Below are 224,534 nucleotides of genomic sequence, written 5' to 3'. Positions count from 1 at the left end.
GGCATCGGCGACGATCGGCGCGAACCAGTCGCGCGACGCCCCGCCCTCGCTGACCTCGATCTGGTCGGCGCGGCGCAGTGTGGTGTTGATCTTCCTGGCCAGTTCCGGCGCGGAGTTGGCCGGGTAGAGCGACTGGTCGGGATACATCGACCCGGCCGTGTTGGCGTCGGCCGCCACCTGCCAGCCGGACAGGTAGATAGCCTTCAGGCCCGCCCGGACCATCTGCATGGCCTGGTTTCCCGAAAGCGCGCCCAGCGCATTGATGTAGGGCTCGGTCTTGAGGAGCGACCAGAGCTTGTCCGCCCCGTGCCGCGCCAGCGTGTGTTCGATCTGCAGCGAGCCGCGCAGCGCCACGACTTCGTCGGCGGTGTAATTGCGCTCGATGCCATCAAACCGGCCCTCGGCCGCGGGAATCAGGGAAGTGAATGTGTGACCGGTCATGACCGCCCTCCGTGTTGGAACCATCCGTTGCCCTGACCTAGACCCTTTAAAACAAAGGCGTCCATGGCCTCTGGCAAGGAAAGAGGCGTCGGTGTATACTTCCTACAATTGTCATGATGTCGTGTTGTAAATAATTGACATGCTGGAACCGACGACACCGCAGGAGAAGATTTTCGCCGGGGCACGCCTGCGCCGATTGCGGCGCGAACAGGGGCTGACCCAGGCCGAAGCCGCCGAGGCGCTGGGCGTCTCGCCGAGCTATCTCAACCTCCTGGAACGCAACCAGCGGCCGATCACGGCCCGCGTCCTGCTCGCGCTCGCCGACACCTTCGATATCGATGTGCGCGGCTTTGCCGAGGGCTCGGACCGCCAGCTGGTTGCCGACCTCGAGGAGGCCGCGGCCGAACCGGTCCTGTCGGCCCTCGCGCTGGACCGGATCGAGCTGACGGAGCTGGCCGAATCCCAGCCGCGTGCGGCCGAAGCCCTGACCCGCCTGCATCAGGCCTACCGGGAATCGACCGGTGCAGCGGCGGAAATGATGTCGCGCATTTCCGGCGGTGCGCATGTCGGTGCCGGTGGCGCGCCCGAAGCGGTGCGCGATGCCATCGACGCCCAGCGCAATCATTTCCCCGAACTCGAAACCGCTGCCGAGGACCTGGCGCGCAAGTTGAAGCTCGTGACCCGGCACCGGGATCGCACGCTGGAAGATCATCTCCAGGACGCCCATGGCGTCGTGGTGCGGGTGTTCGAGGACGCGGTCATGGGCGGCACGAGACGGCGGCTCGACTTCCACGCCCGGCGGCTCATGCTGGCTGAATCCCTGCCGCTGGAAGCCCGCCCCTTCCAGATGGCGACGGCCATTGCCCTCCTCGAGCAAGGTGAGTTGATCGACGAACTTGCCGACCGGCCCGGCTTCGCGGCGAAGGAGGCCCGCACGCTCTACCGGATCAGCCTCGCCAACTATTTCGCGGCGGCGTTGCTGATGCCCTACTCGGCTTTCCTGAAGGCGGCTGAAGCCAGCCGCTACGATATTGAGCTTCTCTGCCGCCGCTTTGAAGCCAGTTTCGAGACGGTCTGCCATCGCCTGACGACGCTGCAGCGCCAGGGCGAACGCGGCGTGCCCTTTTTCATGGTGCGGGTCGATCTCGCCGGGAATGTTTCCAAACGCCATGGAGGCGGCGTCCTGCCTTTTGCCCGGTCAGGCGGCGGCTGTCCGAAATGGGCGCTTTACGAGGCGTTCCGCACGCCCGAACGCCTCCTGCGCCAGCGCTTCGAACTGCCCGATGGCAGCGCCTATGTCTCGGTGGTCAGGGCCATTCACAAGCCTGGTGCGCCGGGTGAACCGCCGGTCCGATATGCGGTCGCCGTTGGCTGTGAGTGGGAGAACGCCGAGCGCATACTCTATGCCGATGGACTGGCGGAAACCGACGCGGCGAAAATCGGCCTCGCCTGCCGGATCTGCGAACGCCCGGCCTGTGCCCATCGCGCCTTCCCGCCGATGAACCGCCCGCTTCAGCCCGACCCGTGGCGGCGGAGTTTGAGCCCCTACGCTTTCGACGAAGGTTGATCGCAGAGCACTCGCGCGACCGCTTCTGACCAACCCGCCCGGCTGGCCTGCCGTGCCTCGTCTACCAGCTCCGGCGAGAAGGAGCGGTCGGCTTTCCACATAGACGCGCCTTCTTCGAGCGATGCAATCATCCCCGCCCCCAGCCCGGCGAGGAAGGCTGCGCCCCAGGCGGTCGACTCGGTGTTGACCGGGCGGGTCACGGCGACGCCGGTGAGGTCCGCAAGGCGTTGCAGGAAGCGGTCATTCCCCGCCATCCCGCCATCGACCTTGAGCCGGCTCGCCGGAACACCGTCGCGGGCCATCGCGTCGAGGAGGTCGCCGGTCTGGTGCGCGGTGGAATCGAGCGCCGCAAGCGCGATCTCGGCACGGCCTGCTCCTCGCGTCAGCCCGACCAGCGCGCCGCGCGCCTCGGCATCCCACCAGGGCGCACCGAGCCCGGTGAAGGCCGGAACGAGATAGACACCGCTGTCCGGATCGGCACTGGCCGCCAGCGCCTCGATTTCCGAGGCCTTGCCGATGAGGCCAAGCCCGTCGCGCAGCCATTGCACCGTCGCTCCGGCCGAGAGAACCGAGCCTTCCAGCGCGAATGTCGTTTCCCCGTTCAGCCGGTAGGCGACGGTCGACAACAGACGGTTCTCGGACACCGCCATATTCCGTCCCGTATTGAGCAGCAGGAAAGCCCCGGTGCCATAGGTGCATTTCGCTTCGCCCGGCGCGAAACAGGCCTGACCGATGGCGGCGGCCTGCTGGTCGCCCGCAACGCCGAGAATGGGTACACCACCGGGCAGGATGTCCTCGCTGATCGTGCCGAAGTCTCCGGCGCAGTCGCGCACGTCTGGCAGGCCGGACGCCGGCACGCCGAAGAGATCGAGTAATTCGTTGTCCCAGCGCGAGGCTTTCAGATCGAAGAGCGAGGTCCGGCTGGCATTGGTCGCGTCAGTCGCATGAACCGCGCCGCCGGTGAGCCGCCAGATCAGGAAGCTGTCAACCGTGCCAAAGGCGAGCTCGCCTCTCGCCGCCCAGTCCCGCGCCGCGTCCACGGCATCGAGAATCCAGGCGAACTTCGTGGCCGAGAAATAGGGATCGAGAACGAGGCCGGTCTTCTCCGCGACAAGCGTTTCATGTCCCGCTTCGCGCATGTTGCGACAGCGGTCGGCGGTACGCCGGTCCTGCCAGACGATGGCATTATGGATCGGTCGCCCGGTTTTCCGGTCCCAGATGATGGACGTTTCGCGCTGGTTGGTCAGGCCCGCCGCGCGAATGGTCCAACCGGCCTTGGCCGCTTTCGCCGCCGCCTGCCGGATCGTCGTCGTCACCGTTGCCCAGATCACGTCCGCGTCGTGCTCAACCCAGCCCGGCTGGGGGTAGATCTGGGCGAATTCCTGCTGCGCGGCGGCGATCACCGTGCCATCGGGCGCAAACACGATGGCGCGCGAGCTTGTCGTTCCCTGATCGATGGCCAGCAGCGCGTCCTTGCCCATCCCTTGTTCCTCCCGGTTCGGCCTTTCGCCCGCGACTATAGCCTCGCCTTGCCGGGAGGAAACGCGCTAGCGTGTGTGCCGACGCGAGGGAGGGAGTGACATGGCTCAATCAGGTTTCGAGCGCCGGACGCTGGACAGCCCCAGCGGAGCGAGCCTCAACGTCTATGACCGGCCCGCGCAGGGCAATCTGCGCGCCCTCCTCCACGTCAATCACGGCCTTGCCGAACACGCCGCTCGCTATGGGAAGTTTGCGCAGATACTGAGCGGGCGGGGCATTCATGTCTGTGCCCATGACCATCGCGGGCACGGCTTCACCACCGCGCCCGATGGCTCACCGCGCCGCTTTGCGGACACTGGCGGCTGGGACAAGGTGATGACAGATGTCAGTGCCGTCGAAGCCGATCTGCGCGCGCGCCATCCCGGCGTTCCGCTCTTCGTGCTGGGTCATTCCATGGGCGGAACCATCGCCTTCAACCAGGTGCTCCGTGAGAGCGAACATCTCGCCGGTGCCGCGATCTGGAATGCCAATCTTTCCGGGCCAGTCGGCCTCCTCAAATTCGTGCTGGGCCTGGAATCGCTCGTCGGCGGGGACCGCAAACCGGCCACCCTGATCGACGGCATGACCTTCAAGACCTGGGACAAGAATTTCTCTGCCGAACGTTCGGCCTTTGGCTGGCTGTCACGCGACCTTGGTGCCGTTGATGCCTATGTCGCCGACCCGCTGTGCGGCTGGCCGGCGCAGATCTCGCTGTGGAAGGATTTCGCGCACGGCATGGGACTGGCGCAGGACAACGCCGCGCTGAAGCCGATCCGCAAGGACTTCCCGCTTCACCTCATCGGCGGGGAAGACGACCCCGCGACCGATGGCGGCAAGGCGGTCACCGCGCTCGCTGAACGCCTGCGCAGGCAGGGCCTCAAAGACGTCACCGTCAATATTCTCAGCCATTTCCGCCACGAGACCGTCAACGAGATCGGAGCCGAGGCGGAGATCAACAAATTTGCCGACTGGATCGAACAGCGGCTTTAGGGACGCGAGTGCCCCCTCCCTCCAGGGAGAGGGCCCATGTGAGGGGTCTTAAATCAATGGAAATCCCTCATCCTGAGGTGCTGCGAAGCAGCCTTGAAGGATGGGAAACGGTGCACAGCGTACTTTTAAGACTTTCCTGACCCCCGCTTTCGCGAGGGCAGGCGGAAAGCACCTCAGTATGAAGACTGCTGTCGAATGCTCCCTCGGGTTCCCAGCGAAAGCTGGGATCCAGAGCTAGCTTTCTGGATTCCTGCTTCCGCAGGAACCCCGGTTTCCGATGATGGAAGCGGCGAACAGCCCTTGGGTATTGCAATTGCAATCGGCCCGCAAAGCCCCCTCTCCCTGGAGGGAGAGGGTAAACTTTCCCTATAAAACCTCGAACAATCCGGCCGCGCCCATGCCGCCGCCGACGCACATCGTGCAGACCACGTATTTCACGCCGCGGCGTTTGCCCTCGATGAGGGCGTGGCCGACCATGCGCGCGCCGGACATGCCATAGGGGTGGCCGATGGAGATCGCGCCGCCATTGACGTTGAGGTTCTCGTTCGGGATGCCGAGCTTGTCCCGGCAGTAGAGGACCTGCACGGCGAAGGCTTCGTTGAGCTCCCACAGGCCGATATCGTCCATCTTCAGCCCGTGGGCTTTCAGGAGTTTCGGCACGGCATAGACCGGGCCGATGCCCATCTCGTCCGGGTCGAGACCGGCCACCGCGATACCGCGATACGCCCCGAGCGGCGTCAGGCCGCGCTTCTCGGCTTCCTTCGCTTCCATCAGCACCGAGGCCGAGGCCCCGTCGGACAGCTGGGACGCATTGCCGGCGGTGATGTATTTGCCTTCCTTCACCTTCTGGCCGTTAGCGTGGACGGTGCGCAGCCCGGAAAGGCCTTCCAGCGTCGTGTCGGCGCGATTGCCCTCGTCCTGCTTCAACAGTGTATCGACGATAGAGATTTCCTTCGTCTCCTTGTCCATCACGCCCATTTTCGAAGCCAGCGGCACGATCTCGTCATCGAACTTTCCGGCAGCCTGTGCCGCGGCTGTGCGCTGCTGGGATTGCAGCGAATATTCGTCCTGCGCCTCGCGGGAAATGCCATAGCGGTCGGCGACAATTTCGGCGGTTTCCAGCATCGACATGTAGAGCGCGGGGACGTGTTCATTGATCCACGGATCAAAAGCGCGGTGGAGATTCATGTGCTCGTTCTGGACGAGCGAGATGGATTCCAGCCCGCCGCCGACCGTCACCGCCATGCCATCGGTGATGATCTGCTTGGCCGCGACCGAGATCGCCATCATGCCCGAGGCGCACTGCCGGTCGACCGTCATGCCCGCGACACTCGTCGGCAACCCGCCCCGGATGAGGCATTGCCGCGCCGTGTTCTGAAAGGTCGAGCCCTGCTGCATCGCCGCGCCCATGATCACGTCATCGACCTCGGCCCCATCGATCCCGGCGCGTTTGACCGCATTGGCGATGACATGCCCGCCCAGCTCCTGGGCCTGGGTGTTGTTGAACGCGCCGCGATAGGCCTTGCCGATCGGCGTGCGGGCGGTGGAGACGATGACGGCTTCGCGCATGGGTATTCCTCGTGAGTCTGGTCCGGTTCCTGGCCTCCACTATCACGGAAATATCGCGCCCTGTCGCCTGTGCGTTGAAATTGAATCCGGGTTAAGGTCTCCTCCTTCAATCTGCGGGCGATTGACGGGAGGTGAGCGCTTGAACGGATCGGAAGCAGACGAGGCGGTCCGCGCCATTGCGGCGGCCCATGCCAACCGCCCCGACGCGCTCATCGAAATGCTGCACGACGTGCAGCACCGGTTCGGCTGTGTCGATGACGCGGCGTTGCGTACGCTGGCCCATGCCATCAACCGCTCCCGCGCCGAAGTCCATGGCGTACGCAGCTTCTATACCGACTTCACCGAGGAGCCGCAGGGGCGCTGTGTGGTGAAACTCTGCCGGGCCGAGTCCTGTCAGGCCGCCGGTGGAGACGCGCTCGCCGCCGACCTCGAACGCGATTTGGGCTGTTCCACCGGGGCGACCTCGCCTGACGGCGGTGTGACGCTCGAAGCGGTTTATTGCCTGGGCAATTGCGCCCTCTCGCCCGCCGCCATGGTCGATGGAGACCTGATCGGACGGGCCGACCGCGACACCATTCTTGCCCGCGTGAAGGGGGGTGGCCGGTGAACGCAATCCGCGTCTTCGTCCCATCAGACAGCGCGGCGCGTTCGGTCGGCGCTGACGCCGTCGCCGAGGCCATTTCCCGCGAGGCGGATACACGCGGCGCGAATGTCGCCATAACCCGGACCGGATCTCGCGGGCTCTACTGGCTGGAACCACTGGTCGAGGTCGAGATTGCTGGTGAACGCGTCGGCTATGGCCCGGTCGCGCCGGGCGATGTTGCTGACCTGTTCAAGGTGGGTTTCCTGACCGGCGGCGAGCACGCGCTCTGCACCGGACCGGTCGCGAATATTCCTTTCCTCGAAAAGCAGACCCGCATCACCTTCGCGCGCTGCGGCGTCACCGATCCGCTCGATCTGGCCGACTACGAGGCCCACGGTGGCCTCACCGGGCTCAAGGCCGCGGCCGAGTTGGCACCGGAATCCATCGTCGAGGCGGTGACGGCTTCCGGCTTGCGCGGACGGGGCGGGGCCGGTTTCCCGACCGGCATCAAGTGGAAGACCGTGCTGGGCGCGAAAGCCGAGCAGAAATACATCTGCTGCAATGCCGATGAGGGCGACAGCGGCACCTATGCCGATCGCATGATCCTGGAAAGCGATCCGTTCGGCCTCATCGAAGGCATGATCATCGCCGGCATGGCGGTCGGCGCGACAGAAGGCTTCGTCTATATCCGCTCCGAATATCCGCAAGCCATCTCCACCATGCGCGCGGCGATCCACGCCATGGAAGGCAAGGGCCTGCTCGGCGCGAACATCCTCGAGTCGGGGCGGGACTTCCATCTGACCGTAAGGCGCGGCGCGGGGAGTTATATCTGCGGCGAGGAGTCGGCCATGCTCGACAGCCTTGAGGGCAAGCGCGGCATGGTCCGCGCCAAGCCGCCCATCCCCGCCATTGCCGGCCTCTTCGGCCAGCCCACCGTCGTCAACAACGTGCTCTCGCTTGCCGCCGTGCCGGACATTCTCGGACAAGGACCGGACGCCTATGCCGCGCTTGGCACGGGAAGATCGCGCGGGACGCAGGCCTTTCAACTGGCTGGCGACATCAAGCGGGGCGGCCTCGTCGAAACCGCCTTCGGCGTTACGCTACGCGAGTTGATCGAGGAGTATGGCGGCGGCACACGGTCGGGGCGGAAAGTGCGTGCAGTCCAGGTGGGCGGCCCGCTCGGAGCCTACATCCCGGCTTCCGGTCTTGATGTGGAAATGGACTATGAGGCGCTTGCCAGCGCCGGAGCCATGCTCGGCCATGGGGGAATCGTCGTCTTCAACGACACGGTCGACATGGCCCGCCAGGCCGAGTTCGCGATGGAATTCTGCGCCGAGGAATCCTGCGGCAAGTGCACGCCCTGCCGGGTCGGCGCGGTGCGCGGAGCCGAGACGGTCGCGAAAATCCGCGCCGGAGACAATGTCGAGAAGAACCTGAAACTCCTCGATGATCTTTGCGAGGTGATGGTCGACGGCTCGCTCTGCGCGATGGGCGGGCTGACCCCCATGCCGGTGCGCAGCGCGATGCAGCATTTCCCGGAAGATTTCCGCCGCGCTGAAACCGGGGCCAAGCCATGATAGGATACCGGCCATGAGCGTGATGAAGGATCGTGATTACGGGACGCCCGGCGTGGAAACGGGCCGGACCGTGACGGTCGAGATCGACGGCCGTCGCCACGACGTGCCCGAGGGCGTGTCGGTGATGCGCGCTGCTGCGCTGGCCGGAACCGACATCCCGAAACTCTGCGCGACCGACAGCCTCAACGCGTTCGGCTCTTGCCGCCTCTGCCTCGTCGAGATCGAGGGCCGGAAAGGGACGCCCGCCTCCTGCACGACGCCGGTCGAGGCGGGGATGAAGATCGCCACTCAGACCGAGCGTCTGGAACGCATCCGCCGCGGCGTGATGGAGCTCTACATCTCCGATCACCCGCTGGACTGCCTGACCTGTGGCGCAAATGGCGATTGCGAATTGCAGGACCGCGCCGGTGAAGTGGGTTTGCGCGAAGTGCGCTACGGCTATGAGGGCGAAGGTCATCTCGATGCCGAGAAGGACACGTCCAACCCCTATTTCACTTTCGACCCGGCGAAATGCATCGTCTGTTCGCGCTGTGTACGCGCCTGCGAAGAGGTGCAAGGCACGTTCGCCCTGACCATCGAGGACCGGGGCTTTGACTCCAAAGTCTCCGCCAGCGCGGGCGAGGCCTTCATCGACTCCGAATGCGTCTCCTGCGGGGCCTGTGTGCAGGCTTGCCCGACCGCGACGCTCACCGAAAACACCATTCTTGGTCACGGCCAGCCCAATCGCTCGGTGATCACCACCTGCGCCTATTGCGGTGTCGGGTGTTCCTTCCGCGCTGAACTGCAGGGCGACGAGGTCGTGCGCATGACGCCGCACAAGGATGGCGGCGCAAATGAAGGCCATTCCTGCGTGAAGGGGCGCTTTGCCTGGGGCTATGCCACCCATGCCGACCGAATCCTTTCACCGATGATCCGCGAGACGACAAATGCCCCCTGGCGTGAAGTCAGCTGGGACGAAGCCATCAGTTATGCGGCCGAGCGTCTCAAAGCGATCCAGACCGAACACGGCACCGGCGCGATTGGTGGGATCACCTCCTCACGCTGCACCAATGAGGAAGTCTATGCGGTCCAGAAAATGGTCCGCGCCGCGTTCCACAACAACAATGTCGACACCTGCGCACGGGTCTGCCATTCACCGACCGGCTACGGGCTGAAGAACACGTTTGGCACCTCGGCCGGGACACAGGATTTCAAATCCGTCGCCAAAGCCGATGTGATCCTCGTCGTCGGGGCCAATCCCACCGACGCCCACCCGGTTTTTGCGAGCCGCATGAAGCGCCGCCTGCGTCAGGGCGCAAAGCTGATCGTCATCGATCCGCGCCGCATCGACCTGGTGCGCTCGCCTCATGTCGAGGCGGCCCACCACCTGCCCTTGCGCCCCGGCACGAATGTCGCGGTGATCAACGCCATCGCCCACACCATTGTCACCGAGGGTCTCGTTGACGAGGCCTTTGTCGCGGAACGCTGTGAAACGCCCTCCTTTGACCGCTGGAAGGAATTCATCGCGCTGGCGGAGAATTCTCCTGAAGCGCTTGAGGATGTCACCGGCGTGCCGGCAGAGGACATTCGCGCGGCGGCACGGCTCTATGCCACCGGCGGCAATGGCGCGATCTATTACGGGCTCGGCGTAACCGAGCATTCGCAAGGCTCGTCCATGGTGATGGGCCTTGCCAATCTGGCCATGGCGACCGGGAATATCGGGCGCGAGGGTGTGGGCGTGAACCCGCTGCGCGGTCAGAACAACGTCCAGGGATCGTGCGACATGGGCTCCTTCCCGCACGAACTTCCCGGCTACCGGCACATTTCCGACGCGGCGGTACGCGGCGAGTTCGAGGCACACTGGCAGGCCTCGCTCGACCCCGAACCGGGACTGCGCATCCCGAACATGTTCGCCGCCGCGCTTGATGGCTCGTTCAGAGGTCTTTTCGTGCAGGGCGAGGACATCGCCCAGTCCGACCCCAACACGCTGCACGTCTCCGCCGCGCTGCAGGCGATGGAGTGCGTCATCGTCCAGGACCTCTTCCTGAACGAGACCGCCGCCTTCGCCCATGTCTTTTTCCCCGGCACGTCCTTCCTGGAAAAGGACGGGACGTTTACCAATGCCGAGCGGCGCATCAATCGCGTCCGCCCGATCAAGCCGCCCCTGCAGGGCATGCACGAGTGGGAGACAGTCGCCCGCCTTGCCCGCGCCATGGGCTACGAGATGGGCTGGCCGGACGGCGCGGCAATCATGGACGAGATCGCGGCTCTGACCCCGACCTTCGCGGGCGTGAGTTTTGAAAAGCTCGATAGCGGCAAGTCGATCCAGTGGCCCTGCAATGACGCAACACCGGACGGCACGCCCGTCATGCACGCCAGCGGCTTCGTGCGCGGCAAGGGCCAGTTCATGCTGACCCGCTATGTGCCGACCGAGGAGAAGACCAACCGGCGCTATCCGCTGATCCTGACGACGGGCCGTATCCTGTCGCAATACAATGTCGGGGCGCAGACACGGCGCACGAAAAACTCGATGTGGCATGGCGAGGATGTGCTGGAAATCCATTCACACGATGCCGATATCCGCGGTATTTCCGACGGCGATCTGGTTTCGCTCGGCAGCCGGATCGGCGCGACCACGATCCGCGCCGTCATCTCCGACCGCATGCCGCAGGGCGTGGTCTACACGACTTTCCACCACCCTGAATCCGGGGCCAATGTCGTCACGACCGAGCTGTCGGACTGGGCGACCAACTGCCCCGAATACAAGGTGACGGCGGTTCAGGTGACGCTCGCCAACATGCCGTCGGACTGGCAGATGGAGCGGCGCGAGCGTCGCGCCGAGATCGAACCGGCCGAGTAGGCGCTTGGCCGCTTTCCCCGACACGAAGCGCGACATCGCCCTGCCCGGCGGCGGCTCCTGGGGGATTGCCGAGGAAGTCCCGGTCGAGATCGGTTTCAACGGTACGGCCTGGACCGTGATGATGGCGACACCGGCCGATCTCGAAGACCTCGCAATCGGCCTCGCCTTGACCGAACAGATCATCACCGATGCCGGCGCGGTCGAAGGGTTGGCCCTGAAAACCTACCCCGAGGGGATCACGGCCGACATCCGCATTGCGCGCGAAGCGCTGACCGGTAAAGCGCTCCGCCGCCGCACGCTCGACGGTCAGTCGGGTTGCGGGCTGTGCGGGTTGGAGACTTTGGCGGAAGCCATACGGCGGCCAGCTCCCAGGTCTTGTAACCGAACCCTACCCGGCAAACCAGCCATCCTGAAAGCCTTCTACGGCCTCGCCGCCGCCCAACCTCTCAATGCCGCAACGCGCAGCGTCCACGCCGCGGCCTGGTGCGCACCGCACGGGGCGGTCAGCCTCGTGCGCGAGGATGTCGGCCGCCACAATGCGCTCGACAAGCTCGTCGGGGCACTCGCCCATTCGGGACAGCTGGAAGACAACGGCTTCATCGTCATGTCGAGCCGATGCAGTTTCGAACTCGTCTGCAAGGCAGCGATCACCAACGCCTCCCTTCTGGCCACCGTGTCGGCCCCCACCGGCCTGGCCCTCGACCTCTCGCGCGAACTGGGGCTTCCCCTCGCCTGCCGCTCGGGCGAGGATGCCATTCTCTTCAATTCCGGGACGGAATGATGCGGGACGAAGACCTCATTCGCATGGCGCGCCAGATCGCCGATTTCTTCGAGCCCTACGGCCATGAGGAAACCGTCGCCGGCATCGCCACACACATGCGCAATTTCTGGGACCCGCGCATGCGCACCCAGATCATCGCCCTGGCCAATCAGAAACCGGACAGCCTGCCCGAACCGGTACGCGAGGCCGTGAACCGGCTGGCCTCACCCGCCTGATACCCCCGACACAAGAAGGATCGACGGACATGAAATCCGATATCGAGATTGCGCGCGCCGCATCCATGAAACCGGTCACCGAGATCGCCGCCAAGCTCGACATTCCCGGCGAGGCCCTGCAGCAATACGGTCCCTACAAGGCCAAGGTCGCGGCACCTTTCATCGGCTCGCTAAAAGACCGCAAAGATGGTGGACTGGTCCTCGTCACGGCCGTCAATCCGACACCGGCAGGGGAAGGCAAGACCACGACGACGGTGGGCCTGGGTGATGCGCTGAACCGGATTGGCAAGAAGGCCGCCATCTGCATTCGCGAACCGTCGCTCGGTCCGTGCTTCGGCATGAAGGGCGGCGCGGCCGGTGGCGGCATGGCCCAGGTCGTGCCGATGGAAGACATCAACCTTCACTTCACCGGTGATTTCCACGCCATCACCAGCGCGCACAATCTGCTCGCGGCGATGATCGACAACCACATCTACTGGGGCAATGCGCTCGAAATCGATCAGCGGCGCGTGGTCTGGCGGCGCGTGCTCGACATGAATGACCGGGCGTTGCGCTCAATCGTCTCCTCGCTCGGCGGGGTCGCCAACGGTTTCCCGTCCGAGGCCGGGTTCGACATCACGGTGGCGTCCGAAGTCATGGCGATCCTCTGCCTCGCCACGGATCTGGCCGATTTGCAGAAACGCCTCGGTGACATCATTGTCGCCTACCGGCGCGACAAGTCCGCCGTGACCTGCCGCGACATCAAGGCCGACGGCGCGATGACTGTCCTTTTAAAGGAAGCCATGCAGCCCAACCTCGTCCAGACGCTGGAGAACAACCCGGCCTTCATCCATGGCGGCCCGTTCGCCAATATCGCCCATGGCTGCAATTCGGTGATCGCGACCAAAACCGCGCTCAAACTCGCGGACTATGTCGTCACCGAGGCCGGATTCGGGGCCGATCTGGGCGCGGAGAAATTCTTCGACATCAAGTGCCGCAAGGCCGGTCTGAAGCCGAAAGCCGTCGTTATCGTCGCGACCATCCGGGCACTGAAATACAATGGCGGGGTCAAGAAGGACGCGCTGACCGAAGAGAATGTCGCCGCGCTGAAAAAGGGCTGCGTCAATCTCGGCCGCCATATCAAGAATGTCCGCCAGTTCGGTGTCACGGCCGTGGTCGCGATCAACCATTTCACCTCCGACACCGACGCCGAGGTCGCGACCGTTCAGGCCTATGCCGAGGAACTCGGGGCCGAAGCCATCGTCTGCCGGCACTGGGCGGACGGGTCAGCAGGCACTGAAGACCTCGCCCGCCGCGTCGTCGAGATCGTTGATTCCGGGACCGCGCAGTTCGCCCCGCTCTACAAGGACCACCTGTCGCTGTTCGAGAAGATCGAGACGGTCGCCAAACGCATCTACCGCGCCGACGAGGTGATGGCCGACCAGAGCGTGCGCGACCAGTTGAAAGCCTGGGAAGCGGCAGGCTTCGGCGATTTGCCGGTTTGCATGGCCAAGACCCAGTACAGCTTCTCGACCGACCCGACACTGCTCGGCGCACCGGAACACCATTCGGTCGCCGTGCGGGAGGTTCGCCTCTCGGCGGGCGCGGGGTTCGTCGTGGCGATCTGCGGATCGATCATGACCATGCCCGGCCTGCCACGCGTTCCGGCTGCCGAAGGCATTGGTTTGGGCCCCGACGGCGAAATCGAGGGCCTGTTCTAGGCGTCTGGGCAGTCGAGGCGTTCGGCGACCGACGCGCCGTCGCCGAAAAAGCGGTCGCCCATCGCCCGGGCGATACGGCAGCGCTCGGCATTGTCCACACGCGCATCGCTGGCCAGCGCATCGGCGAGGTCGGCCACCACGGTCCGGCCTGTGACCAGTTCCGGACCGTCATCGGCGGGCGTGTCGAACCGCATGCGCGCACCGCCGTCCCGCCAGCGTTCCCAGCCACCTCCGGGATCGCCATCACGGGCGAAGTCGGCCCAGTGCCGGCCCATCTGACGGGCCAGCGCCACCCGGCCTTCGGCATTCCGGTCGTTGAACAGGAAGGGGTCGAGCCGGCCAAAGAGCTCAAACCGGTTGAAGACGAAGGGGATTTCCATGGCGTGCGCCGCTCCCAGCATGAAGCGGGTATCGACCAGCAGATTGGCCGCGCCCTCGTCCCAGTCGAAGCGGTAAGCCCAGACATCGTCATGACCACCAGCCGTCATCACGCTGGCGAGATCATCCACCGCTCCGACCGTCCACATCGCGCTCTGATAGTCGGAAAGCGCTGCGTAGTAGTCGCGATCGCGCGGCCGGATGAAGAGGCCCAGCGTACGACTGGCCAAGTCCGGGTTGAGCGCGTTGAACAGCCGCATCTCGTCGCGGTTCGTGCCGGTAATGACCGGTACCGCATTGAATGTGCCGGGCGAGGCAAGCGCAGCCCTTATCCCGCCCTCGGGAACCGTCACCCCGTCCTCGATCATGCGCGGCATGTCGTAGTGGGACCCGCCAGAGAGGTCGAGCCCGGCAAAGACGTCTTCCAGGCTGACTGCGCGGAGCGCCTCGGCCGTCACCGGCCCCTCCACGACACGGCCGAGCACCTCGCCCGATGCGTTCGCGAGGTCGCCCGACCGGCCTTCGGCCTCTGCGCGGGTCACGGTCGCGGCCGATCCGCTCTGGATGATGGCCCGGTGAAACAGGCCCTCGGCCAGCGGCGAGGTCAGCAGGGCGGCGACATTGTGCCCGCCGGCACTCTCGCCGAAAATCGTCACCCGGCCCGCATCCCCGCCAAAGTCCTCGGCATGGGCCTGCACCCAGCGCAGTGACTCGATCAGGTCGAGAATGGCGAAATTCGCCGCGCGATCTTCCGGACGTTCGGCGTCGGCGCGCAACTCCGGCGCGGACATGAATCCCAGCGGACCGAGCCGGTATTGCACCGCGACGATGATGACATTCTGGTCAATCGCCAGCTGGGAGCCATCATATTCCGACGACCGGCCCCAGACATTACTGCCCCCGTGTATCCAGACCATGACTGGCAATTCGTCCGCACCCGGCGGCGCATAGATATCCAGATAGAGGCAGTCTTCCTCACCCGCCAGCAGTCCGGGTTCAAGTCCCTCGGGCTCGTCAAGAACGTTGGTAATCTGCGGACAGCGTGAGGCGTGACGGGTCGCATCGCGCTCGCCATCCCACCCCGAGGCCGGCCGCGTCGCGCGCCAGCGCAGATCGCCCACAGGCGGTGCGGCATAGGGCAGGCCGAGCCAGACATGCGCGCCGGTATCGGCGACATAGCCGGTGGTCGCGCCCTGACCGTCCAGCACGATCCGGGTCGCCGGTTCGGCTGTGGGTCCGTCCACATCCTGCGCGCAGGCAGCCAGAACGAGCCCGGCCAGCAATCCCGTCACACCGCGCATGGCGCGCCTCCAATTCCGAAAGGTCCCAACCCCAGACCGCGATCATAGATTGGCGCGGCGGATCGTCGAGTCCCTGTTCAGGGGAGGCGGCGCGTCCTAGTCCGAGCCGCTTCCCCGGCACCACCGGACGGTTCATCGTCGGTGTCCGCCTCGTCATCTGTTTCGCCGGACTCCGCCGACGCGATCGTCACCCGCAACAGATTGTCGTTGGAATCCCGGTCGATCAACTTGTTGTAGGGGTCGACACCAGCAAAGAGCGGCCGCTCGTCCGTGACCAGTGTGATGCTCACCTCGGTCTCGTTGATGCGGTGCTTCTGCATGTAGAGGATGTGGTCGGTACCCTCGAAAGCCCCATCGAGGCCGCGTGTGAACAGGCCGATATCGATGTCATAATCGATCGCTTCCTCGACCTCTTCGCCCTGTCCGTCGGCCTCGAATTTCTGGGCCGCGACAACAATCGTCGTTTCCCAGCGTCCGTCCTCCAGTTCGCGGGTTTCCGCGCTGGAAACCTCGAGGTCGAACAGGACGATGCGCTCGAAGAAGTCGGTGATCAGGCTGTCCCACTCCGGCCCCGCTTCCTCGCGCAGGATGCGCAGGAAATCGAGCGTCGTGGGATAGGGGTCGGACCGGTACTGGAACTCGGCGACCAGCCGCGACAGCGCCGCGTTGACCGTGTCCTCACCGACATAGTCCTGCAGGGCGTACATGATCACCGCGCCCTTGCGGTAATGGATGTAGGGCTGGTTTTCCACCCGGTAGAGCGGCAGTTCCTCGCGGGACTCGCTCCCCCGGCTCTGCAGATAGGTGTCGAGTTCGTACTTGAGGAAACGGCGCATGTGGTCCGCACCATATTCCTGCTCCATCACCATCAGGGCCGAATACTGGGCGAGGGTCTCGACCAGCAGGCTGCCGCCCTGGACGTTCGGGCCCATGATCTGGTGGGCCCACCACTGGTGGGCTGCCTCGTGTGCGGTGACGTAATAGACGTAGTCGATATCGTCCGGGTCACTGAGGTCCGCCGTGAAGCCAATCGATTCCGAATAGGCGATCGTGTTCGGGAAAGACTGGGCAAAGCTGGCATAGGCCGGGAATTCCAGCATCCGGTACTGGCGATACTGGTACGGGCTGATGTGCTCGGACATATAGGCCAGCGAGTCCTGCGCGCCCTGCATCATGCGCGTGACATTCCAGTCGTGTTCCGGGTGGTAGAAGACCTGGTAGTTGATGCCGTCAACGTCCTCTTCGACCAGGGTGTATTCGGCCGACATCCAGTTGAAGAAATTGAGGCTAAGGTCCTCCATCACGTATTCGAAGTAATGGCGGCCGTCCTCGATCCAGTCGCGCTGGAGATAGCCGGGCGCGACGACCGTCTGGCCCTCGACCGTCGAGACCAGTGTGCGGAAGGACACATAATCGGAATCCTGCCGGATGTAGTTGTCGTCCCAGTGTTCTTCGTCCTCGAGCGCGTAGGCGCGGTCGATGGGCGGCAGATCCTGACGCCGGCGTTCACCCGGATCCTGGATCAGGGCATTCCGGTTGAAGCCAATGAACGGCGCGAACTCGCCATTGTTGAAGAAGGTCCCGTTATACATCACCGACGAGACATTGCCGCCATTGCGGAAGCCCGGATTGGTGACCTCGACATTGAAACTCAGCGTGCGGCTTTCACCCGGCTGAAGCGGCGGGTCGAGCTCGAAAGCATGGAGATTGCCGTACTCGCTGCGTTCCTCGCCCTCAACGCCATCAAGCGAATGCCGGATCACGTCGGCCGACCCATAGGAGACCCAGACCACCGGAATGGCCTCGTCCGTCCGGTTCTCCAGCACATTGGTGCCGGTCGCGGTGTAACGGCGCTCATAGGGGAAGATATCGATCGTGTAGTCGACGCTGGTGATCGTGGGCTGCGCTAGGCCTTCCAGCTGATCACGCCATTCGCGTTCATAGTCGGCAGCCATGCGGCGCTGGTCGCGTCCGGAGACGAAGTCATTGAGCACGACGGTATTGTGATAGATCCACACACCCGCGCCGACGGCCACGGCCAGAGAGACGGCGGCGGCAAGTCCGGTGCCCGGACCGAATGAACCCGGCAGGGCCCGAATCCGGTGCCAGATCGGCAGCAGCGCCCCGCGATTCCACATGACGAAGGCAAGCGTGAACAGGAAGGTGCTGATCGCCCCCCAGTAGAGATACCACCACAGCTGAATGCCGATCAGGTGACCAAAACCGTTCATGTCCGTGTAGGGCACGATGCTGACAAACGGGAAGCGGTAGAGATTGTGGGTAAAGCCCATCGGGGCCAGCACGAAACTGGTGACGATGAACACCAGGCCGATGGCGACAATGCCGATCCATTTGTTGTTGGTCAGCACCTGCAGGAAGATCGCCAGCATCGACAGCATGGTCAGCGGAATGACGAGGTCGATGACGGTTCGGACCAGGTATTGTCCGAAGTCGATATCGAAATAGCCGCGGACGAGCTGCGAGAAAATGGCGATCATGACGGCCACGGCAATCATGCCGCAGATCACGGTCATCATCCCGATCAGCTTGGCGAAAATGAAGGCCCAGTTCGGAGCCGGTGTGGCGTCGACGATATCGGAGAACCGCACATTGCGTTCCCGCCACATCAGTTCCGACGAGTAGTAGATCACCACGATAATCGGAACGAGCAGGAAGCCGCCGATCATCGAGGTCATGACGGTGGCCGTCGTCGGGTAGTTCGGCGTGCCATAGGGCGGCACGTTGAGGAAGACCGCGATGCCGACCAGCAGGACGACGAAGAAGATCGCGATCCAGAATCCGATGTTGAAAACGACGCCTTTGACCTCGAAGGCGATCCGCGACAGGAATTGCTGGAACACAGCCTTCTTGGGCGTCGGCTGGGCCTTGGGCAGCTGGATTTCCGTCGGCACGAAGGGCGCTTCCTGACGCCGGAACTTGTTCTTCTTCAATCCGCGCGCATTGCCCTGCCGGAACGAGAAGATCATCACGTTGAAGACAAACAGGACGAGCGCGACACCCAGCCAGATCAGCCGGTTCTGAAGCAGGATGCCTTCCAGCGGCGCGACCTGGGTATTCTGTTCCGCCGTCGTCCAGTACTGCGTCACAAGCGCCAGCGCGTTGGTTCCGAACGGATCGCTGAGTGCGGCGAGATCGCGCCAGGACGGTTCCTGCATCAGGAAGCCGCCCGCCGTGTTGAACACCAGCATGCCGATGAAGACTGACCAGGTCACCAGCAGCGACCGGCTGAGATTGGCCGCCGTAAACAGGACCAGGCCGATGATCAGCATGTTGGCCATGCCGAACACGATGAAGGGGTGGAAATAGAACCAGAAGCTGAATGGCCCGAGCGTCTCCGGGTCGACCCAGGGCATGCTCGCCCCAATGAAGTGGCCGATCGGGATACTGGTGAAGGCCAGCATTGTCACCACGAAACCGCCGATGAAGCGACCGATCAGGTAGTCGTGCTCCCTGACCGGCGAGGCGAAGAACAATTCCTGGGTATTGAAACTGCGGTCACGCAGCACACCACTGGCCAGGAAGACGGTCGGTATGACCATCGCGAACAGCGAAAACGCCGAAATCATCAGGGCGATTTCCTGCGGCGAGTTGATATTGATCGCATCGCTGCCCGTCAGCGTCACATTGGGTGACGCCGGAATGGCAAATCCCAGCAGTCCGAAAACGAGGAAGATCGAAATCAGTGCCGGTGAAAACAGGTGATAGCGGAATTCGAAACTGGCGATCTTGCCGAGCATGGCGCGTCTCCTTCCTGTCCCGATATCAGGCCGCGTCCGCTTCAGCCGGATCGGCCGAAATGGTCGCGAAATAGACGTCCTCAAGGTCAGGATTGACGGACTCGAACCCGTCACCCGGATGGGCATCGGCCAGGACATGGATCAGGACTTCACCCTGCGTCAGGCGCGTGGAAATGACCCGGTGCCGGCTTCTGTGGGCCGGCAGGTCGGCTTTGGCGATACGCTTGCTCCAGACCTTCCCGTCGAGCGAGGAGATCAGCGCCGCCGGCGATCCTTCCGCGACGATCTGTCCGCGATTCATGATCGCCATCAGCGGGCAGAGGTCCGCGACGTCCTCCACGATGTGGGTCGACAGGATGACAACGACATTCTCGCCGATCTCGGACAGGAGATTGTGGAAACGGTTGCGTTCCTCGGGGTCGAGACCGGCCGTGGGTTCATCGACAATGATCAGTTGGGGGTCGCCGATCAGCGCCTGGGCAATACCAAAGCGCTGCCGCATGCCGCCCGAATAGGAGGCGACGGCCTTCTTCGCGACCTTGGCCAGATTGGTTTGCTCGAGCAGCCCTTCGACCACGCGCTTGCGGTCCTTCGCGTTGGAAATGCCCTTGAGCAGCGCCAGATGGTCCAGCATGGCGCGCGCCGACATGCGGGGATAGACGCCAAAGTCCTGCGGCAGATAACCCAGCTGGCGGCGTAACTCGCGCGGCTCCTTCAGGACATCGATGTCATTGAAGGTGATGGAACCCTTGTCAGCGTTTTGCAGGGTCGAGATCGTCCGCATCAAGGTGGACTTGCCCGCGCCATTGGGGCCAAGCAGGCCGAACATGCCCTTGGGAATGGACAGCGAGACATTGTCGAGCGCACGCACGCCATTGCCATAGGTTTTCGACAGGTTCGAAATCTCGAGCATGATTTTTTCGCGGCCGTTGCGAACGCCGCGCCCCAATTCATTGTCCCAGACCGTCGGGCTTACGCCCTTCCGCCACACTGGCGCAAATGAATGACAGGAAATGTCAGCGCAACAAGCGGGACGCTCTGCAGGCTCGTCCCCCACTGTGCTGAAGATTAATTCAAGGCAATGTCCGGCAGCCCGGATTTGACGCTGGGCATGGGATCGCTAGGTTCTGCGCCAGCAAAAACCCGAGGGAGAAACCCTGCAATGAAACGCCTTCTTATTGGCACGACCAGCCTCGCGGCGCTTTTTGCCGCGGCGTGCAGCCAACCCGACACCGACGCGGACATGGACACCGGCACCGACACCATGACCGATGAAACCATGGCGGACGAGACCGCGACCGACGAAACCATGACTGAAGACGAAGGCGGTTTCGACCGCATGGAGCAGGCCATGGTCGACGAGCAGATGGCCAGCAACCACCTGCTGGCCGAATGGGACGGCCCCTATGGCGGCACACCGGACTTCGATGCGGCGAGCCTCGATGATCTCGAGCCTGCGCTGGAAGCCGGCATGGCCGCCAACCTCGCCGAGATTGATGCCATAGTCGCCAATCCGGACGCGCCGACCTTCGAGAACACGATCGTTGAACTGGAACGCGCCGGCGAGCCGCTGGGCCGGGTCTTTTCCTACTGGGGTATCTGGTCGAGCAACAATTCCTCGCCGGAATTCCGGGCGATCCAGCAGCGCATGGCACCGCGCCTTTCGGCCTTCAGCTCGGAGATCACCCAGAACGCCGAGCTCTTCGCGCGCGTCCGCGCCGTCTATGAAGGCGACGAAATGGAGACGCTGCGCCCGGATCAGCAGCGGGTGGTTCAGCTGACCTATGACAGCTTTGCCCGCAATGGTGCGACTCTGGAAGGCGACGCCGCCGAACGCTATGCAGCGATCAATGCCGAGCTGGCCGAGCTGCACACCCAGTTCGCCAACAATGTCCTCCATGACGAAGAGGAATACGTTCTCTTCATCGACGAGGAGAGCCTCAGCGGCCTGCCCGAGAACTTCGTGCGCGCCTCCGCTGCCGCCGCCACCGAACGCGGACGTGAGGGCGAGTACGCCATCACCAACACCCGTTCCTCGATGGATCCGTTCCTGACCTTCTCGGACGAACGCGATCTGCGCGAACAGGTCTGGCGGACCTATTACAATCGCGGCGACAATGCCGACGAGTGGGACAACAACGCCATCATCATGGACATTCTCCGCCTGCGCGACGAACGGGTGGAATTGCTGGGCTATGACAATTACGCCCAGTGGCGCCTGGAAAACCGCATGGCAGGCACCCCGGAACGCGCCATGGCGCTGATGGAAGGTGTCTGGGAAGCCGCCGTCGCCCGCATCCACGAGGAAGTCGCCGACATGCAGGCGGTGGCCGACGCGGAAGGCGCGGACATCACGATCGAGCCCTGGGATTACCGCTATTACGCGGAAAAAGTCCGGGCCGACCGCTATGATCTCGATAGCCAGGAGGTCAGCCAGTATCTCCAGCTCGACAATCTGCGGGAAGGGATGTTCTTCGTCGCGGGCGAGCTTTTCGGCTTCGCCTTTGAAGAACTGCCGGAAGGCACGGTCTCGGTCTGGCACCCGACCGTGCGTGTCTGGGAAGTCACCAACCGCGAGACCGGTGAGCATATCGGCCTGTGGTATCTCGACCCCTACGCCCGAACCGGCAAGCGGTCAGGCGCATGGGCAAACAGCTTCCGCAGCCACACCACGTTCGATGGCCCGCGCAATGTCCTGGCGACCAACAATTCCAACTTCGTCCAGCCTGCACCGGGCCAGCCGGTTCTGGTCTCATTTGACGATGCCACGACCTTCTTCCACGAATTCGGCCACGCCCTGCACTATCTCTCCTCGAACGTCGCCTACCCGACGCTCAATGGCGGGGTACGGGACTATACTGAATTCCAGTCCCAGCTGCTCGAGCGCTGGCTTCTGACCGACCCGGTGGTGAACAACTATCTCGTCCATGTCGAAACCGGCGAGCCGATGCCACAGGACTTGATCGACCGGATCCGGGCAGCCGCCAATTTCAACCAGGGCTTCTCGACCGGCGAGTATCTCGCCTCGGCGCTGATGGACATGTACTACCACACGACCGATCCCGACGAGGTCGGCGATCCGGACACGTTCGAGCGTGAAACCATGGAACGCCTCGGCATGCCGAACGAGATCGTACTGCGTCACCGCAGCCCGCATTTCGGTCACGTCTTCTCGGGCGAAGGTTATTCGGCAGGCTACTACGGATACATGTGGGCCGACGTTCTCACGGCCGACGCCGCGGAAGCCTTTGAGGAAGCCGGCAGCTACTACGATCCGGTCCTCGCCCAGTCGCTGGTCGACAATCTGTTTGCGCCGCGCAACGCGGTCGACCCGGCCGAGGCCTACCGCGCCTTCCGCGGACGGGACGCCGATGTCTCGGCGCTGATGCGCGACCGGGGCTTCCCGGTTCCGGGTGAAGACGACAGCGAAGAGTAAGCGCCGTCACATAAATCGGGATAAGGGCCGGGGCACACGCTCCGGCCCTTTTCCTTTCCGCTATCCTGATCGATTCCGAAAAACGCCGCGCGAAACCGGAAGATTCCACGCGGGTTTCAAATCCGGCGCGCCATTCTGGCCGCCGGCCTCCAGCGTCCTGTCAGCGCCGCCCGTTTCCTGAGGCGGCGGACAACGGAGGTCATCCCATGTTGAACGTGCTTCTCCCCGCCCTGCTTCTTGCCACCAACCCGATCGAAGGTGTTGCCCCCCAGGCCGACTTCACCTTTGACCGTGCCGAACTCGCCACCATTGACGGCGCAGCCGCTGTCCATGCGCGGCTCGTCAATGTCGCCACATCGGTCTGCGAGATCGAAAACGCCAATGGCGCGATGGCTCAGCGCGGTATCCGCACCTGCGTGGCCGACACGGTCGCGCGTGCCGTTGCCGAGATCGACGCCCCGGCGCTCTCCGAAATCCATGCGGGCAGGCTTGTCTCCCCTGACGAACGGCCCGCCATGGTGCAAGTCGCCGCGCGCGACTAGCTTTACCTTGCCCGCCAGTGTTTCCGGTCCTGCGACCGGCGGCACTGGCGGGATTTTCCGGCCGGAGGCATACTCGCCCGCATGAGTGGTCTTGATCTCTTTGATATCGTGGTCCGTTCTTCGGCCGCGATGATGTGCTTTCTGACCTGCGCGGTGCTGATGCTGACCGCGCACCGGACCTTGTCGGGACGCATGGGGGCGCTGTTTGCGCTCGGCGCTGCGGGCTATATCGTCTGCACCTCCCCGGCACTCGTCGCGGTGATCGGCCTGTGGCATGTGCCCTTCGTGGCGCTGTCCTGGTTTGACGGCATCTTCTTCTGGTGGTTTGCGCTTGCGCTCTTCTGCGACGAGTTCCGCTGGCGCATGCGCTTTCTCTATCCGGTCATCCCGATGGCGCTATTGGTCGCGGTTCCGGCGGTGACCAGCGACCCGGCCTGGGTAGATGCGGCCTATATCCTCAAACAGGCCCTGAGCGTGACCCTGATCCTGCACGGCGTGACAGTCGCCCTGCGCCGCCGCCGGGATGACCTGGTCGATGCGCGCCGGCGTTTCCGGGTCATCGTCGCCGTTTCGGTGGGGGTCTCGGCGATCCTGCTCATGGTGGTGGAGCACATTCCCTTGCCGGCAGACCTGCAACTGTTGGTGCCGCCCGCCTCGTCGCTATTGCTATTGCTCCTGACCTTCGGTTTCGCCGTCTGGGCGCTGCAGGTGCGCGAGGACATGTTCGTTGAAGTCCCGCCCGAACCGCACCGGCATGATCCGGAAACGGCGGCGGACGGGCTGGACCCCGCCGACCGGCCCCTGCTCGCCCGGCTGGAGCGCGCGATGGATGACGGGGCCTATCTGGAAACCGGCCTGACGGTCGGCGGTCTCGCCGACCGGCTCGGCACACCCGAACACCGGTTACGGAAGCTGATCAACCAGGGGCTGGGCTACCGGAATTTCTCCAGCTTCATCAACACAAGACGGGTCGAGGACGCCAAGGCGATCCTGGCCGATCCCGAACAGGCCCGCCGCCAGATCCTGCAAGTTGCACTCGACCTGGGCTATGGCTCCATCGCGCCGTTCAACCGTGCGTTCCGCGAGGCGACGGGTGAAGCCCCGACCGCCTTCCGCCGCCGCACGCTGGCAGGCTGAAGCGCGTCAGCCTTCCCAGTCTTTCGCGATGGATCGCGCGGCGATCAGGAACAGCGTCCCGGCAATCAGATACATCATCGAGCCGATGATGATGGAGTATTTCAGCGACGCATCCCCGAAGGTCGGGGCCAGCAAGGTCGAAAGTTCGCCCAGAACATAAATCCCGCCGGCGATGCCGATGAGATTGTTGATCAGGAGGAAGATCGACGAGGCGGTCGTGCGCATCGAGGCCGGCACCAGGTTTTGGAAGGCCGACAGTGTCGGGCCGAGCCAGGCCAGTCCCAGCGCGGTGGGCACCAGGAAGAGGATGACCGAAAGCGCCGGGCTCGGGGCCAATACCCCGGCAATGTAGAGCGGCGTGGTCAACAGGAATGCGATGCCCGGAACCCGCGCATAGGCGGTGACTGTGCGTTTGCCGAAGAGATCACTCATCACACCGCCCAGCACGATGCCAGCCGTTCCCCCGATGAAGAGGATCGACCCGAAGAGCCAGCCCGTCTGGATGATGTCGAGATCGAAACTGCGCGCGAAGAAGGACGGCAGCCAGAAGAAGACGCCATAGCCCATCATCGACGAACAGGCCGCCCCGAAGGTCAGGAACCAGAAGGTCGGCTTCTTCGCCAGCACGCCCAGGACCTGGCCGAAACTCGGCTTGGCAACCGTGTCGTCAAGTTTGACCGTGTCGAGCTGTCCCCGCGCCGGCTCGCGCACGACGAGTTTGAAGATGGGCACCAGGACCAGGCCGGCAATCCCGACAATGATGAAGGCGGCACGCCAGTCGAGGCTGTCGGAGATGGCCCCGCCGGCGATCTGCGATCCGGCGATGACCCCGAAGGCGGAGCCAATCGGTATCCCCAGCGAATAGAAGGCCAGCGCCCTCGCCCGGCTCTTCGGCGGGAAATAGTCGGCGATCAGGGAATAGGAGGGCGCAACGCCGCCCGCCTCGCCAATGCCGACGCCAACCCGCGCCAGGAATAACTGCGTGAAATTCTGGGTATAGCCGCACAGGACCGTGAACCCGCTCCAGATCGCCAGCGCACCGGTGATGATCCAGGTCCGGTTGGTCCGGTCGGCCAGCCAGGCGATGGGCACGCCCAGCGTGGAATAGAGGAAGGCGAAGGCCAGACCGCCGAGCAGACCCAGTTGCCGGTCGCTCAAATCCAGTTCGGCCTGGATCGGAATGGCGAGGATGGAAATGATCTGCCGGTCGAGGAAATTGAACGCATAGACCAGGAACAGCAGCAGCATCACCAGGATGCGATAGCCCTTCGACGGGGCAGCGGCAGGCGCGGGCGCGGATGTGTCGGTCAAGGCGTCACCTCGGACAGGAAATTGCGGACATCACCGAGCGTGCGCTGCGGATCCTCTTGGTGGGGGACATGCCCCAGATCGTCATGGGTCACAAGCCGTGCATTCGGAATCGCCGCGCTCATCTGGCGCGAGTGATCGAGCGGGATCATCCGGTCGGCTCCGCCATGCAGGATCAGTGTCGGTGCTGTGATCCGCGCGAGATCCGCGCCCGGTTCGGGCAGGGTGAAGACTTCGAGGCGCGCGACCATGGCCGCGCCATTGCCGTCACGGGCCATCATCGCCGCGATGCGTTCGGACACGGCCGGGTCCAGACGCGAGGGGTCACCATAGAGCTGCGCCGTCGCCGCCGCGACGAAGGGCGCGGGCGCGTTCAGGAGATAGGCCGCCACGGGGGCAGGAACGGCGACCGGCTCCTCGGTGACGCCATTGATGGAATACCCACCCGGCGCGACCAGGACCAGGGCCGTGACCCGGTCCGGATGGTCCGCCGCAAAGCGCCAGGCCGCCAGCCCGCCGAGCGAATTGCCACCGATTATCGCGGTATCGATGCCGAGCGTATCCATCAGGCCGCCAACGAAATCCGCCGTCTGAGGAACACTGTAGCGGCTTTCCGGGTCCGGCCCCGTCAGGCCATGGCCCGGCAGGTCGGGACGGATGACGCGGTAGTCGGTGGCGAGGTCTGCCGCCCATGCGTCGAAGCTCTCCAGCGAGACGGAAAACCCGTGAATGAGGATGAGCGCCGGTGCGTCGTCGGCACCTTCGATCCGGACCCGCGTGCGCAGGCCCGCGACATCGACCCAGCGGTCGGCATCAGTCCAGTAAGGCGAGTCCGGAATGTCCGCGGCGGCCACCGCCGGAACATTCTGTGCGGGCTCCTGCCGGCTCTCGGTCAACGAGACCCGGTAGGCGGACGAGACGATCGCGCCAAACAGCATGGCAATGAGAAGGATGGCGACGCCCACACCGGCAAGGATCACGATCAGCGGCTTTGCAGGCATCGTCGGTCTCCCCGTCCGTCAAACATTCCGTCAGTCAAACAGTCTGAAATGCCAATCCGGCCGGCAGGCTCGGAGTCCCGCCGGCCGGATGAGCGCCCCCCGGTCCCTTAGTAACGGAAGGCTACCGTTGCCGTTACCGTGCGCGGATCGCCGTAGAAGGCCGTCAGCGTACCTTCCAGACCCAGTTCCGGTGCCAGCGTCGTGTTGTTGACGAAGTCATAGCCGGCCACCCGGTAGCGTTCGTCCGTCAGGTTGCGGCCATGCAGGCCCAGCTGCCAGCGGCCATTGTCAGAATCCCAGACCGCGCTGGCGTTGAACAGGGTGAAGGCTTCCTGGTCGAGCAGCGGGAAGGGGAATTCGAACTGGCTGGAATCGCCCCGGTAGGACGCCATCGCCATCAGGTTGAGCATGCCCTGCGCGGCCGGCGTCATGTAGGAAACCGTGGCGCTGGCGGTCCAGTCCGGCGTGTTCTGGATCTGGGCCTGATTGGAGACATCGACACCGAAGGCGTTGATGAACTGGTCATACTCGCCGTCGATATAGCCGACTGTCCAGGCGAAGTTGAGCGCGTCTCCCGGACGGGCCATGTCTTCGGCCAGCGTGGCTGCACCTTCGAACTCGATCCCGGCGAGCGTCGCCGCACCGGCATTGGTCGTCACCCCGGTAAAGGTGTCGGCGATACCGTCATTATTGGTGTCGACGCCGACCGAGCCCGGGATCTGGACATTGGTGTAGTCCGAATAGAAAACCGCCAGCGAGTGCCGGTAGTTCGGACGCTCGACTTTCCAGCCGGCTTCGAACGTGTCGACTTCTTCCGGTTCGAACATCATGAACTGGAAGATCTCGGCCTGGGACACCGTCCCGTCCTGGTTGAAGTCAGGCGTCGCCGTGGTCTGGCCGCGCGGGTCGAAACCGCCACCTTTGAAGCCCTGGCTGTAGGACAGGTAGAGATTGTTGAAGTCGTCGGCCTGGAAACTGACCGAGGCGCGCGGGCTGAAATCGGTCCACTCTTCCTCGCCGTTGAAATTCGAGGTCGTCGCGATCAGCGTCGGGTTGCCGCCGAAAAATTCCGAGAAGCCGCCGATATAGGTCCGGCGCAGCACGGTCGAGGCCCGTTCGTCGACCGTGTAGCGACCGCCCAGCGAAACGCTGACCCGGTCGGTCACGTCATAACTGAAATCCCCGAAGATCGACCAGGTGTTGGTCGATACATCACCGAAGGTCTGGGCATTCAGCCCCGGCAGTCCGACGGCCGGAAGCGCTCCGGTCGTGGCCAGCAGCACGTCAAACACCGTGCTGGCTTCGGCTTCGAGATAGTAGAAGCCCAGCACACCGGCCAGGCGGTCGCCTTCATAGAGCAGCTGGAATTCCTCTGAGAACTGTTCGTTCTCGTAGATGGCCGGAACGTCGAGATCGGCTTCCGGCAAGCTGTCGAAATCGATCGGGCTCGTCGAGGAATCCTCGCGATAGGCCATGATGTTGCGGATCTGCCAGTTGTCGTTCACACGGAACTCGCCAAGGAAGGAAATGCCCGAACCGGTCACTTCCTGCTGCACCACATTCAGTCCGGCCCGGGTGTCATAGACATTGTTCAGCACCGGATAGGTGAAGGGCGGGAACTGGTCGGCGATCAGGCGATGGCCCTGGCGGGCGTTGGAATCGTCCTGGATATTGTCATAGGCGAGCCGGAGGAAAACCTGGTCATTGGGCTCGAATTCTGCCGACAGGCGGAAGGCGAATGAGTCCTTGTTGTAGTTCTCGTCGCCGGTAATCAGATTGGTTCCGAAGCCGTCACGCGTGAAGCGGGCCACGGCTCCACCGATACGGAATGTGTCGGACAGCGGCACGGAGCCCGATGCGATCACGTCGAACTGGCTGTAGCTGCCGACATTGACGCGGACATTGGCTTCCGGCTCGGTCGAGAGGCGGCGGGTCACGTATTTGATCGCGCCGCCGATGGTGTTGCGGCCATAGAGCGTACCCTGCGGCCCGCGCAGAACTTCGATCCGCTCGACGTCATAGATGTCCAGGATCGCCGCTTGCGGCCGGTTCAGATAGACGTCGTCGACATAGAGGCCGACACCGGATTCAAAGCCGGCGACCGGATCCTGCTGGCCTACACCGCGGATGAAGGCGGACAGCGTCGTGTTGGTACCGCGGGAGACTTCCAGCGTCACATTCGGCGTCGACTGGCCGACAAAAGTGATGTCCTGCGCGCCCATCTGTTCCAGCTGGGCACCGGAATAGGCGGTCACGGCGATCGGCACGTCCTGCAGCGATTCCTCGCGCCGCCGGGCCGTGACCGTGATCGTGTCCCGGTTGCCGGTATCAGCGGTGGTTTCGGTCTGAATGGCCATGGCCGGCGAACCGAGCAGGGCGATGGAAGCCACACTGCCAAGCAGCAGGGCGGTATTTGTAATGCGGTGTGCGTTAGTCATGGCGTACTCCCCTCGTAAATTCGGGTTGGGCCGGCGCGGTCTGGACCTCGCGGGCAAAGTCGGTGATGGCGCGTGCGAACGCGTCGGGTTCTTCGAGATGCGGGGCATGGCCGGAACGGGCGAACCCTTTCAGGCGCGCGTCCGGCATGGCGGCGGCGAGATGGCGGCTGGTTTCCGGGCTGTAGGCCTGGCTGAGCGCGCCATAGGTGACGAGCGCCGGAATGCGGATTCCGGCGAGCGTGTCGCGGCAGTCGGTATCGGCCATCGCGCCCCAGAGCTCGGCCATCGCGTCTGCATCATTGCCGGCCATCTGGTCGACTGCCCAGGGCAGGATGTCCGGCAATTGTCCGTTTTCCGGACGGGCGAACATGCGGGGCGCAAAAGCCGCCGCATAGGCCGGCCAACCGGTCCGCATTGCTGTTTCGATCTGGGCGCTGGCGGCCCGGTCGAGCCCGGTCTGCATCCCCAGCGTCCAGTCGGCGTCGTTGAGAATGCGCGGGCTCATGTCGATGGTGACAAGACCGGCGAGCCGGTCCGCCCCATGGCGGCCGATCATCGACCACAACACCATCGCACCCATCGACCATCCGACCGCAACGGCATTGCGCAGATCGAGCACACGCAGTAACGCGTGAAGGTCGTCGGCGAGCCGGGCCATGGTCAGCGGCCCTTCACCCCGGCCTGTCGCGCCATGGCCACGCAGATCAGGAACGATGATGGAAAATGAGTCCGACAGCGCGTCCGCGAGGCCTTCGAAGAAGCCCCCATGGGCCGCCCAGCCATGGACCAGCAGCAGGGGATCACCCGAGCCCGACACCCGCACGGCCATCGCCGCGCCGTCGTCCAGCGTCACGGTTTCTACGCCGGATTGCCCGGCGCGCACCCCAAGGGTACCCGCTTCATTCAAGACTGCTCTCCCCGCACCGGGGCGTCTGCCGCGCCCCTATTCGTGCCGTATTGCGTCCATTTCAATTTTGTGAAAACTGAATCAGATGTCAACTTTGAAATCCAAGACCCCGGACAAGAGCCCCAAGACCGCACGCGGTGAACGTACGCGCAGAAAGCTGCTGGAGGCCGCCGAACGCGAGTTCGGAGCCAATGGCTTTCATGCGACATCCATTGGGGAAATTACGCGCCGGGCGAAGGTCGCGCTGGGGACGTTCTACGTCTATTTCGAGTCCAAGGACGAGGTATTCCGCGCCCTCGTCGCACACATGGGCCACGTCACCCGGTCCTGGATTGCCGAACGGGTTTCCGACGCGCCCAACCGGCTCGAAGCCGAACGGCGCGGGGTCAAGGCCTTCATCGAGTTCGCCCGCGAACACCGTGATCTATACCACATCGTCATGGAAGCGCAGTTCGTCGCGCCGGACGCCTACCGGGCCTATTACGACAACTTCGCTGACGGCTATCGCCGCAATCTGGAAGACGCGGCCGGGCGCGGCGAAATTCGCGCCGGCGACGCGGAGGCCCGGGCCTGGGCCCTGATCGGGGTCAGTGTCTTCCTCGGACTGCGCTTTGGCGTCTGGGATGAGACCCGCAAGGCGGACGATCTCGCCGATGCCGTCTACGACCTGCTGAAAAACGGCCTCGACGCATGACGGACGGGGCCGGCCTCGTTCTGCGCAGATCGGTGGGCCCGGCAACCGGCCTCGTCCTCAGCCGTCCTGATCGCGGCAACGCCCTGACCCCTGCCCTGCTCGATGACCTGCTCACAGCGATCGGCTCGGCGGATCGGAACCGCCCGCTTGTGGTGTCCGGTGCCGGCAAGGCCTTTTCCTCCGGCGGCGACATTCTGGGCTTTCTGGCCCATGCCGGCGATCCTGAAGCCCTCGCCGCACACGGACGCACGCTTGTCGACGGGCTCAATGACGTCATCCTGGCGCTTCAGGCCTTTCCCGCCCCTGTCCTGGCCGCCGTCAATGGACCACTCACTGGCGGGTCGCTCGGACTCGCGCTCGCCGCCGACCGGATCATCATGGCCGACACCGCCTTCGTCCAGCCCTGGTACGCCGCAATGGGGTTCGCGCCCGATGGCGGCTGGACAGCGCTGCTTCCGGCCCGGATCGGATCGGCCCGCACCCATGCATGGATTGCCGGAAACGACCGGCTTGACGCGGCCACCTGTCTGGCGATGGGCGTGTGTGACCGGGTCTGTTCGGCGAGTGATTTTGCCTCGGCCATGGAGACCGAAGCGCGCACGCTCGCCAGCGCCGACACGGCAACGTTACAGGCTAGCCGCCGCTTGCTGCGCCCGGCCGAAGCCGACTTGAGAGCCGAGCTGGAAGCCGAACGGACCGCTTTTCTCGACTGCCTGTTGCGCCCGGAAACCATCGCCAGGATGCGCGCCTTCGCCGCGTCCGGCCGGACAGCCAAAGAGGCAGGCTGATGGACTTCCTCACCGACATCGCCGCACGCCGCGCCGCGCTGACCCCGGACCGAACGGCTTTCACCGATGTGAAGACGGGCCGGTCGATGACCTATCGTGCCTTCAACAACCGCGCTGCCCGGGCCGCCCAGGTCCTCGTCGAGTCCGGCGTCACAGCAGGCAGCCGCGTCGTGATCCTTTGCCGCAACCGGGTCGAATTCTTCGAAATCCTGATGGCATGCGGAAAGATCGGAGCCATTCTCGTCCCGCTCAACTGGCGCATGCCCGCCGCCGAGCTGACACCGCTCATCGCCGATTGCGGCCCGGCGCTGATCATCCACGGCCAGGAAGATCGCGAGACGGCCTTGGCCCTGGCCGGCGAGGCCGGCATCGCAGCGCTCGACCTCGACCAGCCAGGCGGCTACCCGGACCGGGTTGCGGCGGCAGAACCGCTGGCCGGTCGCGAGCGCTGGCCCTCGGGTGAGACCTGGTATCTGATCTACACGTCCGGCACGACCGGCCAGCCCAAGGGCGTCATACAGACCTACGGCATGGCGCTGGTGAACTATCTCAACATTTCCCAGGCAATCGGGCTGCGCGATGGCGATGCGACCCTGAATTTCCTGCCGCTCTTCCATACCGCCGGGATCAATCTGCACACTTTGCCCGTCCTCATTGCGGGCGGGCACGTCCAGGTCCTTCCCGGTTTCGAGGCCGGAGCGATGCTCGACCTCATTGAGACCGGCGGGATCGACGTCTTCATCGGTGTCCCGGCCATTTACCGCGAGCTCAGCCTTCATCCCCGCTTTGAGTCGGTCGATCTGTCGAAAGTCCGCCACTGGGCCTGCGGCGGCGCGCCCCTGCCCGACACGCTGGTAGAGCGTTTCGCGGCGCGTGGCCCGCGCGTCTGCAACGGGTTCGGGATGACCGAGACCGGTCCGACCGCCTTCCTTTCGGACCCGGAGGCCGCGACCGCGAAAATCGGCTCGGTCGGGAAGCCCCAGCTCTTCATCGATGCGCGTATCGCGAAACCGGACGGCGCGCTTGCGGGCGACGAAGAGACCGGCGAAATCCAGTTCTCCGGCCCCGGCATGACGCCGGGCTACTGGAACCGGCCCGAAGAGACCAAAGCGCTCTTCACCGATGATGGCTGGCTCAAAAGCGGCGATCTCGGGCGGCGCGACGCGGACGGCTATGTCTATGTCGTGGGCCGGATCAAGGAGATGTATATCTCCGGCGGCGAGAATGTTTATCCGGCTGAAGTCGAGAATGTCCTGGCGTCCCACCCGGCGGTCTTTGAAGCTGCGGTCGTGGGCGAACCGAGCGAGAAATGGGGCGAGACCGGCTGCGCCCATGTCGAGCTGAAACCGGGCCAGGCCGCCACCGCAGACGAATTGAAAACCTGGTGCCGCACGCGCCTCGCGGCCTTCAAGGTCCCGGCCCGTTTTGTCTTTTCAGACACCTTGCCGCGGACCGCTGCGGGCAAGGTGCAGAAACATCTCCTGCCTCGTGAGGGCCAGGCATGACCGGGCGGGTCACGCTGCAGAAAGACATGCGCCAGGCCGATTTCGACGCGTTCGCCGCACTGTCCGGCGACGCCAATCCGATCCATGTCGACCCCGGATTTGCGTCCCGGACCCGGTTCGGCAAGACGGTCGCGCACGGAGCCTATCTCTGCGCCATCGCGCGCGGCCTGGTCGAACAACTCGCACCCGGAGCCGTCCAGTTGGAGCAAGCGGTGATGTTCCCCAATCCGGCCCCGGCGGGCGAGACACTGGACTTCACCGCCGAATGGACGGACGGCGACCGGATCGCGTTCTCCGCCCGGCGCGCCAGCGATGGCGAACTCTGTCTGACCGGCCACACGCAGGTGCAGCGATGAAGCCGGGCGATCTTGCCGAACGGACCCGCCGCTTCACTGCAAAGGATGTCGAGGCGCTCTCCCGCCTGACCGGAGCGCCGCTGCGCACCGGCCTTGTCGCCGAGCCCTTCATTCACGCGATGTTTTCCGATCTCCTCGGCATGGACTTGCCGGGTCAGGGTGCCAATTACCTCAAACAGGAGATCCGCTTCCTCGCACCCGCACCTCTCGGTGAACCACTGACCGCGCGGGTCGAGATCACGCGCCTTCGCCCGGACAAGCACCTCGTCGACCTGGCCACGACCTGCCGGACCGAAGACGGCAGCCTCATCGCCGATGGCCGGGCGCTGATCTATGCGAAGGATGTCTCCGGGGCGTTTGACTGAACGCCGCCAATTCACGCTGACAGCCGGGCCGGACTTCCGCTAGCCTGACAACTTCACCAACGCCGACCTTGCGAAAGCCCGCCTGCCCATGACCTCCGCGCCTGTCTTCTACCGCGAACGCCGCCTGCCCCCTTACGTCTTCGCCGAGGTGAACCGCCTCAAGCTCGCCCAGCGCAAGGCGGGCCGTGACGTCATCGACTTCGGCATGGGCAATCCCGATCTGCCGCCCGCCCCGCATATCATCGACAAGCTGAAGGAAGTTGCCGCTGATCCGCGCGCGCACCGCTATTCGGCGAGTGCGGGCATTCCGGCCTTGCGGAAAGCCCTCACGCGCTATTACGAGCGCCGCTTCAATGTCGGGCTCGATGCCGACCGCGAAGTCTGCGTCACGCTCGGTTCCAAGGAGGGCCTCGCCAATCTCGCCCAGGCGATCACCGCGCCAGGCGACGTGATCCTCGCGCCCGACCCGTCCTACCCGATCCACATGTTCGGCTTCATCATCGCCGGAGCCGCAGTTCGCCCGATCACCTGGGAGGGACCAGAGCAGTTCCTCAGTGACGTGGCCCATGCCTGCCGCCGGTCGATCCCGGCCCCTTCGGCGCTGGTGCTGAACTTCCCGTCCAACCCGACCGCGCAAGTCGTCGATCTCGACTTCTACCGCGACGCGGTAGCGCTGGCGAAAGCCCACGACCTCGTCCTCATTTCCGATCTCGCCTATTCGGAAATCTGGTTTGACGGGCCGCCACCGCCCTCCATCCTCGAGGTCGAAGGCGCGCAGGATGTGGCGGTGGAATTCACCTCGGTGTCGAAGACCTATTCCATGCCGGGCTGGCGTATCGGCTTCGCCGCCGGGTCACAGCGCCTGATCGACGCGCTGAAACGGGTCAAATCCTATCTCGATTACGGGGCGTTCACCCCGGTCCAGGTCGCGGCTATCGCTGCGCTGGATGGCCCGCAGGACAATGTCGAGGCGCTGCGCGGCATCTACAAGGCGCGCCGGGACGTCCTGGTCGAGAGCTTCGGCCGCGCCGGTTTCCATGTGCCCGCCCCGGCAGCGACCATGTTCGCCTGGACCCCGATTCCGGAGACATGGGCGCATCTCGGCTCGGTGGAGTTCTCCAAACGCCTGCTCGAAGAGACCGGCGTTGCTGTTGCACCCGGCCTGGGCTTTGGCGAACACGGCGACGGGCATGTCCGGCTGGCCCTCGTCGAGAATGAACAGCGCATCCGCCAGGCCGCCCGCGCCCTGAAGCCCTGGTTCCAGAACGCCTGATCCGGAATCCGTCTGCGTCCGTAAGGCAACCAAACAGACCGCCCGGCGTTCTACCGGCTTGTATCCACCCCTGAAGGATTGCCCCTGATGGCGCGCGCCCTCCACCTCCTCGTCAACCGGCATGCCGGTGCCTTTACGCGTGGCATGACCGTCGAGTCTGTTGTTGACGGGTTGGAGGCCGCAGGCTGGTCGCCCATCACGGTGACCGATATCAGCGATGACATCGAGGCCGGCATCGCCGAGGCCTGCGAGATTCCAGGTGACGCCTTCGCCATTGCCGCCGGTGACGGCACCGTCGCCGCTTTCGCCACGGCGCTGTCGGAACTGGACTCGCCGCCACCCCTACTCGTCCTGCCGGCCGGCACGGCCAACCTCTTGGCCAAGCGCCTCTACGGTGATGGGGACATGGACTCCGTGATCGCCACCTCGGCGGGATATGAACCCCGCAAAATTCCGTGTGGCCGAGTTGACGGGCGCATCTTCCTCATCGCGGCAGCGGTCGGGATCACGCCGGCCTTCGCCAAGGCGCGCGAACTGTTGCGCGAGCCGCCACATGACGGGCGGTTGCGCGCGATCTGGCGCTATATACGGGCCGGGGTCCGCAGTCTAACCACGCGCTATATCGGCTTCACCATCGATGGCGAGACCCATTTCCGCCGCGCCCGCGCCGCTTATGTATCCGTGGGGCGGATGGGTGACGCCCACGCCCAGGGTGGCGAATCCCGCTTTGAACCCATTCTCGAAGTCTATGCCGGACGGCCCTTCGGCGTCGTGGATCTGTCGATCATGCTGGCGCGCGCCGCCTTCGCCGATTTCAAGCACCAGAAGCGCGCTTGGCGCGCGACGGGCCACCATATCGAGGCGCATTCCAAGCGCCGCTTGCCACTGATCGTCGACGGCGAGCCGGGCTATGCCAATTCGCCGGTGGTTTTCGAATTGATCGAGGACGCGCTGTGTGTCATGGCCCCGAAGGCATGACGCGTCTGTTACATATCGCGGACCTGCATTTCGGGGATGAAAGCCCGGCCCTGGTCGAGTCGCTGACGGCCTACTGTCTCCACAATCCGCCCGACGCTATCATCGCGGCCGGTGATTTTACGCAAGGCGGACGCCGGCGCGAGTTCGAGCGTGCGCGGGACTTCTTCGCCTCGGTGCAGGCCCCGGTCGTGGGCGCGCCGGGCAATCACGACGTCCCGAGTTATGCGCTTGATCACCGTTTTCTCACGCCTTGGCAGCGGTTTTTCCGTCTGGTCGGCGACGTGGTTTCTCCACGCCTGCACACCGATGCCGTCCAGGTCGAGACCCTGCACACCGCGCGCCGCAGCCAGTGGCGTCTGGACTGGTCGCTGGGACGGGTCTCGCGGCGCGATCTTGGCGAGCTGATCGGCCGTTTTGACACCGACCATGACCGGGTCCGCATCGCGGCCTGTCACCACCCGCTGATCGCGCCGGAGGGCGCAACGGGGCGCGCCAAGACACGCCGGGGGCCGGAGGCAGCCGAAGCCCTCGCCCCGTACTGCCATCTGGTCCTGACGGGCCATCTGCATCGGACATTTGCAATTCCGGTCGATGCCGGCTCGCATACCTGTTGGTTCTTGGGGGCCTCGACGGCGTTCTCCGGCCGAACACGGATCGAGCCGGCGGGCTTCAACGAGATGGTTCTGGAAGAGGAATACACCCGCCTCATCCACCATGAAGCCGATGATGACGGCCGGTTTCACCCGGTCCGCGAAACCGAGTTGCCACGCAAGCTCTAGTGATTGCGCAGCGCGTCGATCAGTTCCGGCTTGGTCATGTCCGACCGGCCCTCAATGCCGATTTCCTGCGCCCGATCGTAGAGCGCGTCCTTCGACCAGTCTTCATAGGGTGCTGACTTGCCACCCTTTTCAGACGGCTTGTCACCGGCGGCTTTCGCGTTGGCGATGCGGGCGGCTTTTTCCTTGCTCATCCCGTCGTCGCGCAGCGCCTCATAGGTGTCTTCATCCTTGATGCTGGGTGTGTTTTTGCGGGGCATGACAGGTCTCCTTCTCGGACTTACGGGGCGGATGCCGGAGTTACCGGAGCCGCGCGATCAGCACGCCGGTCGAGATGACGGCGCAGCATGGCGACATTCATCCGGTTGGCCTTGAAGCCGAAGTCGAATAGGTCGCCGATCAGCGGGATGGCCCCGATCAGGAAATCGATGCCGATATTGGCGATCATCCACAGCTGGAGATGCGCCGGCGCGCCCATCTGCCGGGCTTTCGCAAGGATATAGAGCGCGGGCAGAAGCGTCGCGGCATCACCCACGCCGGGGATCAGCCCCACAAGCGAATCAAGGCCAAACCGCAAGCCGGTCCCGGGGATCCGGAACCGGCTGTCCATGAGATCGGCCAGGGCGTCCAGCCGGTCGATATCGCGGTCGTGGACCATTTAGCGGCGAGCGATGATCCACACGGCGTGAACGATACCCGGGATATAGCCCAGTAACGTCAGGATGATGTTGATCCAGAACTGCGCTCCGATGCCGACCTGGAGGAAAACCCCGAGCGGCGGCAGGAGGATGGCGATAAGAATACGCAGCAGGTCCATGGAACAATTTCCCTTTTTGTGAGCCGCGCATCCGGCGCGGTGTCCGCACTCCTAACGCGCGGGACCTGTCACGGTTCCACCGGATGCCCGGCGGCACCATTTACAACGCAGGTGCAGCAGTCCACGATGCTGCAGCGCAACATCAGGGGGGAAGGATGTCTGCACCGCTTACCGATCCGCAAACGGCCCTGGAGTCCGCTGCGGCGGCCTCGGCCTTTGTCGACAACAGTTTCCTGCTGCTCTTTTCCGGCATGGTCGTGGTCTTCATGGCCGCCGGCTTCTGCATGCTGGAAAGCGGGCTGGTCCGCGCCAAGAACGCTGCGACCATCGCGCTGAAGAATATCAGCCTCTTTGCCATTGCCGGGATCGCCTTCTATCTCGTCGGCTACCGGCTGATGTATGACGGGGTCGATGGCGGCTGGATCGGCACATTCGGTGTGTGGTCGCCCGATGCGCTCGACGAGCCCTCCGGCAGTGTTGCCTCGGCGGCGGACTGGTTCTTCCAGATGGCGTTTGTCGCGACGGCAGCGAGCATCGTTTCCGGTACGCTGGCCGAGCGGATCACGCTGCGTCCCTTCCTCATCTTCGTCGTCCTCCTGACCGCTTTCATCTATCCCATCGCCGGGGCCTGGAAATGGGGCGAAGGCTGGCTGCACGTGCTGGGTTTCCAGGATTTCGCCGGGTCGACCCTTGTGCACTCCGTCGGCGGCTGGGCGGCGCTGACCGGCGCGATCATTCTCGGTCCGCGCGTGGGCAAATACGGACCGGACGGCCGGATCATCAAGCCGCTTCCCGGCTCCAACCTGCCGCTTGCCGCGCTGGGCACTTTCATCCTCTGGTTCGGCTGGTTCGGCTTTAATGGCGGCTCCCAGCTCGCCGCCGGTACGATCGAGGATATTTCGGCGGTCGGGCGGATCATGGCCAACACCAATATCGCCGCGGCAGGTGGTGTGGTCGCCGCGCTGATCGCCTCCGAAATCGTCTTCCGCAAGGCGGACCTGACCTTCGTCCTCAACGGCGCGATTGGCGGCCTGGTGGCCATCACCGCCGGGCCGCTGGCCCCGGAGATGTGGCAGGCGCTGCTGATCGGCGGCGCGGCGGGCGTGATCGTCGTGATCACCGTGCCGCTGCTTGATCGGCTGCGCATCGACGACGTGGTCGGAGCCATTCCCTCCCACCTTCTGTGCGGGATATTCGGCACGCTGATCGTCCCCTTGACCATGACCGCAGACGGGTTGAGCAGATTTGAGCAGGCCGGTGTCCAGCTCCTGGGTGTCGCCGCCATTGGCCTCTTCGTCGCCGGGACCAGCACGGTGATCTGGCTGGGTCTGAATGCCGTGCTCGGCCTGCGCCCGCCGGTCGAGGAAGAGATGCGCGGTCTCGACCGTTCCGAGCTCGGGATGCAAGCCTATCCGGACTTCTACGCCCGGCAATAGCCGCGTCCCGGCCTCTGGTCCGTACACCTAACGCATCGGACCTGTTGCGGTTCTGGGATAATGACCGGTGTCCTCCCTCTCGGCTTTGCGGCCAGCCCTCGCTGTTATCCGAAAAGACCCGCCCGTTGCGTATTGGATGGGAATTGCACGCGAAGCCTATGGTCCATGTCAGAGTCCTGACTTTGGTCTCAGGGTTTCAGGGCGTCGTCTTCATCAGGCTGGCCGCACTCCCCGACCGTCTGCCAATCAATCCGTTTGGAGTCCAAGCAGGGTATTCAGGGTCGCGCACCTGAAATGATGAAGCAGAAGGCGGACATGCCAACCAGGACGGCCGCCGGTATCAGGCATATCTGGATACAGGCGCTGCGACCGCTGACGAGACCTGATGCCGTGGCGAACGGTGCCACCAGGAAGTCCATCCAGGATTGCCGACCATCGAAACCAAACCCTCTGATCCGCAACAAGGTGATCGGAGCCCCCAGATACATGCAGAGGAAAAACAGGGCGATCACAACAGCGAACAACACGTCGGTGTCGCCCCAGAAGGTGGCGAACAAAACTGTGAACAGCGCGGCATGCAGGCTCAGGAATAGCCACGCAACGCCCTTGTGAATGCTTGTGCTGATACCGGAGTTGACGCTGTCGTTGACCGGAGAGTTATCCACCGCGATCTGGGGTCCCGGGTCGCCGTCGAAAGCGCCATCCGCTGCCATCTCATTTCTCTTTTGCGATACGAGGGTCATTGGCCGAATCCATTTATTGCGCATCAAGTAGTCGTATTTTATGATGGAAGTCATAAAATGCAACTTTGTTATTCGTATTTGGAGGCTGGCATGCGCCTGAACATTCAAACCGACTACGCTTTGCGGCTGATGATGCATCTCGCGGTAAAGCGTGACGGGCTCGTGTCGGCTGCCGAGACGGCCAATCTGTTTGGGGTTTCCAAATCGCATCTGATGAAGGTTGCCAGCGCGCTGGTCCGGGCAGGCTATGTTGAGTCCGTTCGCGGCAGATCAGGCGGGCTGCGCCTCTCGCCTGAAGGATTCGCGGTTTCGGTGGGTGATGTTGTCAGGCTGATGGAAGGGGATCTGGACGTTGTGGAATGCTTCCAGAAAGGCGGCGGCGAATGCCTGATTTCACCCGCCTGCAAGCTGCGGGGCGCACTTCATAGGGCGCTTGAGGCGTTCCTGACTGTGCTTGACCAGTACACGGTTGATGATCTGACCGCGAACAATGCGAAACTTTTCTCACTCCTTGACGGAGAGGCGGCATGACACGCGCAGGTTCAAGTGTTGCGCATGACCGGCGTCGTGAAATCCAGCGGCGCGCGGCCGGAATGGGAATAGATGACGCCTATATCGACCGGCTGGTTGAAACCTTCTACGCCCGGGTGCGCGCACATCCCCTGTTGGGACCGATCTTCCAGGATGCCATCGGTGATGAATGGGGTCCGCATCTGGCACGCATGAAGACATTCTGGAGTTCGGTCGCGCTCAATTCCGGGACCTACTCGGGCAAACCCGTGCCGGCCCACAAGAAACTGACCCAGGTGCAGCCCTGGCATTTCAACATCTGGCTCGGCCTGTTTCGGGAAACGCTGCACGACACGGCAGCCTGTCCGGAAGCGGTCGAATATTTCATGGAGCGGGCCGAACGCATTGCCCAGAGCTTGCAATTGGCAATGTTCGGACTGCCGGGGCTTCCGGAAGCCCCGGTGGAGTGAGCGAAACACCTCCTGGCATCCCGACTTTTGGCTGGGCCTGAAAGCCGTGCTCGGCCTGCGGCCGCCGGTCGAGGAAGAGATGCGCGGCCTCGACCGTTCCGAGCTCGGGATGCAGGCCTATCCGGACTTCTACGCCCGGCAGTAGCCGCGCCTCGGCCTGCGTTCCGCACCTCTTCTGCACACCGGCTTCACCGGGGCCGATTGACTCTGCTCACGCGCGGAACAAAAATAGAACATATGATCGACAGAAGAGGTCTTCCAAGCCTCGTGCAGCCGTTTTCCGGGTTGCGCGGCGATGCCGCATCCCCGGCCTTTCCCTTTGGACTGGCGGCCGAGGGCGTGCACGAGATCGCCGAACGCGCCTATGGCGATGCCGGTGCGGCGGCTGGCTTTGCCCTGTCGGCCCTGGCGCGCTCGCGGCCCGGCGTCTGGCTGTGGATCCGCCAGCGTGACCTGGTGCTCGATCTCGGCCGGGTGACAGGGCTGGGCGCGTCCGCCTTCGGCCTTGATCCGGCCCGCTTCCTCTTTGTCGAGACCGGCACGCCGGTCGATACTCTGATCGCCGCCGAGGAGGGCATTCGCTCCGGCGCGGTCTCGACCGTCATCGCCGAAGTAGGCGAGGCGAGTTTCACCGCCACGCGCCGCCTCATCCTGGCGAGCGAGACGGGCGGCACGCCGGCGCTTCTGCTTCTGCCCCACACCCGTGAAGGCGCGACCGCCGCCCAGGCCCGCTGGCGTGTCTCGCCGGCCCCCTCTTCCCCCAACCTGTTCGACGCCCGCGCGCCCGGATCGCCGCGCTGGCGGGCCCGCCTGGAACGCTGCCGGGCCGCACCGGGCGAGGCGGGCCGCGATTTCGACCTGGAGTTTGACGATGAGACGCTATGCCTGCGTCTGGTTTCCGGACTGGCCGATGGACCGGCTGCGCCGCGCCCGGCGCGACCCGCCGCCCTCCTGCCATTCCGCCGGGCCGGATGAGACGGCTTTTGTCCTGACCGAACAGGGCGTCACGGGACTGCGCGTGGCGGCGGCCAATGGTGTGGCGAAATGGCTGGGGGTCACCCCCGGCCTGCGCTTTGCCGATGCCCGCTCCCGTGCGCCGGATGTACAGGCCGAACCGGTCGACCGCGCCGCCGATGCCAGGGCGCTCGAAGCACTTGCCCTGTGGGCGACGCGCTGGACCCCGCTCGCGATGGTGGACGGGATGGACGCCCTGCGCCTCGACATCACCGGCTGCGCCCGCCTGTTCGGCGGGGAAGGCCATCTCCTGTCCGACATCGGTGAACGGCTGTCCGCGGGCGGGATCACGGCCCGCATCGGGGCCGGGCCGACACCGGGCGCGGCCTGGGCGCTCGCCCGTCATGGCGCGGGCCGGGTCACGGTCTGCCGGGCCGGGCAGGAAGTTAGCGAAGCGCTGACAGACCTGCCGGTTTCCGGCCTCCGTCTCGACGAGGCCGCCGAGCGCCTGCTGCGCCGCTTCGGCCTCACCCGCATCGGCCAGCTCTATGACATCGATCGCACCGCGCTCGCCCGCCGCTTTTCCTCGAAAGAGGCCGTCAGCGCCGTGCGCTTTCGCCTCGACCAGGCGCTCGGCCTCTATCCCGAACCCCTGAACCCCATACGGACCCCGCCCGACTACGCGCCCCGGCAATCCTTCGTCGAACCCCTGATTTCCGGGGACGGTCTCACCGCCGCCCTCGACACGCTGACCGAACAGCTATGCGAACTGCTGGAGCGTGACGGACGCGGCGCGCGCGACTTCACCCTTACTGCCTTTCGCGCCGACGGCTCGGCGGCCAGTGTCAGCCTGTCGACCGCCCGTCCGGTACGGGACCGGGCGCATATCCTGCGCCTCTTCCGCGACCGGATCGAGCAGATCGACCCCGGTTTCGGCATCGACCTTGTCGAACTCTCGGCCGGGCGCACCGGCCCGCTGGAGACGGACGCCAGGCCGTTGTCGCGCGACCTTGCCGCCGACCCGGTCGATCCGGTGGCCCTGTCCGCGCTGGCTGACCGGCTGACCGCCCGGCTGGGCGCGGGAACAGTCCGCATCGCCCGGCCTGAAGCCAGCCACGACCCGTCCCGCGCCGAGGCCCTCGCCGTCTATGACGGGGCGCTGGAAGACTGGACGGACACCCGTTCGGTACCGCGTAGCGACCGCCCGGCCCGCATGCTCGACCAGCCCGAAGCCGTCGAGGTGCTGGCCGAGGTTCCCGACGGTCCGCCGCTGCGCTTTGTCTGGCGGCGCGTCCCGCGCCGGGTGAAGCGGGCGGACGGGCCCGAACGCATCGCGCCGGAATGGTGGCGCACCTTCGACAGCGAGGCCCGGGCGCGGGACTATTACCGGATCGAGGACGAGGAAGGCCGCCGCTACTGGGTGTTCCGCGAAGGGCTTTACCAGGACGGCCGCGGTGGCCTGCCGCGCTGGTATGTGCACGCGCTCTTCTCATGACCGCCTATGCCGAGCTCCAGGTCACGACCAATTTCTCCTTCCTGCGCGGGGCCTCCCACGCCGAGGAACTGGTCCTGCAGGCGCGCGCCTCGGGCCTTTCCGCCATCGGCATTTGCGACCGCAATACGCTGGCCGGCGTGGTGCGCGCCCATCTCGCCGCGAAGGAGCATGGCCTCAAACTGCTGATCGGCTGCCGCCTCGACCTCGTCTGCGGGCTCAGCCTCCTGTGCTACCCCACCGACCGCGCCGCCTATGGCCGCCTCTCCACCCTGTTGTCGAAGGGCAAGATGGGCGACGCCGAAAAGGGCGAATGCCGGATCACGCTCGATGATGTCGCGGCCCACGCCGACGGTCAGGTCTTCATCGCCGTCCCGCCGGCAAAGCCCGATGACGCCTTTGAGGCCCGGCTCGGCGAGATCGCCGCGCTCTGGCCCGGACGGTGTTATCTCGCGGTCAGCTTCCGCCATGGCGGGCGCAACCGCGAGCATATCGCCCGTCTGATGGCACTCGGGGACCGGACCGGTGCGCCGGGCGTGGCGACCAATGACGTGCTCTATCACATCCCCCACCGGCGGCCCCTGCAGGACGTGCTGACCTGTATCCGCGAGGGCGTCACCATCGACCAGGCAGGCTTCCGCCTCGAAGCCAATGCGGAACGCTATATCAAGCACCCGGGCGAGATGGCGCGGCTCTTCGCCGGACACGAGGCCGCCCTTTCCCGCACGATGGAGATCGCCGGGCGGTGCAATTTCTCGCTCGACGAGCTCGCCTATCATTATCCCGACGAGCCGGTCCCGCCCGGCACCACGCCCCAGCGCCACCTCGCCCACCTGGCGCGGGAAGGTGCGAAGGACCGCTATCCCGGCGGCGTGCCGGCCCGTGTCGAAGCCGCCATCGCCCGCGAACTCGCCCTCATCGAGGAGCTCGGCTATGCGGCCTATTTCCTGACCGTGAACGACATCGTCGCCTGGGCGCGCGATCAGGGGATTCTCTGCCAGGGGCGGGGCTCGGCCGCGAATTCGGCGGTCTGCTACTGCCTGGGGATCACCAGCGTCGACCCGGACAAGTCGAGCCTGCTCTTTGAACGCTTCATGTCGAAGGAGCGCCGCGAACCGCCCGACATCGACGTCGACTTCGAGCACGAGCGCCGTGAGGAGGTGATCCAGTATGTCTATCGCCGCTATGGCCGCCACCGCGCCGCGCTGACCGCGACCGTCATCTCCTACCGCCCCCGTTCCGCCGTGCGGGAAGTGACCAAGGCGCTGGGCCTGTCCGAAACCGTCGGGGCCGCCATGGCCGGAACGGTCTGGGGCAGCTGGGGCCGCGAGGTCAATGACAAGCGCATCGCCGAGGCCGGGCTCGACCCGTCCAATCCGGTGATCCGCCGGGCGATCCGGCTGACCACCGAACTGATCGGCTTCCCCCGCCACCTCTCCCAGCATGTCGGCGGTTTCGTCCTGACCAGGGGTCCGCTGATCGAGACCGTGCCCATCGGTAATGCGGCGATGGAGGACCGCACCTTCATCGAGTGGGACAAGGACGATATCGACGCGCTCGGCATCATGAAGGTGGATGTGCTCGCGCTGGGCATGCTGACCTGCATCCGCAAGGCGTTTGACCTGATCGCCCTGCACGGCGGACCGCGCTACGATCTCGCCAACCTGCCCAATGAGGACCCCGAGACCTACGACATGCTCTGCCGCGCCGACTCGGTGGGCGTCTTCCAGGTCGAAAGCCGGGCGCAGATGAACATGCTGCCGCGCCTGAAGCCGCGCAGTTTCTATGACCTCGTCATCGAGGTGGCGATTGTCCGGCCCGGCCCGATCCAGGGCGACATGGTCCATCCCTATCTGCGCCGCCGCAACGGGCTGGAACCGGTCGTCTTCCCGTCGCCGGCACCTGAACACGGCCCCGCCGACGAGCTGGAGCAGATCCTCGGCCGTACCAAGGGCGTGCCGCTCTTCCAGGAACAGGCGATGCAGATCGCCATCGATGCCGCGAAATTCACCCCCGACGAAGCCAACGGCCTGCGCCGCGCCATGGCGACCTTCCGCAAGGTCGGCACCATCCAGCATTACGAGGAGAAGATGGTGAACGGCATGGTCACGCGCGGCTATGACGCCGAATTCGCGCGGCGCTGTTTCGATCAGGTCAAGGGCTTTGGCGAGTACGGCTTTCCCGAAAGCCATGCGGCGAGTTTCGCCCGGCTGGTCTATGTCTCGTCCTGGCTGAAATGCCACCGGCCCGACGCCTTTGCGGCAGCGATTCTCAACGCCCAGCCCATGGGGTTCTACGCCCCGGCCCAGCTGGTCCGCGACGCCCGCGAGCATGACGTCGAGGTCCGCGAAGTGGACGTCAATCACTCCGACTGGGATTGCACGCTCGAACCGGCAAGCGGCGGACCCTGGCCCTGCGCGCTGCGGCTGGGCATGCGCCTCATCGACGGGCTGCGCCAGGACGATGCCGAGCGCCTGATGCAGGCGCGGGGCGAAGGCTATGACGACCCGGCCGCCATCCGCCGCCGGGCGGGCCTGCGCCGCGCGCCGCTCGAAGCGCTCGCCGCCGCTGATGCCTTCCGTTCGGCCGGGCTCGACCGCCGCCAGGCGTTGTGGGCGGTCCGGGGCGAAAGCCGGGACACGGCCCTGCCGCTCTTTGCCGCAGCCGACACCCGCGAACAGGGAGCGGATGCACCCGTGACCCTGCCCGCCATGCCGGCGTCCGAACACGTGCTGCAGGATTACCAGACCATCCGCCTGTCGCTGAAAGACCACCCGATGCGCTTCCTGAGGGGCGGCTATGCCCGGATGGGCATCAAGACCACGCACGCGGTCAACGCCCTGCCGAACGGTCACCGCGCCATGCTGGCCGGCGTGGTCCTGGTGCGTCAGCGGCCCGGCTCGGCCAAGGGCGTGTGTTTCATCACCGTCGAGGACGAAACCGGGGTCTCCAACCTCGTCGTCTGGCCGCGCGTGATGGAGACCTACCGCCCCGTGGTCATGGGCGCGCGCCTGTTGCTGGTGAAAGGCCGGGTACAGTCCGCCGAGGGCGTCGTTCACCTTGTCGCTGACCAGTTGATTGATCGCACCGGTGATCTCTCGCTGCTGTCAGAGGATGCCAGCCGGGCCCTCGACAATGCGCTCGCCCATGCCGACGAGGTGCGCCGCCCGATCGACGATCACCGCGTGCCCGCGGCCCGGCATCCACGCCAGACCCGCATCATCCCGAAAAGCCGGGACTTTCACTAGGGCTCCGCGACCAGCGCGCGCCATCATTGCCCACCCTTTTCGCGGACCGTAGAGATAGGGGCAGGGCACAGGCCTGAAACAGCCCATCGTCCCAAGGAGCGCCTGAATGACCCTGAACATTGCCCATGCTCCCTGTGCAGGGCCGAACAGGGGGACAGCCGCATGACGGAGACGCACCGGTGATCGCGGGCCTTGCCGCCTTTTTCTTCCTGACCGCGCTGGCCTATGCCACGGTCGGGTTTGGCGGTGGGTCGACCTATACCGCCCTGCTGGTCCTGGCGGACACCGACTACCGGATCCTTCCCGCCATCTCGCTGGCCTGCAACATCACCGTGGTGGCCGGCTCGGTCATCCAGTACGCCTCGGCCGGGCTGGTCCGGTGGAAACGGCTTCTGCCGCTCACCGTCCTGTCGGTGCCCATGGCAGCGTTCGGCGGCATGCTGGACATTCCCGAGCGCACCTTCATCACCGTCCTTGGCCTGGCCCTGCTGGCATCAGCCGCCGCCCTCGCATGGCGCAAGCCTGCACCGGCGAGCCCGGAATCGGCCTGGCCGGTCTGGGCCGGCCCCGTCATGGGTGGCGGGATCGGCTTTCTCGCGGGCCTGGTCGGGATTGGAGGTGGCATCTTTCTCGCCCCCCTCCTCCACCTCCTGAACTGGGGGAAAGCGAAGGAAATTGCAGCCGCGGCCTCGGTCTTCATTCTGGTGAATTCGGCCGCGGGACTGGCCGGGCAGACCGGCCGCCTGACCGCGTCAGGCGATCTCGCTGCCATTCTGGATTATTGGCCGCTCCTGCCTGCGGTCCTGATTGGCGGTCAGATCGGAGCCTGGATGGGACGCACACGCGCCTCCGATACCTGGCTGATCCGTCTGACCGCCATTCTCGTCCTGTTTGTCGCCATCCGCCTGTTGTGGCGGGCCGCGACCGCCCTATAGCGGCGGAATTGTCCTGCCCGGCGTCCAGGGGGCTCCCGCAGCGGCCAGATCGGCCTCGAAAGCGGGGATGTCCTCCTCGATCAATTCTGCCAGACGGTCCCGAAGACCGGCGAATTCATCCTCGGCCATACCCAGCTGCGCTTGGTGTGCACCTGACGGTCCGTAGGCCGAACTCCCCGTTCCCAATTCCGCGAAGGACAGGCGGGACGACACGGTCGAGGGCTGGGACCCGTATTGCCCCTGCCGCGACTGGTTGCCGCCCAGCGCTTCCTCGATTGCCAGCAATTCCTGACGGAGCGCTTCATAGCGGTCATCAAGATCGCCCGGAGCTGTGCGGGAACGGTAGAGTGCCGACTGCAGGCGCGCCAGCCGGGCATGGGCCTGCCCGATCGACGCATTCGCAGCCGAAACCTGCCCCTGAAGCGTCCCGAGGCGCTCCCAGAACGCCACCACGTCATCGTCCGGTGACCCCGGCAGGGCCCCTTCGGTCAGGCGTTCGACCTCGATCGTCTGGGCCTCACCGATCGTCTCGGTCTCGCCGTTGTGTTGACGCACGAGTTCGACCGAGTAGGTGCCGGGCGCGACGAGGAAACCCGACGTTTCGGAATCGGGCGTGTCCGGTTCGGTGACCGCGTCCCTACTCGGATAGGTGAGATCCCACGCAACCCGGTGGAAGCCCTCTGTCACCGGTCCGGGCAGGCGGCGAACCACCTCGCCCGCACTGTCCCGGATGACCAGCCAGATACGCGGCGGGGCTTCACGGCGCTCGGCCTCGACCACGTCAAATCCGGGGAAGGGCGTGTCCTCACCGGCTTCGTTGGCCTCGCTCTCGGCGTCCTGCCGGACTTCGGCCGACGTCTGCAGGCCTTCATGGAGATAATAGGTGATCAGGGCCCCGAAAGGCGGGTTCTCGGCCTGGAAGTAGCCATGCCCCTGGCTGCCCCGCGCATTGAACCCCAGCTCATGCTGCTCGAAATACCACCAGGCGCGCCGCACCGGGAACAGCCGGGTTTCCGTCTCGAGCATGTCCTCGGAGATCTGCCGGAAGGGCGACATGTCGTCGAGAATGTAGATGGACCGGCCAAAGGTGCCGACCACCAGGTCGTCCTCACGCTCATGAATGTGGAGATCACGCGCCGGAATGGGCGGAATGCCGGCATTGAGCTGCGTCCAGCGGTCACCGCCATCGATCGTGAAGAACACCCCGAAATCGGTTCCGACAAAGAGCAGGTCCGGGTTTTCATGGTCCTGCGCGATCCGCCAGACCGGGCCGTTTTCCGGCAGACCGTTGGTGATCATGCGCCAGCTGCGGCCATGATTGTCCGACCGCATCAGGTAGGGCGCAAAGTCCCCTTCCTTGTGATTGTCCATCGCCATGAAGACCGTACCGGCCTCGAAGCGCGACGGCTCGAAATCATTGATGAAGGCGCGATCAGGCACTCCGCGCAGGCTTCCTGCCTCGGTCCGGGCCCAGGTGTCGCCGCCATCGGTTGTCACATGAATCAGACCGTCATCAGTCCCCGCATAGATCACGTCCGCATCGACGGGCGACTCGGCCAGGGCGCTGATCGTGTTGTAGTTCGACATCGCATAGACGTCCCAGCCGGCTTCCCAGGACCATTGCCGGCCCATGATGGGAAGCAGCATGCGGTCTTCATTCCGCGTCAAATCGCCGGAAATCGGTGTCCAGTTGTCCCCACGGTCATCGGAACGCCAGACCCGCTGCGAGGCGTGATAGACGCGCGCCGGTTCATGCGATGACACGACCAGCGGCGCATCCCAGTTGAAACGCTCGGCCGGTTCGCCCGGTTGCGGTTGGGCACGGACATAGACGAGTTCGCCCGTCGTCCGGTCAAATCGGACCACATTGCCCTGTTGCCAGCTGGAATAGGCAATGTCGGGATTGCCCGGTTCGATATCGGGTTCATGCCCGTCGCCAAACAGGGTCACCACCCAGTCGGAATTCCGGATGCCGTGCCGGCTGTCGGTCCGCGACGGTCCCATCTGGGAATTGTTGTCCTGGGTGCCGCCATAGATGTTGTAGAAGGGCTCGGCGTCATCGAGCGCAATGTCGTAGAACTGCGTGATCGGCAGGTTGGAGATGAAGCGCCAGGTCGCGTCACCATCGAGCGATTCATAAAGACCGCCATCAGACCCGACGAGCAGGAAATCCGGGTCGGTCGGGTGGAAGGCGATCGCGTGGTCGTCGACATGCTTGTTTTCGTTGTTGATGTCCCGGAAGGTCGCGCCGCCATCGCTGGAAATCTGGGTCGTGTTCGACACCAGGATGATCCGGTCGAAATGATGCGGATGGGCGTAGAGCTCCTGGTAATAGTGCGGGCCGGTCCCGCCCGAGACGGTATCGGACATCCGCGTCCAGCTCTCGCCGCGATTGGTGGAGCGGTAAATGCCGCCAGACCGCCGGTCCTGCTCGATCGCCGCGTAAAGCACGTCCGGATTCTGGGGCGAGATCGCAAGTCCGATCTTGCCCATATTCCCGTCCGGAAGGCCGCTGGTGACTTCCCGCCAGGTTTCACCGCCATCGTCGGACACATGCAGGCCGCTTTCCGGCCCGGCACCCATATAGGCGGCAACCGTGCGGTGGCGCTGCCAGGTCGCCGCGACAAGCCGGTCAGGATTGCGCGGATCCATGACGATATCGGTTACGCCGGTCCATTCCCCGGCAGACAGGACGAGATCCCATGTCTCGCCGCCATCGGTGGACTTGAACAGGCCGCGGTCACCGCCGGACGACCAGAGCGGCCCCTGTGAGGCCACCCAGATCGTGTTGGAGTCCTCGGGGTGGACGAGGATTTCGGAGATGTGCTCGGATTCCTCCAGCCCGAGATGATCCCAGCTTTGCCCGCCATCACGCGACCGGTAGACACCATTGCCATAACCCACGTGCCGGCCGCCGTGGTTTTCCCCCGTGCCGACCCAGATGATGTGCGGGTTTTGCGGATCGACGGTGACCGTGCCGATCGAATAGACGCCCTGGTCATCGAAAATCGGGGTCCAGGTTGTCCCGGCATTGTCGGTCCGCCAGACACCGCCTGATCCGACGCCGACAATCCAGGTCGACGGATCGTCCTGCATGACTTCGATGTCGCTGATCCGCCCGGACATGAAGGCCGGACCAATGCTTCGGAACGCCAGGCCGGAAAAGGTCCCGGATGTCAGAACGCCCTCTTCGGCCTCCGTCTCCGTCTCACCTTGCGCGCAGGCGGCTTGTGGCAACGCGCAGAGCAAAACGGCGCAAATCATTCCTCGCATGACAATCTCCCCGTGTGTCCTTGTTACACTGTATCAGCGCCTTCCGGCTCGGAAAACATTAAAAAATATTCAATCTGGTAGCCGGATGGCTGGGTGTTTCCGGCCTTGACCGGTGCCCGGTCATGGCAAGGATGCGCCCCATGAAAATCAGCAAGCTTCTCCGCGATATTCACCACTGGGCCTCACCGTTCGTGATGCTGCCGCTGGGCATCATGATCATTGCCGGCATCTTCCTGATGCTGAAAAAGGATATCGACTGGATACAGCCGCCGTCCCAACGCAGCGCCCATGTAACAACCGACGCACCGGACACCTCGCTCGCCGCACTCTATGCGGCAGCTTCAGCCATTCCCGAGCTGGAAATCGAGGCCTGGGACCAGTTTGATCGCATCGATATTCAGTCGGATCGCGGCATCGCAAAATTCATCGCGCCTAATCGCTGGGAGGCCCAGATCGATCTGGTGTCCCTGGAGGTGCTGTCGCTCGAATACCGCCGGTCAGACCTGTTCGAGCAAATCCATGACGGCTCGTTCTTTGCCGACTGGGTCAAGACCTTCGTCTTCCTGCCCGTCGGCGTGATCCTGCTCGTGCTGTGGGGAACGGGAATCTGGCTGTTCTTCGACCCGCACATCAAACGCTGGCTCAGAAAACGCCGGCGCGCGACCCGGGCCGGCAACTGAACCCTGACAGATCAGCCCATAACCAGACGATGATTCTTAGGGAAAGTGGCGGTGCTTTTTGACCAACGAGAAGCGGTCTCCATTGGGGGTGCCGTGGCCCCGATCAGGCGGCAAGTTGCCGCCACTCGGCCAGTGCGGCTGACCGATTCTCCTTGGACCGTCGCGGGGGTTGAGGTGGCGTTCGAGGTTGAAGTGATTGTGGGCGGAGGAATGGACGGCTGCGAATTTCTGGAGACTTCGCATTCACCTGAAACGGAGCATAGCCCGCTCGCGTCTTCGTAAGGGCTGATGTGAGTTCTCGGCCCTGTTGTTGAACCACCTCCCAACGCCTTGCTTCTCGTCGTTGCCAATTACCTTCATGGCGGCTTTGTAAGACCGCAACCGATCGGTGACGACGACCTCCGAATTCCCATACCGCTTCATCGCTTTGCGCAGGAATTTCAACAGCACCTGGCGTTCCGGCGTTTGGTGACGAGGGCTGCGAGTACATCACCTTCGTGATGCACCGAAGAGAGACACTCGGCGAAACTAGCTGAAATACCGGAAGATCTTACCGTCTACAGGTCTAGTGCGGGCCGCTAACCTGCGGAAACGCGGCGCTATTTGGCGCGCCTTCGCGAACATACGAATGAGACAGGAATGGGTGGCGGAGAGAGAGGGATTCGAACCCTCGGAACGCTTGCGCGCTCAACGGTTTTCGAGACCGCCCCATTCGACCACTCTGGCACCTCTCCGAACCGGGACAGGGGTTAAGCCAGACTGCCCGGACAAAATCAAGGCGCTCGCGCCGCCCAATGCCACAAACGGCGGCGGGCACCCGAGCGGGGCGGATGGCCAGCCTCTTCACGAGAACGTGGTTTGAACGTGTTCAAGCGGCAATGCTTCGTTGCGCCGCGCGGATGACGCACCGCCTTAATTTTTCTGAATCGAGTCTGACGAGGGGATCTGACTTCATGAAATACGCACTCCTGGCAATTGCTTTACTGGCTCCGGCCTGCGCTGTTCAGGCCGACCCGTCCAATGCCCGCACACGCGCGGCCAATGAAGGCACGGTTTCCGGGGTGAACGAGAACGGCGAGCGTATCCGTTGCGAATATATCCGCCAGACCGGGACGCGCTTCCGTACCCGGGTCTGCCGGACCGAAGAGGAATGGTCGCGGATCGAAGAAAATACCCGCCAGGTGGTGGATGGCGCGCAGGACCGCGCCACGCCCGATCCCTTCGACCCCAACACCGGACAGGTCGCCATCAATCCGCGCGATCGCTGATCGAACCCGAATGACTTCACCAGATTGTGATGCCTGAATCACGGCATCGCGTGATTGACAGCCCCCGACCCTCACGCAAGTGTGAGAACGGTTCGCGGAAATATATCCGCCCGCCCGATTCACGTGTGAACCGGCGGGGGCTGGCCATTCACACACTGGGGAGTAATTTGCCATGAAGTACTGGATTGTCGCGTCTGCTCTTGTTCTGGGAGCCTGCGCCACGACCGACGACGCCGCCACCGCCCGCGCTCGCGCCGCCGAGCAAGGCACGGTTTCCGGTGTCAATGAAAGCGGTGAACGTGTTCGTTGCGAGTATATCCGCGAAACCGGTACCCGTTTCCGCACACGCGTCTGCCGCACTGAAGAGGAGTGGTCGCGCATCGAGGAGAACACCGATCAGGTTGTGGAAGGCGCGCAAGGGCGGACGGCTCCGGACACCGGTCCGCGCCCGGCAGGCTTCGGCGGCTGATCAATCCGGTTCATGGCGGTGCGCGGCATCCCGCCCTGCACCGCATGGCCGGAATTGACTCTCTCGTCATAGCGCGTATATCAGCGCGCTCGCGACCCGCGCCTCACCCAAGGGCGCGGGCGCGTCTTTTGTTGAAACAACGCGGCCAGGCAAGAACGCCGCGAAGAAAAAGAACAGGCACGACCAAGCCTGTTGAGAAAGGACAATCAAGATGTTCGCAGTCATCAAGACGGGCGGCAAGCAGTACAAGGTCGCCGCGGGCGACGAAATCCTCGTTGAAAAGCTGGGCGCGGAAGCCGGTGACGATGTCGTCTTCGGCGAAGTCCTGATGCTCGGTGGCGACAAGCCCGTCATGGGTTCGCCGCTTGTCGAGGGTGCGTCGGTTACGGGCGAGCTGATCGACAATGGCCGCGCCCGGAAGATCGTCGTCTTCAAGAAGCGCCGCCGCCAGAATTACCGCCGCAAGGCCGGCCACCGCCAGCATTTCAGCCGCGTGCGCATCGCGGAAATCCTGGCCCCGGGCTCCAAGCCCAAGGCCAAGGCCGCTGCGAAGACCGAAGCCAAGTCCGAGGACAAGGCTCCGGCCGCGAAGAAAGCCGCTGCACCGAAAAAGGCCGCTGCCGCGAAGAAGCCGGCTGCGAAGAAAGCCACCACTGCCAAGAAGGCCGCGCCGAAAAAGGCTGCCGCCAAGAAGGAGGACTAGTCCATGGCTCACAAGAAAGCTGGCGGTTCATCCCGCAACGGCCGCGACTCCGAAGGCCGGCGCCTGGGCGTCAAGAAATTCGGCGGGGAACACGTTATCCCCGGCAACATCATCGTGCGTCAGCGCGGCACCAAGTTTAACCCCGGTGCCAATGTCGGCATGGGCAAGGACCACACCCTGTTCGCGCTTGTCGAGGGCCAGGTCTCGTTTGCCAAGAAATCCGGCGGCAAGAACTATGTCGCCGTGCTTCCGGCGGACGACGCAAAATAGGACGAGATCTCACCGCCGGTCGTCCGTGATGAAACGGGGCGATCCGGCCGGTTGATGGAAACGACCAGGGGAGGCGGGATCACCGCCTCCCCTTTTTTATTCCCCGCTTGGTGCCGAGAGGTTGAAACGAAGACCATGCACAGCGGATTTGAGACCGGGCGCCTGACCGTCCGGCCTTTTGAGGTAAGCGATGCGCCCGACGTGGCGCGCATGGCGGGCGACCCCGGTGTCGCGCGCATGATCGGCAGCGCGATGAGCCCCTACCCGGTCATCGCCGCCGAGCTGTGGATCCTCACCGTGCGTGCGGGCTGGGACCGCAAGCGCCCACCCAACTACGCCTTTGCCGTGACCGAGAAGACCGGCGCGCTTGCCGGGTCCTGCGGCATGTTCAAGCGGCGCGGCGGTGCCGACTGGGAAATCGGCTACTGGATCGGACGTCCCTTCTGGGGCAAGGGCTATGCAACCGAGGCCGGGACCGGCCTGATGGAATGGGCGCGAGAAAGTCTCGGCGCGGAGCGCTTCGTCGCCCGGCATTTCGAGGACAATCCGGCTTCGGGCAAGGTGCTGGAAAAGCTCGGCTTTGCCTATACGGGCGACGCCGAACCGGTCTTCTCGCTCGGTCGCATGGGACATGCCGGCAGTCTCGACATGGTGTGTGAGACCTAGGACCGGCCCGCTCGGTCAGAAGCCAAGGGCGAGATACTCCTCAAAGCTGACCTGCGCATCGCCATCAGAGTCGGCAAAACGGATCATCGCCGCGGCCTGTTCGGGCGAGGACACCTGGACGGCCGCGTTTACGGGTACCGGTGTACGATGCGGCATGTCCTGTTCGCAGACCTGCAAATGGACCGGCGTGTCCTGAACCGGCGGCGCACCCGAGTAGGGCGGGGCGGGCAGCGTGTAGTCCAGTTCGGTCAGCACACCGTCACCATTGCGGTCGAACCCGGCAAAGGCGGCACGGAGACGCCGGACATCCGCGTCGCTGAATTCGCGCGCCGTGACGACGCCGTCAGAGTCAGAGTCCCAATTCTGGAAACGGGACCGGAAGTCATCGACCCACGCCGCTTCAAGCGCCGTCCAGCAGGCCGGGCTGACCGCATCGGGATCCGCGTGCAGAATTTCGGTCTCCATCGCGTTGGCAGAGGGGTATCGGGCAAACAGCACGCCCAGCACAGAGCCGGCATCGCCGGGCCGTTCATCGCGCTGCGCCAGGATCGTTCGAACCGTGTCGACCGTCCCGAGCAATTCGGTGAGCGTCAGCCGGCGGTCATGATCCTGGTCGTAAGCGCGGAAGCGTTCGGCTCCATAAAGGCGCGCGCCCGCGCCATCGGCGTCAGACGGATTGAGTGTCATCACGGATCCCGCCGTTACGGCGATGGTCAGCATTCCCAACATGGTCATTCTCCAGTGTGCGCGCCTGGTCGTCCCCCATTGGGCATAGCGGCGCATGGCTTCACGGATGACATGACTGGCCGGCCGCCCCCGGGCATCACAGGCCGCCATGAAATCGGCTTTCTGCTCGGCCGAGACCCGGACTTCGAGAGCCTCGGTCTTTTTCGGCTCGGGAGGTGTTGGCTTTCGTGTCATCGCGGACAGACCTGGGCAGTTGGGACCAGCCGGAGCAATCAATTTCATGCCCCGGCAGGCCCAGTTTTTCGCCCGGGCATGGCTGTGACAAGAAAAACCGTGTCCGGACACGCCCGTCCCAGACGGTCTGGCTCCGCCCCCACTTATGCTCACGGCTGTATTAATTCCCGGTCTGGCCTATAGAAGGCCCTGTAGAAGGCCGTGAACGCCAGCCAAGAGCCAGAACCCGCCGCAATGAAATTCCTCGACCAGGCCAAAGTCTATGTCCGCTCCGGTGACGGGGGAGGCGGTTCCGTCTCCTTCCGGCGGGAGAAATATGTCGAATATGGCGGCCCGAATGGCGGCGATGGCGGGCGCGGCGGCGACGTCTGGGCGGAATCGGTCGAAGGGCTGAACACCCTGATCGACTACCGCTACAAGCAGCACTTCAAGGCCAAGACCGGCGGCCATGGCGAGGGCTCGAACCGGTCCGGCAAGGATGGCGAAGACGTGGTCCTGCGCGTCCCCGTCGGCACGCAGATCCTCGACGAGACCAATACTGACGTTCTGGCCGATCTCGACAAGCCGGGCATGCGCATCCTGATCATGGAGGGCGGGCGCGGCGGCAAGGGCAATGCCCATTTCAAGTCCTCGACCCAGCAGGCCCCGCGCTATGCCCAGCCCGGCGAGCCGGGCCAGGAACGCTGGATCTGGCTGCGTTTGAAACTCATCGCCGATGCCGGCCTCGTCGGCCTGCCCAATGCCGGCAAGTCCACCTTCCTCGCCGCCGTCAGCCGCGCCAATCCCAAGATCGCCGCCTATCCCTTCACCACGCTGCACCCCAATCTGGGGGTCGTGGACCTCGCCGCAGATGCGCGCTTCGTCATAGCCGATATTCCCGGCCTCATCGAGGGCGCGCACGAGGGCGCGGGCATTGGCGACCGCTTCCTCGGCCATGTCGAACGCTGCGCGACGCTGCTGCATCTCGTTGACGGGACTCAGGACGATCCGGCGGACGCCTGGCGCACCGTGCGCGGCGAGATGGAGGCCTATGGCGGCGGCCTGGAAACCAAGCCCGAAATCGTCGCCCTGTCGAAGATTGACGCGCTGACGCCGGACGTCGTGGATGAGCGCGCCGCCGAACTGGAGGCCGCTTGCGGCAAGCCGGTCCTGCGTCTGTCCGGGGCGAGCGGCGACGGCGTACGCGAAGCGCTTTTCGCCCTCTGGGAACAGATCAAGGCGGCCCGCAAAGCGGAAGCAACATCGACGGATTCAGACGAAATCGAGGAAGGCTGGGAGCCGTGAGACGCCGGTCCGCGCCGGTCCGCTTCGGTGCGCTGACGCGGCGCGGGCGTTCCGCCCGGCCCCTGAAATCCGAAGCGCTCGCGCCGGGCATGACAGTCGGCCTTTTTGGCGGCAGTTTCGATCCACCCCATGGCGGTCACCTGCATGTCGCGCGCACCGCGATGCGCCGCCTGCAACTTGACCGGGTCTGGTGGATCGTCTCGCCGCACAATCCGCTGAAAGCGCGCAAGCCCGGCGAATATTCGGACCGGCTGGCCCGCGTCGCCGAACTCGCTTCTGCGCCGCGCATGACGGTCAGCGACGTTGAAAACCGGATGAAGGCCCGCCTGACTGCCCGCGTCGTAGCTGCGCTGGTCCAGCGCTATCCGCGCGTGAACTTTGTCTGGCTGATGGGGGCGGACAATCTCAAAGAATTCCACCGCTGGGCACGCTGGCAAGAGATCATGGCCTCCCTGCCCGTCGCCGTGATCGCGCGGCCCCAGGATCCGATCCGGGCCAGGCTGGCCCCGGCCGCGCGGACCTTCGCCAACCGGCGCGTCACGGAAACATCACTGTCGGGCTTTGCCCGCCGGTCCCCGCCGGTCTGGACCTATCTGTGCGAACCCCTACATAAGGAGTCCTCGTCGCGCCTGCGGCGGAACCGGGGTTGACCCTGCCTCGTTGATCAGCAGCCACACCGACAGGAGCGCTTATGACCGAGGCCAGGACCGCAGAGGGCGTGTCCACAGATCAACTCGCCTTCTTTTCCGATTTGCATCCGCCATCGTCGGATTTCCGGCGCGATGTGCTGGAGGGGTTGGCGGCCACCCCGAAGACCATTCCGCCGAAATACTTCTATGACCGGCGCGGCTCGGCCCTGTTCGACGACATAACCGATACGCCCGAATATTATGTCATGCGGACCGAGCTCGCCTTGCTCGACCGGATATCCGACGAGATTGCAAAGCGCGCCGGACCGGGTGCCGTGGTGATCGAACCGGGTTCGGGGTCGAGTACCAAGATCGACAAACTTCTGGGATCGCTGGACGATCCGGCGGCCTATGTCGGTCTCGACATCTCTAAGGACCATTTGCTCGCGGCGTGCGAGGACCTGTCCCGGCGCTGGCCGTCGCTGAAGATCGGCGCAATCTGCGCCGACTTCACCCGCCATGTCGATCTGCACGACATGCCCATCCCGGAAGGCCGGCGTCTGGTCTTTTTTCCCGGCTCCACCATTGGCAATTTCGAACCGGACGAGGCCCGCGAACTCCTCAAGGGCATTCGTGACTGGCTGCGCCCTGAAGACGGCTTCCTGATCGGGGTCGACCGGGTCAAGCCGCGCGGCGTCCTTGAGGCTGCCTATGACGATGCTGGCGGCGTAACGGCGGACTTCAACCTCAACCTCCTCACGCGGATCAATCGCGAGCTGGACGGCACTATCGACACGGCGGCGTTCGAACACCGCTCGATCTGGAACGACGCGAAGTCACGCATCGAGATGCACCTCGTCGCGACGCGGGACATGGACTTCACCGTGTCGGAGCAGGCCTTCACCATGACAAAGGGCGAGACCATCCACACGGAGAACTCGCACAAATTCACCGTGGCGAGTTTCCAGGCGCTGGCCCGGTCAGCCGGACTGGAACCGGTGGCGGACTGGAGTGACGACGACAGCTACTTTACGCTTCACTGGCTCGAATGCGGCGCGGAAGCGTGGTAGTCTGACCGCTCGGACATCGGCCCACAGCGACAGGAGACAGACCGCTGACCATCGAACAGAATCGCCGGAAGGACGGGGAAACCACTGCCCCGGTTCGCGTTTCCGGCCCTGAGGACGACAGCGAAGCACTGGAATCGCTGATCCTTGAAACCCTGGATGACGACAAGGCCGAAGACGTCATCGCCGTCGATCTGCGTGGGAAATCGTCCGTCACCGATGTCATGGTCATCGCCTCAGGGCGGTCGCAGCGCCATGTCGGCGCGCTGGCCGACCACCTGCTGCGTGCGCTGAAGGAAGCCGGTCACGGCAAGGCCCGTGTCGAGGGCCTGTCGAGTTGCGACTGGGTGCTGATTGATGCCGGCGATGCCGTCATCCACATCTTCCGCCCGGAAGTCCGCAGCTTCTACAATCTGGAAAAGATGTGGTCCGTCGAGCCGGCCAAACCGGCCCAATAGGGCTAACGGAAGACCGGTGCGCCTGACCATCGCCGCCATTGGCCGTATCAAGACGGGCGCGGAGCGCGACCTCCTGAACGATTATCTCGACCGCGCGAGCGCGGCGGGCCGACCGCTCGGCCTCGGCCCGGCTGGCGAAACCGAGATCGACAATCGCGCCCTCACCGGAAAGAGCGCCGAATCCGCCGCCCTTGCCGCTGCCGTTCCGGACGGCGCGCGCCTCTGCCTGATGGATGAACGCGGCAAGACGCTGTCCTCGCGCGATCTGGCCCAAACGCTGGGCCGCTGGCGCGATGACGGCGCACGCGAAGCCGTCTTCGTCATCGGCGGCGCGGACGGGCTCGACCATGCCGCCTTTGCCCGGCCCGACCTGGTGTTGTCTTTCGGCCCCATGGTCTGGCCGCACAAGCTCGCCCGGGTCATGCTCGCCGAACAGCTGTACCGGGCCGTCTCCATTCTGGGCGGTTCGCCCTACCATCGTGACTGAGCCTTAACTTCCGTCACGCCATGCTGGACGCCCGATGCTGACCCTGCTTGCCGTCCTTGTTCTTATCCAGACCCCGCCGGAGGAAACCCCGCCGCCGGACACCGCCGAGATCGAGCGGCTGGAGCAGGCGCGCCAGGAGGCCGAGGCACAGGCCCGTGCGGCAGAAGAAGAGGCCAACGCACTGGCTGCCGAGATCGCGGACCTGCAGGCCCGTCTTGTCGCCGCGGCGCGCCGCGCGGAATCGAGCGAGCGCGCGGCGCTTGATGCCGAGGACCGGATCGAAACGCTGACCGCCGAAGAAGCGGAAATCCTCGCCCGCCTGACCGCCGACCGCGATGCGCTGATCGACGTGCTGGCCGCGCTGCAACGTATTGAACGGGGCACGCCGCCGGCCATGGCGGTCGCGCCCGGTGATGCCGTCGAGGCCGCACGTGCCGCCAGCCTCCTGTCCGATATCGCCCCGGCCCTGCGCGAGCGTGCCGACGCGCTCGCTGACGAACTCGACCGTTTGCGCACGGTGCGCGGCGCGACCCTGACCCAGCGCGGCGTCCTGACCGAGGCCGAGGCAGCGCTGGACCTGCAGCGCGCCGAGATCGAGGCGCTGATTGCGCAACGGCAGGACCTGGAAAACCGCCGCCGGGGCGAGGCGGTCCGCTATGCCGAAGCCGCGCGGGACGCCGGGCGCGAGGCGCAATCCCTGCGCGGCCTGATGGCACGTCTGGACGCGATGTCCTCGGTCGCGCCGCGACTTAATCCGCGCCGCGTCGAACCGCAAGCCGAAACGGATATTCCTACGCCCGAACTGCGGCCCGAAACCACCCTTGTCGCGGCGCTCGCGCCCACCGAACCGCTGGAAACCCGGCGTTTCGCCGACTTCCGCGGCCGTCTGCGCCCGCCGGTCGCCGGCCGGGTCGTGCGCCGCTTTGGAGCCGAGGACGACAATGGCGAGCCGTCCGAGGGTGTTCTCGTCTCGGCGCGTCCGCGCGCCCAGGTCGTTTCACCCTTTGATGCCCAGGTGGAGTTCGCCGGACCGTTCGGGGCCTATCACGGTCTCTTGATCCTCAATGTCGGCGATGACTACTATATGGTGATAGCGGGTCTGGCGGCGGTTTATGCCGAAGCCGGGCGCTCTGTACTGGCCGGTGAACCGCTAGGGGCAATGCCCGACCGCGACGACCCGGCATCGGATTTGTATCTGGAGATCCAGCGCGGCGGCGAGGCGATCGATCCCGAGCCGTGGCTGAGACCGGATGCAAGAGCACGCTGAGGGGGTGCGTTGGACGTGAAAGGACACGTGATTTCATGCGCTTGAACTATATCGCAGCCGCTCTGGCATTTGCGCTCGGTGCGGGAGCCCTCGCGGTGTCCGCCGAAGGATTCGACACATCCCGGGAAGAGACATTCCGCCAGCTCGAACTGTTCGGCGACGTGCTGTCCCGGATCGAGAACGACTATGTCACCGAGGTCGACGACGCGGCTCTGATCGAAGCGGCCATCGAGGGCATGCTGGAATCGCTCGATCCGCACTCAAGCTACATGAATCCGGACTCCTTCCGTGACATGCAGGTCACAACCCGCGGGGAATATGGCGGCCTGGGCATGGAGGTCACCATCCGTGACGAGATGGTCACGGTGATCTCACCCTTCGAAGACACGCCGGCTGAACGCGCCGGCATGGAACCGGGCGACCAGATTATCGCGGTCGATGGCGAATCCATCATCGGTTTTGCGCTCGACGAAGCGGTCGACCTGATGCGCGGTGCCGTTGGCGAGCCGGTGACCATCACCATCCTGCGCGGTGAGGAAGACCCGTTCGACCTCAACCTGGTGCGCGATACCATTCCGCTGCGTTCAGTGGCCTGGCGCGAGGAAGAGGGCTTTGCCTATCTGCGTGTCGCCGGCTTCAATGAACACACGACCGAGATGCTGCTCGACGCCATCCGCGAGATCAACGAGACCTATGACGGCGACGTGCCGGGTGTGATCCTCGACATGCGCTTCAACCCCGGCGGTCTGCTCGATCAGGCCATCGGTGTCTCCGAAGCCTTCCTCGATGGCGGCGAAGTCGTCTCGACACGCTACCGCAATCCGGGTGAGAACCAGCGCTACAATGCCCGTCCGGGCGACATGCTCGACGGTGCGCCTATCGTTGTCCTGATCAATGAGGGATCGGCCAGCGCGGCTGAGATCGTCGCCGGTGCGCTGCAGGACCGTGAACGCGCGGTGCTGGTCGGCATGACCAGCTTCGGCAAGGGCTCGGTCCAGTCCATCATTCCGCTGCGCGGCGGACGTGACGGCGCGCTGCGCCTGACCACCGGGCGCTATTACACGCCGTCGGGCCGCTCAATCCAGGGCACGGGTATCGAGCCGGACTGGTTCGTCTCGGCGCGCCGGATCGACCCGGAAGACGAGGACAACCGGATCAGCGAATCCGAACTGCCTAACGCGCTGGAGAACGAAGCCGGTGCCGAACGGGCGGAAACGGATATCGGTGTTGTCGAACAACCGCCGGAAGACTGGTCAGAGACCGAGGACTTCCAGCTGCACCGGGCGCTCGAAATCCTTGCCTCGTCTGCGGAACGCGAGCAGGCAGCACTGACGCGTTAACCCTTTCTTACCGGGCATCGCGGCAGCGTCGCGGTTAGAGCCTCGCGGGCGCGATTCGTCCGCGATCGCGACGCCGTGGAAACGCCAGACCGGGATGCTCGGGTCCGATGACGACCGCCAGCTATCGACGCCAGACCAGTGAGGCCTCGCCCTTCCGCGGGCCCTTGCTCGCCGGTGGCGGAACAGCCGTCCTGTTCGCGCTCGGTATTGCCGCCATTGCCCTGTTTGGCGACCCCGACGGCCGCCCGCCCATCGGCCGGGCCGGCCTCGGCCCTGCGCCCGAACCGCCCCTGCGCGCCGAGGTGACCGAGGTCGAATCGGCCCGACGGCCACAACCGGTCCAGTTCGAGGGCGACGATCCGGATATCGAACCGAGCCTGCCCGGCATCGAAGACGTTTTTGATCCCGGCCCGCTGGCCGGAAGCGATCCCGGCCAGGCCGAGATCGACCATGCCCGCGCTGCCAATGCCCTGCCCGCTGCGCCACTGGCAGGCCTCACCGAGCCCGGCCCGTCCGGCCCGCTGCCCATTATCGGTGTCGATGGCAGCCGCGCCAGCCAGGCCTATGCCCGGCCCTGGCACGGCGATCCGAACACGCCCGCCATTGCCATCGTGGTGGGCGGTATGGGCCTTAACCGCGCCGTAACCGAAGCCGCTATCGAGAATTTGCCGCCGGAAGTCGCGCTCAGCTTTGCGCCCTATGCCAACGATCTGCAGGGCTGGGTCGACCGCGCGCGTGCCGCCGGTCACGAAGTGCTCATCGAAATCCCGATGGAGCCCTACGACTACCCCAATAACGATCCTGGCCCGCACACACTGCTGGTCGATGCAGGCGCGACCGAGAATGCGCGCCGCCTGACCTGGCTGATGAGCCAGACAACCGGCTATTTCGCCGTCACCAACTATCTCGGAGCGCGCTTCACCTCGACAGAGAACCCGCTCGCCGACACGATGCGGCGGCTGGAGCGCCGCGGTGTCGCCTTCCTGCATGACGGGTCGGGACGGCGCGCGACGGTCGAAGCCGCCGGCCGCGCTGCCGGTGCCCATTGGGGCATTGCCGACCGCGTCCTGGACGAAGACCCCTCACCGCGCTCCATCGACGAACGCCTTCTGATGCTCGAAGCGCTCGCCATCCAGAATGGCAGTGCCATCGGGGCCGGCTTCGCCTATCCGGCGACGGTCGATCAGGTGGAGAGCTGGGCGGCCGGACTTGAAGCGCGCGGCTATGTGCTCGCCCCGCCCTCGGCAATCATGAACCGCCGCGCGGCCCAGCGCGCGGCCGACGAGCCCAGCTACCGCATCCCGCCCGCCCGCAGCGAAGAGGATAGCGGAGACGGGCATTGACCGGCACCGATCCGCTCGCCGCCTACCGGCCCAATGCGGGCTGCGTCCTCTTCAACGCCAAGGGCAAGGTCTGGATCGGCCACCGGGCTGACGCCGCCCAGCCCCATGGCTGGCAATTCCCGCAAGGCGGTATCGACGACGGCGAAGAACCACACGAAGCGGCCTGGCGTGAGCTCTCGGAAGAAACCGGCACGCCGCATCATCTGGCCGAATATCTGGGGTCAATCGAGGACTGGCTGACCTATGACTTCCCGCCCGAGGTCGCCATGCTCCCCAAACACGCCAAGCGCGGCTGGAAGGGCCAGAAACAGCGCTGGTTCGCCTTCCGGCACCTCGGATCCGACACCGATTTTGACCTCGAACAGCATGGCGAGGTCGAGTTCGACGACTGGCGGTGGGAAGACCTCCACACCGTCCCGCAACTGATCATCCCCTGGAAGCGGTCCATCTATGACCGTATCGCCCACGATTTCGCACGGTTCGCGACTTAACCCTTTCCCGGGGCAGGAGCCCTACGCACCGCCCTCCTCTCCCTTGATGGGAGAGGTGTCCGCGCAGCGGACGGAGAGGGTGGGAAACGAAGACGTCAGGAGCGCCCCACCCCTTCCGGCCCTTCGGGCCACCTTCCCCTCGAAGGGGAGGGAGAAGAGGCGCTCTCCCGTCAAGGGCGAGGGCCACCCCCTAATTCTCGAAACGCTCGCCGTCCCAGGCCGGGCATTGCTCCACGGCCCGAGGGGTTTCCATGTCCGGTTCGGACTGGACCCAGCACTGGTCGAAGACCGAGCAATAGCAATAGTCGATGCGCACGCGCTCACTCCACAGATTACGCATCGGCTGGCCGATCTCGCCATTGTGCAGCGTGAGCAGATTCAGGATCTGCCCGGCCGGCATCACCTGGTTGGTCAGGGTGATGTAGGTGAAGGGTTCCCGGACGTGGCCGAGAGCGGCCATGGCATCCGCCCAACTCGACTGCGGCTCGCCATCGACCGTGACACGCGCCGCGCGGATGCGGGCCGGGCCGATACCCGTATTCTCCACGAAAACGACGCCCAGCGCGTCTCCACTCTCGCGCGAGATGGTGTAGCCGATATCGACATAGGGCCAGACGGCGGCCTCGGTCTGGCGGCGCGAGGATTCAGCCTGCACGAAGGCGGCATAGAGCGCGGCCAAAGAGATGATCACCGCTGCGGCGGTCATCACCGTCTGCAGGATCGTCATGCGCAGGAAGAGGCGTTCGGTACGGCTTTCGGGTGGCAGTGTCGGTTCGTCCATACGCCCATCATGGCGCGCCGGGCCGGAATTTCAATTCGAACGGCTGGCCGCCCGCGCCCGCAGCGCCCGCCAGATCCCGTAAAAGCTGATGATCAGCCAGACGAACTCGATCGTGATGGAGGCCGGGTTGGGCCGGAAGGCGAGCGAGTAGAGGAGCAGCGCCGCCCCGACGCCATTGACCGCCGGATGCCGCCAGTCATCGCGGGCAATGCCTTGGGATTGCTGCCAGGCATAGGCGGCCACGATCATGGCAACGCCGATGAAGCCGAGAATGTCGGGGATGGTTACGGTCATGGGGGGGATCCAATACAAAACGGCGCGGCCATGATGACCGCGCCGCTTTCAAATTCCAAACAGGGAGAACGCCCTAGTTGACGAGGGCGGCCTGCAGCGCTTCGAGCCGGTCGAGTTTGGCCTGCGCGGCGGCGCGGGTGGCATCGTCTTTCGCGTCGGCGACATCCTCGCGGGCATTGGCGACATCGGTCGCAACCGCTTCGGCATCGAGAGTCGCGAGATCAATGGCTTCGGCGGCGAGAACAGTGAGGCCCGCCGGGGTCACTTCGGCAAAGCCGCCGAGGATGAAGGTGCGGGTCGTCTCCCCCTCATTGTGAACGGTGATCGCGCCGGGACGGATCGCGCTCATGACCGGGGCGTGGTCGGGCAGGACGCCGAAATCGCCTTCCTCGCCGGGAACCACGACCATGTCCACTTCGCCCGCGAACAGGCGCTTTTCGGGAGAAACGAGATCGAAATGAAGTTTGTCAGCCATGTGCCAAGCCTTTCGTTGGCGCGCTCTCTAGCAGGTTCATCCGCGAATGTGAAACCCCGATCTGCAAGTCATTCCGACGCCGAATCGATGCAGGCTCGTACCGGCCCGGTGAGCTGCGCGAGAAGCTGGCTCATTGACCCTGCGCCATTGCTTTCGATCGTTACGGTGACGTCCATATCGGGAAAATAACCCACGGGGATGGTCAGTGTCTGCATGTCCCCGGACGGCGGCGCGGGCGGCGGAGGCGGGGGCGTACCAGCCGGGGGTCCCTCAGCCGAGAGGGGCAGTGAAATCTCGGCAATCGCCGCCACCCCTTCGGCCACGCCGGGGCAGGCATCCTCGCGGACTTCGCGGGTCACGATCATGGCGTCGAGACGGGCATGAACGGTGTCGGCGAGGCCGAAATCGCTGCGGTAGTCGCGGGTCAGCGTGTCCGGCGTGATGCCCTGGCCGGCGAGGCGGGCCGCGAACGCCGCCCCGTCGAACGTGTCATAGGCGATGGCGTGAATGTCCTGGGCCTGGGCGGCGAAATGCGCTGAGCGGTAGCGCCACAGACAGCCTTGCGGGTTGGTATATCCCGCACTGACCGGGCAGACCTGTTCAAAGGCGAAGAGCGTGCCGTGCGGGATCCACCAGCTGATCGCGGCATAGCCGGGACCGTCGAGCTCGGTGCGCCAGGCGGTCTGGTCCTGGCTGTAGCCCGGCAGGCGCAGTGCCTCGAAGGCTGATTCGCGCCGCGCCACCGTCTCCCCGCGCACCCAGTTGAGATAGGCATACCAGAGCGTCTCGGTCGAATAGCCGTCATAGCTCTCCGGCAAACCGTCAGGCGGAGGTGGCGGAGGCGGCGGCACGCTCCCGTCCGCGATTCCAGCCGCCAGCAAGGCGGCCCCGGCCGCCAGTCCCGTTATGATGTGTTTCATGATTGCTCTCCCGATCCGGTGAGCATTTGAGCGGAGACCGGACACCGATCAAGCAAAAACGAAAAAGGCCGGCCCCTCAACGGGACCGGCCTTGATTTTCGAAGCGGGGAAGACGCTTAGGCGGCTTCGGCAGCCAGCGCCTCGGCTTTCTTCACCGCGTCCTCGATCGTGCCAACCATGTAGAAGGCCGGTTCGGGCAGGTGGTCGTACTCGCCGTCGCAAATGGCCTTGAAGCCCTTCACGGTGTCGGCGATCGGAACCTGGATGCCCGGCGAGCCGGTGAAGACTTCGGCCACGTCGAAGGGCTGGGACAGGAAGCGTTCGATCTTACGCGCGCGGGCCACGACCAGCTTGTCTTCTTCGGACAGTTCGTCCATCCCCAGGATCGCGATGATGTCCTGCAGGCTCTTGTATTTCTGCAGGATTTCCTGAACGCGGCGGGCGGTCTGATAGTGCTCGTCGCCGACGATGCGCGGGTCGAGGATCCGCGAGGTGGAGTCGAGCGGGTCAACCGCCGGATAGATACCCTTTTCCGAAATTGCGCGGGACAGAACGGTCGTCGCGTCGAGGTGGGAGAAGGTCGTCGCCGGGGCCGGGTCGGTCAGGTCGTCGGCCGGCACGTAAACGGCCTGCACCGAGGTGATCGAACCCTTCGAGGTCGAGGTAATACGTTCCTGCAGCGCACCCATGTCGGTGGCCAGCGTCGGCTGGTAGCCCACCGCCGACGGGATACGGCCGAGAAGCGCGGACACTTCGGCACCGGCCTGGGTGAAGCGGAAGATGTTGTCCACGAAGAAGAGGACGTCTTTGCCTTCCTCGTCGCGGAAATATTCGGCTTGCGCCAGCCCGGACAGGGCGACGCGGGCACGCGCACCCGGCGGCTCGTTCATCTGGCCGAAGACCAGAGCGCAGCGCGAACCTTCCGTCGAGCCGTCGTTCTCGGCCGGGTTCTTGTTCACACCGGACTCGATCATTTCCCAGTAGAGGTCGTTGCCCTCACGGGTCCGCTCGCCGACGCCGGCGAAGACCGAGTAGCCGCCGAACAGCTTGGCGATGTTGTTGATCAGTTCCTGGATGAGCACGGTCTTGCCGACGCCCGCACCACCGAAGAGGCCGATCTTGCCGCCCTTGGCGTAGGGGCAGAGCAGGTCGACGACCTTGATGCCGGTCGGCAGGATTTCGGCCGCCGTGGCCTGCTCGTCAAAGCTCGGGGCCGGACGGTGGATCGGCGCGCGCATTTCGTGCGGCACCGGACCGGCTTCGTCGACCGGGTCACCGGTCACGTTCATGATGCGCCCCAGCGCGCCCGGGCCAACCGGCACGGTGATCGGCGAACCGGTGTCGGTCACCGGCGTGCCGCGCTGCAGGCCTTCGGTCGCGTCCATGGCGATGGTCCGCACCGTGTTCTCGCCGAGGTGCTGGGCGACTTCGAGCACCAGCTTCTGGCCGTCGTTTTCGGTTTCGAGCGCGTTGAGGATTTCGGGCAGCGCGCCGTCGAATTCCACGTCGACCACGGCACCGGTGATCTGGACAACGCGGCCTTTGGATTGTTTCGCCATAACGGTCTTCCTCTAGGGGGCAGTCTTACAGCGCTTCCGCGCCGGAGATGATTTCGGTCAGTTCCGTGGTGATCTGGGCCTGACGGGTTCGGTTGTAGACGAGGTTCAGCTTGTCGATCAGCTCGCCGGCATTGCGCGTGGCATTGTCCATCGCGGCCATGCGCGCGCCCATTTCGCCGGCGGAGTTTTCCAGCAGGGCGGCAAGGATGATCGTGTCGACATAGCGCGGCAGCAGAACCTTGAGGATGTCTTCCTCGTCCGGCTCATACTCATAGGCCGCGCCTTGCAGGTCGGGACGCTCGGCGCTTTCGTCGATCGCCTCGGCCGCCGGGATCAGCGTCTGGGCCCGCGGCTTTTGCGAGATGACCGAGACAAACTCGGACGAGATCGCCTGGCAGACGTCAAACTCACCGGCTTCGAACAGCTCGCGCACATAGGCCCCAACGGTCGCCGCCAGCGCGGCCGGCGTCGTGGTCTTGTCCGGGTTCAGTTCGAACCGCTTGACGATCTTATCCGCGTAGAGGCGCTTCAGGGCGTCATAGCCCTTCTTGCCCACGCAGACGATCTTGACCGTCTTGCCCTCGCTGACGAGGCGGGTGATCCGCTCCCGTGCGAGACGCGAGATATTGGTGTTGAAACCGCCGCACAGGCCCCGGTCGGACGTCATCACCAGAAGCAGGTGGACATCGTCCTTGCCGGTCCCGATCAGCAGTTTCGGCGCACCCGGGGAACCGACCATCGAAGTCGACAGATTGGCCATGACCGAGGCCATGCGCTCCGAATAGGGGCGCGCGGCTTCGGCGGCATCCTGCGCACGGCGCAGTTTGGCCGCTGCCACCATCTGCATCGCCTTCGTGATCTTCTGCGTGGACTTCACGCTCGAGATCCGGGTGCGTAGGTCTTTAAGGCTCGCCATTCGGCTCTCCCGACCGTCCGTTCAACAGGACTTAAGCGAACTTCGCGGTGAAGGCTTCCACCACGGAGCGCAGCTTGCCCTCGGTTTCGTCGCTCAGCTTCTTCTCGTCACGGATGGTGGCGAGAAGACCGGCATGATCGGCGTGGATATGGCGCAGCAGTTCGTCCTCATAACGGCGCACGTCGGCGACGCCCAGATTGTCGAGATAGCCCCGCGTACCGGCGAAGATCACGCAGACTTGCTCTTCCATCGTCAGCGGCGAGAATTGCGGCTGCTTCAGAAGCTCGGTCAGCTTCGCACCCCGGTTCAGGAGGCGCTGCGTCGCGGCGTCGAGGTCGGAACCGAACTGCGCGAAGGCCGCCATCTCGCGGTACTGCGCGAGCTCGCCCTTCATTTTGCCGGCAACGGACTTCATCGCCTTGGTCTGGGCCGCAGAGCCCACGCGCGACACCGAGAGACCGACGTTCACGGCCGGGCGGATACCCGAGTTGAACAGGTCGGTTTCCAGGAAGATCTGGCCGTCGGTGATCGAGATCACGTTGGTCGGGATGTAGGCCGACACGTCGTTCGCCTGGGTTTCGATGATCGGCAGCGCCGTCAGCGAGCCCGCGCCATTCTCGTCATTGAGCTTAGCGGAGCGCTCCAGCAGGCGGGAGTGCAGGTAGAAGACGTCACCCGGATAGGCTTCGCGGCCCGGCGGACGGCGCAGCAGGAGGGACATCTGACGGTAGGACACAGCCTGTTTCGACAGGTCATCGTAAACGATGAGGGCATGCATGCCGTTGTCGCGGAACCATTCGCCCATCGCGGTCGCGGTGAACGGTGCCAGGAACTGCATCGGGGCCGGATCGGACGCGGTCGCGGCGACGACGATGGTGTAATCCAGCGCGCCGTTTTCCTCGAGCGTCTTGACGATCTGCGCCACGGTCGAGCGCTTCTGACCGACGGCGACATAGATACAATAGAGCTTTTCGCTCTCATTGGCCGATTCGTTGACCGACTTCTGATTCAGGATGGTGTCGATGCAAACGGCCGTCTTGCCGGTCTGACGGTCGCCAATGACCAGCTCGCGCTGGCCGCGGCCCACCGGGATCATGGCGTCGATCGCCTTGATGCCCGTCGCCATCGGCTCGTGCACGGATTTCCGCGGGATGATGCCCGGGGCCTTCACGTCGACGCGGCGGCGCTCGGCAACATCCTTCAGCGGACCCTTGCCGTCGATCGGCTCACCGAGACCGTCCATGACACGGCCCAGCAGGCCCTTGCCGACGGAGGTGTCCACGATCGCGCCCAGGCGCTTGACGGTGTCGCCTTCCTTGATGCCCCGGTCGTCGCCGAAGATCACGCAGCCGACATTGTCGCGCTCCAGGTTCAGGGCCATACCCTTCACCCCGCCGGGGAATTCCACCAGCTCACCGGCCTTGACCTCGTCGAGGCCATAGACCCGGGCGATACCGTCACCGACCGACAGGACGCGGCCGACGTCGGAGACCTTCGCCTCGGCGCCGTAGTTTTTGATCTGCTCTTTCAGGATCGCGGAGATTTCCGCGGCGCGAATGTCCATGGCGCTGCTCAAGCCTCTTTCATCGCATTGCGAAGCCCCTCCAGCTTTGTGCGGAGGGATGAATCGAACATACGCGAACCGACCTGAACGATCAGTCCGCCCAACAATTCCGGATCGACTTCGGTCCGGATCTCAACGTCACGCCCGAGGGCGCGTTTTAGTGAAGCCGACAGGGCTTCAATGTCCTTGGCCGACAGCTTGTCGGCGCTTCTCACATCAGCCTGACTGACACCGCGTTCGGCATCGGCCATGGCGGCGAAGGCGTCGGCCAGCTCGCCCAGCTCACCGGCCCGGCCATTGCGGGCCGCGACGGCAAAGGCGTTCCGCGTCAGCTTGTGGAAGTCCGCCTTGTCGGCGATGGCGTTCAGAACGCCGGTCTTCTGTTCGGCATCATGGGTCGGGCTCGACAGCGCCGTCGACAGCGCGTCATTGCCCTCGAGAATCGCCGCGAAAGCCTTCAGATCGGCTTCCACCGCATCGGTGGCCTTGGCCTCGCGCGCCAGCTCGAAAAGAGCATTGGCATAGCGCCCGGCTGCACCTGTGGATTTCGCGTTACCGCCGCTCATCGATTATCCGGTCACTCTCGCCTGTTCGGCACCCGGCTCCGGCCCCGAGGGGCGGTGGCGCAAGCACCTGAAACTACAGTGATTTTTCTGACGAACCCGACGCCGGAGAAGCGCCTCTTTCATCAATCCGGCGCCGCTCTAGCACAGGGGAGTGAGGGCGGCAACCTTGCGCGCACGGCACTGTCAGCAGGGTGTTGCGATGCGGCCAACCCTCCGTGCGCGGAGCTAGCGCCAGCGCCCGGCGGGAGCCGCATAGCTGTCGATGCGCCGTTCGGGCTTTTCGTGCCAGCCGATATTCACCGCCCAGAGCTGCGGATAGAAATAAAGCTGCGAATAGGGTAGGTGATCGTCGATCCATTGCGCCAGCGTCTGCCAGCCCCCCTCTTCGGGGTGCGCATCGGCATAGTCGGGAATGACGATACAGGCCATCGCCCCCTTGTGACCGTCCGCATCGAGCATGTCCCAGATATGCCGCCCGGCATTGGAGTCGTTTGAGGCACACCGATAGCCCGGCTTTCCGGCCGCCTGCATCTCATTGCCCAGCTGATTGACTTCGCGGCTGCGATAGGCGCTGCGCACCGTGATCCGCCCCCAGCGCTCCTGCAGCGGTTCGAGAAGCTCTTCGCATAATCGCGTGCCGGTCTCGATGGCGAGATCGGGATCGTCGGGGACATTCATCAGCCCGTGAAACTGCGCGATCTCCGAATACAGCATGTCGCGCATGAAGAAGGAGCGGCTCAAGCGTACCCGTCCCAGCCTGTCGAGTGCGTCCACACTGGTCGGCTTGCGCATGGTCTTGCTCCCCTGAGGCTCTGGCCGGAGAGTATCGCCTGCGGCAGGGAAAGGGGAATGCGCATTTGTACGACGTGATCGTCATCGGCCTGGGTGTCATGGGTTCAGCGACGGCCTGGCAACTGGCCCGGCGCGGCCTTTCTGTCCTGGGCCTCGATCAGTTCGAAGCCGGGCACGAACGCGGCTCCAGCCATGGCCGCGCACGCGTCATCCGCCGGGTCTATGGCGAAGGCGAGATCTACATGCCCCTGCTCGAACGCGCCGATGCGCTCTGGGACGGCATGGAAGCCGAATCGGGCCGGACCTTCCTTCATCGCACCGGCGGGCTGGATATAGGGCCAGCCTCCTCCGCCCTCGTCAGCAATGCCGCCGCGACGGCTCAGTCCCATGGTGTCACTCACGAGCGGCTGAGCGCGGCCGGGATCATGGCGCGCTTTCCGGCCCTGAACCTGCCCGACCACTATGAGGGTATATACGCGCCCGATTCGGGCATGCTCCTGTCCGACGCCATCAATACCTGGCTGCGTGAGACTGCGGTCGCCGATGGAGCCGACCTGCGATGGCAGACACCGGTCCTGGGCTGGCGGCGCGACGGACAGGCCTATCGGGCCGAGACCGCGGCTGGCGAATTCGCCGCACACAGGCTGGTCATCGCCGCCGGGGCCTGGGCAGGCTGCCTCCTGCCCGAGCTTGATCATGTACTGGCCATCGAGCGTCAGGTCGTCGCCTGGTATGATCCAGCCGCCGAATTGGGCGATCTGCCAGTCTTTCAGGTCGAGCCCGAAGACGGTATCCGCCCCTACATCATGCCGCCCCTTTCCGGTGACGGATTGAAAATCGGTGTCTATGGCCATCTCGGTCAGCGCGGCGCGGAGATGCGCGACGGCTTCCCGCCTGGCGCAGACGATGATGCCCACTTGCGCAGCAGTCTTGATCGCTGGTTGCCCGGCATGGCGGGGGCGACGCAGCTGATGAAGGAATGCCGCTTCACGCGAACATACGACGACCGCTTCATTATCGGCACCCTGCCGCGTGATCCGGGGGTCGTCTTGCTCTCGCCATGCTCAGGCCACGGCTACAAGTTCGCGCCAGCCATTGGCGAAGCCGCGGCTGATCTTGTGACGGGTGAAGAGCTCCGGATCGATCTAACGCCCTTCTCGGTTGAGCGCGTGCTTCAGTGACCCCGCTTCGCGGCGGCCTTGGCCCGCTGCCGGCGGTAGAGCACATTCAATACTTCAACCAGCAGCGAGAAGCTGATCGCGAAGTAGAGATAGCCGCGCGGGATATGGAAGCCGAGCCCGTCGGCGACCAGCGCCACACCCACCAGCAGAATGAAGCTGAGCGCCAGCATCTTCGCGGTAGCGTGTTTCTCCAGGAAACCGGCCACGCTCTTGGCCGAAGCGACCATGATCACGGTCGACACCACGATCGCCGTGACCATCACAGCCAGGCGAATGCCTTCGCCTCCGGCTCCGCCAAGGTCGCGGGTCATGCCGACCGCCGTCAGGACCGAGTCGAGCGAGAACACCGAATTGATGAAGGTCATCTGGATGACGACCGATGTCAGCGAGGCGGTTTTCTTCTTGCCTTCAAGAATGTCGTGGCCCTCGATCGTGTCGTGGATTTCCTGGGTCCCTTTCCACAACAGGAACAAGCCTCCGCCGAAGAGAATCGCATCTTCCAGAGTCACGTCCATGAGGACCTCGGGATGGTCCGGGTCGGCCAGCGGCAGAACGAAGTCGGGAAGCGTGAACAGCGTCGCATGGGTCAGGCCGGTCAACCAGACGAGACCAAAGAGCAGCACGACCCGCATCGCGGCACCCGACCAGATACCGATATTGCGGCCCTTGGCCCGCTCATGCTCGGCGAGGCGCTGTGACGCCACCGAGACGAAAACCACATTGTCGACGCCGAGCACGACCTCGAGAAAGGTCAGGGTCAGCAGCGACATCCACACGGCCGGCGACATCAGGAATTCGAGCATGGCGGTCAGGCGACTCCGATTGGCAATCAGACGAAACTATACGGGTCCACGTCCATCACAACCCGGACCGAGGCGGGAATTTTCACCCGTGCCTTCCAGCTGGCGAGATAGGCCGAGATGTCGACACTCTTGTCGGCACGAACCAGAAGCCGCCGCCGCCAGCGTCCGCGTAACACGCCATAGCGCGGCTCGGCCGGTCCCCAGATCTCCACCCCGTCCGCGCGTGGAGCCGTTCGCGCCAGCTCGGCGGCAGCGGCAATGACCTTGTCCTCGCTTTCCGCACTGACGACGATCGAGGCAAGACGGCCATAAGGCGGCAGGCCCAGCATCTCGCGGGCCTGGCTTTCAACATCGAGAAACCGGTCCCGGTCACCGGCGACGAGTGCGGCAATCGCGTCATGATCCGGGTCATGGGTCTGCAGGATCGCCCGGCCCTTGCGGTCGGCCCGGCCCGCCCGGCCTGCGACCTGCACCAGTGTCTGGTAAGTGCGTTCCCCGGCGCGCGGATCGCCCCCGGCAAGGCCCAGATCAGCATCGACCACGCCGACAAGCGTCAGGTTCGGGAAGTTGTGGCCCTTCGCTGCGATCTGGGTTCCCACAAGAATGTCGATCTCGGATCGTTCCATGCGGGCGATCAGGTCCCGCAGCGCCTCTCCGCCGCCGGAAATGTCGGAGGAGAAAATCTCCACGACAGCCTGCGGGAAGAGGGCTTTCGCCTCCTCGGCGACACGCTCCACACCGGGACCAACGCTGGTCAGGGAGTCCTTTGCCCCGCAATCCGGACAGGTGTCCGGCTTGGGCATGGAAAAGCCCGTCAGGTGACAGACCAGGCGGCCGGTATAACGGTGCTCGACCAGCGGGGTGTCCGTGTCGGGCGACTGGAAGCGGTGTCCGCAGGCCCGGCAGAGGACCAGCGGCGCATAGCCCCGCCGGTTGAGATAGAGGAGCGTCTGCTCGCCGCGTTCGAAGGTTTCGGCCATGGCTTCGACCATGGGCGGGGACAGCCAGCGTCCCGCCTCGGCGGGCGTTTCGCGCAGATCGATGGTGGAGATGTCCGGCAGAACCGCCGCGCCGATCCGGGCCGGGAGCCGGATATGGACATAGCGCCCGGCGCGGGCATTCGCGAGGCTTTCCAGTGACGGCGTCGCTGACGCCAGGATGACGGTGGCACCATCGATCTTGGCACGGGCCACGGCGAGATCGCGCGCCTGATAGGTCAGCCCCTCGCCCTGCTTGTAGGTCGGGTCGTGCTCTTCATCGACAACGACGAGCGAGAGTTTCCGGAACGGCAGGAACAGGGCCGAGCGAGCACCAACGACGATGCGGGCGCGGCCTTCATTGATTTCGCGCCAGACGCGGCGGCGTTGTTTCGGGTTGAGGCCGGAATGCCACTCGGCCGGCTCGGCCCCGAATCGCTCCTTGAACCGCGCCATGATCGCCTGCGTCAGCGCAATCTCGGGCAACAGCACCAGAATCTGGCCGTCAGAGTGGGTCCGCAAGGCCTCGGCAATGGCCTCGAAATAGACCTCGGTCTTGCCCGAGCCGGTTACCCCGTCGAGCAGCGCCGACTGGAATCCGCCCGCGCGGACGAGACGCCTCAGTGTCGCGGCGGCGTCGGCCTGGAGTTCGGTCAGCGCCAACCCTTCGCCTTCCGGGTCCGGATCGGCGAAGGGGGGGTCTGCGGGACGTTCCTCGGCGACGAGCCCCCCTGCCTTGACCAAGCCGGACACGACGCCGCTGCTGACGCCGGCCTCGCGGGCCAGATCCGCCGCGCTGGCTTCACCAAGCAGATCGGCCGCATCCAGTACACGCTGCCGCGCCTCGGTCAGGCGCGTCGGCTCCTCGCCACTTGGGCGGTACACCGTCTCGACGGGCGAAGGACGCAGCGCGTCCTCGCCGCGCAGCATGGCGCGCAGGACATTGCCGGGAAGCTGGACGAGATATTTCGACGCCCAGTCGATGAAGGCGAGATTGCCTTCGGCAAGTGGCGCGCCGCCGATCAGACCGTCCAGCGGTTTCAGATTGCGGCTGCCATCGTCATGGGCGACCGACCAGACAACGCCCCGGGCCGAACGCGGCCCCAGCGGAGCATGGACATGATCCCCCGGACGGACCTCCATGCCATCCGGCACGGCATAGTCGAACGCTTCCGGCAAGGGCATCGGAAACTGGACGGCAGCGCGGATTTTCAAGGCATCGGTCAAGGCGTTATCTCGCGGACATGATCCCGGAGGGGGGGAATCATGTCCGCGAGACTACGCGAGCCTCGCCCTGTCATGCGAGGTCCGGGAGATGGCTTTCTTCAGGATACCACCCCGGGCAGCATACTCGACCAGTTCACTTGAGGACTCTTGGCATACGAACACCAGCCCCGCGCGCCACACTTGAATATTACACGGGCTGTTTCTGCCGAATCACGAACTTTCAGACAGAATGTTCACGAAAACGAGAGCAGCGCCGTTAAGGGAAATCCAACCGCTCGGCGCTAGGTTCACCGCACAATCAATCGGATCAACCGATGGTGGGGACAAGGATGCTGGATACGGGCGACGGAGCGCAGGCACCGGGCGATTTCGACATGGGAAGAATGCGCGAGGCGCTGATGGCGGATCCGGACTGGGTCCGCCGCGACGGAGAACTGATGGCGTGCCTGGCCGGGGATTCCGGCAGCGGCGATGTCATCGACTTCGGGGCCGCCGCCCGAGCCCGGTTGCTCGACGAAAACCGCCGCCTGAAGGCCGCTCGCGCCGAGCTGGCGCAGAATGCGCGCGCCAATCTCGCCATCCTGTCGCAAACCCATGTCGCCACGCTCAGCCTCATGGAATGCACCAGCCTAGAAGATCTCGACGCCCGGCTTGAGGGCGATCTGGCCGCGATACTCTCGGTTGATTCCATCCGTATCTTTGTCGAAGGCGGTATGCCGCTGCGCAACGCCCGGACCATTCGCCCGGCGGCCCCCGGTCTGGCTGATCAGCTTCTGGGTGCCGAGAATGATTTCACCGGTCCGGTGTCTCCGGCGACAGCGCACGCCCTCTATGGAACAGCCCTCGGCTCGCACGCCCTCGCCCGGCTGGACCTGCCCGAGGGCTTTGGTGTCCTCGCCCTGGCATCGCGGGACGATGGCGCATTCACCGAAGGCCAGGGCACGGAATTCCTGAACTTCCTTGCCCGTGCCGTGGAACGGCGGATGTCACCGTGGCTGCAGACGCCCTGACCCGGCCCGCCAGCGAGGCGCTGGCGATCTGGCTCGACCATCTGGCCGGTGAACGCCGCGCCAGCCCCAAGACAGGCGAGGCCTATGGCCGCGATGTCGCGGGCTTCCTCGGGTTTCTGTCAGCCCATCTCGGCGAAGCGGTGACACTGGCGCGGCTTGATGGCCTCAAGGCGGCGGATTTCCGGGCCTGGCTTGCTGGCCGCCGCCGGGACGGTGCCGGCCCGGCCACGCTGGCCCGGGCCCTGAGCGCCGTGCGTGCCTTTTACCGCTATATCGACCGGCGCTGGTCGGTCACCGCGCCGGCGCTCGCGCTCGTTGAAGGGCCGCGACGTCCGCGCCCCAAACCCAAGCCCGTCTCCGAGGAGGCCGCCCGCCGCCTGATTGAAGACGCCGAAGCGCGCGGCGGTGAGCCCTGGGTCGAGGCACGCGACGCTGCCATTCTGGCCCTGCTCTATGGCTGCGGCCTGCGGATTGCCGAAGCCCTGTCGCTGACCGGATCCGACCTGCCTCTGGGGGCGACGCTGCGTGTCACCGGGAAGGGCGGTAAGACCCGCATCGTTCCGGTGCTTCCGGCCGTCCGCGAAGCCGTGGACGCCTATGTGAAAACATCACCCTATGCACCGGCTCGCGGCGAAGCCCTGTTCCGGGGTGTACGCGGCGGTCCGCTGGGGCCGCGCGCGGTTCAGAAAGCCATGACCGAATTGCGCGCCCGCCTGGGCCTCGCCGCCAGTGCAACACCGCACGCCTTGCGGCATTCGTTCGCCACACACCTGCTGGCCCATGGCGGCGATCTGCGCGCAATCCAGGAATTGCTCGGTCATGCCTCGCTGTCGACGACGCAGATCTACGCCGATATCGAACCGGGTCGGCTTCTGGCCGCCCATGCAGCGGCGCACCCCCGGGCGCGCAAGGCCTGACAGCGGCTTCCCATTGCCTCAAGCCGGGGCCTGCCCGTAGTCTCGCGGGATAAAAGACCGGTCCAGTTTCGGGAGTATTGCTCATGTTTGTCGCCGCACTCGCTGCAACCCTGCTTGCCGCACAGGACGCCGGTCCGGACGTCAACGAAGGCCCCCGGCCCTGGGCCGAGGCGCTGGTGACGTCCGCCGTCGGATTGAGCCAGGCTCCCGAAGCGGCCGGCCTGATCCGGATCGAGGACCCGGACGGCCTTGTCGGACGGCTGACTGAGGCCATGCAGGGCATGTGGGACGTCTCGCAGGAGAGCGATGGCGAGAACGGTGACATGGCGATCGACCTGACGCTGCGCAGCTATCCCGATGACTTTGCCGGCCAGCGGACCAGTGATCAGGCATGCGGGGCAGACTCGCCTGACCTGAAATTCACCGGCACGCGGGAAACGGCCGCGCCCGGCACGATTACCCGTATTTGTCAGACCTATGGCGATGACGGCACGACGCAGGCCTTTTCTCAAACCATTGTCCTGGTCCGGGGCCAGGAAGAGGCTGTCGCGCTGTTCGCCCTGCGCACGATCGACCGGGACAACAGCCTGACCCTGGCCAATTCCGCCGTCGCCGTGATCGAACAGGTCGCAGAATCCGTCCGCTTTGAACCGGTTGAGTAACCGGCCACACCGTTACACCGGCAACACGGAAATCCACTTGCCACGACGCGGGCAAACAGTTACTTTGTTTTTCAAAGTAGTCACGTGGAGCCCGAGATGAGCCCGTCCGATCTGGAATCCGATATCGCCTATATGCGCGGCCTGGCCGAGTCCGGTGAGCGCGCGCCGCTGATCGGCGGACGGTATCTGCTGATCTGGGGCGGGCTTGCGGCACTGGCCTGCCTCGCGCACTGGTCGATCCTGACCGGGCTGGCCGGCCTGCCCGATATCGCCTTGCCCGTACTCTGGGCCGGCTATGGCATGACCGGCGGCATCCTCGTCGCGGTGTTCGGACGGGGCCTCGGCCGCAAGCCCGGAGCCCGGTCCATCGGCAATCGCGTCAACCGGGCCGCCTGGGTCTCGGTTGGCCTCGGCATTGTCCTCTACGTTGTGGGCGTCGCGGTCTCGATCACCGCCCTTGATGCACCGATCTTCCTTTATGACACCATCCTGACCGTTGCGCTCTTCGGCTACTCCATCGCCTTCTCGGTCACGGCGTCCCTGTCCGGCCAGAAATGGCTGTTTGGCCCGGCCTGGATGTCAATAGCCGGTGCGGCCCTGTCGCCCGCCTTCCTCGGCAAGCCGGAATTGTATCTACTGGCCGCCGGCATCATCTTCTTTGCGGCCGTGATCCCGGCCTTCCGGATGATCCGCAACGAACCGAAAGCCATTGTGTGATGAGTGCCGACGATTTCGACGCCGCATCGCTGGACGAGATCATTCACGGCAAGTTGCGTCTCGGGATCATGGCCTATCTGTCCTCAGTCGAAGGCGCGACCTTCGGCGAGCTGCGCGAGCGCACCGGCGCGACCGATGGCAATCTTTCGGTCCACCTCAGGAAGCTGGAAGACGCCGGCTATATCGGCATCGACAAGCGCTTCGTCGCCCGTCGTCCGCAGACTACCGCCAGCCTGACCGCGACGGGCCGCAAGGCGTGGATCGCCTATCTCGACCAGATGAAGGCGCTCTTGGGCTAGGCCGCTTCGGCGTGATCCACGGGCCGTTCATAGACAACGATCACGATGCCGTCCTCGGACCGTTCGCCGGTCTCGGTAAAGCCGGTCTTCTCGAGGACACGGCGTGAGGCCGTCAGGTGCGGCAGTGTCTCGGCCCGGATCCGTTTCACGCGGCTGTCGCGGCGCGCCCAGCCGATGAGGCCTTCCACGGCCTCGGTCGCGAGGCCCTGCTCGCGGAAGGACAGAAGCATCGAATAGCCGATCTCGACCGTGCCGCTTGCATCCGGCCCGCCCTTGAAGCCGCCACCGCCCACAAGCCGGTCGGGCTGTCCGCCGGCACCCGGCCAGATGAAAACCCAGAAGAGCCAGCCTGCCGCGTCCGGATCAGCCTCGATCTCCGACCTGAGCCAGGCCATCGCATCAGCATCCATCAATTCGGGCGGCCAGGACGCTTCGGGTGTCACGTCGAGCGCCTCGAAAAAGGCGTCACGGTCCTCGACCTGCAGGCGCGCCAGATTGGCCGTCATGGCAACCAGCCTGAGGCGCTGAGTCCGGATATCGAGATCGGCGTTGGGCATTGTGTCTGTCCAGGGTCGCGTTATGGAAGCTGCCGGCATTCAATCCGGCCTTCGCTGCGATGCTTTAGGCTAGCACGATGACGGATTTATGGACTTAAAATTTTCGTCACCCGCGCGGATTTCTCGCGTGTCATGACTGCATCGTCCAGCCTTCGACTCCCATTGCCGCCTGGCGGATCGCCTCGGTCATGGTCGGGTGGGGGTGGGACGTCCGGGCCACGTCTTCCGACGACGCCCCGAACTCAAGCGCCAGGCAAAGTTCGGCGATCATCTCGCCGACGCCGGTGCCGATCATGTGACCGCCGAGGAGCTCGTCGGTTTCGGCGTCGGCGAGCAGTTTCACGAACCCGTCCGTCTCGTGATTGGCCCGGGCCCGCGAATTGGCCATGAAGGAGAATTTCCCGGTCTTGTAGGCCCGGCCAGACTCCTTCAATTCGTCCTCGGTCAGCCCCACCGTGGCGATCTCCGGCGCAGTGTAGACCACGCCGGGAATAGCAGCGTAGTTCACATGGCCCGGCTTGCCCGCGATCAGCTCGGCGCAGGCAACGCCTTCATCCTCGGCCTTGTGGGCCAGCATCGGCCCGCTGGTGCAGTCGCCGATCACCCAGATACCGTCGACACCGGTGCGGAAATGATCGTTGGCGATCACGCCGCGCCGGTCCGGTTCGATCCCGACTGTGTCGAGTCCCAGACCTTCGGTGTAGGGCCGCCGCCCGATACAAACGAGCATGACATCCCCGGTCAGGGTTTCGGGCGATCCGCCATCGGCCGCTTCGGTCTCGACCGCGAGTGTCTTGCCGCTGGTGTCCGCGCCCGTGACCTTGCGGCCGAGCTTGAACGCGAACCCCTGCTTCTTGAAAATCCGCTGCGCCTGTTTGGCGATCTCCGAATCCATGCCCGGCAGGATGCGGTCGAGATATTCGACGACGGTCACCTTCGCGCCAAGCCGCCGCCAGACCGAGCCCAGCTCCAGCCCGATCACGCCCGCGCCCACCAGGATAAGGTGCTCGGGCACGCGCTCCAGCGCCAGCGCGCCGGTCGAGGAGACGATGCGTTTTTCATCGATCTCGATGCCCGGCAAAGGTGTCGGTTCCGAACCCGTCGCGATGACGATATTGCGGGTCTCCAGCGTCGTGGTCTTGCCGTCGACGGTTTCGACCTCGACCTTGCCCTGACCCGCGATCCGGCCCTTGCCGGCGATGTGGTCGACCTTGTTCTTCTTGAACAGGCCGGCGATCCCCTTGGTCAGCCCGTCCACGACGTCGCGCTTGCCGGCCATGATGGTGTCGAGGTCAAAGGACAGGCCCTCGGCCTTGATGCCCAGCCCGGCAAACCGGGTCTGCGCGGCCTCATAGAGTTCGGTCGTGTGCAGCAGCGCCTTTGACGGGATGCAGCCGACATTCAGGCAGGTCCCGCCCAGCGTCTCGCGCATCTCGATACAGGCCGTCTTCAGTCCCAGCTGGCCGGCGCGAATGGCGCAGTTATAGCCGCCGGGGCCACCACCAATGATGACGACGTCATAGGGTTCGGACATGGGGGATCGGGGCTCCTGATCTCAACGGTTCGAATCGGGAGCCCCAACATAGGCATTCAGACTGGCAAGGTCAGGTCAGAATTCCGCGCGCCTTGGCCCAGCGGGCGAGGAAAAGCAGGCCGAGCAGGACAAGGCCGATCAGCGCGGCCATGACGATCCCGGCAGTACCCATGACCGCGGCCCCGTTGGACAGGGCGAAATTGTGAATGAGGGAAATCACATAGCAGATCACTGACGCCAGGAAGGCGGGCACGGCCAAGCCCATACGCAACAGAAGGAGCACACTGCCGATAAAGGCTCCAAACACCGCGATGGCCCAGATGATGGTAAACCACATCGGGAAGCTGGTGAAAAAGTCGAGCTGTTCCGGTGTGAAATTGGCGAGATAGGCATTGTTGCGCATGTTCGTCATCACGAAATCGAACACGCCCATGGCATTCCAGAGCGTGGCCAGAACGGCGACAACCCAGAACCAGATCGGTGTTTTCGCGCGTGCGGTGTCGGTCATGGTTGAAGACCCTCCCCTGTCTTTCAAATCAGGTGGGAGCCTAGCGCGCCCAAAAGCCGCCGTCAGCCTTGATCAGGAAAAATCAGGCCCGTTCCGCAAGCATGTCCCGCAGCGTCTTCGCGATCAGGCGCGCCTCCTCGGCCCGGGCCGAGCCGCGCCGCCAGGCGATGCCGATCTCCCGGCCGATGACGGGCGGGTCGAAGGGAATGAGCGCAAGGTCGAGCCCGTCCGCGACACCGCCCTCAATGGCCAGCCGGGGCAGGAGCGTCGCGCCGACGCCGCCCTTCACCATCTGGACAAGCGTATGCAGGCTGGTCGCCGCGAAATCTGACCGCGCGGCACTCGACGCGCAGGCGCTGACGGCGTGGTCGCGCAGGCAATGCCCATCTTCGAGCAGCAGAAGCGGGTCCGCGGTGACGTCTTCCAGGCTGACCGTCTTGCGCTCCGCCAGGGGATGGCCGGGCGCGCAGGCAAACAGGAATTCATCCGGCCCGGCGGACTCGGTCTTGATCGCCGGATCATCATAAGGCAAGGCAATCAGTGCCGCATCAATGCGCCGGTCCTTCAGCGCCTCGTAGAGCCGCCCGGTCAGGTCTTCCCGCAACAGCAGTTTGAGGTCCGGAAAAGCCTGTCGCAGCACCGGCACCGCGCGTGGCAGCAGGAAGGGCGCAATCGTCGGAATTACGCCGAGGCGGAAAGGCCCGCACAGGGGTTCACCGGCCGCGCGGGTTGCCTGAACCAGGTCTTCGGCTTCGGTGAGTGTCCGGCGTGCGCGCTCCACCGCGATCTCGCCGGCTGGTGTCAGCACGGCCTGACGGGCTCCCCGCTCCACCAGCGTGACCCCGAGTATCGTTTCGAGCTCCTTGATCCCGGCCGACAGGGTCGGCTGCGTGACGAAGCAGTGCTCGGCTGCACGGGAGAAGGATTCGTGATCGGCGAGGGCAGTCAGGAAACTCAACTGCCGCAGGGTCGGAAGAAGGGCGCTCATGGAAATAGAAATAATCTATGGGGAACAAAAATACAATTCATTGGTTTAATTTTTGAGGTCTGCCATATAGCGCCTCGAACGCACGGAACGGGCCGGTTCGGACAACGAATACCGGTGCGGGTCGTACGGCCATCCAACTGAATTAACACCCAAGGAGACGTCCATGCTCGGCGTTGGCGAAAAGCTTCCCGAATTTGAAATCACCGGTGTGAAGCCCGGCTTCATGCAGCACGAGGAAAACGGTGAATCGGCATTCGAGCCGGTGACCGAGAAGAGCTTTGAGGGCAAGTGGAAGGTGATCTTCTTCTACCCGAAGGACTTCACCTTCGTCTGCCCGACCGAAATCAAGGCCTTTGCCGATCTGAACGGCGAATTCGATGACCGCGATGCTGTCGTTTTGGGCGGCTCGGCTGACAACGAGTTCTGCAAGCTGGCCTGGCGCCGCGATCACCCCGATCTCGAAAAACTCGCCATCTGGCAGTTTGCCGACACGACCGGTTCGCTGATCGACGCGCTCGGCGTGCGGTCCGAAGAAGGTGTGCCGCTGCGCGCGACCTTCGTCGTCGATCCGCACAATGTCGTCCAGCACGTCTATGTGACGAACCTCAATGTCGGCCGTAACCCGGAAGACACGCTGCGCGTCCTCGACGCCCTGCAAACCGACGAGCTGTGCCCGTGCAACCGCGCGGTCGGCGGCGACGTCCTGAAACCGGCCGCTTAAACCCCTTCGAGCAGCCAAGTCTTCCGCGCCGGCGCGGGCAGACCACAATCCTCCCCCGATGGTGTGGTCGGCCTGCCCGGCGCGGTTGCCTCCCCGATAGCCCCCGAACAAGAGGAACGAGCCATGAGTCTCGACGCGCTCAAGGACCGCCTGCCCGACTACGCCAAGGATCTGAAGCTGAACCTCTCCAGCCTCGCGCGGGAAACCGTGCTCGACGAGCAGAAGAAGTGGGGCGCATTCCTGGCGGCCGCCCATGCCGTGGGCGAACCGGCCACCTATGCCGCGCTGGCTGCGGAGGCCGGAGAGCATCTTTCGCCCGAAGCCGTGACCGCTGCGAAAGCGGCGTCGGCCATCATGGGCATGAACAATGTTTACTACCGCTTCACCCATATGGTCTCGGCCAAGGATTACCGCACCATGCCAGCGCGCCTGCGCATGAATGCGCTGGCCAATCCGGGGGTCGACAAGGCCGATTTCGAGCTCTGGGCGATGACCGTCTCGGCGGTCAATGGCTGCGGCATGTGCATGGACAGCCACGAGGCCGAATTGCGCAAGCACGGCGTCAGCGCCGAACAGGTCCAGGCCTCCGTGCGCATCGGCGCGGTCGTCAATGCGGTGGCAGCGGTGCTGCGAGCCGAAGCCGCCTGACGGCAAAAACCACAAGTTAATGGACCAGGAGGCGGCCACGGCACAAGATGTCGTGGCCGTTTTCTGTTTAGACCATAGGCGCTTCCACCCCTGCGGATTGTTTTTGACAGTTTTGTGAAAACTCCGTATGGTGACAATTATGAGAACGCTGCAGAATGCCCATAACGCCTCCGAACTGCCCAATCGCCACGGTCATGACACCGGGGCAGCCGCGGCGTCGGCGCGTTTCTTCTCGCAGTCGACCGCGCGCCTGGCCTCGCACTATTTCGATGTCAGCTGGACGCGGGTCATTCTCAACATTCTCGGCGCACTTGGCCTGATCGCGGTGTCCCGTGTTCCGGGCCTGGGCGGTTTCGCGCCCTTCCTTCTGATCACCGGCCTTGTCTGGGCCGCCGTGTCGGGCCGCGTCGCCATGGTCAAGGCCACGGGCCGTCTGGGCCGCCGGGGCTGATCAGCGTTAGCGCGCCTGCGCGTTGACCCCTCCGCAAACCAGCCTAGTGTGACCCCCGCAAGACATTGCGTCTGTCGGGGAGGACAGCATCCATGAAATGGTGGTTCGGCGTCACGCTGTGGAAGCGCGTCCTGGGGGCGCTCATTCTCGGCATCGTTTTCGGATTGGTGATCCAGTACACGCTCGGCGACCGGGCGGTTGATTGGCTGGGGACCTATGTCCAGCCGTATGGCGATATCTTCATTGCGCTGATCCGGATGATGATCGTGCCGCTGATCTTCACCACGCTTGTCGCGGGTGTCGTGGCAATGCGCGAGCCGGCCAGGCTGGGCTCCCTGGGCCTGAAGACGATTGGCCTTTATCTGGTCACCACCTTCTTCGCCAATGTCATCGGCCTTGTTTACGGGACGGTCTTCCGGCCCGGTGCGAACGCCGCCGAGGCGCTGGCCGGGGCCACGCCGGAAGCGATCTCCCAGGAAGCCCCGTCAGTCTGGGACCGTATTCTGGAAATCATCCAGAATCCGGCCGCCGCGATGGCCGAGGCGAACATTCTCGCTATCATCTTCTTTGCCCTTCTGTTCGGCGTCGGCATCCTGATGGCCGGTGAAAAGGGGCAGGCCGCCGGCAGCTTCTTCGAAAGCGCGTCCGAAGCCGTCCTGAAAGTGACCGCCATCGTCATGGAGTTTGCGCCTTTCGGCGTCTTCGCCCTCATCGCCTATGCGACGGCGGCCTATGGCATCGAGGCCTTCCAGTCGATTTTCTGGCTGATCCTGACGGTCTATCTGGGCCTCTTTACCCACGTGATCCTTGTCTATGGCGGGCTGATCAAGGTGATCCTTCGCCTGCCGGCCATCCGCTTCTTCCGGGGCATTTTCGATGCCCAGGCCGTGGCCTTCTCGACAGCCTCCAGCTCGGCCACCCTTCCGGTCACGATTACCAATGCGACCCGGAATCTCGGCGTGAAGCGCTCGGTGTCCGGTTCGGTCCTGCCGCTCGGGGCCACCATCAACATGGACGGTACCGCGCTCTATCTGGGCATTCTCGCCCTCTTCACCGCCCAGGCCTTTGGTATCGAGCTCAGCTTTGCGAACTATGTGATGATCGCGGTGACCGCTGCCGTGGTCTCGATTGGCGCGGCGGGCATTCCGTCTGCTTCGCTTTTTTTGCTGGCAACCGTCCTCTCGACCTTCGGCGCGACGCCGGAGCAGATCGCGCTTGTGGTCGGCTTCATTCTACCGGTGGACCGGATCATGGATATGGCCCGCACTGTGGTGAACGTGACCGGCGACGCCGCCGTGGCGGTAACGGTTGCGAAATCGGAAGACCAGCTCGACGAGGAGGTCTTCCGCTCGCCTTCGACCATCTAGGGCGCGACCATGCGACCGAGCCGGACCCGCCTCATCGAGCTGATCGTCGCGGTCAGCGTGGTGGTGATCTCGGTGGCCTCGCTCTTTATCGCCTGGTTCCAGGGCCGGGTGATGCAACAGACGCTCGAGGCCAGCGTCCTGCCAGTCATCCAGTACGGGTCAGGCAATTACGATCTCGACCGCGAGGAATGGCGCATGACGCTGGTCTTCCGCAACACCGGTATCGGTCCGGCCGAACTGCGTTCGCTCAGGATGACCTGGGATGGCGAGACCATTTCCGATACCTCGCAATTCCTCGCCCGCTGCTGCGTCCCGGCCGAGGTGCCGCCTGCCGAACGCCACAACTATGTTCGCCAGGCTTTCGTTTCGGGCGAACTGGCCTTCCTGTTCGACGACGTTGAAGGCCGCTTCTTCGCGCCGCAGGAGGAGGTGGAATTCATCACCTCGGCGCGCCCCGATGCCGAGACCCAGCCACGCGGCCATGCCCTGTGGACCGCACTCGACGAGGTCCGCCACGAGATCGACGTCGAGATCTGCTACTGCTCGGTCTTTGACGATTGCTGGCTAGCGCGCTTCCCCGGTCAGAGCCGGGAGCGGGTTGACCGCTGCCCGGACCCGACCTTCTCGCGGAACTGACCGCCCCGCGTCTAGAAATTCCGCCCGATATAGAGAAAGACCGACTTGTTGCCCCGGTCGCCGACTGACAGGCCGAGATAGGCCGGTCCAAGCACGGTATTCATCGCGCCATATCCGGTCACCGAGAAGACCGGATCGGGCATCCAGACCAGCCCGCCAAGATCGAACGTGAACTCGGCATACTCGACGAGACCGCCGACATAGATCGGCAAGGCCCCGACCGCGTCCGACGCCGTCATGCGGCGGTAGAGCTCGACCGAGGCATAGCGGTAGTCATTGTTCGGCAAGGCGCGCTCGGAATAGGCCGAGAGATTGCGGAACCCGCCCAGGAAGAAGAGCGACTGCAGGACATTGCCGGTATCGGTACTGGCCCCGCGTTCGGCCCGCACCACGCCGCCCCACTGGCCCAGGCCAAACGCCTGCGCCGCCGTCAGCTGGTAGCGCGTGGTATTGGCTTCGACATCCGGATCGGCATCAAAGTCCTGAACATAGAGATACTCCGCGGATACGGCCGTGCCGGCGGTCGGGAAATCGGGGTGATTGAGCGTGTCGAGGTCGAAGCGCGCTCCGTAGCGGGCAATGTCGAGACCGACATCGCCAAATTCCTCGGGATCGCCAAACGTGTCGGAATGATACTCGCCATAGCGGTATTCACCGACCAGGGAGACCTGCCCCCAGCGCCCGAAATCACGCCCGATCTGGCTTTCGGCATAAACCGCCTCCAGCCAGTAATCGTCAAAGCGGGCGCTGTCGAAATTGAGTCCCAGCGGATAGCCTTCAACACCGATGGCGACATCGGTGAAATATCGGCTCTCGCGTCCGAAGGGCTGCATCCATTCCGCCGCGAGCAGGTATTCCGAACCCAGCGCCAGGGAGAGGGCAAACTCCCCGCCTCCGCCATTCAGGGGCCGCCGCGAATAGCGGCCGCGCAGCACATAGCGGGAATCCCGGTCAAACGTGTTCGACACGGTCAAACCTGCCTGGAAGAGATTGTTCCCCAGCGGCCGTTCCTGTGTACGCAGGGTCAGCGTTCCGTCTTCCTGGAAACCGGCGTCGATCGTGCCGAACGCCCCGAGGCCCGCGACCTCGGTGATGCCGTTCTCGATATCGGCGCGGGTCGCCGCCTCGCCGGCCTCGATACCGAATCGGCGGGCGATCAAATCGTCGGAGACGGCCGTGTTGTTGACGATCTCGACGCGGGTGACGCGACGGGCTTCGCCGGTGCCACGCGCCGCGACAGCACCCGGACGAGACAGGGGCGGCGAGGCCTGCGCGGCGATTTCGCGCATGCGGGCGCGGTAGGGTGCCGACGCGTTGATACCGGACTCAAAGCCGTCGCCCGCGCGCTCGAAACTCCCGGTGGTCAACATGGAAAGGTCGGGCCGGATCAGGATATCGCCCGGCTGCAGCAATTCGGCCTGCTGGGTCCGGTTGGTCCAGACCTGCACCTGCACGATCTGCTGGGCGACCTGCACAACCGAGGGGTTGGCCGGCGGGTCGGAGGGTTCGATCGTGGTGTCGACGACGATGACGACATCGGCCCCCATCGCGTAGGCGACATCGACGGGCAGCTGTTTCGACAGCCCGCCATCGACATAGAGCCGGCCATTGATCTCGCGCGGATCGAAAAGCCCCGGCACCGACATGGAGGCGAGCATCGCCTCGACCATGTCGCCTTCACTCAGGATCGCGGCCTGACCGGTCCCCAGGTCGGTCGCCACGGCGCGGTAGGGAATGGGCAGATTGTCAAAATGAAACTCCGGCGGCGCGCGCTCCAGCATGCGCCGGTAGAAGCCTTGCAGACCGCGCAGCGTCGTCACCGAGGAGGGCAGGATCAGGCCCTCATCACCCCAGCCGGCGACATAGTCGGAGAAATACTCGTCCTGGTCGGTCTTTTCGCGGAAGGGCAACTCGTCACGGTCGAGTGAATTCTGGATCAGACGCGGCCAGTCGGCGGCCTCGAATTCGGCGCGCATGTCGTCCGGCGACCAGCCTGCGGCATAGAGCCCGCCCACGACCGAGCCCATCGATGTGCCGACGATGCAGTGGACCGGAACGCCTTCCTCCTCCAGCACGGCGAGCACGCCAATATGGGTCGAGGCCAGCGCCCCGCCGCCCGACAGCACCAGGCCGACATCGAGCCGACCGTCCTCGTCGTCGAAATCGCAGCCGTCGGCAAAGGCCGGAGACACGCTCAGGGCAACAGCCGCCAGCGCGGCCAGGACACGGTTTTTCATGGACACTCTCCCCTTGAGGGAAAGTCTAGCCAAAGCCGGGGACGCGGGAAACCGATAAGGGGAATTCCCGTGTGAAATTCACGCGTTCGCGTCTAGACTGCAGCCATGGGACGGATATTCGCCTTCCTCGTGAGACTGGTTTTCACGCTGGTCCTCTGGGCCCTCGCCGCGCTCGGCGCAGCCGGGCTGCTCGCGGCCGGGTTTGTGGCGATGGTCATCCCGTACATGGAACCCGGACGAAATGCAGACTACTCGCGAGGCTGGCAGCAGCTCTATGCGTCCTTCGACCTTGACGACGCAACGTCAGGCGACTGCGACGCCATCATCCGCGACGTGAACATCGCCGCCGACGCAAATATCTCGGAGGCCATCTTCGTTCAGCTCGTCCTCGACGCGCAGGGCCGGTGCGGCGACTGGCCGGAGATCGATCCAGGGGGCCTGATCTGGTACCGCCACGATGACCCGCAGTATCGGCGCGACTGGGACTCACGGTTCAGCGACGCCTTCACCCGGTTCATCCGCGAGGAACTCGGTCTATGGGGCGACCGGGACTACTGGCGACGGCGATACAACCTTGCACGCCGCTGCGAGGTCAAAACGGGTTGGGTCAATCGGGATCTGATCCGTTATCGCGACGCCCATCCGAACATGACCGCCGAGGACTCCCGGCAATTCTTCTACACTTACTGGTTTGAATGCCGGCGCGACCTGGTCGAGCTGGCACGATACGGGCTGGCATCAGATGACATACCGGTTCGGGAAAATGCAAACGGGCTAATGAACGCAGCCGCGCGCCTGTATGATCCTGACGCGCTCTACTGGGATCAAGTTGAGTTTTGGCAACTTGATCCGGATTTCTTCAGTGAATTCTATTTTGGTGAATCAGAGGAAGTGGAGCCCCCTTTTCCTCCCTATTGCACCGAGGACCTTGAACGCCGCGAACTCTATCGCGCACTGACCGGATTGGGTCATGACGCGTCGACCCGGCACTGGCTCGGCCAGGGCGGGCCGGGTCCAGACGTCGGGCTCCCCGCCTGTCAGGACCCGGTGTCGGCTTATTTCACACAGGACAATGTCGAGGACATCACCAACTGGCGCGGCGGTTACGATACGCCCTTCTGGTACGCGGTTCACGCCATCCGCACCGGCGACGAAGCCGCCACGGCCCACCTGCCCGCCATCGAGGCGGAGATCGGGGCCGAATGCATCGCCATGGCGCGGATCATCGCCGGCCATGTCGCCAGCGTTCTGCCCGGCCCGCCTCAGGACATCCCCGTCGCCCGCCAGATGATCGCCCAGAGCCTCGCCTGCCAGCCCGACGACATGCGCGACGCCGCCGCCTATCCCGATGGCGTTTACGCGCCGGTTGAGACGCTGCTCTTCCCCTCCTTCGAGCCGCGCTTCGTGCCGGTCCGGGCAGAGGACTGATCCAGACACCCGTCCTGTGCGTAAGACCTTCTGTTCCCTTCATGGACCGGGAGACACACAGCCATGGCCATTCTCAGATCCCTCCTTGGCCTGGCTGCGCTCGCATTCGCCGCCCTCATTGCCTGGGCGGTGAATGCGGGCAATTTCGGTGAGGCTGGCGGGTGGCTGACCAGCGATCCGTGGGGCATCGTCACCCTCACCGACCTCTATATCGGCTTTGCCCTGATCGCCGTCGTCATCGCCCTGTTCGAGCGGTCGGCCTGGCGCTCGGCGGTCTGGATCGTGCCCTTGCCGTTTCTGGGCAATCTCTGGGCGCTGGTCTGGCTGGCGTTCGTCCTGCCCAAACTCACGCAGCGGCTGCGCGCCTCAGCCTGAGCGCTTTTCCATGATGTAGCCGAGGCAGTCGTCCCGGATCGCCTGCTCGTTTGTCGTCAGCATGGCGGGCGAGAGGTCTCGGGTGAGGACCAGCCGGTCACCCTCACGCCGGAAGACCGCGTCGGTGACATTCGCACCGGTCTCGGTCACGACCTTGAGCGGCGAGCGTCCGTTCGGCAGGCGGGCAAAGGTCGAGCCTTCCGGACGCTCGAAGAAATTCCATTTCTCCAGCGCGGCGGGCAATTCGATATCGGCGGCCTCGCCATGCGCGAAGCTGATCGTGGCAGCGGGGTCGAGTTCCATCCGCCCAATCGTCTCGAAGACATCCAGTGGCCGGTCCGGCGCACCGCGCCAGTGATCGAGATGGAGCACGTCCAGCACGAATTCGAAGGCGCGGGTCTCGTTCGCCTCCACGCCCGCATGACCGCACTCCGCCGTGACAGACGGGCACAGCGACGACACGGCGAGGCTCAGCATGCCCGGCGGGGTCAGGGTGAGCATGGCCGTGCGCGTGAACAGGCTGGCGAGCTGGCGGTCTGCGGCGCGCTCATTGTGAATGAGGCTGTAAAGCGGGTTGGCCCCGGTATTGTTGTGTAAATCGATGGCGGCAAAGGGTTTTGCCGCGCGCACCTCGGCGAGGACCGACTGCGCCAACTCGAATTCGGGACCCGTCCCGCCCTGCCACAGCCGGTTATAGTCCGGCTTGCCCGGACTCATCCGCAAGCCGGCCTCGGCGGCCGCGACATTGCCGACAAAGATCAGAAGCGAGCGCGGCAGGAGATGACGGCCCATCCAGGCGTGAAGCCGTTTGAGGACTTCGAACCCGACCGTCTCGTTGCCATGAAGGAGGATGGAGACGAAGAGCGGGTCGGGCCGCCGCCCTTTCAGGGAAATCAGCGCCGGTTCGGGAAACAGCGACCGCACATCGCGCACGTCCGTCCGTGCAAGAGCGAGCGGCAGCGCGTCTAGCCGGTCAAGGCGCGGGGACGGTGGGGACATGGGCGGAGAGGTTTCGTAAGAGCGGGCAAACAGGTCGGATAAGGCCAGACTAGCCGCATCCTGCGCCCCGCGCCACTTTCCTCCGCGCCGCCCCGCCTTGACGCAGCGCAGCCGCAGGCGTATGTCCGCGGCCTTCAGATGCAAGCAGGGATGCTTGCCTTGAGCCGCGCGACGACGCGGACAAGGTCCCCCGGTCGGCGAAGTGTTCGCTCACCGGGGTGGTATTTCCCGTGCGTGCAAGCGATTGGAGTGACGGCGAACAGATGTTCGACACGCTGACAGAACGGCTTTCCGGTGTCTTCGACAAGCTGACCGGGCGCGGCGTCCTTTCCGAAAAGGACGTTGACGCGGCGCTGCGCGAGATCCGGGTCGCCCTTCTCGAAGCCGATGTCGCGCTGCCGGTCGTCAAGGACTTCGTCGCCAAGGTGAAGGAGCGCGCCGTCGGCGACGACGTGATCCGCGCCGTGTCGCCGGGCCAGCAGGTCATCAAGCTCGTCCATGACGGTCTCGTCGACCTCCTCGGCGGCGAGGGCGAACCCGAAGGCCTCGCGCTCGACGGTGAACCGCCCATCGCTATCCTGATGGCCGGTCTGCAAGGCTCGGGTAAGACCACGACCGCCGCCAAGCTCGCCCGCCGCATCCAGACGCGCGAGAAGAAGAAAGTTCTCCTCGCCTCGCTCGACACGCGCCGCCCGGCCGCGATGGAACAGCTCCAGCAGATGGCCCAGCAGGCCGAAGCCGGCTTCCTGCCCATCGTTGCCGGCCAGACCGCGACCGAGATCGCCAAGCGCGCGATGAAGGCTGGCCAACTCCAGGGCTATGACGTCGTCATCCTCGATACCGCCGGCCGGACCTCGATCGACGAAGAGCTGATGGCCGAAGCCAAGGCCATCGCCGACATCGCCAAACCGCACGAAACCCTGCTGGTCGCCGACGCGCTGACCGGTCAGGACGCGGTGGAAACCGCGCGCCGCTTCCACGAGCGCCTGCCGCTGACCGGTCTCGTCCTGACGCGGATGGATGGCGACGGGCGCGGCGGCGCGGCGCTGTCCATGCGCCATGTCACCGGCCTGCCGATCAAATTCCTCGGCGTGTCGGAAAAGGTCGATGGGCTCGATGCCTTCGATGCCAAGCGGGTTGCTGGCCGTATCCTCGGGCGCGGTGACATTGTCGCCCTCGTCGAAAAGGCGAGCGAGGAGTACGACAAGGACAAGGCCGAACGCCTCGCCAAGAAGATGGCGAAGGGCAAGTTCGATCTGAACGACCTCTCCGACCAGCTCTCGCAAATGTCGAAAATGGGCGGTCTCGGCGGCATTCTCGGCCTGTTGCCGGGCATGAACAAAAAGGTCCAGGGCCAGATCGCGGCGGCCGGGTTCGACGATTCCATGATGAAGCGCCAGCAGGCGATCATCTCGTCGATGACGCGCCAGGAACGCGCCAAGCCCGAACTCCTGAAAGCCTCGCGCAAGAAACGTATCGCCGCCGGGTCCGGCGTCGAGGTCTCCGAGGTCAACAAGCTTCTGAAAATGCACCGCCAGATGGCCGACATGATGAAGAAGGTCGGCAAGAAAGGCCCGAAAGGCCTGATGTCCGGCTTCACCGCGCCCGGCGGCGGACCCAATCCGGAGCTGCTCGAGCGCATGAAGGGCGGCAAGTCCGCCGACCTGCCCGGTCTCGGCGGCGGTAATGCGGGCGGTGGCACCCTGCCCGGCCTGCCCGGCTCCGGCGCACCCCAGCTTGGCCCCGACGGCCTGCCGATCGGCCTTGGAAAGAAATAGCCCACCTTTTTGAACCCATACGAACCAACTCCACGAAGGAAACACACCAAATGGCCCTGAAAATCCGTATGTCCCGTGGCGGCGCGAAGAAGCGTCCCTACTACCGTATCGTCATCGCCGACTCCCGCTATCCGCGTGACGGCCGCTTCATCGAACGGATCGGCTCCTACGATCCGATGCTCCCCAAGGACGGCGAGCGCGTGAAAATCGACATCGAAAAAGCCAAGGAATGGTACGCCAAGGGAGCCCGCCCGACCGACCGCGTCGCCCGCTTCCTGAGCGAAGTCGATCCGGAGAATTTCTCCTGGACCGCCTCGAACAACCCCAACAAGGGCAAGCCGGGCCAGAAAGCCCAGGAGCGCATCGCCGAGCGTGAAGAGCGCGAAGCCGAGAAGAAGGCCGCGGCCGAAGAAGCGGCGGCTGCCGAAAAGGAAGCCGCTGAAGCCCCGGCCGAAGAAGAGGCTCCGGCCGCCGACGCCGCTGCCGAAGAGGCCCCGGCTGAAGAGTCCAAGGCCGAAGACGCTCCGGCCGAAGACGCTGGCGACGACGAGAAGAAAGACGCCTGATCTGAGACGTCTTCCCCCCTCCACCGCTTCGCGGTCCCCCTCCCCCGTAAACGGGGGAGGAAAGAGGGTGCTGGCATTTCCTCCCCCGTTTACGGGGGAGGTGGCCCAACGGGCCGGAGGGGGGAGTATTGCCCGCTGATCTCGTCTGCATTGCTGCCATCAAGGGCGCGCATGGCGTGAAGGGCGAGGCGCGGGTGAAATCCTTTACCGCAAAGCCTGAAGACTGCTGCGCTTACGGCCCCTGGCGGGACGAGGCCGGCAATGTGCTGCTGACGCCCCTGCGCTGCCGCAAGGCGGGCGATGACCTGGTCGTGGCCTTCCGCGAAACCCTGCAACGCGAGGCCGTCGCCGATATGCGCGGCACGAAAGTCTATGTCCGCCGGACCGACCTGCCTGAACCCGACGCCGACGAATTCTACATGACCGACCTCATTGGACTTTCCGCCGGGGACGAGGCGGGCACGGACGTCGGCCGCGTCGTCGCGGTGCAGAATTTCGGTGCCGGTGACCTCCTCGAGATCGAGAACACGGACGGCCGCTTCTACCTCGCCTTTACCCGCGACACAGTCCCGGTTGTCGATATCACTGCCGGGCGCGTTGTGATCCGCCTGCCCGAAGAGGACGACGACGAGGCAGACAAGCCGTCTGCGGGATAGACCGCATTATTCCTTTGAGCGGCCCGTGTCGTTAGTCTGGCTCTCCTGTTCGCGAAGGAGGCAGGCCCCATGCTCACCGCCGGAATGGCCCTTATCGCTGCTCTGGCCCTGCAAACCGCCGGGCAGCCTGTCGAGACAGCCGAGTGCCGGATCATTGCCGACGGCATCATCCCCGGACGGATGCACATTCCCACACGCCTGCGCGTTGACTGCGCGCGGGATGCGACGGACGCGGACAGGCTCCAGGCCGCGGCGTCTGCCGTGATCGCGCGCGTTCCGCTCGACCTGCCGCGTTCGGCGAGCCCGGTGATCGTCCCGTCCGCCCGCTTCGAGCGCGCCGCGAACGGCAACTGGCAGCCCGCACCGGGTCAACGCGTCTTCCAGGTCTTCCCGCCCCTGCCCCGGCGCATGGCCGAGCGGGGCTATACCGATTACGCCTGCCGCTATGCCGTCTGGCCGGACGCGGCCGGGCGTCCCGGCGATGTCGAGATTGAATGCGGCCTGCCGCGCCGCGCCCGCCATGTCGCCGTGCGCGAGGTCCGCGAGGCGGTCGCGACCGTGCGTTTCCTGCCCGTTGAGGACGCCTATTGTTTCGAGCGCGTCCTGCACGTCACGCCAGAGGGTACGACAGAAACCAATCCCGAAGACCGGTTGCTTTGCCCGCCGGGATCGCCCTAGCGACCCGATAAAGGATTGCGCCGGAAGCACAATCCACCTGATGCGGCGCGGTGCAGACGGGCAATGGCTACTGGTCGGGGTGCTCGGCGACTGGATCACCTGACGCCCCCCGACTCCCCAATCCGGCGCGGGTCTGCTAGACCCCGCGCGCCATGTTCACCGCCAGCGTGCTCACCCTCTTCCCGGACGCCTTTCCGGGGCCCTTAAGCGTCTCCCTCATCGGGAGCGCGCAGGCGCGTGGATTATGGGCGCTTGAAACGGTGGACATCCGCAAATTTTCCCGTCATAAGCACGCCTCCGTTGACGACACGCCCGCCGGGGGCGGGGCCGGAATGGTCCTGAAACCGGATGTGGCGGCAGCGGCGATAGACGCGGTCAGCCCGTCCCGCAAGGACAATCGGCCGCTCATTTACCTGACCCCGCGGGGGCGTCCCTTCACCCAGGCCAGAGCCCGGGAGCTGGCGGCGGGTCCGGGGGTTGTCGTGTTTTGCGGGCGGTTCGAGGGTCTCGACGAACGGGTCATCGAAGCGCGCGAGATGGAGGAGATCAGCGTCGGTGACGCGGTTCTCGCCGGGGGTGAAGCGGCTGCCCTGTGCCTCATCGAGGCCTGTGTGCGCCTGATCCCCGGAGTGCTGGGCGACCCGGCCTCCACGATGGAAGAGAGTTTCGAGGGCGATCTCCTCGAATACCCTCAATACACGCGGCCGCGCGTGTGGGAGGGCAGGGAGATCCCCGAAGTGCTGCTGTCGGGCGACCACGCGAAGATCGCATCGTGGCGCCGGGAGCAGGCGGAGAAGACAACGAAGGAACGCCGCCCGGACCTTTGGGCGAAACATGTCCGGCGCGAAGGAGAGTAGACATGAACATCATCCAGCAACTGGAAAATGACGAAGCCGCGCGCGTGCTCGGCGACAAGAAACACCCGGAATTCGACGCCGGCGACACCGTGCGCGTTCACGTGCGCATCAAGGAAGGCGAGCGCGAGCGGATCCAGGTCTATGAAGGCGTGGTGCTGGCCAAGAATGGCGGCGGGCTGCAGGAAAGCTTCACCGTGCGCAAGATCTCCTTCGGCGAAGGCGTGGAACGGGTTTTCCCGGTCTACTCCCCGAACGTGGAAAAGATTGAAGTCGCGCGCCGGGGCAAGGTGCGCCGCGCCAAGCTGTATTACCTGCGCGACCGCCGCGGCAAGTCGGCCCGGATCTCCGAGCGCACGACCGGCCGGACGCTGGAAGGCGAGACCGTCCAGGGCAAGACCAAGAAGGGCAAGAAGTAGGACTTACTTCTCCCGGCTGACTTTTCCGTCCCGCTTCACGGCCCGGGCCGCCCACGAGGGTGCAGACTATGGGTGGCCTCTCGCGGGGAGCGGGATGGCATAGCCCAAAGATAACAACCGCCCGCCGGACATTCCGGCGGGCGTTTTTCTTTGCCCCTCCGCATAAAGCCCCTTAAAGCCATGCCGCCATGACCGCCTCCCTGTCACAGCTTGTCGCCCAGGCCACCCAGGCCTTTGCCAATGGCGATCCCGGCACCGCCAGCGAATTGAGCCAGCAAGCGCTCAAGATTGAGCGCGCCAATCCCCATGCGCTCTATATTCATGCCCTCGCCCGGCGCGGTCTGGGCGATCCGGCCGGCGCGCTGAAATCACTCAAGATCGTCCTCAAGACGGTGAAGACGTCCGCCGAGGTGATGAATGTGGTCGGCCTGTGCGAGCAGGATCTCGGCCACGAGACGGCGGCACGAAAAGCCTTCGAGGCGGCTGAGCGTTTTGATCCGAACTTCGTGCATGCACCCTTCAACCTTGCCCGCCTGTTGTTTGATCTCGGTGAGCGTGAACTCGCCGTCGCGGCCTATGAGCGGACTCTGGCCCTGCAGCCGGACTACGCGCCGGCGCTGAGCGGGCTGGCGCATACGCATCAGAATTTGCGCAATTATGCCGAGGCGGAACGCTATGCCGATCTGACGCTCGCCCTGCGGCCGAACGATGCGATCGCTGTCGGCGTCAAAGGCGCGGCCCTGCTTCGAGAGGGCACGGCGGACGAGGCGGTCTCCTTTATCCGGTCCCGGCTCAATCCCAATGATGGCGGCCCGATGAATGTCGCCATGGCGCTGGGGACGCTCGGTGAGGCTTATGAGACTCTGGGCGAGTACCGGCGCGCCTTCGAGGCCTGGCATTTCGCCAATGAACGTATCCGGGCCCAGTACGAAACCTATTACGAGGCCCATGAAGGCCCGTACTCGCTCGCCGTCCCCCAGCGCATGCGGGACTATTTCGCCGGACTGGAAAACCAGGTGTTCGAGACGACCGACACCAGTCCTTCGCCGGTCTTCCTGGTCGGTTTCCCCAGGTCCGGGACGACGCTGCTGGAGAACGTGCTGGCCGCACACCCGGCCATCGAGACCAGCGGGGAACAGCCTCATGCCGAAGGGATTGTCGAGGCGACGGGATCGACGGACGCCAGTATCGCGCGCCTGATGGGCAGTGCAGACAAGCGCCTGCGCTCGCTTCGCAATGACTACTGGCGGCGCGCCAAGCCGGACGGCGCTCCACAGGACGGGTCGCTCTATATCGACAAGCTGCCGCTCAACCTGATCTGGTTGGGCGTGCTGGCGCGCGTGTTTCCGAATGCGAAATTCATCCTCGCCCTGCGCGATCCGCGCGACTGTGTCCTGTCGGCCTTTCAGCAGCGCTTTGTCATGAACCCGGCCATGTACCGGATGCTACGCATGGATGACGCGGCCCGGTATTACGACGCGGCCTTCTCCGCCGCCGAGGCTGCGCGGCGCGCCATTCCCGGCCTGAATGTCCTTGAAGTACGTTACGAGGATGTCGTCGCCGATCTGGAAGGTGAAGCGCGCCGGACGATTGCCTTCCTGGGGCTCGACTGGGACGCGCGCGTGATGTCCTATCGCGATCAGGCGCGCACCCGCGCGATCAGTACGCCCTCGGCCCCCCAGGTCATTCAACCGGTCTATTCAAAATCCCTGGAACGGTGGCGCAACTATGAATTCGCCTTCGAGGGCGGGGTTGGCGAAACGCTGGCCCCCTGGATCGAACGCTGGGGCTATTCCTCGCCATCCTGAAGCGCGTGCATGTCGTCATCAGATAAGCCGAAATGATGGCCGATCTCGTGAACGAGGACATGCTCAATCAGCTCTTCCAGCGTGACGTTACCGCGCTCTTTCCACTCGGCGAGGATGGGCTTTCGGTAGAGAAACACCTGGTCGGGCATCCCGGCCGGCTCCATTACCGATTTCTGCGTCAGGTCGACGCCGTGATAAAGGCCGGAGAGTTGATACGGGCTTTCCATCCCGAAATGTTCGAGCGTTTCGGCATCGGCGAAATCATCCACCCGGATGACGACATTGCCGCACAAGGCACGAAAGCCTTCGGGCATGGCCTCCCACGCCTGTTCGGCCAGCGCGGCGAATTCATCCAGTGTCGGCAGGGATCGGACCGTCATGGGTCCTAGATAGGATGGCAGCCCACCCCTTGGCTATTGTGTCTTTTGCAAACCCGGTGACTCAGCGTAGCAATTCCATCGAGTGAACGATGGAGGCTGCAATGGCAGATGGAACGACAATCAAGAACGAACACAATTCCCAAGAAGAGGTTGCCTATAAGCTATTCAATCACGTGGCAGAGGCCGAGGGCCGCTCCTTTTATCCGCATGGGGACAAACCAGCGGACAGGGAATACATTCTCCAAACTTTTGCGGAGTGCCTTTACGCAGTGAAGAATCCGCATGCTCGCAAGTGACAAACCGAAAAATTTCCCCTCACGAGTAACGGGGTCCGCAGCATGCGCGGCGAGCTCTAGGCAGCGCAGGCGCAGAGATAGGTCGTCCATGTCACAAATAAGCGATCCTATTTGAGGGACCTCCCAGTCTTGGTCTTGTCATTGCTATGCGGCAGGGCCTTGGCTTTCGGTCAATCGCTTTCTTGTCCATGTCGCATTCCAGTTCGCGAGCAAGGGCTTTGAATTTTGCCGCCTGTGCTTTATCTGCGGCTGGTGTCGATTCGCTAACCATCTAACCTGTTCACTTCCGTGCCAAATAAATATGTTTTCGCCGATGAATCCGGATGCCTAGCCTTTAAACGAGAAGGCAATGCGTCAAAATATTTTATTTGTGCAACTGCAACAATGGATTCATGCGACATTGCAAAGGCCTTGCTCGACCTTCGGCGGGGCTTGGCGTGGGATGGTGCAGAACTCGGCGACTTCTTTCACGCAAGCACTGACCGGCAACTGGTCCGGGATGCTGTGTTTAGCGAGCTGCTAAGGCACGACTTTACGATCCAAGCGACAATAATGGAAAAGAGCAAGGCGCAGCCGCAAGTGCGCGCATCAGACGCTCGGTTTTATCAATACGGCTGGCTCTACCACTTCCGGCATGGCGTAACCCCTCAACTCACTCACGCGTCAGAGCCGCTAATCACCACGGCGTCGATTGGAACCAAGAAGCAGCGCGCCGCATTCGAGTCCGCCGTGAACGATGTGCTTCGTCAGACCGTCAAGTGCGCCCGGTGGGATACAGACTTCTGCCCTGCGCACGCCGATCCTTGTTTACAAGTCGCCGACTATGCCGCGTGGGCCATTCAGCGAAAGTATGAACGCGACGACACGCGGTCATACGATCTGATTAGAGACCGCATTACTTACGAATATGACTTATGGCACCGAGGAAGCGTTCATTACTATTGAAAATGTGTGGCCCGCGAAATCCGCAATCTTGGCTATCCGCTAAGAAGCGCCCCATGGGCTCTTTTCACCAAGCAAGGGCCACAACTCACATATAGCGCAAAAATCGTTGAGCGCGAGTAAAATTCGCTGCGTCACTCTGACTCAGGAGATATTCGGCCCCGACACCCGCGAGGGCGGCATCCGTAAGTTCTTTGTCATTAACGCTGTTGGCTTTCTGCTCGCTGTAACGGAAATCAAATTTCGCCTTGTAGCTATTAAGGTGCTTCTTGGCGTTGTGCAGATACACGCCTTTCATGTCGCGTTTGAAGATCGAAAAACAACCCTCAATCGTGTTGGTATGAACGGTGCGCCACCCCTTGCATCGGGAACGTAAAGCGAACAAAATCATCGCCATGACCGACGCGCTTGCCTCTGCCCTCAACCCGGCCATCGATGATGCCCGTCTTCTGTGCCGGGGCGCGTCCCGCCTGCTCTATGATCTGGGCTATAACGCCATTCCTGAATTCTCGCTCGCCAGCAACCGGCGCGCGGACCTGTTCGCGATTTCGAAGAAGGGCGAGATCGCCATTGTCGAGGTGAAATCCGGCATTGCCGACTTCCGCGCCGACAACAAATGGCCGGAATACCGCGACTATTGCGACCGGCTGTATTTTGCCGTTTCCAACCGTTTTCCCCATGATCTGATCCCGGACGAGGCCGGCCTGATCATCGCCGACGGTTTCGGCGCGGCGGTGGTGCGCGAAAGCCCGCATGAACCCCTCGCCGCGGCCCGGCGCAAGGCGGTGACATTACGCTTTGCCCGCTGCGCGGCGGAGCGATTGATGCGGATCGACCTGTCACAGGGCTGAAGCCGCGCCAACACCCCCGTTCAGGGGGGAGACAAGACCTTGCCGCTCTGCTGTAAATCATCCCCATGGGGATGATGCCCGCCATAGAGTCAGGCCTTTCCGCCCGCCGCCGGTGGATGACCGCGCCGATGCTGCGCTTTGCCCTCGTCGCGGCCTTCGGAGCGGGTGCTCTTATTGCTGTCTATGCCGTCATTCGTACCCATGGTGGCAGTATCGGCGGACTGACATTCATCAGCTACTGGCAACTGGTTGTCGGCCTGGGTGCCCTGGTCATTGCCGGCGGGGTCTGGGCGCTCAGGCCCGGCGATCTCGCAACCCGGCTGTTTTTCATCAGCGGACTGGCCACGCTGACCTTCACCTTCGCGCCCGTTCCGTTCTCGGTACGGGACTTCGACGGCAATGCCGAGATCCTCCGCATCCTCAACACGATCAACGGAACCGGCGCGACCGCGTTCGGCATCGCCATGGTCGCGCTCTTCCTGATCTACCCCAACCGGCTTCCGGGCTGGCGATGGATCGGGACTGCGGTGCTGGTCGTTTTCGGCGGCTGGAGCGCCCTCATTCTGACGGGCCACGTACCGGGAACGTTGGGGCTGCATTTCGTGACGCTGATCGAGATGTTCGGCATCTTCGCGGCCCTGATCGCCCAGTATTTCGCAGCCAGCGGCGACCCAAAGGCCCGGGCAATCCTCATCTGGCTGGGTGGATCGGTCACGCTGGGTGCCGGGGCTTTCATAGCCCTTGTCGCATTTCCCAGCGCGTTCGCCATGACCGCACTCGTCGATGCCCGGCTCGCCTTCGGCTTCTTCCTGATCATCTATATCGGCTGCGCGGCGGGCCTGGGCCGATATCGCCTGTTCGAGCTGGGCGACTGGGCTTTCCGGGCGGTCTTCTATTTCATCGCCGCCATTCTGCTGGTCGCGCTTGATGCGGTACTGATCTTCTTCCTGCCGCTGGAGCCGGGACCGGCACTGGGCCTCTCCGTGCTCATCATCGCCCTGCTCTACCTGCCCTTTCGCGACTCACTTTCACGTCTTGTCCTGCGCCGCGCCTCGCTGGCCGACAAGGACGTGTTCCGAGCCGTCATGGACACGGCGTTCGAGGTCTCGGCCGAGGCCCGGGCCCGGCAGTGGCGCGACATCCTCGGCCGCCTGTTCGAGCCGCTGGAGATCGAAACCGCCGCGACGACAGACGGCCAACAGGTCCAGATCCGGGATGACGGGCTGGAATTGCGCTTGCCGGCCATCGCCGACAGCCCGGCCCTGCGCCTGCGCTATCCGTGGCGCGGGCAAGGCCTGTTCGGCCCGCGCCATCTGCGGACGGCGGAAGAGCTTTGCACGCTGATGCGCCAGGCCGACGCCAGCCGGGCCGCCTATGACCGCGGTGTCGCAGAGGAACGCAGCCGTATCGCCCGGGACATGCATGACAATATCGGGGCGCAGCTCCTGGGGGCCTTGCACAGCCGGGAGGCTGATCGCAAGGATACGATGATCCGCGAGACGCTGACCGATCTGCGTGACATCATCAACAATGCCTCCTCCGCCGGTATGGCGCTGGTGAATTTGGTCGCCGACCTCCGCGCGGAAACTGCCGAGCGTCTCGCTGCGGCGGACATTGCGCTCGACTGGACGGTCGACATCGCCCCAGGGACGGATCTTTCACCGGTGGCCCTGCACGCGCTGCGCTCGGTCCTGCGCGAATGTGTCAGCAACGCCATCCGCCATGCGGGGGCCGGACAGGTCGGTGTCCGGCTTGAGGGTGACGGAACCATCCTGACGCTAACGGTAAACGATGACGGGACCGGTTTTGACCCGGACACAGTCCGGCGCGGGAACGGGCTGGGCAATCTGGAAAGCCGGATGGCCGGAGTGAAGGGCGGGCTCGAACTTACCAGCGGTGAGGCCGGCACCACCATAACGGCCCGGTTCCCGGCCGGAATCGGGGGGGAAGTGTCATGAAAACAGCCTTGATCGTCGAGGATGTGGGCGAAACCCGGCGCTGGCTGTCCGGAATTCTCCAGTCAGCCTATCCGGGATGTGAGGTCGAGGAGGCCGCGACCATGCGTGCCGGTCTGGCCGCCGTAGCGGCGCGCGATTTCGATATCGCGCTCATCGATCTGGGCCTCCCCGACGGGTCGGGTCTGGAAGTGCTGCGCAGCCTGCGCCTGTTACGCCCCGAAACCATCTCCATCGTGACCACGGTGATGGGCGAGGACGCCTATATCGTTTCCGCCCTGTCAGCGGGTGCCAGCGGCTATCTCCTGAAGGAGACCCCGGAAGACCTGCTGACCCGCCAGCTGGTTCAGCTGGCCGAGGGCATTCCGGCAATCTCGCCCTCCATCGCAAGGCGGATCATGGACCATTTCCGCCTGACCGGTCCGGCCGCCGAGCTGGACAACGCCCTGACCGCCCGCGAAAGCGAAGTTCTGGGCCTGATCGCGCGGGGCCTGCGGAATGCCGACGTCGCCCAGGCGCTGTCCCTTGCCGAGAGCACGGTCGCCAGTCACATCAAGGCGATCTACCGCAAACTGGGGATCAGCTCCCGCGCCGAAGCGTCCTGGCATGCCACCCGCCTCGGGCTGGCGGTGCCGAAACCGGATTCAGCTGTCTGACGGGGAGAAACCGGCGTCGCGCAGTGCCTCCCGGAAGGCCGCAAGGCGCGGCGCATAGCGCGCATCAACCCCTGACCTGACCGTCTCCGGCACACGGTCCGGTGTGCCGCTGTCGAAGGGCGGCGCCGGGTCATATTCCAGTGACAGCTGGATGGCCCAGGCGACGTCCTCGCCCGCGATTTCCGCCGCGATGGTCAGGGCAAAATCGATCCCGGCGGTAACACCGCCTCCGGTGAACACCGCACCATCGCGCACCACGCGGGCCTTTACCGGCACCGCGCCGACCGTCGCGAAGTCGCCGTGATAGGCCCAGTGCGTCGTCGCCCGCTTTCCGGCGAGGAGTCCCGCAGCGCCGAGCACGAACGCCCCGGTGCAGACCGAGGCGACATAGCGCGCCGCTTCGGCCTGGGCCTTCAGAAAACCGGTGACCGCGGCGTCGCGCATCGCATCATCGACCCCGAACCCGCCCGGGACGCAGATCAGGTCAAGTTGGGGACAGGCGTCGAACGTCGTGTTGGGAACGAGATCCAGACCGCAATCGCTCGGCAACGGGTCGAGCGTCTTCGACGCAAGATGCACGCGCGCGCCCGGCAGACGGTGCAGGACTTGGAGCGGGCCGGTGAAGTCAAGCTGGGTGATGCCGGGAAACAGGACGAAACCGATGTGAAACGGTGCGTCCGTCATGGCGTCAGCGCGGAGCCCGCTTAGCGAGAATCCGCTGCAGGGTACGTCGATGCATGTTCAGCCGCCGCGCTGTCTCCGAGACATTGTGGTCGCAGAGCTCGAACACGCGCTGGATATGTTCCCAGCGGACCCGGTCGGCCGACATCGGGTTTTCCGGCGGAGCCGGACGGTCGCCCGAGGACAAGAGCGCCTTGACCACATCGTCCGCGTCGGCGGGTTTGGAGAGGTAATCCACCGCCCCGAGCTTCACCGCCGACACCGCCGTGGCGATATTGCCGTATCCGGTCAGTATGACGACCCGGCAGTCCGGGCGGTGCGTATGCAGCGAGCGAACCACGTCCAGCCCGTCCCCGTCTTCCAGCCGCAAGTCAAGCACGGCAAAGGCGGGGGGGTTGCCCCGCGCGATCTCGCGCGCCTCGGCCACCGTTCCGACCGCCGAGACGATGAAGCCGCGTTGCGTCATGGCGCGGCCCAGGCGGGTGCGGAAGGGCGCATCGTCATCGAGAATCAGCAGCGACTTATCGTCGGGAAGATCAAGGGGCTCGGCAGCGTCAGTCATGCGCGATCAATTCCTTTCCGGTCGTCCAGACCTGTCCTAGCCCGCTTCGGAAGCGACCTCCAGACGGGATCGTGGCCAGCGGAGCGTGATCACGGCTCCACCCAATGTGCCACCATTGGCGAAATAGGCCGTCCCGCCGATTCTTTCCAGCAGGGTGATGGCAATGAACAGGCCAAGGCCCAGCCCGCCGCCCGGTTCGTCCCGGCGGCGCGAGGAGATGTAAGGCTCGCCGATCTTGGAAAACATGTCCGCCGGAAAGCCGGGGCCGTCATCGGCAATGACAATCTCGATCGTCTCGTCCGTCCAGCTGGCCGCTACCGACACTTCGCTGTCGGCGAATTCGACGGCATTTTCGATGAAATTGGTCAGCCCGTAGAGCAACTCCGGACGCCGTGCCAGCACTGGTTCGCGGGCTGCTTCGTCTTTGCCGTTGATGGCAATCCGGATTGACGTACCCAGCCCGCGCAAGGGCGCGCTGACTTCCTCGAGCGCCTGTTCGATCGACAGGCGATCATGAACCCGGTCGCTGGTTTCACCCTGGCGTGACAGGCGGCCGAGAATGTCTCGGCAGCGTTCGGCCTGCGACACCAGCAGTTCCGCGTCCTCCTTCAGCGTCGCGTCAGAGGCCTCGCGCGCCATCTCCTTGGCGGTCAGCTGGATCGTGGCGAGCGGCGTGCCAAGCTCGTGGGCGGCGGCCGCCGCCATCGCTCCCAGCGCCGAGAGCTTTTGTTCCCGCGCCAGAATGGCCTGGGTCGCGGCCAGGGCGGTCCCCATGCGCAGCGCCTCCCGGCCGATTCGCCAGGCATAGGCGGCGGTAAAGGCGACGGTGATGACGAAGGCCACGGCCAAACCGGCGACATAGGTCGGCGGAATGTCGGGCGGCCCGTCCGGTCCCCAGGGCAGAGGCGCGCTGACGAAGGCCATGACCGCGACGGCCAGCAGCGCCACACCGCCCAGCGGTATCGAATAGCGCCGCGGCAGGGCCGCCACGCCCACCGTGACCGGCGCGACCATCATGATGATAAACGGATTGCTCAAGCCCCCCGTCAGCATCAGCAGCAGGCTTAACTGGGCGATGTCATAGGCGAGCTGCAGAAAGGTTTCTCGCGGCGTCACGAGGCGCTGGAGCGGTTGCGCGGCGAGAAGCGCGATATTCAGCCCGACGCTGGCGAGGATGGCGAGACCGCATGCGATCAGCGGCAGGTCAAACCCCAGCCCGTACTGCACGAAGAGAATCGCCGCCGTCTGCCCGCTGATCGCCAGCCAGCGCAGCACGATCAGGGTCCGCAGCCGGACCCGTCCGAAGAGCGGGGCCTCCCCGTCATCGGGGGCCTGGATGTCGAGTTCGGCTTCAGTCATGGCGTCTGGCATCTCTTATACGGCCTCTTTCGATGGACGCCGCCCCGTTTTTGCGAATAGGTTCCGCGCCCGGACCCGGCAGGAGAGTCATGGCGGCGGCGCTCGAAACTCACAACCTCACCAAGCATTTCGGCGATTCGGTTGCCGTGGACCGGGTCTCCTTCGCCATAGAGCGGGGCGTGACGACAGCCCTGCTCGGTGGCAATGGGGCGGGCAAGACCACGACAATCGCCATGCTGCTCGGTCTGGTCGCCCCGACATCGGGCGAGATCCGCATCCTCGGCATGGACCCGGCCCGCCAGGGCAGCGCAGCGCGCGCCCGGATGAATTTCCAGAGTCCCTATGTCGACATGCCCAAGCGCCTGACGGTGCGCCGCAACCTCTCCATCTACGCCAAGCTCTATGGCGTGCCTCATGCGCGTGAGAAGGTCGAGGCGGTGGCCGAGGCGCTGCAGCTGACCCCGCTCCTGAAACGCCGCACCGGGTCGCTGTCCGCCGGACAGGCAACCCGGGTCGGGATTGCCAAGGCATTGGTCAACGATCCGGACGTGCTGCTGCTCGATGAGCCCACCGCCTCGCTCGACCCCGATACGGCGGACTGGGTGCGCGGCGAACTGGAAGCCTATCAGACCCGATCCGGAGCCGCGATCCTCCTCGCCTCGCACAACATGGCCGAGGTCGAGCGCCTCGCGGGCCGCGTCCTGATGATGAAACAGGGCCGTCTCGTCGATGACGCGGCACCGGCTGACCTGGTGAAGAAATACGGCCGGGCCAATCTGGAAGAAGTCTTCCTGCAGATCGCCCGGCGCGAGGAGGCGGCGCAATGATCGCCTCCCTGCAACGCATTTCCGCCCTCGTCGAACGGCAATGGGTGCTGATCGCCGGCTCGTGGACGCGAATCGTCTCGCTGATGTACTGGCCGCTCGTCCAGATCGTCATCTGGGGGTTCATCCAAACCCATGTCTTCGCCGAGATCGGCCCGACGACGACACTGGTCGCCATCTCGGCTGTTGTCGGCGCGGTCCTGCTCTGGGATTTCTGCTGGCGCAGCCAGCTCGGTTTCGCCCTCGCCTTCCAGGAGGAAATCTGGTCGCGCAATCTCGGTCAGTTGTTCGCTTCGCCGCTGCGGCCCGGAGAATTCGTGCTCGCGCTGATGGCGATGAGCCTGACCAAGACCGTCATCGCCATTGCACCCGCCGTGATCGTCGCGGCGGTCGCGTTCGGCTTCAACCTGTTCTCGGTCGGCCCGGTGGTTTTTGCTTTCATCCTCAACCTGGTCGTCTTCGGCTGGGCGATCAGCCTCTTTGCCTCGGGCATGATCGCGCGCTACGGCCAGGGCGCGCAGGACATGCCCTGGGCGCTGATGTTCGGCATCACACCCTTTGCCGCCATCTATTACCCGGTCTCAGCCCTGCCTGAGGCATTGCGCCCCATTGCCCACGCCCTGCCACCGTCACACATCTTCGAGGGCCTGCGCGCCGCCATCGGCGAGAACCGGTTCGACGCGGGCGAACTCGCCTGGGCGACGGGCCTCAACCTGGTCTGGCTCGCAGCAGGCCTGATCGCCTTTTTCCTGCTCTTGCGTGCAGCCCGGCGCGTCGGAGCCATTCTGCAGATCGGAGAATAACCGACATGTCCAACCGCCCGCTCTGGTTCTGGCCCGTCATCGCGGGAAGCCTGACACTGGTCGCCGTATTTGCTGTCCTGCTGGTCGTGCGCCCCGGAGCACCAGACGGTCCGCGCCTCGGCGAAGTCCGTTCCTCGGGAACGGCACAGATCGGCGGGCCCTTCACCCTGGTCGACCATACCGGCCGCACCGTGACCGAGGCCGATTTCGAGGGCCGGGCCATGCTGATCTATTTCGGCTTTACCTATTGCCCCGACATCTGCCCCTTCTCGCTGCAGATCATGGACCTGGCGCTTGACCAGCTGGAGCCTGAAGACCGCGCCCGTATCCAGCCCGTCCTGATCACGATTGACCCCGAGCGGGACACCGCCGAGCAGATGGCCCTTTACGTGTCGAGCGATGCCTTTCCGGAAGGGCTGATCGGCCTGACCGGCACGCCCGAACAGGTTGCCGAAGCCGCCGCGGCGTGGCGGGTTGTCTACCGGCGGGTTGAAGACCCGTCCGGCGACCCCGACGCCTATGTCATGGACCACTCGTCCATCATCTACCTGATGGACGCCAATGGCGACTTCGCCCGCGTCTTCGCCCACGGCACGCCGCCCGCCGAAATGGCCGCCTCACTGCAAGACTTCCTTGATGAAGGCGGTGCATAGTCGTGAACATGGTAACCCGCTTCACCTGACCGAAGCCAAAGCCAGCAGGGAGAGCACATGCTCTACAGCATGTATGAACTGGGCCGTTTCGCACTGACGCCCTGGCGGGCGGCGGCCAACGCCACAAGAGCGACGCTTCGCGCGCCCTGGAACGCCTATGGCGACACGCTGGCAGGACGCACGACCGCAGCCGCGGCCGACCTGTTCGAATCGATGACCCGCCGCTACGGCAAGCCGGACTGGGACCTCGAACCGGTCGAGATCGACGGCAAGGTCCGCGCGGTCGACATCGAGACGGTCTGGGAAAAGCCCTGGTGTTCGCTGCTGCATTTCAAGCGCGAGGGCGCGCCCGAAGGCCAGCCCAAAGTCCTCTTCGTCGCGCCGATGTCCGGCCACTACGCGACCCTGCTACGCGGGACGGTGCAGGCTTTCCTGTCGGACCATGAAGTCTACATCACCGACTGGTCGGATGCCCGCATGGTTCCGGTCGCCGACGGCCGCTTCGATCTGGATGACTATGTCGAGTATGTCCGCGAGATGATCGCTGCGGCCGGCGAGGGCACCAATGTCGTCGCCGTCTGCCAGCCGGGCCCGCCGACACTGGCCGCCATCGCCCTGATGGCCGAGGACAAGGACAAGGCACGTCCGGCGACGATGACCTTCATGGGATCCCCCATCGACGCGCGCAAATCGCCGACCGTGCCCAACAAGCTGGCCGAGGAGCGCGACCTGAACTGGTTCGAGACCAATCTCGTCCAGACCGTGCCCTTCCCCTATCCGGGCGCGATGCGCCGCGTCTATCCCGGCTTCCTGCAGCTCACCGGCTTCATGAACATGAACTGGGAGAACCATGTCGACGCGCACTGGCGCTTCTTCAATCACCTGGTCGAAGGCGATGGCGACAGCACCGACAAGCACCGGGCCTTCTATGACGAATATCTCTCGGTCATGGACTTGAGCGAGGAATTCTACCTTCAGACCATCAAGGACGTGTTCCAGGATCACCGCCTGGCCACCGGCACGATGGCGGTGAAGGGACGGAGGGTGAAACCCGAAACCATCACCGATATCGCCCTGATGACGGTCGAGGGTGAGAATGACGACATATCCGGCATTGGGCAGACCCAGGCCGCACACACGCTGTGCACCGCCCTGCCCGAGGCCATGCGTGAGGACTGGGTGCAGCCGAAAGTCGGCCATTACGGCGTGTTTTCCGGCAGCCGCTTCCGCGCGGAAATCGCCCCGCGCATGAAAGCCTTCATGGCCGCGCACGCGCGCTGAGCCTTCCTTGGTCGCCAAAGAACAAGGCCCGGAGCGGAAATCGCTCCGGGCCTTTTCACGTCGGTCGCTGAAAACCTCTAGTCTTCAGCCGGTGTATTGGTGATCGTCAGCCCCATGGCATCGAAATCGAGCGCTTCGCTTTCGGCCTGTTCCATCAGCGTGCCGACAGAGACCGGCTGGTCCGGTTCCATGGCGATGGTGATCGTCCCGCCTTCATTGATGAATCCGACCAGTGCCTGTGACAGCTCGGTCAGCAGCGGGCGGGGGATTTCCGCCGGTGCGCCGAGCATGCCCAGCGTAACCATCGCCGCGGCCTGCTGACGCAGTTCAGCCTTGCTCATGCCCTGGGCGGCGGAACCGGCCGTCAGTGCCCGGTCCAGCAGGGACATGTCCTCGATGCGCAGCACGAAGCGATTGATCATCAGGGGATCGAACATCCCGTCCATGTCAAACTCGTCCTGGCCCTGCATCGACAGGCGCATGGCCGCCTGCGCGTATTCCAGATAGCCCGACAAATCCATTTCGGACTCGATCCGGAAGCCGTCCGTCATCTCGAAATAATTCTCGCCGCGGGTATAGATGCGGTCATCACCCCGGTCATAGACGGACTCGCCCGCAGCCGTGAATTCAAGCTGCTGATAGCCCAGCATACCAAGGCCCAGCGACATCTGCGCACCCAGGGGGTATTCGGTGTCGGGCCGGATCACGAGCGGTGTCATCTCGGTCGTTCCGACAATCGTGTTGCCGCTGTCGTCGATTTCACCGGTCATCCGGTCGAGCGTCACGAGGATGCCGCCGACATTCACGTCGAGCCCGCTCATCAGGAATGCGCCATAGGCATCCATCGGATCGTAGTCCGGCATGTCGGAGGCGGTCGCGTCCTCGCCGGCCGCGTCGGCCATGGCCTGGCGCATGCCTTCGGTGAAGGGCGCAAAGAAGGCCTGGCCGATCTCGTCCATCGACAGCTCGGCCAGCCGGATGCGGATGGGACCGGTCTCGGGCGAGGCCCCATCAATCTCCAGACCCATCAGCTCGAAACGCTGCAGCGTGTCACCGTCATAGCCGTCGAGCGCGAACCGGTTCATCGCGAAGCGGTAGTCTTCGCCGGACTCATCGTCCGTCCCTTCGGCGGTCAGTTCATTGAGGGCAATCAGGCCGAAGCGATACGCCGAGGTGTCGGTATCCTCGTCATCGCTGTTTTCGCCGGAAAACCCGCGCGCGATGTCCGCGACCAGTTCCGCATTCGGAGATTCCACGATGAAGCTGGCAAATCCACCGCCGCCGGTCTCGCTCTCGTCGGAGGAGACGAACCGGCCGTCCTCGATCGACAGGCGGTCGAAGATGACATCGCCATTGTCGTCAAAGCGTGGCCCCGCCACCGTCATGCGCGCGGCGTGGACTTCGTCGAAATCGATGTCGGAGTCGCCGTCTTCGGCCTCTTCGGCTTCGTCGGCGTCTTCATCGCTTTCGGTGTCGGTAAACACAACGCCGGTGAATGTGTAGACACCATCATCGAAGCTTCGGTCATCCCAGGTGACGATGCCGTCGCCGGAATTGCCGAGATACAGCGCGGCCAGCGCACTGTCGCCGGTGGCCTGGTCAACGCGCGTGACGGACACACCGTCGCCGCCGTCGGAATTGTTGCAGGCCACGAGCAGGACGCTGGCAGCCGTCAGGGCAAGGTATTTCATCGCTTCGGGGTCCCTTTGACTTCGGTCGGTTCACGCGAATGACGCATCAAGGTCACTGTAACCTTGCGGTCATTGATTGTCTGTCCCCGGTTTGGGGAATGTGCGCCGGTCAGTCCCGCCCGCCCAGGCGCGCGAGGAAGGAGGAAATCGGGTCCCGCCGCTCTTCGTCCTCGGCGTCCGGCTCCGGCTCGTAGACCGGTTCATTCCAGACCGGCTGGGCGACGGACGGCTCACGCGGCGCATGCGCGACAAAGCTGCCGAAAATCGACGCCGGCGGACCGCCGCCGACCGCATTGCCCGCGGGCGAGGAATCGTCATTGCCGACCCAGATCGCCGCCGTGATCCCGTCCGAATAACCCGCGAACCAGGCATCCCGGAAATCGTTCGTCGTGCCGGTCTTGCCGCCAATCGTCCGGCCCGGCACCGAGGCCGCACGGCCCGTCCCGTCGCGGACGACATCTTCCATCATCGAGCGCATGCGGGTCAGTGTGCGCGCGTCCAGGACAATCAGGCCCCGCGTGTCCTCTCGCTCATAGAGAACGGTGCCGTCCGGTGTCTCGATACGGGTAATGGCATGAGAATACGCCCGCTGCCCGCCATTGTTGAAGGCGGTATAGGCTGTGGCCAGTTCCAGCGGCGTCACCTCGAACGACCCCAGCGCCATGGACCGGTCAAGGCGGATCTCGCTCTCAATTCCAAGCCGTTCAGCCAGCCGCGCGACATAGCCGCGTCCGGTTTCCTCCGCGACGCGAATCGCGACGACATTCGAGGAGTGTACGAAGGCGTCGCGCAGGCTGATTGGTCCGCGATACTGGTCGCCATAATTCTGTGGCGACCAGTCGCCAAAGGCGATCGGCAAGTCATCGCGGATATCGCTGGGGCGCAAACCGCCCTCGAACGCCGCCGCATAGACAAAAGCCTTGAAGGCCGAGCCCGGCTGGCGGCGGGCCAGTACGGCACGGTTGAATTGGGATTGGGCGTAGTCACGGCCGCCGACCATCGCCCGGACCCCGCCATCGGGGGCCAGTGCGACCAGCGCGCCTTGGGTCGCACCGCGTGACAGCTCGTCATTGTCGAGCACGCTCGTCAGCGCCTGTTCGGCAGCGCGCTGGGCGTCGATGTCGAGCGTGGTATGAATGACCAGGTCCGCCCGCGGCTCGCCGGCCAGCTCCCGGGCTTCCTCCGCAATCCAGTCAACGAAATACTGGGCACCGGGGCTGGAGGCTTCCCGCGCCACACGGACCGGCGTATTGGCCGCCTCGATCCGTTCTTCCTCGGAAATGCGCCCGGTCTCGTACATCAGGTCGAGCACCACTGTGGCGCGCGCCGCGGCACGGGCGGTATCGCTCGCCGGGCTGTAGCGCGACGGGGCTTTCAGGAGACCGGCGAGCAGAGCGGCCTCGCCGAGCGTCAGGTCGCGCGCATCCCGGCCGAAATAGCGCTGTGCGGCGGCTTCCACGCCCCACGCTCCGGCCCCGAAATAGACCCGGTCGAGGTAGAGCGAGAGGATTTCATCCTTGGAGAATCGCGCTTCCAGCGCGAAGGCGAGCATCATCTCCTGCACCTTGCGCGTCAGCGTGCGTTCCGGCGTCAGGAACAAATTTTTGGCGAGTTGCTGGGTGATGGTCGAACCGCCCTGGACGACCCGTCCGGCGCGCAGATTGGCGATCAGGGCGCGTGTCGTGCCGCGCAGATCAATGCCCATGTGATCATAGAAGCGCCGGTCTTCGACCGCGAGTACCGCATCGATGAGATAATCCGGGAGATCGTCCACGCGGGCCTCGCGGCCATGCCCCGCCCCGCGTCTCGCGATGGTGCGGCCTTCATGGTCGAGAAAGACCAGCCCGCCCATGCGCGGCGGATCAAGGTCCAGCGTGTCGATCGAGGGCAGGTCGCGGGCGATCATGACCAGCCAGCCCGCGCCGATGAGGCCGATCACTACGAAGAGCGACAGCACCGGGCGGACCCAGCCGAAACGCTTTCTCGCGGAAGACCGTGCCGCAGGCTTGCGTCCGGGCGAACGCCGCTCGGGCGTGTCACGCCGCCAGGGGGGCGGCGGAGGATTGCGCCGGTCGTTTGCCATCGAGTGTCTGTTCCCGCCCGTCAGGTCCTGGTGTCGTCCAGGTCCCACACTGCACCGTGAAGGTGATGGCGAAAGGGCGTTAAGGCGGCGTGAATAGGGCACGCCCCTTGCCGTCGCCCCCAAGCCGGTCAATCATGGGGACGTCGCCCCGCCCTGCCGGGGCCGGACGAAGTGGGGACAGTCATGACATTGCGCGTTCGCCGTTTATGCGCCCTGGGCGCGGTTATCGCTTTAAGCGTGGCGCTGTCGGGGTGCCTGACGCCCTATGAAGGCAGCGATTCGGTCTGTCCCGGACAGGGTCCGAATTCGCCGAACTGGCCCTATTGCCATCCGTCCGAGCCGGGCGGCTCGCAACCAGCCGACTTTCCCGAACGCCTCTAGCTGGGGGCGTCCGCGTCCTTCGCGGGCGGTCCAAAACTCAACAGGACCGATCCGGGGCCGCCTTGCGGCTTGCGCGCCGGGCCTAAAAGGGCAATCCGCCCGTCAGACCGCAATTCAAGCACCGGCTCGGCACCCTCGGACAGTGACGCCAGGGCGTCTGTCACCGTGTATTCCTCGGTGATCTTGGTGGCCCGGAAACGCCAGCCACGCCACCAGTCCGCCGACACCGCTTCGTAATTCCGGCCCCGCGCCAGGAGTGTGCGTCCACGTGCGGTGAAGGCGATCGCCTTGGGGTCATCCTCGCCCTGACCCTCGGCCGCCGGGTCCTGTGCCGAGAGCTGGTAAACATGGCTGCGCCCCAGCTCGGGCGCATGATCAACGCAAACGAGCGCGTTGTAGGCCTCGTTCGCCGTTGCCGCGAGCAGGGTGGCGAACTGGCCCGGCTCCAGCCGGTATTCGGCGGTCTCTGACAGGACTTCGCCATGATAGGTGTCGTGCCCGGCCAGGCGCGCCTTGCGCAACCGCCGCCAATTAGTGTCGGCAATGGTGAAGGGCACCTCCATGGCCTTGAGGGCGTCAGCAAGACCCAGCGTCCAGGGATTGGCCCCGACGATCAGGAGCCGATCGCGCGTGTGCTTGATCAGGCCCAGGAATTTCGCCAGCGGGCCCAGCAGGAAGCCATAGCCGAACACGGTCGCGAACACGGTGGCAAAGATCAGCGGCGTAACGACCGCGGCATCCTCCCGCCCGCTTTCGACCAGCAGGCCGGCCAGGTGACCCGCCGTCGCCGCGGCCACGACACCGCGCGGTGCGACGGCGCTGACAAAGGCAATGCCCGGCCATTTCAGGGTCGATCCGGCAAGCGTCGCCGGCACGATGAGCGGACGGACCACGAGCATCAGGACCAGGATGAACAGCGCCGCGCGCCAGTCGAGCAGAAGCAGGCTTTCCGGCGTCAGGCTGGCCGCGAGCGCGACGAAGACCGACGCGACCAGCAGAGCGGCAAAGCCTTCCTTGAACCGCCGCATCTCCTCGATGGAAGCGAGCCGCGCATTGGCGAAGACAACACCGAAGACCGTGACGGCGACCAGGCCGCTCTCGGGCAGCACCATGTCCGAGGCGGCGTAACAGCCGACGACGGCCGCCAGTGTCAGCGGAGCCTTCATGTTTTCCGGAACCAGGCCGCGCTTGAACGCCAGCGACAACCCGTATCCGGCGACGAGGCCAATCACGGCACCGATAGCGGCACCCATCACGATGGCGAGCCCGGCATCAAGCCAGCTGGCCCCCATATCGGCCCGGCGCAGCGCCTCGTAGACAAAGACCGCCGCGAGCGCGCCCATCGGGTCGACGACAATACCTTCCCATTTCAGGACCGAGGAGACGCTCGACGGCAGTTTAGCCTGGCGCAGCAGGGGCAAGACCACGGTCGGCCCGGTGACGGTCAGGATCGCCCCGGTCAGGGCGGACAGGTCCCAGTCGAGACCCAGAATGTAGTGCGCGGCGACCGTGATCGCCGCCCAGGTTAGCGGAAAGCCGAGCGCGATCATCCGCCAGACCGGCCCGCCCGATTCCCGCAGGTCGCGGAAGTTCAGCGTCAGCCCGCCCTCGAAGAGGATGACCGCCACGGCGAGAGCGACCATGGGCCGGAGGTATTCGCCGAAGAGGGCCTGCGGATCGAGGAAGGGTTCACCGGTGGCCAGCCCCCACAGGGGGCCAAGGATCAATCCGGCTCCCATCATCAGCACGATGGACGGCCAGCGCAGACGCCAGGCCAGCCACTGGGCGAGGATTCCTGAACCGGCGATGATCGCGATCTTCAGGAGGATATCAGGCGGAGCGTGCATGGTGGGTCCTGTCTAGCGCGGTCCGGGCATCGGGTCGCGTGAAATCGGGGAGAAGGACGATGGACATTCCGGCAGAACTCCAGATCGCGCTTGTTTCGGCGGCCATCGCGCTGCCGGTGGGCGGGGCGGTTGTGCTGTTCGGCGCGGGACCGGTGCTGACTACGCTGGCGCGGGCCGCCCGGTTCACCTTGCGGCGGCGCCGGCTGGCAACCCTGGCCCTGGGGGCCGCCGCCTCCGGCGGACTGGCGGCGGCCAATGCTGTCGGTCTCGAACCTGTGGTCACGGGCGACGCCGTGGCCTGGTTCCAGTCCCAGATCGATGGCTGGATCGCATCCCAGGGCTGATCAGGCGTCTTTCGTCCGTTCGTCGTGCGTGAATTCGAACCCGATGGACCGCCCGCCATAGGCTCCGTTTTCGAAATGGTCGGCCTGGTCGTTGAACCAGTCGGTCAGCCGCGCATACAGCACGGCGAAGAAGGCCTGCAGCTGCTCGTCATCAAAGGGCAGGCGGAAGGCAAAGTCCTGACCGCCCTCGACCGAGACGTCGAGATCAGGGCCTTGCTTGGCGGCCGTGATGACGAGGCGGATCCAGTCGCCCGTGTGCGAAACCCGGACAGCGAGGCCGAAACTGATCGGTGAAAGCGGCAGGAAGCCCTTGCCCGAGACCGAGAACGCCCCAGACCCAAAGGATTGCGCCGCCCAGGCCCCGGTCGGCGGAACCAGATAAACGCACTTCTTCTTGTCGCCCAGATAGCGGCAGAACCCGGATGCGATAGCTTCGGCCAGCGACCGGATCAGCGCATAATTGTCCAGGCTCGCATCGCCATAGCGGCCGGCCGCTTCGGCCAGTTCGTCAAACCGTGTCGGTTTTTTCTCGTCCAATGTGCCGGCTCCATTCTGTCACGCAAATCAGGCTAGACTGTCCGCCACGGATTGAGGAGGGGCGATCATGCGCAAACTTGCGTTCACGGTTCTGGGAAGCCTGGTTCTGGCGGCCTGTTCACAGGGCGAGCCGGAAACACAGTCAATTCAATGGCCCACGCTGAGGGGCGAGGCCCCGCTTGTCATCGCGCATCGGGGTGCCAGCGGGGAGCGGCCCGAACACACGCTCGCCGCGTACGAACTGGCGATCGAGCAGGGCGCGGACGTCATCGAACCCGATCTGGTCGTGACCGCGGATGGCGTGCTCGTCGCCCGGCATGATGCCTATCTCTCAACGACGACCGACGTGTCCGCTCGCCCGGAATTCGCGGACCGGCAGCGCGAGCTGTTCGGGCGCAATGACTGGTGGGTGTTCGACTTCACGCTCGCCGAGCTGCGCACGCTGCGCGCGGTCCAGCCCATGGACAACCGGCCGGATGACCATGACGGAATATACGACATCCCCACCTTCGAGGAGATTCTGGAACTGGTCGAAACCCGCCAGGAGGCTTGCGCCTGCGTCATCGCGCTCGAACCCGAGGTCAAGCACCCCGCAGAGTTTGCCGCCATCGGCCTTGATCCCCTGCCGCTACTCAACGCCATCCTCCTGGAGCACGACCTCTATGCCGAGGATGCACCCATCGTGATCCAGTCCTTTGACCCGGGTTTCCTGATCCGGATGAATGCCGTCGCGCCGATACGCCTCGCCATGCTCTATTCCGGTCCCGACGAGCCCGGATATGACATGGACGGCTATCCGCTCGACGCGGTCGCGCAATTTGCCAGTGCGCTCGGGGCCAACAAGGCGCTGCTCTTCGACGAGGACGGCAATGACAGCGGCCTCGTCGGCGAGGCTCACGCGCTCGGCCTCGACGTTCATGTCTGGACGGTTCGGGACGACCGAGAGCCCGTCGTGGGCGAGAGCGTCGAGGATGAATTGCGCGCGCTCTATGCGCTCGGCGTCGATGGCGTATTCGCCGACTTTCCGGCTACGGCACTCGCGGTCCGGGCGGACATGGCCCAAGGCATGACCGGCGAGTGACCGCGCAAAGAAAACGGCCGCCGGATGGCTCCGGCGGCCGCTTCCATGTGCGTGTCTGTCAGTGACGCTTAGTCGGCGTACTGCAGATTGACCGCTTTCGGGCCTTTGCCGCGCTTGTCCGGCTCGGTCTCGAAGGAGACGCGCTGACCGTCGTCGAGGCCGGGCAGACCGGAGTCGTTGACCGCAGTGATGTGAACAAAGACGTCCGCACCGCCGTCATCGGGGGTGATGAAGCCGAAGCCCTTGCTCTTGTTGAAGAATTTGACCGTACCTGAGGCCATGATGGGGATACCTTCCCGTAACTGACGGCGCGTCCGACGTCCTATTCAAGTCTGCCGCCAGCGTCCTGGCGGGTCTTACGGACGTCGAAGTGTCGGGGAAGGCTGAAGTCTCAATTACCGGCCGTTTGAGGGCCGGGGCAGGCGATCAGTATTCCGCCGGGCCTTGCGAGGCCGCCCGTGCGCGAAGAGATATGGATGCAGACGTCCCGTTACGCAAGTAAAACATGCGTGTCCCGTCCGGGCGCGCTAGACTGGCGGCATGGACAAGATGACCGGACAATGACCCGCCGCCGCCCTTTCCTCGACCGGACCTACCGGTCCCGCGAACGCGCCGCACGGCAGCGCAAGGCGGATTTCAATCCCGCGACGATGATCCGCTGGGCGGGCCTGGGCGCAGCCATCATGATCGGTCTGGCGGTTTTCGTCGGCTTTACCAGTGGCGGCCAGGATATTGCCGGCCGTCTGGGTTTCCTTGCAGGCTTGTCCCAGCCCGTCCTCTTCGGCGCGTCATGGCTGGATATCGGCGTGATCGGGATCGTGGCCGTCGCGGTCGCCGCCATCCTGCTTCGGTCTCGCCGGACGCGCTCGGATGAAGACGACGCGTCCTGACGGTCAGGGATCGCGGGGCGGACCCCGTCGGCCCCGGGCCCTCGCCGCCGAGACGAGAATGGCGACCAGGATCAACAGGAAGAAAATCCCGATCGCGCCCAGCAGTCCCATCATGCTCATGGCGGTCTCCCAAAGTGCGAAAGTCAGGCTATAACCCGCGCGAAGCAACGGCAAACGGAGCAGTCGTCATGGGCGTCAGGGTCGCGGTCTTGGGAGCAACGGGCGCGGTCGGCAAGGAAATGCTGACCATTCTGGAGGAGCGGAACTTCCCCGCCGATGCCATCCACGCGCTCGCCTCGCGCCGTTCGATCGGCCGTCAGGTCTCCTATGGCGACCGCACCCTGAAATGTGTGGACGCGGCCGGGTTCGATTTCTCGCAGGTCGATCTGGTCCTGGCCTCGGCAGGCGGCGACATCTCCCGGGAGTATGGCCCGAAGATTACCGCTTCGGGCGCAATCCTGGTCGACAATTCCTCGGCTTTCCGGATGGAGCCGGACATCCCGCTGGTTGTCCCGGAAGTGAATCCGGATGCGGTCGATGGCGTCTCGAAGGCGCGGATCATCGCCAATCCGAACTGTTCCACCATCCAGACCGTGGTCGCGCTGAAACCGCTCCACGACCTCGCGGGCATCACCCGGGTGTCGGTCTCGACCTATCAGTCCGTCTCCGGCGCGGGCACGGGCGCTATGGACGAGTTGTGGCGTCAGACCAAGGGCCGTTTCGTCAACGACCCGGTGGAAAAGAACGAATTCTCCAAGCAGATCGCCTTCAACGTCATCCCGCGAATCGGCGACCTGATGCCCGGCGGCACGACGAATGAAGAGTGGAAGATGGCCGTCGAGACGAAGAAGATTCTCGATCCCGATATCCGCCTGATCGCGACCTGCGTCCGCGTGCCGGTCTTCGTCGGCCATGGCGTGGCGGCCCATGTCGAGTTTGCCAAGGAGATAAGCCCCAAGCTCGCCCGCGACACGCTGCGCGACGCGCCGGGTGTCATGCTGGTCGACAACCGCGAGGATGACGGCTTCGTCACTCCGGTGGAGTGCGTCGGCGAGTTTGCCGTCTTCGTCAGCCGCGTGCGCGTGGACCCGACCGTCGAGCATGGCCTGGCGATGTGGATTGTCTCGGACAACCTCCGCAAGGGCGCGGCGCTCAACGCGGTCCAGATTGCCGAACTCCTGCTCGAACGGAACCATCTGGGCTGACGGGCCCCGTCATTTCTGCATGGCCGTCCACCGCAGGAATCGGCTCGCACTGTCCAGGACACGTGCTTAAGTCGTGGCCTCAAGCCAAGCGGGAGTGATGCCATGACAGAGGTTCAGGACAGGGACATCCGTCGTGCGTTGCTCGCCGGACTGACCGGCTATCTCATCTGGGGGGTCTCGCCGCTCTATTTCCAGCTTGTCGGATTTGCGAGCGCGCTGGAAATCGTCGCCCACCGCGTGGTCTGGTCCCTGCCCATGCTGTTTGCGGTGCTTCTGATCGCCGGAAAGCTTCGGCCGGCCTTCCGTGCCATTGCCGACCCCAAAGTCCTGCTGACCATGCTGGCGACCGCCGCGCTGATCTCGGTGAACTGGCTGATTTTTGTTCAAGCGGTCAATGGTGGCCAGGTGCTACAGGCGTCGCTGGGCTATTACATTAACCCGCTGATGAGTGTAGCCGTCGGCGTTGTCATCCTGCGCGAGCCGCTGGGCCCCTGGCGGATCGCCGCCATCGTGCTGGCCTCGCTGGGCGTGCTCAACCAGATCATCGCCGTCGGCGAAGTGCCCTGGATCTCCCTTTCCCTGGCCGTCACCTTCACCGCCTATGGCTACTTAAGAAAGATTGCCTCGGTGGACGGGCGTGTGGGCCTGTTCTGGGAAACCGCTTTCATCCTGCCCTTCGCGCTCGCGGCACTGGTCTGGATGGGGCTTGAGGGACAAAGCCAATTCCTCGACAGCCCGGCCAAGGCCGCGCTTCTGATCGTCGCCGGTCTCGTCACCATTGTCCCGCTTCTTCTTTACATCATCGGCGCGCGGGGCTTGCGCCTGTCGACAATGGGCCTCCTGCAGTTCACCGCACCGAGCCTTCAGTTCGCCATCGGGGTGATGTCGGGCGAGCCCTTCACCCCGGCCCACATGGTCACCTTCGGGCTGATCTGGGCCGGGGTCGCGACCTTCACCTGGAGCCAGCTGCGCCGGGAACGCAAAGCGGTGGCGGCGGCCTCCTGAACCGGTCTAGGCTGGTGGCCAGGACCGAATCCGGAGAGCTGCCATGTCTGATTTTCCTGCCGCGAGGCGAATTGCCACCAACGGGATAGAGCTCTCGGTCCATATCGACGGGCCGGAGACCGGTACGCCGCTTCTCCTCGTCCATGGCTGGCCGGAGCTCGCCTATAGCTGGAAGCCAGTCTGGAATGATCTCATTACCGCCGGTTACCGGGTCATCGCCCCGGACCTGCGTGGCTTCGGCGCGTCCGACCGGCCCGAGGGCACCGAGAACTACGGTATCGATGCCCTGGTCGCTGACCTGACGGGCCTGCTCGACGCGCTCGATATCAAAAAAGCCGTCTTCTGTGGCCATGACTGGGGCGGAATCATCGTCTGGCATGCCGCCATGCTGGCCGCCGACCGCGTGGCCGGGGTCATCGGGGTCAACACGCCCCACCTGCCACGGCCCGCCACCCCGCCGACCGAGGCTTTCCGGGAGTTGGGCGGAGAGGATCACTACATTCTCCGCTTCCAGGAACCGGGCTATGCGGAAAGCCGGTTCACGGGACGGGAAGACGATTTCTTCGCCTACATTTTCGCCAAGCCGCCACCGGCGTCGGTGCTCGACGCCCTCTTCCCCGACATCACCCATATCGTGAAGAATTTTGAAGGCTTCGAGGGACGTCCCGAACGCCGCATCGTGGTGCCGAAGGCCGACCGCGACGTGTATGCGGAAATCTACAAGCGGACCGGATTTGAGGCCGGGCTCAACCTGTACCGGAATTTCGATGCCAACTGGCAGCGCATGGGCGGTATTGATCACCGGCTCGCCATGCCCTGCCTGATGATCACGGCGGAGTGCGATTACATGCTGCCGCCCAAGCTGGCCCGCTGGATGCCGGCGCTCTGTTCCGATCTCGAGATGCACACGCTTGAGGGGTGCGGCCACTGGACGATGTGGGAACGCCCAAAGGAATTGGCAGAGCTGATGACGGCCTGGCTGGGGACGCGCGGCGCGCCTTAGCTTTCAGTCACTTACTTATTGAAAGTAAGGACACGGACATTCAACCGGTGTTCCGCGCGCACGCCGGCCAGTCAATAGATTTGTTCAATGTCATATGCACTAATTATTGATTAGACCAATGCGCCTTACAGGTGCGATTATCTCCGTGAAGAAAGACCGGGCCAGCAACGGGCCGGCGATCAGCAAGGGAGAGAGACATGGACGACGCCGCAGCAGGGAAATGCCCGGTCATGCATGGTGGCATGACGTCATCGAAATCCTCGGTGACATCGTGGTGGCCGAATGCGCTGAACCTCGACATCCTTCACCAGCACGACACCAAGACCAATCCGATGGGCGCGGACTTTGACTACCGCGAAGCCGTCAAATCGCTCGACTTCGAAGCGGTCAAGGCCGACGTCAAGGCGCTGATGACCGACAGCCAGGACTGGTGGCCGGCGGACTGGGGCCATTATGGCGGCCTGATGGTCCGCATGGCCTGGCACTCGGCCGGCTCCTACCGCCTGTCGGATGGACGCGGCGGTGGCGGCACCGGCAATCAGCGCTTTGCCCCGCTCAATTCCTGGCCTGACAATGTCAGCCTCGACAAGGCCCGCCGCCTGCTCTGGCCCGTCAAGAAGAAGTACGGCAACAAGCTCAGCTGGGCCGACCTCATGATCCTCGCCGGCAACATGGCCTATGAGTCGATGGGCCTGAAGACCTACGGATTCGCCTTCGGTCGCGAAGATATCTGGGGGCCTGAAAAGGACATTTACTGGGGCGGAGAAACCGAGTGGCTGGGCCGCGACCGCTATGAAAGCGAACTCGAGGAAACGCTCGAAAATCCGTTGGCTGCCGTGCAGATGGGCCTCATCTACGTCAACCCCGAGGGGGTGAAAGGCCAGCCCGACCCGGCGAAGACGGCTTTGGCGGTCCGAGAGACCTTCAAGCGCATGGCCATGGATGACGAGGAGACCGCAGCGCTCACCGCTGGCGGCCACACGGTCGGCAAGGCGCACGGCAATGGCGACGCGTCAACGCTTGGGCCGGACCCGGAAGCGGTCGGCGTCGAAGCGCAGGGCTTCGGCTGGGCGAATTCAACCGGCAAGGGCTTTGGCCGCGACACCGTGACCAGCGGTATCGAGGGGGCCTGGACATCCAACCCGACGACATTCGACATGGGCTATTTCGACATGCTGCTCGACCACGATTGGGAGCTGACGAAGAGCCCGGCCGGTGCAAACCAGTGGAAGCCGGTCGATATCGACGACATCGACATGCCGCCCGACGTCGAGGACCCGTCGATCAAGACCATGCCAATGATGACCGATGCCGACATGGCGATGAAGGTCGATCCCATCTACCGGGACATCATGGAGAGATTCCGGGCCGACCCGGAGTATTTCAAGGACACGTTCGCGCGCGCCTGGTTCAAGCTGACCCACCGAGACATGGGCCCGAAGACCCGCTATATCGGCCCGGACGTGCCTGCTGAAGACCTGATCTGGCAGGATCCGGTTCCGGCCGGCCCCACCGGCTATGATGTCGACGGGCTGAAGACCGCAATTGCCGACAGCGGCCTGTCCGTCGCCGAACTGGTCTCGACCGCCTGGGACAGCGCCCGCACCTATCGCGGATCAGACATGCGCGGCGGAGCCAATGGAGCCCGCATCCGCCTCGCGCCGCAAAAGGACTGGGTAGCCAACGAACCGTCCCGGCTGCAAAAAGTCCTCTCCGCGCTCGAGCCGCTGGCCAACAAGGCCGGTGCCAGCCTCGCCGATACCATCGTGCTGGCCGGCGGCGTCGGCATCGAGAAGGCGGCCAAGGCGGCAGGTGTTGACGTGTCCGTGCCCTTCACGCCGGGCCGGGGCGATGCCACCGACGAGATGACCGATGCCGAGAGCTTCGACGCGCTCGAGCCGCTCGCCGACGGTTACCGCAACTACCATGTGAAGAAGTATGAAGCGGCCGCCATGGAAATGATGGTCGACCGCACCCAGCTACTCGGCCTGACCGCACCGGAAATGACGGTTCTGGTCGGCGGCATGCGGGCGCTTGGGACCAATCACGGCGGCACCCGACACGGTGTCTTCACCGACCGAGCGGGCGCGCTGACCAACGACTTCTTCGTCAATCTGGTGGACATGTCCAACCGCTGGGAAAAGCGCGATGACGGCCTCTACAATGTCATCGACCGCAAGTCCGGCAACACCAGGTGGACCGCCTCCCTCGTCGATCTGACGTTCGGGTCCAACTCGATCCTCCGGGCCTATTCCGAAGTCTACGCCCAGGACGACAACGAGGCGAAGTTCGTCAAGGATTTCGTCGCGGCCTGGACCAAGGTGATGAATGCCGACCGCTTCGACGTGAACTGACCATCACCGCTTGCAGTGAATGACCGCAACTCGCGGGAGCAGGCCATGGCCTGCTCCCGTTTTGTTTTGGGCTTCTCCGGCTCTCAAGCCTACCCATCCGGTTCTTCCACTTGATCCAAAGACCCGAAGCATGATCGGCCAGATTTTATGTCATCCCGGTCAAGCCGCATCAGCGGCGCAGAACCGGGACCTCGAACGTCAGGCATCCCGCTTCAGGTCCCGGCTCTTGCGCTGCTCGGCCGGGATGACAGCGATTGGAGCACAGCTAATCGAGGCCCTTGGATCAAGTCCAAGGGCCGAACCGTTAGGGTCATTGTTCAGGCTCGTAGGACCTCGTCACAGGCAGGCGTATACCGCCTCGATCAGGCGCACAGCGCGAGGATCGCCGGCGAGCGTTGGCAACTGCCGGTTCATCACATAGCTACCCGACAGGCCGCGAACCGGATCGGCAAAGCCGCACGAGCCGCCAAAGCCGTAATGCCCCACAGTTTTCGGCTCGGGTCCGTAGAAGCCGCTGGCAGCATTGATCATCACCCCGGCCCCGATGGATAAATCGAAAGGCAGCACCCGGTCCGGACCCGAGACACGGGGCCGCATCGCGGTTTCGATCACGCGATCAGACACAATACTTTTATTTTGCAAGTAACCCTTGTTCGCGAACGTGCCCATGAGGGTCGCAATCGCTCGCGCCGTCCCGTGACCATTGGCAGCAGGGAATTCCGCCTCGCGCCAGGCTTCCGCGCCCTTCCGGCCCGGCGTGGACCAGGGTTTGAGGAAGGCGGCGGTGTTATATTCGTTGATGGTCCCGAGATCCGGCGCGCGCGGCGGCAGCATGTGGGCCGAGACACGCTCGTGCAGCGCCTTGGGCGTACCGATATGGAAGTCGATCCCGCGCGGACCGGCGATCTCCTCGCGCAGCAGACCGCCAATCGTCCGCCCGTCCGTGCGCCGTGCAATGGCGTCGGCAAGAAAGCCGAAGATCAGGGGCTGATAACCCGACCCGCCTTTGGATAGGTCCCACATCGGCGCTTGCGCGGCGAGACGGGCCTCGATGGCCTCGCGATCAAACCAGTCGGACGCATCCATCTCGTCGGGGAAACCCGGCAGGCCGGTCTGGTGCGAGAGCGCATCCCCGACCGTGATCCCCGCCTTCCCGTTCGCGGCAAACTCCGGCCAGTAATCCGCGATCGGCGCGTCGTAGTCGACAAGGCCTCGCTCGACGAGCCAGGCCATGACCAAAGCCGTGACCGCCTTGCCGGTGGAGAAGACGGCGACCAGCGTGTCGTCCTGCCATTCGGCGGATTTCTTGCGGTCAGTCCAGCCGCCGCGCAGATCGACGAGGGTCTCGCCGCCGCGCATCACGGTGAAGGCCGCGCCGACCTCGTCGAAATCCTGCCAGTTGCGTTCAAAGGCCTCGCGGACCGGCTCGAAGCCGGGCGCGACCGTGCCGGAAATGGGGGGTGTCTCGCTCATGAGGGCGGGTTAGCCCTCCAGCGCTCGGGCTTCAAGCCCGGCAGCCTGTGGCATCATGGGTTTGAGGCGTGCGGTCACGTCCGGCAGTTCGAAGGCCGACCAGTCCCGCGCCTTCAACAGCGTGTCCCAGACCCGGCGCACGGCAACCTCCAGCGCCGTCTTCGGATCGGCCCCGAGCAGGCGGCTGGCGAGGAATTCCGCTGTCAGCAGATCGCCCGTCCCCTTCGGCACGTCCTCCAGCACCGGGTGCGACACGAAACAGGCCGAATGCGCGTCGGCATGAAGGATGCCGATCTCATCGCCTTTGGGGACTGACGAGACCAGGACCGGGCGTTTAAGACTGCGCGCGGCGGCCAGGGCCAATTGCGCGTCCGTGACCGGCTTCCCGGTCAGCCAGCCCAGCTCCCAGGCATTGGGCGTGACCAGATCGGCACGCGGGATCAGCTGGTGACGGATCGCAGACGCCACCGGATCCGGGACATAGAGTTTTCCGTGATCGCCCATGATCGGATCGACGACGATAACAGGTTCTGGCGCGTATGCGCAGACATTGTGGGCCTTTCGGGTTGTCGCCGCGCGAACCGCATCGATGGCCGCTGCGGCCCGGTCCACCTGCGCCGCGCTGGCGAAATAACCGGTCAGGACCGCATCGGTGAGGGCGAACATGCCGTTCGCAGCAACGCCGTCGAGCGCGCTGGAGAACATGGCGTCATCAACCGCCCCACCACCCGGAGCGCCCCAACCCGGATGACGGCCGAGAATGACGGTGGGCACCAGCGCGGTGTCGATGCCGTGTGACTGCAGCGCCGATTCTGCGACGCCGCCGCCGACGCGGCTCGCGGCGACATGCGAGGTCAGGAGGAGGACAAATGCCATGCGGGCTGTATAAGCGAGCCATGACCGCGACAGAAGCCATTCCCGTTCCGCCCCGCTCCGCCCTCTTCGTTCCGGCCACGCGCGCCCGCGCCATTGAGAAGGCTGCGGGTCTGGGCGCGGACATGCTGATCCTCGACCTGGAAGATGCGACCGGACCGGACGACAAGGCCGAGGCGCGCGCGAGCGTGACCGCCGCACTGGACATGTGGGCCGGGTGTGGCGCGACCCTGAGCGTACGCATCAATGCGCCGGACACCGATCACTGGCACGAGGACCTCGCCGCGGCGCAATCCGCCGACGCCATCGTCGTGCCCAAGATCATGGATGCGGGGGACCTGATGACGGTTCGCACCGCCTTGCCGGACGGCCCGCCGCTCTGGGCGATGATCGAGACGCCGGCCGCGCTGCTCGCGCTCCGCGATATCGCCGAAGCGGCAAGCGGTACGGGCATGACCGGCCTCATCGCCGGCACCAATGACCTGACAAAATCGCTGATGATCACAAGCGGTGGAGACCGTTTCGGCCTGATCCCCCACCTCGCGAACATCGTCGCCGCCGGACGGGCCGCCGGGATCGCCATTCTCGACGGCGTTTTCAACGCCTATACCGATGCGGACGGGTTCGACCGCGAGGCCAGCGAAGGCCGCGCGCTCGGCTTTGACGGCAAGTCCCTCATCCACCCGTCACAGGTCGGCCCGGCCAACGCCGCCTTCGCGCCGGGCGAAGCCGAGATCGACTGGGCCAAACGGGTCGTCGCCGCCTTTGACGGCGTGAATGCCGACAAGGGTGTCATCGCCATGGACGGCGAGATGATCGAACGGCTTCACCTTGCCCGCGCCCGCGCTATTCTTTCCCGTCAAATTTCAGGAGAGAGCTCATGACCGTCACACTCTGGCACAATCCGCGCTGCTCGAAATCCCGCCAGACGCTGGCGCTGCTGGAGCAGCACGGAATCACGCCCGAGGTCCGGCTCTATCTCGACGACGCGCCGAGCGCGGCGGAAATCCGCGAGGTGCTGAACAAGCTCCGTTTCGACTCCGCGCGCCAGCTGATGCGCACGGGCGAAGACGCCTACAAGGAACAGGGGCTGAAGGACGTCGATGACGAGGACGCCTTGATCGCGGCGATGGCGAAAACGCCAAAGCTGATCGAACGTCCCGTGGCCATTCACGGCGAACGGGCCGCGCTCGGCCGTCCGCCCGAAGACGTCCTGGTCATCCTCTAGGCTGCTCCGGACCGCCTTCCTCTTTCCCCTGCCCTGTCACATTCTGGCCCCTTACGCGGCGTTCCATCGCCGGCGAGGGAAGGGAGAGGATCGATGAAATCATTCTGGATGACGGCCGTCCTTGGTGCGGCCCTGTTGTTGGCCGCCTGTGATGGCGGACCTGCGGACCGGACCGAGCAGGCCCCGGCACCCGCCCTTGGCGGATACATGGCGGATATGCCCGAGGAGGACGGCAGCATTGTCGTCACCGGTTCCCGCGCCCAACGCGCCGCAGAACCTGGCGGTGATGCCATGGCAGGCGCCCCCGCATTGCAGCAATTCATCGCCTACACCTATGACTTTCAGATGCAGTATGGCTCCACCGCCGTCGAACCGGCGATGGATGCCCATCGCGAGGCCTGCATGACCGCCGGGCCGGATGTCTGTCAGGTGGTGAGTTCGTCGAGTTTCTCGCGCAATGAAACCCACGCTCAGGCGCGCCTGCAGATCCGCGCCGCGCCGGACTGGCTTGAAGCTTTCCTTGGCAATCTCGAACGCGATGTCGAAGAGAGTGGCGGTGAGATCGTCTCGTCAAACATGTCATCGACCGATCTGTCACGGCCCATTCTCGACGCCGAGGCCCGCCTGAATGCCCAGCGCGCCCTGCGCGACCGGCTGACGGCGCTCCTGGAACGTGACGATGCCGACCTCGCCGATCTCGTGGCGCTCGAACGCGAGCTCGCCCGCGTGCAGGGCGGGATCGAGTCCATCGAATCCAATCTGCGTAATCTGAGGGCCCGCGTGACGATGTCGACGGTCGATCTCGCCTATTCCAGCCGCGTCACTGTGACCGGCGACGGGGCGGTCAACCCGGTGACGGCGGCGCTGCGCGATGTCGTGCGCAATTTCTCACGCGCCCTCGGCTCGGTGATCACCTTCGTCGCCATGGCGGCACCCTGGCTGATCCTGATCATCCCGGCGCTGTGGCTGCTCGGCCGCTGGCGGCGGCGCGTCAATGCCCGCAAGCGCGCGGAAAAAGCGGCGGGGTAGAACTTGCTGTTCTCGCTTTTCTGGAGCCCTCCTTCGAGGCCCGCTATCGCGGGCACCTCAGGATGAGGTTGTTGAATTTCACCAACCTACCTCATGCTGAGGTGCTTGCCGCAGGCAAGCCTCGAAGCACGCATGAAAACTGAGCCACCATAACGGAAATGCGGTCCCGGATCGGTTTCGCCGTCCGGGATTTCAAGAATAGTTATTCCCCCGCGTGAATGGCGACCTGCTCGGCGATCCAGGCGTCCATCTTGTCTTCGAGGTAGCCCAGCGGCACACCGCCATCAGAAAGAAGCGCGTCATGGAAGGCACGGATGTCGAAATCGGCCCCGAGCTGGTCTTCGGCACGCGCGCGCAGGTCGCGCATCAGGAGCTCGCCGGACTTGTAGGCGAGCGCCTGACCCGGCCACGAGATATAGCGGGCTACTTCGGTGCGCACATTGTGCGGAGCGAGGGCGGAGTTTTCCAGAAGGCAAGCTTCGGCCTCCTCCCGCGTCCAGCCGAAATAGTGCATCCCGGTATCAATGACGAGGCGGCAGGCGCGCCACATCTCATAGGTCAGCCGGCCGAAATGTTCGTAGGGCGTCGTATAGATCCCCATGTCGACGGCGAGGTTCTCGGTATAGAGGCCCCAGCCTTCGCCAAAGGCGGTGATATAGGTGTCACGGCGGAATTCCGGGACGTCTTCCATCTCCTGGGCGAGGCTGATCTGGTGGTGGTGACCGGGAACGGCCTCGTGCACGGTCAGGGCCGGCAGATTGTAGAGCGGGCGCTGTGACAGGTCATAGGTGTTGACCATGTAGCCTCCCGCAACACCGGTCTCGGAATTGCCCGGCCAGTAACGCCCCGTCGTATAGCTCGGGGCCATCGCCGCCGGGACAGGCCGCACGCCATAGGGCAGGCGCGGCAGGCGGCCAAAGAAGCGCGGCATGGCATCGTCGGCGCGCTTGGCGATCCACGCGGCATGCATCAGGAGTTCGTCTTCCGACTGGGCGTAGAATTGCGGATCAGTCCTGAGGAAGTTGATGAATTGCGCGAAATCGCCCTCGAACCCGGTCTCGGCGATGACCTCATCCATTTCTGCACGGATACGTGCGACTTCTGCCAAACCGCGCTGGTGAACCTCTTCCGGACTGGTATCCATCGTGGTGTGGAAGCGGGTCAGCACCTGGTAGAGTTCGCGACCCTGCGGCACTTCGGAAATGCCGATACTCTCGCGGGCGGCGGGCTGATAGACCGTTTCGAAGAATTCTAGCAGCTCGGCATAGGCCGGCAGGACTTCGTCTTCAATGGCGGTCAGGGCTTCGGCGCGCAGCCGGTCACGCTCGGCCTGGGGCAGGCCCGGCGGCAGTGCCTCGATAGGCGCAAGGAAACCGCTCTCTTCAGGGGTCGACTCGGCAATGGACCGGATCTGGGCGATCACACCGGGAATGATGTAGGCGGGCTGGACGAAACCGTCCTCAACGCCCTGCTCCATCCATGCGGCATGGGCCTCGAAGAACTCCCACACGCCGTTCAGGCGCGAGATCCAGGCTTCGGCTTCCGCCACGTTCCGCGGCCGGACCGACGCGGCGACATAGGTCGGCGTGGTGAAGAAGCCGGAATCATTGGTGAAGGGAATGCGCTCCATGTCGAAGGGCGCAAGCTCGACGCGGTAGCGGAGCACATAGTCGAGCACCGCATAGCTGACCTGGTCGTTTTCCGGCAGGGCCGAGGCGTCGATGGCTTCGAGCCGTTCCAGGAATTCCGCTTCCGCCGCCTCGTTGGCGAGCGCGGTTTCCGCGCTGGGATCGGGCCATTGCGCGGCGGCGGCGAGGTCGCCTTCGCGTCCGGCCTGGATCGGATTGCCCGCCAGTTCATGGGCCTCGAAATCGGCAACGAGATCGGCAAAATCGTCCGCTTCGTCGGCAAGGGCGGGTGAGGCGGCAAGCAGGGACAGGGTCAGGGCGGCGCGGATCATGGGACGGTCTCCGGTCAGATCAGATTCGCGCCACCTTAGACCAGGGGGAAGGCCCGCGTCAGTCCCGATCCTCGGGGCGCAGGCCGATCCGTTTGACGGTCAGCTTGTCGACCAGGCGTTCCGGAAGGAGACGCGGGATGGTCCAGTTTTCCATCCGGTCGGGGACTTCGGCATAGCGCAGCTTCGGCTTGTCAGCCGTGATGGCGTGATGAACCCGTTTCGCGATGTGCTCGGGCGGCAGGCCCTCCGGACCGCGCTTCCGCATCCAGCCCAGGACATTCTGCATCGGCTTGACGTAGTCAGTGTCCTTGTACTGCTCGACATCGATCTCCTCGGCCTTGTCCCAGATCGGCGTCGCCACGGCTCCCGGCCCGATGATGACACACTCGATGCCATACAGCGCGAGCTCCTTGCGGAGCGATTTGGTCAGGCCCTCAAGCGCATGTTTCGAGGCCGAATAGGGGCCCATGAAGGGCGCGCCCATCTTGCCCGCGACCGAGGACATCATCACGATCCGGCCCGGCGGTCCTGCAAGCTTGTGATCTGCGCCTAACAACGGGCCGAAGGCCTGCACGGTGCGGATGACGCCGAGCACATTGACATCAAGCTGCGTCTCGACTTCGTCGACATTGATATGGAGGAGAGGCCCGGCGACCGCGATCCCGGCATTGCAGACCAGCCCGGCGAGCGTCTGGCCGGCAAGGGTTTCGGAAACGGTTTTCGCCGCCGCCTGAAGCGTCGCCGCGTCGGTGACGTCCATGATCAACGGTATGACGCCCTCGCCGATCTCGGCCTTCAGGCGTTCAGCGTCGGCATCCTTCCGGACCCCGGCGAAGACGCGGAAACCCTTTTTGACGAGGTAATCGGTGCAGGCCTGACCGATGCCGGTGGAGGCTCCGGTGACGACGGCGTATTGCGGCATGGGATAATTCCTCGCTCTGGCTTGCTCTCAAACTAGACCCGGCTGTGACGGGGGCAAGGAAAGTCTTTTGACCTTCCCCCTGAACCCGCCCTATCGTCCTGATTCACACACGGGATTTGGGGACACGACATGATCATCCGGACACTGGCCATTCTGGCCACTTTGGTACTGACAGCGGGCGCGCAGGCGCAAGACCGCTACGCGCTCGTTGGCGGCACGCTGATCGACGGCAATGGCGGCCAGCCCATCCGCAATTCGGTCATTCTCGTCGAAGGCGAGCGCATCGTGCGCGTCGGCAATACCGACACGGTTGAGGTCCCCGACGGCTATGAAGTCATTTCGACTGAGGCCATGACCGTGCTGCCCGGCCTGTGGGAAATGCACGCCCACCTGATGCTGAACGGTCATGCCGACTACGATCACTGGCACCCGACCTACATGGACCGGATGGAAGACGAGATCATGCCGGCCTCGGCGGTTCAGCTTTTGCTCGCCGGGGTGACGACGGCGCGCGATCTCGGCGCGCCGCTGGAAATGAGCCTCTCGATCCGCGACCGCATCAATGACGGCGTCCTGCCTGGACCCCGCCTCTTCGTTTCCGGCCCCTTCCTGCAGCACCGCACGCGGCCCGGCGCGGAGAACTACCGCTGGGGGATCAATGGCGAGCGCGAGGCCCGCGCCCGCGTCAACGAGCTCGCCGATGCCGGCGTCGATGTCATCAAGCTGATCGACCAGGACGAGATGACGCTCGCCGAGGCCACCGCCCTCGTCGATCAGGCGCATCAGCGCGGCCTGCGCGTTGTCGCACACTCGCACCGCCCGAATGAAATCCTGCGTGGGCTGGAAATCGGCGTCGATAATTTCGAGCACACCGGGCTGACGACCGCGCCGGAATATCCCGATCACGTCATGGACGCGCTCGTCGACCGTACTGCGCGCGGGCGGATCAGCGGCGGCCCGCTCTTCTGGACGCCGACCATCGAAGGCCTGTGGAATTATTCGCGCACCCGCGACAATCCCGAACGGCTCGACACCGATTGCTGGCACCGGGGCCTGCAGCCCGACACGATCGCCGACATCGCCGCCTCCATCGAGCATCCCGACCAGCTGACATACATGCAGCTGACCCCGCTGCGCGCCCCGACGCTGCGCCGCAAGTTCGAGCAACTGCGCGAGGCTGGCGTCGTCCTGATGGTCGGCACCGACAGCGGCATCCCGATGAAATTCCACTGCCAGTCGACCTGGAACGAGATCGACGTCTGGACGCGTGAACTCGACGTGCCGGTGATGGACGCGATCCGCGCCGCGACCTACTGGCCGTCTGTCTTCATGGGCGTGGAGGATCAGTGGGGCCGCGTGCAGGAAGGCCTCTATGCCGACATCATCGCGGTCGATGGCGATCTTCTGACCTATCCGAACCTCCTCCAGGACGTCGATTTCGTCATGAAGGGCGGCGTCGTCTACGTCGAGGATGGACAGGTCAACGAAGAAATCCTGCCGGAATCGCTGCGGATGGAGTGACCCGGCGCGCCCCGGCGCGTTGACCGACGCCCTGCGAAGCCTATTGTCTGGCGCGAACGGGTTCTGTCTGACTTCGCAAGAGAATCGCCCTCATGGCCAATGCGCACTCCCGCCCCATCGCCCCGCACCTGTCGGTCTGGCGCTGGCATGCGACCATGCTGTCCTCCATCCTCCACCGCGCCACCGGGATCGGGAATTATCTCGGGGCCGTCGCTCTGGTGATCTGGCTGGTCCTTCTGGCGACAAACAGCGAGCCGCTCGTCGGCTTCCTCTTCGAAGGCCCGATGGAATGGGTGACGCGGATCGGCCTCATCGCTCTGACCTGGTCGGCGAGCTACCACTGGTTCAACGGGCTTCGCCACCTCGCCTGGGACGCCGGGACGGGCTTCGATCCGCAAGGCTCCAATCTGCGCTCGCTCATCATCATCGTTCTGTCGGTGATCGCCACGGCGGCGATCTGGTTTGCCGCCCTGACCGGAGGTGCGTCATGAGCCAGAGCTTCCGCACACCGGCGAAACGCATCAACCCGCATGGCGCGGCCCATGCCGGCACCGGCCACTTCATCGCCCAGCGCGTCAGCGCCATCGCGCTCGCCATCGTCCTGCCGGTCTTCGTCGTAACGCTCGCCCTCTCCGGCGCGCCGGACAGTTTCGCCGCGCGCAGCTATTTTGCCTCGCCCTTCGGCGCGATTGTCTCCCTCCTGACGCTGACTGCGGCGCTTTATCACATGCGCCTCGGACTCCAGGTCGTGGTCGAGGACTATATCCACACCGTCGCGACCAGGACCGCGCTTCTCGTACTCAACTCGCTGCTCGCCGCCGGGCTGTGGCTCGCCGCCGCCTACGCGCTTCTGACGCTCGCCCTCTAGGACCGTTTCGCCAATGCCGACTTACGAATGGATCGATCACACCTATGACGTCGTGGTTGTCGGGGCCGGGGGGTCCGGCCTGCGCGCCGCGCTTGGCGCGGCACAGGCGGGGCTGAAAACCGCCTGCGTCTCCAAAGTCTTCCCGACGCGCTCACACACCGTGGCGGCGCAGGGCGGCATCTCGGCCTCCCTCGGCAATATGGGCGAGGACGACTGGCGCTGGCACATGTACGACACCGTGAAAGGATCGGACTGGCTGGGTGACCAGGACGCCATCGAATATCTCTGCCGTCATGCGCCCGAAGCCGTTTACGAGCTGGAGCACTGGGGCGTACCCTTCTCGCGCACCGGCGAGGGCAAGATCTATCAGCGCGCCTTTGGCGGCATGACCCGCAATTTCGGCGAAGGCCCGGTCCAGCGCACCTGCGCGGCGGCCGACCGCACCGGCCACGCCATCCTGCACACGCTCTACGGCCAGGCGGTCAAGCATCAGACCGAATTCTTCATCGAGTATTTCGCCCTCGACCTGATCATGGATGATGACGGGGCCTGCCGCGGCATCACCGCCTGGAAGCTCGACGACGGCACGCTGCACCGTTTCCGCGCCCAGACCGTGATCCTCGCCACTGGCGGCTATGGCCGCGCCTATTTCTCCTGCACCTCGGCGCACACCTGCACCGGGGACGGCAATGCGATGGTTCTGCGCGCCGGCCTGCCGCTGCAGGACATGGAATTCGTGCAGTTCCACCCGACCGGTATCTATGGCGCGGGCGTGCTCATCACCGAAGGGGTGCGCGGCGAAGGCGGCTATCTGACCAATTCGGAAGGCGAGCGCTTCATGGAGCGCTACGCCCCGAGCGCCAAGGACCTCGCCAGCCGCGATGTGGTTTCGCGTTCGATGACGATCGAGATCCGCGAAGGCCGGGGCGTCGGTCCCAACAAGGACCATATCTACCTTCACCTCGACCATCTCGACCCCGAAATCGTGCACCAGCGCCTTCCCGGGATTTCCGAAAGCGCGCGCGTCTTCTCCGGCGTTGATGTGACCAAGGCCCCGATCCCGGTCCTGCCGACCGTCCACTACAATATGGGCGGCATCCCGGCGAACTATCACGGCGAGGTCGTCACCAAGCGCGATGGCAATGCCGACACGGTCGTGCCGGGCCTGATGGCCGTGGGCGAAGCGGCCTGCGTCTCGGTGCATGGCGCGAACCGGCTGGGTTCGAACAGCCTCACCGACCTTGTCGTCTTCGGCCGCGCGGCTGGCTTGCGGGCCGCTGAAAACCTCACACCCGGTGCGCGACAGCCCGACCTGCCCGCCAATGCCGGACAGAACTCGCTCGATCGTCTCGACCGGCTGCGCAACGCGTCCGGCGGCACGCCGACCGCAAAACTGCGCGACCAGATGCAGCGCGCCATGCAGGACAATTGCGCCGTCTTCCGCACCGGCGATGTCCTGAAAGAAGGCGTCGAGAAAATCGCCGGCGTCTACACGGCTGCGAAGGACATTTCGGTCGCCGACCGCACGCTGATCTGGAACACCGACCTGATGGAGACGCTGGAGTTCGACAACCTCCTCGGACAAGCCGCCGTCACCGTGAACAGCGCCGAAAACCGCAAGGAGAGCCGGGGTGCCCACGCCCGCGAGGACTTCTCCGAACGCGATGACGAGACCTGGATGAAGCACACGCTCGCCTGGGTCGATGAGACCGGCAAGGTCACGATCGACTACCGCCCGGTGCACGATTACACGCTCAGCGAAGACATCGAGTACATCGAGCCGAAGGCGCGGGTGTATTGATGCGCGGAATTGGCGACACGATAGGGTCACTGGTCTTTATTGGTTACGAACTGGGCGCATTTGGTACATTCGTATACCTGACTTTCTTTGATGGATATCAGTACAATTGGTGGAACTGGATCGTCGCGATACCTGTGAATGTATTTTTGGGTCACATATGGCCAATTTTTTGGTTGGTGATTCGTCCGCTTTTTGGGAGCTAGTATGCGAGCCATCCTGCTCATGACTACTTTGGCTGTGTTCGCCGCACCGGCACTCGCACAGAACAATGGTCTGCCGACCCAGCGTCAGGGCCTGATCCTCGTCGAGGTCATTACCCAGCGCGGGCTGGAGTGTGACCTGCTGCGGCCCTGGCAGGCCGGAGCGCTGCGCATGCAGACGCGGATGGAGCTGGGCCAGTATGACAGCGAGGCTCGCGCTGAAATTTCCGGCGAGATCGCCGAGCGTACCGCCGCGATGACGTGTGAGGATCCGCTGCTCATTGGCTGGATCGAGGGCGCGAGCCCCGGCTTTGAACGCGAAATGCTGCCCTTCTTCCTTGTCGCCTATGACGCGATGGCCGGACTCGATCCCGTGCCCGCTCTCTTCGCTGAAGAAACCGGGCGCAGCGACTATGGCCTGCCGTTGTCGATCATAGGGGCCGAGATCGAACGGCTGCAGGATGCCGGAATCCGCCCCGAAGGCGGCGTGGAATGGGACGCCTACGAGACCCGTATCAACACAGCGGCGGCCGAAATCGGCGGTGTGCTGGGCGGTGCGGACAGCGAGCGCTTTTCACACGCCGAGGCCGAAGCCTATGCCACCGACATCGCCCGTATAACCGAGCTCTGGCTCGCCGACGCCATGACCGAATCCGATAACTCCGATACCAACGGGACCGAATAAGATGGTCGAACTCGCGCTTCCGAAAAATTCGCAAATCCGCAAGGGCAAGGTCTGGCCCAAACCCGAAGGCGCGACCAATACGCGCGACTTCCGCATCTACCGCTATGATCCGGAGTCCGGCGAGAATCCGCGCTGGGACACCTATACGGTCGACATGGACCAGTGTGGGCCGATGGTTCTCGACGCCCTCATCTGGATCAAGAACAATATCGACCCGACGCTCGCCTTCCGCCGTTCCTGCCGGGAAGGCGTGTGTGGCTCCTGCTCGATGAATATCGGCGGGCGCAACACCATCGCCTGCACCAAGGGGTCGGACGAGTTTTCCGGCGTCATCGCCATCTCGCCCCTGCCGCATCAGCCGGTGGTCAAGGATCTCATTCCCGATCTGACGGATTTCTACGCCCAGCATGCCTATGTCGAGCCCTACCTCCAGACCAAGACGCCCGAGCCGCAGCGCGAATGGCGGCAGACCGAGGAAGACCGGTCCAAGCTCGACGGGCTTTATGAGTGCATCCTGTGTGCCTGCTGTTCAACGGCCTGCCCGTCCTACTGGTGGAATGGCGAGAAATATCTGGGGCCGGCGGCCCTCCTCCAGGCCTATCGCTGGATCGCCGACAGCCGCGACGAGATGACGGGCGAGCGGCTCGACGATCTCGATGACCCGTTCAAGCTCTACCGCTGCCACACGATCATGAATTGCGCGCAGGTCTGCCCGAAGGGCCTCAACCCCGCCGAGGCCATCGCCAAGATCAAGCAGAACATGGTCGAGCGAGAGGCTTAGGTTTCCCTCTCCCTTCAGGGAGAGGGTCAGGGTGAGGGGTCTTTTTCCTTGCGTGCTTCGAGGCTTGCCTAAAGGCAAGCACCTCAGCATGAGGAAAGTTGCCCCCAGCATACCCTCATCCTGAGGTGTCCGCGAAGCGTCAGCCACCCTCGATCCAGTCGAGGCGAGGCCTTCTCCATCAAGGAGAAGGCGGAGACTCCCAATAGCGTCATGCCCCGATTTATTCGGGGCACTCGTAAGCAAGATCCCCCGGACAAGCCGGGGGATGACGCTTAATCCGTTCGCCCGGCGAAAGCCGGGATCCAGAAATCGCGCAAGCTAGGCCCCGACTTGCGTCGGGGTAACAGATTCAATTTCGGTTTTGATTCCCTCTAGCCCTCATGAAAGCGGGAGATTTCTCCCCCAGATCGCGTTTCTCACCCACATGGGGGATGGCAGAGCCGGCTTTTCCGGGCAGGGTTTCGGGCAATGACAACCAGCAGGGGACGACACCCATGAAGCTTGGAGCCTTTTCCATCAGCCTCGCGGTAAAAGACATCGCCGCCTCGCGCGCCTTCTATGAAAAGCTGGGCTTTGCCACGCTCGGTGGCGATCTGGACCAGGGCTGGCTGATCCTGAAGAACGGCGAGACCGTACTCGGCCTCTTCCAGGGTATGTTCGAGAAGAACATGCTGACCTTCAATCCGGGCTGGGACCAGTCGGCGCAGAATCTCGACGACTTCACCGATGTCCGCGAGATCCAGGCCGCCCTGAAGGCCGCTGGTCTCGACACCGGCGAGGATATCGAGGCTGGCACCAATGGCCCGGCCCATTTCACCCTCACCGACCCGGACGGCAATCCGATCCTGATCGACCAGCATCGCTGATCAGTCCCAGGCCAGTTTCTCACACGCCAAGCGGACCGTCTCCGTGGCTTCGGCTTCGGAGGCGGGCAGGGTTTTGGGGTCAATCGCCTCACCGAACGAGAGCCGGTAGCGCGCGCGCTTCTTGCCCATGAAGCCGTGAAACACCGTCATGTCCTTCAGCTCCTCGCTCATTTGCGCGAGGGCGTAATAGAGGAACGGCATGCGCTGGGTGACGCCCATCGGGATGACGGGAAAGCCGAACCGCCGGGCGAAACTGATCGCGGTCACCTGCCAGGGCTTTTCGGTCAGCCGCCAGCGCCGCCAGTTCCATTCCGCCATGCGTCCGGCCGGGAAAATCACCACGCAGCGTTCCTGCTGAAAGGCGGTCAGGGCGGCCCGCACCGTCTCGCGGGAGCGCTCGCGCGAGCGTGTGTCCTTGCGCCAGTCGACCGGCAGGACGACGTCTTCGAGACCCGGACAGACCCGCAGCGCGTCCCGGTTGGCGAAATAGCAGAGATCGGGGCGGCGCGCCCGAAGCGCGTCCCAGACCGCCACACCGTCCGCGATCCCGCCGGGATGATTGGCCATGACCACGCAGCCCCCGCGCTCGGGAATGGCCTCGAGCCCGCTGGTCCGGACATCGAGATCAAGAAAGCCGCGCACCCAGTCGAGCGCCTCTTCCCCGCCCATGGGCGCAATCGTGTCGGCAAGCCCGACGGCCTTGCGATACCCGAGCAGCGGATAGGCGACGGCCCGGGTTGCGCTCCACAGGCGCGGGCGCGTCATCAGGCGCGGGGCGCGTTCCTCGATCAGCGTGTCAACGACGTGCTGGCCAGTCTCGGTCATGGGTGCAGTGTGAAGCGTTCGGGCGTTACAGGCGAGAGGAAAGCGCGGAAAATCAGCCAGCACCTTGCCAAGCCGGGCGCATCCGGGAAAGCTGCCCTGAGCTTTCCCAACGGAGCTGCACCCCGTGTCCCTTCGCCTCTGCCTGACCGCCTCAATCACCGCCGTGGTCCTGACTGCGGGACCTGCATCGGCGTCACCCTTCGGCTTTCACCCTTATCTTCTCTTCGGCAACGAGACGGACCTGACGGCCTCGGTTGCGCTCGGGGATGTCGATGGCGACAGCGATCTCGACGGCATTGTTGTCAATGGCCGTCACTGGACCGGTCAGGATCAGGTCTTCTTCAACAACGGGACGGGATTCTTCACCGCTTCGCGCAATCTCGGGGACATCGCCGCAACCGGCTACGAGGCGGCACTCGGCGACTATGACGGCGATGGCGATCTCGACGTCGCGGTAGCGCACGATCGCCTGCCTTTGAGCGTCCTCTACAATGACGGCACCGGCGCATTTTCGAACCGGACCGAGTTCGGCGGCCTGGTCCAGTCCCGGGCCATCGTTTCTGCCGACATTGACGGCGATGGCGATATTGACCTCGTCCTCTCCCAGCGCGGATCGGCCAATCTCGTCTACCGCAATGACGGATCCGGGCGGTTCACCGACATCACGCCCCTACTTGGTGACGATCAGACGGTGGGCGTCGTGGCGGCCGATCTCGACGGCGACGGTGATATCGATCTCGCCTTTGCCAATCGCGACCCCAACGGACAGCCTGTCTATGTCAATGAAGGCGGTCGTTTCGGCGAGCCGGTCTATCTGCCGGGTATCGGTACGGGCCGGGCGTTAGCTTCAGGCGACATCAATGGCGACGGCCATACCGATCTCGCCTATGGGGGCATCGACGGCCCCAGTGCGGTCGTGTTCGGCGATGGGGCAGGCGGGTTCTCCGATCCCGTCTTCTTCGGCGATGGCTCCGAAGCGACTTACGGAATCGCGGTGGCCGATCTCAATGGTGACGGGCGGGCCGACATTGTCACCACGCGCATCCGCGCCACAAACGAAGTTTTCCTGTCCTTGGAGACGGGGTTCATCCGCCATGAGGTCGGTGAGGATGCCGATATCACCTATGGCGTCACGACCGGTGACCTCAATGGTGACGGCACGCCGGACCTCGTTTTCGCCAACAACTCGGCAATGAACCAGATCGTCCTGATCAACCCGGACGGCTTCTAGCCGCCAACAGTCCGCCCCTCACGTTAACACTTTGTTTGCAATTGGCCCGCGCCTTGCGACGGGGTCTTCCGACGTTAACGAGCTGTTCACGATCGGGACGACCATGGCCATTCTTGATGCACCGACCACGCCTTCCCTGTTTGACCGCCTGACGCGCCCGCTGCGCAATCTGCAGCACCGCGTGCGCCGCCGGCACGGCCGTATCGACATCGCGCTGGCCGATTTCATGGAAGAGGCGGTCCGTCCCGGCGACAAGGTGCTCCAGCTTGGTGCGGATGAAACCGCGTCACTGACCATTCTCGAACGCGGCGCTTTCCTGAGCCTCGTAGCCTCAGCGGGTGCGGCCGATATCGTGGAAACCGCCTGCCAGACCCGTGGGACCGATGCGGGCCGGTTGCGGGTCTTCAACAGCGTCCGGGCGTCTGAAAGCGCCGGAACCGCCGACGCGGTCTATCTCGCTCCCGCGACCGGGTTTGCGGCCCAGGCCGCGCATCTTCGACACGCCACGACCCGGTTGAAGACCAATGGTCTTCTCCTGATCGACGGTGTCGATACGGTCGCGGGCGGCCGCATCTATGACGCGTTGCAGGCCGATCTCGGCTGGCGGATCGACGAGGTGATTTCCGGCCGCGTCGCCGTCTTCCGCAAGACCGCCGCCTTCCTGGCGGCATAGAATCGGACACAGACACTTTGCAGCAAACGGGGCTTTCATAATTCGATATTTCACGTAATGTCGAATCATGGACGATCACGACGCGCTTGATGCCTTCTCCGCGCTGGGTCACGCGACCCGGCTCGCCATCTTCCGCACCCTGTCGCGCGAAGCGCCGAAAGCCTTGCCAGCCGGAGCCCTGGCCGAGGCCACCGGAACGCCACCATCGACCCTGACCAGCCATCTTCAACACCTGGAACGGGCTGGATTGATCCGTTCGACCCGGCGCTCCCGGCAAATTCTCTATTCACTCGATATTGCGGGCGCGCGCGATCTCGTCGACTTCCTGACCCGCGACTGCTGTGGCGGACGCCCGGACATTTGCGGGACAGTTCCGCGTCAGGCGACCGCATGACCCGGCCCTATGCCGTCCTGTTCCTCTGCACCGGCAATTCGGCGCGCTCCATCCTCGCCGAATCCCTCCTCAACCGCATGGCGGTCGACCGGTTTCATGCGCTTTCGGCCGGGTCCCAACCGGCCGGACAGGTCAATCCGTTCGCGCTTGCCCTGCTGAAACGCGAGGGACACGACACCACCGGGCTGCGCTCGAAAAGCTGGGACGAGATCGCGGCCGCTGGCGCGCCGCTCGATTTCGTCTTCACGGTTTGCGATTCCGCCGCGGCCGAGACCTGTCCCGTCTGGCCCGGTCAGCCCGTGAGCGCACACTGGGGCCTGCCCGACCCGGCTGCGGTCACCGGCAGCGACGCGCAAAAGGCCGCGGCTTTCGCCGACACGTACCGCCAGCTGCGCCAGCGGCTGGACGCCTTTACCAATCTGCCAATGGCCTCGCTCGACCGGCTGTCCCTGAAGTCCCGGCTCGATGCGATCGGCGAAGGCTGAGACCCGCCGCAATACGGCCCGCAAGAAGGAAACACCATGCCGGCAACGCCACCAGAAAGCCCCGCACCGGGCGGGATCGGCCTGTTCGAAAAATGGCTCACGATCTGGGTCGGGCTCGCCATTCTGGCCGGTATCGGTCTTGGCGCTCTGTTCCCTGCCGTCTTCGCCAGCCTTAGCCGTATCGAATACGCCTCAGTCAATCTGGTCGTCGCCATCCTGATCTGGGCGATGATCTTCCCGGTGATGGTCCAGGTGGACCTGTCCGGTCTGTCGCGGATCGGGCGGCAACCCAAGGGGTTGATCATCACGCTGGTTGTCAACTGGCTGATCAAGCCCTTCTCGATGGCCCTGTTGGCGGTCCTGTTCTTTGAAACCGTGTTTGCCCGCTTCATCGCACCTGATGACGCCGCCCAGTATATCGCCGGCCTCATTCTCCTGGGGGCCGCGCCCTGCACCGCCATGGTCTTCGTCTGGTCGCAGCTGACCCGGGGCGACCCGAACTACACGCTGGTCCAGGTCGCGGCCAATGACGTGATCATGATCGTCGCCTTCGCACCGCTGGTCGCCGTGCTCCTGGGCGTCACCAATATCGTGGTCCCGTGGGACACCCTGCTCATCTCGGCCCTGTTGTATGTCGTCGCCCCGCTGGCTGCAGGGACGCTGGTGCGCCGCATGTTGCTGCAAGGCGGGACGGTATCCGGTCACTCCCGGCTCGACCGCTTCAACGCGCGCATCAAACCGGTCGGAATGGCCGGCCTCCTCATCACCGTTGTCCTGCTCTTCGGTTTTCAGGGCAATGTCCTGCTGGAGCGTCCGCTCGTCATTGCCATGATCGCGGCCCCGCTCCTGATCCAGACCTATGGCATGTTCGTGCTGGCCTATGGCGCAGCCTGGCTGTGGCGGGTGCCGTTCAGCATCGCCGCGCCCTGTGCCCTGATCGGCACATCGAACTTCTTCGAACTCGCCGTGGCGGTCGCGATCAGCCTGTTTGGCATCAATTCAGGGGCGGCCTTGGCGACCGTCGTCGGCGTCCTCGTCGAGGTGCCGGTCATGTTGTCACTGGTCGCGCTCGCCAACCGGACCCGGAGCCTGTTTGACCGCAAAGAGACCTGATCCGTCTGGCCTCGCTAGTTGTCGCCGCGCGGGCGGCTGGTTCCCACGCTGGGCTGCAAGCCGAGATCTAACTCACGACGCTCGCGGACCGGCCGCATCAGGTCGGTACAGTCCGGGCCCGGCTCACCGCGCGGCAGGCTGCGCGGGAAGAAGTCGGCCGCCCGTTCCAGCGCCGCCGGATAGTCGGCCCGGGCGCGAATGTCCTGGAAGGTGGCTTCCGGCAGCCGGGACAAGCCGATGACGTCTTCGCGGGCATTCGCGCGGTAGACAGCTGCCCAATAGGCCGCGTCCGCAGTATTTCCCGCAGAATGATGCCGGATCGCCAGCTCGGCCTGGCTGGCCCCCCATCCGGTTCGCGCCGCCATTTCCAGCGCCTCGAACCCCTCAGCTGCGTAGTCCGCGTGCTGTTCGGCCGGAACCAGTGGATCGGTCGCAAGATTGAACGCCATCACGCCGGCCTGATGCCAGGCGACTTCAAACCCCGGCCCGACCTGCCCCGCACACTGAAAGGCCCGCAGGGCATCCATCCAGTTGCCATCATCGGCCAGACGCCGGCCCTGGGCATACAGCATCTCGCCGGGGGAGCCCGCACGGACACCCGGCCCGCGGCGATTGTCCCGGTCACCTGACGCGCACCCTGCTGCCAGCAGGCAGGCCATCACGAGAGACAGGGCGGTTGAGCGTGCAGGCATGACTTTCCTCCGGTCAGTTCAGGTCGATCAGGCCCCGGTCAATATCCGTAGCCCGGCTGTCCGGGTTGCTGGCGGCCGGCATCGGTATTGTCCTGCGGCGGGCGGCGGCGCGTACGGTTCGGATCGCCTTGCGAGAACCACGGCGCACAGCTCGGACTGGCCGAGCGCGAGACCAGTGGCGTCATGCGGAATTCCAGGGCGTCCTGGCGGGCTGCCTCCATGATCTCCTCGCCGATGATTTCCGAATATCGTTGACGCTCAGCGTCATTGAGACGGCGGATCCCCAGCGCGGTTTCGCGGTTGTTCGCGATGTAGTTCCACAACCAGAACCCCGCCATGTTCAACGAGTCGGGATCGCCCTTGGCCGCATAGTACTGGACCAGTTCGGCCTGGGAGGCCGGCCAGCCGGCCCGAGCGGCCAGCGTCAATTCCTCCACGGCGCGCGCTTCCAGGGAGGCCGCGTCCTCGGCCGGCAGTCCGGGCGATTGCGCCAACCCCATCGACGCGAGACCGGCATTGTGCTGGGCGACCTCATAGCCCGACCCCCGCGTGGCGATGCAGCTGAAGCCGACATGGGCGGTCGCGTAGTCTCCGGTATGAAGCGCATGCCCGGCCAGCTCATAACCGCTCATCCCGGCAATGGTACTGTCTCGGGTCGAGGCGCACGCCGACAAGGCGGTGGCCGCAAGCAGACAGGTGGCAATCGTGAAACGCGTCATGGGCTCCCCCCGGGGCACTGGATTTGTCCTGAGAGTGACACTAATGCGCGACGCGCACGAAATCATCACCCCGACTGTGCTGTCCTTCAGGGGTTGCAGCAGGCGCGCGGATTTGATTCATGGTCGCGCTGGAACCGCGCCCGGGCATCCACCGGCCAACGAGTGTTACCGATCATGTTCAAATGGAGTGCCCCGCTGTCATTCACGCCGCAAGCGGCCAGCCAGGTCCCAACCGGTGGCGGCGTGTTCTATCTGCTGGCGGACGAGAGCGAGAGCTCGGCGGTCTATATCGGCGCGGCGAAGAATCTGCGTGAGGAATTCGCCTACGAGCTGGAACAGCAGCGCACGGTTCAGCGTCCCAAGGCGCGCTTCTTCCGCTATGCCGAAACGCTCGCACCGCACGAACAGGCCACCCGCCTGATTGGGGCCCACAAGCGCAAATTCGGCCAACGTCCGGTTCTCAATAGCGGTTTTTGACGTTTTACACGGCCCTTACAGAAACGTCACACACCGCCCTATTTGCGCCGCGCTTGCCCTCCTGTATGAGGTCCACCCCGAATTCGCCCAGCACGGGATTCCGATCATGCGCCTGCAAAAGCCTTTCGACCGCCCGCTCGACATTGATCCCGCACCGGCCACCGCCCGTGCGAACCTGCTCCGGCACAGCGGCCTCGCCCTGATCGCCTCCGTCCTCGTGCTCGCGCCGCTGGTGCCTTACGCCTATGGCCAGACCGATCCCGGCTTTGACCGCCCGGGCCTGCTTGATGCCGCGCCGGAAGACAGCCGCGCCGCGCTGGAAGGCGCGGACCGCCATATCCTCGTCGTGCGCCATGCCCGCAAGGCCGACGAATCCTGCAACGCCATCGACTGTCCGCTGGGAGAGCCCGGCGAAGCCATGGTCTCCGGCTTGTCCGCGCTGATCGGTGAGCCGCCGGTCGACGCCGCGCTGGCCAGTGCGGCCTGCCGCACGGTCGAGACCGCTGAAGCCGGCGGAGCCTGGGTCACCATGCACCGGGCGGCCGACACCTATGCGCTGGCATGTGGTGGCGGCACGGTTGACCGCACCCGGACCGAAGCGATGACCGAAGCCCGCGACGGTCTGGCGCGCTGGACGCTGGTCGGAGAGCACTCCAACACGACCTGCCTGTGGGTCGCCGCCTTTGCCGGTGATGACGCCGCAGAAGGTGCGGGCTGTGTCGAGGGCGCACTGGGTCACGAAGACTATGGCGACGTGTTCTGGCTGCACCGGACGGCTGGCGAGTGGCAGGTTGTTGTCCTGCCCGGCGTGTTCGACGTCGAGACCGTCGAAGCCCAGTAATTTCCTATCCCAGCGGGTATTCCGCCTCGATCCTGTAGAGATTGGGTTCGTGACTGCGCGGCAGTGACGAATAGAGGTGAAACCGGTCGACCGTGAAGGCCGGCGTCTTGAACAGGGCGCAGCGGCGTTCAAACGCTTTCACCCGGTCAAGTTCGGTCTTGTTAAGATAGGCCATCGTCACATGCGGCATGTAGCGTCGGGATTCGGCCTTTAGCCCGGCTCGCCTCGCGGCGCGTTCACAGGCCTTGGCCAGCATGATGAGCGAGGGATGGGCTTCCACCCCCATCCACAGGGCGTGCGGAGATGCGCCGCCGAAACTGCCCGCGCCTTTCAGGGAAATCTCGAACGGCTTCGCCCGGACGCAGGCCAGTTCCCCGTCGAGGTCCTCGGCAACGTCCTCGCTGACCTCGCCGAAGAAGCGCAGCGTCAGGTGCAAATTCTCTCGCGGACGCCAGCGTGCGCCGGGCACGCCTTTCTGCAGGCCGATCAGCCGTTCGGCAATCACGTCCGGGATCGGCAGGGCGGCAAACAGGCGAAGCGACACGGTCTTGGATGTCCGGTTGTCTGATCGAAAAACAAGCAGGTGATAACCGGCGCGATCCAAGACCGGGGATGCGACCATTTCAAGGCCGCTGGCGAAAACAATGCGTGACCTCTCACAGAGAGGGATTCGCCGACTTCCCGTCTCCCCTTGCAAGCGGGCCCCAACGCGCCGATATTTGCCGCGACGAGCGGTGCGGGCGGCCATGGGGCCGAACCCGCCGTCTCGCATACCGAGTTGGAAAGAGAGACTTCGACACCATGAACGACTTCACTCACACCCAGGCCCGCGCCGGTTCGATGGACATGTCCGTCGATGCCGGACTGCGCGCCTTCATGCTGGGCGTCTACAACAAGCTGGCCCTCGGCCTGGTCGTTTCGGGGCTGCTCGCCATTGCCACGTCCCAGGTCGCACCGATCCGGGATCTGCTGTTCACCGTCCAGGCAACACCGCAAGGGATGATGGTCGGACTGACAATGCTGGGCATGATCGTCCAATTCTCGCCGATCGTGCTGCTCTTCGGTTCGATGTTCTTCATGCGCAATCCCAGTGCGTCGGGCGCGAGCCTGCTCTACTGGGCGGTTGTCGCAGCCATTGGCGCGTCGCTGGGTCTGGTCTTCCTGATCTACACCTCGACCAGCGTTGCCACGACCTTCTTCGTGACGGCGGCGGCTTTTGGCGGCCTGTCGCTCTTTGGCTACACCACGAAGCGCGACCTGTCGGCCATCGGCAGCTTCCTGGTCATGGGCGTGATCGGCCTGATCATCGCCATGGTCGTGAACATGTTCCTGCAAAGCAGCGCGCTGATGTACGCCATTTCGGCGGCCGGTGTGCTGATCTTCTCGGGCCTCATTGCCTGGGACACGCAGCGCCTGAAAGCGACCTATTACGCGCTCGGCGGAAACGAGGCGGGGATGGCTGTTGCCACCTCTTTTGGCGCGCTGTCGCTCTACATCAACTTTATCAACCTGTTCCAGTTCCTGCTGATGTTCCTCGGTCAGCGCGAATAGCGGAAGCAGGCTGACACCTGACACGAGAACGCCCCGGCACACCGCCGGGGCGTTTTTCGTTGAAAGGGGACCCTGTCAGCCGATGACAGAGAAGCGCTTGCGGTCGAAAAAGCGCAGCAGGGCGGACAGGTCATGGCCCCGTTTCAGGATGGCCCCGCCGGGCGCGAGGATGGACCATGCCCCTTGCCGGCGGGCATTGGCGGGCAATTTTTCGATCCGGTAGAGCGGGTATTCGCTGGTCCGGCGGTAGACCGAGAACACGGCCCGGTCGGACAATCCGTCAATCGCATAGTCCCGCCAGTCACCGCGCGCGACCATTCGTCCGTAGACGCGCAGGATGGCATCGAGTTCGCGGCGGTCGAACATGACGGGATGGGCCTGGCGCGACGCGCCCGCATTTCCCGTCACAGGCGAATTTCCATCTACATGGTCTCCCACGGCAAATCACGGTTCGGACCTATCTTACAAATATTTCACAGCGCGCCGCAAAGCCGCCTCATTTCCGTCCTTTCAGCGCCCCATCCCGCCGCGACCTTTCACGCGTCGGCCGGCGCGAAATTGCCGCAGGATCCAGGTTTCAGACAGCCCCCCCAGCCCCCCGGATTCTGCAGCACGCCCGGCCGGCACACTTCCTTCACCGTTGACGCGCCACCATGCTGGTCAAGTCCGGCGGACCACGCTAACGCTAGGGTACGCCGCGTCATTCCGCAGCTATGGAACGGGCATTCTCGATGTTGACCGTTGAAAAACTCGTCAAACGGTTCGGGCCGCGGGTCGCGGCCGACACGGTGAGTTTTTCCCTGCAGCCGGGCGAAGTGCTGGGCTTTCTCGGCCCCAACGGTGCCGGCAAATCGACCACGATGCGCATGATTGCCGGCCGGCTTGAACCGGATTCGGGACGCGTCCTCGTTGGCAAACATGATGTCGCCACCGAGCGCCGTGCCGCCCAGCGCCTGATCGGCTACCTGCCCGAGGGCGCGCCAGCCTACCCGTCCATGACACCGCGCAGCTTTGTTGAATTCTGCCTGCGCGCGCGGGGCTGGTCCGGTCGCGAGATGGCGCTGGCCTCTGCCGAAGCCCTGGACCGGGCGCGGCTGGGTGACGCCGCGGGTCAACGCATCGCCACCCTGTCGAAAGGCTACAAGCGCCGCGCGGCACTGGCCGCGGCCATCGCCCACGACCCGCTCCTGCTCATCCTTGATGAACCGACCGACGGGCTGGATCCCAACCAGAAGGATCAGGTCCGCGCCCTCATTCGTGACATGGCCGCCGACAAGGCAATTATCGTCTCCACCCACATCCTCGAAGAAGTCCCGGCGGTGTGCTCACGCACCATCGTCATCGACAAGGGCCGCATTCTCGCCGACGAAAGCCCCGAGGAAATGGCCGCCCGGACGCGCACTGGTCGTCTCGACGATGCCTTCCGCGCCCTGACCCAGACCGTGCCAGCCGAAGCGGATGCGGCATGACCGCGGGATCGTCCATCGCCGGTCTTCATGCCGTGTTCCGCCGTGAGCTCGGATCCTATTTCACGACGCCGCTGGCCTTCGTCTTCCTGGCCGCCTTCGCCTTCGCTGCTCCGGCCTTCGCTTTCAATGTCGGGCGCTTCTTCGATACCAACCGCGCAGACCTCGCCCCGCTCTTCGCCTATCTGCCCTGGCTGTTGATGATCCTGATGCCCGCGCTCGCCATGCGCGCCTGGGCCGAGGAGCGCGACCGGGGCACGATCGAGACCCTCCTCTCCCTGCCCGTCCCGGTCTGGGCCGCATCGCTCGGAAAATTCCTCGCCGCGTGGGTGGTCGCTGGTCTCGCGCTGGCCCTGACCTTCCCGATGTGGATCGCGGTCAATTATCTCGGTGCACCGGACAACATGGCCATCGCAGCGGGTTATCTCGGGGCCTTCCTGCTCGCCGGAGCCTATCTCGCCATCGGGCAGGCCCTGTCGGCGACAACCGGAAACCAGGTCGTCGCTTTCGTCCTCGGCGTACTCGCCGCCTTCCTCCTGACGATGGCAGGATCGCCCTTCGTGACGGGCGCGCTCTCCTCGGCGGTACCGGCCTGGCTGGTTGAAGCCATCGCGCATTTAAGCGCCCTTGAGCGCTTCTCGGCCTTCCAGAGCGGCGTGATCGGTGTGAAGGACCTCGTCTATTTCCTCAGCTTCATCGCAGGCGGCACGGCAGCCGCCGGCCTGTTGATCGGCGCAAGCCGGGCAGGCGGGCGATGAAGCGCGGCCCGCATCTCCTGGCCATGCTGGTGGCGGTTTTCGTGCTCGTCGCGGCGGGCAATCTCATCGCCGCGCGCGGATTTGGCGGAGCCCGGCTCGACCTGACCGAGCGTAGCCTTTACGAGCTGTCACCGGGCACGGTCCAGACCCTCCGCCGCCTCGACGAACCGGTGCGCTGGACATTCTACTATTCGCGCCGCCTGGCTGCTGACTATCCGGCGATCCGGGCCTATGGCGCGCGCGTGCGGGAAATGCTGCGCGGCTATGAGGCGGTATCGGGCGGGCGGATTATCTTCGAGGAAATTGACCCCGAGGCCTTTTCCGAACGCGAGGACGAAGCACTGGAGCTGGGACTGCAGCCCGCCCCGGTGGGCGAGGCCGACCGGCTCTTCTTCGGGCTTGTTGCCCGAGACATGATCGACGAGACCCATGTCATTCCCTATTTCGCACCCGAACGCGAAAGCCTGCTGGAATACGAGCTGACGCGCATCCTCGCCGATCTTGCCCGTGCCGACGAGCCGCGACTGGCGATCCTGACCAGCCTGCCCATCGAGACCGGACGCCCCGGCTCCCGCCCCAGCGCCGCCGTCGTCGAGCTGGAGAGCAATTACGCGGTCGACTGGGTGCAGCGCGCTTTCGTCGAGCTTCCCGAGGCCGACGCGCTTCTCATCGTCCATCCGCCGGACCTGTCCGACGACCAGCTTTATGCCATCGACCAGTTCGTCATGGGCGGCGGCCGCGTCATCGCCGCCATCGACCCGATGGCCCATCTGGCCCTGCGTGCCGGCCCGGACGGCCTGCCTCCGCCCAATGCCCGACGCAGTTCAGGGCTTGCCCCGCTACTGGCCATCTGGGGCGCGGCCTTCGACCCCGAACAGGTGGCGATGGATATCGACCTCGCCCTTCCCGTTCAGGTTACCGAGGACGGCCGCACCCGCGTGCGCGGCTATCCGCTGTGGTTCTCCACCGGTCCGCAGGAAATGTCGGACAATGATCTTGCCACGTCCGGCCTGACCCGCGGTGTCAATTTCGGCTCCCCGGGCTTTCTGGAGGCCGTGCCGGGGCGGAGTTCGCGCTTTGAGCCGCTGATCACAACGACGGCAAACGGCGCGCGATTGCCGACCGAGACCGCCGCCCGCAATCCGTCGCCGGACGAGATCACGGCCGACTATCCTGAACCGGGCGAAAGACTGACCCTGGCCGCGCGCCTGAGCGGGGCGCTGGCCACCGCCTATCCGGACGGGCCACCGGCCGGTAGTGAGATCGTTCACGATCCGGAGGCCCAGCTGACAGAGACCACCGCAGGGGATGTCGTCATCATTGCCGATGCTGACTGGCTCGATGATTCCTTCTTCCTGCGCAGCGACGCCGCGTTCGGCACATCGGTCGTGGCCGACAATCTCTCGCTGCTGGTCAACCTGATCGACATTGCGCTGGGGGATCCGGCGCTGGTCGGCTTGCGCTCCCGCGCCCCATCGGCGCGGCCCATGCTGCGCGTCGAACAGCTTCGGGCGGACGCGGAACGCCGCTTCGTCGAGGAACAGGCCAGTCTCCAGGACCAGATCGACACGGCCCAGGCCCGGATCGCCGAGCTTCAGAACCCGTCGATCACCGATGAGGCCTCCCTGACCATGGAACCGGTCGAGATCCGCGCCGAGATGCGGGCCCTGCGCAGTGACGTGCTGACCGCGCGCAACCGGCTGCGGGATGTCGAACGCGATTTCCGGTCCGACATCGACGATCTGGAGGCCAGCCTGCGTTTCTGGGCGCTCTGGTTCCCGCCGCTGGCCGTGCTCCTGACTGGCTTTGTCCTGGCCCTCTTGCGGCGGCGGGGGCGCGCATGAGCGGGGGAGCGGATCGTCAGCGCCTGATCGAGGCGGTTATTCTGGGCGGAGTAGCGGTGCTGGCCATGCTGATCGCCCTGACGCTCGTCCTGACGGCCTCATCGTCCGCACCCGGACTGGACCGGCGCGGCCCGGTCTTGCCTGATCTCGCCGGCACGACGTCTGAGGTCCGTACACTCGCGGTCGAGACACGGGCGGCGCGTTTTGAACTCGAACGCGATGGCGAGGGCTGGGCCCTGGCCGGTCGGGCCGGTTTTCCGGCCAATGCCGACCTGGCAGAGCGTATCCTGACCAGCCTCGCCGAGCTGGAATATGCCGGAGCCCGCACCGCCAGCCGGAACCAGCATGCCGCCCTCGGACTGGTGGCCCCGGACCAGGGTGGCGACGGCATTCGCATTACCGCTCATGACTATGATGGCCGCCTCGTGGCCGACCTGATCCTGGGGGCCGCACGTGGTGAAAGTGGCAGCTATCTGCGCCGTCCGGACGAGGACCAGACCTGGGCCGTTATTGGTCTGCCGCCGGTAGCGACGGAGGCCGACCGCTGGATGGAGCTCGATTTCCTGGCACTCGGCACGGACACGATTGCCCGTGTGCAGGTTCAGCCGGAATCCGGCCCCACCTACCGGCTTGAACGGCCAGGCCTCAGCGTGCGGAATTTCGCCCTGCGCTCTCCGCCGGGCTGGCGGCCCGTCACTGACGGAGCCGGCAACGGCACCGGCAGCGTCCTGTCGCGCGTCCGCTTCCGCGATGTCCGCCGCGCTGACTTCACCGATCCGCCCGTCGCCCGCCATACCGCCGAGACCTTCGGCGGGCTGCGGGTCGAGATCGCCGTCTATGCCGATGGCCAGTCGCGCTGGGCGACACTGCGCGCAGTGGCACTGTCAGACGACGCGCAGGCCGAAGCCCTTGCCCTGAACAACACGGCCGACAACTGGGCCTTTCTCCTGAGCGATCTCACGATAAGCCGGCTGATCCGGCCGCTTGACGACTTTGCCATCAGGCCCGCGCCTCCTGCGCCTCAGCCGGACGCGGAACCGCGATGAGACTCAACCAGCTCACCCTGACCGTCAGCGACATCGCCCGCTCGAAGGCATTCTACGAGCGCCTGGGCTTTCACCTGCTGGTCAATTCACCGCATTATTGCCGCTTCCTCGCACCTGATGGCGGGACAACCTTCTCGATCCATGCGGGTGAGGTGACCGATACGGGCGGTGCGGTCCTCTATCTGGAAACCGATAATGTCGACGCGGAAGCTGCGCGGCTCGCGGCACTGGGCATCGCCTTCGAGACTGAACCCACCGACCAGAGCTGGCTGTGGCGCGAGGCGGATTTCCGCGACCCGGACGGTCATCGCTGGAAACTCTACCATGCCGGGAAAAACCGGGTGGATCCGCCCTGGCGGGTGAAACCCTAATTACCCTGTGCGACCTCGATCGGGTCCGGCGAGAACTGCGCCGCCCCGAGAACCGGTCCGCCATCGGGAGCCTGGACGATCACCGCGGCACTGGTACCGCGCGGCAGCGACGCGCCAAAATAGGCGACACCGGATTCCCATTCGCCCAGATGGAGCAGGGCCTGGACCGGGTTATAGAGCCGCATCGTCAGGCCTTCATTCTGGCCGCCCTCGACATCGACCTCGTGCCAGCCAGGCCGAAAGACGGCGAGCCAGACATCCGCCCGGCCGTCGTCGGGCACAGCCCCCAGCACGCGGATGCGGTGATTGCCGTCGCCGAGGGCTTCACTCGTGACATCGACATGGGTCGACATAGCCATGCGCCGGCGTTCCAGCGCGGACCGGATCGCATCGGTCTGCGCCCCCGAGGCTTCTGCCGCACCGTCGATGACAAATTGCGGCGTGTAGATGCGCGGCACGTCCAGCGCGGCCTTGTAGACACGCTGGCGGTCTGTGAATTCTGGCCGGGCGAACGTGTCCTCCCAGCCGTAGATATCCCAGTAGGTGACTCCAAAACCGAGCGCGATGACATCCTCGCGCTGGTCCAGTTCACCGAGATACTGGTTGGCTGCCGGACAGAGCGGGCAGCCCTGGCTGGTGAACAATTCCACCACGACAGGCCGCGGGGGCGGGGCATCCGGCTCGATCGCCGGACCGGCAGCGGCCGCACCCCACATGATCAGCGATGTCAGCCAGCTCAGCATGACGGTTAGATAGGCACTCCCCCCGCGCGCGGCCAATCACTTGGCTGTGACGCGCGCGGCGGGCAGTGTGGCCGCGCGATCAGGCCGCGGCAAGATTGCGCAGGACGTAGTGCAGGATTCCGCCATTGCGGAAATACTCCAGCTCGTTCTCGGTATCGATCCGCGCCATCGCCTTCACCGTCTCGCTATGCCCGTCCGCGAAGGTGATCGTGACGTCCAGCATGTCACGCGGGGACAGAGAGGAAATCCCCGCCACCGAGACATGTTCGTCACCGGTCAGGCCCAGCGTCTCGCGTGTCACGCCATCCTCGAACTGCAACGGCAGAACGCCCATGCCGATGAGGTTGGAGCGGTGAATACGCTCGAAGCTTTCAGCGATCACGGCCTGCACGCCCAACAGACGCGTTCCCTTGGCCGCCCAGTCGCGTGACGAGCCGGTGCCGTATTCCTTGCCACCGATAACGACGAGCTGTGTGCCTTCTGCCTGATAGGCCATCGCCGCGTCATAGATCGGCTTGACGTCGGCAGAGGGGAATTTCTTGGTGAAACCGCCCTCAACGCCGTCGAGCATCTGGTTCTTGATGCGGATATTGGCGAACGTGCCGCGCATCATCACCTCGTGATTGCCCCGGCGCGAGCCGTAGGAGTTGAATTCGCGCGGCGGCACCTGGTGGCCCTGCAGATAGCTGCCCGCCGGGCTGTCGGCCTTGATCGCACCGGCCGGCGAGATGTGGTCGGTGGTGATGGAATCGCCAAAGAGGCCGAGAATGCGCGCGCCCTCGATATCGCGCGGCGCGTCCGGTGTCATCGACATGCCCTCGAAATAGGGCGGGTTCTGCACATAGGTCGAGGTCGAATCCCACGTATAGGTCAGCCCGCCTTCGACATTGATCGACGCCCAGATGTCGTCGCCCTTGAAGACGTCGGCATAGCGCTGGGCGAACATTTCCGGCGTTACGGCTTCGCGCACGGTTTCCGCGATTTCGGCGTTCGACGGCCAGATTTCCTTGAGGAAGACCGGCTCGTTCTCTTCGTCAAACCCGATCGGGTCGTTGAAGAGATCGACATTCATCGACCCGGCAAGGGCATAGGCGACCACGAGCGGCGGCGAGGCGAGATAGTTCGCTTTCACGTCCTGGCTGATCCGGCCTTCGAAATTCCGGTTCCCGGAGAGGACGGAGGTGGCAACGAGATCGCCTTCCTTGATCGCCTTCGAGATCGGTTCGGGCAGCGGCCCGGAATTGCCAATACAGGTCGTACAGCCATAGCCGACAAGGTTGAACCCGAGCGCGTCGAGATCGTCCTGCAGCCCCGCCTTGGCGAGATAATCTGTGACGACCTGCGAGCCCGGCGCGAGCGAGGTCTTCACCCAGGGCTTCACTTTCAGGCCGCGCTTGAGCGCATTGCGGGCGAGCAGGCCGGCACCCAGCATCACGTCCGGGTTGGACGTGTTGGTGCACGACGTGATCGCGGCGATCACCACATCCCCATGGCCGATGGAGTATTCGGTGCCCTCCACCTTCACCCGGCGATGGGCCTCGGCCATCTTGTCGAACTCGTTGGCGAGCGACATGGCGAACGCATCAGACGCCTCGGTCAGTGCCACCCGGTCCTGCGGGCGTTTCGGCCCGGCCAGAGACGGCACGACGTCGGCGAGATCAAGCTCCAGTACGTCGGTGAAGACCGGATCGCCGTTATAGTCCGGGCGATACATGCCCTGCGCCTTCGAATAGGCCTCGACCAGCTTCACGCGCTTCGGATCACGGCCCGTCGCGGTGAGATAGGCGAGCGTTTCGGCGTCCGTCGGGAAGAAGCCGCAGGTCGCGCCGTATTCCGGAGCCATGTTGGCAATCGTCGCCTCGTCGGCGAGCGAAAGATGATCGAGCCCGTCACCGAAGAATTCCACGAATTTGCCGACGACGCCACGCTTGCGCAGCATCTGCACGACCATCAGGACAAGGTCGGTCGCGGTCGCGCCCTCGGGCAGTTCGCCGGTCAGTTTGAAGCCGATCACTTCCGGGATCAGCATGGAGACGGGCTGGCCCAGCATCGCGGCCTCGGCCTCGATCCCGCCAACGCCCCAGCCGAGCACGGAAAGCCCGTTGACCATCGTGGTGTGGCTGTCAGTGCCGACGAGCGTATCGGGATAGGCGATGGTCTCGCCGTCCTCGTCCTTCGTCCAGACGGTCTGGGCGAGGTATTCGAGATTGACCTGGTGGCAGATGCCGGTGCCCGGCGGCACGACGCGGAAATTCTCGAACGCCTTCGCGCCCCATTTCAGGAATTTGTAGCGCTCGCCATTGCGCTCGTATTCGCGCTCGACATTGGTCTTGAACGCGCCCGGCGTGCCGAAGGCGTCGACCATGACCGAGTGGTCGATGACGAGGTCGACCGGCGCGAGCGGATTGATCTTCGTCGGATCACCGCCCAGTGACGCCATCGCATCGCGCATCGCGGCAAGGTCCACCACGGCCGGAACGCCGGTGAAGTCCTGCATCAGCACCCGGGCCGGGCGGTAGGCGATCTCGTGGTTGGAGGTCTTGTCCTGCAGCCAGGTGACCATCGCCTCGATATCGGCCTTGACCACCGTCTTGCCGTCCTCGTGGCGCAACAGGTTTTCCAGCAGGACTTTCAGCGAGGCCGGCAGGCGGGAGATCCCGGCAAGGCCATTCTTTTCGGCTTCCTTCAGGTCGAAATAGACATAAGAATCGCCGTCGACATCGAGCGTGCGGCGGCATTTGAAGCTGTCGAGAGAGGCCATGTTCGTCGGGTGTCCTTGTTCTTGCGGCCGGCACGGTACGGGGCGCGCGCCCGGACCGGTTCAGGCGGGGAGTTGTGAAGTTTCTAAACCCGCCCGTGCTGCACTGCAATGGAGGGGGCGGGCTTTGTCGTGCTTGACCCCATACGCCTCACAGGCGACACGCTTCTCTCCATGACCGAACCCGACTTTCCGCCCGCCTCCCTGAGGCTGGAGGCCGTGACCGCGACGCGCGGCGCAAAGACGCTGGTGCGCGATCTGTCGCTGGCGCTGGGTCCGGGCGAAGCCCTCTTGCTGACCGGAGCCAATGGCGCGGGCAAGACGACGCTGCTGCGGGTGATGGCGGGTCTCTACGCGCCTGACGCCGGGACGGTGACGATGAGCCCTGAACCGCACCGGGCCGCCGCCTGGCTCGGCCATGCCGACGGCATCAAGCCGGGCGAGACGCCGCGCGAAAGCCTCGCCTTTCATGCCGCCCTGACCGGTGCGAACAAAGCCACCACGAAAACCGCGTTGGCCGTGATGGGAATGGACGCGCTCGCCGACCGTCCGGCCCAGCGCCTGTCGCGCGGGCAGAAGCGCCGCGCCGCACTGGCCCGTGTGATCGCGTCACACCGCCCGGTCTGGCTGCTCGACGAACCCGCCGGGCCGCTCGATGGCGATGGCCGCGCGAGGCTAGCCGCCGCAGTCGCGGCACACCGTGCACGTGGCGGCATCGTCGTCGCCGCCACCCACCAGAGCCTCGACTGGCCGGACGCGCGCACGCTGGAGATCGGGGCATGAGCGCGCTGGGGGCCGTCTTTGCGCGCGAGGCACGGCTCGCATTCGCCGGGGGTGGCGGACCGGCCGGACCGGCGGCCTATTTCCTCGCCGCGCTGACCCTCGCTCCGCTGGCGCTTGGGCCCGCAGGTGCGACGCTCGCCGCCGCCGGGCCGGGCGTCATCGCCTTCGCGGCTTTGCTCGCCGTCCTCCAAGGGGCCGAGCGCCTGCATGGAGAGGACGTCGCTGACGGCACGCTCGACCTTCACGCCCTTTCCGGCCTCGCCCTTCCGCTCATCGCCTTTGCCCGCACAGCGGGCTGGGGGCTGGCGACGCTCTGGCCGCTCGTGCCCGTCGGCTTCATCGCCGGGGTCAGCTATGGCCTCTCCGTTCGGGCAGCGCTGATGCTGACCGGCGCGCTCGCCTGCGCCATTCCGGGTCTTGCCTTCATCGCCAGCTTCGCCGGGGCGCTCGCCGCCGGAGTGAAGCGGGCGGGCCTCTTGATCGCCCTCATCGCCGCACCGCTGATGATCCCGCTGCTCGTCTTTGCCGCCGCGGCGGGCCGCGAAGCCCATGCCGGGGACGAACGCGCGCTCGCCAACCTTCTCCTCACCGCCGCGGCGAGCCTCTTCGTCATGGCGCTCTCGCCCTTCGCCATCGCGGCAGCTTTGAAGACGAGACTGGAATGAGCCGGATGCGGCCAGCCCCTGCGACCCTGCGCCGCTTGCCCGCGCGGGCGCGGCCTAGTATCGGACGGGGCTGATGTTCAGCTATCTCGCCAACCCGGCGCGGTTTGACCGCTTTGCCCGCATCGCCATCCCGGTGACGGGATTTCTGGCGCTCGTCCTGATCCTGCCCGGCGCATGGTTCGCACTCTTCGCCTCGCCGCCCGACTACCAGCAGGGCGAGACGATCCGCATCATGTATGTCCATGTCCCCGCCGCGTGGCTGGGGCTGGCGCTCTATCTCGCCATGGGCGTGGCGAGCTTTGTCTATTTCGTCTGGCGTCACCCGGTTGCCGATGTCGCCGCCGCCTCCATCGCGCCCATCGGCGCGGTCTTCGCCGCGCTCTGCCTGGCCTCCGGCGCGCTCTGGGGCAAGCCGACCTGGGGCGCGTGGTGGGTCTGGGATGCGCGCCTGACCTCGATGCTGATCCAGCTTTTGCTCTTCCTGGGATACATGGCCCTGCGTGGGGCGCTCGAGGACGAGAAACAGGCCGCGAAATCGGCGGCCGTCCTCGCCATGGCGGGCCTGGTCAATCTGCCGATCGTGAAATTTTCGGTCGACTGGTGGGCGAGCCTGCACCAGGGCGCGAGTGTCATGCGGCTCGATGGACCGACCATCGACCCGAGCCAGCTTCTGCCGCTCCTCCTGATGGCGACAGGCTTTACCGCGCTCGCCGGCTGGCTGGTGCTCTACCGCATGCGCAGCGTCATCATCGACCGCCGCGCCCGTGCCCTGCAGGCCCAGCGGGAGGCACGGGCATGAGCGAATATCTCGCCATGGGCGGACACGCCGCCTTCATATGGCCAGCCTGGGGGCTGACCGCTTTGGGTGTCGCAGGCCTCATCGCCTTTGTACTGGCCGAGCGGCGCGCTGCGCGCAAACGCCTTGCCCGGGAAGAGACGGAAGCAGGTCGATGAACTGGCTGCGCCTCCTGCCCGCCGGGATCGTCGTCGCGCTGATCGCGGTCTTCGCGGTGCTGCTCCTGCGGGCCGAACCGCCGCCCGACGATCCGCTGGTGGGACAGCCGGTACCCGAATTCGACCTTGCTGTCCTCGATGGCCGCTCCGGATATGACAAGGACACGGCTGCCGGGCCCTATCTGTTGAATATCTGGGGGTCGTGGTGCCCGCCCTGCGTAGCGGAACACCCGGTCCTGATGGCGCTAGAGGCGGAAGGCATTCCGATCTACGGCATTGCCTGGCGGGATTCAGTCGCCAATGCCAATGCCTTCCTCGACCAGCGCGGCGACCCGTTCGCGGGCGTGCTGCGCGATCCGATGGGCGAAGCGGTCATCGCGCTAGGCGTCACCGGTGCACCGGAAACCTTCGTGGTGGGACGTGACGGGCTTATCCGTGCCCGCTGGGCGGGGCCGCTGACGGCGGAGGCGCTCGAACGGGTGATCTATCCGGCGCTGGACGCCGGTTAACCAGCCTTCGCAGCGGCTTTCTTGGCCGCCTTCTTGGCTTTCTTGCGCGCTTTTTTCAGCGCCTCTTTTTCTTTTTTCTTCGCGGCCTCGGCCTTGGCCTCGCCTTCCTCGATCGTCTTGGCGATCCGGCGCAGCGCCTTGACGAAACCGGCGCGCTTGCTCTTCGACAGGCTGTCGAGAATCGCTTCGTCGGCGGCGATGGCTCCGGCCAGCGCGGTAAAATAGCTGTTGCGGCCCTGATCGGTCAGGCGGATGGATTTCGCCCGTGCGTCACCCCGCACGGTTTCACGTGTCAGGAAGCCCTTGTCGGCCATGCGCGCGACCAGTTCAGCGAGGGTCGAGCGATCAATCCCGGTGGCCTTGACCAGATCGGACTGGGTCAGACCTTCTTCAGCCGCCGTGGCAGCGAGGACCGCGAACTGGCGTTGGGTCAGTTTCTCCCCGTCCGGCATGGCCCGGGAAAAGCGGTCGGCGGCGAATTGCTGGGCCCGGTGCAGGAGCTGCCCGGGCGAACGGGCGAGATCGAATTCGGCAGTCTTGGCCATCGGCCGTCTCCCTGACTGTCGTCGTGCATGCCGACCCTAGCGTCTGGTTATGCCGATTCGATGACACTTACCTCCGTCGGCGGAAGATTTTCCCAGCGCCTAGCCGGTCACGGTCGCCGTGTCGTCGTCCTTCTTCTGGTGTTTCAGGACGATGGGAATGTTGATCAGCGCGAAGATCACCGACAGCACCATGACAACGCCCTTGAACGTCACCCACAGGCCTTCAGTGAATTCCAGCCCGTCAAACCAGCGCGCGCTTTCCGCGACGGTAGAGTCGGTGATGTGCCGCCAGAGAAACTCGTTCAGCAGCGCCAGGAACTGGAAATAGAGCGCCCAGCGGATGGCGAGGATCGTCCAGATCGGACCGGGAAGATCGAAAATGCCGGAAAAGAACACCCGCCAGATATTCACGCCGAAGGCCAGGCCGATGAGGATCAGGAAGGACAGGAAGAGATTGACGATGGTCGGCTTCATGAAAATGAAGATCGGGTCCTGGAGATAAATCCCCATCCCGCCCATGAAGGTGACGATCACCGCCGAGAACAGCAGCATCATCGGCCAGCGTTTCTGGACCAGGCGCGCATAAACGAGTGCGGCCAGCATGGCGATGATGAAGATACCGGTCGCCCAGTAGATCGCGTCCGAACCGACGATCCGCCCGCCGATGAAGTAGACACCCATGAACAGCGCCACCGGCCCGACATCGGTAATCAGCTGACTGCCCTGGGCGGCGGTTGATTTTGTCTCGGTCATGGATTCGCGTCTCCGGTGCGTGGTGCCTCAGGCGAGTTGCAGCAATACAAGCCCGCCCGCAAGGCCAATGGCCAGAAGAAACCGCTTCAGCCCGAAGGATTCCTTCAGCACCAGCGCCGACAGGATCGCGCCGAAGACGAAGCTGGTCTCGCGGATCGCCGCCATCTGCGCGACCGGTGCGTTGGCATAGGCATAAAGGGCGAGCGTGTAAGTCCCGGCATTGAAGAGCGCGCTCATCGCGCCAAGGCGGAACATGGCCCTGGCTGACGCCAGATAGGCCTTCCCGCGCCGGACCAGCGCCGTTGTGGTTAGCGTGATGGAACTCAGAACAAAGAACCAGGCCGCATAGGTCACCGGATCACCCAGCAGGCGCACGCCTGCCGCGTCATTGACCGAATAGCCGGCGGTGACGGCCGCGCAGGCCAGCGCGAAACCGAGCGCCTTGGCCTTGGGCACCCCGCCCTTCTCCGGCCAGGCAAAGGCGACCAGCGCCGCGGTCGCGATGGCGAGGCCCAGAACGCCCAGCGGCGGCAGGGTCTCACGCAGGGCGAGGAAGGCCACGATGGCTGCAAGCGCCGGAGCCGCGCCGCGCATCACCGGATAGACGAGGTTCATCTCACCCCGGTCGAAAGCGGAAATCATCAGCATGTTGAACACCCAGACGAGGAAGGCTCCAAACAGCAGGAAGGGCCAGACCTCGGCGGGCGGTATCGGATTGAGGACGGCAACCGGCAGGAAGATGAGGGTCGACAGGCCGATCGAAACCGAGCGGAAGACGAGACGGTCACGCGCCTGCTTGGTGAAAAACGTCATCCCGGCGTGAAGGATCGCCGAGCCCAGCATGGCCAGCGCAGCAAGGCTCTCGCCGCTCACGCCTCTCCCACACCGGCGAGCGCGCGGGCAAAGGCGTCCGCGTCGAAGGGCTGGAGGTCGTCGATACCCTCACCGACGCCAATGGCGTGGATGGGCAATTTGAACCGGTCGGCGACCTGGACCAGTGCGCCGCCTTTCGCGGTACCATCAAGCTTGGTCATGATGACCCCCGTCACCCCGCCAGCTTCGAGGAAGGCCTCGGCCTGCGACACGGCATTGGCCCCGACCGTGCCGTCCAGCACCAGGATGGCGTGATGGGGTGCATCGGGGTCAACCTTGCCGATGACGCGGATGATCTTGCGAAGCTCGTCCATCAGCGCGGTCTTGGTCTGCAGCCGCCCCGCCGTATCGACGAGAACCACGTCAAAACCTTCACGGCGCGCGCGGTCCACGGCGTCAAAGGCAAGGCCCGCCGCGTCCGCGCCGATGGGGCGTTTTTCCACCGGCGCTCCAGCGCGCTCGCCCCAGACCGAGACCTGTTCGACGGCGGCCGCGCGGAAGGTGTCACCGGCGACCAGCAGGACTTTCTTGCCCGAGCGGGTCAGGGCGGCGGCAATCTTGCCCAGCGTCGTGGTCTTGCCCGACCCGTTCACACCGACAAAGAGCACGATTTCCGGCTTCGCCGCCCCGCCGAGATCGAGCGGTTTTTCGAGCGGTTTCAGGGTTTCCGACAGCGTCGTGGCGAGGCTCGTGCGGATTTCCTCGTCGGTGACTTCCTTGTCGAAACGGTCGCGGGCGAGCCGCGCCGTCGCGCGCGCCGCCGCCGGTGCGCCCAGGTCCGCCGCGATCAGGATTTCCTCAAGTTCCTCCAGCGCCTCATCATCCAGCTTGCGCTTGGTGAAGACCGCCGAGACGCTCGAGGTCAGCTTCTCCGAGGAACGCCGCAGACCCGACGTCAGGCGGGAGAAGAAGCCGCGCTTTTCGCCCTCGCTCATGCCGCGATCTCCCCGTGGAGCGCCTCGCCGTTATGGCCGGTGATGCGCAGGTCAAGAATTGCGCCGGGCCGAGCCGGGACAGTGTCGTCAAACTTGATAAGGGCGAAATTCGGGGCGCGCGCCGTTCCCGGACGTTCAACCAGTCCGGGCTGAACACTGCCGGTCATGGCGTTCAGATGCCGCGACAACGCCTCTTCGCCCTTGGCGCGCAGGCGCGCGGCGCGTTCCTTGGCCACCGCCCGCCCGGTCTGCGGCATGCGCGCAGCGGGCGTTCCCGGTCGTGCCGAGAACGGGAAGACATGGAGGTAGGCAAGATCGCACTCGTCGACGAGTTTCAGCGAGTTTTCGAACATCGCCTCGGTCTCGGTGGGGAAGCCGGTGATGAGGTCCGCCCCGAAAGCGATATCGGGCCGCGCCGCGCGCAAATCCGCGCACAGGCGAATGGCGTCGTCACGAAGATGGCGGCGCTTCATGCGTTTCAGGATCATGTCATCGCCCGCCTGCAGTGACAGGTGCAGGTGCGGGGCGATCCGCGCCTCGCCAGTGACACAGTCGAACAGTTCCGGGTCGATCTCGATCGCGTCGATGGAGGACAGCCGCAGGCGCGGCAGGTCCGGTGCCGCCTTGAGGATGGCACCAACCAGACGGCCGAGTTTCGGCGCGCCGGGCAGGTCCGCGCCCCAGGAGGTGAGGTCGACGCCGGTCAGTACGATTTCCTGGAAACCATTCCCGGCCAGCGTCTTGACCTGCTCGACCACCTCCCCCGCCGGCACCGAGCGCGAATTCCCGCGGCCATAGGGGATGATGCAGAAGGTGCAGCGGTGATCGCAGCCGGTCTGGACCTGGACATAGGCGCGCGCCCGGCCATCGAGTCCATCGACGAGATGACCCGCGGTCTCGCGCACGCTCATGATGTCATTGACCAGCGGCTTCGCCTCGCCGCCGAGCAGGGTTGCCGGGTCGAAGGTTTCCGCCTTCATCTTCTCGGCATTGCCGACCACGCGGGTGACTTCCGGCATCGCCGCGAAGCTCTCCGGATCGATCTGGGCGGCGCAGCCAGTGACAATGACCGGCACGCCAGGGCGCTCGCGATGGGCGCGGCGGATGGTCTGGCGGGCCTGACGCACCGCCTCGTTCGTGACGGCGCAAGTGTTGACGATGATCGCCGCGTCCAGCCCTGCCGCATCGGCATGGCCGCGCATGACCTCGCTCTCCCAGGAATTCAGGCGGCAGCCCAGCGTACGGATGTCGAGGCCGCTGTCAGCGTCGCCGGAGGTATCCGGGGCGAGGGTTTTCACGGGCGCGGGCATGGAGCCGGGATAAGTGGCTGTGAAGTGTGCCAAGGTCAAGCAGAGCGGGTGTCAGGCCGGCCAGTCGATCTCGCCGGTCAGGGCCACCGGACCTTCGACGGTGACATGCCCGTCGTCGCGCCAAACGGCCTGGAGTTCACCGCCGTCGGCCAGGATCGCCGTCGCCCGTCCGGTCAGACCTCTGCGCGCCGCCGCGACCAGTGCGGCCGCAGCTCCTGTGCCACAGGCGAGCGTCAGTCCTGCTCCGCGCTCCCAGACCCGAAGGCGGATACGGGCCTCATCGAGGATTTGCGCAAAGCCGACATTGACGCGTTCGGGGAAGAGCGGGTCATGTTCGACCCGGTGCCCAATGGCCCGGGCGGGAACGGTTTCGGCATTCTCGACAAAGAAGACGCAATGCGGATTGCCCATCGACACTGCGCCGGGTGATGACAGGCGCAGGTCGCGTCCGGCCTCGACAGATAAGTCCATCGAGACCGTATCCATCTCGCGCGCCAGCGGGATGTCCTGCCAGCCAGTCCGTGCGGGACCCAGATCGACACGGACGCGCCAATCGCCCGTCCGTTCCGCTTCCATCAGCCCGCCATCGGAATCGAGCACCAGCCGGTCGGTGTTCAGGCCCTCCATCACGTGCCAGGCGACACAGCGCGCACCATTGCCGCACGCGCCCGACGGACTGCCGTCGGCGTTGATGACACCCATATGCGCATCACCCCGGTCGCTATCGGAAATGATCAGGAACTGGTCAAAACCATGACGTGCCGCGAGGCCGCGCACCTGGTCGCCCCCCATCCCGGCCAGCGCCGCCTGGCCACGGACATCGATCACCAGAAAGGCGTTACCGGCTCCGTTCATCAGCCAGGCGGGCATGCGTGTCTCCACTGTTGTCCTGGCCCCGTTCCGCTTTGCCTGGCGGGCGGGACGCGCTAGGTATGAGCCAGACTTATCATTCTGTGGAGTTTTCAACCATGACCTTCCACCGCCACTGGCTTGCCGCCGCGGCTGTCTGCGTGCTGGCCGCCGCCTGTTCCGCCCCCGAGACCGACGAGGACACGAGCGCCGACATGGATACCGCCGCCGACATGGACACCGGCACCGAAGAACCGGTGCGCGAGATTGTCGAGATCGATCCGGAGAACGATCCGCGCCTCTGGCTGGAAGAGGTCGACGGCGAGCGCGCGCTGGAATGGGCCCGTGGCCAGAACGAGCGCACTTTCGCCCGCCTGCAGGACGACCCGCGCTATGACGGCTTCTACAATGCAGCGCTGGAAATCTACCAGAGCAATGACCGCATCGCCTACGGGGCCTACCAGGGCGGCTTCGTCTACAATTTCTGGCAGGATTCCACCAACACGCACGGCCTGTGGCGGCGGACCACGCTGGACAGCTATCTCTCCGACGCGCCCGAATGGGACGTGATCCTCGATCTTGATGCCCTGTCGGAAGAGGAAGACGTCAACTGGGTCTGGCGGGGCGCGAACTGCCTCGGTCCCGATTATAACCGCTGCATCATCACCTTGTCAGACGGCGGGCGGGATGCCGCCCATCGCCGCGAATTCGACATCGAGGCCCGGTCCTTCGTGGAAGACGGCTTCGTCACGCCCGAGGCCAAGGGCGGGATCAGCTGGATCGACGAGAACACCGTCATGGTCGGCCTCGCCACCGGCGGCGAGGAATCCACCGAGTCCGGTTATCCGGTCGCGGCCTATCGCTGGGAGCGCGGCACGGCGTTCGAGGATGCCACCGAAGTCCTGCGCGGCGACCTCACCGATGTCGGCCTCTGGGGATTCCGGGTGGAGGACAATCACGGCACAACCTTCATGATGGCGTCGGAAGCCGACACCTTCTTCGAAACGACCTGGTGGATCCTGCCCGACGGGGCCGAACCCGTTTCCCTGCCCATCCCGGCGCGGTCCTCCATCCAGGACTTCTTCGACGGTCAGCTGATCATCTCGCTGGAAGAAGAATGGACCCATGGCCAAGAGACCTTCCCGCAAGGTGCGCTTTTGTCCTTCGACCTCGCCGCCTTTGTCGACTCCGGCGAAATCGCCACAGTGAACACTGTCTTCGTGCCCAATGACCGCCAGTCCATTGGCGGCGTCGGGGCGACACAGTCCACTCTGCTTGTCCAGATCGACGAGAATGTCACCGGCGGCCTGCAAGCCTTTACGCGTGGCGAGGACGGTCTCTGGTCGTCCGAAACGATCGCCACACCCGAGAACCTGACGCTCGGCCTCACCGGCACCAGCGTCCATCACGATGTGGCCTTCCTCAATGTCGAGGGCTTCCTGACCCCGGACTCGCTCTATGTCGTGGACGTGGAGAACCGGTCTGTCGAAGTCGCCAAGTCGACACCAGAACGCTTTGACGCCGACGGCCTGGTCGTGGAGCAGTTCGAGGCCGAGAGCCCGGACGGCACGATGGTGCCGTATTTCGTGGTGCGCCACGAAGACACGGTGATGGACGGCACAACCCCGACCCTGCTTTACGCCTATGGCGGATTCCAGGTGACGATAGCGCCCTCCTATTCGGGCGTGCGCGGCCGTCTCTGGCTGGAAAATGGCGGGGCCTATGTGGTCGCCAATATCCGCGGCGGTGGCGAGTTCGGCCCGGCCTGGCACCAGGCAGGCCTGAAGATGAACCGCCAGCGCATCTATGATGATCTGATCGCGGTCGCCGAGGACATGATCGACACCGGCCTGACCTCGCCGCGCCATCTCGGCGTCTATGGCGGATCAAATGGCGGCCTTCTGACCGGCGTGATGTACACCCAGCGCCCCGATTTGTGGAACGCCGTCGTCTCGGCCGTGCCGCTGCTCGACATGCTGCGCTTCGACCAGCTTCTGGCCGGTGCGAGCTGGGTTGGCGAGTACGGCAGCCCGTCCGATCCGGACGAGGGCGGCTTCCTGCGCTCGATCTCGCCCTACCACAATGTCGATGCGAACGGGGATTACCCGGAAATCTATCTCTACACGTCGACCGCCGACGACCGCGTCCATCCCGGCCATGCCCGTAAAATGGCGCACCTCCTGTCGGAAACCGGCCACCCCTATCTCTATTACGAGAACCTCTCAGGCGGTCACTCGGCGGCGGCAGACCTGCCGGCGCTCGCCCGGCGCGACGCCATGCTCTACGTCTTCCTGACGCAAAAGCTGATGGACGACGAAGCGCCTGAGGGGAGCGCGGAGTAAGCATCACGCTTCGGCCCTTGGGCTTGATCCAAGGGCCCAGGAACCAGGCATGACAAAGGCCCTCCGGATCACCTGGAGGGCCTTTTGCTTTGTCGATTCAGGGGTGGGCCCCTGGATCAACTCCAGGAGCCGAACTCAAACGCCCCCTCGTCCTGAGGTGCCCGCGAAGCGGGCCTTTAAAGGATGGGACGATGCACCTAGCGTGCTTCGAGGCTGACCTGTCGGTCAGCACCTCAGCATGAGGAATGTTTGTGCGTTCCAAAAAACCTTATGCTCCTCTCCCTTGAGGGGAAGGAAAGAAGCTGTTTCTGCGTCATGCCCCGATTTATTCGGGGCATCTCTTTCCACACGAGATCACCCGGATAAACCGGGTGATGACGTGCTACTAGATATCAAACAGAAGCCGCTGCGGGTCCTCCAGCGCGTCCTTGACGCGTACCAGGAAGGTCACGGCCTCTTTCCCGTCGACGATGCGGTGATCGTAGGAGAGCGCCAGATACATCATCGGGCGGATCACGACCTGGCCGTTCTCGGCGATGGGACGTTCCTGGATCTTGTGCATCCCCAGAATGCCCGATTGCGGGGCGTTGAGGATCGGCGTCGACAGGAGCGAGCCGAAGATGCCGCCGTTTGACAGCGTGAAGGTCGCGCCCTGCATGTCCTCGATCGAGAGCTTGCCGTCGCGGGCCTTGGCGCCCAGCGCGACGATTTCCTTCTCGATATCGGCGAGCGACAGGCGGTCGGCATCGCGCAGCACCGGCACGACAAGGCCGCGCTCGGTCGAGACCGCCACGCCCATATTGTAGTAATTCTTGTAGACGATCTCGTCGCCGTCGATCTCGGCATTGACGTTCGGAATGTCTTTAAGCGCGCTGACGCAGGCCTTCACGAAGAAGCTCATGAAGCCGAGCTTGACGCCATGCTTGGCCACAAAGGCCTCCTGATGGGTCTTGCGGGCCTTCATGATCGCCGACATGTCGGCCTCGTTGAAGGTGGTCAGCATCGCGGCCGTGTTCTGCGCCTCCTTCAGGCGCCGGGCGATGGTCTGGCGCAGGCGCGACATGCGCACCCGTTCTTCACGAGGCTCTGAAGACTGTGCTTCGGTCACTTCCGGAGCCGTCATCGCGGCCTTCACCGGCTCGCGGCGCGCCTCGGCGGCGTCCGGCGCGGCACCGCCGGATTTCAGCGCAGCCAATGCATCACCCTTGGTCACGCGCCCGTCCTTGCCCGTGCCCTCGACCTTGGCGAGGTCGAGATCGTGCTCGGCAGCGACACGCTTGGCCGCCGGCATCGCCTTGACCGGCGCGTCGTCTGCTTTCGATTCGGCCTTGGGAGCATCCGCTTTCGCCGGTGCTTCGGCACCGCCGCCCGCGCCTTCGCGAATGCGCGCGATCACATCGCCGGGAGAGACCGTGTCGCCCTCCTCGGCCAGCCGTTCGGCGACGATTCCGTCAACAGGACAGGGGACTTCGACGGCGACCTTGTCGGTCTCGATCTCGACCAGCGCCTGGTCCTTCTTCACCGCCGCGCCGACATCCACGAGCCACGCGCCGACAATGCCTTCGGTGACGCTCTCGCCCATTTCCGGGATGCTGGCGTCCACGACATTGCCGCCGCCCCCGCCATCCTCATCTTTCTTCGGCTTGGACTTGCCTGAGTCCTTGCTGGTTTCGGCCTTGGCCTTCGGTGTGTCTTCGGGTTCGGGCGCAGGCTCGGCCTTGGCTTCCGCCGTGTCCTCGGCTTTGGCCGGAGCGGCATCGCCCGAGGACAGCTCAGCGAGCTTGGCCCCGATCTCGACCGTATCACCTTCCTTCGCGACGATGGCCGCGAGCGTACCGTCAGCTTCCGCGCGCACCTCGATGGCGACCTTGTCGGTTTCCAGTTCGACGAGCACATCGTCCTTCTTGACCGCGTCGCCTTCGGCGAAATTCCACGCGCCGACCGTGGCTTCGCTGACGGATTCGCCGAGTTGGGGAACGGTGATGTCGGTCATGGTGACGGATCTCTTTCTCGTCTAGGGGGCCGGGCGTCAGTTAAGAGCCCAGCGCGTCTGCAATCAATGCGTCCTGTTCAGCCTTGTGCGCCGCAGCGGTGCCGGCGGCGGTCGAGGCCGCGGCCGGGCGTCCGGCATAGGCGGGCCGTTTAACCTTCGCCTCGGCCTGCTGGAGCGCCCATTCGATATTGGGTTCCATGAAGGTCCACGCGCCCATATTCATCGGCTCTTCCTGACACCAGACCATGTCGGCATTGGGGAAGCGCTTGAGTTCGTGGAGCAGCGAGCGCGCCGGCACCGGATAGAATTGCTCGACGCGCAGCAGATAGACATCGTCGATGCCGCGCTCCTCGCGCGCTTCAAGCAGGTCGTAATAGACTTTGCCCGAACACATCACGACGCGGCGGATTTTCTCGTCGGCGACCAGCTTGGTCGTGGTCAGTTCGACATTGCCTTCGTCGCGCTGGGAGGTATCGGCATCGTCCCACAGAATGCGGTGGAAGGACGACCCCTCGCCCAGCGCCGCCAGCGTCGACACGCAGCGCTTGTGGCGCAGAAGCGATTTCGGCGTCATCAGGATGAGCGGCTTGCGGAAACCGCGATGGATCTGGCGGCGCAATATGTGGAAATAGTTCGCCGGCGTTGAGCAGTTGGCGACCTGCATATTGTCCTGCGCACAAAGCTGGAGGAAGCGCTCCAGGCGCGCCGAGGAGTGTTCCGGACCCTGGCCCTCATAGCCGTGCGGGAGAAGCGACACTAGACCGGACATACGCAGCCATTTGCGTTCACCGGCAGCGAGGAACTGGTCAAAGACAACCTGCGCGCCGTTGGCGAAATCGCCGAATTGCGCTTCCCACATCACGAGCGTATTCGGGGCCGAAAGCGAATAGCCGTACTCAAAGCCCAGAACCGCCTCTTCGGACAGCATGGAATCGATCACTTCATACCGGGCCTGGTGCTCGGAGAGATGATTGAGCGGCGTGTAGCGGGCCTCGGTGGTCTGGTCGATCACGTGCGAGTGGCGCTGCGAGAACGTCCCGCGTCCGCAGTCCTGACCGGACAGACGCACCGGGAAACCCTCTTCCAGCAGCGTCGCAAAGGCGAGATGCTCTGCCGTCGCCCAGTCCAGCCCCGCGCCGGCCTCGATGGCCGAACGGCGGCCCTCGATCACGCGTTTGAGCGTCCTGTGGATGTCGATATCGCCCGGGATATCGGTCATCCGTGCGCCGATATCCTTCAGGCGCTCGACCGGCACGGCAGTCTCGCCGCGGCGTTCGTCTTCCTCGGGCAGGCCCAGGCCGGACCAGACGCCATCCAGCCAGTCGGCCTTGGACGGTTCAAAATCCTTTCCGGCCTCGAACTCACCGTCGAGCCAGGCGTCGAATTCATCGCGCAGCGTGTCGATCCCGTCCTGGTCGATCACGCCCTCGGCGACCAGCCGGTCGGCATAGAGCGACAGCGTCGTCGGGTGCCCCTTGATCTTCGAATACATGATCGGCTGGGTGAAGGACGGATCATCGCCCTCATTGTGGCCGTAGCGGCGATAGCAGAACATGTCGACGACGGCGTCCTTGCCGAAAAGCTGGCGGTACTCGGTCGCCATTTTCGCGGCATAGACGACGGCTTCAGGATCGTCGCCATTCACGTGGAAGATCGGGGCCTGCACCATCAGCGCCACATCGGACGGATAGGGCGAGGACCGTGAATCCTTCGGCGCGGTGGTAAAGCCGATCTGGTTGTTGACGATGAAATGGATCGCCCCGCCGGTGCGGTGACCCTTCAGGCCTGACAGGCCGAAACATTCGGCCACCACGCCCTGGCCGGCAAAGGCGGCATCGCCGTGCAGGAGGAGTGGCAGAACCGAGCTGGACGACTCATAGTCATCACCGTGCAGGCGGCGCAGCTTGGCCTGTTTCGCCCGCGCCTTGCCCAGCACGACCGGATCCACGGCTTCGAGGTGGGACGGGTTCGGGGTGAGCGAGAGGTGGACGGTATTGCCATCAAACTCGCGGTCGGATGACGCCCCGAGATGGTATTTCACATCGCCGGAGCCGAATTCGCCGCCCTGCGTCGAACCACCCTGGAATTCATGGAAGATCTGGTGGTAGGGCTTGCCCATCACCGAGGCGAGGACGTTCAGCCGGCCGCGGTGCGGCATGCCGATAATCATGTCCTCGACGCCCATCGCGCCACCACGCTTGATGATCTGTTCCAGCGCCGGGACCATCGCTTCGCCGCCATCAATGCCGAAGCGTTTCGCGCCCGGATAGCGCTTGTGCAGGAAGCGTTCAAAGGCCTCGGTCTCGACCAGTTTCTTCAGGATGGCGATCTTGCCTTCCGGCGAGAAATTGACGCCCTTCTCCGGCCCCTCGAAACGCTCCTGCAGCCAGGCCTTCTCCTGCGGGTTGGAGATATGCATGAACTCCACACCCAGCGTGCCGCAATAGGTGCGTTTGAGGATGTCGAGCATCTGACGCGGGGTCGCGGTTTCGAGCCCGAGATAGCCGTCGATGAAAATCTCGCGGTCCATGTCGGCCGCCGTGAAGCCATAGGTTTCCGGCTGCAGTTCGGGCTGTTCTCCGAAACTCGTCAGTTTCAGCGGATCGAGATCGGCGGCGAGGTGTCCGCGCATCCGGTAGGCGCGGATCAGCATGATGGCGCGAATGGAATCCTGAGTGGCGGCGCGCACATCCTCGGCGCTGGCATCGGGCAGACGCTCGGCAACGCGGTCAATCAGGGCCGGAGCGGGCGACGCGTCGATGGCACCCAGCGCACTGGTCAGGTCGCCATTGGCCTGCGGCGGCCAGCCGGGCCGCTTCCAGGACGGCGCGGACGCAGCCTGACCGGCGAGCGCAGGTCCGTCATCGAGCTCGGCGAAAAAGTCGCGCCATTCCTGCGGCACCGATTGCGGGTCGCGGGCATGGGCAGCGGCCAGCTGCTCGATGAATTGAGCATTGCCGCCATAGAGGAAGGCGGTGTCGAGGAAAGACTGGTTCGCGGCGCTGCGCTTGGTATCCGACATGGGGTCCTGTCGCTGGTCTTTTGTGTGCGGGAGGACCGAATCACCGGCCTGCCCGGTTGGCAAGAATGCCCTGCTTTTGTGACGGCGGCGTCTTAACGCCCCGTCACCGCTCCCCCGTTTGATGTAGCCCTTTATGGCGCGGACGCCAGCGTTCTGGCTAGCCTTTCAGCACTTCGGCCATGGTCGTGCCAATGCGGGCCGGACTGTCCGAAACGGTGATGCCGGCGGCCTTCATGGCCTCGATCTTGTCGTCCGCGCCGCCCTTGCCGCCGGAAATGACTGCGCCGGCATGGCCCATTCGGCGCCCCGGCGGGGCGGTGCGCCCGGCGATGAAACCGACAACGGGCTTGGAACGACCCTTCTTCGCTTCGTCGATCAGGTATTGCGCGGCTTCTTCTTCGGCCGAGCCGCCAATCTCGCCGATCATGACGATGGACTGGGTCTCGTCGTCGCCGAGGAACATGTCGAGGCAATCGATGAAATTGGTGCCGTTGACCGGGTCGCCGCCAATGCCGATGCAGGTCGACTGACCAAGGCCCACATTTGTCGTCTGATGCACGGCCTCATAGGTCAGCGTGCCGGAGCGCGAGACAATCCCGACCGAGCCCTTCTTGTGAATATGGCCCGGCATGATGCCGATCTTGCACTCGCCCGGCGTGATGACGCCCGGGCAGTTCGGGCCGACGAGGCGCGAATTCGAACCGGAGAGGGCGCGCTTCACCTTGACCATGTCGGCGACCGGCACGCCTTCGGTGATGGCGACGATCAGTTCCACGCCAGCGTCGATGGCTTCGAGAATCGCATCGGCGGCGAAGGGCGGCGGCACATAGATGACGCTCGCCGTCGCGCCGGTTGCTTCGCGCGCCTCACCGACCGTGTCGAATTGCGGCAGACCGAGATGGGTTTGCCCGCCCTTGCCCGGCGTCACCCCGGCGACCATTTTCGTCCCGTATTCCAGCGCCTGCTCGGTGTGGAACGTGCCGGTCGAGCCGGTCATGCCCTGGGTGATGACCTTGGTATTCTTGTCGACAAGTACGGACATGGCTTTTTCCTGGCGTTTCTAAGCGGCTTGTTTGGAGAGCACCGGCGTCTTTTCAAACGCGGTGATACGGTTGGTATAGACGTCTGGCAGCGGGATCGGACGGCGCGTTTTGATATCCGCGCAGACATAGGTCATTGACCCGTCGGCGAGCAATTCATCGCCGCGATAGATGGCAAATTCATAGACCACCGAGGATGACCCGAAACGCGCGCAGCGAAAGCCGATCTCGATGAGATCGTCCAGAACGGCCGGGCTGCGAAAATTACAATTGGCGTTGACGGTGAAGAAATCAAAGCCCAGCGCCTTGGTGCGGTCCCACATCATGTCGAGCGCGCGGAAATATTCGGATACGGCGTAGTCGACCAGGACGAAGTAATTGGCGTTGAAGACGATGGCTTGCGCATCGACCTCGGCCCAGCGCACCCGGTGGGTGTGAAAGAAGGTGAAGCGGGAGCGGTCGGTCATGCCTCGCCGCCTCCCGCCGTCAGCTTGTAGCCGATGGCAAAGCAGAACCAGCTCGACCCGGCGGCCACACCGGCCATCAGGGGCCAGGCGAGCGCCATTGCGTCCTCGACCAGATTAACCATAGCCAGCGCGGTCAGCTGTCCGATCAGGACCGGCGTCAGCAGGCCCATGATCAGGCTGAAGGCGAAGATATTCCACCGCATCGCCCGCATCCGCGCACGGAAATACCAAGCCGCGAACGCGCCCAGAATGGCCGGCAGGACGAGGATGAGGAGGACGGGGATCATCGTGCGAGCACCAGCTGCCGCATCATGCCCCACCCCACCCTTGCCCTCCCCTCAAGGGGAGGGAATAGCGCTTGGACTCCCTCCCCCTCGGGGGAGGGTTGGGGTGGGGGGGTAAAAAGATGTTGGCGCATGTCCAACATTACCCCTTCACGGCCTTGACGATTTTCTGCGCGGCGTCGTCGAGATCATCGGCCGGGATCACGTCGAGACCGGATTCGGCAATGATTTTCTTGCCCTTCTCGACATTCGTGCCTTCGAGGCGGACGACGAGCGGCACGGACAGGCCGACTTCCTTGACCGCGGCGATCACGCCTTCGGCAATCGTGTCGCACTTCATGATCCCGCCGAAAATATTGATCAGGATGCCTTTCACCTTCGGGTCCGAGGTGATGATCTTGAACGCGGCGGCCACTTTCTCTTCGGTGGCACCGCCGCCGACATCGAGGAAGTTCGCCGGTTCCGCACCGTAGAGCTTGATGATGTCCATGGTCGACATGGCGAGGCCCGCGCCATTGACCATGCAGCCGATATCGCCATCGAGCGCGACATAGGAGAGGTCGTATTTCGACGCCTCGATTTCCTTGGGGTCTTCCTCGGTCAGGTCACGCAGCTCGACCACGTCCGGATGGCGGTAGAGCGCATTGTCATCAAAGCCAATCTTGGCGTCGAGCACGTGCAGCTTGCCGGACCTGGTGACGATCAGCGGATTGATCTCCAGAAGCGCCATGTCCTTCTCGACAAAGGCGGTATAGAGCGCGCCCATCAGTTTCACGCACTGTTTGAGGAGATCACCGTCGAGATCGAGCGCGGCGGCGATCCGCCGCCCGACATAGGCGCTGTAGCCTGCGGCCGGGTCGACATGGATGGTGTGGATCTTTTCCGGGGTCTCGGCGGCCACGCCCTCGATATCCATCCCGCCTTCAGTGGAACAGACAAAGGCGACGCGGCTGGTCGCGCGATCGACGAGGAGGGAGAGGTAGAGCTCGCGCTCGATATCGGCCCCGTCCTCGATATAGACGCGCTGGACCTGCTTGCCGTCTTCGCCCGTCTGCTTGGTGACGAGGGTCGAGCCGAGCATCTGGTTGGCCATCTCGCGCGCTTCGGTGACAGACCTGGCGAGCCGGACGCCGCCGGCCTCGCCCGCGCGCTCTTCCTTGAAATGTCCCTTGCCACGCCCGCCGGCATGGATCTGCGCCTTCACCACCCAGAGCGGGCCGGGCAGCATTTTCGCAGCGGCTTCCGCTTCGCGGGCATTGAGCGCCATGTGGCCGTCGGACACCGGCGCGCTGAAGGATTTGAGCAGGGCCTTGGCCTGATATTCGTGGATGTTCATCGTCGGTAGCGGGCCTTCATTCGGAATGGCGCGAATCGCGCCGGGACGGGGCGAAGATGGGCGTTCCGCTTATAACACTGCCCTTCGCAGGTGCAACGCGCCGGTCCCTCGGGCCTACAGCGCCTGGTCGTCCGGTTCCCAGGACGGCTCGATATCCGGTTCCGGCGCTTCTGCCAGCGCCGCCGAGGTCGCCTGGATGTTGACGAAGGCTTCGCGGTCCACCGGGTCGGGCGCGGTCCGCTCGCGCTGACGCAGGAACATGAGGCCCGCCAGCGCCGCGCCGCCAATGGCGGCGAACAGGAACACGCCGCGCATGCCGAACGGGCTGGAATAGAGCGCCCCGGCGATCAGCGGACCTATGATCGAACCCGCCCCCCACAGCATCAGGAGGCAGGACGTCATGGCGGGCAACTCGTCCGCGCTGGCCCGGTCGGCGGCGTGAGCGACCGCAATACCGTAGTGGGACATGGATGCTGCCCCCCACAGGCCGATGAGGACCATGCCGGCAATGAGGCCCGGATCGACCAGAATGGTCAGGATCAGCGCAACCGCGCCAAAGGCTGCGCCAAGCCCGGCGATCACCATGCGCCGGTCGATCTGGTCGGAGAGTCGCCCGACCGGCCACTGCAGCGTCATGGAGGCAACATAGATCACGCCCATGGTCAGGGCCGCCGCGCCGAAGCCCGTTGCTGCCCCTTCAGGCGTTTCTCCCAGGGCTTCTGCCCAGATCGGCAGGAAGGTGAGAACACCGGTATTCACGAAACCGGCAAAGAAGACGCTGATCCCGGCCGCCGGGGCATTGAGAATCAATCGCCAGGGCGTCGTCGGAAAGGTCTTGGGCGGACGCGGCTGCGCCCGGTGGGTCGCCGAAACCGGCACCAGTGCCAGCGCCGCGAACACGCCGCAGACGATAAAGGCCTGCTCCAGCCCGGCCGTCAGGGCGACTAGGAAGGGGCCGATGACGATGCCGGCCCGGCCGGCAATCTGGTAGGCGGAAATCACGCTGCCGCGCCGGTCAGCCGGCGTCGCGTCCGCGATCCAGCTTTCCGCGACGGCGAAGAGCGCCGCGCTGCACGCGCCGAAGACCAGGCGGGAAATGCTCCACGCCCAGACATCGGTCCCGAGGCCCAGGACCAGCGTCGATGCGGCGGCCACGCCCGCCGCGGCGGTAAAGGCGCGGATATGCCCGACGCGGGCAATGAAGCCCGGCGCATAGAAGGCCCCGCCCAGAAAGCCGGCGGCATAGGCCGCTGCCACCGATCCGATGGCAAAGCCCGACCAGTTCTCCGCCGCCATGGCCAGCGGCAGAACCACGCCCAGCGCCCCGATGGCAACCTGCATCAGGGCGACGGACAGCATCAGCACGGCGACGTTACGGTAGAGGGCCAATGGACTTGTTCTTTCGCATGCTAGAGTGTCGGGACAAGGCGTCACTCAACACGGAGTCGGTGAATGTTCAAGCCGCGCGCGATAATCGGCCTTCTGGTTTCCGCATTCATACTGGCCGCCTGCGGCGACGGGACCGGTCCGCGGTCCGGTGCCGCATGGTTCCTCGACCCGGCCGCATCGAGCATCACCTTTGTCAGCGTCAAAAATGGCGATGTCGTGGAATCCAACCGCTTTGGCGCAGTGAACGGATCGATTTCCCGGGACGGACGGGCCACGCTGGAAATCCAGGCGGCCAGCGTCGATACCGGGATCGACACGCGCGACGAGCGCCTGCGCCGCTACATCTTTGCCACCGACGAGTATCCGCTGGTCACGATTGAAGCGACGGTCGACCCGGACAGTTTCCGCGAGCTCGACACCGGGTCGGCCATGCTGGCCGAGCTTGAAATGGCGGTTTCCATTGCCGGACGCACAAACACGCTCTTTGCCAATGTCCGCGTGACCCACGCGGCGCGCGATACCGTCATCGTATCGACGATCGATCCGGTCCTGGTCGATGCCCGCGACTACGGCATGGATGACGGGTTGGCGACGCTTGCCGAACTGGCGGCGCTGGACGCCATCACGCCGGTCATCCCGGTTTCGGTCTATCTGGTGTTCGAGCGGAGCTAGGCCGTCAGCCCGGCTTGCGGGCAATCCACAGCACGTCTTCCTTGGCGAGGCCATAACCGGCCTCGTCCTCGGCGGGCAGCCGCCATGCCTCGACTGTGAAGCCTGCCTCGCGCACGCGCTCGGGAAAATCGCGCCCGTAATAGCGTAAATGGCTTTCGTCGAGATAATGGGCGTAGCGTTCCGCCTTGGTGGTCAGCGCCGGGTTTTCATACGTCTCCTCGCGCGCCCAGTTCTGCGGCACGGTGTAGAGGGCAAACCCGCCCGGTTTCAGAACGCGGAAGGATTCACGCATCGCCTTGCGGTCATCAGGGACGTGTTCGAGCACGTGATTGGCAATCACTACGTCGACACTGGCGTCCTCGAAGAGCTTCATGTCGGCCATGTCCATGGCGTGGCGCGCCTTGCCGGGCACCAGGTCAGCGGTGTGATAGGCCGCGTTCCCGGCCATGTCCTTTACGAAATAGGCTTCCGGCGCGAAGTGCAGGATGGTGCGGCCATCCTTCAGATCGATCCCTTCCCGTGTCAGGAAGAGATGGATCAGCCGATGGCGTTCGCGCGATCCGCAATTGGGGCAGCGCCCGTCCCAGCGCGGCGGTGTACCGAGCGCATGAAACCGGCCGGTATAGTCACAGATCGGACAATGCCGGTCGGGGGATTTCACCGAGAACTGGCGCGGGTCGCGCATCCAGGCGCGGACGGTTTTCAGGGCAATCTTCATCGGGCGGACGCCTCCTCGCGCCGTGTCGCGCCCTCCATAGACGCGCCAGGGCGCAAAGATCAATCCGCCCGGGGCGCTTCGGCTCAGGCCGAAGGAGCGAGTTTCCGCCCGATGACGAAGTCCAGAGACAGCCGTCCGCCGCCCCGACTGACAAGATAGAGCAATGGGACAAGCCACAGCGCCGCCGTGCCCCAGAAATGCGCCCAGGTCGGGAAAATGAAGATCTGGATGACCAGCGTCATGCCGATGAGGCCCAGCGCGGAAAGGCGCGTCGCCAGTCCCAGTACGAGCAGGATCGGCAGGGTGAATTCGGCCAGCGTCGCCATCCACGCCGCCACGCCCGGCGGGATCAGCGGCAGGGCGAAATCGCCGGCAAACTGATTGAGCGTCGTCTGTTTCAGGGTCAGCGGCAGTTCAGGCAGTTTAAAGCGAAAGCGCTCGACCTCGAAATTGTTGATCACCTCGACATAGTGCATCACCCCGAAGGTCTCGACCTTGAGAATGAGCGAGCGCCAGAACACGCCCGCAATGACGATGCGGGCAAACAGCGCCAACGCGTCATGGCTGATGACGCGCCGTGCCATCCCGAAGGCGCGATAATAGAGCTGGCCGGCCGGGCCGAACGCCGGGCGATGCCCGTCAAATGGTTGCGGCGTCATGCGGTATCCCTCGCAAACAGGCCTTCCTTGAGGAGGCGGATGAAAATCTGGATCGGGTCCTGGCCGGGGTCGGTCAGTATCGCGGCAGCGGCTTCCAGCGTTTCGCCTGCGGCCAGCGCCTTCAGAAACCCCGCTTCGGCCTGTTCGAGACGGCGATGCCGGATTTCGCCGGCCGGGCGATGAATGAGTGCGATTTCGCCCCCCTCGCCGAGGCGGACACGCCGGACCGTTTCGTCCTCGCGATTGGTCCGCCAGATTGACCAGGCCGGAAAATCCGATGCGATGACCCGGACCGCGGGGTGCAGGCGGACGCGCAGTGACGCGAGCGCCGCCGGTTCGACACCCTGCACATTGCGCAGCGTCAGGAGCGGTGCGTCTGCGGCGTGATGACTTTCCAGCCAGGCCCGGTCGATCCGGGCCACGTCCGGCAGCCACGGATAGGGCGATGAGGCGTCATGGTGATCGAGCATGGCGGCGAACCCCTCGCCATAGAGGCTGAGCGTGCGCTCGCGCGGCGGATGGGCCTCCCAGAAGGCGCGCGCAACGGCTGAGAACCGCTGGTCGCCCAGGAGGCGTTTGACTGCCGGGTAGGCGTCGCCCAGCGCATCGACCGCGCTGCGCACGACCGTGTTGCGATAGACGGCAAAGCCCGGCGCGTCCGGATCCGACAGGCGCGACGCGATCCGTGAAGCATCGCCGGTCACGAGAGCGCTGGCGAAAAGATCCTGCCAGGTATCAGGCATGGTCCCGGCTCCGTGATGCGGCGAGGTCCAAACAGGCCTGCGCCTGGTCACGCTCTGCCATCAGCTCGGCAAAGTCCGGCAGGTTGGAATCCCGCTCGATCAGGGTCGGGACCGGCCCGGTCAAACCCAGTACATGGTCATACAGATCCCAGACATCATCGCGCACCGGCGCGTCATGGCTGTCGATCAGCAGCGCCTCGCCATGGGTGGCGTCCGGCGTATGCCCGGCGAGGTGGATTTCACCGACGGCCGACAGGTTCAGCGCGTCCAGATAGGCGCGCGCGTCATATCCCATATTGTTCGCGCTGACATGGACATTGTTGACGTCGAGGAGGAGACCGCAGCCAGTCCGGCGAACCGTTTCGGCGAGGAAGTCCGTCTCCGCCATCTCGGCTGTCAGATTCAGATAATGGGAGGGATTTTCGATGAGTATCGTCCGGCCCAGCGCCTCCTGCGTCTCGTCGACATGTGCACAGAAGCGGTCAAGGGCGTCAGACGTGTAGAGAACGGGCAGCAGGTCACCGAAATAGACCCCGTCATGGGCACACCAGGCGAGATGTTCCGACATCAGCGCCGGGGCGTAGCGGTCAGCGAGCGCTTTCAGGCGCTTGAGATGGTCACGGTCCGGCCGTTCGGTCCCACCCAGTGACAGGCCGACACCGTGCAGCGAGAGGGGGTGTTCCGCCGCGATGGCATCGAGCCAGGCAAGGCGTGGCCCGCCCTCTGACATGTAGTTTTCCGGATGCACTTCCACCCACAGCCCCGCGTCTCGGGCCTCGAGCGCGGCGCGATAGTGCGCGGCCTTCAGCCCGATACCGGCACCCATGGCGGGGGGCGGGACGGGTGCGGGAGCGGGGCTGTGGGAGGACATGTGCGAAAAAGGCCGGAGAGCCTACGGGCGCTCGATCGGCTCGAGCGAACCGTTGCCGTAGGGCGTTTCGATGCTCTCGCAGGTGCCTTCCTCGACATAGGTCCAGGCATTGCCCTGGTAGTCGACGGTGGACGTGCCCTGGCAGGACGTGCCCGGCCCGGCCGCGCAATCATTCTCGCCGGCCAGCGCCACGCCGTAGCAGCGTTCCTGGCCGTCAGCGGCCATCTCGTCCATGTCGCCATCATCGGCGTGGGCGACGGCAGAGGCCAGCGACAGCGCAAAGGCGGACGCGGTCAGGGCGGCGAATTTGGTTTGGGTTTTCATCGGTCTTGATCTCCAGTGAAGTTGAGCCTGAGGCAGTGACTGACCGGGCAGGCCGGCCACGCTCCCTCCTTCGCGCCGGGCGGCGATGCGGTTACAGGCGGGTGGCCAGAAAACCGCGGTGGCGTGAGTCACGACGCGATAGTATATTGAATTATATAGACTAATTTCCCGGCCTTTGTTGCGTTCACGGCTTCGTGAGCCGTACCTGCCAGGCGGTGAAAACCCGGTTTTGCCCGCTCCACGACCGGGGCTAGACTGACCTGCGCACCGGCCCGGGTGTCTTGAATGAGTCGTGGCCTGTAACCGTCAGACCGTCTGGTGCGAAGGACAGGGGGAGCAGTTCGCGGACATGCCTGATCAGGAGACCCGGTTTGCCGTCCTGATGGCACTCGGCCAGCAGGGTGACGCCAGCGCCTATCGGGAGCTTCTGGTGGCCCTGCAGGGCCGGCTGTCCGCCTATTTTTCGCGCCGCCTCGCCGCCGATGCGGCCAGCGTCGACGATCTGGTACAGGAAACCCTGATGGCCGTGCATGTGAAACGCGCAACCTATGATCCGGGTCTGGCCTTCTCGGGCTGGCTCTACGGCATTGCGCGCTACAAGCTAATTGACCACTACCGGCGGCTGAAAGTGCGGCGTACCGAACCCCTGGACGAAGCCCGCTTCGCCGCCGACCTCGCCGACGATGCCGAAGCGGCCGGCGCACGCATGGATCTCGAGGAATTGCTGGGCCGCCTGCCGGAGAAGCAGGCCCGCGCCATTCGCCTGACCCGGATCGACGGTCTGTCGACCCGCGAGGCCGCCGCCGCGCTCGGCACCAGCGAATCCTCGATCAAGGTCAGCGTGCATCGCGGCCTCAAGACCGCATCCGCCAGCCTCGACGACAGCGGAAAGACCGACCCATGAAGGATCTGATCGAGACGCTAGCCGATGACCTGCAGCCGGCCCCGCCCCGCCGTCCGGTCCTGACCGTGCTTGCGCCGATGGCGGCCGCAGCGCTCATCCCGCTGGGCATTGTCGTGTTTGTCTTCGGGCTCCGGACCGACATGGAAAGCGCGGTCATGTTGCCGCATTTCTGGATCAAGTTCGGCGTCATGGCACTGATCGCGGCCCTGGCAGCACCCGCGCTCCTGCACCTCTCACGGCCGGGCGGAAAGCCCGGCAATGGCCTTCTTGCCGCCGGTCTTCTGGCCGCGGCACTGGTGCTGGCCGGACTGGTCAATCTGGTCCTCACATCTGATGGCGCGCGGATCGACGCCCTGCTTGGCCACTCCTGGTCGAGCTGTCTGTGGAAAGTCGGCCTGCTGTCGGCACCGCTCTTCGTCGCCAGCGTCATCGGCCTGCGCCGCATGGCGCCGACGCGCCCGCGCGCAGCCGGACTGGCCGCAGGGCTGGTTGCGGGCGGCGGGGCGGCGGCGATCTATTCGCTGGGATGCGCCGAGACCAGCCTCACCTTCCTGGCCAGCTGGTATCTGCTGGCAGTTTTGGTGGTGGCCGGTACCGGTGCCCTGCTCGGACCCCGCCTGCTGCGCTGGTAGGAGTCCTGGCGGTCAAGTGGGCCTTGCGGCGCGGCCAGCGGTGGCAGGGCCTGGAACCGCATGTCCTGTCCCTGCCTATCGATCCGCACGAGCTGGCGGTTTTCACCGGTGGCGACACAGGTATCGTTGTTCTGCGAACCGCCGCGCGCTTTCAGGCGCAGAGAGGCATACCTGCCAGGGTGGCTAACCTGATCATGACATGTCCCCTCAGTTCGATTGCCGGGAATCCTGGCGAGCTGAACCAACAGGCAGACCTACCACTTGTTCACCTCGCCCACACCGGCGTGAAGGTCTCACCCACTGAAGACGATCTGCCACATCAGCCGCCCGGGCATGAACGCAAACAGGCCCGGCAGAAGAAGCGCGCCGAAGAACAGGCCCAGGACGGCATTGCGGTGTTTCTCGGTCTTCATCTTGCGCGCATTGGCGATCACCCCGACGAGGCCCAACAGGGTGAGCGGCACGAAGATGTGGATGAAGCTGAAGTCGCCGCCGTTGATCTCGCGAATGAAGATCGCGCTGATCGCGGTCGTCACCATCAGCACCGCCCAGACATAGCCCAGTGTGCGATGGGGTAGCGTGCCTTTCGGGGCGGCCAGCTGGACCGCACCGAGCACGAGGGCCGACATCGCTGCGGCGACATGGATCTGAATGACCCAGTTCGCTTCGAACAGAGGGGCGAGGTTAAATTGGATTCCCTTGTAGGAATTGGCCATGCCGGCGAGCACGGCCGGGAAATTGTCTCCGGTCGCCTGCCAGAGGGCGGCACCGACAACGACGGTCAGCAAGACGAAGCCAATGGCGAGATGACGCAGTGAAGTCATGACCGGGCTCCGCCACACAGGATAACGGGATCGCCGGCGGCCTGGTCGAGCGTGAAAACCAGGGCCGGGAAAGCGAGCGCGAAACTCGTGATCAGAAAAAGAGCGGTCCGCATGTAAATCCTCCATTGCAGGGTGCGGGCTGTGAGGCCCTCCCACTGGCGCGGATCGGGGACCGGAGAAACCGGCAATTCGCGAGCGGGGTTATTCCCGCCGCGAACCGCGCTATTCTCCCGTTCGCGATACGTGAACGGACAGGAGCGGCGCGTGGGCAAGTGGACCAAACCGATCCGGGCGATCTTGCCCAGCGCGGGATTTTTCCTGGTTGTCGGGACGTTTCTGGCTTTTCTCGCGCCGTACCAGACCGCCGGACTGGGCTGGCCCGCTGTCTGGTTCTACTGGGTCGGGCTGATCGCTTTCGGGACGATCTGCGGCCAGGTCGCCACGCGAATGATCGAGCCGGTTTCGGGCACCTGGCCGGAATGGCTCGCTTACGCGCTGGTCTCCATTCTGGTCGCGATACCGGTCACCGCCGCGGTGCTGACCCTTCAGGCCCTGTTCGGTGATCCGACACCGTTATCCGTCTGGCCCATGGTCTTTGCGCTGGTCTGGGTGATCTCGGCCGCCGTCTCCGCGATCAGTTATTTGAAGGACCGCCACGCCAGCGGGCAGGGCAGTTCGGAGCCGCTCGCGGGACGTGCGCTGACCGACAAGCTGCCGGTACGACTGCGCCGGGCTGAAATCCGGGCGCTCCAGTCCGAGGACCATTATCTGCGGGTCCATACCTCAGCCGGTGATGCGCTGATCCTGATGCGGCTGGCTGATGCGATTGCCGCCGTGGAGGCGCTCGAAGGCGCACAGACCCACCGGTCCTGGTGGGTCAGCCGAGCAGCCGTCACCGACGCGCGTGTGTCAGGCGGACGAGCCACATTGGTACTCTCCGATGGCATGGAAGTGCCCGTCAGCCGGACCCACGCTCCCCGTCTGCGGGAGGCGGGCTGGTTCTAGGATTTCAGACCCCGGAACAGCTTGATCTGCGTCACGGCGAGCAGGCTGTTCACGATGATGAAGGGGACCAGCATCCACTGCGCGCCCGCATCGCCCCAGACAATGTCCGCGACGAAGATCAGGAAGGCCCAGAACAGGCCGTTCAGGATCAGGAAGACCGACAGGCGTTGAACCTTCGCCCGGGCAGTTTCGGGGCTTTGTTCGGTGTCGGCGGTTTCAGCGCGCGGCGCGGCCAGCGCTGCTCCCGACCAGATCAGTCCGGCAACCATGAAGGTTCCGATTCCGATGACGGATTCGATAAGCAGAATACCGTCAGCCGGAGCAAACACCGCGACTCCGACGCAGGCCAGACCAGCGAGAACAAAGATCGCTCCGGCAAGCCGGTCGGCGCGCCGCATCCCCGGATAGGCACGGCCGGACCGGACCGGCATTACAATCTTGGGCAGGATATTGCCCGCTCCCAGCAGCATCAGGCCGAAAACGATACAGGCCAGCCGACGTGTCAAATCCCGGTCGAGCCAATCGAACGCCCCGGCGAGGACGACCCCGGCCAGACCCGCGATCAGCAAGACGGCGAAGGCGATGGATACCGGGTGCGACGGCTTGTGCAATGTCTCTGTCATGACAGTCTCCTAGTGCGGGCGGGCGCGTGACTTGTCTTCACGGGCGACGACCAGCCAGGTTGCGGCGATCAGGAACAGGGCCCCGGCGACAACCATCATCGCGGCGGTGTTGGCCCGGTCAGCCGGGGCGAACACCCAGAGGGCGGTATGAGCCAGACCGGCCGCCACCAGCAGCCAGCCGGCATAGCGTTCGATTTTCTGCAGGCGCGCCCGGTCACAGCGCGACTGCGTCAGCGGCCGGACGGTTTTCGGCAGAAAATTGCCGGTCACGACCAGCATCAGGCCCACCATGACGCCGAACAGGCGCTGACCGGTGGCGTCGGACAGCCATCCCAGCTGGTCGCCGATCGACACGGTCAGGCCCCCGCTGATCATCAGCGAAGCCCCGAACAGGCTGGCGCGGATCGACCGGGCGCTCTGCCCCTCGCCGCGCCCCAACGTGAACGCAGCAAAAAGGCCTGCGGCCACCACGGCGACGACGCCGCCCCAGAGCAGCATCTTGCCCGGGTCCAGTGTCCAGTTGATCACGGTCAGGACAAAAGCGGTCAGCAGCGCGGTTCGCACCGGATAAGCGGTCAGGGTCAGGGCGATCATGGGTCAGATACCTTTCGGGTGTTCGCGGAGTCCGGGCCGGAACCGGCCTTGGGGCCGGGCGCGGAGGGAATGTCCTGCAACTGCCAGCCGAAGGCCTGGGCGAAGCCGAGGAGGGCGTCTTCCAGAACCGACATCTTGAGCTGATAGACGACCGATTTCCCGACTTTCTCCGAGGTGACGAGGTCGGCCTCGCGCAGCACGGCGAAGTGCGCCGACATCGTCGGCTTGGACACGTCGAACTGGGCCGACAGTTCGCCCGCGCTCATTGGACCGGCCTTGAGCAGCTCAAGGACGCGGCGGCGGGTCGGGTCGGACAGGGCTTTGAAGACCTTGCTCATGAATCGATATTTAGCTAACTATCGAATTGATGTCAAAGTCCCTGCTTGCGCCGAGCTTTGGGATCAATGTAGATTATTGATATAATTGTATATTACCGCTGCAGCGCGGCCCGGTTTCTCGACCAGTCTTCGCGGCTTTGTCCCCAGATATCGACCTGCATGTCAAAGCCGGGCACAGCCACTTCGCGGCCCGAATTCGTCGAACCCAGCTTGCGCGCCACGCTGGCCGAGCCCGCATTGTCCTTGTGGATGAGGTGAGCGACCGACTCCCACCCCAGATCGTCAAAGACCCAGTCGAGCGCCCGCGCTGCAGCTTCGGCCGCATAGCCCTTGCCCCAGTGCTGACGGGCAATCGTCCAGCCGACTTCCGGTTGCGGCCATTCATGCGGATACCAGGGCCCCACCCGGCCGATCCAGTCGCCCGTTTCGCGGTCTTCGAGCACGAAAAAGCCATAGCCGCGAATGGCCCAATGGCCGATCAGCGCCGCCAGCGCCCGCCAGACCAGGGGCGGCGACTGCACCCCGCCGATATACCGCGCGGTCTCCTCGTCCCCCATCACGGCAATCAGGGGCTCCAGATCGCTTTCCTGCGGCGGCCGCAGGCGCAGTCGTGGCGTTTCCAGAACCGGTCCAAGCGCATCCGAGAGCGACGTCATGGCGAGGCCTTTCAGGCAAGCATACCGCGTAGCGGGAATGCTCGCGCGAAAGGGAGGAATTCACAAGCTACGCTGATCAGAAAACAGACTGTGCCATTTTCGCGCCCTTTTCCGGCGCAAGCTTTGCACAGAAGGGACGCGGATAGCCGTATTTTGCGGTGTGGAGCAGCCCTTGACCCAGCGTGACCATCCCACTGTGGGACGCCTAGCGTTCTATTTGATCGCCGCCGCCGCCGTGACGGGGGCCGCGGCCGGGTGGGCCTTTGCGTCCGGGGCTGCGGCCTGGGCCACCGAGGAGCTGAACCTTCCCGGCTGGATGCCGCCAGTCAATCTGCTGGTCTGGCTGTGGATCGCCAAGACGTTGTTGCTCGCTTACACGATCTGGGCGACCGAGCGCTTTGGCCGGCCCGGCTGGCGCTGGCTGGCCATTCTGACCGAACTCGTCCTGCTGGCCGGGACGGCGGTCTGGGTCGTTCTCTTTCTCGTATTGTGCGATGTCACGCTCGGCTTCCTGGCCATCGCGGCGATCTGGATGGTTTCGATCTTCGCGGCCTGGGCGGCCGGCAAGGCGACGCGCCTGGCCGGAGTGTCGCTCTGGCCGGTTCTGGCATGGAATACGGCCTTGCTGGCGCTGACCTTCGAGATCATGCGCCTGAACACCGGTCAGGTCGGCCAGATTGCCGGATTCGGACTGGGATAGCCCGAAGCCCGCGAACCCCTATTTCAGGCTGCCGTCGAGACCCTTGCAGGCATCCACGAGGCCCTGCACCGCGGCAACAGACGTGTCGAACATCGCCTGCTCGTCATCATTGAGCGTGATTTCGACGATCTTCTCCACACCGCCCGCACCGATCACGACCGGGACGCCGACATACATGCCGTCAACGCCGAACTGACCGGTCAGGTGGGCCGCGCAGGGCAGGATCCGCTTCTTGTCGCGCAGATAGGACACCGCCATGTCGATGGCGCTTTCCGCCGGCGCATAATAGGCCGAGCCATTGCCCAAAAGGGCGACGATCTCGCCGCCGCCGCCGCGTGTGCGGTCGACAATGGCACTCATCTTTTCATCTGTGGACCAGCCCATCGCGACCATGTCCGGCACCGGGATACCGGCCACGGTCGAGTAGCGCAGCAGCGGCACCATCGTGTCGCCATGCCCGCCCATCACGAAAGCGGTCACGTCTTCAACCGACACGCCAAATTCCTCGGCGAGGAAGTAGCGGAAACGGGCCGAGTCGAGTACGCCGGCCATGCCAACGACCTTGTTGTGCGGCAGGCCGGAAAATTCACGCAACGCCCACACCATCGCGTCCAGCGGATTAGTGATGCAGATGACAAAGGCATCCGGCGCGTGCTTGGCGATGCCTTCGCCGACCGCTTTCATGACTTTCAGATTGATGCCCAGGAGATCGTCGCGGCTCATGCCCGGCTTGCGCGGCACACCGGCGGTGACGATGCACACATCCGCGCCCGCGATGGCGGCATAATCGTCGGCACCCTTCAGCGTGGAGTCCTTGCCGAAAACCGGGCTGGCTTCCGCGATATCGAGCGCCTTGCCCTTGGCCACCCCTTCGGCAATGTCGAACAGGACGACATCGCCCAGCTCCTCGCGCGCAGCGATGTGGGCGAGCGTGCCGCCGATCATGCCGGAACCGATAAGGGCGATCTTGTTGCGGGCCATGGGAAGTCTCCTTGGCAAAGTCTGTTCGAGAAGATGTTGGCACGCGGTGTAGCGCCGCTTCCCGCGCCCCGCAAGGCGGGCTCCCACGGACCGGCGCGCGACAAATCGCTCGCCCCGGTCTAGACTGATCCATGTCGTCCATCGGGGAGGGTATCACCATGCGCAAGATCATGATGCTGGCAGCGTTTTCTGCCGGTTTGGCCATGGCCGCGCCGGCGCTGGCACAGGACGCTGATCTCAGCTGGCTCTCCGGGCATTGGCGCGCGGAAAGCGAGGGGCGCGTCTCCGAAGAAGTGTGGAGCGCGCAGGAGGGCGGCAGCCTGATGGGCTATGTCCGCTATATCCGTGATGGCGAGACAACGGCGTTCGAATTTCTGCGCATCACCACCCATCACGGTGCGGTCTATTACGCCCAGCCCGGCGGCCAGCCCGCGACGGAATTCACCCTGGCGGAGTCCGGTGTCGACATGGCGGTGTTCGAGAATCCGAGCCACGACTTCCCTCAGCGCCTGCGCTATGAGCGTTTCGGCGACGCCCTGACCATCACCATCTCCAGTCTCGATGAAAACCGCGCACAGGTCTGGACCTACGCCCGGGTCGAATAGGCTCGGCCCTAGCCGTAGACCGGGTCAAACGTCGCTGGACGGCGCACGAGGCGCGGCGTCTCGCCGGCAAATGGTCGAGGACAGCTGGACCAGTGACGAAGGCCATCTCCTCCTCGGAACGAACCGGACCTTTGTGGACGGCGAGGTCCGGGCCTTTGAATTCCTGCGCATCGCCTACAGCGACGCCGGCGAAGGCGAATACTGCGCCCAGCCGGGTGGCGGCGCGGCGACCTGTTTCGCACTGGTCGAGAGCGGCGACGGCTTTGCCATCTTCGAGAACCCGGACCCACGACGCCCCCCAGCGCATCCGCTATGCGTGCGCCGGTGACACGATGACCGCCACCATTTCCGACATGAGCGGCGAACAGAGTTTCAGCTTCGAATGGACGTGGCGGTAGGCGGACCGGGTTCGCCGCGACCGCTTACTTCTTCATTGCCATCAACAGCCCGTCGCCGATGGCGGTGAAGGCCATGTGGACCCGGTCGTCGCGGCGGACCTTCGCCGTGATCGCGCGCAAGGCTTCGGTGTCGTCGTCGGTCTTTTCCGGGTTCGCCACCGATCCGCTCCACAGCACATTGTCGAAGAGGATCACCCCGCCCGGCCTGAGCAGGGTCAATGCGGCGGCGTAATAGTCGGGATAGCCGGTCTTGTCGGCATCGACGAACATGAAGTCGACCTGTTCGGCGAGACCGTCCTCCACAAGTCCGGCCAGTGTCCGGCGGGCATCGCCGATGACCGGCTGGATGACGTCGGCGACATCGCCATCAGCCCAGTAGGTTTCAGCAATCCCGATCAGGTCGGCACTGACATCGCAGGCGAAGAGCCGCGCATTTTCGCCATGCATGTCCTTCATCGCCCGCGCCGTCGCAAGTGCGGAATACCCGGTATAGACACCGATCTCGACGGCCGTCTTCGCGCCGGTCATGCGCGCGATCAGGTCCATGAACGCCCCCTGTTCAGGGCTGATCTGCATCCGGGCATCGTCGCGCTTGGCCGTTTCCTCGCGGCAGCGTTTCAGTGCCGGGATTTCCTCCCGGTTCGCGCCGCGCACATAGGCGGTCAGGGTCTCGTCCAGTCCGATTGATCGCGACATGTCTTCAGCCTTCCTTTGCGTTTGCCTCTTCGTGCGCGGCCCCGAGATAGGCTTCCCCGCGCATCTCCATCAGGCGCGAAGCGGTGCGCTCAAATTCGAACGATCCGTCCCCGTCCGGGTACAGCGCATCCGGCTCCGCTTCCGCGCTCACCACCAGCTTGGTTTTCGCCTCGTAGAGGGCGTCGATCAATGTGACGAAACGCTTCGCCTCGTTGCGCTTGTCCGGTGACAGTTTCGGCACGCGATCAAGCAACACGGTGTGGAACCGCACGGCCAGCGCCAGGTAATCGCCCGGCCCCAGCGGTTTGGCGCAGAGATCGTCAAAGGTAAAGCGCGCCACGCCGGCGGCCTCTCGCGGCACAGGGATCTGACGGCCCTTGACGGTCAGCGTGGCTGCCTTGCTGTCCGCACCGCCGGTCAGGCGGTCCCACGCGGCATCCATCGCCGCGTCGGCCTCGTCACCCAACGGCGTGTAATAGACTGGCGCGGCGGTCAGCTGGGCCAGCCGGTGGTCAGTCCCGCCGGCAATCTTCAGAACGTCCAGCCGGCCTTTCAGAAGGTCGATGAAGGGCAGGAAAAGCTGGCGGTTGATCCCGCCGGAATACAGGTCATCGGGGGCCCGGTTCGAGGTCGCCACGACCACCACGCCGCGCTCGAACAATTGCTCGAAGAGCCGCCCCAGCAGCATGGCATCGGCGATGTCGCTGACCTGGAATTCGTCAAAGCACAACAGCCGCGCCGAGGCTGCGATGCCCTTCGCCACGGGCGGAATCGGATCATCGCCCGCACCGCGCACATGGTGGTCGTGGGCCCGGCGCTCGCTGGCAGACAGCTTCCGCCATGCCCCGATCGCTTCATGAGTTTCCTGCATGAAGGCGTGAAAGTGGACCCGTCGCTTCGGGGTTTTCGGCGCATTCGCGAAGAATGCGTCCACCAGCATCGACTTGCCGCGGCCGACCCCGCCCCAGAGGTAAAGCCCTTTTGGCGGCGGCGTCTTGTGACGGAACCAGCCATCCTTCACCCGCCATTGCGCCAGCCGGTGATGCAGATCCGTCAGCGCGAGGGCCGCCACTTCCTGACCGGAATCGGGGTTGAGTTCGCCACTCGCTACGCGCGCCCGCCATATCTCGATGGGTGTGGTCACGTTATACGTCCCCACCCCGGCCCTCCCCCAAGGGGGAGGGAGGCGCATTTCCCTCCCCTCGAGGGGAGGGTAAGGGTGGGGTGGATTTTCGCCATCAACCGGCCCCAGCCCGCAGCACCAGGACCAGCATTGCGCCGCCCACGGCTCCGAAAGCCAGGACGGCGGCAAGGATCAGGTAAAGCGGGCGGTCGATCTGGCGCATGCCCGTCTCATGCCAGCGCACGGGCGGGGGTGGCAAGGGTGCAAATTCCCTCTCCCCTTTTAGAAGGGGAGAGGGTCAGGGTGAGGGGTTGGTTCAAGGTCGCGTACCATCCGGCACGACCCCCCTCACCTCAATCCCCTCCCCCAAGGGGGAGAGGAAGCTTTAACGGGGAGATTTAACCAACCCCTCCACAACTTGCCGGAAGTCCTCACCCAGCGGTTTCGGCCGTCGTGTCGCCCGGTCGACATAGACATGGACGAAAAAGGCTTCGGTCGCGGCCTCGTCCGCGCCTTCGGCGAACAGGCCAACTTCATAGCGCACCGAGGAAGTACCGACTTTGGCCACGCGCAGGCCGGCTTCCAGCGTTTGCGGATAGCTGAGCGGGGCATGAAAGCGGCACCCCGATTCCACGACGAGACCGATCTGGTCGCCGCGTTCAAAATCGAGCACGCCTGCCTCGATCAGGTGCCGGTTCACCACCGAGTCGAGGAATTCGTAGAAGACGACATTGTTGATGTGGCCATAGACATCATTGTCGTTCCAGCGCGTCGTGATCGCCTGGAAGACCGCGTAGTCGGCGCGGACCGCGCGGGCTCCGCTCACAATATGTCCTCGTAGAGCGCGACGATGTCGTCATAGCCGAGCTCGCGCGGATTGTTGGGCAAGAGGCGGTCATTGGCCGCCACGTCCTCGGCCATGCGCGGAATATCGTTATGGGAAATCCCGAGCTGCGACAGGCGGCGTTCGATCCCGACCGCGTCGGCCAGCCGCTCCATCTCGTCGATCAGCCCCGCCGACCCCGGCTTCAGCCCGCAATGAGTGGCAATCTCGGCGTAGAGGTCTTCGCAGGCCACAGCGTTGAATTTCAGCACCGGCGGCAGAACGACCGAATTCGACAGCCCGTGCGGCACATGGAATATCCCGCCCAGCGGATAGGCCATCGCGTGGACCGCCCCGACCGGCGAGTTGGAAAAGGCCTGCCCGGCGAGCATCGCGCCCAGCAGCATGTCGCCGCGCGCAGCCCGGTCCGAACCGTCAGCGCAGGCGCGTTCCAGCGCGGGAATGAGTTTCTTCAGCGCCGCCAGCGCCAGCGCGTCGGACACCGGGTTTTTCGACCGCTTGTTGGTATAGGCCTCGATCGCATGGACCATGGCGTCGATACCGGTCGCGGCGGTGACGTGCTTGGGCAGGCCCAGCGTCAGGCCGGGATCGAGGACCGCCATCTGCGCGTAGAGCGGCGGCGCGGCGATGCCCCGTTTCGAGGTCGCGCCCGTGGTCAGAACCGCAACATTGGTCACCTCTGATCCCGTCCCGGCGGTGGTGGGTACGAGGATGAGCGGCAGTCCGCGCACCCGGACCTGATCAACGCCGTACATTTCGGACAAAGGCTGGTCACCGCCCAGGAGGAGCGCGACGATCTTGGCGGTATCCATGGGCGAGCCACCGCCAAAGCCAATGACGGCCTGCGCTCCGAAGCGGCGCGCCTCCTCGGCGGCGTCCAGCACCATCTGCTCGGGCGGATCGGCCACAACGCTGTCGATGACATGAACCGCGATGTCGGCGTCCATGAAATCACCGAGCGCGGCATCCAGCAGCCCGGCACTCCGTACACCTTTGTCCGTGATGAAAACCACCCGGCGGGCATGATGCAGTAGCGGCGCGGCCAGGCTCGCCAGACGCTCCGAGCCCCCGTCCTCGAAGACGATGTGTGGCACGGTGCGGAAAGTGAAAGTCGTCATGGAATGAAGACTAGACCCGCCAGCCGGGGAGGCAAGCGAAGACCATGATCGCCCTTACGCGGCGCTACGCGCCTCCTTCTCCCTCGAGGGAAACAAATATTTCTGAGGGTCCGGAAATGCGCGGACTATCCAATGTTCGGCCCTTGGACTTGATCCAAGGGCCCAGGAAAGCGGCGTTCCTTTGCTGTGTTATCCCGGCCGGGCCGCTTGGTGGCCTGAGCCGGAACCTTGAACGAAGGGTGTCTGCGTTGCGGAACCCAAGTCGGATTCGCTGTCCAGGCCGGCAGCTTGTTTGATCGGTCTATATGGACCCTTGGATCAAGTCCAAGGGCCGAAACATGACGATAAGAAGCGGGTACCGTTCGCTGGAAGCTTTGCCCCCCTTACCGAAAATTCAGTGCCTGAATTAATCCGGCTGGGTCACGGTTGAGATCAGAAGGAAAGGGCTGGGGATGACGATACGCATGTCGCGGCGCGAAATGGTCGCCGGAACGGTGATGCTGAGCGGCGTGGCGCTGACTGGCTGCGCGCCAGGCGGCACATCCACGCCGGACTGGCTCAATGCCTGGGCCGAGACCCGGCTGCAGGACTTCAACCTGACCGGCATGACGGCAGGTCTGGCCTTGCCCGGCGGACAGGTCCTTGCCGCCGCAGCGGGCCTGTCTGATCGCGACACCGGCGAGGTCATGCGTCCTGACCATCTGATGCAGGCCGGCAGCACGGGCAAGACTTTCGTGGCCGCGTCAGCGGCAAAACTGATCCTCGACGGGCGGCTCAATCCCGACGCGCCGATCTCGACCTGGTTGTCCGACAGGCCCTGGTGGAACGATCTCGCGCATCGCGACGCGATCACGGTGCGCCATTGCCTCACCCACCGGACGGGACTTGTGGAGTATCTCGAACAACCCGGCTTCGGGCCGCTTCACGCTGACCGTCTGACGAACGATCCCGACCGGCCCATCCTCTCCGATGAGAGCCTGCCGCTCGCCATCGCCGCCGGTCCGCTTTTTACGCCGGGTGAGAGCTTTTCCTATGCGGATACGAATTACCTCCTCGCCGGCCTCGTCATCGAGGCGGTGACAGGCGAGCGCTACGAGTCCTTCGTCATCCGCGAAATCCTGGAACCCCACCGGCTCATGGGCGGTATCGTCCCGGCAACGCAGCGTCATATTCCGGGCCTCGCCTCCAGCCGGATGGAAAGCCCGCCCTTCGGCCTGCCTCAGACATGTGCCCAAGACGAGACCCTCGTCATGCACCCGATGACGGAGTGGACGGGCGGCGGCATGGCCACCCGCGCCGGCGATCTCGCCCGTTGGGGACGGCTCTGGTTTGGGGGCAACGTGTTTTCAGGTGACTATCTGACACTGATCTCGGATGCAGAACCCGGCAGCGGCGTTATCGTGCGCGAGGGCGAGGACTGGCGCTATGGCATGGCCTGTGAGTGCCGCGTCTCGCCGGGGCCGGCCCTCATTGGCCATCGCGGCTGGTTCCCGGCCTATATGAGTGTACTCGCCTACCGCGATGATCTCGATATTGCCGCAGCGTTACAGTTCAACACTGTCCCGTCTGTGCCGGACCTCTATCAGCTCGCCGAAACGCTGATCGAACGGGCGGCGCTCGATGCTTAGGCTTCCCCCTCACCCGGCGCTCTCGCGCCACCCTCTCCCTCAAGGGAGAGGGAGGGGACCCGACCTGGAGCGATAGCGAAGGTTGGGGAGGGTGAGGGGGACCAAGCCCCTACTGCATCGTCGGGATGACGAAGGCCTGGTCGCCGATATCGCCCGTGGGCCAGCGCTGGGTCACCGTCTTGATCTTGGTGAAGAAGCGGATGCCCTCGGTGCCGTACTGGTTGGTGTCGGTAAAGGCCGAGCGCTTCCAGCCGCCAAAGGAGTGATAGGCGACCGGCACCGGGATCGGCACGTTGATGCCGACCATGCCGACCTGAACCTTGGCGGCAAACTCGCGCGCGGCGAGCCCGTTGCGGGTGAAGATCGCCACGCCGTTTCCGTACTGGTGATCGCTGGGAAGATGAGCGGCTTCTTCCAGGTCCTTGGCGCGGACGACCTGGAGCACCGGGCCAAATATCTCGTCCTGGTAGGACTGCATGTCCGGTGTCACGTGATCGAAAAGGGTCGGGCCGATGAAGAAGCCGTTCTCATGGCCCTGCAGCTTGAAGCCGCGGCCGTCGAGCAACATTTTCGCGCCTTCCTTCTCGCCCATCGTGATGTAGTCCTCGACCTTCGCGCGGTGCGCGGCCGAGACGACGGGGCCGTAATGGGCATCGGCATCGGTCGAGACGCCGACGCGCAGCTTCTGGGCTTCCTCTGTCATGCGCGCGACGAACTCGTCGGCGGTCTTCTGGCCCACTGGCACCGCGACGGGCAGCGCCATGCAGCGCTCGCCGGCCGAGCCATAGGCCGCGCCGAGGAAGTCGTTGACCACCTGGTCCATGTCGGCGTCGGGCATGATGATGCCATGGTTCTTGGCTCCGCCCATCGCCTGAAAGCGCTTGCCCTGCTCGGTGCAGGTGCGCGCGATGTAGTGGGCGATGTCCGACGAACCGACGAAGCTGACCGCCTTGATGGCGTCATGGGTGAGGAGGGCGTCGACCGCCTCCTTGTCGCCATGCACGACCTGCAGCACGCCTTCAGGCAGGCCGGCCTCCATCCACAGCTCGGCAAGGCGCACCGGAACGGACGGGTCTTTCTCGGACGGCTTCAGGATCATCGCATTGCCGGTCGACAGCGCCATGCCCATGAACCACATCGGGATCATGGCCGGGAAGTTGAACGGTGAAATGCCCGCGACCACGCCCAGCGGCTGGCGCATGGAATAGACGTCGATTCCGGTGCCGGCGCTCTCGGTATACTCGCCCTTCATCAGGTGCGGCACGCCGCAGGCGAATTCGATCACTTCCAGGCCCCGGATGACGTCACCGCGGGAATCGGCCAGAACCTTGCCGTGTTCGGACGAGAGCAGATGCGCCAGCTCGTCCATTTCCTGCTCGACGAGGTCCTTGAACTTGAACAGCACCCGCGCGCGGCGCTGCGGATTCATCGCCGCCCATTCGCGCTGGCCCTTGATCGCTCCGGCGACCGCCTTGTCCACCACGTCCGCACCGCCAAAGCTGACGCGCGCCTGCACCTCGCCCGTATTGGGATTGTAGACGTCGCCATGGCGGTCCGCCTTGGGGCTGTAGCTCTTGCCGTCGATGAAATGGTGGATCTCGCGCATGGGGGAGGTCTCCGGGTCTGGTGAAAGCGGTGATGTCCGTTGCGCGCTCATATCGCGCCGCAGAAGGGAAAGGTCAAATGACAGCCCCCTTGCCCGGCCCTGGCGGGCCACCCTCTCCCTCGAGGGAGAGGGTGTTTCTCCTTCCCCTTGAGGGGGAAGGCCTGCCCTCGACTGGATCGGGGGTGGCTGACGCGGAGCGTCAGACGGAAGGGGCGGGTGACTCTATTCGTTTGCGTTTCCCACCCTCTCCGTCCGCTTCGCGGACACCTCTCGCCTCAAGGGAGAGGAGAGTGGCGCACAAGTAGTACATTCTTGCGACTTTGCGATCCCTGTTCGGTCCTTGGACTTGATCCAAGGACCCAGTCAGGTCGCATTCTGGGCCCTTGGATCAAGTCCAAGGGCCGTATGCGTAAAGAGATCCGTCGTCATGCCCCGATTTATTCGGGGCATCCCGGCCTAAAGAGATCACCCGCACGACGGCGGGTGATGACGCGAGATTGTATCGACCTGTTTCCCCGGCGGACGCCGGGGTCCAGATAAGAAACTGGGTCCCGACTTTCGTCGGGAATATCCGAAGAATAACCCACATCTAAAATTTGACTGCTATGACATTGTTAAATCACACTAATTCGTTGCTAATCGGTCAGAGCTTTTAGCTCTTTTCTTAAGCTAACAAGTCGTCCTTCAAACTCTAAAAACCTCCCCCATGCGTAATCAATGTTTTGTATCAAATTTTTGTGGTAATCATCATCCCTGCCCTCAGCAGGTATATTAGATTCTTGCTGAACGAGATTATATAAAACTTGCGCGGTTGAATTTAATTCAGCGAACACCTGTTTTATTTTGTATCTTATTTCTTCATTATCTAACCTTAAAAGATGCTCTCTATTTCTTTCAAAGGAATTATACTCTGGAAAGACTTGATTTAAGGTTATTAATTGTATTATTCCGGTTTTGCCTCTAATTTTTGTTAAAGTGTCTATTATTGAAATATAACTGGATATTTGATCGTCAATGAATGTTACAATTGTAATTTTTAAACTCTTGGCGTTCTCCGCCGCCTGCCATTTTGGTCCAAGCCACGCTCCGATTAAGCCAATACAGGCCCCAATAACTACACCAATAAGACCTATTGCGGCGTCCATCACGTATCCACCTCGGCTTCGAGCGCGTGGGTGGTGATGAATTCGCGGCGCGGTTCGACGACATCGCCCATCAGTTTCGAGAACAGGTCGTCAGCCTCGGCGAGCTCGTCGACCTTGACCCGCAGGAGCGAGCGCGCTTCCGGGTCGAGCGTGGTTTCCCAGAGCTGGTCCGGGTTCATTTCACCGAGCCCCTTGTAGCGCTGGATTTTCATGCCCTTGGCCCCGGCGGCCGCGACCGTGTTGACCAGCTGGGAGGGGGTGACGATGCGGATATCGCCCGTCTTGCCCGAGAACAGCGCCTCGCCGGTATAGTCTGCGGCGATGACCGCCGCGCGTTCGGACAGGCGTTTCGCATCCGGCGTGACGCGGATGGCGTGGTCGAGCACGACCGTTTCGGTGACGCCGCGCACTTCGCGGGAGAAGACCAGCGCGCCCTCGTCATTTTCGTGACCGGCCCAGCCATCCTCGCCCTCGTCGGCCAGCCGGTTGAGGAGCGCGGTCGCGCTTTCGATCGCAGTATCCTTCGCGTCAGGCTGGAGCGCACCGGCAAGGGCGGCAGCCTCGACCGCGAAGGCCGGCGCGCGCGGGGCGAGCCGGTCAACGGCGAGCTTGACGAGACGGGCCGCGGCGACGCGGTCATTCAGGTCCGCCCCGGCGATGACACTGCCATCGGCGAGCCGCAGCGAGGCTTCGCTCGCGCCTTCCTCCAGGAGGGAGGCGTCCATTTCGGCCTGGTCCTTCATGTAGCGTTCGGACCGGCCGCGCGTGACCTTGTAGAGCGGCGGCTGGGCGATGAAGAGATGGCCGCGCTCGATCAGTTCGGGCATTTGCCGGTAGAAGAAGGTCAGGAGCAGCGTGCGGATGTGTGCACCGTCGACATCGGCATCGGTCATGATGATGACCTTGTGATAGCGCAGCTTCTCATAGTCGATCTGGTCGCGCCCGATCCCCGCGCCCAGCGCGGTGATCAGCGTGCCGACCTGGTCTGAGGACAGCATCTTGTCGAAGCGCGCGCGCTCGACATTGAGGATTTTCCCCCGCAGCGGCAGCACGGCCTGGTTCGACCGGTTGCGGCCCGACTTGGCCGACCCGCCTGCGGAATCACCCTCGACGATGAAGATTTCGGACTTCGCCGGATCCTTCTCCTGACAGTCGGCGAGCTTGCCGGGCAGGGAGGTGATGTCGAGCGCCGACTTGCGCCGCGTCAGCTCGCGCGCCTTGCGCGCCGCCTCGCGGGCCGAGGCCGCCTCGATGATCTTGCCGACGACCATTTTCGCCTCGGCGGGATGCTCCTCGAACCATTCGCCGAGCTTTTCCCCGACAATGCCTTCCACCGCCGGGCGGACCTCGGAGGAGACCAGCTTGTCCTTGGTCTGGGAGGAGAATTTCGGGTCGGGAACCTTCACGGAAAGGACGCAGGTTAGTCCCTCGCGCGCATCGTCGCCGGTGATCGCCACCTTGGACTTGGCCGCGAGACCCGACGAGGCCGCGTAATTGTTGATGATCCGCGTCAGCGCGCCCCGGAAACCGGCCAGGTGTGTGCCGCCGTCGCGCTGGGGGATGTTGTTGGTGAAGGTGAGGACGTTTTCGTGATAGCTGTCATTCCACTCCAGCGCCGCCTCGACCGTGACGCCTTCGCGCTCGCCGGTAATGTAGACGGGCGGGGTGAAGAGCGCGGTCTTGGCCCGGTCGAGATGGGAGACGAAGGCCGCAACACCGCCCTCATAGACCATCACTTCTTCAAAGGGTTCGGCCTCGCGCAGGTCTTTCAGGACGATCCGCACACCGGAATTGAGGAAGGCGAGCTCGCGCAACCGGTGGAGCAACGTCTCGCGCTTGAACTCGATGTCGGAAAAAGTCTGTTCGGACGGCATGAAGCGCACCAGCGTCCCGGACAGCGGCTTGCCCTGGTCCGTCATCGGCGCGTCACCGGTCACGGCGAGATCCTTGCCGTCTTCCGGTTCACCATTGCGGAAGCGCATCTCGTGCTGCTTGCCCTTGCGCCATATGGTCAGGTCCAGCGTATCGGACAGCGCATTGACGACCGACACGCCCACGCCGTGCAGGCCGCCGGAAACCTTGTAGGAATTCTGGTCGAATTTCCCGCCCGCATGCAGCTGGGTCATGATGACCTGGGCCGCCGAGACGCCTTCTTCCTCGTGCAGGTCGACCGGAATGCCCCGGCCGTTGTCCGACACGCTCGCCGAACCGTCGGGGTGAAGGATCACCTCGACCTTGTCGGCATGGCCGGCCAGCGCCTCGTCAATCGCGTTGTCGACCACTTCGTAGACCATGTGGTGGAGGCCCGACCCGTCATCGGTATCCCCGATATACATGCCCGGCCGCTTGCGCACCGCATCAAGCCCTTTGAGGACCTTGATGGAGTCCGCGCCATAGTCCTGATTCGTTTCCTCGCTCATGGCGTGCAGTCTAGCTGAATCGGCTCGCCACCGCCATGTTTGGCGTGCAGTTTATGGGTGCCAATAGCTGTTTTGAATCAATCAATTATGGGGGCTTGTGCCACTGACTCGGCCTGACCCCTGGATCGGGCCGGATTTTGCACCGTTTTTGCGGTGATTCGCCGGCCGGTTTTCCTCCGTCAGCGGACGAGGAGAAGCACCGCCACGGCCAGCATGATCACCCCTGTCACACCGTCCGCCCAGCGCTTCACGCCCTTCGCTTTCAGCCAGTCCCGGGCCCGGTGCGCGAGGCCGACATGAACTGCGGCGGTCAGCCCGTACATGGCCAGCATGATCGCCACCATGGCCAGCCAGTCACGAATACCGACCTGACTGAGGTCGAAGAAGGCCGGCAGGAAGGACAGGTAGAAAACGATGGGTTTCGGGTTGGTCAGCGGCATGGCCACACCGGCGAGATAGGTCGCCGCAAGCCCGAGCCGCGTGGTCGTCCCTCGTATCCGGTCCGGCGTTTCCGGGTTCGCAAACGACCGGAAGGCCCGGTATGCGAACCAGATCAGCACCCCGGCCCCGGCCAGTTTGACGATCCAGACCGACGGCCCCAGCGAGGACGAGAGCGCGGTCAGGCCGGTCACCGCTACGGTCAGCCAGAAAATGTCGCCGGTGATGATCCCCGCGCCATAGACAAAGCCGTGGACCGGGCCGGCATCCAGGGTCCGCGCAACCATGGCGACATTGCCCGGTCCCGGTGTGAAAAAGAGCACGAAGATCGCGCCAGCGAAGGCGGCAAGGGTGGCGAGGGTCATGGGGCAGCGCGGCGATCAGATCTCGGGAGCGGTCAGATAGCCGTACATGGCGTCCGCCATGGCATCGGTAAAGCCCGCATCACTGATCGACAGCGCCGCACCCGGCCCGTCCTCGCGATAGAGCCCATATTCGATCATCGAGGTGTTGAGCAGATAGAAGAGCACTCGGGCCGCCTCGTCCGGATCAGGGCGGGCGATCTCGTCCGCGAACGCATCGACAAGCTGCCGGTATGACGCCACGCCCGCCTCGATCATTGCCTCCCACTCATCCCCGACCAGATCGGGCCGCAGACGGGCGTAGAGATGGGCGGCACGCACAAGGTGGCCATCGCGCTTGAGGAAGGACCAGGCAATCGCGGTCATGCCCCGCAAGGCGACACGGAGCCCGGCGTCCAGGTCGGGAACGTATTGCCCCTCGGGAGACGCGGCCAGCGCCTCAACCCGCTCGCGGTAGAGGTCGAAGATGGCCGGGATGAAGGCATCCTTGTTTTCAAACCGCCGGTAGACTGCGCCGACCGACAATCCGGCCCGCCCGGCAATGTCGGCGACCGACATGGCTTCAAACGACTTTTCCTTCAGCAGCGCCTCGAAGGCGGCCAACAGCTTGTCGCGGGTTTTCTTCGCGCGGTCCTGCGCAGCGGGTTTCACGCCTTGACGGGTCACAAACGGCCTCCTATATGTGAACGCGAATTCGCATTCGCATTTTAGCGCGCACCTCGCATCCCTGACAAGGAGTTGTCCCATGTCCGGCTTATCACCTGCCGATTACCTTCTGCTCATTCCTGTCATTGCCCTCGCCGTATTCCTGGCGATCAGCCCCTTGCGCGACAGCAAGTGGAAAGCCCGCATCAGGGCGGGCGAGGATCCGCGCGCGCGACTGAAATTCTATCGTGAGACGATGGTTCTGCTTTGGGGCGTGGCAATCCTCTGTCTGGCATTCTGGCTGGTATCCGGGCGCACGCTGGCCGGTCTCGGGTTTGGCATGACGGTCGAGGGATGGCGCGGCGGCCTGGCCTGGGGCGCGGCCCTGGCCTCATTTGGCTACATGGTCTGGTCCACGGTCGAGACAGCCCGCTCGCGCAGCACACGGCAAAGCGTGCGCCGGCAGATCGACGCGATGGGCGGCCTGGACATGATCCGCGCAAAGACCTCGGCCGAACACACCCGCTTTCTCGGCGTCGCCATCACGGCCGGCATAACCGAAGAAATCATTTTCAGGGGATTCCTGATTGGCGCATTGGCGCTCGTCATGCCCGTTTGGGCGGCGGCTGCGGTCTCGGTGGCAGCCTTCACGCTCGGTCATATCTATCAGGGGCCGAGCGGAATGATACGGGTCTTCGTTATTGCGCTGGTTCTGACCGGGATTTTCCTGATCGGCGGATCGCTCTGGCCGGTCATCATCCTGCATATTGCGATGGATCTCAGCAGCGGCCTCGCCTTCCGCCTTGTGGATCGCCATGCCGAGGCCGATGCGGCCGCCGAAGCGGCTAGCGCGGCGTAACCTGTCCCGCGATCACCTCGAACATCTGGGCGCGGCCGTCGAACGCATTGAACAGGCCGCGCTCCACACCCGTCAGCCAGGCCTGCGCCCCCAGACCGGATATCGCCTCGGCCAGTCCTGCCCGGCGGTCCGCGTCAAGATGGGCGCAGGCTTCATCAAGCAGGAGGAGCGGTGCGGCTCCCGTGGCCCGGGCGAGGACCCTCGCCTGCGCCAGCGCCAGGCGCACCACCAGCGCCTTCTGTTCTCCGGTTGAGCATTCCCCCGCCGGGCGGTCCTTGCCGGTGTGACGGGCCGTCAGGTCGGTGCGGTGGGGGCCGAGGCTCAACGAGCGGCCCGAGGCTCCATCCCGGTCCCGCCCCTCTCGCAGCCGGTTCTGCAGCGCATCTTCCGCCGCTCCCGATTTCATCCCCGCCGCCAGATCGGCCTCGGTCGCCCCATCGAGCGCCAGCCCCGCCTTTGGGAAGGCGGTGTCGGGAGCCGCGTCGATTTCCGCCTGCAGGCGCGAGAGCGCATCAAGCCGGGCCGCCGCGATCGCGACGCCATGGGCGGCCATGTCGGTCTCGATCGCGTCAAGCCAGGTAGGGTCGGCCCGGCCATCCTCCAGCAGTTTCTGGCGCTGGCGGCGCAGCTTGTCATAGGCATTGAGCGCCTCGCCGTGTTCGGGCGCAGCGGCACTGACAAGACCGTCAAAGAATTTCAGACGCTCGGCGCGCGGCCCGGCAAACAGGCGGTCTTCTTCCGGTTGCAGGGCCAGCATCGGAAAGGCGCGCGCCAGCGCAGCCCGGGACACCGGTGACCCGTCGAGCCGTGTTTGCCGCCGCGCACCCAGGCGGGCTCCGGCCGCGAGCGTCAGCGCCCCGCGCGCACCCGAAGCTTCGGCAAACACCGCCCAGGCCGGGGCCGCCATGTCGCCTTCATGGCGGACAACCGCCTCGGTATCGGCACCGCGCAACCCCTTGCCGGGCGCGAGAAAGGAAATCGCTTCGAGAATATTGGTCTTGCCCGCGCCATTGGGACCGTAGATCGCGACCGGACGCGCATCGACATCAAGGTCGAGCGCGCCATAGCCGCGAAAATCGGTCAGGCGAAGCCGGGTGATATGGGCGGATTTCACCCCGCGTGCGGGTCCTAGACCCGCAGCGGCATCAGCACGTAGAGCGCGTCGGCATCACCGGAATCGGTCACCAGCGTGGGTGAAGCCGGATCAGCGAAATGCAGCCGCGCCTCGTCACCCTCGATCTGCGAAGCGACATCGAGGATGTACCGGGCGTTGAAGCCGATGGTGAAGGCGTCATGGGCGTAGTCGGCGGGAAGCTCTTCGGTCGCCTGCCCGGACTCCGGATTGTTGACCGCCAGCGTCAGCACACCGCCATCAACCGACAGCTTCACCGAGCGCGACTTCTCGATCGAGATCGTGGCGACCCGGTCCACCGCTTCGGCGAAACGCTTGTTGTCGACCGTCATCGTGTTCTTGTTGTCGCGCGGTATCACCCGCTCATAGTCGGGGAAGGCCCCGTCGATGAGTTTCGAGGTCAGCACGGCGCGTCCGAGTTTGAAGCGGATCTTGCCTTCGGACACCGACATCTCGATCTCGTCACCGGCATCTTCCAGCAGGCGGCGGGCCTCCTGGACCGTCTTGCGCGGCACGATGACGGCAGGCATGCCGCCCGCTCCGTCCGGCAGGTCGCATTCGGCCAGCGCCAGCCGGTGACCGTCTGTGGCCACGGCGCGCAGCGTCTTGCGTCCGCCCTCATCAGCGGCGTGCATGTGAATGCCGTTGAGATAATAGCGGGTCTCTTCGGTCGAGATCGCGAAGCGGGTCTTGTCGATGATCCGGGCCAGCGCCTCGGACGGCACCGCGAAGCGGGTCTGCAGATCTTCCGACGGCATCATCGGGAAATCGCCGGGCGGCAAGGACGGCAGCGAGAAGACCGAGCGGCCGGCCTTCAGGCTGACGCGCGGATCGTCACCGGCCAGTTCCAGCGTCACATCGGCCCCGTCGGGCAGTTTGCGCGCGATTTCATAGAGCGTGTGGGCGGGCGCGGTCGCCATGCCTTCGCGCTCAACGGTGGCATCGGCGCTTTCCTGGATTTCGATGTCAAGATCGGTCGCGGCAAAACTCGCGCCCTCGCTCCCGGCAGTGATCAGGACGTTCGACAGGATCGGGATCGTATTGCGGCGCTCGACAACGGCCTGAACGTGTCCAAGGGCTTTGAGGAGGGCAGCGCGCTCGATGGTCAGCTTCATAGTACGGTCAATCGTCTTTTTGGCTGGGCCGCCTCGCAGGGCGCGGGCGGCCGGGTCGGGTCCGGCAGGTTCGCGTCTGGAGGATGCGAAGTCCAGCCGGAGTGAATCATATGTGAATTGGAGACACCATAGCGAAAAATGCGCACGCGCAAGAGACCCGCCTGCACGCGGCGCAGATTCGCCATCCTGTCAAAGTCTGGAATCGTCAGCCGCCCAGTTCACGGACGAGCTGGTCAATCAGCGCGGCAATCGCGTCATCGTTCTCGATGAGGGTCACAACCTTCTTCACCGCATGGATAACGGTCGAGTGGTCGCGCCCCCCGAACCGCCGCCCGATATCGGGCAGGGACCGGGTCGTCAGCGTCTTGGCCAGGTACATGGCGATGTGGCGCGGCGTGACGATGGCCTTGTTGCGCCGCTTCGACACGATGTCGGCGACCTTGACGTTGAAATGCTGGGCGACCGTGCGCTGGATATCGTCAACCGTGACCTTGCGTTCGCCGGTGATCGCCAGCTCGCGCAGCGCCTCTTCCACTGTTTCCAGCGTCACGTCCCGGCCCATCAGGGCGGTCCGGGCGATGACATTGTTGAGCACGCCTTCGAGTTCGCGCGCACTGGTGGTGATGCGGGCCGCGAGGAAGTCACGCACCGCTTCAGGAACGTCGAGGTCCGGATAGTGTTTTTCGGCCTGGGCCACCTTGCAGTCGAGAATCTTCCGGCGCAGGTCGAGATCCGGCTTCATCATCTGGCAGGCAAAGCCGCCGCGCAGAAGCGAGGCCAGACGCGGATCGCAGACCGGCAGGTCACCCGGCGCGGAGTGGGAAGCGAGAATGACCTGACGGTCATCGGCCATCAGCGCCAGAATGGTGTGCAGGAACTCGTCTTCGGTCTTGGGCTTGCCGGCGATGAAATGCACATCGTCAATCAGCAGGACATCGACATTCCGGACCCGGTCCTTGAACGCCATCGTGTCCCGGGCGCGCATGGCGGACACGAAGCCGGAGAGAAATTCCTCGGCCGTCAGGTAGAGCGCCTTGCGCCGCTGTCCGCCCAGTTCCACCGAATGGGCGATCGCATTGAGGAGGTGGGTCTTGCCGACACCATAGTCGCCATAGAAAAAGGCCGGGTTGAACGGGGACGGCGATGCATTGATCACCGATTTCGCGGCCACGGCCGCCAGCTCGTTGGACGGGCCGACCATGAAGGTGTCAAAGGTGAAGCGCTCGCCGCTGCGGCGGCCAGAGCGGTCCCGCGGCATCGCGGTGACATTGCCCGCATGCGCAGCAGTGTCCTGTCGGGCCGGCTCCGCCTCATCGGCCTCCTCGGCCTGGGGTGCAGCCGACGTGGCCAGGTCTCGATCGCTCAGCACCTCGACCATGCGGCGGGCGGAATCAAAGCTCGCCCACAGCGCCCGGATCCGGGCCCCGGCATGGTCTTCGACCCAGGATTTCGAGAACGCTGTCGGCGCGACGAGAATGACCGCAGACGGACCATTGTCCACGACCCGTAATCGGGCCAGTTCGGCGGAAAAAACCGCCGGTCCATATTCACTTTTCAGGCGCGCCCTGACTTCACGCCAGACATCCGAAATCGCGGGTGCTTTCGCCCCGTCCACCCCTGCGTTTTTTGCCAGATTAGGTCTTGACACCTGCGCCCCCACGGCTTGCGGATTGATGCTCCGTTTTCGAAGCTATATCTTTGTTTTTTCGGACAAACCCCCCCTGTCCAGCCGAGCGTTTATTAGCGCCGCCGCCGGTCGAAAATCTTCCGCATGGGGAAAGTACGTCCTTGTCTCCCTAGGTTACCCGCGAGGCCTCTTTGGTCAATATGACTCAGGGCCCTTTTTCCGGGATTCTTCGCTTGACACGGGAAATCGCAAACAGAGTCCGTCAGTTGGCTCGTTAGCTTTTTTTTAACCTTCTGCAGTCCGCTCACGGAGCGTGTTTTTGGCGCCATAACGGGCTCGAAAGCGGGCACGAAAAAGCCCGCGGGCCGGTGGCCTGCGGGCTTCTGGATTTCGTATCGGCGAGGCCGATCAGGCGCTGGCCATACCCTTCACGCGGGAGGACAGGCGCGACACTTTGCGGGACGCCGTGTTCTTGTGGAACACGCCCTTGCCCACAGCGCGCATCAGCTCGGACTCGGCCTTGACCAGCGCGGTCTTCGCGGCGGTCTGGTCGCCACCGGCGATCGCGGTCTCGACCTTCTTCAGGAAGGTCCGCACGCGCGAGCGGCGGGATTTGTTCACCGCAGTGCGCCGGGCAATCTTGCGGGTCATTTTCTTCGCGGATGCCGTATTGGCCATTCGTCTTCGTCCGTCGTGTCTTTGATGCCGGTCATCCCGGCGAATTCCGTGAGCGGCGGCGTATAGCTCCCTGCCGCCGGGGCGTCAAGCGAGGGCCGCGCTTACTTGTGCTTGAAGTGGGCGGCGCGCTTCTCGGCGAACGCCTCCATGCCTTCGGTCTGGTCTTCGGTGGTGAATTGCGACTGGAAGACGCGGCGCTCCCAGCGCACGCCTTCTGTCAGGCCGATCTCGAAGGAGCGGTTGATCGCCTCCTTGGTCATCATCGCGATCGGCAGCGACTTCGACGCAATCGATTCCGCGGCCTCCATGGCCACGTCCATCAGCTCGTCGACCGCGACGATGCGGCTGACCAGCCCGGCGCGCTCGGCTTCCTCGGCGGTCATCTGGCGTCCGGTCAGGCACAGATCCATCGCCTTGGCCTTGCCCACGGCGCGCGGCAGGCGCTGCGTGCCACCCGAGCCCGGCATCACGCCGAGATTGATTTCCGGCTGGCCGAACTTCGCCGTGGTCGAGGCGATGATGAAATCGCACATCATGGCAATCTCGCAGCCGCCACCCAGCGCATAGCCGGACACGGCCGCGATAATCGGCTTGCGGAAGCGGGCGACCGATTCCCAGGTCTTTTCGAACGGGTCGTTGAGATACAGGCCGATGAAATCGCGGCCCTGCAATTCCTTGATGTCCGCGCCGGCGGCAAAGGCCTTCTTCGAGCCGGTCAGGACGACACAGCCAATGCCGTCATCGGATTCGAACTTGGCCAGCGCATCGGCCAGCTCGCCGGTCAGCGCGTCGCACAGCGCATTGAGCGCCTCGGGCCGGTCCAGCGTGATGACGCCGACGCGCCCTTCGGTTTTCACCTGAATTGTCTTGTAAGCCATGTATCGAGCCGCGAACGGCCTCCGCTTTGAGCAGGGCTGACTTGCCCCCGTCAGATCACAGGGCGGGCGCTATAACCCGAAGCGGCGAGCGGAGTCGAGCATCAGCCCGCACCGCACGCCTTATCGTGATATTTATGACGACGGCCTAGGGCCCTTCGACCGTGTGGCCGCGCGCGCGCAGCATGGCGATCACGCCCTCGTCGCCGGGAAGGTGACCCGCACCGACAGCGATGAAGACCGTGCCTGACCCGGCCAGCAATTCCTCGATGTCGTCCACCCAGCGGGCGTTGCGCTGAACGATGATGATGTCGTGGACTTCCGGGGACTCGTCACGGAAATCGCCATTCATAAGCTCGTCGATCATGGCCTGATCTCCCTCGGCCCAGGCCGTCACCAGCCCGTCGAGCATGCCCGGTGCCTCCTCGATCCGTTCCAGCGTCTGTTCGAGCATAACATTCTCGACCTCTTCGGGCAGACCGCCAAAGAAACCGAGCTGTTCCTCGATGGTTTCGAAATAGGCGAGCGTCTTTCCGGCCTCGTTGGCCATGGGCCAGAGCGTGGCCTCCACTCCGGATTGAGGATCGTAGCCTTGCGCGGAAATGTACTGGAGGGTGATTGTCACCGAGGCGAGCCAGGGCCTCAAGGGCTCCAGCATAGCGGTGGTAAGCCCGACGCGCGGGGCGATACGTTCGAGCAGCGCAGCGCCGTTATCGCTGATCCGGGATGTGAGGGTCTCCCCTGCCGGGTTGAATCCATAGCGCTGGACCAGCGGCACCATAGCGGCCGCTTCCGCCGGATCGTTGACCGGGGCTTCGAAATAGACCGTTTCGGAAGCCTCGAAGGCCGCCATGACGTCCTCGGTCCGCCACACCACGTCAGGGCGCAGGATATGGACCGTCCCGAAGACATAGATGTCGGAATCCTCGTCAGAGAGGTGCCAGATTGACGGATCGGCCAGCGCGGGCGTCGCGAGCAGGACGCTGCCTGCAGCGGCAAGTGCGGTGGTACGGACCCAGGCGGAAAGTGACGTCATGAGAGCAAAGTCCTTGGGTTGACTGCGAAAATTGTCCAGGCAGCGGCAGACTAGACGATCCACGGGCAAAGGCTACAGGGACGCGACGGGTTCGCTTCCCGTGCGTCTCGTGGCCTCAAGGGCCTTCGACCACGTGGCCGCGATTGCGCAGCATGGTGACGACACCGTCCGGCCCGGGGAAATGCGCGGCACCGGCCGCAATCAGGAACACGCCCTCCTCGTCGAGCATGTCCTCGATCTGGATCGCCCAGTTGAGATTGCGGCGGACCAGCACGACGTCATAGAGCGCCGGGGCAAGGTCGCGAATGGCCCCGTTGATGGCCTGCTCGATCTCGTCCTGGTCTCCGGCCAGCCACAACTCGGTGATGTCAGCGGACGGGCGTTCGCGGACCTGCGGCAACAGCGCATCCATCAGCATGGCAATCTGAACATTGTCCGGCAGCTCGGACATCGGCCGGATCTGCTGTTCCGGCGTTTCGAGAAAGGCCAGCTCGGCATCGGTATTTCCGAAATTGAGCGCCTGCATCAGCGTCGTCTCGACTCCGTGGTCCGCGGTCTGACCCCGCTCGGCAAAGCTGAAATTGGCGATCATGAGCGAGACAAACCAGGGCCGGAACCGGTCCAGCGCTTCATAGGGATAGTTCGCCGCCGCCGCGATATCGCGCAAACGGGCCTCGCCTTCCGGCGGCAACATGGCTGACAGGCTCTGCCCCTCGGGAAGCGTCGCCCACTCCATGACACTCGGCATGAAACCGGCCAGAGTCTCGTCATCAACCGGCGTCTCAAGATAGATCACATCGGCCGCGCGAATGGCCGCATCGATCTCGTCGGTCCGCCAGTCGACGCCGGCTGGCAGAACGTGGATGGTCCCGAAGAGGTAAATCTCGGTATCGGCATCCGCCAGCCGCCAGATCGCCGGCTCGGCATGAGCAGACGGTGCGCCGAGACACAGCGCCATGGCAGCAGCAGCCAATACCCGTTTCACGTCGAACACACCTTTCTCCCCTGAAGCGCCGATTAAAACCCACTAGGGCCAGCGCGCCAAGACGAAAGCCTTATCGCTGGCATTGCGGGCAGAAGAATGTCGACCGGCCCGACTGCACGATGCGCTGTATCGGCCCATGGCCCGGGTCCGAGTGGCAAGGCTCGCCCTCGCGGCCATAGACAGCAAAGCTGTGCTGGAAATATCCCAGCGCCCCGTCCGTGGCGGCAAAGTCGCGCAGCGTCGTCCCGCCCGCCTCGATGGCCTCACTCAGCACATTGCGGATATTCCGCACCAGGCGTACGGATCGCGCGCCCTTGATCGTGCCCGCTGTCCGGCGCGGCGAAATACCCGACCGCCACAGTGCCTCGCAGACATAGATATTTCCCAGCCCCGCCACGACACGCTGATCAAGCAGCGCCATCTTGATCGGGGATTTTCGGCCCGACAGCGCGGTGTCCAGATGGGCGGAAGAAAATGCGTTCCCGAGCGGCTCCGGCCCCAGCCCGGCAAGGAAAGGGACGCTCTCTTCCGCATCCGTCGCGAACAGCGCCATGAAACCGAACCGGCGCGGATCGTTGAAGGTGACGCGCGCGCCGCCCTCCATCTCGAAGACGGCGTGGTCGTGCTTCGGATTTCCGCCCTGGCTGTGCACGAAGGCAGCAAGGTCACCGCTGTCCACTTGATCTGCCGTGATCGTGAACCGGCCCGACATGCCCAGATGCATCAGCAGGCTCTCCCCGCCCGACAGCCGCGCGATGAGGTATTTCGCCCGCCGCTCCAGATGCTCGACCGTCTGACCGGTCAGGCGTTCCGCGAACCGGTCCGGGAAGGGAAAGCGCAAATCGGGCCGGTTCTGGCGCGCCGCGAGGATGCGCCGCCCCTCCATGACGGGGGCGAGGCCGCGGCGAACTGTCTCGACTTCGGGAAGCTCGGGCATGAACCGGCTTCTAGCCCGGCGCGGCGGCTTCGCCTATCCTTTCCGCCATGAGCACGACACCAGCAACCGGCGAAACAACCTCTTTCGGCTTCCGCGACGTGAAACGCGAGGATAAGGCCCCGCTTGTGCGTGGTGTCTTCGACCGCTCGGCCCGGCGCTACGACCTGATGAATGACATCATGAGTCTCGGGATCCACCGCGTCTGGAAAGACATGGTGATGACCCGCGCCAATCCGCAGCCCGGTCAGTTGCTGATCGATGTGGCGGGCGGCACCGGTGACCTTGCCCGCGCCTTCGTCGCCAAGGCCGAGATGGTGCGCAAGCGCCGGGGCGGCAAACCCGCCCGTGCCATCGTCACCGACATCAACGAGCAGATGCTGGTCGCGGGTCTGAAGCGGGGCGGCGATCCCCAGCTCGACTGGGCCGTGGGCGACGCGCAGGCCCTGCCCTTCCCCGACGGGTGCACGGACTGCGTGACCATCGCCTTCGGCATCCGCAATGTCACCGACCGTGCGGCCGCGCTTTCCGAGATGCGCCGCGTCCTGAAACCCGCCGGGCAATTCCTCTGCCTGGAATTCTCCCGCCCGACCACGCGCCCGCTCGAAACCGTCTATGACGCCTGGTCCTTCAATGCGATCCCGGCTTTCGGCGAACTGATCGCCAAGGACCGCGATAGCTATCAGTATCTCGTCGAGTCCATTCGCCGCTTCCCGCACCAGGAGGCCTTCGCCGATGAGGTCCGCGCCGCCGGTTTTGCCCGCGTCGAGGTGACGAATTTCTCCGGCGGCATCGCGGCACTGCATACGGGCTGGAAGGTCTGAAGGGCTTTTTTTCGCGCGCCCTGTCGAAATCACGCTTTGCCGGACGTCTGTCCTGTGATCGCATCGCATTGACGCGGGCGAGACGGGAGGAGATGACCCATGCAATTCGTATTTCTGCTGCACGAAGACGAGGCCTATTTCGAGGCCATGGGCGATGAAGAGCAAAAAGCCGTCATTGCCGAGCATTTCGCCTTCGTGGCGGCCTTGCAGGCAAAGAACGCCTTTTCGTCCGGCGCGCCGCTCGCCCCGGCCATGACCGGCAAGCTGGTGAGCGTCAGCGGTGTCGAGGACGGCCCCTATGCCGATAGCAAGGAGCAGGTCGGCGGCTTCTACATGATCGAATGCGCGGACATGGGCGAAGCGCTCGACTGGGCGCGCCAATGCCCGACTGCCAAGTATGGTCGGGTCGAGGTGCGTCCCGTACCGGACTATGGCGGCTGATCCCATCAGTGACGGCGTGCGCGCGGCGGCCGAGGCGGCTGCCCGCGATGCCTATGGCCGCCTTGTCGCGGTGTTGACAGCCCGTACCTGCGATATCGCGGCGGCCGAAGACGCCGTCTCATCGGCTTTCGTCGCCGCGCTCGATGTCTGGCCAAGGCGAGGCATCCCCGACCGGCCCGAAGCTTGGCTGCTGACCGTGGCTCGGCGCAAGCTGATCGACGCCGGACGTAAACAGGCGACGGCCCGCGAGGCGGCTCCGGACATGATCCGTATCGTTGACGAGGCCGCGAGTCGGGCCGAACGTGACAGCGCCTTTCCCGACGAACGCCTGAAACTGATGTTCATCTGCGCCCACCCGGCGCTCGACCCGGCCCTGCACACGCCTTTGATGCTTCAGACCGTGCTGGGTTTCGACGCCGCGCGGATCGGAGCGGCCTTCCTCGTCTCACCCGCAGCGATGAGTCAGCGCCTCGTACGCGCCAAGACCCGCCTGCGCACGCTCCAGCCCGGCTTTATCGAGCCGGACCGGGAGGAATGGCCGGATCGGATCCGCGCCGTCCTGCATGCCATCTACGCCGCCTATGCGGCCGGCGCGGCATCCGGAGCCGGACCGGTTGAGGACGCGGGAGGCCTCATTCGCGAGGCGGCCGCGCTGGCGCGCATCCTGACCGGCCTCCTGCCCGGCGACGCCGAGGCGCTCGGCCTTCTGGCGCTGATCCTCTATGGCGAAGCGCGCCGTCCTGCGGCACGAGACGCGTCTGGCGGTTTCATCCCGCTCGGCCAGCAGGACACGGCGCGGTGGGACATGGCGCTTATCTCCCGGGCGGAAGCCCTGCTGCGCCGGGCGATCGCGATGGATGCCGGCGGGCGTTTCGTGCTGGAGGCTGCGATCCAGTCCGCGCATTGCGCCCGAGCCGTGACACGTCACACGGACTGGGACGCCATCCTCGCGCTCTACGACCGGCTGATTTCCGCCCACCCGACAGCGGGGGCGATAGTGGCCCGCGCCTGCGCTCTGGGGTCAGCGGGTGGGGCCGAAGAAGGCCTTGCAACACTGGAGGCGCTCGACCCGGCACGGATGGTATCCTTCCAGCCTTATTGGGCCGCGCGGGGTTATCTGCTCGCCGTGACCGGGGACATGGCAGCGGCGCGCGAGAGCTATGAAAGGGCAGCCGACCTCGCCACCGATCCGGCAGTGCGGGATTTCCTGAAAGACCGGGCAGCCGGTTCCTAGATCAGCTTGACCCGCCGGTAGATCCAGACCTGCAACGCCCCCAGCCCGACCAGCAGGCCCGTCACGATACCAAAGGCCCAGGGATTCTCCGCCCCGGGAATGCCGCCGACATTGATCCCCAGCAGGCCGGTGATCAGCCCCAGCGGCAGGAAAATCGACGCCACGACCGAGAGCAGCAGCGTGTAGCGGTTCATCTCCTCGGCGCGCTTTTCCAGCATCTGGTCGTGAACGATGGCGGCGCGCTCGCGCACCGATTCCAGTTCCTCGGCCACCCGTGTCGTCTTGTCGCCGGCTTCACGGATACGGCTGCGGTCACGCTCAGTGAGCCAGCTCAAATCCTCGATTGCCAGCGTATTGAGCGCGTCGCGTTGCGGCGCGATGAAGCGCCGAAGAACAATCGCCTGCCGGCGGATGTCGGCGAGCTCGGCCCGGCTTGGTGCGGCCGCGCCTTCGGTATCGAGCACGTCCTCCATGGCGTCGATCTGCTCGTGAAGATCGGCGATGGTCGGCTCCATCCGGTCGGCCAGCCGCAGGGCCAGCTTCGCAACCAGATCACCGGGCGAGACCGGGGCCTGCCCGCGTTCAATAGCCGCAAACATGTCCGCGACGGCATAGAGCGGCCGGCGCCAGACCCCGACAATCCGGCGTCCTTCGACCCAGAGTCGCAGCGAAATCATGTCTTCCGGCTCGGCGCCTTCATGCAGATTGATCCCGCGCAGATTGATGATCGCGCCGTCGCCATGGGTCGTACAGCGCGGGCGGGTATCCTCGGCCGTCAGGGCTTGGTGGATGAAGCTGTCGATACCGCTCTCGGTCTCCAGCCAGTCGAGCGCGGCCGCATCGGTGCCGAGAAGGTGGATCCAGACGAAGCCAAAACTGTTCGTCCCGGGCGGAACGGCCTCGACTGTCTCGAGCGTAGCGGGCGTAGCATGACCCTCGCCATCGAAGGCATAGACCCGGACCGGGAACTGGTCGGCGGCTTCGCTCATGCTTGGCATCCTCGCCCGTGCCGCGTAACGCTAGGGTTAACGAGGGAACGGGGGGCAGGCGGCCCATGAGCGACACACGGACCTGGCAAAGGCGCGTCTGGGCGCAGCTCTACACGACGGGGCGTAGCTTTACCTGGGGCCACTGGGCGGTCGTTTTCGCCATACTCGCCTCGCTCGTCCTCCTGGCGCTGGAAACCGAACCGGACCTGCCGGCGAACTGGCGGCGCTGGATCACACTCGCCGACGCCGTCATCCCAATCCTCTTCGCTGGTGAGTTCGCCCTGCGGGTCTGGGCGGCGGGCGCGAGCCGGCAGTATTCCGGCCTTGTCGGACGCGGCCGCTATTTCCGGCGCTGGGTCGTCATTTTCGATTTCCTCGCCTTCGGCCCCGAACTGATCGTGATGATCCTCTTTCCCGAACTCTGGGCGGCGGCGCGCTGGGTGCGGCTTTTCCGCCTATTCCGCCTGTTGAAACTGTTCTCGATGTTTCCCGCTTTCCGGGAAATCGGCCTGGCCGTACGCGACGCGGGCCGCCGGCTCGTGGCGACCGTGGCCATGGCGGGCATTCTCCTTTTCTGCGCGGCGGCGCTCCTTCATGTGATCGAGGCCGACGTGCAGCCCGACGCCTTCGGCTCGATCCCGCGCGCGCTCTGGTGGGCGGTCGCGACCCTGACCACGGTGGGCTATGGCGATGTCTATCCGGTTACGGCCGCGGGCAAGACGGTCGCCGGTTTCGTCGCCATTCTCGGTGTTGGCCTCGTCGCGCTCCCTGCGGGCATTCTCGCCTCGGCCTTTGCCGAACGATTGGGCAGCGCGCGGCAGAGAAAGTGATGCGCCCGCATGTCGCGCTCGCCATGGGGGCAATGCGCGGCTAAACCTGCCGGTCCATGTTCCGCACGCTCGCTTCCTTCTTCCGCCTGACCCGCGCCGGCCTGACGCTGGCGCGCCATGACGCGATCTTCCCGGCCGAGTACCAGGCGAAATTTCCCGCCCCGGTCCGCGGTCTGGGCGCGTTTCTGCGCCTCTTTGCCCGGCGTGACCGGGAAGGTTCGCCCGGTGAGCGGCTTGCCCGCGCGCTGGAGAAGCTCGGGCCCTCCTATGTGAAGTTCGGCCAGGTGCTGGCGACGCGGGCCGATATCGTCGGACAGGACTTCGCACGCGGCCTGGCCCGGCTGCAGGACCGGATGCCGGCCTTCGACCAGAAGAAGGCCGAAGCGGCCGTTGCCGCCGAACTCGGCAAGCCGCTGTCTGAGCTGTTCTCCGAATTTCACGCGCCGCTGGCCGCCGCATCGGTGGCACAGGTCCACCGGGCGGTGACGACCGATGGCCGCGAGGTTGCCGTCAAGGTGCTGCGCCCCGGGATCGAGGACCGCCTCGCCAAGGACATCCGCGCCATGCAGCTCGGTGCCGCAATCGTCGAAAACCTCTCTCCGGCCTCGCGCCGCTTCGAACCCCGCAAATTCGTCGACACCGTCGCGCGGGCGACCGAGCTTGAAACCGATCTCCGGCTTGAGGCCGCCTCGGCCAGCGAACTCGCGGAGGCCTCGGCGCGGGCCGAGAACTATTTCATCCCCGAGGTGGACTGGCCGCGATCCGCGCGCCGCGTTCTGACAACCGCCTGGGTCGACGGTATCCCGCTGACCGATCCCGATGCGCTTGATGCCGCCGGGATCGACCGGGAGAACCTCGCCATCACGCTGACCCAGTCCTTCCTCGTCTGCGCCATGGACCGGGGCGTCTTCCACGCTGACATGCATGCTGGCAATCTCTTCGCGGATCGCAATGGCGGCCTCTGGGCGGTTGATTTCGGCATCATGGGCCGGATCGGACCGGGCGAACGTCGCTTCCTCGCGCAAATCCTGCATGGCTTCCTGACGCGGGATTACGTGGCAGCCGCCGAAGCCCATTTCCGTGCGGGCTATGTCCCGGCACGCCATTCGGTTGCCGATTTCGCCGCTGCTCTGCGGGCTGTCGGCGAACCCATTTTCGGCAAGAGTGCCGACCAGGTGCCGATGAGCCGGGTTCTCCTGCAGCTCTTCGAGATCACCGACCTCTTCGACATGCGCCTGCGGCCCGAACTCGTGCTTCTGCAAAAGACGATGGTCCAGTCCGAAGGTGTCTCGCGCGCGCTCAATCCGCGTCATGACATGTGGGCGGCAGCCGCCCCGGTTGTCGAGAACTGGATGCGCCGCGAACTGGGCCCTGAAGGCATTGCCCGGGACGCGGTTGATGATCTGAAAGCCCTGCACGCCTCGGTGCGCAAACTGCCCTCCGCCATCGATGACTGGGCCGCGGCGGGCGCGAAAATCCGTTCCGGCGAGATCCGGCTCGACGACGACACGCTTGACCGTTTCGCCGCGCGGGGCAGGAAGGGGGCTTGGGTGCGCTTTGCCAGCTATCTGGCCGTCGCAGGGGCGGCCGGCGCGCTCGCGGCCTGGGCTGTGGCCTCCTCGCTTTAGGGCTTGAGCATCATGAACACGCCCGAAGGCGGGCGCGTCTCCTCTTCGTGCGCCAGCCCCCAGCGGCAAAGCTCCTGCATGATCGGGATCAGGCTGCGCCCCTTGGCGGTCAGATGGTATTCACTGCGGACGGGCCGTGACTGGTAAGGCACGCTCTCGATCAGCCCGTCAGCCTGCATCTGTTTCAGCCGCGCCGCGAGGATATTGGTCGGGATCACCTCATTTGACCCGGCGATATCGCCATAGCGGCGCTTGCCGGCGGCAATGTCGCGCAGGATCAGCAAGGTCCAACGGTCCCCGAACCGGTCCAGCGCCGCGGACAGCGGGCAGTCCGACCGGAGCGGGCGGGCGGCAGCATCAGGCATGACCGATCAGCCTCCATAGTCACTTTCGAAATAAAAGTAACCTGACTCGCCGCCCGGCGAAAACCCCTAGAGATTGATCAGGAAAATGATCCACATCGCGACCAGTACGCCGGCCCCGACCCGGTGCGCCAGGAAGCGCAGCCCCATCGTGTTGATGGTCACGTGGATCAGCGTATGCGCATAGCGCGACGCCACGAAGACCCAGGCCAGCGTCAGCTGCAGACCGCCTGTCTCCTGGCCGGTCGCATAGCTGAGCGCGACCAGCGCATAGAACAGCACCGGCAACTCACAGAGATTGATCAGGTTTCGCGCGGCGTTGCCGACCCAGGCCGGCGGCGGCGTACCCGTCTTGGTCAGCGAGTATTCCTTGGACAATTCGCCCTTGGCGTTGGCGGCAATCCCCAAAATCGTCATCAGGACGTAGACCGCGAGCGTCAGAAGGGCGAGCGCGGCGGCGGCGTGCAGCATGGATGGCATGATTTCCTCCCCGTCAATGTATCGTGGTGGAAAGGCTAGACTGCTTTGCGCACGCCGTCCCGTCCGCTTGGTCCGTTTTCTTGGCGGCCTGGACGGGCTAGGACTGTCGCAGCGGCGGTCGAGACGCGAAAGGCGGGCCTCATGGCGGACAAGCGCATCCTGTTGATCATTGGCGGCGGCATTGCGGCCTACAAGAGCCTGGAGCTGATCCGCGAACTGTCACGGCGTTCCATCGCGACGCGCTGTATCCTCACGGCTGCCGGCTCCGAATTCGTCACCGCCATGAGCGCGGCAGCACTGTCTGGCGACACCGTCTATACCGATCTCTTCTCGCTGACCGACGAAGCGGAGATGGGCCATATAGAGCTCTCCCGCTCGGCCGACCTGGTCGTGGTCGCCCCGGCGACCGCCGACCTTATCGGCAAGCTCGCCAACGGTCTCGCCAATGACCTCGCCTCGACCACGCTACTGGCGACCGACAAGCCCGTCCTGATCGCCCCGGCGATGAATGTGCGGATGTGGGAACACACGGCGGTCCAGCGCAACATCGCGCTGCTCGACGCTGACGGGGTTCACCGCATTGGACCCAACGAGGGCGACATGGCCTGCGGGGAATATGGCCCGGGCCGTATGGCCGAACCGGCCGAAATCGCCGACGCCATCGCACGTCTGCTGGGCCAGACAGGCGCATGACAAGTCTCGCCGGCCGCCATGCCATTGTCACGGCGGGTCCCACGATCGAAGCTATCGACCCGGTCCGTTTTCTGTCCAACCGGTCCAGCGGACGTCAGGGTTATGCCATCGCCGAAGCACTCGCTGACCTCGGGGCGTCCGTGACACTGGTCTCCGGCCCGACCTGCCTGGACGCGCCGTCCGGTGTGACCCGCCTCGATGTCGAAAGCGCCCGCGACATGCTGGCTGCAGTCGTGGCCAAACTGCCGGCGGACATCTTCATCGCTGTCGCGGCAGTGGCCGACTGGCGTCCCGCCCGTGCTGCGGACCGGAAGTCGGATAAAGCCGGACAGACTACACTTCAGCTGGTCGAGAACCCCGATATCCTCAGGCATGTCGCCGGTCTGGAACAGCCCCGCCGGCCCGGCCTCGTCATCGGCTTTGCCGCCGAGACCCATGACGTGCTTGATCGCGCCCGCGCCAAGCGCCTGCGCAAGGGCTGCGACTGGATTGTCGCCAATGACGTGTCCGGTGACGCCATGGGCGGGAACGAGAATGCAGCAATCCTGATCACGTCAGAAACGGAAACCGCCTGGCCGCGGGCGTCCAAATCCCGCATCGCCGAGCAGCTCGCCGTAGCGGTTTCACGCCATCTCGCGAAAGCGTGACAAGGCGTTTATCCCGACTTGCGCTAACGTATCGGCACGTTCGCTAGGTTCACTGGGGAGAGTTCATGAAACGTCCTGTCATTTCCGCACTCATTCTCGGCGCAGCACTTGCGGGGACACCGGCCGCCCTCGCGCAGACCGTGACCGAGTCCAGCTGCCATATCGTCACCAATGACGGCGAAAACCCGACTCCGCTCGTCGGTGTCAGCGTCATGGAGCGCGCGGCCCAGCCCGGCATGTTCTCGCTTCGCCTTCCGTCCGACATGGAAGTCGATGCCCTGCTGTGCTTCCGCTCATCCGCCATTCCCGGCCCGGATGACTGGGAAGTCGTGGCCGCCGGTTTCCCGCTTTATCTCACCGAATCCCGCGCCAGCGGCGACGTGACCACGCTTCTGGAAATCACCGATGACCAGTTCCGCGTCCGCATTATTGACGGCACGCTGACCTCGGCTGAGCGTCAGGCCGTCGCCGCCCGACTGGAATCCTACTACGCCGTCGTCAATTCCGGCATGTAGACCGCATTCAGGGGTCTATCCGCCTCTGGACCGGCCCCGGCAGGACGGTTAAGCCTTCCCGTCCGGGGCCGGCAAACCCAATTTCGGCCATGGATGAAGGAGATCACCCATGTCCGTTATCGTGCGCGTCCGGCCGCTTGACCATTTTTCCGGGCTTGAGCTGCCGCGCTACCAGACGGCGGCGTCGGCTGGCATGGACCTGCCCGCCGCCGTCCCGGACAATGAGCCGGTTGTTATCGCGCCCGGCGAATGGCGGCTCATCCCGACCGGCCTCGCCATCGCCCTGCCCGAAGGCTTTGAGGCGCAGATCCGGCCCCGCTCCGGCCTCGCCGCCAAGTTCGGGATTTCCTGCGTCAACACGCCCGGCACGGTCGATGCGGATTATCGCGGCGAGATCCGCGTCAACCTGATCAATCACGGCCCGGAACCCTTCACTGTGAAGCGGGGCGAACGCATCGCGCAGATGATCGTCGCCCCGGTCACCCAGATCGAATGGGCTCCGGTCGCCGAGCTGGACGATACCGCGCGCGGGGCGGGCGGGTTCGGCTCAACGGGGATTTAGGCCCGCCTCCTGAAGCGGGTTGGTGGACGCCGATTAGATCGGCGCGTCGTGGCAATAGGACGCGACGTCGTCGATGCGCGAATCCATGACGAGATCACGCGGGGATAGCGGCCGAGACAAGCGCAGGCCCTCAAGGCTTCTCGCCCGCGATAGCGCCACATAGGCCTGACCGTGGGCGAACATGCCGCGCGAGAAATCGATATAGACCTTGTCGAGCGTCAGGCCCTGCGACTTGTGCACCGTCATCGCCCAGGCCAGCCGCAAGGGAAGTTGTTTGAACGCGCCGACCACGTCGCGCTCGATGGATTTCTTCGCCGCATCATAGGCATAGCGGTAACGCTCCCACGCGGCCGGTTCGACACGGTGCACGTCCTCGCCGACCCGCACGAAGGCCGCACCGTCTTCGAGGCTGTCAATCTCGCCCAGCGTGCCATTGACCCAGCGTCCGGACGGGTCGTTGCGGATCATCATCACCCGCGCACCGGGTTTTAACAGCAGCGGATCCTCGGTGGGAAAGAGACGCGGATCGAACTGACCTTCCGTGCGCCCGTTATAGGGCCGCGCCTGCCCCGGCAGGCTGGCGAGGCGCGCCGCGTTGATCTGGTGGGCGGCCTGGTTGGTCGGGGTCAGCACGACATGGGTCGCGCTGGCATCGAGCCCCGTCGCCTGCGTCACGCGCTCATTGAGAAGCGCCGCCTCGCTGTCTGAGAGGTCGCCATGGCGTACCCCGCCGAGGATGGCGATGAAGTCCGGGTCGGACTGGCGGAAGACATGATCGAGTTCGACGCGCAGGAAACCCGCCTCGCGAAAGACCGGCGCATTGAAAAAGAACGGCCCGCCATAGCGCTCTTCAAGATATTGCGCGATCTCGCCTTCGACGATGGGCGGCAGCTGGGCGAGGTCGCCGACGAGGATCATCCGCACGCCGCCGAACGGCTCCATGCTGTCCCGGTGCAGGCGCAGCGAATGGTCGATCGCGGCCATCATGTCGGCCCGGACCATGGAAATCTCGTCGATAACAAGGGTTTTCAGTTCTTTCAGCATGCGCGCATTGCGCAACCGGCGGATATCGCCCGGCTCGATGAGGCGCGGCGGCAGGCGGAAGAAGGAATGGATGGTCTGCCCGCCCGCATTCATCGCCGCCACACCGGTCGGCGCGACCACGGCGGCTTCCTTGCCCGCGGTTTCCAGGAACCGCTTCAGCAACGTCGTCTTGCCCGTTCCGGCCCGGCCGGTCAGGAAGATATGGGCGCGCCCATGGGTAAGCAGGTCAAGCGCGGCCTGATTGGGATCGGATTGCGAAGCGGGAGCAGGGGTGGACATGGTGTCCACCCTGCCGTGATTGCCTCGCCGCCGCCAGCGGCTAGTCAGCTGGTCTCGTCGATCTCCGGCGCGACACAGCCATTGCCTTCAAAGCGGAAGTCCGTGACGAAACCGGCCTGGTCGATGATGAAGCGGGTCTCGCACTCGCTCGTCCAGTAGCGCGGCGGCTCATAGACATAGTCGGTATAGCTCTCGGTGCGGGTATGCACCTCGCCGTCCTCGTCACGGTACTGAACGGTGCGCGTGCGCGTCACCGGACGGTTGTATCCGCCCGAGGAATGTTCTTCCTCACGGTAGTAGGTCCAGACCTCGCTGCCGTCCGACAGCGTATCCTGCATCACGGGTGGCCCCATCTCGACAAGAAGCGTATCGCCATGCGCGCCGATATAGCTGGCCGTGCGCTGGCGGTAGCCCTCCGTGGTGGCGCAAGCGGCCAGCAATCCTGCCGTTGCCGTGATGAGAATGAGTGTACGCATGTCCATGGCCTCCCCGTCCGGACGGTTGATCTGTCAGCCTGTGTGGCAGTCCCTGAACACAGGATGAAGGCGATGACGCCACCGCCGCAAGGGTGGTAATGGAATTTCATGAATTTTTCTGATGACGACATCGCACGTTACGCCCGCCATCTGGTGTTGAAGGAGATTGGCGGACCCGGCCAGCAGGCCCTTCGTTCGGCGAAGGTGTTCATCGTCGGTGCAGGCGGTCTGGGCAGTCCCGCCGCGCTCTATCTCGCAGCGGCCGGCGTCGGCCAGATCATACTCGCCGATCCCGACACGGTCAGTCTGGACAATCTCCAGCGCCAGATCCTCTTCCGAACCGCAGACGTCGGCACCCGGAAGGCCGAAACCGGAAAGACGTCTCTCGAAGCGCTCAATCCCGGTGTCACCATCACCGCCCTGACCGAGGCTGTTACCGGCGACAATGCCGCCCGTTTGTTTGCAGGGCATGATCTGGTGATTGATGGCACGGACAGTTTCGAGACCCGGTTCGCGGTCAATGCCGGGTGCCATGACGCCGGTATTGCGCTGCTTTCGGGCGCGGTCGGCCGCTGGGACGGACAGGTCGCGCTCTTCACGTCGGGTCCCACGAAACAACGTCCCCGCGGCGAGCGTGGGCCCTGCTATCGCTGCCTGGTACCGGTCCTGCCCCCCGATGCGGAAACCTGCGCACGCGTCGGTGTGGTCGGGGCGTTAACCGGTGTTGTCGGCTCCATGCTGGCGCTCGAGGCAATCAAGGTGATCACCGGGGCCGGACGCGATTTGTCTGGCCGTCTGATGATGTATGACGGCCTGGACGCCGAAGCCCGGACCGTACGCCTGAACGCTGACCCCGACTGTCCGGTCTGCGGCGGCTAGGGTTCGTCCTCTTCCGCAGCGTCGTCTGCCGGCTCGCCGGCAAACACTTCTCCGCTCCCGCGCAGATCGCCGATCATCCGGTCGAGGAACTCGGTCGACCGCACCAGGATGGAACGCACTTCAGCTCCCTCCAGCGACAGCGAATGCCGCCCGCCCCGGAACTCCTCGTAATGGTGCACCACACCGGCATCCTCGAGGGCGCGGGCCATGTCGCGGGATTGCTCGACCGGCACGATGGCATCGTTATCGCCGTGGAAAAGCAGGACCGGCACGGTAAAATTCGCCGCCAGATTCACCGGCGAGTGCGCCCGCAGCCGGTCTGACTCGGTGCGCGGATCGCCGACGGCTTCGGTCCAGTATTCCAGCGCTTCTTCATTGTCTTCGCTGCGCCAGTAATCCACGAATGCCGGCAGGTCGGTGACCGAAGAACCGGCAATCACGCACTGATAGAGGTCCGGCGTCGTCGCCCCGCCCATCAGTGCGGCATAGCCGCCATAACTGAACCCCATTATGCAAATCCGATCCGGGTCTGCGCGTCCGCGCGAGATCAGGTGGTGAACCCCGTCGGTAATGTCGTCCTGCATCGCGGCACCCCACTGCCGGTATCCGGCTCGGGCAAAAGCTTCGCCATAACCCGACGACCCCCGGAAATTGGGCTGGAAGACCGCATAGCCATTCAGCGCCAGGTACTGGGCGAAAATGTCGAAGTCATAGACATCGCGCATTTCCGGCCCGCCATGAGGCATGACGACGAGCGGCGTGGTCCGGGTCGCGCCGCCTTCGGGAATCGTGAGATATCCGGTCAGGTCAAGACCGTCGCGCGCGGCATAACGGATGATATCGACATCCGCGAGCGCATCGGGAGCAAGGCGCGGCCGGCTGGAATAGAGTGGCTCGATCGAGGCGGCCTGCTCGTCATAGAGATAATAGACGCCCGGCTCGCGCGGGCCGGACACTTCCACGATCATGCGGCCACTGGGTGAGTAGTCGCGCGGCATGACCGAGACCTCGCCGCCGAAAAAATTATCGATTCCGCGATAGTGACGGGCAATGGTTTCGTCGGCGAACTCGATCTGAAGCCGGTCCTCGATATAGGAATAGCCCAGATAGCGCCTGGTGCGCGGATGGATCATTGTCCCGGTCACATCGACCCGGTCATGAGAGCCCGCCGTCTCGATATATTCCCCGGACTCCAGGTCATAGAGATAGACACCGGTCAGCCCGGTCTCGTCCGGGCTGGCGAAGACGTAGATCTGTCCCGGATCATCGGAGGCTCCAGCCCAGTCGAATTCGGGCGCGGCTTCGGAGAGTTCATTGGTGCGGTAGGTGGCGGACCGCCGCCAGCGCCCGGACTCGTTGCGGGTAAACACCGAGACCCGCCGTCCGCGCGAGGAGACATCAACCCGCATCACCGCGCGTCCGTCAGGCCCAGTATACCAACGCGCTGTGCGGTTATTACCGCGCTCGACGATGTCGGCCTCGCCGGTCAGGATATTGACCCGCCACAGATGGAGGGCCTGGCTGCGGTAAGCGGGCATCAGGACGTAGTCGGGCTGACCGGGCAGGATATCGGCCACCTCGTGCAGCTGGATATTGAACAGATTGCGTTCGACCCGGCGGCCTTCGCCCTCGAACAGGATGACCGGGTCATCGAGCGTCCGGCTGGAGAATGACAGGACCCGCGTATACTGAACATCGAAATCGGTTCGGTAGATGCGCACACTCCCCGGCACGCCCAGCGTCACCAGCAGGCGCTCGTCATTGGCCCAGCTGACGCCGAGAATGCGAAACTCGCCGAAGTCCGCCCGCACGTAACCGGACCCACGGGGAGCATCGAGATCGCGGACAGTCAGGCGGTTGCCCTGGCTCTCGTGATCGCCCTGATCGTAATAGGCGATCCGCGTACCGTCCGGTGACAGGCGGGGGCGCGAGACACGGGATTCGGCGAGGAAATCTTCCAGGTGCAGCTCGCGGACATAATCGACCAGGACCTGCGCGCGGCAGGACTCCGCAATCACCAGGCTGAAAACCAGCCCGCACAAGACGAAACGTAACATGTGTGTTGTCCTCCCCGCCCACATCTAAGGGCGGAAATTCAATTCGTGCAATGTGCGGGTGCGATCAGCCGCGATGCCCCGACAGGGCGAGGCCGGCCCAAATGACAAGGCCGGGCACGAGGCCGAATGCGAATCCCAGGAGTCCGCTGCCCGTCAGCGATGCGATGAGGGCCCATAGCAGGAGACCGGCGATGACGCCGACCGCCGGTCCCGTCCAGCGGCGTAGAGGCTTCGGTTTGGACTCTGCAGGCGGCGATGGCTCGACCATGCCCGAAAGGCTGCGCCTGCGCGTCTGACGCCATCATGGTTTGGACATGACATTGCGGTCAGGCGGTTCACGGAAAAGCGAACCGCCACGCCTCAT

The 224,534-nt window shown here is 64.6% G+C and carries 224 protein-coding genes, 1 tRNA gene and 3 pseudogenes (1 of these 228 cut by a window edge); 124 read left to right on the top strand and 104 right to left on the bottom strand.

Going from position 1 to position 224,534, the window contains the following annotated elements; all coding sequences use genetic code 11:
• On the bottom strand, positions 1-441 hold the 5' portion of the coding sequence (gene aceA, locus V0U35_RS03310; protein WP_330195228.1) for an isocitrate lyase. Its footprint begins 852 nt before the window's first position; only the first 441 of its 1,293 coding nucleotides appear in the window; its start codon is at positions 439-441; the stop codon falls past the left edge of the window.
• A 139-nt stretch (positions 442-580) separates the two neighbouring features.
• Here aceA and V0U35_RS03305 point away from each other — a divergent pair, with 139 nt between their 5' ends.
• Positions 581-2,008 carry a helix-turn-helix domain-containing protein gene (locus V0U35_RS03305; RefSeq protein ID WP_330195227.1) on the top strand — a complete coding sequence of 476 codons (1,428 nt, stop codon included), beginning with the start codon at positions 581-583 and terminating at the stop codon, positions 2,006-2,008.
• Here the strand turns inward: V0U35_RS03305 and glpK are convergent.
• Positions 1,987-3,489 carry a glycerol kinase GlpK gene (glpK, locus tag V0U35_RS03300; protein ID WP_330195226.1) on the bottom strand — a complete coding sequence of 501 codons (1,503 nt, stop codon included), beginning with the start codon at positions 3,487-3,489 and terminating at the stop codon, positions 1,987-1,989. The genes V0U35_RS03305 and glpK overlap by 22 nt on opposite strands.
• A 100-nt stretch (positions 3,490-3,589) precedes the next feature.
• Here glpK and V0U35_RS03295 point away from each other — a divergent pair, with 100 nt between their 5' ends.
• Positions 3,590-4,516, top strand: coding sequence for an alpha/beta fold hydrolase (locus V0U35_RS03295; RefSeq protein WP_330195225.1), 927 nt, complete (start codon positions 3,590-3,592; stop codon positions 4,514-4,516).
• 366 nt (positions 4,517-4,882) lie between these two features.
• On the opposite strand, the gene V0U35_RS03290 is transcribed toward V0U35_RS03295, so the two are convergent.
• Complete coding sequence (locus V0U35_RS03290; RefSeq protein WP_330195224.1) at positions 4,883-6,085, bottom strand: acetyl-CoA C-acyltransferase; 1,203 nt, start codon at positions 6,083-6,085, stop codon at positions 4,883-4,885.
• 139 nt (positions 6,086-6,224) lie between these two features.
• On the opposite strand from V0U35_RS03290, the gene V0U35_RS03285 reads away from it, so the two are divergent.
• From V0U35_RS03285 to V0U35_RS03260, 6 genes are read left to right on the top strand one after another with little or no spacing between them, the layout of a single operon-like run.
• Entirely contained in the window at positions 6,225-6,692 is a 468-nt protein-coding gene (locus tag V0U35_RS03285; RefSeq protein WP_330195223.1) for an NAD(P)H-dependent oxidoreductase subunit E, read from the top strand.
• Positions 6,689-8,245, top strand: coding sequence for a formate dehydrogenase beta subunit (locus V0U35_RS03280; RefSeq protein ID WP_330195222.1), 1,557 nt, complete (start codon positions 6,689-6,691; stop codon positions 8,243-8,245). The genes V0U35_RS03285 and V0U35_RS03280 overlap by 4 nt, the downstream gene beginning before the upstream one ends.
• Positions 8,246-8,258: 13 nt before the next feature.
• Positions 8,259-11,084 carry a formate dehydrogenase subunit alpha gene (gene fdhF, locus V0U35_RS03275; protein ID WP_330195221.1) on the top strand — a complete coding sequence of 942 codons (2,826 nt, stop codon included), beginning with the start codon at positions 8,259-8,261 and terminating at the stop codon, positions 11,082-11,084.
• Positions 11,085-11,088: 4 nt separating this feature from the next.
• Positions 11,089-11,865 (top strand): formate dehydrogenase accessory sulfurtransferase FdhD, encoded by a 777-nt coding sequence (locus V0U35_RS03270; RefSeq protein WP_330195220.1) that lies wholly within the window; start codon positions 11,089-11,091, stop codon positions 11,863-11,865.
• Entirely contained in the window at positions 11,865-12,080 is a 216-nt protein-coding gene (locus V0U35_RS03265) for a formate dehydrogenase subunit delta (RefSeq protein ID WP_330195219.1), read from the top strand. Before V0U35_RS03270 ends, V0U35_RS03265 begins: the two co-directional genes overlap by 1 nt.
• A gap of 29 nt (positions 12,081-12,109) precedes the next feature.
• On the top strand, positions 12,110-13,780 hold the full coding sequence (locus V0U35_RS03260) for a formate--tetrahydrofolate ligase (protein ID WP_330195218.1): 1,671 nt from the start codon (positions 12,110-12,112) through the stop codon (positions 13,778-13,780).
• Here V0U35_RS03260 and V0U35_RS03255 read toward each other — a convergent pair.
• The 3 genes from V0U35_RS03255 to V0U35_RS03245 form a co-directional block, all read right to left on the bottom strand.
• Positions 13,777-15,459 (bottom strand): carboxylesterase/lipase family protein, encoded by a 1,683-nt coding sequence (locus V0U35_RS03255; RefSeq protein WP_330195217.1) that lies wholly within the window; start codon positions 15,457-15,459, stop codon positions 13,777-13,779. The two genes, V0U35_RS03260 and V0U35_RS03255, sit on opposite strands and share 4 nt — an antisense overlap.
• A 77-nt stretch (positions 15,460-15,536) precedes the next feature.
• Positions 15,537-19,217 carry a M1 family aminopeptidase gene (locus V0U35_RS03250; protein WP_330195216.1) on the bottom strand — a complete coding sequence of 1,227 codons (3,681 nt, stop codon included), beginning with the start codon at positions 19,215-19,217 and terminating at the stop codon, positions 15,537-15,539.
• 25 nt (positions 19,218-19,242) lie between these two features.
• The gene (locus V0U35_RS03245) at positions 19,243-20,130 is read right to left on the bottom strand and encodes an ABC transporter ATP-binding protein (protein ID WP_330195215.1); all 888 of its coding nucleotides are present in this window, start codon (positions 20,128-20,130) and stop codon (positions 19,243-19,245) included.
• Between the two features lie 426 nt (positions 20,131-20,556).
• Between V0U35_RS03245 and V0U35_RS03240 the strand changes: the two genes are divergently transcribed.
• The 3 genes from V0U35_RS03240 (at position 20,557) to V0U35_RS03230 (ending at position 24,332) form a co-directional block, all read left to right on the top strand.
• Positions 20,557-22,653 (top strand): M3 family metallopeptidase, encoded by a 2,097-nt coding sequence (locus V0U35_RS03240; protein ID WP_373696365.1) that lies wholly within the window; start codon positions 20,557-20,559, stop codon positions 22,651-22,653.
• A gap of 206 nt (positions 22,654-22,859) precedes the next feature.
• Complete coding sequence (locus V0U35_RS03235; protein ID WP_330195213.1) at positions 22,860-23,195, top strand: UrcA family protein; 336 nt, start codon at positions 22,860-22,862, stop codon at positions 23,193-23,195.
• Positions 23,196-23,276: 81 nt separating this feature from the next.
• Entirely contained in the window at positions 23,277-24,332 is a 1,056-nt protein-coding gene (locus V0U35_RS03230; protein ID WP_330195212.1) for an AraC family transcriptional regulator, read from the top strand.
• A gap of 6 nt (positions 24,333-24,338) precedes the next feature.
• Here V0U35_RS03230 and V0U35_RS03225 read toward each other — a convergent pair whose 3' ends face one another.
• The 4 genes from V0U35_RS03225 to V0U35_RS03210 all read right to left on the bottom strand — a co-directional run bounded on the left by V0U35_RS03225 (position 24,339) and on the right by V0U35_RS03210 (position 29,986).
• Entirely contained in the window at positions 24,339-25,643 is a 1,305-nt protein-coding gene (locus V0U35_RS03225; protein WP_330195211.1) for a spinster family MFS transporter, read from the bottom strand.
• Positions 25,640-26,641: an alpha/beta fold hydrolase gene (locus V0U35_RS03220; RefSeq protein WP_330195210.1), complete on the bottom strand. Its 1,002-nt coding sequence runs from the start codon at positions 26,639-26,641 to the stop codon at positions 25,640-25,642. Before V0U35_RS03220 ends, V0U35_RS03225 begins: the two co-directional genes overlap by 4 nt.
• Before the next feature lie 107 nt (positions 26,642-26,748).
• Positions 26,749-29,079, bottom strand: a complete 2,331-nt coding sequence (locus V0U35_RS03215; RefSeq protein WP_330195209.1) for a TonB-dependent receptor — start codon at positions 29,077-29,079, stop codon at positions 26,749-26,751.
• The gene (locus V0U35_RS03210) at positions 29,072-29,986 is read right to left on the bottom strand and encodes an alpha/beta fold hydrolase (protein WP_330195208.1); all 915 of its coding nucleotides are present in this window, start codon (positions 29,984-29,986) and stop codon (positions 29,072-29,074) included. Before V0U35_RS03210 ends, V0U35_RS03215 begins: the two co-directional genes overlap by 8 nt.
• An 85-nt stretch (positions 29,987-30,071) precedes the next feature.
• Between V0U35_RS03210 and V0U35_RS03205 the strand changes: the two genes are divergently transcribed.
• The 8 genes from V0U35_RS03205 (at position 30,072) to V0U35_RS03170 (ending at position 36,724) form a co-directional block, all read left to right on the top strand.
• Entirely contained in the window at positions 30,072-30,680 is a 609-nt protein-coding gene (locus tag V0U35_RS03205) for a TetR/AcrR family transcriptional regulator (RefSeq protein ID WP_330195207.1), read from the top strand.
• Positions 30,677-31,468, top strand: a complete 792-nt coding sequence (locus V0U35_RS03200) for an enoyl-CoA hydratase/isomerase family protein (RefSeq protein WP_330195206.1) — start codon at positions 30,677-30,679, stop codon at positions 31,466-31,468. The genes V0U35_RS03205 and V0U35_RS03200 overlap by 4 nt, the downstream gene beginning before the upstream one ends.
• Positions 31,468-32,973, top strand: coding sequence for an AMP-binding protein (locus V0U35_RS03195; RefSeq protein WP_330195205.1), 1,506 nt, complete (start codon positions 31,468-31,470; stop codon positions 32,971-32,973). Before V0U35_RS03200 ends, V0U35_RS03195 begins: the two co-directional genes overlap by 1 nt.
• Complete coding sequence (locus tag V0U35_RS03190) at positions 32,970-33,329, top strand: MaoC/PaaZ C-terminal domain-containing protein (protein WP_330195204.1); 360 nt, start codon at positions 32,970-32,972, stop codon at positions 33,327-33,329. The genes V0U35_RS03195 and V0U35_RS03190 overlap by 4 nt, the downstream gene beginning before the upstream one ends.
• Complete coding sequence (locus tag V0U35_RS03185; RefSeq protein WP_330195203.1) at positions 33,326-33,694, top strand: hotdog family protein; 369 nt, start codon at positions 33,326-33,328, stop codon at positions 33,692-33,694. The genes V0U35_RS03190 and V0U35_RS03185 overlap by 4 nt, the downstream gene beginning before the upstream one ends.
• 88 nt (positions 33,695-33,782) lie before the next feature.
• A complete protein-coding gene (locus tag V0U35_RS03180) occupies positions 33,783-34,967 on the top strand; it encodes an LL-diaminopimelate aminotransferase (protein WP_330195202.1) in 1,185 nt (394 codons plus the stop codon).
• An 87-nt stretch (positions 34,968-35,054) separates the two neighbouring features.
• Positions 35,055-35,945 (top strand): diacylglycerol/lipid kinase family protein, encoded by an 891-nt coding sequence (locus V0U35_RS03175; protein ID WP_330195201.1) that lies wholly within the window; start codon positions 35,055-35,057, stop codon positions 35,943-35,945.
• Positions 35,942-36,724 (top strand): metallophosphoesterase family protein, encoded by a 783-nt coding sequence (locus V0U35_RS03170; protein ID WP_330195200.1) that lies wholly within the window; start codon positions 35,942-35,944, stop codon positions 36,722-36,724. The genes V0U35_RS03175 and V0U35_RS03170 overlap by 4 nt, the downstream gene beginning before the upstream one ends.
• On the opposite strand, the gene V0U35_RS03165 is transcribed toward V0U35_RS03170, so the two are convergent.
• Genes V0U35_RS03165 through V0U35_RS03155 form a run of 3 tightly spaced genes read right to left on the bottom strand, consistent with a single transcriptional unit; the run spans position 36,721 to position 37,538 of the window.
• Positions 36,721-36,981: a DUF7218 family protein gene (locus tag V0U35_RS03165; protein ID WP_330195199.1), complete on the bottom strand. Its 261-nt coding sequence runs from the start codon at positions 36,979-36,981 to the stop codon at positions 36,721-36,723. The two genes, V0U35_RS03170 and V0U35_RS03165, sit on opposite strands and share 4 nt — an antisense overlap.
• A 20-nt stretch (positions 36,982-37,001) precedes the next feature.
• Complete coding sequence (locus V0U35_RS03160; RefSeq protein ID WP_330195198.1) at positions 37,002-37,379, bottom strand: DUF4112 domain-containing protein; 378 nt, start codon at positions 37,377-37,379, stop codon at positions 37,002-37,004.
• The gene (locus tag V0U35_RS03155; protein WP_330195197.1) at positions 37,380-37,538 is read right to left on the bottom strand and encodes a YqaE/Pmp3 family membrane protein; all 159 of its coding nucleotides are present in this window, start codon (positions 37,536-37,538) and stop codon (positions 37,380-37,382) included.
• Positions 37,539-37,693: 155 nt separating this feature from the next.
• Here V0U35_RS03155 and amtB point away from each other — a divergent pair, with 155 nt between their 5' ends.
• Complete coding sequence (gene amtB, locus V0U35_RS03150) at positions 37,694-38,974, top strand: ammonium transporter AmtB (RefSeq protein WP_330195196.1); 1,281 nt, start codon at positions 37,694-37,696, stop codon at positions 38,972-38,974.
• Between the two features lie 275 nt (positions 38,975-39,249).
• Here the strand turns inward: amtB and V0U35_RS03145 are convergent, their stop codons facing one another.
• Positions 39,250-39,717: a hypothetical protein gene (locus tag V0U35_RS03145; RefSeq protein WP_330195195.1), complete on the bottom strand. Its 468-nt coding sequence runs from the start codon at positions 39,715-39,717 to the stop codon at positions 39,250-39,252.
• 90 nt (positions 39,718-39,807) lie between these two features.
• Between V0U35_RS03145 and V0U35_RS03140 the strand changes: the two genes are divergently transcribed.
• The 6 genes from V0U35_RS03140 to V0U35_RS03115 all read left to right on the top strand — a co-directional run bounded on the left by V0U35_RS03140 (position 39,808) and on the right by V0U35_RS03115 (position 47,326).
• The gene (locus tag V0U35_RS03140) at positions 39,808-40,248 is read left to right on the top strand and encodes an RrF2 family transcriptional regulator (RefSeq protein WP_330195194.1); all 441 of its coding nucleotides are present in this window, start codon (positions 39,808-39,810) and stop codon (positions 40,246-40,248) included.
• Positions 40,245-40,697: a group III truncated hemoglobin gene (locus V0U35_RS03135; RefSeq protein WP_330195193.1), complete on the top strand. Its 453-nt coding sequence runs from the start codon at positions 40,245-40,247 to the stop codon at positions 40,695-40,697. Before V0U35_RS03140 ends, V0U35_RS03135 begins: the two co-directional genes overlap by 4 nt.
• Before the next feature lie 237 nt (positions 40,698-40,934).
• Complete coding sequence (locus V0U35_RS03130; protein WP_330195192.1) at positions 40,935-41,672, top strand: ImuA family protein; 738 nt, start codon at positions 40,935-40,937, stop codon at positions 41,670-41,672.
• Complete coding sequence (locus V0U35_RS03125) at positions 41,569-43,146, top strand: Y-family DNA polymerase (protein ID WP_330195191.1); 1,578 nt, start codon at positions 41,569-41,571, stop codon at positions 43,144-43,146. The genes V0U35_RS03130 and V0U35_RS03125 overlap by 104 nt, the downstream gene beginning before the upstream one ends.
• Complete coding sequence (locus tag V0U35_RS03120; protein WP_330195190.1) at positions 43,143-46,391, top strand: error-prone DNA polymerase; 3,249 nt, start codon at positions 43,143-43,145, stop codon at positions 46,389-46,391. The genes V0U35_RS03125 and V0U35_RS03120 overlap by 4 nt, the downstream gene beginning before the upstream one ends.
• 179 nt (positions 46,392-46,570) lie before the next feature.
• Positions 46,571-47,326 carry a sulfite exporter TauE/SafE family protein gene (locus tag V0U35_RS03115; protein ID WP_330195189.1) on the top strand — a complete coding sequence of 252 codons (756 nt, stop codon included), beginning with the start codon at positions 46,571-46,573 and terminating at the stop codon, positions 47,324-47,326.
• On the opposite strand, the gene V0U35_RS03110 is transcribed toward V0U35_RS03115, so the two are convergent.
• Complete coding sequence (locus V0U35_RS03110; RefSeq protein ID WP_330195188.1) at positions 47,321-50,599, bottom strand: VPS10 domain-containing protein; 3,279 nt, start codon at positions 50,597-50,599, stop codon at positions 47,321-47,323. The genes V0U35_RS03115 and V0U35_RS03110 overlap by 6 nt on opposite strands.
• 140 nt (positions 50,600-50,739) lie before the next feature.
• On the opposite strand from V0U35_RS03110, the gene V0U35_RS03105 reads away from it, so the two are divergent.
• On the top strand, positions 50,740-51,279 hold the full coding sequence (locus tag V0U35_RS03105) for a PepSY domain-containing protein (RefSeq protein WP_330195187.1): 540 nt from the start codon (positions 50,740-50,742) through the stop codon (positions 51,277-51,279).
• A 103-nt stretch (positions 51,280-51,382) separates the two neighbouring features.
• Here the strand turns inward: V0U35_RS03105 and V0U35_RS13995 are convergent.
• Together V0U35_RS13995 and V0U35_RS03095 are read right to left on the bottom strand one after the other, a co-directional pair.
• Positions 51,383-51,788, bottom strand: a pseudogene (locus V0U35_RS13995) (DDE-type integrase/transposase/recombinase); the annotation flags it as partial.
• A 135-nt stretch (positions 51,789-51,923) separates the two neighbouring features.
• A tRNA-Ser gene (locus tag V0U35_RS03095) sits at positions 51,924-52,013 on the bottom strand.
• A 219-nt stretch (positions 52,014-52,232) separates the two neighbouring features.
• Between V0U35_RS03095 and V0U35_RS03090 the strand changes: the two genes are divergently transcribed.
• From V0U35_RS03090 to V0U35_RS03070, 5 genes are all read left to right on the top strand, one after another.
• Positions 52,233-52,547, top strand: coding sequence for a hypothetical protein (locus V0U35_RS03090; RefSeq protein WP_330195186.1), 315 nt, complete (start codon positions 52,233-52,235; stop codon positions 52,545-52,547).
• 172 nt (positions 52,548-52,719) lie between these two features.
• Positions 52,720-53,016, top strand: coding sequence for a hypothetical protein (locus V0U35_RS03085; protein ID WP_330195185.1), 297 nt, complete (start codon positions 52,720-52,722; stop codon positions 53,014-53,016).
• A 211-nt stretch (positions 53,017-53,227) separates the two neighbouring features.
• A complete protein-coding gene (gene rplU, locus V0U35_RS13990) occupies positions 53,228-53,719 on the top strand; it encodes a 50S ribosomal protein L21 (protein ID WP_373696346.1) in 492 nt (163 codons plus the stop codon).
• Positions 53,720-53,722: 3 nt separating this feature from the next.
• Positions 53,723-53,989: a 50S ribosomal protein L27 gene (gene rpmA / locus V0U35_RS03075; protein ID WP_330195184.1), complete on the top strand. Its 267-nt coding sequence runs from the start codon at positions 53,723-53,725 to the stop codon at positions 53,987-53,989.
• A gap of 135 nt (positions 53,990-54,124) precedes the next feature.
• Positions 54,125-54,655, top strand: coding sequence for a GNAT family N-acetyltransferase (locus V0U35_RS03070; RefSeq protein ID WP_330195183.1), 531 nt, complete (start codon positions 54,125-54,127; stop codon positions 54,653-54,655).
• A 15-nt stretch (positions 54,656-54,670) separates the two neighbouring features.
• Here V0U35_RS03070 and V0U35_RS03065 read toward each other — a convergent pair whose 3' ends face one another.
• Entirely contained in the window at positions 54,671-55,576 is a 906-nt protein-coding gene (locus V0U35_RS03065) for an EF-hand domain-containing protein (RefSeq protein ID WP_330195182.1), read from the bottom strand.
• A gap of 234 nt (positions 55,577-55,810) precedes the next feature.
• On the opposite strand from V0U35_RS03065, the gene obgE reads away from it, so the two are divergent.
• The 9 genes from obgE to V0U35_RS03020 all read left to right on the top strand — a co-directional run bounded on the left by obgE (position 55,811) and on the right by V0U35_RS03020 (position 63,942).
• Complete coding sequence (obgE, locus tag V0U35_RS03060) at positions 55,811-56,860, top strand: GTPase ObgE (protein WP_330195181.1); 1,050 nt, start codon at positions 55,811-55,813, stop codon at positions 56,858-56,860.
• Positions 56,857-57,510 (top strand): nicotinate-nucleotide adenylyltransferase, encoded by a 654-nt coding sequence (locus V0U35_RS03055; protein ID WP_330195180.1) that lies wholly within the window; start codon positions 56,857-56,859, stop codon positions 57,508-57,510. Before obgE ends, V0U35_RS03055 begins: the two co-directional genes overlap by 4 nt.
• Positions 57,511-57,551: 41 nt before the next feature.
• A complete protein-coding gene (egtD, locus tag V0U35_RS03050; RefSeq protein WP_330195179.1) occupies positions 57,552-58,559 on the top strand; it encodes an L-histidine N(alpha)-methyltransferase in 1,008 nt (335 codons plus the stop codon).
• 50 nt (positions 58,560-58,609) lie between these two features.
• Positions 58,610-59,014: a ribosome silencing factor gene (gene rsfS / locus V0U35_RS03045; protein WP_373696364.1), complete on the top strand. Its 405-nt coding sequence runs from the start codon at positions 58,610-58,612 to the stop codon at positions 59,012-59,014.
• Between the two features lie 16 nt (positions 59,015-59,030).
• Positions 59,031-59,501 (top strand): 23S rRNA (pseudouridine(1915)-N(3))-methyltransferase RlmH, encoded by a 471-nt coding sequence (gene rlmH, locus V0U35_RS03040; protein WP_330195178.1) that lies wholly within the window; start codon positions 59,031-59,033, stop codon positions 59,499-59,501.
• Positions 59,502-59,535: 34 nt separating this feature from the next.
• Positions 59,536-60,768: a murein hydrolase activator EnvC family protein gene (locus V0U35_RS03035; protein ID WP_330195177.1), complete on the top strand. Its 1,233-nt coding sequence runs from the start codon at positions 59,536-59,538 to the stop codon at positions 60,766-60,768.
• Positions 60,769-60,803: 35 nt separating this feature from the next.
• Complete coding sequence (locus tag V0U35_RS03030) at positions 60,804-62,108, top strand: S41 family peptidase (protein ID WP_330195176.1); 1,305 nt, start codon at positions 60,804-60,806, stop codon at positions 62,106-62,108.
• Positions 62,109-62,215: 107 nt separating this feature from the next.
• Positions 62,216-63,451 (top strand): divergent polysaccharide deacetylase family protein, encoded by a 1,236-nt coding sequence (locus V0U35_RS03025; RefSeq protein ID WP_330195175.1) that lies wholly within the window; start codon positions 62,216-62,218, stop codon positions 63,449-63,451.
• Complete coding sequence (locus V0U35_RS03020) at positions 63,448-63,942, top strand: RNA pyrophosphohydrolase (RefSeq protein ID WP_330195174.1); 495 nt, start codon at positions 63,448-63,450, stop codon at positions 63,940-63,942. The genes V0U35_RS03025 and V0U35_RS03020 overlap by 4 nt, the downstream gene beginning before the upstream one ends.
• A gap of 190 nt (positions 63,943-64,132) precedes the next feature.
• Here V0U35_RS03020 and V0U35_RS03015 read toward each other — a convergent pair whose 3' ends face one another.
• From V0U35_RS03015 to V0U35_RS02975, 9 genes are all read right to left on the bottom strand, one after another.
• Positions 64,133-64,723, bottom strand: coding sequence for a DUF8453 domain-containing protein (locus V0U35_RS03015; protein ID WP_330195173.1), 591 nt, complete (start codon positions 64,721-64,723; stop codon positions 64,133-64,135).
• Between the two features lie 30 nt (positions 64,724-64,753).
• Positions 64,754-65,017 (bottom strand): CBU_0592 family membrane protein, encoded by a 264-nt coding sequence (locus V0U35_RS03010; RefSeq protein ID WP_330195172.1) that lies wholly within the window; start codon positions 65,015-65,017, stop codon positions 64,754-64,756.
• 73 nt (positions 65,018-65,090) lie between these two features.
• Entirely contained in the window at positions 65,091-65,492 is a 402-nt protein-coding gene (locus V0U35_RS03005) for a F0F1 ATP synthase subunit epsilon (protein ID WP_330195171.1), read from the bottom strand.
• 68 nt (positions 65,493-65,560) lie between these two features.
• A complete protein-coding gene (locus tag V0U35_RS03000) occupies positions 65,561-66,412 on the bottom strand; it encodes a hypothetical protein (RefSeq protein ID WP_330195170.1) in 852 nt (283 codons plus the stop codon).
• A 116-nt stretch (positions 66,413-66,528) separates the two neighbouring features.
• The gene (gene atpD / locus V0U35_RS02995) at positions 66,529-67,971 is read right to left on the bottom strand and encodes a F0F1 ATP synthase subunit beta (protein ID WP_330195169.1); all 1,443 of its coding nucleotides are present in this window, start codon (positions 67,969-67,971) and stop codon (positions 66,529-66,531) included.
• 25 nt (positions 67,972-67,996) lie between these two features.
• Positions 67,997-68,887 (bottom strand): F0F1 ATP synthase subunit gamma, encoded by an 891-nt coding sequence (locus V0U35_RS02990; protein ID WP_330195168.1) that lies wholly within the window; start codon positions 68,885-68,887, stop codon positions 67,997-67,999.
• 31 nt (positions 68,888-68,918) lie between these two features.
• Positions 68,919-70,451, bottom strand: coding sequence for a F0F1 ATP synthase subunit alpha (gene atpA, locus V0U35_RS02985; protein WP_330195167.1), 1,533 nt, complete (start codon positions 70,449-70,451; stop codon positions 68,919-68,921).
• 8 nt (positions 70,452-70,459) lie between these two features.
• Positions 70,460-71,017, bottom strand: coding sequence for a F0F1 ATP synthase subunit delta (locus V0U35_RS02980; protein WP_330195166.1), 558 nt, complete (start codon positions 71,015-71,017; stop codon positions 70,460-70,462).
• A 225-nt stretch (positions 71,018-71,242) separates the two neighbouring features.
• The gene (locus tag V0U35_RS02975) at positions 71,243-71,809 is read right to left on the bottom strand and encodes a hypothetical protein (protein ID WP_330195165.1); all 567 of its coding nucleotides are present in this window, start codon (positions 71,807-71,809) and stop codon (positions 71,243-71,245) included.
• 74 nt (positions 71,810-71,883) lie between these two features.
• On the opposite strand from V0U35_RS02975, the gene solA reads away from it, so the two are divergent.
• Complete coding sequence (gene solA / locus V0U35_RS02970) at positions 71,884-72,990, top strand: N-methyl-L-tryptophan oxidase (RefSeq protein WP_330195567.1); 1,107 nt, start codon at positions 71,884-71,886, stop codon at positions 72,988-72,990.
• On the opposite strand, the gene V0U35_RS02965 is transcribed toward solA, so the two are convergent.
• Positions 72,984-73,793, bottom strand: coding sequence for a TerC family protein (locus tag V0U35_RS02965; RefSeq protein ID WP_330195164.1), 810 nt, complete (start codon positions 73,791-73,793; stop codon positions 72,984-72,986). The genes solA and V0U35_RS02965 overlap by 7 nt on opposite strands.
• 26 nt (positions 73,794-73,819) lie before the next feature.
• Positions 73,820-75,955, bottom strand: coding sequence for a primosomal protein N' (locus V0U35_RS02960; RefSeq protein ID WP_373696363.1), 2,136 nt, complete (start codon positions 75,953-75,955; stop codon positions 73,820-73,822).
• Positions 75,956-76,326: 371 nt separating this feature from the next.
• On the opposite strand from V0U35_RS02960, the gene V0U35_RS02955 reads away from it, so the two are divergent.
• From V0U35_RS02955 to V0U35_RS02935, 5 genes are all read left to right on the top strand, one after another.
• Positions 76,327-77,007, top strand: a complete 681-nt coding sequence (locus tag V0U35_RS02955) for a DUF484 family protein (protein WP_330195162.1) — start codon at positions 76,327-76,329, stop codon at positions 77,005-77,007.
• A complete protein-coding gene (locus V0U35_RS02950; RefSeq protein ID WP_330195161.1) occupies positions 76,989-77,924 on the top strand; it encodes a tyrosine recombinase XerC in 936 nt (311 codons plus the stop codon). Before V0U35_RS02955 ends, V0U35_RS02950 begins: the two co-directional genes overlap by 19 nt.
• An 83-nt stretch (positions 77,925-78,007) precedes the next feature.
• Complete coding sequence (locus V0U35_RS02945) at positions 78,008-78,586, top strand: hypothetical protein (RefSeq protein ID WP_330195160.1); 579 nt, start codon at positions 78,008-78,010, stop codon at positions 78,584-78,586.
• 96 nt (positions 78,587-78,682) lie between these two features.
• Positions 78,683-79,303 (top strand): hypothetical protein, encoded by a 621-nt coding sequence (locus V0U35_RS02940; RefSeq protein WP_330195159.1) that lies wholly within the window; start codon positions 78,683-78,685, stop codon positions 79,301-79,303.
• On the top strand, positions 79,303-79,602 hold the full coding sequence (locus tag V0U35_RS02935; RefSeq protein WP_330195158.1) for a winged helix-turn-helix domain-containing protein: 300 nt from the start codon (positions 79,303-79,305) through the stop codon (positions 79,600-79,602). Before V0U35_RS02940 ends, V0U35_RS02935 begins: the two co-directional genes overlap by 1 nt.
• On the opposite strand, the gene V0U35_RS02930 is transcribed toward V0U35_RS02935, so the two are convergent.
• From V0U35_RS02930 to V0U35_RS02915, 4 genes are all read right to left on the bottom strand, one after another.
• Positions 79,599-80,159, bottom strand: a complete 561-nt coding sequence (locus V0U35_RS02930) for a GNAT family N-acetyltransferase (protein ID WP_330195157.1) — start codon at positions 80,157-80,159, stop codon at positions 79,599-79,601. The two genes, V0U35_RS02935 and V0U35_RS02930, sit on opposite strands and share 4 nt — an antisense overlap.
• A gap of 130 nt (positions 80,160-80,289) precedes the next feature.
• Positions 80,290-81,693, bottom strand: coding sequence for a dihydrolipoyl dehydrogenase (gene lpdA / locus V0U35_RS02925; protein WP_330195156.1), 1,404 nt, complete (start codon positions 81,691-81,693; stop codon positions 80,290-80,292).
• A 70-nt stretch (positions 81,694-81,763) separates the two neighbouring features.
• On the bottom strand, positions 81,764-82,201 hold the full coding sequence (locus tag V0U35_RS02920) for a hypothetical protein (RefSeq protein WP_330195155.1): 438 nt from the start codon (positions 82,199-82,201) through the stop codon (positions 81,764-81,766).
• An 82-nt stretch (positions 82,202-82,283) separates the two neighbouring features.
• Positions 82,284-83,189 carry a hydrogen peroxide-inducible genes activator gene (locus V0U35_RS02915; protein ID WP_330195154.1) on the bottom strand — a complete coding sequence of 302 codons (906 nt, stop codon included), beginning with the start codon at positions 83,187-83,189 and terminating at the stop codon, positions 82,284-82,286.
• 163 nt (positions 83,190-83,352) lie between these two features.
• Here V0U35_RS02915 and V0U35_RS02910 point away from each other — a divergent pair, with 163 nt between their 5' ends.
• The 5 genes from V0U35_RS02910 to V0U35_RS02890 all read left to right on the top strand — a co-directional run bounded on the left by V0U35_RS02910 (position 83,353) and on the right by V0U35_RS02890 (position 87,012).
• A complete protein-coding gene (locus V0U35_RS02910) occupies positions 83,353-83,910 on the top strand; it encodes a peroxiredoxin (RefSeq protein ID WP_330195153.1) in 558 nt (185 codons plus the stop codon).
• Between the two features lie 123 nt (positions 83,911-84,033).
• Entirely contained in the window at positions 84,034-84,558 is a 525-nt protein-coding gene (ahpD, locus tag V0U35_RS02905) for an alkylhydroperoxidase, AhpD family (protein ID WP_330195152.1), read from the top strand.
• Between the two features lie 139 nt (positions 84,559-84,697).
• Positions 84,698-85,009, top strand: a complete 312-nt coding sequence (locus V0U35_RS02900) for a hypothetical protein (protein WP_330195151.1) — start codon at positions 84,698-84,700, stop codon at positions 85,007-85,009.
• Positions 85,010-85,101: 92 nt separating this feature from the next.
• Positions 85,102-86,376, top strand: coding sequence for a dicarboxylate/amino acid:cation symporter (locus tag V0U35_RS02895; RefSeq protein ID WP_330195150.1), 1,275 nt, complete (start codon positions 85,102-85,104; stop codon positions 86,374-86,376).
• Between the two features lie 9 nt (positions 86,377-86,385).
• Positions 86,386-87,012 carry a hypothetical protein gene (locus V0U35_RS02890; RefSeq protein ID WP_330195149.1) on the top strand — a complete coding sequence of 209 codons (627 nt, stop codon included), beginning with the start codon at positions 86,386-86,388 and terminating at the stop codon, positions 87,010-87,012.
• 11 nt (positions 87,013-87,023) lie between these two features.
• On the opposite strand, the gene V0U35_RS02885 is transcribed toward V0U35_RS02890, so the two are convergent.
• Positions 87,024-89,249, bottom strand: a complete 2,226-nt coding sequence (locus tag V0U35_RS02885; RefSeq protein ID WP_330195148.1) for a patatin-like phospholipase family protein — start codon at positions 89,247-89,249, stop codon at positions 87,024-87,026.
• Positions 89,250-89,354: 105 nt separating this feature from the next.
• Between V0U35_RS02885 and V0U35_RS02880 the strand changes: the two genes are divergently transcribed.
• Both V0U35_RS02880 and V0U35_RS02875 read left to right on the top strand, forming a co-directional pair.
• Positions 89,355-90,677: a hypothetical protein gene (locus tag V0U35_RS02880; RefSeq protein ID WP_330195147.1), complete on the top strand. Its 1,323-nt coding sequence runs from the start codon at positions 89,355-89,357 to the stop codon at positions 90,675-90,677.
• A gap of 63 nt (positions 90,678-90,740) precedes the next feature.
• Positions 90,741-91,052, top strand: coding sequence for a hypothetical protein (locus tag V0U35_RS02875; protein WP_330195146.1), 312 nt, complete (start codon positions 90,741-90,743; stop codon positions 91,050-91,052).
• Here V0U35_RS02875 and V0U35_RS02870 read toward each other — a convergent pair.
• On the bottom strand, positions 91,044-92,051 hold the full coding sequence (locus V0U35_RS02870) for a M14 family metallopeptidase (RefSeq protein WP_330195145.1): 1,008 nt from the start codon (positions 92,049-92,051) through the stop codon (positions 91,044-91,046). The genes V0U35_RS02875 and V0U35_RS02870 overlap by 9 nt on opposite strands.
• 263 nt (positions 92,052-92,314) lie before the next feature.
• On the opposite strand from V0U35_RS02870, the gene ffh reads away from it, so the two are divergent.
• The 7 genes from ffh to V0U35_RS02835 all read left to right on the top strand — a co-directional run bounded on the left by ffh (position 92,315) and on the right by V0U35_RS02835 (position 98,810).
• Complete coding sequence (ffh, locus tag V0U35_RS02865) at positions 92,315-93,829, top strand: signal recognition particle protein (protein WP_373696362.1); 1,515 nt, start codon at positions 92,315-92,317, stop codon at positions 93,827-93,829.
• Between the two features lie 50 nt (positions 93,830-93,879).
• Positions 93,880-94,395 (top strand): 30S ribosomal protein S16, encoded by a 516-nt coding sequence (rpsP, locus tag V0U35_RS13985; RefSeq protein ID WP_373696345.1) that lies wholly within the window; start codon positions 93,880-93,882, stop codon positions 94,393-94,395.
• A 128-nt stretch (positions 94,396-94,523) separates the two neighbouring features.
• Positions 94,524-95,051, top strand: a complete 528-nt coding sequence (rimM, locus tag V0U35_RS02855; protein WP_330195143.1) for a ribosome maturation factor RimM — start codon at positions 94,524-94,526, stop codon at positions 95,049-95,051.
• 69 nt (positions 95,052-95,120) lie between these two features.
• Positions 95,121-95,729 carry a hypothetical protein gene (locus V0U35_RS02850; protein ID WP_330195142.1) on the top strand — a complete coding sequence of 203 codons (609 nt, stop codon included), beginning with the start codon at positions 95,121-95,123 and terminating at the stop codon, positions 95,727-95,729.
• Between the two features lie 152 nt (positions 95,730-95,881).
• Positions 95,882-96,586, top strand: coding sequence for a tRNA (guanosine(37)-N1)-methyltransferase TrmD (trmD, locus tag V0U35_RS02845; protein WP_330195141.1), 705 nt, complete (start codon positions 95,882-95,884; stop codon positions 96,584-96,586).
• 2 nt (positions 96,587-96,588) lie between these two features.
• On the top strand, positions 96,589-97,002 hold the full coding sequence (rplS, locus tag V0U35_RS02840) for a 50S ribosomal protein L19 (RefSeq protein ID WP_330195140.1): 414 nt from the start codon (positions 96,589-96,591) through the stop codon (positions 97,000-97,002).
• 188 nt (positions 97,003-97,190) lie between these two features.
• The gene (locus V0U35_RS02835) at positions 97,191-98,810 is read left to right on the top strand and encodes a tetratricopeptide repeat-containing sulfotransferase family protein (protein WP_330195139.1); all 1,620 of its coding nucleotides are present in this window, start codon (positions 97,191-97,193) and stop codon (positions 98,808-98,810) included.
• On the opposite strand, the gene V0U35_RS02830 is transcribed toward V0U35_RS02835, so the two are convergent.
• On the bottom strand, positions 98,792-99,190 hold the full coding sequence (locus tag V0U35_RS02830; protein WP_330195138.1) for a metallopeptidase family protein: 399 nt from the start codon (positions 99,188-99,190) through the stop codon (positions 98,792-98,794). The two genes, V0U35_RS02835 and V0U35_RS02830, sit on opposite strands and share 19 nt — an antisense overlap.
• Positions 99,191-99,774: 584 nt before the next feature.
• On the opposite strand from V0U35_RS02830, the gene V0U35_RS02825 reads away from it, so the two are divergent.
• Positions 99,775-100,431: a DUF3800 domain-containing protein gene (locus V0U35_RS02825; RefSeq protein ID WP_330195137.1), complete on the top strand. Its 657-nt coding sequence runs from the start codon at positions 99,775-99,777 to the stop codon at positions 100,429-100,431.
• 216 nt (positions 100,432-100,647) lie between these two features.
• Here the strand turns inward: V0U35_RS02825 and V0U35_RS14025 are convergent.
• A pseudogene (locus tag V0U35_RS14025) lies at positions 100,648-100,777 on the bottom strand (transposase); the annotation flags it as partial.
• Between the two features lie 46 nt (positions 100,778-100,823).
• Here V0U35_RS14025 and V0U35_RS02815 point away from each other — a divergent pair.
• The 3 genes from V0U35_RS02815 to V0U35_RS02805 all read left to right on the top strand — a co-directional run bounded on the left by V0U35_RS02815 (position 100,824) and on the right by V0U35_RS02805 (position 103,890).
• Entirely contained in the window at positions 100,824-101,279 is a 456-nt protein-coding gene (locus V0U35_RS02815; protein WP_330195136.1) for an MmcB family DNA repair protein, read from the top strand.
• A gap of 116 nt (positions 101,280-101,395) precedes the next feature.
• Entirely contained in the window at positions 101,396-103,237 is a 1,842-nt protein-coding gene (locus V0U35_RS02810; RefSeq protein WP_330195135.1) for a sensor histidine kinase, read from the top strand.
• Positions 103,234-103,890 (top strand): response regulator, encoded by a 657-nt coding sequence (locus V0U35_RS02805; protein ID WP_330195134.1) that lies wholly within the window; start codon positions 103,234-103,236, stop codon positions 103,888-103,890. The genes V0U35_RS02810 and V0U35_RS02805 overlap by 4 nt, the downstream gene beginning before the upstream one ends.
• Here V0U35_RS02805 and V0U35_RS02800 read toward each other — a convergent pair.
• From V0U35_RS02800 to V0U35_RS02790, 3 genes are read right to left on the bottom strand one after another with little or no spacing between them, the layout of a single operon-like run.
• Positions 103,879-104,574, bottom strand: coding sequence for a DJ-1/PfpI family protein (locus V0U35_RS02800; protein WP_330195133.1), 696 nt, complete (start codon positions 104,572-104,574; stop codon positions 103,879-103,881). The two genes, V0U35_RS02805 and V0U35_RS02800, sit on opposite strands and share 12 nt — an antisense overlap.
• A 4-nt stretch (positions 104,575-104,578) precedes the next feature.
• The gene (locus V0U35_RS02795) at positions 104,579-105,133 is read right to left on the bottom strand and encodes an ActR/PrrA/RegA family redox response regulator transcription factor (protein WP_330195132.1); all 555 of its coding nucleotides are present in this window, start codon (positions 105,131-105,133) and stop codon (positions 104,579-104,581) included.
• Positions 105,134-105,169: 36 nt separating this feature from the next.
• Positions 105,170-106,492: an ActS/PrrB/RegB family redox-sensitive histidine kinase gene (locus tag V0U35_RS02790; protein ID WP_330195131.1), complete on the bottom strand. Its 1,323-nt coding sequence runs from the start codon at positions 106,490-106,492 to the stop codon at positions 105,170-105,172.
• An 89-nt stretch (positions 106,493-106,581) separates the two neighbouring features.
• On the opposite strand from V0U35_RS02790, the gene V0U35_RS02785 reads away from it, so the two are divergent.
• Genes V0U35_RS02785 through V0U35_RS02770 form a run of 4 tightly spaced genes read left to right on the top strand, consistent with a single transcriptional unit; the run spans position 106,582 to position 110,053 of the window.
• Positions 106,582-107,319, top strand: coding sequence for an ABC transporter ATP-binding protein (locus V0U35_RS02785; protein ID WP_330195130.1), 738 nt, complete (start codon positions 106,582-106,584; stop codon positions 107,317-107,319).
• Complete coding sequence (locus V0U35_RS02780; RefSeq protein ID WP_330195129.1) at positions 107,316-108,119, top strand: ABC transporter permease; 804 nt, start codon at positions 107,316-107,318, stop codon at positions 108,117-108,119. The genes V0U35_RS02785 and V0U35_RS02780 overlap by 4 nt, the downstream gene beginning before the upstream one ends.
• 5 nt (positions 108,120-108,124) lie before the next feature.
• Positions 108,125-108,772: an SCO family protein gene (locus tag V0U35_RS02775; RefSeq protein WP_330195128.1), complete on the top strand. Its 648-nt coding sequence runs from the start codon at positions 108,125-108,127 to the stop codon at positions 108,770-108,772.
• 57 nt (positions 108,773-108,829) lie between these two features.
• Positions 108,830-110,053 (top strand): polyhydroxyalkanoate depolymerase, encoded by a 1,224-nt coding sequence (locus tag V0U35_RS02770; RefSeq protein ID WP_330195127.1) that lies wholly within the window; start codon positions 108,830-108,832, stop codon positions 110,051-110,053.
• A gap of 77 nt (positions 110,054-110,130) precedes the next feature.
• Here the strand turns inward: V0U35_RS02770 and V0U35_RS02765 are convergent, their stop codons facing one another.
• Together V0U35_RS02765 and V0U35_RS02760 are read right to left on the bottom strand one after the other, a co-directional pair.
• Positions 110,131-111,744 (bottom strand): aq_1923 C-terminal domain, encoded by a 1,614-nt coding sequence (locus V0U35_RS02765; protein WP_330195126.1) that lies wholly within the window; start codon positions 111,742-111,744, stop codon positions 110,131-110,133.
• Between the two features lie 109 nt (positions 111,745-111,853).
• Entirely contained in the window at positions 111,854-113,827 is a 1,974-nt protein-coding gene (locus V0U35_RS02760) for a transglycosylase domain-containing protein (RefSeq protein WP_330195125.1), read from the bottom strand.
• Between the two features lie 183 nt (positions 113,828-114,010).
• Between V0U35_RS02760 and V0U35_RS02755 the strand changes: the two genes are divergently transcribed.
• Entirely contained in the window at positions 114,011-114,208 is a 198-nt protein-coding gene (locus tag V0U35_RS02755; protein ID WP_330195124.1) for a hypothetical protein, read from the top strand.
• Here the strand turns inward: V0U35_RS02755 and V0U35_RS02750 are convergent.
• Positions 114,205-116,055, bottom strand: a complete 1,851-nt coding sequence (locus tag V0U35_RS02750) for a cation:proton antiporter (RefSeq protein WP_330195123.1) — start codon at positions 116,053-116,055, stop codon at positions 114,205-114,207. The genes V0U35_RS02755 and V0U35_RS02750 overlap by 4 nt on opposite strands.
• A gap of 59 nt (positions 116,056-116,114) precedes the next feature.
• Between V0U35_RS02750 and V0U35_RS02745 the strand changes: the two genes are divergently transcribed.
• The gene (locus V0U35_RS02745) at positions 116,115-116,399 is read left to right on the top strand and encodes a hypothetical protein (RefSeq protein WP_330195122.1); all 285 of its coding nucleotides are present in this window, start codon (positions 116,115-116,117) and stop codon (positions 116,397-116,399) included.
• Here the strand turns inward: V0U35_RS02745 and V0U35_RS02740 are convergent, their stop codons facing one another.
• Positions 116,400-116,936, bottom strand: a complete 537-nt coding sequence (locus tag V0U35_RS02740; RefSeq protein ID WP_330195121.1) for a hypothetical protein — start codon at positions 116,934-116,936, stop codon at positions 116,400-116,402.
• A 67-nt stretch (positions 116,937-117,003) separates the two neighbouring features.
• Here V0U35_RS02740 and V0U35_RS02735 point away from each other — a divergent pair, with 67 nt between their 5' ends.
• Positions 117,004-118,017 carry a glycerophosphodiester phosphodiesterase family protein gene (locus tag V0U35_RS02735; protein ID WP_330195120.1) on the top strand — a complete coding sequence of 338 codons (1,014 nt, stop codon included), beginning with the start codon at positions 117,004-117,006 and terminating at the stop codon, positions 118,015-118,017.
• 68 nt (positions 118,018-118,085) lie between these two features.
• Here the strand turns inward: V0U35_RS02735 and V0U35_RS02730 are convergent, their stop codons facing one another.
• Entirely contained in the window at positions 118,086-118,301 is a 216-nt protein-coding gene (locus V0U35_RS02730) for a cold-shock protein (RefSeq protein ID WP_373696361.1), read from the bottom strand.
• A 276-nt stretch (positions 118,302-118,577) separates the two neighbouring features.
• Here V0U35_RS02730 and V0U35_RS02725 point away from each other — a divergent pair, with 276 nt between their 5' ends.
• The 5 genes from V0U35_RS02725 to katG all read left to right on the top strand — a co-directional run bounded on the left by V0U35_RS02725 (position 118,578) and on the right by katG (position 124,474).
• Entirely contained in the window at positions 118,578-118,907 is a 330-nt protein-coding gene (locus V0U35_RS02725) for a hypothetical protein (RefSeq protein ID WP_330195118.1), read from the top strand.
• A 188-nt stretch (positions 118,908-119,095) separates the two neighbouring features.
• Positions 119,096-120,112, top strand: coding sequence for an aspartate-semialdehyde dehydrogenase (locus V0U35_RS02720; protein WP_330195117.1), 1,017 nt, complete (start codon positions 119,096-119,098; stop codon positions 120,110-120,112).
• 102 nt (positions 120,113-120,214) lie between these two features.
• Entirely contained in the window at positions 120,215-121,117 is a 903-nt protein-coding gene (rarD, locus tag V0U35_RS02715; RefSeq protein ID WP_330195116.1) for an EamA family transporter RarD, read from the top strand.
• A gap of 43 nt (positions 121,118-121,160) precedes the next feature.
• On the top strand, positions 121,161-122,120 hold the full coding sequence (locus V0U35_RS02710) for an alpha/beta fold hydrolase (RefSeq protein ID WP_330195115.1): 960 nt from the start codon (positions 121,161-121,163) through the stop codon (positions 122,118-122,120).
• Positions 122,121-122,317: 197 nt separating this feature from the next.
• Positions 122,318-124,474, top strand: a complete 2,157-nt coding sequence (gene katG, locus V0U35_RS02705; protein ID WP_330195114.1) for a catalase/peroxidase HPI — start codon at positions 122,318-122,320, stop codon at positions 124,472-124,474.
• 336 nt (positions 124,475-124,810) lie between these two features.
• Here katG and V0U35_RS02700 read toward each other — a convergent pair whose 3' ends face one another.
• Complete coding sequence (locus V0U35_RS02700; RefSeq protein ID WP_330195113.1) at positions 124,811-125,947, bottom strand: serine hydrolase domain-containing protein; 1,137 nt, start codon at positions 125,945-125,947, stop codon at positions 124,811-124,813.
• A gap of 9 nt (positions 125,948-125,956) precedes the next feature.
• Positions 125,957-126,823, bottom strand: coding sequence for a bifunctional hydroxymethylpyrimidine kinase/phosphomethylpyrimidine kinase (locus tag V0U35_RS02695; RefSeq protein ID WP_330195112.1), 867 nt, complete (start codon positions 126,821-126,823; stop codon positions 125,957-125,959).
• A 20-nt stretch (positions 126,824-126,843) separates the two neighbouring features.
• On the opposite strand from V0U35_RS02695, the gene V0U35_RS02690 reads away from it, so the two are divergent.
• The 3 genes from V0U35_RS02690 (at position 126,844) to V0U35_RS02680 (ending at position 129,077) form a co-directional block, all read left to right on the top strand.
• A complete protein-coding gene (locus V0U35_RS02690) occupies positions 126,844-127,704 on the top strand; it encodes an HpcH/HpaI aldolase/citrate lyase family protein (protein ID WP_330195111.1) in 861 nt (286 codons plus the stop codon).
• A complete protein-coding gene (gene arsC / locus V0U35_RS02685) occupies positions 127,701-128,048 on the top strand; it encodes an arsenate reductase (glutaredoxin) (RefSeq protein WP_330195110.1) in 348 nt (115 codons plus the stop codon). Before V0U35_RS02690 ends, arsC begins: the two co-directional genes overlap by 4 nt.
• A 93-nt stretch (positions 128,049-128,141) precedes the next feature.
• Positions 128,142-129,077, top strand: a complete 936-nt coding sequence (locus V0U35_RS02680) for a DUF4349 domain-containing protein (RefSeq protein WP_330195109.1) — start codon at positions 128,142-128,144, stop codon at positions 129,075-129,077.
• Between the two features lie 202 nt (positions 129,078-129,279).
• Here V0U35_RS02680 and V0U35_RS02675 read toward each other — a convergent pair whose 3' ends face one another.
• Positions 129,280-131,037 carry a DUF885 domain-containing protein gene (locus tag V0U35_RS02675; RefSeq protein WP_330195108.1) on the bottom strand — a complete coding sequence of 586 codons (1,758 nt, stop codon included), beginning with the start codon at positions 131,035-131,037 and terminating at the stop codon, positions 129,280-129,282.
• A gap of 58 nt (positions 131,038-131,095) precedes the next feature.
• Entirely contained in the window at positions 131,096-131,959 is an 864-nt protein-coding gene (locus V0U35_RS02670) for an SDR family oxidoreductase (protein ID WP_330195107.1), read from the bottom strand.
• Between the two features lie 129 nt (positions 131,960-132,088).
• Here V0U35_RS02670 and V0U35_RS02665 point away from each other — a divergent pair, with 129 nt between their 5' ends.
• From V0U35_RS02665 to V0U35_RS02635, 7 genes are all read left to right on the top strand, one after another.
• Entirely contained in the window at positions 132,089-133,480 is a 1,392-nt protein-coding gene (locus V0U35_RS02665; protein WP_330195106.1) for an amidohydrolase family protein, read from the top strand.
• A 92-nt stretch (positions 133,481-133,572) separates the two neighbouring features.
• Positions 133,573-133,971: a succinate dehydrogenase, cytochrome b556 subunit gene (gene sdhC / locus V0U35_RS02660; protein ID WP_330195105.1), complete on the top strand. Its 399-nt coding sequence runs from the start codon at positions 133,573-133,575 to the stop codon at positions 133,969-133,971.
• Positions 133,968-134,348, top strand: coding sequence for a succinate dehydrogenase, hydrophobic membrane anchor protein (gene sdhD, locus V0U35_RS02655; RefSeq protein ID WP_330195104.1), 381 nt, complete (start codon positions 133,968-133,970; stop codon positions 134,346-134,348). Before sdhC ends, sdhD begins: the two co-directional genes overlap by 4 nt.
• Before the next feature lie 13 nt (positions 134,349-134,361).
• A complete protein-coding gene (sdhA, locus tag V0U35_RS02650) occupies positions 134,362-136,149 on the top strand; it encodes a succinate dehydrogenase flavoprotein subunit (protein ID WP_330195103.1) in 1,788 nt (595 codons plus the stop codon).
• Between the two features lie 222 nt (positions 136,150-136,371).
• On the top strand, positions 136,372-137,034 hold the full coding sequence (locus tag V0U35_RS02645) for a hypothetical protein (RefSeq protein WP_330195102.1): 663 nt from the start codon (positions 136,372-136,374) through the stop codon (positions 137,032-137,034).
• A gap of 1 nt (position 137,035) precedes the next feature.
• Positions 137,036-137,815 (top strand): succinate dehydrogenase iron-sulfur subunit, encoded by a 780-nt coding sequence (locus tag V0U35_RS02640; protein ID WP_330195101.1) that lies wholly within the window; start codon positions 137,036-137,038, stop codon positions 137,813-137,815.
• 494 nt (positions 137,816-138,309) lie between these two features.
• Positions 138,310-138,681: a VOC family protein gene (locus V0U35_RS02635; protein WP_330195100.1), complete on the top strand. Its 372-nt coding sequence runs from the start codon at positions 138,310-138,312 to the stop codon at positions 138,679-138,681.
• On the opposite strand, the gene V0U35_RS02630 is transcribed toward V0U35_RS02635, so the two are convergent.
• Positions 138,682-139,506: a 1-acyl-sn-glycerol-3-phosphate acyltransferase gene (locus V0U35_RS02630; protein WP_330195099.1), complete on the bottom strand. Its 825-nt coding sequence runs from the start codon at positions 139,504-139,506 to the stop codon at positions 138,682-138,684.
• A gap of 124 nt (positions 139,507-139,630) precedes the next feature.
• Between V0U35_RS02630 and V0U35_RS02625 the strand changes: the two genes are divergently transcribed.
• The 5 genes from V0U35_RS02625 (at position 139,631) to arsB (ending at position 143,402) form a co-directional block, all read left to right on the top strand.
• On the top strand, positions 139,631-140,737 hold the full coding sequence (locus V0U35_RS02625) for an FG-GAP repeat domain-containing protein (RefSeq protein WP_330195098.1): 1,107 nt from the start codon (positions 139,631-139,633) through the stop codon (positions 140,735-140,737).
• 103 nt (positions 140,738-140,840) lie between these two features.
• A complete protein-coding gene (locus tag V0U35_RS02620; protein WP_330195097.1) occupies positions 140,841-141,410 on the top strand; it encodes a hypothetical protein in 570 nt (189 codons plus the stop codon).
• Positions 141,411-141,477: 67 nt separating this feature from the next.
• Positions 141,478-141,804 (top strand): ArsR/SmtB family transcription factor, encoded by a 327-nt coding sequence (locus tag V0U35_RS02615; RefSeq protein WP_330195096.1) that lies wholly within the window; start codon positions 141,478-141,480, stop codon positions 141,802-141,804.
• Entirely contained in the window at positions 141,801-142,289 is a 489-nt protein-coding gene (locus tag V0U35_RS02610) for an arsenate reductase ArsC (RefSeq protein WP_330195095.1), read from the top strand. The genes V0U35_RS02615 and V0U35_RS02610 overlap by 4 nt, the downstream gene beginning before the upstream one ends.
• 36 nt (positions 142,290-142,325) lie before the next feature.
• Positions 142,326-143,402, top strand: coding sequence for an ACR3 family arsenite efflux transporter (arsB, locus tag V0U35_RS02605; protein ID WP_330195094.1), 1,077 nt, complete (start codon positions 142,326-142,328; stop codon positions 143,400-143,402).
• A gap of 14 nt (positions 143,403-143,416) precedes the next feature.
• Here arsB and V0U35_RS02600 read toward each other — a convergent pair whose 3' ends face one another.
• Positions 143,417-144,094 carry an outer membrane protein assembly factor BamD gene (locus tag V0U35_RS02600; RefSeq protein WP_330195093.1) on the bottom strand — a complete coding sequence of 226 codons (678 nt, stop codon included), beginning with the start codon at positions 144,092-144,094 and terminating at the stop codon, positions 143,417-143,419.
• Between the two features lie 38 nt (positions 144,095-144,132).
• Complete coding sequence (locus tag V0U35_RS02595) at positions 144,133-144,813, bottom strand: hypothetical protein (protein WP_330195092.1); 681 nt, start codon at positions 144,811-144,813, stop codon at positions 144,133-144,135.
• A 174-nt stretch (positions 144,814-144,987) separates the two neighbouring features.
• Here V0U35_RS02595 and V0U35_RS02590 point away from each other — a divergent pair, with 174 nt between their 5' ends.
• Positions 144,988-145,290, top strand: a complete 303-nt coding sequence (locus V0U35_RS02590) for a hypothetical protein (RefSeq protein ID WP_330195091.1) — start codon at positions 144,988-144,990, stop codon at positions 145,288-145,290.
• A gap of 106 nt (positions 145,291-145,396) precedes the next feature.
• Positions 145,397-146,131 carry a hypothetical protein gene (locus V0U35_RS02585; RefSeq protein ID WP_330195090.1) on the top strand — a complete coding sequence of 245 codons (735 nt, stop codon included), beginning with the start codon at positions 145,397-145,399 and terminating at the stop codon, positions 146,129-146,131.
• A gap of 4 nt (positions 146,132-146,135) precedes the next feature.
• Here V0U35_RS02585 and thpR read toward each other — a convergent pair whose 3' ends face one another.
• On the bottom strand, positions 146,136-146,675 hold the full coding sequence (gene thpR, locus V0U35_RS02580; protein ID WP_330195089.1) for an RNA 2',3'-cyclic phosphodiesterase: 540 nt from the start codon (positions 146,673-146,675) through the stop codon (positions 146,136-146,138).
• Positions 146,676-146,932: 257 nt separating this feature from the next.
• Here thpR and V0U35_RS02575 point away from each other — a divergent pair, with 257 nt between their 5' ends.
• Positions 146,933-147,682, top strand: a complete 750-nt coding sequence (locus tag V0U35_RS02575; protein ID WP_330195088.1) for a Bax inhibitor-1/YccA family protein — start codon at positions 146,933-146,935, stop codon at positions 147,680-147,682.
• Between the two features lie 75 nt (positions 147,683-147,757).
• Here the strand turns inward: V0U35_RS02575 and V0U35_RS02570 are convergent, their stop codons facing one another.
• On the bottom strand, positions 147,758-148,048 hold the full coding sequence (locus V0U35_RS02570) for a DUF2794 domain-containing protein (RefSeq protein WP_373696360.1): 291 nt from the start codon (positions 148,046-148,048) through the stop codon (positions 147,758-147,760).
• Positions 148,049-148,413: 365 nt separating this feature from the next.
• Between V0U35_RS02570 and V0U35_RS02565 the strand changes: the two genes are divergently transcribed.
• The 5 genes from V0U35_RS02565 to V0U35_RS02545 are packed head-to-tail and all read left to right on the top strand — an operon-like array spanning position 148,414 to position 153,167.
• Complete coding sequence (locus tag V0U35_RS02565) at positions 148,414-149,151, top strand: ABC transporter ATP-binding protein (RefSeq protein WP_330195086.1); 738 nt, start codon at positions 148,414-148,416, stop codon at positions 149,149-149,151.
• Positions 149,148-149,906, top strand: a complete 759-nt coding sequence (locus V0U35_RS02560; RefSeq protein WP_330195085.1) for an ABC transporter permease — start codon at positions 149,148-149,150, stop codon at positions 149,904-149,906. The genes V0U35_RS02565 and V0U35_RS02560 overlap by 4 nt, the downstream gene beginning before the upstream one ends.
• Positions 149,903-151,750 carry a GldG family protein gene (locus V0U35_RS02555; RefSeq protein WP_330195084.1) on the top strand — a complete coding sequence of 616 codons (1,848 nt, stop codon included), beginning with the start codon at positions 149,903-149,905 and terminating at the stop codon, positions 151,748-151,750. The genes V0U35_RS02560 and V0U35_RS02555 overlap by 4 nt, the downstream gene beginning before the upstream one ends.
• Entirely contained in the window at positions 151,747-152,796 is a 1,050-nt protein-coding gene (locus V0U35_RS02550) for a DUF4340 domain-containing protein (RefSeq protein WP_330195083.1), read from the top strand. Before V0U35_RS02555 ends, V0U35_RS02550 begins: the two co-directional genes overlap by 4 nt.
• Complete coding sequence (locus tag V0U35_RS02545; RefSeq protein WP_330195082.1) at positions 152,793-153,167, top strand: VOC family protein; 375 nt, start codon at positions 152,793-152,795, stop codon at positions 153,165-153,167. The genes V0U35_RS02550 and V0U35_RS02545 overlap by 4 nt, the downstream gene beginning before the upstream one ends.
• Here V0U35_RS02545 and V0U35_RS02540 read toward each other — a convergent pair.
• Positions 153,164-153,910, bottom strand: a complete 747-nt coding sequence (locus V0U35_RS02540) for a DUF1223 domain-containing protein (protein ID WP_330195081.1) — start codon at positions 153,908-153,910, stop codon at positions 153,164-153,166. The two genes, V0U35_RS02545 and V0U35_RS02540, sit on opposite strands and share 4 nt — an antisense overlap.
• A gap of 79 nt (positions 153,911-153,989) precedes the next feature.
• Positions 153,990-156,671: an aconitate hydratase AcnA gene (gene acnA, locus V0U35_RS02535; protein ID WP_330195080.1), complete on the bottom strand. Its 2,682-nt coding sequence runs from the start codon at positions 156,669-156,671 to the stop codon at positions 153,990-153,992.
• Between the two features lie 171 nt (positions 156,672-156,842).
• Between acnA and ccmA the strand changes: the two genes are divergently transcribed.
• The 5 genes from ccmA (at position 156,843) to V0U35_RS02510 (ending at position 159,579) form a co-directional block, all read left to right on the top strand.
• Positions 156,843-157,451: a heme ABC exporter ATP-binding protein CcmA gene (gene ccmA, locus V0U35_RS02530; RefSeq protein ID WP_330195079.1), complete on the top strand. Its 609-nt coding sequence runs from the start codon at positions 156,843-156,845 to the stop codon at positions 157,449-157,451.
• Positions 157,448-158,116 (top strand): heme exporter protein CcmB, encoded by a 669-nt coding sequence (locus V0U35_RS02525; RefSeq protein ID WP_330195078.1) that lies wholly within the window; start codon positions 157,448-157,450, stop codon positions 158,114-158,116. Before ccmA ends, V0U35_RS02525 begins: the two co-directional genes overlap by 4 nt.
• A gap of 73 nt (positions 158,117-158,189) precedes the next feature.
• Positions 158,190-158,915, top strand: a complete 726-nt coding sequence (locus V0U35_RS02520; protein WP_330195077.1) for a heme ABC transporter permease — start codon at positions 158,190-158,192, stop codon at positions 158,913-158,915.
• A complete protein-coding gene (ccmD, locus tag V0U35_RS02515) occupies positions 158,912-159,070 on the top strand; it encodes a heme exporter protein CcmD (protein ID WP_330195076.1) in 159 nt (52 codons plus the stop codon). Before V0U35_RS02520 ends, ccmD begins: the two co-directional genes overlap by 4 nt.
• Complete coding sequence (locus V0U35_RS02510; RefSeq protein WP_330195075.1) at positions 159,067-159,579, top strand: DsbE family thiol:disulfide interchange protein; 513 nt, start codon at positions 159,067-159,069, stop codon at positions 159,577-159,579. The genes ccmD and V0U35_RS02510 overlap by 4 nt, the downstream gene beginning before the upstream one ends.
• Here V0U35_RS02510 and V0U35_RS02505 read toward each other — a convergent pair.
• The 6 genes from V0U35_RS02505 to dapF form a co-directional block, all read right to left on the bottom strand.
• Complete coding sequence (locus V0U35_RS02505; protein ID WP_330195074.1) at positions 159,576-160,124, bottom strand: MarR family winged helix-turn-helix transcriptional regulator; 549 nt, start codon at positions 160,122-160,124, stop codon at positions 159,576-159,578. The genes V0U35_RS02510 and V0U35_RS02505 overlap by 4 nt on opposite strands.
• 99 nt (positions 160,125-160,223) lie before the next feature.
• Positions 160,224-160,877 (bottom strand): inner membrane-spanning protein YciB, encoded by a 654-nt coding sequence (locus V0U35_RS02500; RefSeq protein ID WP_330195073.1) that lies wholly within the window; start codon positions 160,875-160,877, stop codon positions 160,224-160,226.
• Positions 160,878-160,904: 27 nt separating this feature from the next.
• Positions 160,905-161,750 carry an EamA family transporter gene (locus V0U35_RS02495; RefSeq protein ID WP_330195072.1) on the bottom strand — a complete coding sequence of 282 codons (846 nt, stop codon included), beginning with the start codon at positions 161,748-161,750 and terminating at the stop codon, positions 160,905-160,907.
• Positions 161,747-162,685, bottom strand: a complete 939-nt coding sequence (ftsY, locus tag V0U35_RS02490; protein WP_330195071.1) for a signal recognition particle-docking protein FtsY — start codon at positions 162,683-162,685, stop codon at positions 161,747-161,749. The genes V0U35_RS02495 and ftsY overlap by 4 nt, the downstream gene beginning before the upstream one ends.
• On the bottom strand, positions 162,682-163,995 hold the full coding sequence (gene mtaB, locus V0U35_RS02485) for a tRNA (N(6)-L-threonylcarbamoyladenosine(37)-C(2))-methylthiotransferase MtaB (RefSeq protein WP_373696343.1): 1,314 nt from the start codon (positions 163,993-163,995) through the stop codon (positions 162,682-162,684). Before mtaB ends, ftsY begins: the two co-directional genes overlap by 4 nt.
• A 51-nt stretch (positions 163,996-164,046) precedes the next feature.
• Positions 164,047-164,865: a diaminopimelate epimerase gene (gene dapF / locus V0U35_RS02480; protein WP_330195069.1), complete on the bottom strand. Its 819-nt coding sequence runs from the start codon at positions 164,863-164,865 to the stop codon at positions 164,047-164,049.
• Positions 164,866-164,927: 62 nt separating this feature from the next.
• On the opposite strand from dapF, the gene V0U35_RS02475 reads away from it, so the two are divergent.
• The gene (locus tag V0U35_RS02475; protein WP_330195068.1) at positions 164,928-167,186 is read left to right on the top strand and encodes a prolyl oligopeptidase family serine peptidase; all 2,259 of its coding nucleotides are present in this window, start codon (positions 164,928-164,930) and stop codon (positions 167,184-167,186) included.
• Positions 167,187-167,571: 385 nt separating this feature from the next.
• Here V0U35_RS02475 and odhB read toward each other — a convergent pair whose 3' ends face one another.
• The 7 genes from odhB to V0U35_RS02440 all read right to left on the bottom strand — a co-directional run bounded on the left by odhB (position 167,572) and on the right by V0U35_RS02440 (position 176,717).
• Complete coding sequence (gene odhB / locus V0U35_RS02470) at positions 167,572-169,179, bottom strand: 2-oxoglutarate dehydrogenase complex dihydrolipoyllysine-residue succinyltransferase (protein WP_330195067.1); 1,608 nt, start codon at positions 169,177-169,179, stop codon at positions 167,572-167,574.
• A 40-nt stretch (positions 169,180-169,219) separates the two neighbouring features.
• Complete coding sequence (locus tag V0U35_RS02465; RefSeq protein ID WP_330195066.1) at positions 169,220-172,201, bottom strand: 2-oxoglutarate dehydrogenase E1 component; 2,982 nt, start codon at positions 172,199-172,201, stop codon at positions 169,220-169,222.
• Between the two features lie 157 nt (positions 172,202-172,358).
• Entirely contained in the window at positions 172,359-173,243 is an 885-nt protein-coding gene (sucD, locus tag V0U35_RS02460) for a succinate--CoA ligase subunit alpha (protein WP_330195065.1), read from the bottom strand.
• Positions 173,244-173,261: 18 nt separating this feature from the next.
• A complete protein-coding gene (locus V0U35_RS02455) occupies positions 173,262-173,708 on the bottom strand; it encodes an acyl-CoA thioesterase (RefSeq protein WP_330195064.1) in 447 nt (148 codons plus the stop codon).
• Positions 173,705-173,995 (bottom strand): hypothetical protein, encoded by a 291-nt coding sequence (locus V0U35_RS02450; protein WP_330195063.1) that lies wholly within the window; start codon positions 173,993-173,995, stop codon positions 173,705-173,707. The genes V0U35_RS02455 and V0U35_RS02450 overlap by 4 nt, the downstream gene beginning before the upstream one ends.
• Before the next feature lie 139 nt (positions 173,996-174,134).
• Positions 174,135-175,328, bottom strand: a complete 1,194-nt coding sequence (gene sucC, locus V0U35_RS02445) for an ADP-forming succinate--CoA ligase subunit beta (RefSeq protein WP_330195062.1) — start codon at positions 175,326-175,328, stop codon at positions 174,135-174,137.
• 114 nt (positions 175,329-175,442) lie between these two features.
• Entirely contained in the window at positions 175,443-176,717 is a 1,275-nt protein-coding gene (locus V0U35_RS02440) for an MFS transporter (RefSeq protein WP_330195061.1), read from the bottom strand.
• Positions 176,718-176,780: 63 nt separating this feature from the next.
• Here V0U35_RS02440 and V0U35_RS02435 point away from each other — a divergent pair, with 63 nt between their 5' ends.
• The gene (locus V0U35_RS02435; protein ID WP_330195060.1) at positions 176,781-177,389 is read left to right on the top strand and encodes a YceI family protein; all 609 of its coding nucleotides are present in this window, start codon (positions 176,781-176,783) and stop codon (positions 177,387-177,389) included.
• A 4-nt stretch (positions 177,390-177,393) separates the two neighbouring features.
• Here the strand turns inward: V0U35_RS02435 and V0U35_RS02430 are convergent, their stop codons facing one another.
• The 5 genes from V0U35_RS02430 to V0U35_RS02410 form a co-directional block, all read right to left on the bottom strand.
• The gene (locus V0U35_RS02430) at positions 177,394-178,107 is read right to left on the bottom strand and encodes a methyltransferase domain-containing protein (RefSeq protein ID WP_330195059.1); all 714 of its coding nucleotides are present in this window, start codon (positions 178,105-178,107) and stop codon (positions 177,394-177,396) included.
• Positions 178,108-178,190: 83 nt separating this feature from the next.
• The gene (locus V0U35_RS02425) at positions 178,191-178,766 is read right to left on the bottom strand and encodes a DoxX family protein (protein WP_330195058.1); all 576 of its coding nucleotides are present in this window, start codon (positions 178,764-178,766) and stop codon (positions 178,191-178,193) included.
• On the bottom strand, positions 178,763-179,509 hold the full coding sequence (locus tag V0U35_RS02420) for an HvfC/BufC family peptide modification chaperone (RefSeq protein WP_330195057.1): 747 nt from the start codon (positions 179,507-179,509) through the stop codon (positions 178,763-178,765). Before V0U35_RS02420 ends, V0U35_RS02425 begins: the two co-directional genes overlap by 4 nt.
• On the bottom strand, positions 179,502-180,335 hold the full coding sequence (gene bufB, locus V0U35_RS02415) for an MNIO family bufferin maturase (RefSeq protein ID WP_330195056.1): 834 nt from the start codon (positions 180,333-180,335) through the stop codon (positions 179,502-179,504). The genes V0U35_RS02420 and bufB overlap by 8 nt, the downstream gene beginning before the upstream one ends.
• A gap of 66 nt (positions 180,336-180,401) precedes the next feature.
• Entirely contained in the window at positions 180,402-180,704 is a 303-nt protein-coding gene (locus tag V0U35_RS02410; protein WP_330195055.1) for a BufA1 family periplasmic bufferin-type metallophore, read from the bottom strand.
• 349 nt (positions 180,705-181,053) lie between these two features.
• Here V0U35_RS02410 and V0U35_RS02405 point away from each other — a divergent pair, with 349 nt between their 5' ends.
• A complete protein-coding gene (locus tag V0U35_RS02405) occupies positions 181,054-181,608 on the top strand; it encodes a sigma-70 family RNA polymerase sigma factor (protein ID WP_330195054.1) in 555 nt (184 codons plus the stop codon).
• Positions 181,605-182,240, top strand: coding sequence for an NrsF family protein (locus V0U35_RS02400; RefSeq protein WP_330195053.1), 636 nt, complete (start codon positions 181,605-181,607; stop codon positions 182,238-182,240). The genes V0U35_RS02405 and V0U35_RS02400 overlap by 4 nt, the downstream gene beginning before the upstream one ends.
• A gap of 293 nt (positions 182,241-182,533) precedes the next feature.
• Here V0U35_RS02400 and V0U35_RS02395 read toward each other — a convergent pair whose 3' ends face one another.
• Positions 182,534-183,064: a DUF2306 domain-containing protein gene (locus V0U35_RS02395; protein ID WP_330195052.1), complete on the bottom strand. Its 531-nt coding sequence runs from the start codon at positions 183,062-183,064 to the stop codon at positions 182,534-182,536.
• 264 nt (positions 183,065-183,328) lie between these two features.
• Between V0U35_RS02395 and V0U35_RS02390 the strand changes: the two genes are divergently transcribed.
• The gene (locus tag V0U35_RS02390) at positions 183,329-184,069 is read left to right on the top strand and encodes a LytTR family DNA-binding domain-containing protein (RefSeq protein WP_330195051.1); all 741 of its coding nucleotides are present in this window, start codon (positions 183,329-183,331) and stop codon (positions 184,067-184,069) included.
• Here V0U35_RS02390 and V0U35_RS02385 read toward each other — a convergent pair.
• From V0U35_RS02385 to V0U35_RS02370, 4 genes are all read right to left on the bottom strand, one after another.
• Positions 184,066-184,692, bottom strand: coding sequence for a hypothetical protein (locus V0U35_RS02385; protein WP_330195050.1), 627 nt, complete (start codon positions 184,690-184,692; stop codon positions 184,066-184,068). The two genes, V0U35_RS02390 and V0U35_RS02385, sit on opposite strands and share 4 nt — an antisense overlap.
• A 9-nt stretch (positions 184,693-184,701) precedes the next feature.
• Positions 184,702-185,286 carry a hypothetical protein gene (locus V0U35_RS02380; protein WP_330195049.1) on the bottom strand — a complete coding sequence of 195 codons (585 nt, stop codon included), beginning with the start codon at positions 185,284-185,286 and terminating at the stop codon, positions 184,702-184,704.
• Entirely contained in the window at positions 185,283-185,624 is a 342-nt protein-coding gene (locus V0U35_RS02375) for an autorepressor SdpR family transcription factor (RefSeq protein ID WP_330195048.1), read from the bottom strand. Before V0U35_RS02375 ends, V0U35_RS02380 begins: the two co-directional genes overlap by 4 nt.
• Positions 185,625-185,716: 92 nt before the next feature.
• Positions 185,717-186,280: a GNAT family N-acetyltransferase gene (locus V0U35_RS02370; protein WP_330195047.1), complete on the bottom strand. Its 564-nt coding sequence runs from the start codon at positions 186,278-186,280 to the stop codon at positions 185,717-185,719.
• A 172-nt stretch (positions 186,281-186,452) separates the two neighbouring features.
• Here V0U35_RS02370 and V0U35_RS02365 point away from each other — a divergent pair, with 172 nt between their 5' ends.
• Positions 186,453-186,980 (top strand): tryptophan-rich sensory protein, encoded by a 528-nt coding sequence (locus V0U35_RS02365; RefSeq protein WP_330195046.1) that lies wholly within the window; start codon positions 186,453-186,455, stop codon positions 186,978-186,980.
• A gap of 18 nt (positions 186,981-186,998) precedes the next feature.
• Here V0U35_RS02365 and mdh read toward each other — a convergent pair whose 3' ends face one another.
• Positions 186,999-187,961, bottom strand: a complete 963-nt coding sequence (mdh, locus tag V0U35_RS02360; protein WP_330195045.1) for a malate dehydrogenase — start codon at positions 187,959-187,961, stop codon at positions 186,999-187,001.
• 158 nt (positions 187,962-188,119) lie between these two features.
• On the opposite strand from mdh, the gene V0U35_RS02355 reads away from it, so the two are divergent.
• Together V0U35_RS02355 and V0U35_RS02350 are read left to right on the top strand one after the other, a co-directional pair.
• Entirely contained in the window at positions 188,120-188,566 is a 447-nt protein-coding gene (locus tag V0U35_RS02355; protein ID WP_330195044.1) for a DUF6265 family protein, read from the top strand.
• Between the two features lie 70 nt (positions 188,567-188,636).
• Entirely contained in the window at positions 188,637-188,894 is a 258-nt protein-coding gene (locus V0U35_RS02350) for a DUF6265 family protein (protein WP_330195043.1), read from the top strand.
• 94 nt (positions 188,895-188,988) lie between these two features.
• On the opposite strand, the gene V0U35_RS02345 is transcribed toward V0U35_RS02350, so the two are convergent.
• From V0U35_RS02345 to V0U35_RS02330, 4 genes are all read right to left on the bottom strand, one after another.
• Positions 188,989-189,660 (bottom strand): O-methyltransferase, encoded by a 672-nt coding sequence (locus V0U35_RS02345; RefSeq protein WP_330195042.1) that lies wholly within the window; start codon positions 189,658-189,660, stop codon positions 188,989-188,991.
• A 4-nt stretch (positions 189,661-189,664) separates the two neighbouring features.
• On the bottom strand, positions 189,665-190,852 hold the full coding sequence (zapE, locus tag V0U35_RS02340; protein WP_373696342.1) for a cell division protein ZapE: 1,188 nt from the start codon (positions 190,850-190,852) through the stop codon (positions 189,665-189,667).
• Between the two features lie 316 nt (positions 190,853-191,168).
• A complete protein-coding gene (locus V0U35_RS02335; RefSeq protein ID WP_373696359.1) occupies positions 191,169-191,612 on the bottom strand; it encodes an acyl-CoA thioesterase in 444 nt (147 codons plus the stop codon).
• Entirely contained in the window at positions 191,606-192,745 is a 1,140-nt protein-coding gene (locus V0U35_RS02330; protein ID WP_330195039.1) for an iron-containing alcohol dehydrogenase, read from the bottom strand. The genes V0U35_RS02335 and V0U35_RS02330 overlap by 7 nt, the downstream gene beginning before the upstream one ends.
• Before the next feature lie 452 nt (positions 192,746-193,197).
• Between V0U35_RS02330 and V0U35_RS02325 the strand changes: the two genes are divergently transcribed.
• Entirely contained in the window at positions 193,198-194,373 is a 1,176-nt protein-coding gene (locus V0U35_RS02325; RefSeq protein WP_330195038.1) for a serine hydrolase domain-containing protein, read from the top strand.
• Positions 194,374-194,482: 109 nt separating this feature from the next.
• On the opposite strand, the gene V0U35_RS02320 is transcribed toward V0U35_RS02325, so the two are convergent.
• The 5 genes from V0U35_RS02320 to V0U35_RS02300 form a co-directional block, all read right to left on the bottom strand.
• Positions 194,483-195,979: a CoA-acylating methylmalonate-semialdehyde dehydrogenase gene (locus V0U35_RS02320; protein WP_330195037.1), complete on the bottom strand. Its 1,497-nt coding sequence runs from the start codon at positions 195,977-195,979 to the stop codon at positions 194,483-194,485.
• A gap of 635 nt (positions 195,980-196,614) precedes the next feature.
• On the bottom strand, positions 196,615-197,124 hold the full coding sequence (locus tag V0U35_RS02315) for a hypothetical protein (RefSeq protein ID WP_330195036.1): 510 nt from the start codon (positions 197,122-197,124) through the stop codon (positions 196,615-196,617).
• Positions 197,124-199,544 carry a DNA topoisomerase (ATP-hydrolyzing) subunit B gene (gene gyrB / locus V0U35_RS02310; protein WP_330195035.1) on the bottom strand — a complete coding sequence of 807 codons (2,421 nt, stop codon included), beginning with the start codon at positions 199,542-199,544 and terminating at the stop codon, positions 197,124-197,126. The genes V0U35_RS02315 and gyrB overlap by 1 nt, the downstream gene beginning before the upstream one ends.
• Before the next feature lie 179 nt (positions 199,545-199,723).
• Positions 199,724-200,347, bottom strand: coding sequence for a LysE family translocator (locus tag V0U35_RS02305; RefSeq protein WP_330195034.1), 624 nt, complete (start codon positions 200,345-200,347; stop codon positions 199,724-199,726).
• Between the two features lie 15 nt (positions 200,348-200,362).
• Positions 200,363-201,010, bottom strand: coding sequence for a TetR/AcrR family transcriptional regulator (locus V0U35_RS02300; RefSeq protein WP_330195033.1), 648 nt, complete (start codon positions 201,008-201,010; stop codon positions 200,363-200,365).
• A gap of 79 nt (positions 201,011-201,089) precedes the next feature.
• Here V0U35_RS02300 and V0U35_RS02295 point away from each other — a divergent pair, with 79 nt between their 5' ends.
• Complete coding sequence (locus tag V0U35_RS02295; RefSeq protein WP_330195032.1) at positions 201,090-201,848, top strand: CPBP family intramembrane glutamic endopeptidase; 759 nt, start codon at positions 201,090-201,092, stop codon at positions 201,846-201,848.
• On the opposite strand, the gene recF is transcribed toward V0U35_RS02295, so the two are convergent.
• The 8 genes from recF to mutM all read right to left on the bottom strand — a co-directional run bounded on the left by recF (position 201,835) and on the right by mutM (position 210,233).
• A complete protein-coding gene (recF, locus tag V0U35_RS02290) occupies positions 201,835-202,962 on the bottom strand; it encodes a DNA replication/repair protein RecF (RefSeq protein ID WP_330195031.1) in 1,128 nt (375 codons plus the stop codon). The genes V0U35_RS02295 and recF overlap by 14 nt on opposite strands.
• Before the next feature lie 14 nt (positions 202,963-202,976).
• Positions 202,977-204,095, bottom strand: coding sequence for a DNA polymerase III subunit beta (gene dnaN, locus V0U35_RS02285; RefSeq protein WP_330195030.1), 1,119 nt, complete (start codon positions 204,093-204,095; stop codon positions 202,977-202,979).
• A 205-nt stretch (positions 204,096-204,300) separates the two neighbouring features.
• On the bottom strand, positions 204,301-205,710 hold the full coding sequence (dnaA, locus tag V0U35_RS02280; protein WP_330195029.1) for a chromosomal replication initiator protein DnaA: 1,410 nt from the start codon (positions 205,708-205,710) through the stop codon (positions 204,301-204,303).
• A 420-nt stretch (positions 205,711-206,130) separates the two neighbouring features.
• The gene (gene rpsT, locus V0U35_RS02275) at positions 206,131-206,400 is read right to left on the bottom strand and encodes a 30S ribosomal protein S20 (RefSeq protein ID WP_330195028.1); all 270 of its coding nucleotides are present in this window, start codon (positions 206,398-206,400) and stop codon (positions 206,131-206,133) included.
• 101 nt (positions 206,401-206,501) lie between these two features.
• On the bottom strand, positions 206,502-207,278 hold the full coding sequence (locus V0U35_RS02270) for an enoyl-CoA hydratase (RefSeq protein ID WP_330195027.1): 777 nt from the start codon (positions 207,276-207,278) through the stop codon (positions 206,502-206,504).
• Between the two features lie 145 nt (positions 207,279-207,423).
• Positions 207,424-208,311 (bottom strand): TraB/GumN family protein, encoded by an 888-nt coding sequence (locus tag V0U35_RS02265; RefSeq protein WP_330195026.1) that lies wholly within the window; start codon positions 208,309-208,311, stop codon positions 207,424-207,426.
• A gap of 115 nt (positions 208,312-208,426) precedes the next feature.
• Positions 208,427-209,296 (bottom strand): TraB/GumN family protein, encoded by an 870-nt coding sequence (locus tag V0U35_RS02260; protein ID WP_330195025.1) that lies wholly within the window; start codon positions 209,294-209,296, stop codon positions 208,427-208,429.
• 70 nt (positions 209,297-209,366) lie between these two features.
• Positions 209,367-210,233, bottom strand: coding sequence for a bifunctional DNA-formamidopyrimidine glycosylase/DNA-(apurinic or apyrimidinic site) lyase (gene mutM / locus V0U35_RS02255; RefSeq protein ID WP_330195024.1), 867 nt, complete (start codon positions 210,231-210,233; stop codon positions 209,367-209,369).
• A 47-nt stretch (positions 210,234-210,280) separates the two neighbouring features.
• On the opposite strand from mutM, the gene V0U35_RS02250 reads away from it, so the two are divergent.
• From V0U35_RS02250 to V0U35_RS02240, 3 genes are all read left to right on the top strand, one after another.
• Complete coding sequence (locus V0U35_RS02250; protein WP_330195023.1) at positions 210,281-211,054, top strand: class I SAM-dependent methyltransferase; 774 nt, start codon at positions 210,281-210,283, stop codon at positions 211,052-211,054.
• Between the two features lie 99 nt (positions 211,055-211,153).
• Complete coding sequence (locus V0U35_RS02245) at positions 211,154-211,495, top strand: YciI family protein (RefSeq protein ID WP_330195022.1); 342 nt, start codon at positions 211,154-211,156, stop codon at positions 211,493-211,495.
• Positions 211,485-212,729 carry an RNA polymerase sigma factor gene (locus V0U35_RS02240; protein WP_330195021.1) on the top strand — a complete coding sequence of 415 codons (1,245 nt, stop codon included), beginning with the start codon at positions 211,485-211,487 and terminating at the stop codon, positions 212,727-212,729. The genes V0U35_RS02245 and V0U35_RS02240 overlap by 11 nt, the downstream gene beginning before the upstream one ends.
• On the opposite strand, the gene V0U35_RS02235 is transcribed toward V0U35_RS02240, so the two are convergent.
• Entirely contained in the window at positions 212,726-213,718 is a 993-nt protein-coding gene (locus V0U35_RS02235; protein ID WP_330195020.1) for a zinc transporter ZntB, read from the bottom strand. The two genes, V0U35_RS02240 and V0U35_RS02235, sit on opposite strands and share 4 nt — an antisense overlap.
• 65 nt (positions 213,719-213,783) lie before the next feature.
• Between V0U35_RS02235 and V0U35_RS02230 the strand changes: the two genes are divergently transcribed.
• Together V0U35_RS02230 and ubiB are read left to right on the top strand one after the other, a co-directional pair.
• On the top strand, positions 213,784-214,548 hold the full coding sequence (locus tag V0U35_RS02230) for an ion transporter (protein ID WP_330195019.1): 765 nt from the start codon (positions 213,784-213,786) through the stop codon (positions 214,546-214,548).
• 56 nt (positions 214,549-214,604) lie between these two features.
• Entirely contained in the window at positions 214,605-216,176 is a 1,572-nt protein-coding gene (gene ubiB / locus V0U35_RS02225) for a 2-polyprenylphenol 6-hydroxylase (RefSeq protein ID WP_330195018.1), read from the top strand.
• Here the strand turns inward: ubiB and V0U35_RS02220 are convergent.
• Both V0U35_RS02220 and V0U35_RS02215 read right to left on the bottom strand, forming a co-directional pair.
• The gene (locus V0U35_RS02220; RefSeq protein ID WP_330195017.1) at positions 216,173-216,541 is read right to left on the bottom strand and encodes a winged helix-turn-helix transcriptional regulator; all 369 of its coding nucleotides are present in this window, start codon (positions 216,539-216,541) and stop codon (positions 216,173-216,175) included. The genes ubiB and V0U35_RS02220 overlap by 4 nt on opposite strands.
• 66 nt (positions 216,542-216,607) lie before the next feature.
• A complete protein-coding gene (locus V0U35_RS02215) occupies positions 216,608-217,018 on the bottom strand; it encodes an MAPEG family protein (protein ID WP_330195016.1) in 411 nt (136 codons plus the stop codon).
• Positions 217,019-217,159: 141 nt separating this feature from the next.
• On the opposite strand from V0U35_RS02215, the pseudogene coaBC reads away from it, so the two are divergent.
• From coaBC to dut, 3 genes and pseudogenes are all read left to right on the top strand, one after another.
• Positions 217,160-218,358: pseudogene (coaBC, locus tag V0U35_RS13975) on the top strand (bifunctional phosphopantothenoylcysteine decarboxylase/phosphopantothenate--cysteine ligase CoaBC).
• A 65-nt stretch (positions 218,359-218,423) separates the two neighbouring features.
• A complete protein-coding gene (locus V0U35_RS02200) occupies positions 218,424-218,873 on the top strand; it encodes a hypothetical protein (protein ID WP_330195013.1) in 450 nt (149 codons plus the stop codon).
• Between the two features lie 109 nt (positions 218,874-218,982).
• Positions 218,983-219,435 (top strand): dUTP diphosphatase, encoded by a 453-nt coding sequence (dut, locus tag V0U35_RS02195; RefSeq protein ID WP_330195012.1) that lies wholly within the window; start codon positions 218,983-218,985, stop codon positions 219,433-219,435.
• 33 nt (positions 219,436-219,468) lie between these two features.
• Here the strand turns inward: dut and V0U35_RS02190 are convergent, their stop codons facing one another.
• Positions 219,469-220,758: an ATP-dependent DNA helicase gene (locus V0U35_RS02190; protein WP_330195011.1), complete on the bottom strand. Its 1,290-nt coding sequence runs from the start codon at positions 220,756-220,758 to the stop codon at positions 219,469-219,471.
• Positions 220,759-220,802: 44 nt separating this feature from the next.
• Positions 220,803-221,234: a hypothetical protein gene (locus V0U35_RS02185; protein ID WP_330195010.1), complete on the bottom strand. Its 432-nt coding sequence runs from the start codon at positions 221,232-221,234 to the stop codon at positions 220,803-220,805.
• 108 nt (positions 221,235-221,342) lie between these two features.
• Between V0U35_RS02185 and V0U35_RS02180 the strand changes: the two genes are divergently transcribed.
• A complete protein-coding gene (locus V0U35_RS02180) occupies positions 221,343-222,113 on the top strand; it encodes a HesA/MoeB/ThiF family protein (RefSeq protein WP_330195009.1) in 771 nt (256 codons plus the stop codon).
• On the opposite strand, the gene V0U35_RS02175 is transcribed toward V0U35_RS02180, so the two are convergent.
• Both V0U35_RS02175 and V0U35_RS02170 read right to left on the bottom strand, forming a co-directional pair.
• Positions 222,110-224,170 (bottom strand): prolyl oligopeptidase family serine peptidase, encoded by a 2,061-nt coding sequence (locus V0U35_RS02175; protein ID WP_330195008.1) that lies wholly within the window; start codon positions 224,168-224,170, stop codon positions 222,110-222,112. The genes V0U35_RS02180 and V0U35_RS02175 overlap by 4 nt on opposite strands.
• 64 nt (positions 224,171-224,234) lie before the next feature.
• A complete protein-coding gene (locus tag V0U35_RS02170) occupies positions 224,235-224,438 on the bottom strand; it encodes a hypothetical protein (protein ID WP_330195007.1) in 204 nt (67 codons plus the stop codon).
• Between the last annotated feature and the right edge of the window lie 96 nt (positions 224,439-224,534).

Origin of the sequence: Hyphobacterium marinum, from assembly GCF_036330325.1 — a bacterium.
GTDB classification, from domain to species: domain Bacteria; phylum Pseudomonadota; class Alphaproteobacteria; order Caulobacterales; family Maricaulaceae; genus Hyphobacterium; species Hyphobacterium marinum.
This window is presented reverse-complemented; position numbering and strand designations above follow the sequence as displayed.

Coding starts and splice junctions, on each gene's coding strand:
- V0U35_RS03235 (WP_330195213.1), top strand. CDS start 22,860: ATGTTGAACGTGCTTCTCCCCGCCCTGCTTCTTGCCACCAACCCGATC.
- V0U35_RS03185 (WP_330195203.1), top strand. CDS start 33,326: ATGAAGCCGGGCGATCTTGCCGAACGGACCCGCCGCTTCACTGCAAAG.
- V0U35_RS02835 (WP_330195139.1), top strand. CDS start 97,191: ATGACCGCCTCCCTGTCACAGCTTGTCGCCCAGGCCACCCAGGCCTTT.
- V0U35_RS02945 (WP_330195160.1), top strand. CDS start 78,008: ATGTTTGTCGCCGCACTCGCTGCAACCCTGCTTGCCGCACAGGACGCC.
- V0U35_RS03130 (WP_330195192.1), top strand. CDS start 40,935: ATGATCGACAGAAGAGGTCTTCCAAGCCTCGTGCAGCCGTTTTCCGGG.
- V0U35_RS03005 (WP_330195171.1), bottom strand. CDS start 65,492: ATGGCTGACAAACTTCATTTCGATCTCGTTTCTCCCGAAAAGCGCCTG.
- glpK (WP_330195226.1), bottom strand. CDS start 3,489: ATGGGCAAGGACGCGCTGCTGGCCATCGATCAGGGAACGACAAGCTCG.
- V0U35_RS02265 (WP_330195026.1), bottom strand. CDS start 208,311: ATGACGTCACTTTCCGCCTGGGTCCGTACCACCGCACTTGCCGCTGCA.
- ubiB (WP_330195018.1), top strand. CDS start 214,605: ATGTTCCGCACGCTCGCTTCCTTCTTCCGCCTGACCCGCGCCGGCCTG.
- V0U35_RS02220 (WP_330195017.1), bottom strand. CDS start 216,541: ATGCCTGATGCTGCCGCCCGCCCGCTCCGGTCGGACTGCCCGCTGTCC.
- V0U35_RS02455 (WP_330195064.1), bottom strand. CDS start 173,708: ATGACCGACCGCTCCCGCTTCACCTTCTTTCACACCCACCGGGTGCGC.
- V0U35_RS03255 (WP_330195217.1), bottom strand. CDS start 15,459: ATGCGCGGTGTGACGGGATTGCTGGCCGGGCTCGTTCTGGCTGCCTGC.
- V0U35_RS02990 (WP_330195168.1), bottom strand. CDS start 68,887: ATGGCGAGCCTTAAAGACCTACGCACCCGGATCTCGAGCGTGAAGTCC.
- V0U35_RS02805 (WP_330195134.1), top strand. CDS start 103,234: ATGAAAACAGCCTTGATCGTCGAGGATGTGGGCGAAACCCGGCGCTGG.
- sucD (WP_330195065.1), bottom strand. CDS start 173,243: ATGTCCGTACTTGTCGACAAGAATACCAAGGTCATCACCCAGGGCATG.
- V0U35_RS02635 (WP_330195100.1), top strand. CDS start 138,310: ATGAAGCTTGGAGCCTTTTCCATCAGCCTCGCGGTAAAAGACATCGCC.
- V0U35_RS02690 (WP_330195111.1), top strand. CDS start 126,844: ATGACCGCGACAGAAGCCATTCCCGTTCCGCCCCGCTCCGCCCTCTTC.
- V0U35_RS02885 (WP_330195148.1), bottom strand. CDS start 89,249: ATGAAAAACCGTGTCCTGGCCGCGCTGGCGGCTGTTGCCCTGAGCGTG.
- V0U35_RS02570 (WP_373696360.1), bottom strand. CDS start 148,048: ATGTTCGACCGCCGCGAACTCGATGCCATCCTGCGCGTCTACGGACGA.
- V0U35_RS02235 (WP_330195020.1), bottom strand. CDS start 213,718: ATGAGCGAAGCCGCCGACCAGTTCCCGGTCCGGGTCTATGCCTTCGAT.
- V0U35_RS02700 (WP_330195113.1), bottom strand. CDS start 125,947: ATGAGCGAGACACCCCCCATTTCCGGCACGGTCGCGCCCGGCTTCGAG.
- V0U35_RS02870 (WP_330195145.1), bottom strand. CDS start 92,051: ATGTCCCCACCGTCCCCGCGCCTTGACCGGCTAGACGCGCTGCCGCTC.
- V0U35_RS02330 (WP_330195039.1), bottom strand. CDS start 192,745: ATGACGACTTTCACTTTCCGCACCGTGCCACACATCGTCTTCGAGGAC.
- V0U35_RS02775 (WP_330195128.1), top strand. CDS start 108,125: ATGTCCAACCGCCCGCTCTGGTTCTGGCCCGTCATCGCGGGAAGCCTG.
- V0U35_RS03090 (WP_330195186.1), top strand. CDS start 52,233: ATGAAATACGCACTCCTGGCAATTGCTTTACTGGCTCCGGCCTGCGCT.
- V0U35_RS03105 (WP_330195187.1), top strand. CDS start 50,740: ATGAAAATCAGCAAGCTTCTCCGCGATATTCACCACTGGGCCTCACCG.
- V0U35_RS03205 (WP_330195207.1), top strand. CDS start 30,072: ATGTCAACTTTGAAATCCAAGACCCCGGACAAGAGCCCCAAGACCGCA.
- fdhF (WP_330195221.1), top strand. CDS start 8,259: ATGAGCGTGATGAAGGATCGTGATTACGGGACGCCCGGCGTGGAAACG.
- V0U35_RS03120 (WP_330195190.1), top strand. CDS start 43,143: ATGACCGCCTATGCCGAGCTCCAGGTCACGACCAATTTCTCCTTCCTG.
- rplU (WP_373696346.1), top strand. CDS start 53,228: ATGTTCGCAGTCATCAAGACGGGCGGCAAGCAGTACAAGGTCGCCGCG.
- V0U35_RS03180 (WP_330195202.1), top strand. CDS start 33,783: ATGACCTCCGCGCCTGTCTTCTACCGCGAACGCCGCCTGCCCCCTTAC.
- V0U35_RS02880 (WP_330195147.1), top strand. CDS start 89,355: ATGGGACGGATATTCGCCTTCCTCGTGAGACTGGTTTTCACGCTGGTC.
- dut (WP_330195012.1), top strand. CDS start 218,983: ATGTCCGTTATCGTGCGCGTCCGGCCGCTTGACCATTTTTCCGGGCTT.
- V0U35_RS03135 (WP_330195193.1), top strand. CDS start 40,245: ATGACACGCGCAGGTTCAAGTGTTGCGCATGACCGGCGTCGTGAAATC.
- mtaB (WP_373696343.1), bottom strand. CDS start 163,995: ATGCCCGCGCCCGTGAAAACCCTCGCCCCGGATACCTCCGGCGACGCT.
- V0U35_RS02735 (WP_330195120.1), top strand. CDS start 117,004: ATGCGCAAACTTGCGTTCACGGTTCTGGGAAGCCTGGTTCTGGCGGCC.
- V0U35_RS02575 (WP_330195088.1), top strand. CDS start 146,933: ATGAACGACTTCACTCACACCCAGGCCCGCGCCGGTTCGATGGACATG.
- mdh (WP_330195045.1), bottom strand. CDS start 187,961: ATGGCCCGCAACAAGATCGCCCTTATCGGTTCCGGCATGATCGGCGGC.
- V0U35_RS02620 (WP_330195097.1), top strand. CDS start 140,841: ATGGCCATTCTTGATGCACCGACCACGCCTTCCCTGTTTGACCGCCTG.
- V0U35_RS02350 (WP_330195043.1), top strand. CDS start 188,637: ATGGTCGAGGACAGCTGGACCAGTGACGAAGGCCATCTCCTCCTCGGA.
- V0U35_RS02185 (WP_330195010.1), bottom strand. CDS start 221,234: ATGCGTACACTCATTCTCATCACGGCAACGGCAGGATTGCTGGCCGCT.
- V0U35_RS02725 (WP_330195118.1), top strand. CDS start 118,578: ATGACCCGCCGCCGCCCTTTCCTCGACCGGACCTACCGGTCCCGCGAA.
- zapE (WP_373696342.1), bottom strand. CDS start 190,852: ATGCGCCTCCCTCCCCCTTGGGGGAGGGCCGGGGTGGGGACGTATAAC.
- V0U35_RS02510 (WP_330195075.1), top strand. CDS start 159,067: ATGAACTGGCTGCGCCTCCTGCCCGCCGGGATCGTCGTCGCGCTGATC.
- V0U35_RS02170 (WP_330195007.1), bottom strand. CDS start 224,438: ATGGTCGAGCCATCGCCGCCTGCAGAGTCCAAACCGAAGCCTCTACGC.
- sdhC (WP_330195105.1), top strand. CDS start 133,573: ATGGCCAATGCGCACTCCCGCCCCATCGCCCCGCACCTGTCGGTCTGG.
- V0U35_RS02405 (WP_330195054.1), top strand. CDS start 181,054: ATGCCTGATCAGGAGACCCGGTTTGCCGTCCTGATGGCACTCGGCCAG.
- V0U35_RS02830 (WP_330195138.1), bottom strand. CDS start 99,190: ATGACGGTCCGATCCCTGCCGACACTGGATGAATTCGCCGCGCTGGCC.
- V0U35_RS02960 (WP_373696363.1), bottom strand. CDS start 75,955: ATGCCCTTGCCGGAAGCGTTCGACTATGCCGTGCCGGATGGCATGGAG.
- V0U35_RS03065 (WP_330195182.1), bottom strand. CDS start 55,576: ATGACACGAAAGCCAACACCTCCCGAGCCGAAAAAGACCGAGGCTCTC.
- V0U35_RS02940 (WP_330195159.1), top strand. CDS start 78,683: ATGAGCCCGTCCGATCTGGAATCCGATATCGCCTATATGCGCGGCCTG.
- V0U35_RS02645 (WP_330195102.1), top strand. CDS start 136,372: ATGACTACTTTGGCTGTGTTCGCCGCACCGGCACTCGCACAGAACAAT.
- V0U35_RS03000 (WP_330195170.1), bottom strand. CDS start 66,412: ATGAAACACATCATAACGGGACTGGCGGCCGGGGCCGCCTTGCTGGCG.
- V0U35_RS03195 (WP_330195205.1), top strand. CDS start 31,468: ATGGACTTCCTCACCGACATCGCCGCACGCCGCGCCGCGCTGACCCCG.
- V0U35_RS03070 (WP_330195183.1), top strand. CDS start 54,125: ATGCACAGCGGATTTGAGACCGGGCGCCTGACCGTCCGGCCTTTTGAG.
- V0U35_RS02745 (WP_330195122.1), top strand. CDS start 116,115: ATGGACATTCCGGCAGAACTCCAGATCGCGCTTGTTTCGGCGGCCATC.
- V0U35_RS02640 (WP_330195101.1), top strand. CDS start 137,036: ATGGTCGAACTCGCGCTTCCGAAAAATTCGCAAATCCGCAAGGGCAAG.
- V0U35_RS02555 (WP_330195084.1), top strand. CDS start 149,903: ATGAAGCGCGGCCCGCATCTCCTGGCCATGCTGGTGGCGGTTTTCGTG.
- V0U35_RS03160 (WP_330195198.1), bottom strand. CDS start 37,379: ATGGTCCACGACCGCGATATCGACCGGCTGGACGCCCTGGCCGATCTC.
- lpdA (WP_330195156.1), bottom strand. CDS start 81,693: ATGTCCGAACCCTATGACGTCGTCATCATTGGTGGTGGCCCCGGCGGC.
- V0U35_RS02815 (WP_330195136.1), top strand. CDS start 100,824: ATGACCGACGCGCTTGCCTCTGCCCTCAACCCGGCCATCGATGATGCC.
- V0U35_RS02890 (WP_330195149.1), top strand. CDS start 86,386: ATGCGACCGAGCCGGACCCGCCTCATCGAGCTGATCGTCGCGGTCAGC.
- V0U35_RS03240 (WP_373696365.1), top strand. CDS start 20,557: ATGGAGCAGGCCATGGTCGACGAGCAGATGGCCAGCAACCACCTGCTG.
- V0U35_RS02395 (WP_330195052.1), bottom strand. CDS start 183,064: ATGACTTCACTGCGTCATCTCGCCATTGGCTTCGTCTTGCTGACCGTC.
- sucC (WP_330195062.1), bottom strand. CDS start 175,328: ATGAACATCCACGAATATCAGGCCAAGGCCCTGCTCAAATCCTTCAGC.
- V0U35_RS02710 (WP_330195115.1), top strand. CDS start 121,161: ATGTCTGATTTTCCTGCCGCGAGGCGAATTGCCACCAACGGGATAGAG.
- V0U35_RS02600 (WP_330195093.1), bottom strand. CDS start 144,094: ATGCCTGCACGCTCAACCGCCCTGTCTCTCGTGATGGCCTGCCTGCTG.
- V0U35_RS02430 (WP_330195059.1), bottom strand. CDS start 178,107: ATGAAGATTGCCCTGAAAACCGTCCGCGCCTGGATGCGCGACCCGCGC.
- V0U35_RS02475 (WP_330195068.1), top strand. CDS start 164,928: ATGAGCCAGACTTATCATTCTGTGGAGTTTTCAACCATGACCTTCCAC.
- V0U35_RS02545 (WP_330195082.1), top strand. CDS start 152,793: ATGAGACTCAACCAGCTCACCCTGACCGTCAGCGACATCGCCCGCTCG.
- ccmA (WP_330195079.1), top strand. CDS start 156,843: ATGACCGAACCCGACTTTCCGCCCGCCTCCCTGAGGCTGGAGGCCGTG.
- V0U35_RS02500 (WP_330195073.1), bottom strand. CDS start 160,877: ATGACCGAGACAAAATCAACCGCCGCCCAGGGCAGTCAGCTGATTACC.
- V0U35_RS02680 (WP_330195109.1), top strand. CDS start 128,142: ATGAAATCATTCTGGATGACGGCCGTCCTTGGTGCGGCCCTGTTGTTG.
- V0U35_RS02250 (WP_330195023.1), top strand. CDS start 210,281: ATGAGCACGACACCAGCAACCGGCGAAACAACCTCTTTCGGCTTCCGC.
- V0U35_RS02915 (WP_330195154.1), bottom strand. CDS start 83,189: ATGAGCGCCCTTCTTCCGACCCTGCGGCAGTTGAGTTTCCTGACTGCC.
- V0U35_RS02795 (WP_330195132.1), bottom strand. CDS start 105,133: ATGACTGACGCTGCCGAGCCCCTTGATCTTCCCGACGATAAGTCGCTG.
- V0U35_RS02765 (WP_330195126.1), bottom strand. CDS start 111,744: ATGAAATACCTTGCCCTGACGGCTGCCAGCGTCCTGCTCGTGGCCTGC.
- V0U35_RS02980 (WP_330195166.1), bottom strand. CDS start 71,017: ATGAGCGGCGGTAACGCGAAATCCACAGGTGCAGCCGGGCGCTATGCC.
- V0U35_RS02420 (WP_330195057.1), bottom strand. CDS start 179,509: ATGCCTGATACCTGGCAGGATCTTTTCGCCAGCGCTCTCGTGACCGGC.
- V0U35_RS02465 (WP_330195066.1), bottom strand. CDS start 172,201: ATGTCGGATACCAAGCGCAGCGCCGCGAACCAGTCTTTCCTCGACACC.
- V0U35_RS02585 (WP_330195090.1), top strand. CDS start 145,397: ATGCGCCTGCAAAAGCCTTTCGACCGCCCGCTCGACATTGATCCCGCA.
- odhB (WP_330195067.1), bottom strand. CDS start 169,179: ATGACCGACATCACCGTTCCCCAACTCGGCGAATCCGTCAGCGAAGCC.
- V0U35_RS02750 (WP_330195123.1), bottom strand. CDS start 116,055: ATGCACGCTCCGCCTGATATCCTCCTGAAGATCGCGATCATCGCCGGT.
- V0U35_RS03145 (WP_330195195.1), bottom strand. CDS start 39,717: ATGACCCTCGTATCGCAAAAGAGAAATGAGATGGCAGCGGATGGCGCT.
- V0U35_RS02955 (WP_330195162.1), top strand. CDS start 76,327: ATGCTGGATACGGGCGACGGAGCGCAGGCACCGGGCGATTTCGACATG.
- V0U35_RS02380 (WP_330195049.1), bottom strand. CDS start 185,286: ATGATCGCCCTGACCCTGACCGCTTATCCGGTGCGAACCGCGCTGCTG.
- V0U35_RS03155 (WP_330195197.1), bottom strand. CDS start 37,538: ATGGACCTGCTGCGTATTCTTATCGCCATCCTCCTGCCGCCGCTCGGG.
- dapF (WP_330195069.1), bottom strand. CDS start 164,865: ATGCCCGCCTGGCTGATGAACGGAGCCGGTAACGCCTTTCTGGTGATC.
- V0U35_RS02450 (WP_330195063.1), bottom strand. CDS start 173,995: ATGATCCCCGTCCTCCTCATCCTCGTCCTGCCGGCCATTCTGGGCGCG.
- obgE (WP_330195181.1), top strand. CDS start 55,811: ATGAAATTCCTCGACCAGGCCAAAGTCTATGTCCGCTCCGGTGACGGG.
- ftsY (WP_330195071.1), bottom strand. CDS start 162,685: ATGAGCGAGGGCGAAAAGCGCGGCTTCTTCTCCCGCCTGACGTCGGGT.
- V0U35_RS03250 (WP_330195216.1), bottom strand. CDS start 19,217: ATGCTCGGCAAGATCGCCAGTTTCGAATTCCGCTATCACCTGTTTTCA.
- V0U35_RS02370 (WP_330195047.1), bottom strand. CDS start 186,280: ATGACGTCGCTCTCGGATGCGCTTGGACCGGTTCTGGAAACGCCACGA.
- rpsT (WP_330195028.1), bottom strand. CDS start 206,400: ATGGCCAATACGGCATCCGCGAAGAAAATGACCCGCAAGATTGCCCGG.
- V0U35_RS02435 (WP_330195060.1), top strand. CDS start 176,781: ATGTTCAAGCCGCGCGCGATAATCGGCCTTCTGGTTTCCGCATTCATA.
- V0U35_RS03295 (WP_330195225.1), top strand. CDS start 3,590: ATGGCTCAATCAGGTTTCGAGCGCCGGACGCTGGACAGCCCCAGCGGA.
- V0U35_RS02565 (WP_330195086.1), top strand. CDS start 148,414: ATGTTGACCGTTGAAAAACTCGTCAAACGGTTCGGGCCGCGGGTCGCG.
- V0U35_RS02320 (WP_330195037.1), bottom strand. CDS start 195,979: ATGCGCGAGATCCACCATTTCATCGACGGCAAGAGCTACAGCCCCAAG.
- atpA (WP_330195167.1), bottom strand. CDS start 70,451: ATGGACATTCGCGCCGCGGAAATCTCCGCGATCCTGAAAGAGCAGATC.
- V0U35_RS02975 (WP_330195165.1), bottom strand. CDS start 71,809: ATGCGCAAGCCGACCAGTGTGGACGCACTCGACAGGCTGGGACGGGTA.
- V0U35_RS02305 (WP_330195034.1), bottom strand. CDS start 200,347: ATGACCCTCGCCACCCTTGCCGCCTTCGCTGGCGCGATCTTCGTGCTC.
- V0U35_RS02965 (WP_330195164.1), bottom strand. CDS start 73,793: ATGCTCGAATTCCTGATGTCGCCGGCCGTGTGGATGTCGCTGCTGACC.
- atpD (WP_330195169.1), bottom strand. CDS start 67,971: ATGGCGAAACAATCCAAAGGCCGCGTTGTCCAGATCACCGGTGCCGTG.
- V0U35_RS03290 (WP_330195224.1), bottom strand. CDS start 6,085: ATGCGCGAAGCCGTCATCGTCTCCACCGCCCGCACGCCGATCGGCAAG.
- V0U35_RS02190 (WP_330195011.1), bottom strand. CDS start 220,758: ATGTCCACCCCTGCTCCCGCTTCGCAATCCGATCCCAATCAGGCCGCG.
- V0U35_RS02615 (WP_330195096.1), top strand. CDS start 141,478: ATGGACGATCACGACGCGCTTGATGCCTTCTCCGCGCTGGGTCACGCG.
- V0U35_RS02520 (WP_330195077.1), top strand. CDS start 158,190: ATGTTCAGCTATCTCGCCAACCCGGCGCGGTTTGACCGCTTTGCCCGC.
- V0U35_RS02910 (WP_330195153.1), top strand. CDS start 83,353: ATGCTCGGCGTTGGCGAAAAGCTTCCCGAATTTGAAATCACCGGTGTG.
- rpmA (WP_330195184.1), top strand. CDS start 53,723: ATGGCTCACAAGAAAGCTGGCGGTTCATCCCGCAACGGCCGCGACTCC.
- V0U35_RS03230 (WP_330195212.1), top strand. CDS start 23,277: ATGAGTGGTCTTGATCTCTTTGATATCGTGGTCCGTTCTTCGGCCGCG.
- V0U35_RS02240 (WP_330195021.1), top strand. CDS start 211,485: ATGGCGGCTGATCCCATCAGTGACGGCGTGCGCGCGGCGGCCGAGGCG.
- V0U35_RS02695 (WP_330195112.1), bottom strand. CDS start 126,823: ATGGCATTTGTCCTCCTCCTGACCTCGCATGTCGCCGCGAGCCGCGTC.
- V0U35_RS03245 (WP_330195215.1), bottom strand. CDS start 20,130: ATGCTCGAGATTTCGAACCTGTCGAAAACCTATGGCAATGGCGTGCGT.
- V0U35_RS02670 (WP_330195107.1), bottom strand. CDS start 131,959: ATGCCGCAATACGCCGTCGTCACCGGAGCCTCCACCGGCATCGGTCAG.
- sdhD (WP_330195104.1), top strand. CDS start 133,968: ATGAGCCAGAGCTTCCGCACACCGGCGAAACGCATCAACCCGCATGGC.
- V0U35_RS02630 (WP_330195099.1), bottom strand. CDS start 139,506: ATGACCGAGACTGGCCAGCACGTCGTTGACACGCTGATCGAGGAACGC.
- rplS (WP_330195140.1), top strand. CDS start 96,589: ATGAACATCATCCAGCAACTGGAAAATGACGAAGCCGCGCGCGTGCTC.
- arsC (WP_330195110.1), top strand. CDS start 127,701: ATGACCGTCACACTCTGGCACAATCCGCGCTGCTCGAAATCCCGCCAG.
- gyrB (WP_330195035.1), bottom strand. CDS start 199,544: ATGAGCGAGGAAACGAATCAGGACTATGGCGCGGACTCCATCAAGGTC.
- V0U35_RS02505 (WP_330195074.1), bottom strand. CDS start 160,124: ATGGCCAAGACTGCCGAATTCGATCTCGCCCGTTCGCCCGGGCAGCTC.
- V0U35_RS02215 (WP_330195016.1), bottom strand. CDS start 217,018: ATGCCATCCATGCTGCACGCCGCCGCCGCGCTCGCCCTTCTGACGCTC.
- ahpD (WP_330195152.1), top strand. CDS start 84,034: ATGAGTCTCGACGCGCTCAAGGACCGCCTGCCCGACTACGCCAAGGAT.
- mutM (WP_330195024.1), bottom strand. CDS start 210,233: ATGCCCGAGCTTCCCGAAGTCGAGACAGTTCGCCGCGGCCTCGCCCCC.
- V0U35_RS02900 (WP_330195151.1), top strand. CDS start 84,698: ATGAGAACGCTGCAGAATGCCCATAACGCCTCCGAACTGCCCAATCGC.
- V0U35_RS02355 (WP_330195044.1), top strand. CDS start 188,120: ATGCGCAAGATCATGATGCTGGCAGCGTTTTCTGCCGGTTTGGCCATG.
- egtD (WP_330195179.1), top strand. CDS start 57,552: ATGACCGAGGCCAGGACCGCAGAGGGCGTGTCCACAGATCAACTCGCC.
- ccmD (WP_330195076.1), top strand. CDS start 158,912: ATGAGCGAATATCTCGCCATGGGCGGACACGCCGCCTTCATATGGCCA.
- V0U35_RS02785 (WP_330195130.1), top strand. CDS start 106,582: ATGGCGGCGGCGCTCGAAACTCACAACCTCACCAAGCATTTCGGCGAT.
- V0U35_RS03015 (WP_330195173.1), bottom strand. CDS start 64,723: ATGGACGAACCGACACTGCCACCCGAAAGCCGTACCGAACGCCTCTTC.
- V0U35_RS02180 (WP_330195009.1), top strand. CDS start 221,343: ATGAATTTTTCTGATGACGACATCGCACGTTACGCCCGCCATCTGGTG.
- V0U35_RS02245 (WP_330195022.1), top strand. CDS start 211,154: ATGCAATTCGTATTTCTGCTGCACGAAGACGAGGCCTATTTCGAGGCC.
- V0U35_RS02345 (WP_330195042.1), bottom strand. CDS start 189,660: ATGTCGCGATCAATCGGACTGGACGAGACCCTGACCGCCTATGTGCGC.
- V0U35_RS02315 (WP_330195036.1), bottom strand. CDS start 197,124: ATGGACGCCGCAATAGGTCTTATTGGTGTAGTTATTGGGGCCTGTATT.
- V0U35_RS02755 (WP_330195124.1), top strand. CDS start 114,011: ATGACATTGCGCGTTCGCCGTTTATGCGCCCTGGGCGCGGTTATCGCT.
- V0U35_RS03175 (WP_330195201.1), top strand. CDS start 35,055: ATGGCGCGCGCCCTCCACCTCCTCGTCAACCGGCATGCCGGTGCCTTT.
- V0U35_RS02230 (WP_330195019.1), top strand. CDS start 213,784: ATGAGCGACACACGGACCTGGCAAAGGCGCGTCTGGGCGCAGCTCTAC.
- V0U35_RS02525 (WP_330195078.1), top strand. CDS start 157,448: ATGAGCGCGCTGGGGGCCGTCTTTGCGCGCGAGGCACGGCTCGCATTC.
- V0U35_RS02425 (WP_330195058.1), bottom strand. CDS start 178,766: ATGACGCCGCAACCATTTGACGGGCATCGCCCGGCGTTCGGCCCGGCC.
- V0U35_RS02550 (WP_330195083.1), top strand. CDS start 151,747: ATGAGCGGGGGAGCGGATCGTCAGCGCCTGATCGAGGCGGTTATTCTG.
- rarD (WP_330195116.1), top strand. CDS start 120,215: ATGACAGAGGTTCAGGACAGGGACATCCGTCGTGCGTTGCTCGCCGGA.
- amtB (WP_330195196.1), top strand. CDS start 37,694: ATGTCTGCACCGCTTACCGATCCGCAAACGGCCCTGGAGTCCGCTGCG.
- arsB (WP_330195094.1), top strand. CDS start 142,326: ATGCCGGCAACGCCACCAGAAAGCCCCGCACCGGGCGGGATCGGCCTG.
- V0U35_RS02610 (WP_330195095.1), top strand. CDS start 141,801: ATGACCCGGCCCTATGCCGTCCTGTTCCTCTGCACCGGCAATTCGGCG.
- V0U35_RS03110 (WP_330195188.1), bottom strand. CDS start 50,599: ATGCGAGGAATGATTTGCGCCGTTTTGCTCTGCGCGTTGCCACAAGCC.
- V0U35_RS02800 (WP_330195133.1), bottom strand. CDS start 104,574: ATGACGGACGCACCGTTTCACATCGGTTTCGTCCTGTTTCCCGGCATC.
- katG (WP_330195114.1), top strand. CDS start 122,318: ATGGACGACGCCGCAGCAGGGAAATGCCCGGTCATGCATGGTGGCATG.
- V0U35_RS03085 (WP_330195185.1), top strand. CDS start 52,720: ATGAAGTACTGGATTGTCGCGTCTGCTCTTGTTCTGGGAGCCTGCGCC.
- V0U35_RS02920 (WP_330195155.1), bottom strand. CDS start 82,201: ATGACCGACACCGCACGCGCGAAAACACCGATCTGGTTCTGGGTTGTC.
- V0U35_RS02400 (WP_330195053.1), top strand. CDS start 181,605: ATGAAGGATCTGATCGAGACGCTAGCCGATGACCTGCAGCCGGCCCCG.
- V0U35_RS03220 (WP_330195210.1), bottom strand. CDS start 26,641: ATGCCTGCAAAGCCGCTGATCGTGATCCTTGCCGGTGTGGGCGTCGCC.
- V0U35_RS02760 (WP_330195125.1), bottom strand. CDS start 113,827: ATGGCAAACGACCGGCGCAATCCTCCGCCGCCCCCCTGGCGGCGTGAC.
- V0U35_RS02375 (WP_330195048.1), bottom strand. CDS start 185,624: ATGAGCAAGGTCTTCAAAGCCCTGTCCGACCCGACCCGCCGCCGCGTC.
- V0U35_RS02850 (WP_330195142.1), top strand. CDS start 95,121: ATGCTCACCGCCGGAATGGCCCTTATCGCTGCTCTGGCCCTGCAAACC.
- V0U35_RS03140 (WP_330195194.1), top strand. CDS start 39,808: ATGCGCCTGAACATTCAAACCGACTACGCTTTGCGGCTGATGATGCAT.
- V0U35_RS03215 (WP_330195209.1), bottom strand. CDS start 29,079: ATGACTAACGCACACCGCATTACAAATACCGCCCTGCTGCTTGGCAGT.
- V0U35_RS02895 (WP_330195150.1), top strand. CDS start 85,102: ATGAAATGGTGGTTCGGCGTCACGCTGTGGAAGCGCGTCCTGGGGGCG.
- acnA (WP_330195080.1), bottom strand. CDS start 156,671: ATGGCCTCTCTCGACAGCTTCAAATGCCGCCGCACGCTCGATGTCGAC.
- V0U35_RS02295 (WP_330195032.1), top strand. CDS start 201,090: ATGTCCGGCTTATCACCTGCCGATTACCTTCTGCTCATTCCTGTCATT.
- trmD (WP_330195141.1), top strand. CDS start 95,882: ATGTTCACCGCCAGCGTGCTCACCCTCTTCCCGGACGCCTTTCCGGGG.
- V0U35_RS02665 (WP_330195106.1), top strand. CDS start 132,089: ATGATCATCCGGACACTGGCCATTCTGGCCACTTTGGTACTGACAGCG.
- V0U35_RS03030 (WP_330195176.1), top strand. CDS start 60,804: ATGCGCTTGAACTATATCGCAGCCGCTCTGGCATTTGCGCTCGGTGCG.
- V0U35_RS02675 (WP_330195108.1), bottom strand. CDS start 131,037: ATGATCCGCGCCGCCCTGACCCTGTCCCTGCTTGCCGCCTCACCCGCC.
- V0U35_RS03025 (WP_330195175.1), top strand. CDS start 62,216: ATGACGACCGCCAGCTATCGACGCCAGACCAGTGAGGCCTCGCCCTTC.
- V0U35_RS02595 (WP_330195092.1), bottom strand. CDS start 144,813: ATGACGCGTTTCACGATTGCCACCTGTCTGCTTGCGGCCACCGCCTTG.
- V0U35_RS03265 (WP_330195219.1), top strand. CDS start 11,865: ATGCGGGACGAAGACCTCATTCGCATGGCGCGCCAGATCGCCGATTTC.
- V0U35_RS02200 (WP_330195013.1), top strand. CDS start 218,424: ATGAAACGTCCTGTCATTTCCGCACTCATTCTCGGCGCAGCACTTGCG.
- V0U35_RS02770 (WP_330195127.1), top strand. CDS start 108,830: ATGCTCTACAGCATGTATGAACTGGGCCGTTTCGCACTGACGCCCTGG.
- V0U35_RS02270 (WP_330195027.1), bottom strand. CDS start 207,278: ATGGCTTACAAGACAATTCAGGTGAAAACCGAAGGGCGCGTCGGCGTC.
- V0U35_RS03260 (WP_330195218.1), top strand. CDS start 12,110: ATGAAATCCGATATCGAGATTGCGCGCGCCGCATCCATGAAACCGGTC.
- V0U35_RS02935 (WP_330195158.1), top strand. CDS start 79,303: ATGAGTGCCGACGATTTCGACGCCGCATCGCTGGACGAGATCATTCAC.
- V0U35_RS03200 (WP_330195206.1), top strand. CDS start 30,677: ATGACGGACGGGGCCGGCCTCGTTCTGCGCAGATCGGTGGGCCCGGCA.
- V0U35_RS02780 (WP_330195129.1), top strand. CDS start 107,316: ATGATCGCCTCCCTGCAACGCATTTCCGCCCTCGTCGAACGGCAATGG.
- rpsP (WP_373696345.1), top strand. CDS start 93,880: ATGGCCCTGAAAATCCGTATGTCCCGTGGCGGCGCGAAGAAGCGTCCC.
- bufB (WP_330195056.1), bottom strand. CDS start 180,335: ATGGGTGCCGGTATCGGGCTGAAGGCCGCGCACTATCGCGCCGCGCTC.
- sdhA (WP_330195103.1), top strand. CDS start 134,362: ATGCCGACTTACGAATGGATCGATCACACCTATGACGTCGTGGTTGTC.
- V0U35_RS02875 (WP_330195146.1), top strand. CDS start 90,741: ATGGCCATTCTCAGATCCCTCCTTGGCCTGGCTGCGCTCGCATTCGCC.
- V0U35_RS02540 (WP_330195081.1), bottom strand. CDS start 153,910: ATGCTGAGCTGGCTGACATCGCTGATCATGTGGGGTGCGGCCGCTGCC.
- V0U35_RS02790 (WP_330195131.1), bottom strand. CDS start 106,492: ATGACTGAAGCCGAACTCGACATCCAGGCCCCCGATGACGGGGAGGCC.
- dnaN (WP_330195030.1), bottom strand. CDS start 204,095: ATGAAGCTGACCATCGAGCGCGCTGCCCTCCTCAAAGCCCTTGGACAC.
- V0U35_RS02175 (WP_330195008.1), bottom strand. CDS start 224,170: ATGTTACGTTTCGTCTTGTGCGGGCTGGTTTTCAGCCTGGTGATTGCG.
- ffh (WP_373696362.1), top strand. CDS start 92,315: ATGTTCGACACGCTGACAGAACGGCTTTCCGGTGTCTTCGACAAGCTG.
- V0U35_RS03125 (WP_330195191.1), top strand. CDS start 41,569: ATGAGACGCTATGCCTGCGTCTGGTTTCCGGACTGGCCGATGGACCGG.
- V0U35_RS02385 (WP_330195050.1), bottom strand. CDS start 184,692: ATGACAGAGACATTGCACAAGCCGTCGCACCCGGTATCCATCGCCTTC.
- V0U35_RS03035 (WP_330195177.1), top strand. CDS start 59,536: ATGCTGACCCTGCTTGCCGTCCTTGTTCTTATCCAGACCCCGCCGGAG.
- V0U35_RS03190 (WP_330195204.1), top strand. CDS start 32,970: ATGACCGGGCGGGTCACGCTGCAGAAAGACATGCGCCAGGCCGATTTC.
- V0U35_RS02560 (WP_330195085.1), top strand. CDS start 149,148: ATGACCGCGGGATCGTCCATCGCCGGTCTTCATGCCGTGTTCCGCCGT.
- V0U35_RS02720 (WP_330195117.1), top strand. CDS start 119,096: ATGGGCGTCAGGGTCGCGGTCTTGGGAGCAACGGGCGCGGTCGGCAAG.
- V0U35_RS03170 (WP_330195200.1), top strand. CDS start 35,942: ATGACGCGTCTGTTACATATCGCGGACCTGCATTTCGGGGATGAAAGC.
- V0U35_RS02590 (WP_330195091.1), top strand. CDS start 144,988: ATGTTCAAATGGAGTGCCCCGCTGTCATTCACGCCGCAAGCGGCCAGC.
- V0U35_RS03165 (WP_330195199.1), bottom strand. CDS start 36,981: ATGCCCCGCAAAAACACACCCAGCATCAAGGATGAAGACACCTATGAG.
- V0U35_RS02325 (WP_330195038.1), top strand. CDS start 193,198: ATGACGATACGCATGTCGCGGCGCGAAATGGTCGCCGGAACGGTGATG.
- V0U35_RS03010 (WP_330195172.1), bottom strand. CDS start 65,017: ATGACCGTAACCATCCCCGACATTCTCGGCTTCATCGGCGTTGCCATG.
- V0U35_RS02930 (WP_330195157.1), bottom strand. CDS start 80,159: ATGCCCAACGCCGATCTCGATATCCGGACTCAGCGCCTCAGGCTGGTT.
- V0U35_RS02410 (WP_330195055.1), bottom strand. CDS start 180,704: ATGAAAACCCAAACCAAATTCGCCGCCCTGACCGCGTCCGCCTTTGCG.
- V0U35_RS02810 (WP_330195135.1), top strand. CDS start 101,396: ATGACCGCGCCGATGCTGCGCTTTGCCCTCGTCGCGGCCTTCGGAGCG.
- V0U35_RS03305 (WP_330195227.1), top strand. CDS start 581: ATGCTGGAACCGACGACACCGCAGGAGAAGATTTTCGCCGGGGCACGC.